The organism is Streptomyces sp. NPDC088350 (assembly GCF_044753545.1).
GTDB lineage: Bacteria > Actinomycetota > Actinomycetes > Streptomycetales > Streptomycetaceae > Streptomyces.
The window spans coordinates 1-224,783 of the sequence record NZ_JBIVNL010000003.1 but is presented as its reverse complement, the minus strand read 5'-3'; the positions used below and the strand labels follow the sequence as shown (position 1 = coordinate 224,783).

At 70.9% G+C, this 224,783-nt stretch carries 207 protein-coding genes, 4 pseudogenes and 1 riboswitch (1 of these 212 running past the window's edge); of the genes and pseudogenes, 107 read left to right on the top strand and 104 right to left on the bottom strand.

The features are described from left to right. Together ACIQBL_RS10905 and ACIQBL_RS10900 are read left to right on the top strand one after the other, a co-directional pair. Positions 1-895, top strand: partial view of a pyridoxal-phosphate dependent enzyme gene (locus ACIQBL_RS10905; protein ID WP_401939360.1) — the 3' portion only. 83 nt of this gene lie to the left of the window's left edge; only the last 895 of its 978 coding nucleotides appear in the window; the start codon falls outside the window, past its left edge; the stop codon is at positions 893-895. A gap of 176 nt (positions 896-1,071) precedes the next feature. Then, positions 1,072-1,431, top strand: a complete 360-nt coding sequence (locus tag ACIQBL_RS10900; RefSeq protein WP_401939358.1) for a cupin domain-containing protein — start codon at positions 1,072-1,074, stop codon at positions 1,429-1,431. 50 nt (positions 1,432-1,481) lie between these two features. Here the strand turns inward: ACIQBL_RS10900 and ACIQBL_RS10895 are convergent, their stop codons facing one another. Continuing rightward, positions 1,482-2,441: a D-cysteine desulfhydrase family protein gene (locus ACIQBL_RS10895; protein WP_401939356.1), complete on the bottom strand. Its 960-nt coding sequence runs from the start codon at positions 2,439-2,441 to the stop codon at positions 1,482-1,484. A gap of 174 nt (positions 2,442-2,615) precedes the next feature. Here ACIQBL_RS10895 and ACIQBL_RS10890 point away from each other — a divergent pair, with 174 nt between their 5' ends. Beyond that, positions 2,616-3,320 (top strand): SDR family oxidoreductase, encoded by a 705-nt coding sequence (locus tag ACIQBL_RS10890; protein ID WP_401939353.1) that lies wholly within the window; start codon positions 2,616-2,618, stop codon positions 3,318-3,320. Positions 3,321-3,344: 24 nt separating this feature from the next. Here the strand turns inward: ACIQBL_RS10890 and ACIQBL_RS10885 are convergent, their stop codons facing one another. Continuing rightward, positions 3,345-4,700 carry a VWA domain-containing protein gene (locus ACIQBL_RS10885; protein ID WP_401939350.1) on the bottom strand — a complete coding sequence of 452 codons (1,356 nt, stop codon included), beginning with the start codon at positions 4,698-4,700 and terminating at the stop codon, positions 3,345-3,347. Beyond that, positions 4,697-5,554 (bottom strand): AAA family ATPase, encoded by an 858-nt coding sequence (locus tag ACIQBL_RS10880; protein WP_401939348.1) that lies wholly within the window; start codon positions 5,552-5,554, stop codon positions 4,697-4,699. The genes ACIQBL_RS10885 and ACIQBL_RS10880 overlap by 4 nt, the downstream gene beginning before the upstream one ends. Before the next feature lie 150 nt (positions 5,555-5,704). Here ACIQBL_RS10880 and ACIQBL_RS10875 point away from each other — a divergent pair, with 150 nt between their 5' ends. Then, positions 5,705-6,274 (top strand): TetR/AcrR family transcriptional regulator, encoded by a 570-nt coding sequence (locus ACIQBL_RS10875; protein ID WP_401939347.1) that lies wholly within the window; start codon positions 5,705-5,707, stop codon positions 6,272-6,274. 122 nt (positions 6,275-6,396) lie between these two features. Here the strand turns inward: ACIQBL_RS10875 and ACIQBL_RS10870 are convergent, their stop codons facing one another. Next, entirely contained in the window at positions 6,397-7,473 is a 1,077-nt protein-coding gene (locus ACIQBL_RS10870; protein ID WP_401939345.1) for an FtsX-like permease family protein, read from the bottom strand. Between ACIQBL_RS10870 and ACIQBL_RS10865 the strand changes: the two are divergent. The 3 genes and pseudogenes from ACIQBL_RS10865 to ACIQBL_RS10855 form a co-directional block, all read left to right on the top strand. Further along, a pseudogene (locus ACIQBL_RS10865) lies at positions 7,457-7,942 on the top strand (ABC transporter permease); the annotation flags it as partial. The gene ACIQBL_RS10870 and the pseudogene ACIQBL_RS10865 overlap by 17 nt on opposite strands. Continuing rightward, a complete protein-coding gene (locus ACIQBL_RS10860; RefSeq protein WP_401939343.1) occupies positions 7,939-8,877 on the top strand; it encodes an ABC transporter substrate-binding protein in 939 nt (312 codons plus the stop codon). The pseudogene ACIQBL_RS10865 and the gene ACIQBL_RS10860, both read left to right, overlap by 4 nt. Before the next feature lie 40 nt (positions 8,878-8,917). Continuing rightward, positions 8,918-9,496 (top strand): hypothetical protein, encoded by a 579-nt coding sequence (locus ACIQBL_RS10855; RefSeq protein WP_401939341.1) that lies wholly within the window; start codon positions 8,918-8,920, stop codon positions 9,494-9,496. Between the two features lie 15 nt (positions 9,497-9,511). On the opposite strand, the gene ACIQBL_RS10850 is transcribed toward ACIQBL_RS10855, so the two are convergent. Further along, complete coding sequence (locus ACIQBL_RS10850) at positions 9,512-10,666, bottom strand: betaine/proline/choline family ABC transporter ATP-binding protein (protein ID WP_401939340.1); 1,155 nt, start codon at positions 10,664-10,666, stop codon at positions 9,512-9,514. Between the two features lie 130 nt (positions 10,667-10,796). On the opposite strand from ACIQBL_RS10850, the gene ACIQBL_RS10845 reads away from it, so the two are divergent. Continuing rightward, the gene (locus tag ACIQBL_RS10845) at positions 10,797-13,904 is read left to right on the top strand and encodes a family 78 glycoside hydrolase catalytic domain (RefSeq protein ID WP_401939338.1); all 3,108 of its coding nucleotides are present in this window, start codon (positions 10,797-10,799) and stop codon (positions 13,902-13,904) included. Here ACIQBL_RS10845 and ACIQBL_RS10840 read toward each other — a convergent pair. The 6 genes from ACIQBL_RS10840 to rhaI form a co-directional block, all read right to left on the bottom strand. Then, on the bottom strand, positions 13,877-14,545 hold the full coding sequence (locus tag ACIQBL_RS10840; protein ID WP_401939335.1) for a lactate utilization protein C: 669 nt from the start codon (positions 14,543-14,545) through the stop codon (positions 13,877-13,879). The genes ACIQBL_RS10845 and ACIQBL_RS10840 overlap by 28 nt on opposite strands. After that, complete coding sequence (locus tag ACIQBL_RS10835; RefSeq protein ID WP_401939332.1) at positions 14,542-16,029, bottom strand: LutB/LldF family L-lactate oxidation iron-sulfur protein; 1,488 nt, start codon at positions 16,027-16,029, stop codon at positions 14,542-14,544. Before ACIQBL_RS10835 ends, ACIQBL_RS10840 begins: the two co-directional genes overlap by 4 nt. Next, entirely contained in the window at positions 16,026-16,817 is a 792-nt protein-coding gene (locus tag ACIQBL_RS10830; protein WP_401939331.1) for a (Fe-S)-binding protein, read from the bottom strand. The genes ACIQBL_RS10835 and ACIQBL_RS10830 overlap by 4 nt, the downstream gene beginning before the upstream one ends. A 74-nt stretch (positions 16,818-16,891) precedes the next feature. After that, positions 16,892-18,328 carry a rhamnulokinase family protein gene (locus ACIQBL_RS10825; protein WP_401940683.1) on the bottom strand — a complete coding sequence of 479 codons (1,437 nt, stop codon included), beginning with the start codon at positions 18,326-18,328 and terminating at the stop codon, positions 16,892-16,894. An 8-nt stretch (positions 18,329-18,336) separates the two neighbouring features. After that, entirely contained in the window at positions 18,337-20,376 is a 2,040-nt protein-coding gene (locus ACIQBL_RS10820; protein WP_401939329.1) for a bifunctional aldolase/short-chain dehydrogenase, read from the bottom strand. 137 nt (positions 20,377-20,513) lie between these two features. Then, a complete protein-coding gene (rhaI, locus tag ACIQBL_RS10815; protein WP_401939327.1) occupies positions 20,514-21,674 on the bottom strand; it encodes an L-rhamnose isomerase in 1,161 nt (386 codons plus the stop codon). A 262-nt stretch (positions 21,675-21,936) separates the two neighbouring features. Here rhaI and ACIQBL_RS10810 point away from each other — a divergent pair, with 262 nt between their 5' ends. The 9 genes from ACIQBL_RS10810 to ACIQBL_RS10770 all read left to right on the top strand — a co-directional run bounded on the left by ACIQBL_RS10810 (position 21,937) and on the right by ACIQBL_RS10770 (position 31,626). Beyond that, positions 21,937-23,454: a sugar ABC transporter ATP-binding protein gene (locus ACIQBL_RS10810; RefSeq protein WP_401939325.1), complete on the top strand. Its 1,518-nt coding sequence runs from the start codon at positions 21,937-21,939 to the stop codon at positions 23,452-23,454. Beyond that, complete coding sequence (locus ACIQBL_RS10805; protein WP_401939322.1) at positions 23,451-24,491, top strand: ABC transporter permease; 1,041 nt, start codon at positions 23,451-23,453, stop codon at positions 24,489-24,491. The genes ACIQBL_RS10810 and ACIQBL_RS10805 overlap by 4 nt, the downstream gene beginning before the upstream one ends. Next, entirely contained in the window at positions 24,484-25,461 is a 978-nt protein-coding gene (locus ACIQBL_RS10800; protein ID WP_401939320.1) for an ABC transporter permease, read from the top strand. The genes ACIQBL_RS10805 and ACIQBL_RS10800 overlap by 8 nt, the downstream gene beginning before the upstream one ends. 98 nt (positions 25,462-25,559) lie before the next feature. Continuing rightward, entirely contained in the window at positions 25,560-26,642 is a 1,083-nt protein-coding gene (rhaS, locus tag ACIQBL_RS10795) for a rhamnose ABC transporter substrate-binding protein (protein WP_401939319.1), read from the top strand. 17 nt (positions 26,643-26,659) lie between these two features. After that, positions 26,660-26,980 (top strand): L-rhamnose mutarotase, encoded by a 321-nt coding sequence (locus tag ACIQBL_RS10790; RefSeq protein WP_401939317.1) that lies wholly within the window; start codon positions 26,660-26,662, stop codon positions 26,978-26,980. Between the two features lie 22 nt (positions 26,981-27,002). Then, positions 27,003-28,415: a BNR repeat-containing protein gene (locus ACIQBL_RS10785; RefSeq protein WP_401939316.1), complete on the top strand. Its 1,413-nt coding sequence runs from the start codon at positions 27,003-27,005 to the stop codon at positions 28,413-28,415. An 88-nt stretch (positions 28,416-28,503) separates the two neighbouring features. Continuing rightward, complete coding sequence (locus tag ACIQBL_RS10780) at positions 28,504-29,535, top strand: LacI family DNA-binding transcriptional regulator (protein WP_401939314.1); 1,032 nt, start codon at positions 28,504-28,506, stop codon at positions 29,533-29,535. A 102-nt stretch (positions 29,536-29,637) separates the two neighbouring features. After that, positions 29,638-30,942 (top strand): alpha/beta fold hydrolase, encoded by a 1,305-nt coding sequence (locus ACIQBL_RS10775; protein WP_401939312.1) that lies wholly within the window; start codon positions 29,638-29,640, stop codon positions 30,940-30,942. Positions 30,943-31,014: 72 nt separating this feature from the next. Then, positions 31,015-31,626 (top strand): FxLYD domain-containing protein, encoded by a 612-nt coding sequence (locus ACIQBL_RS10770; RefSeq protein ID WP_401939310.1) that lies wholly within the window; start codon positions 31,015-31,017, stop codon positions 31,624-31,626. 12 nt (positions 31,627-31,638) lie between these two features. Here ACIQBL_RS10770 and ACIQBL_RS10765 read toward each other — a convergent pair whose 3' ends face one another. Further along, a complete protein-coding gene (locus ACIQBL_RS10765; RefSeq protein ID WP_401939307.1) occupies positions 31,639-33,792 on the bottom strand; it encodes a hypothetical protein in 2,154 nt (717 codons plus the stop codon). A 102-nt stretch (positions 33,793-33,894) separates the two neighbouring features. On the opposite strand from ACIQBL_RS10765, the gene ACIQBL_RS10760 reads away from it, so the two are divergent. Beyond that, the gene (locus ACIQBL_RS10760) at positions 33,895-34,725 is read left to right on the top strand and encodes a pentapeptide repeat-containing protein (RefSeq protein WP_401939306.1); all 831 of its coding nucleotides are present in this window, start codon (positions 33,895-33,897) and stop codon (positions 34,723-34,725) included. Here the strand turns inward: ACIQBL_RS10760 and ACIQBL_RS10755 are convergent. Beyond that, positions 34,687-36,210, bottom strand: a complete 1,524-nt coding sequence (locus ACIQBL_RS10755; protein ID WP_401939303.1) for a cytochrome P450 — start codon at positions 36,208-36,210, stop codon at positions 34,687-34,689. The genes ACIQBL_RS10760 and ACIQBL_RS10755 overlap by 39 nt on opposite strands. 108 nt (positions 36,211-36,318) lie before the next feature. Here ACIQBL_RS10755 and ACIQBL_RS10750 point away from each other — a divergent pair, with 108 nt between their 5' ends. Together ACIQBL_RS10750 and ACIQBL_RS10745 are read left to right on the top strand one after the other, a co-directional pair. Next, on the top strand, positions 36,319-36,927 hold the full coding sequence (locus ACIQBL_RS10750) for a TetR/AcrR family transcriptional regulator (RefSeq protein WP_401939301.1): 609 nt from the start codon (positions 36,319-36,321) through the stop codon (positions 36,925-36,927). Positions 36,928-37,026: 99 nt separating this feature from the next. Next, positions 37,027-37,752: a DUF2470 domain-containing protein gene (locus tag ACIQBL_RS10745; RefSeq protein WP_401939298.1), complete on the top strand. Its 726-nt coding sequence runs from the start codon at positions 37,027-37,029 to the stop codon at positions 37,750-37,752. Here the strand turns inward: ACIQBL_RS10745 and ACIQBL_RS10740 are convergent. The 3 genes from ACIQBL_RS10740 to ACIQBL_RS10730 all read right to left on the bottom strand — a co-directional run bounded on the left by ACIQBL_RS10740 (position 37,720) and on the right by ACIQBL_RS10730 (position 41,437). Beyond that, positions 37,720-38,937: a lactonase family protein gene (locus ACIQBL_RS10740; RefSeq protein ID WP_401939296.1), complete on the bottom strand. Its 1,218-nt coding sequence runs from the start codon at positions 38,935-38,937 to the stop codon at positions 37,720-37,722. The genes ACIQBL_RS10745 and ACIQBL_RS10740 overlap by 33 nt on opposite strands. A gap of 121 nt (positions 38,938-39,058) precedes the next feature. Beyond that, positions 39,059-40,093: a hypothetical protein gene (locus ACIQBL_RS10735; RefSeq protein ID WP_401939294.1), complete on the bottom strand. Its 1,035-nt coding sequence runs from the start codon at positions 40,091-40,093 to the stop codon at positions 39,059-39,061. Between the two features lie 90 nt (positions 40,094-40,183). Beyond that, positions 40,184-41,437 (bottom strand): aromatic acid exporter family protein, encoded by a 1,254-nt coding sequence (locus ACIQBL_RS10730; protein ID WP_401939291.1) that lies wholly within the window; start codon positions 41,435-41,437, stop codon positions 40,184-40,186. 114 nt (positions 41,438-41,551) lie between these two features. Here ACIQBL_RS10730 and ACIQBL_RS10725 point away from each other — a divergent pair, with 114 nt between their 5' ends. Then, positions 41,552-42,145, top strand: a complete 594-nt coding sequence (locus ACIQBL_RS10725; RefSeq protein ID WP_401939289.1) for a TIGR03086 family metal-binding protein — start codon at positions 41,552-41,554, stop codon at positions 42,143-42,145. 33 nt (positions 42,146-42,178) lie between these two features. On the opposite strand, the gene ACIQBL_RS10720 is transcribed toward ACIQBL_RS10725, so the two are convergent. Further along, positions 42,179-42,745: a CGNR zinc finger domain-containing protein gene (locus ACIQBL_RS10720; protein WP_401939287.1), complete on the bottom strand. Its 567-nt coding sequence runs from the start codon at positions 42,743-42,745 to the stop codon at positions 42,179-42,181. A gap of 161 nt (positions 42,746-42,906) precedes the next feature. Here ACIQBL_RS10720 and ACIQBL_RS10715 point away from each other — a divergent pair, with 161 nt between their 5' ends. Further along, a complete protein-coding gene (locus ACIQBL_RS10715) occupies positions 42,907-43,908 on the top strand; it encodes a zinc-binding alcohol dehydrogenase family protein (RefSeq protein WP_401939284.1) in 1,002 nt (333 codons plus the stop codon). Between the two features lie 2 nt (positions 43,909-43,910). Here ACIQBL_RS10715 and ACIQBL_RS10710 read toward each other — a convergent pair whose 3' ends face one another. Next, positions 43,911-44,405 carry an FBP domain-containing protein gene (locus ACIQBL_RS10710; RefSeq protein ID WP_401939282.1) on the bottom strand — a complete coding sequence of 165 codons (495 nt, stop codon included), beginning with the start codon at positions 44,403-44,405 and terminating at the stop codon, positions 43,911-43,913. Positions 44,406-44,491: 86 nt separating this feature from the next. Between ACIQBL_RS10710 and ACIQBL_RS10705 the strand changes: the two genes are divergently transcribed. Continuing rightward, complete coding sequence (locus ACIQBL_RS10705) at positions 44,492-45,445, top strand: DUF3626 domain-containing protein (protein WP_401939279.1); 954 nt, start codon at positions 44,492-44,494, stop codon at positions 45,443-45,445. Here ACIQBL_RS10705 and ACIQBL_RS10700 read toward each other — a convergent pair. Next, a pseudogene (locus tag ACIQBL_RS10700) lies at positions 45,379-45,884 on the bottom strand (helix-turn-helix transcriptional regulator); the annotation flags it as partial. The gene ACIQBL_RS10705 and the pseudogene ACIQBL_RS10700 sit on opposite strands and share 67 nt — an antisense overlap. Here ACIQBL_RS10700 and ACIQBL_RS10695 point away from each other — a divergent pair. From ACIQBL_RS10695 to ACIQBL_RS10675, 5 genes and pseudogenes are all read left to right on the top strand, one after another. Then, positions 45,830-46,267: pseudogene (locus ACIQBL_RS10695) on the top strand (reductase); the annotation flags it as partial. The pseudogenes ACIQBL_RS10700 and ACIQBL_RS10695 sit on opposite strands and share 55 nt — an antisense overlap. 24 nt (positions 46,268-46,291) lie before the next feature. Further along, positions 46,292-47,257, top strand: coding sequence for a phosphotransferase family protein (locus ACIQBL_RS10690; RefSeq protein ID WP_401939276.1), 966 nt, complete (start codon positions 46,292-46,294; stop codon positions 47,255-47,257). Between the two features lie 66 nt (positions 47,258-47,323). After that, on the top strand, positions 47,324-48,613 hold the full coding sequence (locus ACIQBL_RS10685) for an ROK family protein (protein ID WP_401939275.1): 1,290 nt from the start codon (positions 47,324-47,326) through the stop codon (positions 48,611-48,613). A gap of 95 nt (positions 48,614-48,708) precedes the next feature. Further along, positions 48,709-49,536, top strand: coding sequence for an alpha/beta fold hydrolase (locus tag ACIQBL_RS10680; RefSeq protein WP_401939272.1), 828 nt, complete (start codon positions 48,709-48,711; stop codon positions 49,534-49,536). Positions 49,537-49,543: 7 nt separating this feature from the next. Then, positions 49,544-50,203: a M15 family metallopeptidase gene (locus tag ACIQBL_RS10675; protein ID WP_401939270.1), complete on the top strand. Its 660-nt coding sequence runs from the start codon at positions 49,544-49,546 to the stop codon at positions 50,201-50,203. A 14-nt stretch (positions 50,204-50,217) separates the two neighbouring features. Here the strand turns inward: ACIQBL_RS10675 and ACIQBL_RS10670 are convergent, their stop codons facing one another. Both ACIQBL_RS10670 and ACIQBL_RS10665 read right to left on the bottom strand, forming a co-directional pair. Next, positions 50,218-51,180, bottom strand: a complete 963-nt coding sequence (locus ACIQBL_RS10670) for an SDR family NAD(P)-dependent oxidoreductase (RefSeq protein WP_401939267.1) — start codon at positions 51,178-51,180, stop codon at positions 50,218-50,220. A 264-nt stretch (positions 51,181-51,444) separates the two neighbouring features. Beyond that, on the bottom strand, positions 51,445-52,467 hold the full coding sequence (locus tag ACIQBL_RS10665; RefSeq protein WP_401939266.1) for a PHP domain-containing protein: 1,023 nt from the start codon (positions 52,465-52,467) through the stop codon (positions 51,445-51,447). Positions 52,468-52,547: 80 nt separating this feature from the next. On the opposite strand from ACIQBL_RS10665, the gene ACIQBL_RS10660 reads away from it, so the two are divergent. Continuing rightward, positions 52,548-52,784, top strand: coding sequence for a hypothetical protein (locus ACIQBL_RS10660; protein WP_401939263.1), 237 nt, complete (start codon positions 52,548-52,550; stop codon positions 52,782-52,784). A gap of 11 nt (positions 52,785-52,795) precedes the next feature. Here the strand turns inward: ACIQBL_RS10660 and ACIQBL_RS10655 are convergent, their stop codons facing one another. The 3 genes from ACIQBL_RS10655 to ACIQBL_RS10645 form a co-directional block, all read right to left on the bottom strand. Further along, positions 52,796-54,037 (bottom strand): lectin, encoded by a 1,242-nt coding sequence (locus ACIQBL_RS10655; RefSeq protein ID WP_401939261.1) that lies wholly within the window; start codon positions 54,035-54,037, stop codon positions 52,796-52,798. Between the two features lie 132 nt (positions 54,038-54,169). After that, on the bottom strand, positions 54,170-54,763 hold the full coding sequence (locus ACIQBL_RS10650; protein ID WP_401939258.1) for a VanZ family protein: 594 nt from the start codon (positions 54,761-54,763) through the stop codon (positions 54,170-54,172). Between the two features lie 40 nt (positions 54,764-54,803). Then, positions 54,804-55,466 (bottom strand): DUF4230 domain-containing protein, encoded by a 663-nt coding sequence (locus tag ACIQBL_RS10645; protein WP_401939256.1) that lies wholly within the window; start codon positions 55,464-55,466, stop codon positions 54,804-54,806. Positions 55,467-55,610: 144 nt separating this feature from the next. Between ACIQBL_RS10645 and ACIQBL_RS10640 the strand changes: the two genes are divergently transcribed. Continuing rightward, a complete protein-coding gene (locus ACIQBL_RS10640; RefSeq protein WP_401939254.1) occupies positions 55,611-56,801 on the top strand; it encodes a cytochrome P450 in 1,191 nt (396 codons plus the stop codon). Between the two features lie 7 nt (positions 56,802-56,808). On the opposite strand, the gene otr(A) is transcribed toward ACIQBL_RS10640, so the two are convergent. Continuing rightward, positions 56,809-58,668: a tetracycline resistance ribosomal protection protein Otr(A) gene (gene otr(A) / locus ACIQBL_RS10635; protein WP_401939251.1), complete on the bottom strand. Its 1,860-nt coding sequence runs from the start codon at positions 58,666-58,668 to the stop codon at positions 56,809-56,811. A gap of 195 nt (positions 58,669-58,863) precedes the next feature. Here otr(A) and ACIQBL_RS10630 point away from each other — a divergent pair, with 195 nt between their 5' ends. Both ACIQBL_RS10630 and tuf read left to right on the top strand, forming a co-directional pair. After that, positions 58,864-59,817, top strand: a complete 954-nt coding sequence (locus tag ACIQBL_RS10630; protein ID WP_401939248.1) for a ribose-phosphate diphosphokinase — start codon at positions 58,864-58,866, stop codon at positions 59,815-59,817. A 55-nt stretch (positions 59,818-59,872) separates the two neighbouring features. Continuing rightward, entirely contained in the window at positions 59,873-61,066 is a 1,194-nt protein-coding gene (gene tuf, locus ACIQBL_RS10625; RefSeq protein ID WP_401939246.1) for an elongation factor Tu, read from the top strand. Positions 61,067-61,072: 6 nt separating this feature from the next. Here the strand turns inward: tuf and ACIQBL_RS10620 are convergent, their stop codons facing one another. Both ACIQBL_RS10620 and ACIQBL_RS10615 read right to left on the bottom strand, forming a co-directional pair. Beyond that, positions 61,073-61,510 (bottom strand): anti-sigma factor antagonist, encoded by a 438-nt coding sequence (locus ACIQBL_RS10620; protein WP_401939243.1) that lies wholly within the window; start codon positions 61,508-61,510, stop codon positions 61,073-61,075. Positions 61,511-61,591: 81 nt separating this feature from the next. Beyond that, positions 61,592-62,041 (bottom strand): MarR family winged helix-turn-helix transcriptional regulator, encoded by a 450-nt coding sequence (locus tag ACIQBL_RS10615; RefSeq protein ID WP_401939240.1) that lies wholly within the window; start codon positions 62,039-62,041, stop codon positions 61,592-61,594. A gap of 115 nt (positions 62,042-62,156) precedes the next feature. Here ACIQBL_RS10615 and ACIQBL_RS10610 point away from each other — a divergent pair, with 115 nt between their 5' ends. Next, a complete protein-coding gene (locus ACIQBL_RS10610) occupies positions 62,157-63,611 on the top strand; it encodes an aldehyde dehydrogenase family protein (protein ID WP_401939238.1) in 1,455 nt (484 codons plus the stop codon). A 25-nt stretch (positions 63,612-63,636) separates the two neighbouring features. Then, positions 63,637-64,743, top strand: a complete 1,107-nt coding sequence (locus tag ACIQBL_RS10605; RefSeq protein ID WP_401939236.1) for an NAD(P)-dependent alcohol dehydrogenase — start codon at positions 63,637-63,639, stop codon at positions 64,741-64,743. A gap of 35 nt (positions 64,744-64,778) precedes the next feature. Here ACIQBL_RS10605 and ACIQBL_RS10600 read toward each other — a convergent pair whose 3' ends face one another. After that, complete coding sequence (locus tag ACIQBL_RS10600; RefSeq protein WP_401939234.1) at positions 64,779-65,729, bottom strand: NADP-dependent oxidoreductase; 951 nt, start codon at positions 65,727-65,729, stop codon at positions 64,779-64,781. A gap of 71 nt (positions 65,730-65,800) precedes the next feature. Here ACIQBL_RS10600 and ACIQBL_RS10595 point away from each other — a divergent pair, with 71 nt between their 5' ends. Beyond that, positions 65,801-66,748: a GlxA family transcriptional regulator gene (locus ACIQBL_RS10595; protein ID WP_401939231.1), complete on the top strand. Its 948-nt coding sequence runs from the start codon at positions 65,801-65,803 to the stop codon at positions 66,746-66,748. A 58-nt stretch (positions 66,749-66,806) separates the two neighbouring features. Then, entirely contained in the window at positions 66,807-67,634 is an 828-nt protein-coding gene (locus ACIQBL_RS10590; protein WP_401939228.1) for a hypothetical protein, read from the top strand. Positions 67,635-67,641: 7 nt separating this feature from the next. Here ACIQBL_RS10590 and ACIQBL_RS10585 read toward each other — a convergent pair whose 3' ends face one another. Both ACIQBL_RS10585 and ACIQBL_RS10580 read right to left on the bottom strand, forming a co-directional pair. Further along, positions 67,642-68,205, bottom strand: a complete 564-nt coding sequence (locus tag ACIQBL_RS10585; RefSeq protein WP_401939226.1) for a TetR/AcrR family transcriptional regulator — start codon at positions 68,203-68,205, stop codon at positions 67,642-67,644. Continuing rightward, the gene (locus ACIQBL_RS10580; RefSeq protein WP_355911344.1) at positions 68,202-68,564 is read right to left on the bottom strand and encodes a DUF1304 domain-containing protein; all 363 of its coding nucleotides are present in this window, start codon (positions 68,562-68,564) and stop codon (positions 68,202-68,204) included. Before ACIQBL_RS10580 ends, ACIQBL_RS10585 begins: the two co-directional genes overlap by 4 nt. Positions 68,565-68,823: 259 nt before the next feature. Here ACIQBL_RS10580 and ACIQBL_RS10575 point away from each other — a divergent pair, with 259 nt between their 5' ends. From ACIQBL_RS10575 to ACIQBL_RS10555, 5 genes are read left to right on the top strand one after another with little or no spacing between them, the layout of a single operon-like run. Then, positions 68,824-70,542 (top strand): ATP-binding protein, encoded by a 1,719-nt coding sequence (locus ACIQBL_RS10575; RefSeq protein ID WP_401939225.1) that lies wholly within the window; start codon positions 68,824-68,826, stop codon positions 70,540-70,542. A 5-nt stretch (positions 70,543-70,547) separates the two neighbouring features. Beyond that, complete coding sequence (locus tag ACIQBL_RS10570) at positions 70,548-70,958, top strand: roadblock/LC7 domain-containing protein (protein WP_043670271.1); 411 nt, start codon at positions 70,548-70,550, stop codon at positions 70,956-70,958. Continuing rightward, complete coding sequence (locus ACIQBL_RS10565) at positions 70,955-71,326, top strand: DUF742 domain-containing protein (RefSeq protein ID WP_401939223.1); 372 nt, start codon at positions 70,955-70,957, stop codon at positions 71,324-71,326. The genes ACIQBL_RS10570 and ACIQBL_RS10565 overlap by 4 nt, the downstream gene beginning before the upstream one ends. After that, positions 71,307-71,915, top strand: coding sequence for a GTP-binding protein (locus ACIQBL_RS10560; protein WP_401939221.1), 609 nt, complete (start codon positions 71,307-71,309; stop codon positions 71,913-71,915). Before ACIQBL_RS10565 ends, ACIQBL_RS10560 begins: the two co-directional genes overlap by 20 nt. Continuing rightward, on the top strand, positions 71,912-73,165 hold the full coding sequence (locus tag ACIQBL_RS10555; protein ID WP_401939219.1) for a cytochrome P450: 1,254 nt from the start codon (positions 71,912-71,914) through the stop codon (positions 73,163-73,165). Before ACIQBL_RS10560 ends, ACIQBL_RS10555 begins: the two co-directional genes overlap by 4 nt. Before the next feature lie 133 nt (positions 73,166-73,298). Here the strand turns inward: ACIQBL_RS10555 and ACIQBL_RS10550 are convergent, their stop codons facing one another. The 3 genes from ACIQBL_RS10550 to ACIQBL_RS10540 form a co-directional block, all read right to left on the bottom strand. Next, positions 73,299-74,312 (bottom strand): 7-epi-alpha-eudesmol synthase, encoded by a 1,014-nt coding sequence (locus tag ACIQBL_RS10550; protein WP_401939217.1) that lies wholly within the window; start codon positions 74,310-74,312, stop codon positions 73,299-73,301. A gap of 177 nt (positions 74,313-74,489) precedes the next feature. Next, positions 74,490-76,121 (bottom strand): amidohydrolase, encoded by a 1,632-nt coding sequence (locus tag ACIQBL_RS10545; protein WP_401939215.1) that lies wholly within the window; start codon positions 76,119-76,121, stop codon positions 74,490-74,492. Between the two features lie 19 nt (positions 76,122-76,140). Continuing rightward, a complete protein-coding gene (locus ACIQBL_RS10540; RefSeq protein ID WP_401939214.1) occupies positions 76,141-77,631 on the bottom strand; it encodes an APC family permease in 1,491 nt (496 codons plus the stop codon). A gap of 135 nt (positions 77,632-77,766) precedes the next feature. Between ACIQBL_RS10540 and ACIQBL_RS10535 the strand changes: the two genes are divergently transcribed. The 3 genes from ACIQBL_RS10535 (at position 77,767) to ACIQBL_RS10525 (ending at position 79,464) form a co-directional block, all read left to right on the top strand. Further along, on the top strand, positions 77,767-78,486 hold the full coding sequence (locus ACIQBL_RS10535) for a TetR/AcrR family transcriptional regulator (protein WP_401939211.1): 720 nt from the start codon (positions 77,767-77,769) through the stop codon (positions 78,484-78,486). A gap of 16 nt (positions 78,487-78,502) precedes the next feature. Then, complete coding sequence (locus tag ACIQBL_RS10530; protein WP_401939210.1) at positions 78,503-78,967, top strand: pyridoxamine 5'-phosphate oxidase family protein; 465 nt, start codon at positions 78,503-78,505, stop codon at positions 78,965-78,967. Between the two features lie 104 nt (positions 78,968-79,071). Then, positions 79,072-79,464: a VOC family protein gene (locus ACIQBL_RS10525; RefSeq protein WP_401939207.1), complete on the top strand. Its 393-nt coding sequence runs from the start codon at positions 79,072-79,074 to the stop codon at positions 79,462-79,464. A gap of 136 nt (positions 79,465-79,600) precedes the next feature. Here the strand turns inward: ACIQBL_RS10525 and ACIQBL_RS10520 are convergent, their stop codons facing one another. Both ACIQBL_RS10520 and ACIQBL_RS10515 read right to left on the bottom strand, forming a co-directional pair. Next, the gene (locus tag ACIQBL_RS10520; protein ID WP_401939204.1) at positions 79,601-79,903 is read right to left on the bottom strand and encodes a DUF4235 domain-containing protein; all 303 of its coding nucleotides are present in this window, start codon (positions 79,901-79,903) and stop codon (positions 79,601-79,603) included. A gap of 415 nt (positions 79,904-80,318) precedes the next feature. Then, complete coding sequence (locus tag ACIQBL_RS10515) at positions 80,319-80,768, bottom strand: nitroreductase family deazaflavin-dependent oxidoreductase (protein ID WP_401939202.1); 450 nt, start codon at positions 80,766-80,768, stop codon at positions 80,319-80,321. Between the two features lie 442 nt (positions 80,769-81,210). Here ACIQBL_RS10515 and ACIQBL_RS10510 point away from each other — a divergent pair, with 442 nt between their 5' ends. Then, positions 81,211-82,434 carry a cytochrome P450 gene (locus ACIQBL_RS10510; RefSeq protein ID WP_401939201.1) on the top strand — a complete coding sequence of 408 codons (1,224 nt, stop codon included), beginning with the start codon at positions 81,211-81,213 and terminating at the stop codon, positions 82,432-82,434. Between the two features lie 13 nt (positions 82,435-82,447). Then, positions 82,448-82,654: a ferredoxin gene (locus ACIQBL_RS10505; RefSeq protein WP_401939200.1), complete on the top strand. Its 207-nt coding sequence runs from the start codon at positions 82,448-82,450 to the stop codon at positions 82,652-82,654. Positions 82,655-82,740: 86 nt separating this feature from the next. On the opposite strand, the gene ACIQBL_RS10500 is transcribed toward ACIQBL_RS10505, so the two are convergent. Then, positions 82,741-83,292 carry a TetR/AcrR family transcriptional regulator gene (locus ACIQBL_RS10500; protein ID WP_401939198.1) on the bottom strand — a complete coding sequence of 184 codons (552 nt, stop codon included), beginning with the start codon at positions 83,290-83,292 and terminating at the stop codon, positions 82,741-82,743. A 102-nt stretch (positions 83,293-83,394) separates the two neighbouring features. Between ACIQBL_RS10500 and ACIQBL_RS10495 the strand changes: the two genes are divergently transcribed. Together ACIQBL_RS10495 and ACIQBL_RS10490 are read left to right on the top strand one after the other, a co-directional pair. Beyond that, positions 83,395-83,853, top strand: a complete 459-nt coding sequence (locus ACIQBL_RS10495) for a nuclear transport factor 2 family protein (protein ID WP_401939196.1) — start codon at positions 83,395-83,397, stop codon at positions 83,851-83,853. A 9-nt stretch (positions 83,854-83,862) separates the two neighbouring features. Next, entirely contained in the window at positions 83,863-84,387 is a 525-nt protein-coding gene (locus tag ACIQBL_RS10490) for a flavoprotein (protein ID WP_401939195.1), read from the top strand. Here ACIQBL_RS10490 and ACIQBL_RS10485 read toward each other — a convergent pair. The 5 genes from ACIQBL_RS10485 to ACIQBL_RS10465 all read right to left on the bottom strand — a co-directional run bounded on the left by ACIQBL_RS10485 (position 84,384) and on the right by ACIQBL_RS10465 (position 89,840). Further along, a complete protein-coding gene (locus tag ACIQBL_RS10485; RefSeq protein ID WP_401939193.1) occupies positions 84,384-85,238 on the bottom strand; it encodes a hypothetical protein in 855 nt (284 codons plus the stop codon). The genes ACIQBL_RS10490 and ACIQBL_RS10485 overlap by 4 nt on opposite strands. 156 nt (positions 85,239-85,394) lie before the next feature. Then, positions 85,395-86,705: an alpha-glucosidase/alpha-galactosidase gene (locus ACIQBL_RS10480; protein WP_401939192.1), complete on the bottom strand. Its 1,311-nt coding sequence runs from the start codon at positions 86,703-86,705 to the stop codon at positions 85,395-85,397. 38 nt (positions 86,706-86,743) lie between these two features. Further along, positions 86,744-87,571 carry a carbohydrate ABC transporter permease gene (locus tag ACIQBL_RS10475; RefSeq protein WP_401939190.1) on the bottom strand — a complete coding sequence of 276 codons (828 nt, stop codon included), beginning with the start codon at positions 87,569-87,571 and terminating at the stop codon, positions 86,744-86,746. Continuing rightward, a complete protein-coding gene (locus ACIQBL_RS10470; RefSeq protein WP_401939187.1) occupies positions 87,568-88,521 on the bottom strand; it encodes a carbohydrate ABC transporter permease in 954 nt (317 codons plus the stop codon). Before ACIQBL_RS10470 ends, ACIQBL_RS10475 begins: the two co-directional genes overlap by 4 nt. 23 nt (positions 88,522-88,544) lie before the next feature. Continuing rightward, complete coding sequence (locus ACIQBL_RS10465) at positions 88,545-89,840, bottom strand: ABC transporter substrate-binding protein (protein ID WP_401939186.1); 1,296 nt, start codon at positions 89,838-89,840, stop codon at positions 88,545-88,547. A gap of 576 nt (positions 89,841-90,416) precedes the next feature. Here ACIQBL_RS10465 and ACIQBL_RS10460 point away from each other — a divergent pair. After that, positions 90,417-91,388, top strand: a complete 972-nt coding sequence (locus ACIQBL_RS10460; protein ID WP_401939184.1) for an aldo/keto reductase — start codon at positions 90,417-90,419, stop codon at positions 91,386-91,388. Between the two features lie 531 nt (positions 91,389-91,919). After that, complete coding sequence (locus tag ACIQBL_RS10455) at positions 91,920-93,731, top strand: ricin-type beta-trefoil lectin domain protein (RefSeq protein WP_401939182.1); 1,812 nt, start codon at positions 91,920-91,922, stop codon at positions 93,729-93,731. A 3-nt stretch (positions 93,732-93,734) separates the two neighbouring features. On the opposite strand, the gene ACIQBL_RS10450 is transcribed toward ACIQBL_RS10455, so the two are convergent. From ACIQBL_RS10450 to ACIQBL_RS10435, 4 genes are all read right to left on the bottom strand, one after another. Then, positions 93,735-94,223, bottom strand: a complete 489-nt coding sequence (locus ACIQBL_RS10450; protein ID WP_401939179.1) for a universal stress protein — start codon at positions 94,221-94,223, stop codon at positions 93,735-93,737. 16 nt (positions 94,224-94,239) lie between these two features. Continuing rightward, complete coding sequence (locus ACIQBL_RS10445; protein ID WP_401939177.1) at positions 94,240-95,397, bottom strand: SLC13 family permease; 1,158 nt, start codon at positions 95,395-95,397, stop codon at positions 94,240-94,242. Between the two features lie 163 nt (positions 95,398-95,560). Beyond that, positions 95,561-96,256, bottom strand: a complete 696-nt coding sequence (locus tag ACIQBL_RS10440) for a DUF4232 domain-containing protein (RefSeq protein ID WP_401939175.1) — start codon at positions 96,254-96,256, stop codon at positions 95,561-95,563. A gap of 135 nt (positions 96,257-96,391) precedes the next feature. Then, positions 96,392-97,765, bottom strand: a complete 1,374-nt coding sequence (locus ACIQBL_RS10435) for a serine/threonine-protein kinase (protein WP_401939173.1) — start codon at positions 97,763-97,765, stop codon at positions 96,392-96,394. Between the two features lie 46 nt (positions 97,766-97,811). On the opposite strand from ACIQBL_RS10435, the gene ACIQBL_RS10430 reads away from it, so the two are divergent. Continuing rightward, the gene (locus ACIQBL_RS10430; protein ID WP_401939171.1) at positions 97,812-98,363 is read left to right on the top strand and encodes an RNA polymerase sigma factor; all 552 of its coding nucleotides are present in this window, start codon (positions 97,812-97,814) and stop codon (positions 98,361-98,363) included. Positions 98,364-98,385: 22 nt separating this feature from the next. Here ACIQBL_RS10430 and ACIQBL_RS10425 read toward each other — a convergent pair whose 3' ends face one another. After that, positions 98,386-100,761, bottom strand: coding sequence for a SpoIIE family protein phosphatase (locus ACIQBL_RS10425; RefSeq protein ID WP_401939169.1), 2,376 nt, complete (start codon positions 100,759-100,761; stop codon positions 98,386-98,388). Positions 100,762-101,018: 257 nt separating this feature from the next. Between ACIQBL_RS10425 and ACIQBL_RS10420 the strand changes: the two genes are divergently transcribed. Beyond that, entirely contained in the window at positions 101,019-104,117 is a 3,099-nt protein-coding gene (locus ACIQBL_RS10420) for a glycoside hydrolase family 2 TIM barrel-domain containing protein (RefSeq protein ID WP_401939168.1), read from the top strand. A 156-nt stretch (positions 104,118-104,273) separates the two neighbouring features. After that, positions 104,274-106,517 (top strand): glycoside hydrolase family 9 protein, encoded by a 2,244-nt coding sequence (locus ACIQBL_RS10415; RefSeq protein ID WP_401939166.1) that lies wholly within the window; start codon positions 104,274-104,276, stop codon positions 106,515-106,517. Between the two features lie 68 nt (positions 106,518-106,585). On the opposite strand, the gene ACIQBL_RS10410 is transcribed toward ACIQBL_RS10415, so the two are convergent. Further along, positions 106,586-107,083, bottom strand: coding sequence for a methylated-DNA--[protein]-cysteine S-methyltransferase (locus ACIQBL_RS10410; protein ID WP_401939164.1), 498 nt, complete (start codon positions 107,081-107,083; stop codon positions 106,586-106,588). Positions 107,084-107,220: 137 nt separating this feature from the next. Between ACIQBL_RS10410 and ACIQBL_RS10405 the strand changes: the two genes are divergently transcribed. Then, positions 107,221-107,466 (top strand): hypothetical protein, encoded by a 246-nt coding sequence (locus ACIQBL_RS10405; RefSeq protein ID WP_401939163.1) that lies wholly within the window; start codon positions 107,221-107,223, stop codon positions 107,464-107,466. 3 nt (positions 107,467-107,469) lie between these two features. After that, positions 107,470-107,847 (top strand): toxin Doc, encoded by a 378-nt coding sequence (locus ACIQBL_RS10400; RefSeq protein WP_043670157.1) that lies wholly within the window; start codon positions 107,470-107,472, stop codon positions 107,845-107,847. Between the two features lie 48 nt (positions 107,848-107,895). On the opposite strand, the gene ACIQBL_RS10395 is transcribed toward ACIQBL_RS10400, so the two are convergent. Then, positions 107,896-108,789 (bottom strand): helix-turn-helix domain-containing protein, encoded by an 894-nt coding sequence (locus ACIQBL_RS10395; RefSeq protein ID WP_401939161.1) that lies wholly within the window; start codon positions 108,787-108,789, stop codon positions 107,896-107,898. Between the two features lie 148 nt (positions 108,790-108,937). On the opposite strand from ACIQBL_RS10395, the gene ACIQBL_RS10390 reads away from it, so the two are divergent. The 3 genes from ACIQBL_RS10390 to ACIQBL_RS10380 all read left to right on the top strand — a co-directional run bounded on the left by ACIQBL_RS10390 (position 108,938) and on the right by ACIQBL_RS10380 (position 112,543). Further along, positions 108,938-109,825, top strand: a complete 888-nt coding sequence (locus ACIQBL_RS10390; RefSeq protein ID WP_401939159.1) for an oxidoreductase — start codon at positions 108,938-108,940, stop codon at positions 109,823-109,825. Beyond that, on the top strand, positions 109,822-110,523 hold the full coding sequence (locus tag ACIQBL_RS10385; RefSeq protein WP_401939158.1) for an SDR family NAD(P)-dependent oxidoreductase: 702 nt from the start codon (positions 109,822-109,824) through the stop codon (positions 110,521-110,523). The genes ACIQBL_RS10390 and ACIQBL_RS10385 overlap by 4 nt, the downstream gene beginning before the upstream one ends. 388 nt (positions 110,524-110,911) lie before the next feature. Next, entirely contained in the window at positions 110,912-112,543 is a 1,632-nt protein-coding gene (locus tag ACIQBL_RS10380) for an RICIN domain-containing protein (RefSeq protein ID WP_401939156.1), read from the top strand. A 66-nt stretch (positions 112,544-112,609) separates the two neighbouring features. Here the strand turns inward: ACIQBL_RS10380 and ACIQBL_RS10375 are convergent, their stop codons facing one another. From ACIQBL_RS10375 to ACIQBL_RS10360, 4 genes are all read right to left on the bottom strand, one after another. Next, entirely contained in the window at positions 112,610-113,305 is a 696-nt protein-coding gene (locus ACIQBL_RS10375; protein ID WP_401939154.1) for an alpha/beta fold hydrolase, read from the bottom strand. A gap of 45 nt (positions 113,306-113,350) precedes the next feature. After that, a complete protein-coding gene (locus ACIQBL_RS10370) occupies positions 113,351-114,019 on the bottom strand; it encodes a cyclase family protein (protein ID WP_401939152.1) in 669 nt (222 codons plus the stop codon). Further along, entirely contained in the window at positions 114,019-115,620 is a 1,602-nt protein-coding gene (locus ACIQBL_RS10365; protein ID WP_401939151.1) for a purine-cytosine permease family protein, read from the bottom strand. Before ACIQBL_RS10365 ends, ACIQBL_RS10370 begins: the two co-directional genes overlap by 1 nt. 201 nt (positions 115,621-115,821) lie before the next feature. Then, positions 115,822-116,373 (bottom strand): hypothetical protein, encoded by a 552-nt coding sequence (locus ACIQBL_RS10360; protein WP_401939150.1) that lies wholly within the window; start codon positions 116,371-116,373, stop codon positions 115,822-115,824. Between the two features lie 324 nt (positions 116,374-116,697). On the opposite strand from ACIQBL_RS10360, the gene ACIQBL_RS10355 reads away from it, so the two are divergent. After that, positions 116,698-117,135, top strand: coding sequence for a protease inhibitor (locus ACIQBL_RS10355; RefSeq protein ID WP_401939148.1), 438 nt, complete (start codon positions 116,698-116,700; stop codon positions 117,133-117,135). Positions 117,136-117,270: 135 nt separating this feature from the next. On the opposite strand, the gene ACIQBL_RS10350 is transcribed toward ACIQBL_RS10355, so the two are convergent. The 3 genes from ACIQBL_RS10350 to ACIQBL_RS10340 form a co-directional block, all read right to left on the bottom strand. Then, positions 117,271-117,657, bottom strand: a complete 387-nt coding sequence (locus ACIQBL_RS10350) for an STAS domain-containing protein (RefSeq protein ID WP_401939146.1) — start codon at positions 117,655-117,657, stop codon at positions 117,271-117,273. 137 nt (positions 117,658-117,794) lie between these two features. Continuing rightward, the gene (locus tag ACIQBL_RS10345) at positions 117,795-118,301 is read right to left on the bottom strand and encodes a methyltransferase family protein (RefSeq protein ID WP_401939144.1); all 507 of its coding nucleotides are present in this window, start codon (positions 118,299-118,301) and stop codon (positions 117,795-117,797) included. An 88-nt stretch (positions 118,302-118,389) separates the two neighbouring features. Continuing rightward, positions 118,390-119,892, bottom strand: coding sequence for an MFS transporter (locus tag ACIQBL_RS10340; protein WP_401939143.1), 1,503 nt, complete (start codon positions 119,890-119,892; stop codon positions 118,390-118,392). Between the two features lie 123 nt (positions 119,893-120,015). Here ACIQBL_RS10340 and ACIQBL_RS10335 point away from each other — a divergent pair, with 123 nt between their 5' ends. Continuing rightward, the gene (locus ACIQBL_RS10335) at positions 120,016-120,858 is read left to right on the top strand and encodes an alpha/beta fold hydrolase (RefSeq protein ID WP_401939142.1); all 843 of its coding nucleotides are present in this window, start codon (positions 120,016-120,018) and stop codon (positions 120,856-120,858) included. A 449-nt stretch (positions 120,859-121,307) separates the two neighbouring features. Here ACIQBL_RS10335 and ACIQBL_RS10330 read toward each other — a convergent pair. Next, positions 121,308-121,427: pseudogene (locus tag ACIQBL_RS10330) on the bottom strand (helix-turn-helix domain-containing protein); the annotation flags it as partial. 178 nt (positions 121,428-121,605) lie between these two features. Here ACIQBL_RS10330 and ACIQBL_RS10325 point away from each other — a divergent pair. After that, on the top strand, positions 121,606-122,043 hold the full coding sequence (locus tag ACIQBL_RS10325; protein WP_401939140.1) for a VOC family protein: 438 nt from the start codon (positions 121,606-121,608) through the stop codon (positions 122,041-122,043). Positions 122,044-122,160: 117 nt separating this feature from the next. Here ACIQBL_RS10325 and ACIQBL_RS10320 read toward each other — a convergent pair whose 3' ends face one another. From ACIQBL_RS10320 to ACIQBL_RS10305, 4 genes are all read right to left on the bottom strand, one after another. After that, the gene (locus ACIQBL_RS10320; RefSeq protein ID WP_401939138.1) at positions 122,161-124,977 is read right to left on the bottom strand and encodes an NHLP bacteriocin export ABC transporter permease/ATPase subunit; all 2,817 of its coding nucleotides are present in this window, start codon (positions 124,975-124,977) and stop codon (positions 122,161-122,163) included. Position 124,978: 1 nt separating this feature from the next. Then, complete coding sequence (locus ACIQBL_RS10315) at positions 124,979-127,201, bottom strand: NHLP family bacteriocin export ABC transporter peptidase/permease/ATPase subunit (RefSeq protein ID WP_401939136.1); 2,223 nt, start codon at positions 127,199-127,201, stop codon at positions 124,979-124,981. Beyond that, positions 127,198-128,004, bottom strand: a complete 807-nt coding sequence (locus tag ACIQBL_RS10310; protein ID WP_401939135.1) for an HlyD family efflux transporter periplasmic adaptor subunit — start codon at positions 128,002-128,004, stop codon at positions 127,198-127,200. Before ACIQBL_RS10310 ends, ACIQBL_RS10315 begins: the two co-directional genes overlap by 4 nt. Before the next feature lie 94 nt (positions 128,005-128,098). Next, positions 128,099-128,314 carry a type A2 lantipeptide gene (locus ACIQBL_RS10305; RefSeq protein WP_401939133.1) on the bottom strand — a complete coding sequence of 72 codons (216 nt, stop codon included), beginning with the start codon at positions 128,312-128,314 and terminating at the stop codon, positions 128,099-128,101. A gap of 768 nt (positions 128,315-129,082) precedes the next feature. Here ACIQBL_RS10305 and ACIQBL_RS10300 point away from each other — a divergent pair. After that, complete coding sequence (locus tag ACIQBL_RS10300; RefSeq protein ID WP_401939132.1) at positions 129,083-130,483, top strand: S1 family peptidase; 1,401 nt, start codon at positions 129,083-129,085, stop codon at positions 130,481-130,483. A gap of 97 nt (positions 130,484-130,580) precedes the next feature. On the opposite strand, the gene ACIQBL_RS10295 is transcribed toward ACIQBL_RS10300, so the two are convergent. After that, positions 130,581-132,704 (bottom strand): SpoIIE family protein phosphatase, encoded by a 2,124-nt coding sequence (locus ACIQBL_RS10295; protein ID WP_401940680.1) that lies wholly within the window; start codon positions 132,702-132,704, stop codon positions 130,581-130,583. A gap of 170 nt (positions 132,705-132,874) precedes the next feature. Between ACIQBL_RS10295 and ACIQBL_RS10290 the strand changes: the two genes are divergently transcribed. The 6 genes from ACIQBL_RS10290 (at position 132,875) to ACIQBL_RS10265 (ending at position 139,492) form a co-directional block, all read left to right on the top strand. Continuing rightward, positions 132,875-135,319: a SpoIIE family protein phosphatase gene (locus ACIQBL_RS10290; RefSeq protein ID WP_401939131.1), complete on the top strand. Its 2,445-nt coding sequence runs from the start codon at positions 132,875-132,877 to the stop codon at positions 135,317-135,319. An 80-nt stretch (positions 135,320-135,399) separates the two neighbouring features. Continuing rightward, complete coding sequence (locus tag ACIQBL_RS10285) at positions 135,400-135,684, top strand: hypothetical protein (RefSeq protein WP_401939129.1); 285 nt, start codon at positions 135,400-135,402, stop codon at positions 135,682-135,684. Positions 135,685-135,775: 91 nt separating this feature from the next. Further along, positions 135,776-136,843: a glucose-1-phosphate thymidylyltransferase gene (locus ACIQBL_RS10280; RefSeq protein ID WP_401939128.1), complete on the top strand. Its 1,068-nt coding sequence runs from the start codon at positions 135,776-135,778 to the stop codon at positions 136,841-136,843. Beyond that, a complete protein-coding gene (gene rfbB, locus ACIQBL_RS10275) occupies positions 136,840-137,811 on the top strand; it encodes a dTDP-glucose 4,6-dehydratase (protein ID WP_401939126.1) in 972 nt (323 codons plus the stop codon). Before ACIQBL_RS10280 ends, rfbB begins: the two co-directional genes overlap by 4 nt. Then, positions 137,811-138,692, top strand: coding sequence for a dTDP-4-dehydrorhamnose reductase (rfbD, locus tag ACIQBL_RS10270; protein WP_401939124.1), 882 nt, complete (start codon positions 137,811-137,813; stop codon positions 138,690-138,692). Before rfbB ends, rfbD begins: the two co-directional genes overlap by 1 nt. Next, positions 138,689-139,492: a class I SAM-dependent methyltransferase gene (locus ACIQBL_RS10265; RefSeq protein WP_401939122.1), complete on the top strand. Its 804-nt coding sequence runs from the start codon at positions 138,689-138,691 to the stop codon at positions 139,490-139,492. Before rfbD ends, ACIQBL_RS10265 begins: the two co-directional genes overlap by 4 nt. Here ACIQBL_RS10265 and rfbC read toward each other — a convergent pair. The 4 genes from rfbC to ACIQBL_RS10245 all read right to left on the bottom strand — a co-directional run bounded on the left by rfbC (position 139,482) and on the right by ACIQBL_RS10245 (position 143,022). Further along, the gene (gene rfbC, locus ACIQBL_RS10260) at positions 139,482-140,090 is read right to left on the bottom strand and encodes a dTDP-4-dehydrorhamnose 3,5-epimerase (protein ID WP_401939121.1); all 609 of its coding nucleotides are present in this window, start codon (positions 140,088-140,090) and stop codon (positions 139,482-139,484) included. The two genes, ACIQBL_RS10265 and rfbC, sit on opposite strands and share 11 nt — an antisense overlap. Positions 140,091-140,124: 34 nt before the next feature. Beyond that, positions 140,125-142,092: a glycosyltransferase family 2 protein gene (locus ACIQBL_RS10255; RefSeq protein WP_401939119.1), complete on the bottom strand. Its 1,968-nt coding sequence runs from the start codon at positions 142,090-142,092 to the stop codon at positions 140,125-140,127. Between the two features lie 115 nt (positions 142,093-142,207). Next, entirely contained in the window at positions 142,208-142,477 is a 270-nt protein-coding gene (locus ACIQBL_RS10250; RefSeq protein WP_401939117.1) for a hypothetical protein, read from the bottom strand. A gap of 74 nt (positions 142,478-142,551) precedes the next feature. Then, the gene (locus ACIQBL_RS10245; RefSeq protein WP_401939115.1) at positions 142,552-143,022 is read right to left on the bottom strand and encodes a MarR family winged helix-turn-helix transcriptional regulator; all 471 of its coding nucleotides are present in this window, start codon (positions 143,020-143,022) and stop codon (positions 142,552-142,554) included. A 52-nt stretch (positions 143,023-143,074) separates the two neighbouring features. Here ACIQBL_RS10245 and ACIQBL_RS10240 point away from each other — a divergent pair, with 52 nt between their 5' ends. Further along, positions 143,075-143,578, top strand: coding sequence for a metallophosphoesterase family protein (locus tag ACIQBL_RS10240; RefSeq protein ID WP_401939113.1), 504 nt, complete (start codon positions 143,075-143,077; stop codon positions 143,576-143,578). A 112-nt stretch (positions 143,579-143,690) separates the two neighbouring features. Here ACIQBL_RS10240 and ACIQBL_RS10235 read toward each other — a convergent pair whose 3' ends face one another. Further along, a complete protein-coding gene (locus tag ACIQBL_RS10235; RefSeq protein ID WP_401939111.1) occupies positions 143,691-144,791 on the bottom strand; it encodes an XdhC family protein in 1,101 nt (366 codons plus the stop codon). Between the two features lie 221 nt (positions 144,792-145,012). Here ACIQBL_RS10235 and ACIQBL_RS10230 point away from each other — a divergent pair, with 221 nt between their 5' ends. Both ACIQBL_RS10230 and ACIQBL_RS10225 read left to right on the top strand, forming a co-directional pair. Then, the gene (locus ACIQBL_RS10230) at positions 145,013-146,980 is read left to right on the top strand and encodes a GTP-binding protein (protein ID WP_401939110.1); all 1,968 of its coding nucleotides are present in this window, start codon (positions 145,013-145,015) and stop codon (positions 146,978-146,980) included. Positions 146,981-147,065: 85 nt separating this feature from the next. Beyond that, positions 147,066-148,922: a cellulase family glycosylhydrolase gene (locus ACIQBL_RS10225; RefSeq protein WP_401939108.1), complete on the top strand. Its 1,857-nt coding sequence runs from the start codon at positions 147,066-147,068 to the stop codon at positions 148,920-148,922. A 50-nt stretch (positions 148,923-148,972) separates the two neighbouring features. Here ACIQBL_RS10225 and ACIQBL_RS10220 read toward each other — a convergent pair whose 3' ends face one another. Beyond that, positions 148,973-150,220 (bottom strand): YncE family protein, encoded by a 1,248-nt coding sequence (locus ACIQBL_RS10220; RefSeq protein ID WP_401939106.1) that lies wholly within the window; start codon positions 150,218-150,220, stop codon positions 148,973-148,975. Between the two features lie 166 nt (positions 150,221-150,386). Here ACIQBL_RS10220 and ACIQBL_RS10215 point away from each other — a divergent pair, with 166 nt between their 5' ends. Beyond that, the gene (locus tag ACIQBL_RS10215) at positions 150,387-151,040 is read left to right on the top strand and encodes a TetR/AcrR family transcriptional regulator (protein WP_401939105.1); all 654 of its coding nucleotides are present in this window, start codon (positions 150,387-150,389) and stop codon (positions 151,038-151,040) included. Here ACIQBL_RS10215 and ACIQBL_RS10210 read toward each other — a convergent pair. Next, positions 151,037-152,029: a helix-turn-helix transcriptional regulator gene (locus tag ACIQBL_RS10210; protein ID WP_401939103.1), complete on the bottom strand. Its 993-nt coding sequence runs from the start codon at positions 152,027-152,029 to the stop codon at positions 151,037-151,039. The genes ACIQBL_RS10215 and ACIQBL_RS10210 overlap by 4 nt on opposite strands. Before the next feature lie 114 nt (positions 152,030-152,143). Between ACIQBL_RS10210 and ACIQBL_RS10205 the strand changes: the two genes are divergently transcribed. Continuing rightward, positions 152,144-152,542 carry a VOC family protein gene (locus tag ACIQBL_RS10205; RefSeq protein ID WP_401939101.1) on the top strand — a complete coding sequence of 133 codons (399 nt, stop codon included), beginning with the start codon at positions 152,144-152,146 and terminating at the stop codon, positions 152,540-152,542. Positions 152,543-152,594: 52 nt separating this feature from the next. Here the strand turns inward: ACIQBL_RS10205 and ACIQBL_RS10200 are convergent, their stop codons facing one another. Both ACIQBL_RS10200 and ctaD read right to left on the bottom strand, forming a co-directional pair. Then, on the bottom strand, positions 152,595-152,936 hold the full coding sequence (locus ACIQBL_RS10200) for a hypothetical protein (protein WP_401940679.1): 342 nt from the start codon (positions 152,934-152,936) through the stop codon (positions 152,595-152,597). Between the two features lie 5 nt (positions 152,937-152,941). Then, positions 152,942-154,558: a cytochrome c oxidase subunit I gene (gene ctaD / locus ACIQBL_RS10195; RefSeq protein WP_401939099.1), complete on the bottom strand. Its 1,617-nt coding sequence runs from the start codon at positions 154,556-154,558 to the stop codon at positions 152,942-152,944. A gap of 105 nt (positions 154,559-154,663) precedes the next feature. Between ctaD and ACIQBL_RS10190 the strand changes: the two genes are divergently transcribed. Then, a complete protein-coding gene (locus ACIQBL_RS10190) occupies positions 154,664-155,185 on the top strand; it encodes an RNA polymerase sigma factor (protein WP_401939096.1) in 522 nt (173 codons plus the stop codon). 87 nt (positions 155,186-155,272) lie between these two features. Next, positions 155,273-156,163: a CU044_5270 family protein gene (locus ACIQBL_RS10185; RefSeq protein WP_401939095.1), complete on the top strand. Its 891-nt coding sequence runs from the start codon at positions 155,273-155,275 to the stop codon at positions 156,161-156,163. Here the strand turns inward: ACIQBL_RS10185 and ACIQBL_RS10180 are convergent, their stop codons facing one another. Next, positions 156,164-157,012 (bottom strand): bifunctional 5,10-methylenetetrahydrofolate dehydrogenase/5,10-methenyltetrahydrofolate cyclohydrolase, encoded by an 849-nt coding sequence (locus tag ACIQBL_RS10180; RefSeq protein WP_401939093.1) that lies wholly within the window; start codon positions 157,010-157,012, stop codon positions 156,164-156,166. Positions 157,013-157,033: 21 nt separating this feature from the next. After that, positions 157,034-157,118: riboswitch (ZMP/ZTP riboswitch) on the bottom strand. 52 nt (positions 157,119-157,170) lie between these two features. Continuing rightward, positions 157,171-158,010, bottom strand: a complete 840-nt coding sequence (locus ACIQBL_RS10175; RefSeq protein WP_401939091.1) for a hypothetical protein — start codon at positions 158,008-158,010, stop codon at positions 157,171-157,173. Positions 158,011-158,067: 57 nt separating this feature from the next. Between ACIQBL_RS10175 and ACIQBL_RS10170 the strand changes: the two genes are divergently transcribed. Further along, positions 158,068-158,577, top strand: coding sequence for a MarR family winged helix-turn-helix transcriptional regulator (locus ACIQBL_RS10170; protein ID WP_401939090.1), 510 nt, complete (start codon positions 158,068-158,070; stop codon positions 158,575-158,577). A 75-nt stretch (positions 158,578-158,652) separates the two neighbouring features. On the opposite strand, the gene ACIQBL_RS10165 is transcribed toward ACIQBL_RS10170, so the two are convergent. Beyond that, complete coding sequence (locus tag ACIQBL_RS10165; protein WP_401939088.1) at positions 158,653-159,018, bottom strand: nuclear transport factor 2 family protein; 366 nt, start codon at positions 159,016-159,018, stop codon at positions 158,653-158,655. 171 nt (positions 159,019-159,189) lie between these two features. On the opposite strand from ACIQBL_RS10165, the gene ACIQBL_RS10160 reads away from it, so the two are divergent. Continuing rightward, positions 159,190-159,483 carry a hypothetical protein gene (locus tag ACIQBL_RS10160; RefSeq protein ID WP_401939085.1) on the top strand — a complete coding sequence of 98 codons (294 nt, stop codon included), beginning with the start codon at positions 159,190-159,192 and terminating at the stop codon, positions 159,481-159,483. A 68-nt stretch (positions 159,484-159,551) separates the two neighbouring features. Here the strand turns inward: ACIQBL_RS10160 and ACIQBL_RS10155 are convergent, their stop codons facing one another. Continuing rightward, positions 159,552-161,306 (bottom strand): ABC transporter ATP-binding protein, encoded by a 1,755-nt coding sequence (locus ACIQBL_RS10155; RefSeq protein ID WP_401939083.1) that lies wholly within the window; start codon positions 161,304-161,306, stop codon positions 159,552-159,554. A 163-nt stretch (positions 161,307-161,469) separates the two neighbouring features. Between ACIQBL_RS10155 and ACIQBL_RS10150 the strand changes: the two genes are divergently transcribed. The 3 genes from ACIQBL_RS10150 to ACIQBL_RS10140 all read left to right on the top strand — a co-directional run bounded on the left by ACIQBL_RS10150 (position 161,470) and on the right by ACIQBL_RS10140 (position 164,189). After that, positions 161,470-162,558 (top strand): S-(hydroxymethyl)mycothiol dehydrogenase, encoded by a 1,089-nt coding sequence (locus ACIQBL_RS10150; RefSeq protein ID WP_401939081.1) that lies wholly within the window; start codon positions 161,470-161,472, stop codon positions 162,556-162,558. Beyond that, on the top strand, positions 162,558-163,187 hold the full coding sequence (locus tag ACIQBL_RS10145; RefSeq protein WP_401939079.1) for an MBL fold metallo-hydrolase: 630 nt from the start codon (positions 162,558-162,560) through the stop codon (positions 163,185-163,187). The genes ACIQBL_RS10150 and ACIQBL_RS10145 overlap by 1 nt, the downstream gene beginning before the upstream one ends. Before the next feature lie 87 nt (positions 163,188-163,274). Further along, the gene (locus ACIQBL_RS10140) at positions 163,275-164,189 is read left to right on the top strand and encodes an SDR family oxidoreductase (RefSeq protein WP_401939077.1); all 915 of its coding nucleotides are present in this window, start codon (positions 163,275-163,277) and stop codon (positions 164,187-164,189) included. Positions 164,190-164,191: 2 nt separating this feature from the next. Here ACIQBL_RS10140 and ACIQBL_RS10135 read toward each other — a convergent pair whose 3' ends face one another. Beyond that, positions 164,192-164,728: a hypothetical protein gene (locus ACIQBL_RS10135; protein WP_401939075.1), complete on the bottom strand. Its 537-nt coding sequence runs from the start codon at positions 164,726-164,728 to the stop codon at positions 164,192-164,194. Positions 164,729-164,778: 50 nt separating this feature from the next. Between ACIQBL_RS10135 and ACIQBL_RS10130 the strand changes: the two genes are divergently transcribed. Continuing rightward, positions 164,779-165,582 (top strand): SDR family NAD(P)-dependent oxidoreductase, encoded by an 804-nt coding sequence (locus ACIQBL_RS10130; protein ID WP_401939074.1) that lies wholly within the window; start codon positions 164,779-164,781, stop codon positions 165,580-165,582. 274 nt (positions 165,583-165,856) lie between these two features. Beyond that, positions 165,857-166,552: a L,D-transpeptidase family protein gene (locus tag ACIQBL_RS10125; RefSeq protein ID WP_401939072.1), complete on the top strand. Its 696-nt coding sequence runs from the start codon at positions 165,857-165,859 to the stop codon at positions 166,550-166,552. 32 nt (positions 166,553-166,584) lie between these two features. Here the strand turns inward: ACIQBL_RS10125 and ACIQBL_RS10120 are convergent, their stop codons facing one another. The 4 genes from ACIQBL_RS10120 to ACIQBL_RS10105 are packed head-to-tail and all read right to left on the bottom strand — an operon-like array spanning position 166,585 to position 171,086. Continuing rightward, positions 166,585-167,784: a Gfo/Idh/MocA family protein gene (locus ACIQBL_RS10120; RefSeq protein ID WP_401939071.1), complete on the bottom strand. Its 1,200-nt coding sequence runs from the start codon at positions 167,782-167,784 to the stop codon at positions 166,585-166,587. Between the two features lie 58 nt (positions 167,785-167,842). Then, positions 167,843-169,186: an ABC transporter substrate-binding protein gene (locus tag ACIQBL_RS10115; protein ID WP_401939069.1), complete on the bottom strand. Its 1,344-nt coding sequence runs from the start codon at positions 169,184-169,186 to the stop codon at positions 167,843-167,845. Positions 169,187-169,196: 10 nt separating this feature from the next. After that, positions 169,197-170,153: a carbohydrate ABC transporter permease gene (locus tag ACIQBL_RS10110; protein WP_401939068.1), complete on the bottom strand. Its 957-nt coding sequence runs from the start codon at positions 170,151-170,153 to the stop codon at positions 169,197-169,199. A gap of 15 nt (positions 170,154-170,168) precedes the next feature. After that, complete coding sequence (locus ACIQBL_RS10105) at positions 170,169-171,086, bottom strand: carbohydrate ABC transporter permease (protein WP_401939066.1); 918 nt, start codon at positions 171,084-171,086, stop codon at positions 170,169-170,171. 170 nt (positions 171,087-171,256) lie between these two features. On the opposite strand from ACIQBL_RS10105, the gene ACIQBL_RS10100 reads away from it, so the two are divergent. Both ACIQBL_RS10100 and ACIQBL_RS10095 read left to right on the top strand, forming a co-directional pair. Then, positions 171,257-172,417: an ROK family protein gene (locus ACIQBL_RS10100; protein ID WP_401939063.1), complete on the top strand. Its 1,161-nt coding sequence runs from the start codon at positions 171,257-171,259 to the stop codon at positions 172,415-172,417. Between the two features lie 100 nt (positions 172,418-172,517). Then, complete coding sequence (locus ACIQBL_RS10095; RefSeq protein ID WP_043662304.1) at positions 172,518-172,703, top strand: hypothetical protein; 186 nt, start codon at positions 172,518-172,520, stop codon at positions 172,701-172,703. A gap of 150 nt (positions 172,704-172,853) precedes the next feature. On the opposite strand, the gene ACIQBL_RS10090 is transcribed toward ACIQBL_RS10095, so the two are convergent. Then, positions 172,854-174,221: a S1 family peptidase gene (locus tag ACIQBL_RS10090; protein ID WP_401939062.1), complete on the bottom strand. Its 1,368-nt coding sequence runs from the start codon at positions 174,219-174,221 to the stop codon at positions 172,854-172,856. A 237-nt stretch (positions 174,222-174,458) separates the two neighbouring features. On the opposite strand from ACIQBL_RS10090, the gene ACIQBL_RS10085 reads away from it, so the two are divergent. The 4 genes from ACIQBL_RS10085 to ACIQBL_RS10070 all read left to right on the top strand — a co-directional run bounded on the left by ACIQBL_RS10085 (position 174,459) and on the right by ACIQBL_RS10070 (position 177,644). Then, positions 174,459-175,637, top strand: a complete 1,179-nt coding sequence (locus ACIQBL_RS10085; protein WP_401939061.1) for a MalY/PatB family protein — start codon at positions 174,459-174,461, stop codon at positions 175,635-175,637. Between the two features lie 339 nt (positions 175,638-175,976). Continuing rightward, positions 175,977-176,738, top strand: a complete 762-nt coding sequence (locus tag ACIQBL_RS10080; protein WP_401939060.1) for a type 1 glutamine amidotransferase domain-containing protein — start codon at positions 175,977-175,979, stop codon at positions 176,736-176,738. Between the two features lie 10 nt (positions 176,739-176,748). Continuing rightward, positions 176,749-177,135 carry a PPOX class F420-dependent oxidoreductase gene (locus ACIQBL_RS10075; RefSeq protein ID WP_401939058.1) on the top strand — a complete coding sequence of 129 codons (387 nt, stop codon included), beginning with the start codon at positions 176,749-176,751 and terminating at the stop codon, positions 177,133-177,135. Between the two features lie 38 nt (positions 177,136-177,173). Beyond that, positions 177,174-177,644 carry a DUF1003 domain-containing protein gene (locus ACIQBL_RS10070; protein ID WP_401939056.1) on the top strand — a complete coding sequence of 157 codons (471 nt, stop codon included), beginning with the start codon at positions 177,174-177,176 and terminating at the stop codon, positions 177,642-177,644. Positions 177,645-177,725: 81 nt separating this feature from the next. On the opposite strand, the gene ACIQBL_RS10065 is transcribed toward ACIQBL_RS10070, so the two are convergent. From ACIQBL_RS10065 to ACIQBL_RS10055, 3 genes are all read right to left on the bottom strand, one after another. Beyond that, a complete protein-coding gene (locus ACIQBL_RS10065) occupies positions 177,726-180,515 on the bottom strand; it encodes a hypothetical protein (protein WP_401939055.1) in 2,790 nt (929 codons plus the stop codon). Positions 180,516-180,712: 197 nt separating this feature from the next. Then, complete coding sequence (locus tag ACIQBL_RS10060; RefSeq protein ID WP_401939052.1) at positions 180,713-181,126, bottom strand: Zn-ribbon domain-containing OB-fold protein; 414 nt, start codon at positions 181,124-181,126, stop codon at positions 180,713-180,715. 219 nt (positions 181,127-181,345) lie between these two features. Continuing rightward, a complete protein-coding gene (locus tag ACIQBL_RS10055) occupies positions 181,346-182,023 on the bottom strand; it encodes a TetR family transcriptional regulator (RefSeq protein ID WP_401940677.1) in 678 nt (225 codons plus the stop codon). Positions 182,024-182,218: 195 nt separating this feature from the next. Here ACIQBL_RS10055 and ACIQBL_RS10050 point away from each other — a divergent pair, with 195 nt between their 5' ends. The 3 genes from ACIQBL_RS10050 (at position 182,219) to ACIQBL_RS10040 (ending at position 184,964) form a co-directional block, all read left to right on the top strand. Continuing rightward, the gene (locus tag ACIQBL_RS10050) at positions 182,219-183,310 is read left to right on the top strand and encodes a substrate-binding domain-containing protein (RefSeq protein ID WP_401939050.1); all 1,092 of its coding nucleotides are present in this window, start codon (positions 182,219-182,221) and stop codon (positions 183,308-183,310) included. Between the two features lie 67 nt (positions 183,311-183,377). After that, the gene (locus ACIQBL_RS10045; protein ID WP_401939049.1) at positions 183,378-184,214 is read left to right on the top strand and encodes a hypothetical protein; all 837 of its coding nucleotides are present in this window, start codon (positions 183,378-183,380) and stop codon (positions 184,212-184,214) included. An 87-nt stretch (positions 184,215-184,301) separates the two neighbouring features. Further along, a complete protein-coding gene (locus tag ACIQBL_RS10040) occupies positions 184,302-184,964 on the top strand; it encodes a peptidoglycan-binding protein (RefSeq protein WP_401939047.1) in 663 nt (220 codons plus the stop codon). Between the two features lie 164 nt (positions 184,965-185,128). Here the strand turns inward: ACIQBL_RS10040 and ACIQBL_RS10035 are convergent, their stop codons facing one another. The 5 genes from ACIQBL_RS10035 to ACIQBL_RS10015 form a co-directional block, all read right to left on the bottom strand. Continuing rightward, on the bottom strand, positions 185,129-185,503 hold the full coding sequence (locus ACIQBL_RS10035) for a hypothetical protein (RefSeq protein WP_019064417.1): 375 nt from the start codon (positions 185,501-185,503) through the stop codon (positions 185,129-185,131). 414 nt (positions 185,504-185,917) lie between these two features. Then, positions 185,918-186,838 carry a MurR/RpiR family transcriptional regulator gene (locus ACIQBL_RS10030; RefSeq protein WP_401939045.1) on the bottom strand — a complete coding sequence of 307 codons (921 nt, stop codon included), beginning with the start codon at positions 186,836-186,838 and terminating at the stop codon, positions 185,918-185,920. Between the two features lie 67 nt (positions 186,839-186,905). Then, positions 186,906-188,627: a phospholipid carrier-dependent glycosyltransferase gene (locus ACIQBL_RS10025; RefSeq protein WP_401939043.1), complete on the bottom strand. Its 1,722-nt coding sequence runs from the start codon at positions 188,625-188,627 to the stop codon at positions 186,906-186,908. 93 nt (positions 188,628-188,720) lie between these two features. Then, positions 188,721-190,649 carry a phosphatase PAP2 family protein gene (locus ACIQBL_RS10020; RefSeq protein WP_401939041.1) on the bottom strand — a complete coding sequence of 643 codons (1,929 nt, stop codon included), beginning with the start codon at positions 190,647-190,649 and terminating at the stop codon, positions 188,721-188,723. Positions 190,650-190,849: 200 nt separating this feature from the next. Further along, positions 190,850-191,749, bottom strand: coding sequence for an N-acetylglucosamine kinase (locus ACIQBL_RS10015; protein ID WP_401939039.1), 900 nt, complete (start codon positions 191,747-191,749; stop codon positions 190,850-190,852). 294 nt (positions 191,750-192,043) lie between these two features. Between ACIQBL_RS10015 and ACIQBL_RS10010 the strand changes: the two genes are divergently transcribed. The 6 genes from ACIQBL_RS10010 (at position 192,044) to ACIQBL_RS09985 (ending at position 200,332) form a co-directional block, all read left to right on the top strand. Then, positions 192,044-193,186, top strand: a complete 1,143-nt coding sequence (locus ACIQBL_RS10010) for an ROK family protein (RefSeq protein ID WP_401939037.1) — start codon at positions 192,044-192,046, stop codon at positions 193,184-193,186. 276 nt (positions 193,187-193,462) lie between these two features. Next, on the top strand, positions 193,463-194,785 hold the full coding sequence (locus ACIQBL_RS10005; RefSeq protein WP_401939036.1) for an extracellular solute-binding protein: 1,323 nt from the start codon (positions 193,463-193,465) through the stop codon (positions 194,783-194,785). 125 nt (positions 194,786-194,910) lie between these two features. Then, complete coding sequence (locus ACIQBL_RS10000; RefSeq protein WP_401939034.1) at positions 194,911-195,825, top strand: carbohydrate ABC transporter permease; 915 nt, start codon at positions 194,911-194,913, stop codon at positions 195,823-195,825. Next, positions 195,822-196,724, top strand: a complete 903-nt coding sequence (locus ACIQBL_RS09995) for a carbohydrate ABC transporter permease (RefSeq protein WP_401939032.1) — start codon at positions 195,822-195,824, stop codon at positions 196,722-196,724. Before ACIQBL_RS10000 ends, ACIQBL_RS09995 begins: the two co-directional genes overlap by 4 nt. A gap of 2 nt (positions 196,725-196,726) precedes the next feature. After that, positions 196,727-198,445, top strand: a complete 1,719-nt coding sequence (locus ACIQBL_RS09990) for a hypothetical protein (protein ID WP_401939031.1) — start codon at positions 196,727-196,729, stop codon at positions 198,443-198,445. A 51-nt stretch (positions 198,446-198,496) separates the two neighbouring features. Beyond that, positions 198,497-200,332, top strand: coding sequence for a hypothetical protein (locus ACIQBL_RS09985; RefSeq protein ID WP_401939028.1), 1,836 nt, complete (start codon positions 198,497-198,499; stop codon positions 200,330-200,332). A 4-nt stretch (positions 200,333-200,336) separates the two neighbouring features. Here the strand turns inward: ACIQBL_RS09985 and ACIQBL_RS09980 are convergent, their stop codons facing one another. Beyond that, positions 200,337-201,002 carry a nucleoside/nucleotide kinase family protein gene (locus tag ACIQBL_RS09980; protein WP_401939026.1) on the bottom strand — a complete coding sequence of 222 codons (666 nt, stop codon included), beginning with the start codon at positions 201,000-201,002 and terminating at the stop codon, positions 200,337-200,339. A gap of 114 nt (positions 201,003-201,116) precedes the next feature. On the opposite strand from ACIQBL_RS09980, the gene ACIQBL_RS09975 reads away from it, so the two are divergent. Beyond that, positions 201,117-201,512: a YybH family protein gene (locus ACIQBL_RS09975; RefSeq protein ID WP_401939025.1), complete on the top strand. Its 396-nt coding sequence runs from the start codon at positions 201,117-201,119 to the stop codon at positions 201,510-201,512. Between the two features lie 5 nt (positions 201,513-201,517). Here the strand turns inward: ACIQBL_RS09975 and ACIQBL_RS09970 are convergent, their stop codons facing one another. Further along, entirely contained in the window at positions 201,518-202,393 is an 876-nt protein-coding gene (locus tag ACIQBL_RS09970; protein WP_401939023.1) for an LLM class flavin-dependent oxidoreductase, read from the bottom strand. A 152-nt stretch (positions 202,394-202,545) separates the two neighbouring features. Between ACIQBL_RS09970 and ACIQBL_RS09965 the strand changes: the two genes are divergently transcribed. Continuing rightward, on the top strand, positions 202,546-203,130 hold the full coding sequence (locus ACIQBL_RS09965; protein WP_401939021.1) for a TetR/AcrR family transcriptional regulator: 585 nt from the start codon (positions 202,546-202,548) through the stop codon (positions 203,128-203,130). Between the two features lie 78 nt (positions 203,131-203,208). Here ACIQBL_RS09965 and ACIQBL_RS09960 read toward each other — a convergent pair whose 3' ends face one another. The 3 genes from ACIQBL_RS09960 to ACIQBL_RS09950 are packed head-to-tail and all read right to left on the bottom strand — an operon-like array spanning position 203,209 to position 204,094. After that, the gene (locus tag ACIQBL_RS09960) at positions 203,209-203,448 is read right to left on the bottom strand and encodes a hypothetical protein (protein WP_401939020.1); all 240 of its coding nucleotides are present in this window, start codon (positions 203,446-203,448) and stop codon (positions 203,209-203,211) included. 29 nt (positions 203,449-203,477) lie between these two features. Continuing rightward, the gene (locus ACIQBL_RS09955; protein ID WP_401939017.1) at positions 203,478-203,681 is read right to left on the bottom strand and encodes a GntR family transcriptional regulator; all 204 of its coding nucleotides are present in this window, start codon (positions 203,679-203,681) and stop codon (positions 203,478-203,480) included. Between the two features lie 29 nt (positions 203,682-203,710). After that, positions 203,711-204,094: a DUF5997 family protein gene (locus ACIQBL_RS09950; protein ID WP_401939016.1), complete on the bottom strand. Its 384-nt coding sequence runs from the start codon at positions 204,092-204,094 to the stop codon at positions 203,711-203,713. 58 nt (positions 204,095-204,152) lie between these two features. Here ACIQBL_RS09950 and ACIQBL_RS09945 point away from each other — a divergent pair, with 58 nt between their 5' ends. Further along, positions 204,153-204,923: a LysR family substrate-binding domain-containing protein gene (locus ACIQBL_RS09945; protein ID WP_401939013.1), complete on the top strand. Its 771-nt coding sequence runs from the start codon at positions 204,153-204,155 to the stop codon at positions 204,921-204,923. A gap of 17 nt (positions 204,924-204,940) precedes the next feature. Here ACIQBL_RS09945 and ACIQBL_RS09940 read toward each other — a convergent pair whose 3' ends face one another. Both ACIQBL_RS09940 and ACIQBL_RS09935 read right to left on the bottom strand, forming a co-directional pair. After that, positions 204,941-205,834: a M48 family metalloprotease gene (locus ACIQBL_RS09940; RefSeq protein ID WP_401939012.1), complete on the bottom strand. Its 894-nt coding sequence runs from the start codon at positions 205,832-205,834 to the stop codon at positions 204,941-204,943. Then, positions 205,831-206,214 carry a BlaI/MecI/CopY family transcriptional regulator gene (locus ACIQBL_RS09935; protein WP_401939009.1) on the bottom strand — a complete coding sequence of 128 codons (384 nt, stop codon included), beginning with the start codon at positions 206,212-206,214 and terminating at the stop codon, positions 205,831-205,833. Before ACIQBL_RS09935 ends, ACIQBL_RS09940 begins: the two co-directional genes overlap by 4 nt. Positions 206,215-206,493: 279 nt before the next feature. Between ACIQBL_RS09935 and ACIQBL_RS09930 the strand changes: the two genes are divergently transcribed. Continuing rightward, complete coding sequence (locus ACIQBL_RS09930; RefSeq protein WP_401939007.1) at positions 206,494-206,709, top strand: DUF6243 family protein; 216 nt, start codon at positions 206,494-206,496, stop codon at positions 206,707-206,709. A gap of 166 nt (positions 206,710-206,875) precedes the next feature. Here ACIQBL_RS09930 and mftF read toward each other — a convergent pair whose 3' ends face one another. The 6 genes from mftF to mftA are packed head-to-tail and all read right to left on the bottom strand — an operon-like array spanning position 206,876 to position 211,933. Beyond that, positions 206,876-208,291, bottom strand: coding sequence for a mycofactocin biosynthesis glycosyltransferase MftF (gene mftF / locus ACIQBL_RS09925; protein WP_401939004.1), 1,416 nt, complete (start codon positions 208,289-208,291; stop codon positions 206,876-206,878). Next, positions 208,288-209,043 carry a mycofactocin biosynthesis peptidyl-dipeptidase MftE gene (gene mftE / locus ACIQBL_RS09920; protein ID WP_401939003.1) on the bottom strand — a complete coding sequence of 252 codons (756 nt, stop codon included), beginning with the start codon at positions 209,041-209,043 and terminating at the stop codon, positions 208,288-208,290. The genes mftF and mftE overlap by 4 nt, the downstream gene beginning before the upstream one ends. Further along, a complete protein-coding gene (gene mftD, locus ACIQBL_RS09915; protein ID WP_401939002.1) occupies positions 209,040-210,227 on the bottom strand; it encodes a pre-mycofactocin synthase MftD in 1,188 nt (395 codons plus the stop codon). Before mftD ends, mftE begins: the two co-directional genes overlap by 4 nt. Before the next feature lie 29 nt (positions 210,228-210,256). Then, on the bottom strand, positions 210,257-211,516 hold the full coding sequence (gene mftC / locus ACIQBL_RS09910; protein ID WP_401938999.1) for a mycofactocin radical SAM maturase: 1,260 nt from the start codon (positions 211,514-211,516) through the stop codon (positions 210,257-210,259). Then, positions 211,513-211,794, bottom strand: a complete 282-nt coding sequence (mftB, locus tag ACIQBL_RS09905) for a mycofactocin biosynthesis chaperone MftB (RefSeq protein ID WP_401938998.1) — start codon at positions 211,792-211,794, stop codon at positions 211,513-211,515. The genes mftC and mftB overlap by 4 nt, the downstream gene beginning before the upstream one ends. A 10-nt stretch (positions 211,795-211,804) precedes the next feature. After that, positions 211,805-211,933, bottom strand: coding sequence for a mycofactocin precursor MftA (mftA, locus tag ACIQBL_RS09900; protein WP_401938997.1), 129 nt, complete (start codon positions 211,931-211,933; stop codon positions 211,805-211,807). A 124-nt stretch (positions 211,934-212,057) separates the two neighbouring features. Between mftA and mftG the strand changes: the two genes are divergently transcribed. Next, positions 212,058-213,626, top strand: a complete 1,569-nt coding sequence (mftG, locus tag ACIQBL_RS09895; protein WP_401938994.1) for a mycofactocin system GMC family oxidoreductase MftG — start codon at positions 212,058-212,060, stop codon at positions 213,624-213,626. A 19-nt stretch (positions 213,627-213,645) separates the two neighbouring features. On the opposite strand, the gene mftR is transcribed toward mftG, so the two are convergent. Then, positions 213,646-214,269: a mycofactocin system transcriptional regulator gene (mftR, locus tag ACIQBL_RS09890; RefSeq protein WP_401938993.1), complete on the bottom strand. Its 624-nt coding sequence runs from the start codon at positions 214,267-214,269 to the stop codon at positions 213,646-213,648. A 509-nt stretch (positions 214,270-214,778) separates the two neighbouring features. Between mftR and ACIQBL_RS09885 the strand changes: the two genes are divergently transcribed. From ACIQBL_RS09885 to ACIQBL_RS09865, 5 genes are all read left to right on the top strand, one after another. Beyond that, on the top strand, positions 214,779-216,260 hold the full coding sequence (locus ACIQBL_RS09885; protein ID WP_401938990.1) for a hypothetical protein: 1,482 nt from the start codon (positions 214,779-214,781) through the stop codon (positions 216,258-216,260). Beyond that, on the top strand, positions 216,257-216,394 hold the full coding sequence (locus tag ACIQBL_RS09880) for a hypothetical protein (RefSeq protein WP_401938988.1): 138 nt from the start codon (positions 216,257-216,259) through the stop codon (positions 216,392-216,394). The genes ACIQBL_RS09885 and ACIQBL_RS09880 overlap by 4 nt, the downstream gene beginning before the upstream one ends. Beyond that, positions 216,391-217,356, top strand: a complete 966-nt coding sequence (locus ACIQBL_RS09875) for a YbhN family protein (RefSeq protein ID WP_401938986.1) — start codon at positions 216,391-216,393, stop codon at positions 217,354-217,356. The genes ACIQBL_RS09880 and ACIQBL_RS09875 overlap by 4 nt, the downstream gene beginning before the upstream one ends. A 72-nt stretch (positions 217,357-217,428) precedes the next feature. Beyond that, the gene (prcB, locus tag ACIQBL_RS09870) at positions 217,429-218,283 is read left to right on the top strand and encodes a proteasome subunit beta (RefSeq protein WP_401938983.1); all 855 of its coding nucleotides are present in this window, start codon (positions 217,429-217,431) and stop codon (positions 218,281-218,283) included. Between the two features lie 18 nt (positions 218,284-218,301). Beyond that, positions 218,302-218,883, top strand: coding sequence for a hypothetical protein (locus ACIQBL_RS09865; protein WP_401938980.1), 582 nt, complete (start codon positions 218,302-218,304; stop codon positions 218,881-218,883). A 53-nt stretch (positions 218,884-218,936) separates the two neighbouring features. On the opposite strand, the gene ACIQBL_RS09860 is transcribed toward ACIQBL_RS09865, so the two are convergent. Both ACIQBL_RS09860 and ACIQBL_RS09855 read right to left on the bottom strand, forming a co-directional pair. Further along, positions 218,937-223,409: a Tat pathway signal protein gene (locus ACIQBL_RS09860; RefSeq protein WP_401938978.1), complete on the bottom strand. Its 4,473-nt coding sequence runs from the start codon at positions 223,407-223,409 to the stop codon at positions 218,937-218,939. Positions 223,410-223,814: 405 nt separating this feature from the next. Further along, the gene (locus ACIQBL_RS09855) at positions 223,815-224,330 is read right to left on the bottom strand and encodes a hypothetical protein (protein WP_401938977.1); all 516 of its coding nucleotides are present in this window, start codon (positions 224,328-224,330) and stop codon (positions 223,815-223,817) included. Positions 224,331-224,783 lie beyond the last annotated feature (453 nt).

Here is a 224,783-nt window from a genome sequence, read left to right as displayed (position 1 = left end):
GGTGCTGCGCTCGCGCACCCTAGACGCACTCGTCGGCGCCGAGGTGTTCCTGAAGTGCGAGAACTTCCAGCGGATCGGCGCCTTCAAGTTCCGCGGCGCCTACAACGCGGCCTCCCGGCTGACACCGGAGGAACTGACCCGGGGCATCGCCGCCTACTCGTCCGGCAACCACGCCCAGGCCGTCGCCCTCGCCGCCCGCGAACTCGGCACCACCGCGGTGATCGTCATGCCCGAGGACACCCCGGCCTCGAAGCTGGCCGCCACCGCGGGGTACGGCGCCGAGATCGTCACGTACGACCGCTACCACGGCGACCGGGTGGCCATCGGGGAGGCCCTGGCCGCCGAGCGCGGGCTCACCCTCATCCCGCCCTACGAGCATCCGCACATCATGGCGGGGCAGGGCACGGCGGCACTCGAACTCCTTGAGGAAGTGGGGGAGTTGGACGCCGTGCTGGTGCCCGTGGGCGGCGGCGGGTTGATCGCCGGGACGGCCACCGCCGTCAAGGGGCTGAACCCGGGCACCCGCGTGATCGGCGTCGAACCGGAGGCCGGGGACGACACCAAGCGGTCCTTGGAGGCGGGCCGACGGGTGTCCGTCCCGGTGCCGCGCACCATCGCCGACGGGCAGGCGGCCGACATCCCCGGCGAGCTGACCTTCTCAGTGAACCGACGGCTGGTCGACGAGATCGCGCTGGTCGGCGACGAGGAGATCAAGGACGCGATGCGGTTCGCCTTCGAGCGGCTGAAGATCGTGGTCGAGCCCAGTGGTGCCACCCCGCTGGCCGCGCTCCTCGCGGGGCGCGTGGGTCCGCTGTCGGGCCGGGTGGGGATGATCGTCTCGGGCGGCAACATCGACAGCGAGCGGTTCGCCCTGTTGTGCGCGAAGAGTTCGTGACGACGGTGTCCAGGTTTCCACGTCGGCGTTCCCCCGAATGGCGCTCCCCGGTGGACAGGAAGACGATGGAGTGGTGGGGCGCGGCCCCCGCCGGAGCGCCGGTGCCGTTCAAGGATGCCGGGAGACGGAGACCGGCCCCGGCCGTGCTGTGCGCGGCCGGAATGGAGGCAGCCGTCATGCTGGAAGTGAAGACGGTCGACAAGCCGGACGAGCGGCGTGACTTCCCCCGCGGCCACCTCGAAGCCGTCCACCTCAGCGGACTCGACTTCGCCGTGGGCACCTTCGAACCGGGCTGGCGCTGGTCCGAGTCCGTGGCGCCGATCGCGGGAACCAAGAGTTGCGAGATCCACCACAACGGATATGTCGTCCAGGGGCGGATGCACCTCCGCATGGACGACGGCGGCGAGAGCGAAGTGGGCCCCGGCGACGTCTTCGTGTGCTCGCCCGGACACGACGCGTGGGTCGTCGGCGACGAACAGGTCATCGTGTACGACTTCGCGGGCGCCATGGCCAAGGACTACGCGAAGGCTCCGTAGCCGAACCGTGCGTACGCGCCCTGCGGCACCGCGTCCGCCGGGCGCGTACGTCATGCCCGGTACTCGACGACCTGTCCCTCGGCGTACGCCACCGCGTCCGCGTGCCCGAACAGGCCCGGCAGCCCGCCCGTGTGCACGAACACGGTCCGCTCGCCCGGCCTGATGTCACCGTCCCGGACGGCCGCGATCAGACCGGCCATGGCCCGTCCCGTGTACGTCGGATCGAGGACGAGCCCGGCGGTGCGCGCGGCCAGGGTGAGGGCTTCGGCGGCCGGGGCGGTGAGCGTGGCGTAGCCGCCGCCGATCTGGTCCCGCCGGATCCGGAGTCCCTCCGGTGCGGTCAGACCGGCGAACTCGCCTACGGCGGAGGCCGGTTCGGGCAGTGCGCCCACGTCGACGCCGAGCACCGCCTCCGCGCCGAGCGAGACCACCAGCCCCGCCATCGTGCCGCCCGAGCCGAGCGCGACGACCGCGGTACGGAGATCGGGGAGCTGTTGGCGCAACTCCTCGCCGCAGCGCGCGTATCCGCGTGCGCCGAGCACGCTGGAACCACCGAACGGGATCAACGCGGGCTCCGCACCTCCCTCGCGCAGTCGCTCGCACACCTCGGCCGCCGCCCGGTCCAGTCCGGCCCGGTCCACCTCACCCGCCCAGGCGATCCGGGCGCCGAACAGCCCGTCGACGGCGAGGTTCCCCGAGCGCGACAATCCCGGCGATCCACGCAGCACCAGCACCACGTCCAGGCCCAGCCGCGCTCCGGCGGCGGCCGTCAGGCGGGCGTGGTTGCTCTGCGGGGCGCCCGTGGTGACCAGGGTGTCCGCGCCCTCGGCGAGCGCCGCGCCCACGGTCCACTCCAGCTTGCGGATCTTGTTGCCGCCGCCGCCGAGACCGGTGAGGTCGTCGCGCTTGATCCACAGGTCTTCCGGGCCGAGCCCGATCGCGGTGGCCAGGCGGGGCGCGGGTTCGACGGGGGTGGGGAAGGTGGCCAGCTCCACGTGGGGGTCGCTCATGCCGTACATCATCGCGCGCTCTGGACGCCGGTCCCTCTGCGGGCCCGCACACGAACCCGCCCGCGGGCTTGCCCATGGAAACCGATCGGTTTACTGTGGTCGACGTGAGAGGGAACCGATCGGTTTCCATCTCGTCCCGGATGCCCTGCGGCATCCCCCACCTCGGAGATCCCCATGACGAACATCGAAGGTTCCGTCGTCCTCGTCACCGGCGGCAGCCGTGGCATCGGCCGGGCGCTGGTCACCGCCCTGTACGAGCGCGGCGCCAAGAAGGTGTACGCCACCGCCCGCGACCCGAAGACCGTCACCCACCCCGACGCGGTACCGCTGGCGCTGGAGGTCAGCGACCCCGCGTCCGTCGCGGCGGCGGCCGAGCAGGCGCAGGACGTCACCATCGTGATCAACAACGCGGGCGCGTCCGTGAACGCGAACTTCCTCGACTCACCCGTGGAGGACGTCCGCCGCGAGTTCGAGACCAACTTCTACGGCCCCCTGCTCGTCACCCGCGCGTTCGTGCCGATCATCGAGCGCAACGGCGGCGGCCACATCCTCAACGTCCACTCGGTACTGTCCTGGCTCGGCGTCCTGGGCTCCTACAGCGCCTCCAAAGCGGCCCTCTGGTCGCAGACCAACTCCCTGCGCCTGGACCTGAAGCCGCGCGGTATCGACGTCACCGGACTGCACGTCGGCTACGTCGACACGGACATGGCCGCCCAGGTCGACGCGCCCAAGTCCACGCCCGAGAGCGTGGCGGCACAGGCCCTCGACGGCATCGAGTCCGGCGCCTTCGAGGTGCTGGCCGACGACCTGACCCGCCAGGTCAAGGCAGGGCTGTCCGCCGAAGGCGCCGCGCTGTACCCGCAGTTGGCGGCGGCCTGAGGCCCGATGCGCCGGACGGGTCCGTCAGATCGGCAGCAACCGGCCGACCAGCGCGCTGAGTTGCCGCGCGTTGCGGCACTCGTGCATCTCGACCAGCTCCGCGTAACCGGGCGCGGCCGAGTCGCCGGTGCCCCACTGGGAGCGCTGCTCGGGGTTCAACCAGTAGACGCGGCGGGCCCGTTGGGCGATGTGCCGGACGGCCGGAAGATTCGGGTCGCTCATGTTGGTACGGGCGTCACCGAGCACGAACACGGTCGTACGGGGGCCGACCGCGTCGCCGTAGCGCTCCGCGAACTCGCCCAGGGCGACGCCGTAGTCACTGCTTCCGTGCCAGCCGGTGAGGGTGGCCTCGTCGCGGATGCGGGTGCCCAGTCCCTCGGGGTCGGCCGTGCCGTGCACGAGCAGCGGAGTCACCTCGTCGAGACGGTTGACGAAGGCGAACACGCGCACCTTGCTGAACTGGTCGTGCAGCGCCTGCACCAGCAGCATCGTGAAGTCGGAGAAGCCCGACACCGAGCCCGACACATCGCACAGCAGCACCAGTTCGGGCCGGACCGGCCGGCGCCTGCGCAGCACCGGCCGCATCGGCACCCCGCCCGTGGACAGCGAACCGCGCAGGGTGCGGCGGAGGTCGATCGTGCCCCGGGACGCACGGCGCCGACGCGCGGCGAGACGGGTGGCCAGCTTCCGGGCGAGAGGCTGAACCGCCCTGCGCAGCTCGGCCAGTTGGGCCCTTCCCGCGAACAGGAAGTCGACGCGGTCGGCCGTCGGCGCCACCGCCCGCCGGGCGATCTCGTCCCGGCCGCGCCGCTCGGCGACCCGCCGCCGCGCCTCCGTGGCGACCTGCCGCCGGAAGCTCTCGATGCGCTGCCGGATCTCGTCCTCGAGCAGCCGGTCGGTGAACCCCGCGTCCCCGCCCTGTGCGCGGATGCTCGTCCGCACCCGGGCCAGCAGCGTCTGCGGTCGCAGCCACTCCAGGGTCTGGTGCGACGACCAGCCGTCCGACGTGGGGGAGTTGCCGTAGCCGCCGAAACCGTCGACGGCCTCCGCCGCCAACTGCCCCATCAGCGCCCGGTCGTTGGCGGCCAGCGCCGCCGCGAGCCGGTCGCGGAGGTCCTCACGGTTGGTGGGCTCGCCCTGCGGCGCTCCGACGCCGCGCGGGAAGTACAGGTCGAAGACCGGGTCGAACACCGGGCGCCCGGCCGTGCCGTGCAGCAGCGTCGCGGCCAGCCCCTCGCGCAACAGCTCACGGTCCGCGAACCCGAGCGCCTCCATCGCCTGCGCCGCGTCCACGGTCTCACCGGTGCCGATCCGCAGACCGTGCGCGCGCAGCGCCCCGACGAGCCCCGTCAGCCGCTCGGCGACACCGACGGCGGTCACACGGCGTCCAGATCGAGCTTCGCCGCAGCCCGGAGGATGTCGTCCTGGTGCTTGAGCAGCACGCCGAGGGTGTCGCGTACGACCGTCTCGTCGAGCGTGTCCGCGCCGAGGGCCAGCAGCGTGCGGGCCCAGTCGATGGTCTCGGCCACCGACGGCACCTTCCGCAGCTCCATCTCCCGCAGCGCCCCGACCACCCGGACCACCGACTGGGCCAGCGCCTGGCCGAGTCCCGGCACCTTCAGCCGTACGATGCGACGCTCCAACTCCTCGTCGGGGAAGCCGATATGGAGGAACAGGCAGCGGCGGCGCAGCGCCTCGGAGAGTTCCCGGCTCGCGTTCGAGGTGAGGACCACGAAGGGGCGGCGGGTCGCGGTGATCGTGCCCAACTCCGGGACGGTGACCTGGAAGTCGCTGAGGACTTCCAGCAACAGGCCCTCCACCTCGACGTCCGCCTTGTCGGTCTCGTCGATGAGGAGGACCTTCGGTTCGTCGCCGCGGATCGCCGTGAGGAGCGGGCGGGGGAGCAGGAACTCCTCGCTGAAGATGTCGGTGCGGGTCTCGTCCCAGCTCTCGTCGCGGCCCGCGCTGATGCGCAGCAGCTGCTTGGCGTGGTTCCACTCGTACAGGGCCCGGGACTCGTCGACGCCCTCGTAGCACTGGAGCCGGACCAGCTCCGCCCCGGCGACCTCGGCGACCGCCTTGGCCAGCTCCGTCTTGCCGACGCCGGCCGGGCCCTCGACGAGGAGCGGCTTGCCGAGGCGGTCGGCGAGGAACACGGTCGTGGCGACGGCGGGCGAGGCCAGATAGCCGGTCTCGGCGAGGCGTGCGGCGACTTCGTCGACGGAACGGAACACGGGGCCTCCGGCGGATCGCGGGTGGTGCGTCGGCGCGCAGCGACATGTCCAAGCGCTTGTTCACCCCTACTGTCGCCCACGGTCCGGCCGCCGTGCAAGCCTGTATACCGATCGGTTTCCCGTCGGCTCCCGGCGCGGTAACCTCGCAGTATGGCCACGACAGACAAGGCGTCCCCCCGAGACCGGCTGCTCGACGCGGCGACGGAACTCTTCTACCGCGACGGCGTCTCCATCGGCGTGGAGGCCCTGTGCAAGTCGGCCGGGGTCTCGAAGCGGTCGATGTACCAGCTCTTCGACAGCAAGGACGAGGTCCTGGCCGCGAGCCTGGAGCGGCGCGCCTCCGGTTACGCGGCGCGGATCGCTCCCGGTGCGGAAGACGCCGCTACGCCCCGCGAGCGCATCCTGTACATCTTCGAGCAGGTGGAGAAGGGCTCGATCGAGCCCGGATTCATGGGCTGCCCGTTCCTCGCCGCACTGGTCGAGCTGAAGGACCCCGAGCACCCGGCGAGCGTGGTCGCCCGCGCGGCGAAGGAGCGGATGCAGGACGCGTTCCGGGCCCAGGCCGAGCTGGGGGGCGCGCGTGAACCGGAGCTGCTGGCACGGCAGTTGATGCTGGTCTTTGATGGTGCGAGTGCTCGGTCCGGTGCGAAGTTGGAGACGCTGGAGGGGTTGACCGTCGAGACTGTGCGGACGTTGTTGGATGCGGCGGGGGTTGCCTGAACGTCGGGAAACGTCGTCGATCGTCTGCGGCGCCGTTGTGGCTGGTCGCGCCCACGCGGCGGAGCCGCATATCGATACAGCCCCGCGCCCCTTCAGGGAGCTGCCGGACCGTCCGGCCATACTCACGCAGCCAGTGCCACCGCCTCCACCGCAGGTGTGCGCAGTACCCGTCGTGCCGTCACCACGCTCGTCCCCAGCGTCACTGTCGACGCCACCGCGACGACCGCCAGCCAGATCCCGAGCCCGTGGTGCGGCAGGACCGAGTCGGTGCGGACCATGGTGAACGGGACGATCCCGGCCAGCGCGGTCACCGTGCCGGACCGCACCCCGGTGACCGTCAGGACGGCCGTCTCGGTGCCCACCGTGCGCAGCACCTGCCCCGGAGTCGCGCCCGCCAGGCGCAGCCCGCCGAACTCCCGGGCTCGGTAAGTCGTCGCCGCGTACAGCGAGTTGACCAGCATCACGCACACGAAGACCACGATGATGCCGACGACCGTGAAGTTGAGCGTCTCCAGGTTCTTCGCGTCCACCGACTTCGTCAGGCCCGAAGCCCTCACCGCGTCGCTCTCCACGGCCTGCATGTACAGGGTCGCCGTGGCCACCGCCGTGAACAGGATCAGCGACATCAGGATCCCGGCGAGCCGGTCGGCCCGCTCCCGCAGGTTGCGTACGGCCAACCACCCACTCGCACCCGGCAGTTGGAGCCGGTCGAGCACTCCCTTCAGCAGCCGTGGCGCGAGCAGCGCCAGGCCGACCGACAGCAGGATCGCCCCGTACGCCGGCGCCGCCATCAGCGCCGCGTCCGTCGAGGAGAAGGCGAAGGTCACCGCGACCGACACGACACCCGCGACCAGCGCGCCGTAGGCGAAGAACGTCCGCGCCCGGTCCCGCTGCCGCCGCCCGCGCGTCGCCCGCCGTACGGCCAGGATCGCGGCGCCCGTCGCGGCCAACAGCGTGATGCCCAGGCCCGATTGCAGGGCGAAGGGGCCGAAGGAGTAGTCGACGGTCGGCGCGACCTGACCGCTGTCCTGGAACACCCCGAGCAGTGCCCGCCCGCCGAGCATCGCCGGACCGATGGCGAGGATCGTGCCCGCGAGGGCGACGGCGACCGCCTCGCCCACGACCATCCGCCTGAGCTGCGCCGGGGTCGCTCCCGAGCAGCGCAGCGTCTCCAACTCCCTTGTGCGCATCTCCAACATCGGCCGCGCGGTACCCACCTTCGCCGTGCTCGTCCTGCTGCTCCTGACCCCGATCGGCAAGTGGGGCGAGGGGCCCACGGTCGTCGCCCTCGTCCTGTTCGCCGTACCGCCCCTGCTCACCAACGCCTACGTCGGCATGCGCGAGGTCGACCGCGATGTGGTGCGCGCCGCGCGCGGCATGGGAATGACGGGCCGTCAGATGCTGTTCCGCGTCGAACTGCCCCTCTCCCTCCCCCTGTTGATGAACGGCGTACGGATCGCGGCCGTCCAGCTCGTGGCGACCGCCACGATCGCCGCGCTGGCGGGCGGCGGCGGACTCGGCCGCATCATCACCGCCGGTTTCAACCTCGCCAACACCGCCCAGGTGGTGGCCGGGGCCGTGCTCGTCGCGGTGTTCGCGCTGCTCGTCGAGGGAGTCTTCGAGGTCGTCGAGCGACTGGCGCCCCGCTGGGCGAGGGGCGCGCGATGAAGCGACGCACGGCTACGGCGGCGCTGCTCCTGGCAGCCACCGCCTGCTCGACCGGACCCTCCCTGGAGAACAAGGGCGCCGTCACCGCACCGCCCGGCGACAGCCACCACCTCACCATCGGCTCGGCCGGATTCACCGAGAGCGACCTGCTCGCCCAGATGTACGCGCTCCTGCTGAAGCAGGCCGGACACCAGACGTCCCTGCTCACCGTCGCCAACCGCGAACTCTACGAACCCGCCCTGGAATCAGGGCAGATCGACGTCGTCCCGGAGTACGCGGCCACCTTCGCCGACTGGCTCAACGCCAAGACCAACGGCCCCGACGCACCCGCCGTCGGCTCACCCGACCTCGCCACCACGATGAAGGCACTGCGCCAACTGGCCACGCCACGCGGGCTGACCGTCCTCGACCCGGGGAAGGCCGTCGACCAGAACGCCTTCGCGGTGGCCCGCTCGTACGCCGAGGAGCACCACCTCAAGAGCCTCAGCGACCTCGGCGCGTCCGGACTGAAGGTGCGGCTCGCGGCGGGCGACGAGTGCGTGCAACGGCCGTACTGCGAACCGGGGTTGAAGAAGACCTACGGCATCGACATCACCGCCGTCGACCCGAAGGGCGTCGGCACGACCCAGGCGAAGAGCGCGGTGCGGAGCGGGCAGGACCAGATGGTGCTGACCACGACCACCGACGCCACCCTCGACGAGTTCGGCCTGGTCCTCCTCACCGACGACAAGCACCTCCAGAACGCCGACTACGTCGTCCCGGTCGTCAACCGCTCACGGGCGGGCAGCACGGGCGTGACCAAGGCGCTGGGGAAACTGAACGACGTCCTGACGACGGCCGACCTCGCGTCCATGAACCAACAGGTGGACAGCCGGCGGCGGTTGGCGCAGGACGTGGCGCGCACGTATCTGAGGGACAAGGGCCTGTTGAGGTGAGGTTCGGGGGATTGTCAGTGGCGGCTTGTACCGTTCGGGCATGGGTGTCTATCTGATCGATGTCGGTGCGGGGGAGTGGCTGCGTGAGGACACGGGGGAAGGGGGGATGGGTGCGATCGCCAAGGGGCTCGACGCGGAGTTGGCCCGGCGCGGGCTGCCGTCGTACGTACCCGCGCCGGAGCGGGACGCGGCCCTGGGTTTCGAGGAGAAACTGAGCCCTTCCATGAAGGGTTTCGACACGCTGTGCCGTGCTCGACTGACCTCTGAGGAACGGGAGTTGATCGGCGACTGGTCGGTGCTCGTGCCGGTCTCGCTCGACGCGGAGATACGGTTGCCGATCGGCTCCGCCTACACGGACGAGACCGTGATCGTGGGAGCGCCCCAGGTGCTCGCCCTCGCCGAACGCCTGGCGGCGGCCCTGGAACTGCCCGCCGAGATACCGGAGGCGACCGAGAACCTCGCGCTCACCTTCTGGTTCCTGGAGGGCGAGGCGGAGGAACTGGCCGCCACCCGCCCCGGCCGCTGGAGCGAGGACCGGGACACGGCCTTCTACGTGGCCCTGTACCTGCGTGCGGCACAGCACTCACTGCGACAGGGCTGCCCCATCACCTACTCCTGAGCCGCCGAGTGATCCTCACGCGTCCGCCACCGAGTCGAAGTCCACCTGACCGCGGGGCACGCCGAGCGCGTCCGCGTCCACGGACCGCCGTAGTGCCTCGTGCAGTTTCGCCGGGGTCAGCACGCCGAGGAAGCGCGCCCCGTCCAGTACGGCGACCCATCCGGCGTCGTGCTGGAGCATCACGCCGAACGCCTGCTTCAAGGGGGCGCCGACCGGGACCCACGCGTTCATCCGGTGGGCGAGTTCACCGACCGTGCCGCCGGCCGTGAGTTTGTCGGCCTTGACCCAGCCCTGCAGTTCACCCCGCTCGTCGAGGACCACCGCCCACCGCGCGCCCTCCGTCCGCAGCCGGTCGGCGGCCCGCTGGGCCGGTTCGTCGAGGCGGGCGACCGGTGGCTGTTCCAGGTCGTCGGGTTCGATCGCGGTGACGGACAGCCGCTTCAGCCCCCGGTCCGCGCCCACGAACGACGCGACATACGGCGTCGCCGGGGTGCCGAGCACCGCGCCCGGTGTGTCGTACTGCTCGATCCGCCCCTGCCCGTACACGGCGATACGGTCGCCGAGCCGTACGGCCTCCTCGATGTCGTGCGTGACCAGCAGCACCGTCTTGCGCACGGTGGCCTGCATCCGCAGGAACTCGTCCTGCAACTGTTCGCGCACCACGGGGTCGACCGCGCCGAAGGGTTCGTCCATCAGCAGTACCGGCGGATCGGCGGCGAGCGCCCGCGCGACTCCGACGCGCTGCCGCTGCCCGCCCGACAACTGGTCCGGATAGCGCGGACCGTACGTCTTCGGGTCCAGGCCCACCAGGTCGAGCAACTCGGCGGCCCGCGCCCGCGCCTTCGCCCGCTTCCAGCCGACCAGGGACGGCACGGTCGCGGTGTTGTCGAGGATCGTGCGGTGCGGGAAGAGGCCCACCTGCTGGATGACGTATCCGATACGGCGGCGCAGCCGTACCGGGTCGACGCCGGCGATGTCCTCGCCGTTCACGAGGATCCGCCCGGACGTGGGTTCGATGAGCCGGTTCACCATCATCATGGTCGTCGTCTTGCCGCACCCGGACGGGCCCACGAGCGTGACGAGTTCGCCCTCGGACACCTCGAAGGACAGCCCGTCCACGGCCGTCGTACCGTCCGGATAGCGCTTGCTGACCTGCTCGAACCGGATCATGTCCTCACGCTAACGGCACCGGTCCCGCACCGCCCTTCAACGGCGTCCCACCGGTTTCGTGACGCGCACATGCCGACCCTGAAATGATGCGGGGCACCTCCATCTCCCGGCGGGCCGAAGGGACAGCGGCATGAACGACGGAGTCGACGCGACCGCCCGCACCGGAAGGCTGCGCCGCCGCACGGTGCTCACCACGGCGGCCCTGAGCGTCGTCCCCGCGGCGATGGCAGCAGCGAACGGCTCCGGAGGAACCGGCTCCCGCACCACGGTGTCGGGCCTGACCGCGGAACACCGCACCGACCCGCTCGGCATGGACGCGGCACACCCGCGATTCGGCTGGCGCACGACATCCGCGGCCCGGGGCCGGCACCAGACCGCGTACCGGATCCGGATCGCGTCCTCGCCCGAGCAGCTCGCCGACGGCCGGGCCGACGTCTGGGACAGTGGCCGCGTCGACTCGGCGGACTCGGTCGCCGTGCGCTACTCCGGCCCCGAACTGCGTGCCTCGACCCGCTACCACTGGACGGTGACGGTGTGGGACGAGCAGGGCCGGGCCGTCCACGCCGCCCCGACCGCCTTCTTCGAGACCGGCCTGCTCAGCACCGACGGAGTCACCGGCTGGGACGGCGCCCAGTGGATCGCCATGGCCGGCAAACGGCCGAACACCCCCGGCGCACCCCTCCTGCGTCACCAGACGACACTGACCGGCGGCCGGGTGAGCGAGGCCCGCCTCTACCTGTCCGCACTCGGCGTGTACGACGCCTACGTCAACGGCCAACGCGTCGTTGTGCCTCAAGGCGACGGCACGACCCACGAGTTGCTGACCCCCGGCTGGACCAACTACGACACCACCGTCAACTACTTCACCTACGACGTCACCCACCTGCTGACGGACCCGACACAGGTCACCCTCGCCGCCGTCCTCGGCAACGGCTGGTACAACGGCCGCATCTCCGAGAACAGCGCCTACTGGTCGGCCGACGGCAACTCCCTCGCCCTCAAGGCGAAACTCCTGATCCGGTACGCCGACGGCACCACGCAGACGATCGTCACCGCCCCCGGCGACGACTGGCGAGCCACGGACACCGGCCCCTACCGCGCCGACGACATCTACGACGGCCAGTTCTACGACGCCCGCCAGGAACTCCCCGGCTGGACGGCGAACGGCTACGACACCTCGGCCTGGTCCGCCGTCGAGGCCCAAGACCCCTTCCCCGACGCCCGGTTGGTCGCCTACCCCGGCGAGAGCGCCCGCCTGATGCCCGGCTGGGACCGCAGGCCGCACTCCGTCACCGTCTACACGGGAGTCACGGACCAGGAGAACAGCGCGAACGGCAGGGGCAGTATCGTCGTCGACCCCGTCCGCACGGTCACCGATCCCGAGCGGGCCGCCACCGTCTCCGTCACCCTGCACCCCGGCGACACCGCCGTCATCGACCTCGGCCAGAACCTCGTCGGCGTGCCCCGCTACACCCTGCGCGGCACGGCGGGCGCCCAAGTCGCCTTCAAACCGGGGGAGATGCTCAACGACGACAGCGCGGGCGCCGACGGACCCGCCGGCTCGGTCTACCGCGCGAACCTGCGCACCGCCGAGGCCACCAGCACCTACGTCCTCAAGGGCGACCCCGCCGGCGAGACCCACCAGGACTCGCTGACCTTCTACGGATTCCGGTACGTCTCCGTCACCACGACCGAGACCGTGACCCTCGTCGACCTCGCGGGCCGCGTGGCCACCTCCGCTCTCCGCGACATCGGCACCGTCACCACCGACGACACCGCCGTCAACCAGCTGATCAGCAACGTCCGTTGGGGCCAGCGCGGCAACTACCTGTGGATCCCCACCGACTGCCCCCAGCGCGACGAACGCCTCGGCTGGACCGGCGACACCCAGCTCTTCTCCCACACCGGCCTGTACAACGCCGATGCGGTCACCTTCCTCAGCCACTTCCAGGACACGTTGATCGACTCACAGCACACCTACGGTGCGGGAAAGGCCCAGTTCCCCTGGGTCGCCCCCGGCCACCGCTACGGCGGGCCGCTCCCGGCCAGCGGCTGGGCGGACTGCGGGGTGGTCGTGCCGTGGACGGTGTGGCAGATGTCCGGCGACACCACGATCATCGACCGCAGTTGGGAGGCGATGACCCAGTACCTCGACTGGATCCGGCAGCGCACCGGCGACACCCACTCCGGCCAGGGCGCGGTCTTCGGCGACTGGCTCGCCTTCCAGATCACCAGCACCCAGCTCATCAGCGACGTCTACTACGGCTACAGCGCCCGCCTCATGGCCGACATGGCCCGCGCCACCGGCCGCACCGCCGAAACAGCCGCCTATGAGCGGCTGTTCACCCGCATCAAACGAGCCTTCGTCACCAAGTACCTCGCCACCGACGCCCTCACCGGACAACTGACGGTCCGATCGAGTCTTGGCGACCCACCACCCCACACCCCCGGCAACACCGCCGGCAAGACCGAGGACGACACCCAGACCGCCCTGCTCTGGATCCTCAAACTCGGCTTCTACGACACGGAGTTCCAGCACCGCCAACTGGTCACCCTGCTCGCCGACAACATCGGCAACAGCCCTGCCTACAAGGCGGCCCACCCCGACAGCACCCGCGCGCAGTACGCCGAGAACACCCTCTCCGTGGGCTTCCTCGGCGTGAACGTCATCGCCCCCGTCCTCACCGACGAGGGCCGCGTCGACCTCGCGTACCAGCTCCTCCACCAGAACGCGATGCCGTCCTGGCTGTACTCGGTGGCCAACGGCGCCACCACGGTCTGGGAGCGCTGGAACTCGTACTCGAAGGAGCACGGCTTCGGGCCGGTCGACATGAACTCCTTCAACCACTACTCCTACGGCGCGATCATGGAGTGGATGTACGAGAGCATGGCCGGCATCGCGAAGGACCCCGAACACCCGGGCTTCAAGCACTTCTTCCTCCGCCCGCACGTCGACCCCACCGGACGGATCACACAGGTGAGCGGCTCGCACGTCTCGCCCTACGGCGAGATCGTCAGCGAATGGACCGCGCGGGACGGGAAGTTGACGTACCGGGCGGTCGTCCCCGCCAACAGCACGGCGACCCTGCGCATCCCCGCCACCGACCCGTCGACCGTCCACGAGGACGGAGGGCCACTGGCCGAGGTACCGGGCGTCGCACTCCTGGACTGCGCGAACGGCACCGCGTCCTTCGAACTCCCCTCGGGGCGCTACGAGTTGACCTCCCCGCTCGTGTGACCGCTCACCAGCACCACCTCCAGCGTGCGGGGACCGTGCACCCCCTCGACCCGGTCCAGCTCGATGTCGCTGGTCGCGGAGGGACCTGAGATCCAGGTCAACGGGCGTGCCGGATCGAGGCGTTGGAGAGCCTGAGGGATCGAGGAAACCACCTGCTCCGGCACTCGTACGACGCAGATGTGGTGGTCGGGGACGAGTGTGATCCGGCGGCGGCCCTGGTCCGGGCCGCCGTCGAGGACGAGGGTGCCGGTCTCGGCGGCGGCCACCGCGCAGGCGGTGACCACGCTGTCGATCCGGTCCAGTTCGTGCGGGGTGGTCTCGGCCCGGTCCGCGATCTGCTCGACGTCGGAGGTCGCGAGCCAGGAAGGGTCCAGACCCGGCGGCACGACGACCGTCCTGGAACCCCGCTGGGCGAGCAACCCGGCGATCACGGCGGTGAGTTCGGCCTCCGTGCAGCGGTGTACGAGGGCCCGGTAGTCGGCCAGGTTCTCGGCGAGGAGGTCCACGGTCTCGGCGACGCTCCGGTCCCCGTGCTCGTGCAGATAGCCGCGTTCGACGGCCTGGTCGTAAGGCGTGTCGTCCCGTGCCACGTCCGCGAGCGCGCGCTCCACGCGGCCCAGGATCCGTTCCCTGCTGCTCACTTGGCGCCGTCCTTTCCGCCGTGCGTGCGCTGCCACCAGTCACGGAACGGCTCCGCGGGTACGGCGGGCAGATCCCGGGTGCCGCTCCATGCCCTGCCGGGTCCGGGCAGTGTCCGGGGATGGAAGCGGCGGGTGCGGGAGGCGAGTCGCTGGCCGGTGCGCAGGGCGCCGGGGTGGGTGAACGTCCAGCGTGCCGCGCGCATCGCCGCGCGTTCGGCGGCATGCCCCTTGGCGGGTTGCAGGACGACCTTGTTGCCCTCGCGGGTCACCGGCCCGCCCTCCACCACCCGCTCCCGCAGATGCACCAGCACCTCGGGGATGTCGATGGCGACCGGGCACACCTCGTAGCAGGCACCGCACAGCGACGAGGCGTACGGCAGCGAGGCGTCGATCTCGCTTGCCGTGCCCCGGAGTTGGGGGCTGAGGATGGCGCCGATGGGCCCCGGGTAGACGGAGCCGTAGGCGTGACCGCCGGCCCGCTCGTACACCGGGCAGACGTTGAGGCAGGCGGAGCAGCGGATGCAGCGCAGGGCCTGGCGGCCGACCTCGTCGGCGAGGGTGTCGGTGCGGCCGTTGTCGAGGAGGACCAGGTGGAAGACGCGCGGTCCGTCGCCGTCGGTCGTACCCGTCCACATGCTGGTGTACGGGTTCATGCGCTCGGCCGTGGAGGAGCGGGGGAGGGTCTGCAGGAACACCTCCAGATCCCGCCAGGTGGGCACGATCTTCTCGATGCCGACGACCGAGATCAGCGTCTCGGGGAGGGTGAGGCACATGCGGCCGTTGCCCTCGGACTCGACGACGACGAGGGTGCCGGTGTCGGCGACCATGAAGTTGGCGCCGGAGATGCCGACTTTGGCGCGCAGGAACTTCTCGCGGAGGTGGAGCCGGGCGGCCTCGGCGAGTTCGGCGGGTGTGTCGGTCAGACCTTCCGGTGCCGGGCGGCCCCACTCGCTCATCTCCCGGGCGAAGATCTCGCGGATCTCCCCGCGGTTGCGGTGGATGGCGGGGACGAGGATGTGCGAGGGGCGGTCCTTGCCCAACTGGACGATGAGTTCGGCGAGATCGGTCTCGTAGGCGCGGATGCCTTCCGCCTCCAGGGCCTCGTTGAGCCCGATCTCCTGCGTGGCCATCGACTTGACCTTGACGACCTCCGACTCGCCCGTCTCCTTGACGAGTTGGGTGACGATGAGATTGGCCTCGTCCGCGTCGGCGGCCCAGTGGACGATGCCGCCGGCGGCCGTCACCGATTCCTCCAACTGGACGAGATAGCGGTCGAGATGGCGGAGAGTGTGGTCCTTGATCTGCTTGCCGGCCTCGCGCAGGGCCGCCCAGTCGGGCAGTTCCGCCACGGCCTTGGCCCGTTTGGCGCGGATGGTGTGGGTGGCGTGGCGCAGATTTCCGCGCAGGGTCTGGTTGTTGACGGCCTCGTGCGCGGCCACGGGGAAGGCGGGGAACGCGGGCATACCGACGAACGTGCCGCTCATGCGCGTGACTCCTCTTCCGTGGTGGCTTCCGTTTCCCTGCCGCCTTCTGCTTCGGTGGCGGCCAGGATCTCCGCGATGTGCACCGGCCGCATGTCGGTGTGGAGCCGGGCCATCGTGCCGCCGATGTGCATGAGGCAGGAGTTGTCCGCCGCGCACAGCACCTCGGCGCCCGTCGACTCGGCGTTGCGCACCTTGTCGGCACCCATCGCGGCGGAGACGTCGGCGTTCTTCACGGCGAACGTCCCGCCGAAGCCACAGCACTCGTCGGCGCCGGGCAGTTCGACCAACTCCAGCCCCTTGACGGCCCGGAGGAGCTTCAGTGGCCGCTCGCCGAGCCCCAGGCTGCGCAGCCCGTGACAGGTGGGGTGGTAGGTCACCTTGTGCGGGTAGCAGGCGCCGACGTCCGTCACTCCGAGTACGTCCACGAGGAACTCGGTCAGCTCGTACGTCTTCGGCACCACGGGCGCCAGCGTGGCCGCGAGGGTGTCCCCGCGCCCCTCCGCCCGGGCCCTTTCCCCCATCCGGGGATACAGTTCCCGCACCATCGCCCCGCAGGACCCGGAGGGCGTGACGATCGCCTCGTACTCCCCGAAGACATCGGAGAAATGCCGGGCGAGGGGCTCGGCCTCATGGCGGTAGCCGGTGTTGTAGTGCGCCTGGCCGCAGCAGGTCTGCGCCATCGGGAAGTCGACCTCGACGCCCAGTCTGGTCAGCAGTTTCACCACGGCGCGCCCGGTGTCCGGATAGAGTGTGTCGTTGACGCAAGTCAGGAACAGGGCGACTCGCATCGCGGCTCCTTGGTGGTCGATCATCGGATGAGTGCAGCGTAGTCGGAGGTCACGCTCTGGGGGAGCCCCCCCACTCACCGCGCGGCGAGCCGGGCCTCCGCCGCCCGCCACCGGGCGGTGCCACCCTGAGGCTCGTAACGGGTCGACGGCTGGGTACGGGCGAGGAGCCCCCGCATACCGGCCAGATCACCCACGAGCCCGTGGGCCCGAGCCTGGACGAGCACATTACCGAGGGCGGCGGCTTCGGTGGGCCCGGCCACCACCGGCAACCCGCAGGCGTCGGCGGTGAGTTGGCACAGCAGTGCGTTGCGGGTACCGCCCCCGACGATGTGCACGACGTCGACGGGATGGCCGGCGAGGTCCTGGGCGTCGTTGACCGCCCGCCGATGGGCGAGCGCGAGCGAGTCGAGGATGCAACGGGTGACTTCGGCCGGGGTGTCGGGTACCGGTTGCCCCGAGGCTCGGCACGCGTCGGCGATCCGCTGCGGCATCCGCCCCGGCGCCAGGAACGCCGCGTCACCCGCGTCCACGACCGATCGCAGGGCCGGAACCCTGGCCGCCTGGCGCAGCAGTTCGCCCAACTCCGGCTCGCCCCAGGCCCGTACACACTCCTGGAGCAGCCACAGCCCCATGATGTTGCGCAGATAGCGGACCGTGCCGTCCAGCCCCAGCTCGTTGGTGAAGTTGGCGGCCCGGCTCGCCTCGGTCAGCACCGGCGCGGCCAGCTCCAGCCCCGCCAGGGACCAGGTGCCGGTGCAGATGTAGGCGAACCGCTCCTCCACGGCCGGGACGGCGGCGACAGCGGACGCGGTGTCGTGCGACCCGACCGCCGTCACCGGCACGGGCCCGCGCAGCCCCGTCTCCTCCAGCACCTCGGCCCGCAGCACCCCCGCCGGATCACCCGGCTGTCGCAGAGGCGCGAACAGGGCGAGGTCGATGCCGAGGCGGGAGGCGATGTCGTAGGACCAGTCGCGCGTCCGGGGATCGATGAGCTGGGTGGTGGAGGCGTTGGTCAGCTCGGTGCCCTGCTCCCCGGTGAGCCAGTACGAGAGCAGATCGGGGATGAGCAACAGGCGCTCGGCACAGGCGAGTTGAGCCGAATCGCGGGCCGCTGTCAGCTGGTACAACGTGTTGAACGGCGCGTACTGCAACCCGGTCGACGCGTACAGCTCACCCGCCGGCACAGTCGCCCACACCTTCTCGGCGACCCCCTCCGTGCGGGCGTCCCGGTAGTGCACGGGATTGCCCAGCAGCGCCCCGTCCGCGTCCAACAGGCCATAGTCCACGGCCCAACTGTCGATGCCGACGGAATCCACGTGACCACTCACCCGCAGCCCGTCGAGGACTCCGGCGTAGAGGGCGAGGATGTCCCAGCGCAGTCCCTCGGGAGTGCGGACGGGCCGGTTGGGGAAGCGGTGAGCCTCCGTCAACTCCAGGGTGTCGGGCCCGACATGGCCGACCATGACGCGCCCGCTGGACGCGCCGAGGTCGACCGCGGCGTACGCCTTCATACCGGTGCTCACCGAAGGAAGGCGGCTGCAACGCCGGCGTCGACCGGGACGTGCAGCCCGGTGGTGTGCGTCAAGTCCCCACCGGTGAGGGCGAAGACGGCGTTGGCGACATGCTCCGGCAGCACTTCCCGCTTGAGGATGGTGCGTTGGGCGTAGAACTCGCCGAGCTTCTCCTCCTCGATCCCGTAGGTGGCCGCCCGCTGAGCGCCCCAGCCGCCGGCGAAGATGCCCGAGCCGCGTACGACACCGTCCGGGTTGATCCCGTTGACCCGGATGCCGTGCTCGCCCAACTCGGCGGCGAGCAGGCGTACTTGGTGGGCCTGGTCGGCCTTGGTCGCCGAGTAGGCGATGTTGTTGGGGCCGGCGAACACGGCGTTCTTGGAGGCGATGTAGAGGATGTCGCCGCCGAGTCCCTGAGCGATCATCGCCCGGGCGGCCTCACGCGAGACGAGGAACGATCCGCGGGCCATGATGTCGTGCTGAAGATCCCAGTCCCGTGCCGAAGTCTCCAGCAGGGGCTTGGAGATGGAGATCCCGGCGTTGTTGACGACGAGATCGACCCCGCCGAAGGCGAGCAGGGCGGCCTTGAAGGCGTCGGCGATCTGCTCTTCGGAGGTCACGTCGACGGTGACGGCGACGGCCTTGTCGGGCCCGCCCAACTCCTCCGAAACGGCCTGCGCGCTCTCGGAGTTGAGATCGGCGACGACGACACACGCCCCCTCGTCGACGAGCCGCCGCGCGATCGCCTTCCCGATCCCACTCCCCGCACCCGTGACGAGCGCGACCCGGGTGGCGAGCGGCTTGGGCTTCGGCATCCGCTGCAACTTGGCCTCTTCCAGGGCCCAGTACTCGATGCGGAACTTCTCCGACTCCTCGATCGGCGCATACGCCGACACGGCCTCGGCGCCGCGCATCACGTTGATGGCGTTGACGTAGAACTCGCCGGCCACGCGCGCGGTCTGCTTGTCCTTGCCGAAGGAGAACATGCCCACGCCCGGGATCAGCACGATCGCCGGGTCGGCGCCGCGCATCGCGGGGGAGTCGGGCAGGGCGTGCCGCTGGTAGTAGGCGGCGTACTCCTCGCGGTAGGCGGCGTGCAGCTCCTTCAGCCGCGCGATCACCTCGTCCAGCGGAGCGGTCGGCGGCAGATCGAGAACCAGCGGCCTGACCTTGGTCCGCAGGAAGTGGTCGGGGCAGGAGGTACCCAGCGCGGCGAGCCGGGGGTGCTCGGCCCGTGCGAGGAAGTCGAGCACGACCTCGGAATCGGTGAAGTGCCCGACCTGCGGCCGGTCTTGAGAGGCGACGGCACGGACGTACGGCGCGAGAGCGGCGGCCCGCTCCCGCCGCACACCGTCGGCCGGCGCACCGTAGCCCTCGACGACGGGCCCGAAGGGTTCCGCCTTCCCGCGCTCGACGAGAAAGGCCTCGGCGGTGCGGATGATGTGCAGCGAATTATGCGCGCACTCCTCGGAACTCGCACCCCACGCCGTGATTCCATGCCCCCCGAGCACACACCCGATGGCCTGCGGATTGGCCTCCTTCACGGCTGCGATGTCCAGCCCCAGCTGAAACCCGGGCCGCCGCCACGGCACCCACACCACCGTGTCACCGAAACACTCGGCGGTCAGCTTCTCCCCGTCGGCGGCGCACGCGAGCGCGATCCCCGAGTCGGGGTGCAGATGATCGACATGAGCCGCGTCCACAAGCCCATGCATGGCGGTGTCGATGGAGGGCGCCGCACCCCCCTTCCCATGCAGGCAGTAGTCGAACGCGGCCACCATCTCGTCCTCGCGCTCAACCCCCGGATACACATCGACGAGCGCCCGCATCCGGTCGAGCCGCAGCACGGCGAGTCCGGATTCGGTGAGCGTCCCAAGGTCACCACCGGACCCCTTGACCCACATCAACTCGACGTCGCCGCCGGTGACGGGATCGGTGCCGGTGCCCTTGGCGGACGCGTTCCCGCCGGCGTAGTTGGTGTTGCGGGGATCACCGCCGAGTCGATGTGAGCGAGCGAGGAGAGAGGCGGCTTCGGGGTGCGGTGCCATGACTTTCGGTTCCTTACGAGAGAGGTGAATGCATTTCCCTAGGGGCGCGGGGCTGCATCGATGTGCGGCTCCGCCGCGTGGGCGCGGCCAGCCACAACCGGCCCGCACCCCGCATGGCAACAGATCCAGGCAGACGCTTAGGCGCCCCACCCCGCCTGCCGCCCCCCAACCCGCTCAGCAACAATCCGCTCCTGCCACCCGCTGGAGCGATACGCGGCAATCGGGTCAGGGGCGAGCCCCTGCTCCTCGCGCAGCTCCCGCAGCAACGGCCGCACATCCGTGTTGTACGCGTCCATCAACACGGCGTTGGCTTCCAGCACATCCCCGGCCCGCTGCGCCGCCCCCAACGCACCCCGGTCCACGAGCAACGCCTTGGCCGTCGCTTCCTGCACGTTCATCACCGACCGGATGATCGCCGGAATCTTCGCCTCGATGTTGTGACACTGGTCCAGCATGAACGCGACATCCGCCGTGAACCCCCCACCCCGGATCACCTCGTACATGATCCGGAACAACTGGAAGGGATCAGCCGCCCCCACCATCAGATCGTCGTCCGCGTAGAACCGGGAGTTGAAGTCGAACGCTCCGAGCTTCCCCTCCCGCAGCAGCGTCGCGACGATGAACTCGATATTGGTGCCGGGAGCGTGATGCCCGGTGTCGACCACGACCTGCGCCTTCGGTCCGAGCTTCAGGCAGTGCGCGTACGCCGTCCCCCAGTCGGGCACGTCCGTCGCGTAGAACGCCGGCTCGAAGAACTTGTACTCCAGCAGCATCCGCTGCCCGTCCCCGAGCCGCTCGTACACCGCCGCGAGCGCCTCCGCCAGCCGATCCTGCCGGGCGCTCAGATCGTCCTGCCCCGGGTAGTTCGTCCCGTCGGCGAACCAGAGCTTCAGATCGGCGGAGCCCGTCGCGTCCATGATGTCGACGCACTCCAGCAGATGATCCAGCGCCTTGCGCCGCACCGCCGCCTCGGGATGGCAGACGCTGCCGAGCCGGTAGTCGTCGTCCTGGAAGGTGTTGGAGTTGATCGCGCCGAGCTTCAGCCCGTGGTCGTCCGCGAACTTGGCCAGCGCCCCGAAGTCGTCGACCCGGTCCCAGGGAATGTGCAGGGCCACCGTCGGCGCCACGCCGGTGAACTCGTGGACCTTGGCGGCGTCCTCCAGCTTCTCCTGCGGAGTACGCGGCACGCCCTCCTGGGCGAACACCTTGAACCGGGTCCCCGAGTTCCCGTACGCCCACGACGGCGTCTCGACTGCCTGGGTCCTGAGAGCGGCCTTCACCGCGGCGAGATCGGTCACTTGAGGGCTCCTGTGACGTGCGACGGAACGACGTGTGTATGAAACGATTCAGAGAGGGAAGCTATGAGCCTCCCGAAGGGGTGTCAAGCCCTACGGCGAAGCCTGTGCTCCGTGACTCCAACGTGACCTTTGGCTATCGAAAGTTTTTCGACGCGGACCCATTGACGTGACAAGGCTGGCGCGCCTAACGTCCCGGCAACCAAGTTGAAACCTTTCACGACGCTGTGAGGGCCCGCCCGCCGGCGTCGTCGAGGAGCCCCTCATGACCCACCCGTCAGACGCGGGTCCGGCCCCGGTGCTCGCGCTCAAGGGCATCTCCAAGTCCTTCGGCGCGGTGCGCGCCCTGCGGGACGTGTCCCTCGAACTCTTCCCCGGTGAGGTGCACGCACTCGCCGGTGAGAACGGCGCGGGCAAGTCCACGCTCATCAAGACCCTCGCCGGTGTGCACCGGCCCGACGCCGGCCAGGTGCTGCTCGACGGCGCGCCCGTCCTCTTCCACGGCCCCGGCGACGCCCGCGACGCGGGAATCGCCGTGATCTACCAGGAACCGACCCTCTTCCCCGACCTTTCGATCGCCGAGAACATCTTCATGGGCCGCCAGCCCCGCCGCGCGCTGGGCCGTATCGACCACAAGGCCACGCACGCGGCGACCGCCGACCTCATGAAGCGGCTCGGTGTCGAGCTGGACCCGGACCGCCCGGCGCGCGGTCTGTCCATCGCGGACCAGCAGATCGTGGAGATCGCCAAGGCGCTCTCCTTCGACGCCCGTGTCCTGATCATGGACGAGCCGACGGCCGCCCTCACCGGCAGTGAGGTGGCCCGCCTCTTCGGGGTGGTCCGCACCCTGCGCGAACAGGGCGCCGCCGTCCTGTTCATCTCGCACCGCCTGGAGGAGATCTTCCAGATCTGCCGGCGCGTCACCACCCTGCGCGACGGCGCCCTGATCTCCAGCGAGCCGATCGAGGGAATGACCGAGGACGATCTCGTACGCCGCATGGTCGGCCGCGATCTGGACGAGCTGTACCCCAAGCAGGACGTCGAACCCGGCGAAGTCGCCCTGAGCGTCAAGCGGTTGACCCGCGAAGGTGTCTTCACCGACGTGTCCTTCGACGTACGGCGCGGCGAGATCGTCGGTCTCGCCGGGCTCGTCGGCGCCGGCCGTACCGAGGTGGCGCGAGCGGTCTTCGGCATCGACCGGTGGGACGCCGGCGGGGTCGAGGTCGACGGCAGGTCGCTGACGAACGGCGCCCCCTCGACCGCGATGGCCGCGGGCCTCGCCCTCGTCCCCGAGGACCGCCGGGCCCAGGGCCTCGTGATGAACATGTCGATCGAGCGCAACATCGGCCTGACCGGGTTGCGTACGACCGTCAAGGCGGGCCTGGTCGATCGCGGCGCCGAGCGCAGCCGCTCCCTCGACTGGGCGGTGAAGCTGCACGTCAAGTACGCGCGGATCGCCGACACCGTCAACACTCTCTCCGGCGGCAACCAGCAGAAGGTCGTGCTCGCCAAGTGGCTTGCCACCGGCCCCAAGGTGCTGATCGTCGACGAGCCGACCCGTGGCATCGATGTCGGGACGAAGGCCGAAGTGCACCGGCTGCTCAGCCAGTTGGCCGCCGACGGGGTCGCCGTCCTGATGATCTCCTCCGATCTGCCCGAGATCCTCGGCATGGCCGACCGCGTGCTGGTGATGCACGAGGGCCGCCTCACCGCCGAGATCCCCCGTTCCGAAGCCACCGAGGAAACCGTGATGGCCGCAGCCACCGGGAGGGCCGCCGCATGACGGTTACGGCTCCCAATCCCGCGCCCGCCGCCGAAGTTCCCGAGTCGAGCGGCACCCGCCTCGTCGACCGTGTCTTCAAGATGCGCGAACTCGCCATCCTGGTCGTCTTCCTGGTGATGATCGGCATCACCCAGGCGGGCAACAGCCAGTTCCTGTCCGAGCAGGGCATCAAGGACCTGCTCCTCAACGCGACCATCCTGGTGCTGGTCGCCACCGGCCAGTCGCTGGTCGTCATCACCCGCAACGTCGACCTGTCGGTCGGCTCCACGCTCGGCATCACCGCCTTCGCCACCGGCACCTACCTCCAGGGCGGCGGCAACGCTGTCATCGCGATCCTGCTGGCGGTACTGCTCGGCATCGGACTCGGCCTGGTCAACGGGCTGTTGGTCAGTCTGGGGCAGGTGCCCGCGCTGGTCGTCACGCTCGGCACGCTCTACATCATCCGGGGCGTCGACTCCATCTGGGTCGGCTCACGGCAGATCACGGCCGCCGATCTCCCGGGCGGATTCGTGGACTTCGGCTCCGGCGGGCTCTCGGCGGTGCCCTGGCTGGCGCTGATCGCGCTCGCCGTACTGATCGTCACCGCCTACTACCTCAAACACTTCGGCAGCGGGCGGGAGTTGTACGCGCTCGGCTCCAACCCCGAGGCCGCCCGGCTCGCCGGCATCCCCGTCCGCAGGCGGATCCTCGCCGCGTACACCTTCTGCGGCGGACTCGCCGGACTCGCCGGCGCGATGTACCTGGCCCGCTTCGGCAACGTCGACTCCGGCACCGGCACCGGCTACGAACTCACCGTCGTCAGCGCGGTGGTCGTCGGTGGCGTGGTCTTCACCGGCGGCTCCGGCAGCGTCTACGGCGCGGCCCTCGGCGCACTCCTGCTGACCTCCATCAACAGCGTGCTGCCCGCCCTCGGCGTCAGTTCCGTCTGGGTGCTCGCCATCAACGGCATCCTGCTCATCCTCGCCATCGCCGTCGACCGGATCGTCGCCCTGCGCGTGGCCACCGCACTGAAGAAGAGGAACGCCCGCCATGCCTGAGTCGTTGACGCGCGCGATCCGCTGGGACACGGTGGTCGGCGCCCTTCTGATCGTCCTGCTGCTGTTCTCCTTCTCCTTCGTGGACGGCTTCGGCAACGCGCTGAACCTGTCGTTCCTGATCGGCAACACCCTTCCCATCGCACTGATCGCGCTCCCGATGACCCTGCTGGTCGTCGCCGGCGAGATCGACCTGTCGGTCGCCTCCACGGCCGGCCTGTCGGGCGCGGTGATGGGCAAACTGTGGAACGACGGCATGGCGATCGAGACGATCATCCCGATCTGCCTGCTGCTGGGTGTGGCCTGCGGACTGGTCAACGGGCTGTTGGTGACCCGCCTTGGGCTGCCGTCCCTCGCTGTCACCATCGGCACGCTCGCCGCGTACCGGGGTATCGCGCAGATCGTGCTCGGTTCGGACGCGGTGACCGACTTTCCCACGCAGTACCTGGACTTCGCGGCGGGGCGGCTTGGGGGCACGTTCTTGCCGCAGGCGTTTCTGCCCTTCCTCGTGCTGCTCGCGATTGCCGTGGTCGTGCTGCATGCGACGCCGTTCGGGCGGTCGTTGTTCGCGATCGGGGCGAATGTGGAAGCGGCGCGGTTTGCCGGTATCCGGGTTCGGCGGCAGAAGTTGATCCTGTTCACGGTGACGGGGTTGATGGCCTCCCTGACCGGGATCTTCTGGGCGCTGCACTACGCCAGTGCTCGGTATGACAACGCGACCGGGCTCGAACTGTCCGTCGTGGCAGCGGTGTTGCTCGGCGGTATCGATTTCGACGGTGGAAAGGGGACGTTGGGAGGTGCGGTCGCCGGGGTGTTTCTTCTCGGTGCCCTGCAGAACGTGATGAGTCTGCTGAATGTTTCGGCGCAGTCGCAGATTGTCGTCACCGGTGTGCTGCTTGTTGTTTCGGTGCTTGGCCCTCGGGTTGCTCAGCAGATCTCTGTGGCCAGGGCCGCGGCTCGTTCCACTGGATAGGTCGTATTGCGTCTGCGGGCCCGTTGTGGCTGGTCGCGCAGTTCTCCGCGCCCCTTTAGGGCGCTTCCGCTCACCCTCGTATCAAAGGACCCCGTGCCATGCGCAAAACATCCCTTCGTCGTGCCCTTGCGGCCGTCGTCGCCGTCACTTCGCTCACCCTCGTCGCCACCGCCTGCGGTGGTACCACCAAGAAGGATGTGAAGGCCGAGAGCACCGGGTCGGCCGTCACCGGGGGCAAGGCGGACCCGAATGCCGCACTCAAGAAGGGGCTCACCGTCGGCTTCCTGCCCAAGGCGGTCAACAACCCGTACTTCACCACGTCCGACAAGGGCGGCGAGAAGGCGCTCACCGAACTGGGCGAGAAGTACAAGGAGGTGGGCACGACGAGCGCCACCGACACCGCGGGACAGGTGAGTTACGTCAACACGCTCACCCAGCAGCAGGTGAACGCGATCGCCGTGTCCGCGCAGGACCCGGGCGCCCTGTGCACCGCGCTCAAGCAGGCGATGAGCAACAAGATCAAGGTCGTCACCTACGACTCCGACACCAACCCCGACTGCCGCAACGCCTTCGTCTCGCAGGCCAGCGCCGAGGACCTCGGCCGTACCGAGGTGCAGCTGCTCGCCCAGCAGATCGGCTACAAGGGCGAGATCGCGATCCTGTCGGCCGCGCAGACCGCGACGAACCAGAACACCTGGATCGGCTTCATGAAGGAGGAGCTGAAGGACCCGAAGTACAAGAACATCAAGCTGGTCAAGGTCGCCTACGGCAACGACGACGCCCAGCAGTCCTTCCAGCAGACCCAGGGCCTCCTCCAGGAGCACCCGAACCTGAAGGGGATCATCTCCCCGACCACCGTCGGCATCAAGGCCGCCGCCCAGTACCTGTCCGGTTCCAAGTACAAGGGCAAGGTCAAGCTGACCGGCCTCGGCACCCCCAACGACATGCGCAAGTACGTCAAGAACGGCACCGTCGACGGCTTCGAGCTGTGGGACCCGGCGAAGCTCGGCGCCCTCGCCGCGCAGACGGCGGTGGCGCTGGCGTCGGGGCAGATCACCGGCAAGGAGGGCGAGACCTTCACGGCCGGCGGGACGTCGTACACCATCGGCAAGGACGGCGTGATCAGCCTCGGCAAGCCGACCGTGTTCGACGCGAAGAACATCGACCAGTTCAACTTCTAGTAGATACAGGGGTGTTGATGCAACGCGTGTGCTTCCTGCTGAAGGTCCGGGCGGACCGCCTCGACGAGTACCGTGAGCGGCACGCCGCCGTGTGGCCCGAGATGCTCGACGCGCTCTCGGCCACCGGCTGGCACAACTACTCGCTCTTCCTGCGTGAAGACGGCCTGCTGGTCGGCTACTTGGAGACCGAGGACTTCGCCGCCGCCCAGGCCGGCATGGAAGCCACCGACATCAACTCCCGCTGGCAGGCGGACATGGCGCCGTTCTTCGAGTCCCTGGACGGCGCCCGTCCCGACGAAGCGATGAAGCCCCTCACCGAGGTCTTCCACCTCGCGTGATCCCCCCACAGGAGCTGCTCACATGAGAAGACGCGCCGTGCTCACGACCGCCGTACTGGCGGCCGTGGCAACGCCGGGCATCGCACGGGCGGCCGACCCCGGCCCGTCCGTCACCAAGAAGAACACCACCCAACTCGACGCCCAGGCCGTCTACTTCGTCTCCTACGACGGCCTCGTCAACAACAACTCGTTCCAGAAGAACGGCCTGTTGACCTACAAGGGCTACCAGTACGCGGCCTGGTACACGTCCACCAAGAACGCCGTCGTCGCCCGCCGGCTCCTCGGCGCCACCACCTGGTCGCAGATCACCCTCTCCCACACCCTCAAGAGCGACGACTCCCACAACGTCATCTCGATGGGAGTCTCCAAGGTCGACGGCCGCCTGCACCTCAACATGGACTCCCACAGCGACGGCTTCTTCTACGTCAGGTCGGTCGCCGGCCTCCTCGACAACCCGGCGTCCACCGCCTGGACTTCGGCCGTCCTCGGCGCCGTACAGACCTCGCTGGACGGTGTGGCGCTCACCTCGCAGTTCACCTACCCCCAGTTCATCGCCACCCCCGAAGGCAAGCTGCAGCTCAGCTACCGCGTCGGGATCTCCGGCAACGGCCGCAACGCCCTTGCCGAGTACGACGGTTCGACCTGGACCGCGCTGGGGGAGTGGACCAGCTCGACCGGCACCTACACCAGCACCCACGGCTCCAGCACCGCCCGCAACATGTACCTCCACGGCATCGACTACGACGTCAACGGCCGTCTGCACTCCTTCTTCACCTGGCGCGAGCAGTCCGCCGCCGTGATGTGCAGCAGCGGGGGCATCACCAACCACGACACCGGCTACGTCTACTCGACCGACCGGGGCCGCAGTTGGCGCAACGACGCCGGAACCGCCGTAGGGACGACAGGCAGTTCGGACACGGTGGCCGTCACGGACGCCGGACTCGTCGTCGACTCGCTCAACCCCGACCACTCCCTGATGAACCAGGAGAGCCAGTCCACCGACTCCACCGGCCTCCCGCACGCGATCATCAGCTATGTCCCCGGCCGCTTCGGCCAGTGCACCACCGACTACGTCACCGACCGCACCGCGAACGGCCGGGCCTTCCACGTCCGCAAGAACGCGTCGGGCACCTGGCAGAAGACCGAGATCCCGATCGCCCTCGACTCCAGCCAGCGCACCAAGCTGGTCCTGGACAAGTACGACAACGCCTACGCGGTCCTGCCCTACGGCCGTGTCGCCGCCGCCTCGAAGTCCTCCGGGTACTCCGACTGGGCGCTGCTGTACGACGGGAGCGACCTGAACGCGTTCGGTGAGGTCGTCATCGACGAGCCGCGGGTGAAGGCGGACAACGTGCTGTCGTTCATGTACCAGGAGAAGTCGAGCGGTACGACCCCCTCGGCACTCCACGTCGTCGACTTCGCCCTGCCCGCGTGACCGGGACGGTGGCCGGAGTCGGCAAAGGTCATGACGGTAATGTGAAGGTCTTCCCGCCGCCCCACGTCACCCTGGAGGTCTCCGCCTGATGGCCCAGCCGGTGGGTATCAAGGACGTCGCCCGCGCCGCCGGAGTCTCCGTCGGCACGGTCTCGAACGTCATCAACCGCCCGGACACCGTCGCCACGGAGACCCGGGCCCGGGTGCTGTCCGCGATCGACCGCCTCGGCTACGTCCGCAGCGAGTCCGCGCGCCAGCTGCGCGCGGGCCGCAGCCGCATCATGGGGCTGCTCGTCCTGGACATGGGCAACCCGTTCTTCGTGGACGTGGCCCGCGGCGCCGAGCGGGCCGCGCGCGAGTCCGGGCTCGGCGTGATGGTCTGCAACAGCGCGCAGAGCCCCGGCGAGGAGGCCGAGTACCTGTCGCTCTTCGCCGAACAGCGGGTGCGGGGCGTGCTGTTGACCCCGGCCGACGCGACCGGACGGAACATAGAGTCGTTCCGCCGGCACGGCATCCCCTTCGTGCTCGTCGACCGCGTCGCCGAGGGCACCACCGAGTGCTCGGTCTCCGTCGACGACGTCGCGGGCGGCGCGCTCGCCGTGCGGCACCTGGTCGACGCCGGTCACCGCTCGATCGCGTACGTCAGCGGGCCGCCCGGTTTCAACCAGGTGCGGGACCGCCGTACCGGCGCCAAGAACGCGCTCGCCGAGGCCGGTCTCGACCCCGACGCGCTGCGCGAGCTGCCCACCGACCGGCTCGACGTGGCCGCCGGGCGGGACGCCGGCGCCCGTCTGCTGGGCCTCGCCGACCGCCCCACGGCCGTCTTCTGCGCCAACGACCTCCTCGCCCTCGGCGTGCTCCAGGCCATGTACGCGGCCGGGGTCGGCGTCCCCGACGACCTCGCGATCGTCGGTTACGACGACATCGAGTTCGCCGCTGCCGCCGCCGTACCGCTCACCTCGGTCCGCCAGCCCGCCGTCACCATGGGTGCCCTGGCCGCCGAACTGCTCCTGGAGGAGACCGAGGCGGAGGCGGACACGACGGCCCGGCCGCACGAACACCGGCGGGTCGTGCTCCAGCCGGAACTGGTGGTGCGCCGCTCCAGCCTCGCCGCCCGCTGACCCACCGGTCAGTAGGATTTCATGATCCAGGGGGTCGGATATCGGACGCACATGTGCTGAACTGTGACGCGGCCCGTCTTCCCGTCCGTCCCAGGAGCACCGTTGTCCGTCAGCTACCGCCAGCCCGGCGTCGTCCTCACCGACCGCCACTTCACCGTGCCCCTCGACCACGAGGACCCCACGGGCGAGACCATCGAGCTCTACGCCCGTGAGGCCGTCGCGAGCGACAAGGCGGACCGGGAGGACCTCCCGTGGCTGGTCTACCTCCAGGGCGGACCAGGATTCGGGGCGAATCGTTTCGTCGGCAGGCAGGCCTGGCTCGGCCGGGCTCTGGACGAATTCCGGGTGCTCCTCCTCGACCAGCGCGGCACCGGCCACTCCACCCCGCTCACCCGGCAGACGCTTCCGCTGCGCGGCGGTCCCGCCGAACAGGCCGACCACCTCACGCACTTCCGCGCCGACTCGATCGTCCGGGACTGCGAGACGATCCGCCCGGCCCTCACCGGCGGCGCCCCCTGGACCGTCCTCGGCCAGAGCTTCGGCGGCTTCTGCGCGGTGAACTACCTCTCCACCGCCCCCGAAGGCCTGCGTGCCGCCGTCCTCACCGGCGGCCTGCCGTCCCTCGACGCCCACGCCGACGACGTCTACCGGGCCGCCTACCCGCGCATCGAGCGCAAGGTCACCGCCCACTACGACCGCTACCCGCAGGACGTGGACCGGGCCCGCCGCATCGCCGAGTACGTGACGCAGCACGAGCCGGTCCTCCCCAACGGCTACCGGCTCACCGCCGAAGCCTTCCAGTCCCTCGGCATCGTGCTCGGCGGCAGCGAGGGCAGCCACCGCCTCCACTTCCTCCTTGAGAACGCCTTCGTGCGCACCCCGCGGGGCTTCGAACTCTCCGACGCGTTCCAGGAAGAGGTCCAGAACTCCCTCTCCTACGCCGGGCACCCCCTCTACGCCCTCGTCCACGAGGCGGTCTACGGCCAGGACAGCCGCCCCACCGCCTGGTCGGCGGAGCGCGTCCGCGCCGAGTTCCCGCAGTTCGACGCGGCCAAGACGCTCGCGGGCGACAGCCCCCTCCTCTTCACCGGCGAGTCCATCCACCCCTGGATGTTCGACTGCGACCCCGCGCTGCGCCCGCTCCGCGACACCGCCGAACTCCTCGCCGCCCGCACCGACTGGCAGCCCCTCTACGACCCGGCGCGCCTCGCCGCCAACGAGGTCCCGGTCGCGGCGGCCGTCTACCACGACGACATGTACGTCGACGCGACCCACTCGCTGCGGACCGCCCGCTCGATCCGCGGCCTGCGCACCTGGGTCACCGACGAGTTCGAGCACGACGGCGTACGGGCCGGCGGCCCGCGCGTCCTGGACCGGTTGCTCGCTCTCACGCGCGACGAGGCGTGAGAGCGGCGGCGACGGGATGTGACAGCGGCGACGAGATGTGACATCGGAATTTCCGTCATAAGGTGCATTTCGATGAATACCACCTCACTCCGCCGGGCCCGCCCGGCCGCCCTGGTCCTCGCCGTCGTCGCGGCGAGCACGGTCGCGCTGGTCTCCTGCGGCGACGACAACAACAGCTCCGGCAGCAGCTCGCAGACCGCGACCCCGGACAAGGCCTCCTTCTCGGGGATGACCCCGTCGGCCCTGAAGTCGGCGGCCTCCTCGGCGATCGCGTCGGCCCGCGCCCAGGCCTCCGCCGCCGCGTCCTCCGCCTCTGCCGCGGCCTCCTCCTTCGAGGCCTCCGTGTCGGCCGAGGTGGCCCGCGCGAGCAAGGACGCCCAGAACCGACTCAAGGACGTCAAGGGCCAGGGCAACGCGATGTCCGACGTCGCCATGACCGGCAAACCGCGCGCCCAGACCGGCGGACTGCTCGCCGTCGTCGTCACCATCACCAACAAGACCGACAAGAAGGCGTCCTACGCCGTCCAGGTCGACTTCCTCGACTCCTCGGGGAAGGTGGTGGAGACCCGCTACGTCGGCGCCGAGAACCTCGCACCCGGCGCGAAGGCCCAGCCGGTCGCCATCAGCACCAAGCCGCCGGAGCCGGTGCTGACCCCCAAGTTGGCCAAGGCGCAACGCTATTGAGCAACAGGCGGGTCAACGCTCGGAGTTGAGCGCGTCCACGGCTGCTCCCGCGTCCCCGATCGTCGTGTAGTCGACGGCGACGAAGTTCACCGGCCGACCGCGTTCCCGCTCGCAGCGGTGGACGCGGTCGAGCACGTACCGGCGGGAGTTGACCTTGCCCGCGTCCAGACGGCTGCCGCCGTCGATGGTGATGAAGTGGTTGAGCAGGAACAGACGTTTGCCGCTGCCACCGCGATGCGGTACGCAACTCATCGCGTCCGGCGTACGGAACGCGAACGGGGTCTCCATCCCGTAGTCGTAGAAGTTCCGGTACCAGGGCGCAGGGCCGTCGGCCTTCTCGGCGAAGACGACGAGCCGACGCCCGCTGTCGATCATGTCGCCCAGGGTCGGCCACGGCTTCGCGGGATCGGGGTCGGGGGTGTGGACCAGGTCGGTCAACCCGGCCTGCGCGAAGGCCTGTTCGGTGTCCTCGCCGCTGATCGCGTCCTGCACGATCAGCGTGACGACCTCGGACGGATGGGCCCGCATCCAGTCCCCGATCTCGCGCAGCGCGGGCACCAGGGCGATCGCCCCCGCCCGGCACACGGAGTGGCACAGCCACAGCCCCTCGCGCGGCGGGTTGACCTTGTTGACGGCCGCGGCGACGAACTTCCGCTGTTCCGGGGTGAAGTCGGACTCGGCGAGCCGCGCGGCGATCTCGTCCGGCCGCTCCCACCGATAGGTGTCGATCTGCAGGGCACGCACCCCGTCGTCCAACTGGGCGGAGATTCCCGGGTCTTGGAGCGGGCCGATGAACCGGTCGACGGTCGTCGACATCGCGTTGTGCGAGGTGAGGTAGGCGACCTCGTCGTAGGAGCGGTCGCACAGTTCCGCACTGCCCTCGCAGGTGCGGGACGCGACGGGCGTGACGGCGTACGGCACCAGCAGGACGCCGGCGACGGCGGCGCCGCCCGTGGCCAGGGCCAGCCACCGGAGGCGCGGCAGCGCCGGGACGTGCGGCCGGACCTGGAGGGCCCAGCCCACGCCGGTCAGGAGGGCACCGGCCAGCACGGGCACCAGGGCGGTCGTCAGGGCGGTGGCCGTGAGCCGGTCCAGGGCCGTGCGCTGCACATCGTCGACCAGCCGGGCCAGGCTCGGCGGCCAGGAACCCGGCGGATCGATCACCCGCCCGCCGCTGGCCAGCCGGAACAGAACGGCGACGAGCCCGGCCAGCACCCCGCCGGCCGCGAGCGACCAGCCGAGGGGGAGGAGTCGGCGGCCGGGAGGTGCCGAGCCGCCGCCGCCCCACAGCACCACCAGCGCGACCACGAGAAGCGCCGAGGCGAGGGCCTCCGCGAGGCCCAGGCCGACGGCGGTATAGGTGCGGGCGCGGTGCAGGGGAGCCAGGTCGTTGCCGGACGCGGCGAGTGTGTTCGTGAGATTCCAGGTGCCGCCGCCGACCGTAGCCCGCAGCTGAGCGGCGGCCGTACGGGTCCGGTCCGACACGACGGCGGGGGCGACGGTCGCGACGTCCCCGTCCCGCAGCGCCGCCTCGACGGCCGGACGCAGGGCGTCCCGTTCCGCGACGGGCAGGCCGCTCACCAGTGTCCCGGCCGCCTGGCCCGCCTGCGCCTCGGTCAGCGGAAGAGCGGGCAGCCCGCCGGGCACGTGTCCCGCGACGACGGCACCCAGGGCGGCGGACAGATCGGCCGAGAAGCGCGCGAAGTCGGGCTCGGGCCGGTCCTGGACGGAGGCGACGAGATCGCCGAAGTAGATCTGGGCGAGGTCGTTGAGGTTGGCCAGCACCGGCCGCAGATCGACCGTGAGGTTCAGCGAGTCGCGCGTGCCGCCCAGGTAACCCACCACGGCGTCGATCTGCTGCTGGGTGAGATCCCGGACGGTCTCCGGGGGCAGCACCAGCTTCAGGTTGGAGGTGACCTGGGCCTCCGGCACGGGCAGCCGGGCCAGCAGCCCCCGGGTGACCGCGGCCGTCTTCGGATCGACCAGTACCTGGTTGTAGAGGCGGTCGTAGGCCTTCTGCTCGTCCAGCACGGACCGGTAGAAACCCGGTGAGACCACGGTGGAACGGGCCGTGGCGGCGATGCTGAGGACGGCGGTGGCGAGGACGGCCAGGACCAGGGCCGCGATGCGCGGCAGCCTGCGGGACGCGACACCGACCGGGTCCATGACTCACCATCGTCGTCCCGCCCCACCCGCCCCGCAAACGGACACGGGACGCGGAAGCCGGCTGGGGCACCTCGACGTGACCGGGTCAGTACGCTGAACGGCATGGAAGATCACATAGCGGCCCCGGCCGACCTGCGCGGCGACTGCGAGCGGTGTTTCGGGCTGTGCTGTGTGGCGCTGCCGTTCACCGCCGCGACGGACTTCGCGATCGACAAGGCCGCGGGGACCCCGTGTCCGAACCTCCAGAGTGATCACCGTTGCGGAATCCACACGAAGCTCCGGCCGAAGGGGTTCACCGGCTGCACGGTCTACGACTGCTTCGGGGCCGGGCAGAAGGTCTCGCAGCTCACCTTCGCCGGCCAGGACTGGCGTACCGTCCCGCGCGCGGAGTCGCGTCGGATGTTCGACGTGTTCCCCGTCGTACGACAGCTTCACGAACTGCTGTGGTACCTGACCGAGGCGCTCACCCTTCCCGCGGCCGAGTCGATCCACGGCGAGTTGCGTCGTGCGCTGGAGACGACCGACGCGCTCACGCGCGGAACGCCCGACGAGTTGGGCGTGTTGGACGTGGGCGCGCATCGGCAGGAGGTCAACGTGCTGCTGCTGCGGACCAGTGAGCTGATGCGGGCCGGGGCGAAGGGGAAGAAGAAGGACCGGCGCGGCGCCGATCTCATGGGTGCCCGGCTCAAGGGCGCCGATCTGAGCCGGGCCGATCTGCGCGGTGCCTGTCTCATCGCCGCCGATCTCACCGGGGCCGACCTGCGCGGTGCGGATCTGATCGGCGCCGATCTGCGGGGCGCCGATCTCACGGACGCCGATCTGACCGGCGCGTTCTTCCTCACCCAGCCGCAGGTCAACTCGGCTCGGGGGAGTGCCGGGACGAGACTGCCGGGGTCAGTCGTCCGCCCCGTGCACTGGACAGCGGGCCTCTGAGGGGTGGCCGTCGTCCGGGTCCGTGGCCATCGGACGGGATGCCGTGCGCCGGTCCAGGTGCAGCCGCAGCCCCTCCGGCATCAGTGTCAGGCGCTCGGTCACGCGCAGTCGGTACGCGGGGTCGGGGCGCAGCTCGTAGCGGCGCAGCAGCAGGCCCAGGACCAGGGTCGCCTCGTGCAGGGCGAACTGGCGGCCGATGCATGCCCGTGCCCCCGTTCCGAACGGCTTGAAGGTGTGCGGGGCGCGGGAGCGTACGGCCTTGGCGTCGAAGCGGTCCGGGTCGAACCGTTCCGCGTCCGCGCCCCACACCTCGGGGTCGCTGTGCAGCATCGGCGTCAGGATCAGCGCCCAGGCGCCCCGCCGCATCGGGTGGACCCCGGCCAGTTCGGTGTCCCGGGTGGCCTCGCGGGCGTACGCGGGGGCTGTCGGCCACAGCCGTAGCGACTCGTCGAGCACCCGGCGGACATAGCGCAGCTTGGCGACCTGGTCGTAGCCCGGGACCTCCGTGTCGCCCCAGACGCGGTCGACCTCGGCGCGGGCGCGGGCCGCGATGTCCGGGTGGCGGGCGAGGTAGTGCAGGGCGAAGGACAGGGAACCCGAGGTCGTCTCGTGGCCGGCGACCAGGAAGGTGATGACCTGGCGGCGGACGTTCTCCGGGGAGAGGCGCTCCCCGGTCTCCGGGTGGGTCGTCTCCAGCATCCGGTCGAGCAGGTCGCCGTCGCCGCTCGCGCTGCGGCGGGTCTGCACGAGGTCGTCGACCGTGCGGTTGAGGTAGGCGATGTCGGCCTCGTTGCGGCGGGTCGCGGTGCGCAGGAGGAGCGGGGCCAGCGGCGCGGGCACGGAGTTGAGACGCTGCGCGTAGCCGAGCGTGCCCACCATCGACGTCACGAAGGGGTGCGGGCGGTCGCGTTCGAAGGAGCCGAAGTCGTGGCCGAAGCCGGTGCGCGCGATCGTCTCCAGGGTCAGCTTGGTCATGTCACCGGGCACGTCCACCGACCGTCCGGCGGTCAGTTCCCGGTCCCAGTGGTCGGTCAGCCGTTCGGCCACGGCCAGCATCATCGGGTGGTAGCCCTCCATGGCCTCGCGGCTGAAGCCGGGGGCCAGGACATCGTGTGCCAGCTGCCAGTTGGGCTCGTGGTTGTACGCCGTGAACAGCCCGTCCCCGGCGACCGGCCGCAGATTCGCGACCCCGAGGCCCACGTGCTTGGCGAACCGCGACTCGTCCGCCATGTCGGCGACCAGGTCGGCGCCCCACACGAACACGAACTCCTTGCCGAAGGCCTTCCGGCGGAAGATCGGGCCGAGCTGCCGGGCGAAGCGGAGCGAATCCTGGAGGGGAGTGCGGCGGTCGGCGCCGATGACGTCCCCGAGGAACGGGACCCGGCGTGGGGGGCGCGGGATGCGGTCGAGGCGGGGCCAGCCCTGCTCGGCGTCCCGGAATCCCTTCGGCAGCGCGGTCGGCGTCGCCGTCGTCGTCTCCGCCATGACGCGATCTCCCTTGGTCCACCAGCAGGTCGAGCCTGTTGTACGTGGGTTCAATAGCGTGTCCAAGTCTGATCCCGTTGTTGAACCGACGTCAAGTAAAGTGCGGGAATGGCCGCGAACCAGGGTGAGCGCACGCGCCGCCGGCTCAGCACCGAGGAGCGCCGGGAGCAACTCCTCACGGTGGGCGCGCGGTTGTTCTCGGAGAGCCCCTACGACGACGTGTGGATCGAGCAGGTCGCCGAGATCGCCGGGGTCTCCCGCGGCCTGCTCTACCACTACTTCCCGACCAAGCGGGACTTCTTCGCGGCCGTCGTCGAGCGCGAGAGCGAGCGGATGCTGCGGATGACGGCGGCCGTGCCGGGCGTACCGGCCCGCGAGCAGCTCGCCGTCGCCCTCGACACGTATCTGGAGTACGTGCACACCCACGCGCACGGCTACCGCGCCTTCCACCGCGCCGACGCGGCAGGCGATCAGACCGTACGGCGGGTCTATCAGCGGGCGTTGGCGGCGCAGGAGCGGCAGATCCTCGCCGCGCTGGCGGCGGACCCCGAGTTCGGGCCGGCCCTGGGGGAGCGGGCCGATGTGAAGCTCGCGGTGCGCGGCTGGCTGGCCTTCACCACCGCCGTCTGTCTGGAGTGGCTGCGGGGCCCGGAGTTGAGCCGGGAGCAGGTGCGCGACCTGTGCGCGCGGGCGCTGTTGGGCGTCATCGCGCCCTGAACCCGCCCGGGACGACTTGGCGGAGAGATCGCGTGGCGTGGTTGGCGTGCGCCCCGATCTTCGGTAAGTTAGGCAAGGCTTACCTAAGGAGGTTCAGGGATGGGTGACAGCCAATCGTGGACGGCCGTGCCTGCCGCGGCCGAGCGGGCCCGCTCGGTGCTGGCCGCCGCATGGTCCTGCGCGGTGACCGCGGAGGGCGGTCGCGAGGAGTTCGTCGGCGCGCACAGCGTGGACGACGAGGGCCGGGTGCTCCTTCAAGTACCCGAGGACAGCGCCCTGTTGGCCGCCGCGATCTGCGCGCCGCGCGGAGAGCCGTCCGCGGTCCTGGAGTTCGCGGACGTCGCGCCCGTCCCCGTGCGCAACCGTATCCGGGCCCGCCTGTGGCTCGCCGGCTGGTTCGTCCCCGAAGACGGCCAACTCGCCTTCCGGGCAACGCGCGTGGTGCTGCGCCCGCCGTCCGGCGCGGTGGTCATCGACCTCGACGAGTTCGCCGCTGCCGAACCCGACCCGCTGGTCCTGGCCGAGGCCCAACTCCTCACCCACCTCGCCGACTGCCACTCCGACGCGGTCGAGCGGCTCACGCGGCTCGTCGAACCCGACAGCCTGCACGGCGCGGTCCGCGTCCAGCCCCTCGCCGTCGACCGGCACGGACTGACCCTGCGCATCGAACGCACCCGCACCCACGGCGACGTACGGCTGCCCTTCCACGCGCCCGCCGACTCCGTCGCCCACCTCACCGAGCGCATGCACGTGCTGCTCACCCAGGCCAGCGCCGCGGCCTGTCCGCGCCCCCTACAGCGGCAGCGCACAGACGGCGACCGGTGACGCGAACGGCTCGCCCGCGAGCCGCAGTCGGCCGCTCGTACCGTTCACGTGGAACACGCTCACCGTGCTCGACCTCTGGTTCGCGGCGAACAGCAGTGTCCCGTCCGGCGAGAACGCGATCTGCCGCGGGAAGTCACCGCTCACCGGCACGGTGTCGAGCAGTCTGAGCCGGGCGCCGTCCGCCTCGACGGCGTACCGCGCAAGGGAGTTGGCACCCCGATTGGCGAGATAGGCGTACGCGCCGTTCGACGTCACCAGGATCTGCGCCGGGTAGTTGGCGGTGCTGCCGGTGCTGCCGCTGGACTGCGGGTCGCCGATCCTCAGGCCGCCCGTGGCCGGGTCGTAGGCGCAGACCGCGACGGTGTCGCCTACCTCGTTGGCGAGGTAGGCGTACCGGCCGCCGGGGTGGAACGTGAGGTGGCGGGGGCCCGCGCCCGGCCGGGTGTGCCCCTGGGAGACCTCGGTGAGCGTGCCCTTCGTGGTGTCCAGGCGATAGGTGTAGACCGTGTCGGTGCCCAGGTCGACGGCGAGGACGTGGCCGCCGTCGGGGCTGGTGACGAACTGGTGCGCGTGCGGGCCGTCCTGGCCCGGACCTGGCTGCGGACTGGAGTGCTGGACCAGAGCGGTGCGCGCGCCGAGTGCGCCCGAGCTGTCGATCGGGTGCACGGCCACGCTGCCGGACGTGTAGTTGGCGCTCAGCAGCCAGCGTCCGGTGGGGTGCACGGACAGATGGCAGGGGCCCGCGCCGCCGGTGCTCCGCGTACCGAGGACTTTGCGGTCCGCCAGGCGTACGGCGGTCACCGCGCCGGCCGTCCGCTCGTCGACCGCGTACAGGGTGCGCCCGTCGGGGTGCGGGGCGAGGTACGACGGGTCGGCGACTCCGGTGAGCGTTCCGGCGCCGGTGATACGGCCGGTCGTCGGATCGTAGGTGGCCAGGCCGATGCCGGTGCCGCCGCCGTCGACCGAGGTGTAGGTGCCGAGGTAGAGGGGGCGGGGGCCGGCGGCGCTGCCGGTCGCGGGTGGTGCGGCGGACGCCGGTGCCTGGGCGGCCGTAGGAGCGGAGTCGGGGTCGGCCGGTGCCGGGGCCGGTGCGGGGACCGCGACCACCGCCGCGGTTCCCGCCAGGGCGCCGATGAGGCGGCGCCTGCTCCAGCCCTCGCGTGACGCGTCCGCATCACTGGTCATGGTCACACCCTCAGGTCGTCGCTCACCCCGGTCGTCACAGCAACCTTGGCGCGGAGGGGCTGTGGAGCGCAAGAACGGCAACGGGCGTTGCGGAGGGTGCAATGGGGGTGTGGTGTGTGGTTTACCAGTCGCCGTCCTCCACCGGCTTGCCCTGCGCGTCCTTGAGGGGCTGCACCTGGCCGGGCGCGGGCTGCTGCCAGGGCTCGTGGTCGTCGCCCAGCCAGTCGCCGACCGGCTTCACCGCTTCCAGAGCGTCGGTGGGGGCGAGGTCCTCGGCGTCCTGGTCGTAGTAGTCGAACCAGGGGAGCCCCGCCCGGGTGTACGCGGCGCGGTCCACCGGTGACGGCGGCGGCTCCTCGCCGGTGATGCGGCGCCACTCCGGAGGCGTCACGAGGTGCACGAAGACCCGGCCGGCGGGTTCCTCGGCCCAGGCGTTCAGCGGGCGGTCGTCCTCGTAGACCTCCTGGCGCATCGAACCGCCGACGCCGAGCCCCATTTTGGGAGAGGCCGCCGGACCGCTGCGCATGGGGGCGGTCTGCGCGGCCATCGGCATGGCGGGCATGCCGAAGCCCCCGCCCGGCATCGTGATCGCGCGCGCCCGCTCCGACCGACGGCGCTCGTCCTCGCGCCATTTGGCCAACTCCCGCTCGGTGAGCGGGAAGGACTGCAGTTGTACGCCGCCCCACACCTCCTCGCCCGTGACCTGGCCCTCGACGGTCGCGCCGAGACCGAGCGGGACCGCGACGAACTGACGGACCGTCCCCTTGCCGGAGTTGATGCCGTCGAGCCACGGCTGGCGGGGCAGCACCACATAGTTCTGCGGGTCGCGGGAGAGCCGGTCGCTCCACGGTTTGCCCGAGACCGCGCACACCTTGCCCACCCCGACCTGCAGGGCGGCCGGCTCCCGCGTGTCCCCGAAGCTCAGCCACATCGCCTCGCGCAGATACACCGGCAGCATCACCCCGCCCCGCGCCCGCCACTGTGCGGGCACCGTGTCCGGGAAGTCCGCGACCCGCCGGACCGGGAACTCGCCGAGCCCCGGTGGCAACGGATGGGTGCCCGTCTCGGGAAGTCGCAGGGTGCGGATGAACCGCACCGCAGCCCCACCGGGAAGCCGCAGAGTGTTCCCGTCGATCCGTACGCCGCTGTCGGTCATGTGTCCGCCCCCATGGTTCCACTGTGCCGTGGGGGACGGCCCGCCCCCCTCGCCGTGCTGCCGAAGGCGCCCCGCCCCCAGGTGACTCCGTCACCTAGAACGATCGGTGCCCGTGCCCCGGTTCCTGCGCAGCCGATCCGGCACACCCACCCGCTCCCGCAGCCAGGCCAGCCACGGCATGCGCTCCCGCTGCTCGCGGCTGACGCGGTCCAGCTCCTCCAGGAGACGGCGCGAGCGGTGCTCGGTGTCCAGCTCGTCCAGCAGGCGGTTGACCTCGGTCAGCATGGCGCCCAGCAGCTGCCACTGGGCGGCGTCGCGCTGGACGTCCGCCAGGAGCAGCTGGGCCAGCTTGTCGCGGGTCGCGGCGGCCGTGTGCAGCTCGGCGGTGAGCCGCGACTCCGCGGACTCGGCGCTCACCGTCACGTCGGTGGTCACCAGCACCGCGAAACTGACCACGGCGTCACCGATCTCGGACAGCAACTGCTCCACGGCGGCGCCCGTCGGCGTCGCGAACAGCGGCTCGGGGTCGCGCTGTTTCGCCAGGTCGGTGAAGGTGCGCGCGAGGACACGCAGGACGACCGTGCAGATCTCCAGCGTGTCCAGACCGGTCCGCAGCACGACCCGGTGCAGCAGCCCCTCCCGTACGCGCGGATTGAGCCGCAGGCTGTCCTCCGCCTGTCGGAGTGCCGCGTCCACCTCGACGATGTCGTGGTCGAGCCGGCGCGCCTCGTGCAGCCGCGCGGTGGCGTGGTCGACGGGGGTGCGGCCCGCCGCCTCCTCGCCCATGCGCCGCATCAGCCGCCGCAGCCGACGGGCCAGTCCCTCGATCGACTCGCCGGCCTCGTCCACCCACACAGGGGGAGCCAGCAGCAGATTGCAGGCCAGCCCGACGACCGCGCCGATCAGGGTCTCCACCACCCGTGCCCAGGCGGTGTTCCCGACCGTGGTGACCCCGAGGACCAGCATCGCGCTGATCGCCACCTCGGGCACGTACTCGTCGACCTTCACCAGCCGCCCGACGACCAGCGCGGCCACGATCAGCAGGGCCAGGCTCCACCAGGTCAGCCCGACCAGCAGGCTGAAGGCGATGGCGACGAGGACGCCCGCGACCACGGCGTTCACCCGGCGGATGCCGTTGGTGAGGGTGGCGTAGAGGGTGACCTGGACGACGAGCAGCGCGGTCAGGGGAGCGGTCAGCGGCGCGGGCTCGGGGCTCAGTCGCAGCGCGACGACGTACGCGACCGTCGCAGCGGTCGCCGACCGCAGCGTCTGCACGACCACCGGGTCCCGGTGCCGCCCCACGAACCGCACCAGCGGCGCCGTCCACTCACGGACATCTCGCATCCTTGGCCCATTCCCTCTCACGGGTGCGCTGAACGTAGTCATTGAGGACCGTAGTTGTCCGCATGACCTCCTAGATTGTCATCACCGCACGGAGTAATCGGGAGGGGAACGTTCATGGCGAACAACCAGGGCATCGAGGTGCTGGCCCGCTCGCACGACTGTCTGCGCGAGGTGGTCGCCGCCGTGCCCGACACGGCCTGGGCGGCACCGACGCCGTGCACCGAGTGGACGGTACGCCAGGTCCTCAACCACGCGCGCGTCGACCAGCAGGCCTACGGCCTCGTCCTCACCGGCGACCGGCCCGACTCCGACCCCTTCCACCCCGCGGACACCCTGGACGGGGACCCGGTCGCCGCACTCGACAAGGTGCTCCGCGCGGTGGCGGACCGCTATGCCCAACTGCCCGCCGACGCCGACCGGGTGCCCACACCGCTGGGCCCGATGCCCCTCCCGTTCGCCGCGGCGACGGCCGCCATGGACGCGGCCGTACACGCCTGGGACATCGCGGCGGCCACCGGCCAAAGCCGGCCACTGCCGACAGACTTGGCCGAGGGCATCTGGCCGGCCGCGGACCGGCTCGTCGATCAACTCCGGGACTCGTACCGGGTGTTCGCGCCCGCGGTGGAGGTCAGGGACGGGTACGACCGGGCCGAGGAGCTCCTCGCCTTCCTCGGCCGCGATCCGCACTGGACGCCCGCCGGATCCTGAGGGAAGCCCCGGCCGAGGGCCACTGCTCCACCTTCACGACGTGGAGGCGGCCCGACCGCGCGACCGATAGCCCGCGATCTTCGCGAGGTTGCCGCAGCGGTCCATGGAGCACCAACGGCGGCGCCGGGCCTGGGAGTCGTCCAGGAACAGCAGCGAACACTCCGGGTTCTCGCACTCCTTGACCCGCTCCAGCAGCGGACTGCCCACCAGCAGAACGGCGTCCCGGGCCACCGTCGCCAGCGCCGCGCGGGCCGGATGCGCCGACTTCCAGCGGTGTTCGCCCAGTTGGGGGGCGAGGTCCGGGCGCGCGGCGACCTCGTTGACCCGCTCGATGTCGGCCGCCGCCGGTTCCCGGCCGGCCGTCGCGTCGCGTACGACACGGTAGAGCGCCTCGCGCAGCGTGCGCGCGTCCGTCAGCTCGCGGGCCGTGACCCGCGCCGGCTCGGTGCCCGTCGACAGCTCCGCTTCCGTGATCCAGGTCGCCAGGGCCGATGGATCGGGGAGCCGCTCGACGGGGGTGCCGTGCCGTTTGCCGAGGGTCGCCACGAAGTTCAGGCACGGGCGTCCGCCGATGAACGGGAAGGAGAGCGGGACGGTCATGGCGGCGAGCTTACCTCTCGTACACCGGTTCATGCGGTGTACGCGAGGGTGGCCCGTGGTGACTGGTGACCCTTGACACCGGTTCATCGGGTGTCGCATGGTGACACCAGTTCAACGGGTGTCGGCCAGCTGTAGTGGCCGCGACAGGGAGTGGGTGCGGTATGCGTGCGGTACGGATCGACGAGTTCGGCGGGCCCGAGGTGCTGGTGCCGGTCGAGGTGCCCGACCCGGTCGCGGGTCCCGGGCAGGTCCTGGTGCGGGTCGCGGCGGCCGGGGTGAACCGCGCGGACGCCCTGATCAGGTCCGGGAACTACCACCGGGCCGGGAAGCCGCCGCTGATCCCGGGAGTGGAAGGCGCCGGTACCGTCGCCGCGTTGGGGGAGGGCGTCACCGGATTCACGGTCGGGCAACGGGTCGTGGCCCTCGACGGTGTGAACTCGCCCGGTTTCTACGCCGAGTTGGCGGCCGTACCCGCCACCCAGGTCACCGCCCTGCCCGACGGAATCGACCTCGCGCACGCCGCCGCGCTGCCCGTCGCCTGGCTGTCGGCCTGGTACTGCCTCCGACGCCTCGCCCGGGTCACCAAGGAGGACACCGTCGTGGTGAAGGCCGCCGCGAGCGGGGTCGGCAGCGCGGCCGTGCAGATCGCGGCGGAGACCGGTGCCCGGGTCGTCGCCCTCGCCGGATCACCCGAAAAGGCCGCCTGGGCCGGGGAGTTCGGCGCGCACGTCACCCTCGATACCTCGGCGCACCCGGACGACGCGGAGGTCGACGAGGTGCTGCGGCTCACCGGCGGCCGGGGCGCCGACGTCGTCCTCGACACCGTCGGCGGCCGGGCCTTCGGGCGCAGCCTGCGCGAGATCGGACACGGCGGCCGGGTCGTCGCCCTCGCCAATGTCGCCCTGGAGCCCAGCACCGTCGACACCCGCGACTTCTACCCGAAGAACGCGTCCGTCCTCGGGTTCCAGCTCACCGACCTCCAGGTCCACGGCGGCTACGACCCCCGCCCCGACCTGCGGGAACTCGCCGAGCGGGTCGCCGCGGGCACGTACCGCGTGCCGATCGAGACCGTCGTACCCCTCGCGGAGGCGCGCGCCGCCCACGAACGGCTGGAGCGCCGGGACAACCGGGGCAAGATCGTGATCGCGGTGCCGGGGGACTGACGTCAGACGTACAGCTTGTCGAGGAAGGCGGTCAGATTGCCCACCGTCCGGTCGATCTGCTGCTCCACGGTCAGGCTCTCCTCGATGCGGATGCCCGACTCGGGGATCTTCCTGCCGCGCACGTAGAGGGAGCAGGCGAGGTCGGTGCACATGTACAGGCCGACCGAGTTGCCGTCGCGGCCCGCCGGGCCGGCCTTGCGCGCGGTCATCAGGGAGACACCGCCGCCCGAATGGGTCGTCACGCACAGCGAACACATGCTGCGGCGCAGAAAACCGCGCTGGGAGGACGGGAACCGCAGTGTGACCCCGACCAGCCCGTCCGCGCGCTCGGTGACCAGATAGCTGCGGTCCGGCGCCCCGGGATCCCGCCAGCCCAGGAAGTCCAGGTCGCCCCAGGGGCGGGTGTCGAGATCGCGGGGGACCGCCAGCCGCTTGGCCTCGCCCTTCGAGCAGTTGACAAATGAGTTGCGGATGTCGTGCTCGGTGAGTGATCTCATGGGGGACTCCTGGGACGGTGCCTGTGCCGAAACCTAGGGGGTCTAGGTTTTGGGTCAGGGTAGTGAGGCGAGCGGTGGAGGGGCCAATGGATTTCGGGGGCGTCAGCAGCTGCGGGAGTTTCGAGACCTTCGAGAGCTTTGGGGCACGACAGGCGCGGGCGCTGCGGCATGTGGCGGAGCGCTCCTCGGGCCCGGCCGTCGATCCAGGGCTGCGCATCACGCTGAACTTCCACCCCGACCGTACGGCGGCCGGCCGCCCGATCCTCGACGCGCTGGCCCAGGACGGCACATACCACTCGCAGTTCGTCACCGGTACCAGCAACGGCGGCCTCACCGCCCACCCCGGCGGCGACCGCTGGCGCTGGGAGAGCCGGATCTTCGCGGGTGCCTACGACGACGCGCCCGCACCCGAGCGACCGGTGTACGGGGCGTTGGACTTCCGGCGCCAAGTGGTCGGCGCGGCACCGCGGTTCGGCTCCTCGCACCTCCGGCTCGGCGCCGGGACACTCGCCCGTGCCACCTTCTGCTACCCCGACAGCGCGGCCGAACCGACCGACTTCGGTGTCGCCACCGGCATGTCCCTGATCGCGCTCGCCGAGGCCGACGAACAGGACGCCCTGAACGACTACATCGAGACACAGGTGCACGGCGGAGTCGTCCTCGCCCGGGACGCGGAAGCCCTCGTCCTGGACGCGAGCTACCGCGGCACCCCCGTCGAAACCGCCGCCCGCCGTCTGCCCTGCCCCGTCGAATGGCACCCCGGCTACCGGCTCACCGTGGCGGAACTGCGGCTGCACGCGGGCTATCGGGGCGAGGAGTACGCCGATCTCGGTGCCCTTCTCGCCGAGCGCGGTGTCATCGACCCACGGGTCATCGGCGACGCGGCCCGCACCGGGCGCTACGAACTCCAGGACCTGAAGATGGTCTGGCACACCCTTGCTCGCTTCGGGGCGCCGGAGGGAGCGGGGACGGCCTACACCGATTCGGCGACCGGGGCGGGTGTCGGCGGCCACACCCCGGGGAGCACTCCAAGTGCGTAGGCCCGGGCCACCAGTTCCGTACGGTTCGCCGCGTTCCACCGGGCCGACAGCCGCCGTAGGCGATAGGTCACGCCGTCCGGCGTGAGGCCGGTCTCGCGGGCCGCGTGGGTGGTGGTGGCACCGCCGGCGAGCAGGGCCAGGATGCGGCCCCCTCGATCGGTGTGACCTGCGCGGGGGTGTCCTCGCCGGGCCTGCCGTCGCGGGGTTCGCCCTCGGCCTGTACGCGCAGCATGACCAGCAACGTCGGTGTGTCCTCCACGGTGTCGCTGACCGGGCCGGCCGTAAGCTCCCCGTACCGCTCGACGCCGTCCGGGGCCCGCCACCGTACCGACACCTGGCAGCGCGACCGGTGCCGCAGCCGCAGTGCCTGCGCGATCCGCTCCACCTGTATCGACTCCTGCGGCTGCAACAGGTCGAGCACGTCCCGCCCTCGCCGCCGGCGCCGAACTCGCCCCGGCCCTCGGCTACTTCGGCCGCGACGCCCCCGACGCCGACTATCTCCACGCCGACGAACTCCGCGCCGCCGAGAACGCCGGAGCCGTCTCGCTCCGGCCGGCCTTCATTGCGGCGTCGGAGGGCGGAGCGACCTTCGTCCAGCACCGCGTCGCCCCCGAGGCCGACGAGGTGTGGGCCCTGCTGGACGCGGGCGCCCGGGTGTACGTCTGCGGCGACGGCTCGCGGCCGGCACCGGGCGTGCGGGAGGCGTTCCGTACCCTGTACCGGGACCGCGCGCCCGGCGTCGACGCCACGGCCGTCGAGCGGTGGCTCAACGCACTGATGGCGGACGGGCGTTACGTCGAGGACGTGTGCGCCCCCGGCTGACCGCAAGGGAGAGGTGGGCGCACGGTGACGGACTCCTCGGAGCGAGCCCGACAGGTACTCGGCGCGGCGGGCATCCCGCCCGGCGACCTCGCCCACCTCCGCCCCCTGGGCGGCGGCACCTACAACACCGTCGAGGAACTCACCCTCACCGACGGCACCCGCTACGTCCTGAAGACCGCGCCCACCGCCCCCGGCCTCGCACACGAGCGCCAACTCCTCCTCTCCGAGGCCGACTTCTACGGCGCCGCCGCCAAGGCCGGGGTGGCGGCGCCGCGCGTCGTGGTCCTCGAGGGCGACACCCTCCTGATGACGCTCTGTCCGGGCGAACCCTGGGACGACTCCCTCACGGACGCCGAAGTGACCGCCCTGCGCACGGAGTTGGGTCGTCGGCTCGCCCGCCTGCACGAGATCACCGGCCCCGGCTTCGGCTATCCCTCCGGCGCCCTCGGCCCGCTCGCCCCCGACTGGCGCACCGCGTTCACCACGCTGTACGACGCCGTCCTCGACGACACCCACCGCTACCGGGCCTGGCTTCCCGTCCCCGCCGACGACATCGCCCGTACGGCCCGCGCCGCCTACGACGCCCTGGACGAGGTCACCGTCCCCAGCGCCGTCCACTTCGACCTGTGGCAGGGCAACATCCTGGTCGACCGCACGACCGGAACGCCCCGCGTCGGCGGACTCATCGACGGCGAGCGCATGTTCTGGGGCGACCCCCTCGCCGACTTCGTCTCCCTGGCGCTGCTCGACGACATCAGGAAGGACGAGGCGTTCCTCGCGGGGTACCGGGAGGCGGGCGGGCGGGTCGAGTTCGACCGGTCGGCCCGCCTCCGGTACGCCCTGTACCGCAGCTACCTCTACCTGATCATGCTCGCGGAGACGGTGCCCAGGGCGTTCGGCGCGGAAGAGAACCGCTGGCGGCGGGAGCGGGTCGCCCCTGAGCTGCTCGCCGCCCTCGGAGAGATCGACGAGACGGCTTCCACCACGTAGTGTGCATTCCACCGCCCCTTAGTTCAGGGCGTGAATTAAGAGGGTGCGGGGTTCGGAGGGAGTCACATGGCGGGGCGGAACGGGCGCACGGTACGCGACCTCAGGCGGGCCAACCGCACGGCCGTACTGCAACGGCTGTACTTCGACGGACCCCTCAGCCGCTTCGAACTCGGCCCGGTCACCGGGCTCAGCTCCGGCTCGGTGAGCAACGTCGTCGCGGACCTCGTCGCCGACGGACTGGTCGAGGAGGCCGGCAGCGTCGACTCCGACGGGGGCCGCCCCCGCACGCTGCTGCGCGTCGCCCCGCACAGCGGCCACATGATCGGCGTCGACGTCGGCGAGACCCGCGTCCGCGTCGAGCTGTTCGACCTCACCCTCACCGAACTCGCCCGCGCCGAACGCCCGTTGGAGCAGCAGCGCTACGAGGTCGAGGTCATCGTCGGCCACATCCGCGACGGCATGGCCGAAGTCCTCGCCACCGCCGACATCGCACCCGAACAGCTCCTCGGCGTCGGCATCGGCGTCCCCGGCATCGTCGAACACACCCCGGACCACGGCGCCGTCGTCCACGGCCAGACGATCGGCTGGGACGCGGTCCCCCTCGAAGAGCTGCTCCGCTCCACCTCCCCACTCCCCGACGCCGTCCCGTACTTCATCGACAACGGCGCCAAGACCCTCGGCCAGGCCGAGATGTGGTTCGGCGGCGGTCGCGGCGCGCGCAACGCGATCGTCGTCCTCTTCGGCTCCGGCGTCGGCGCCTGTCTCGTCACCCCCGAGGTGGAGCACGGGCGGGCCGTGGAGTGGGGGCATCTGACCGTACGGGTCCGAGGCCGCCGCTGCCGCTGCGGAGCCCTCGGCTGCCTGGAGGCGTACGCGGGCGCCGAGTCGTTGCTCGACCGCTGGCGCGAGCAGGGCGGCCGTCCGCCCGAGGGCACCGACGAGGAGACCGCGATGACCGCGCTGCTGGTCGCCGCCTACCCGCCCGAGGGCACCGAGGCCGACCCCGTCGCGCTCGCCGTCCTGGAGGAGACCGCCGAATACCTCGGCGCCGGCCTCTCCGACCTGATCAACCTCTTCCAGCCCGAGCGCATCCTCATCGGCGGCTGGGCCGGACTCCAGCTCGGCTCCCGCTTCCTGCCCGCCGTGCGCCACCACGCCACCGCGTACGCGCTGCGCCACCCCGCCGGACGCGTCAGCATCGACCTGGGCCTGCTCGGCCCCGACGCGGTCACCGTCGGCGCCGCGATCCTCCCCCTCGCCGACTTCTTCGCCCGCGGCGGCCGTCGCGCCGAACCCGAACCGGAGGGCCCGCCGCCCGCCTGGCGCACGGCGCTGGAGGAACGCGCACCGCACTGAGGCATGACCTCGGAGGTAATCGACCCCTCCGCGGCTTCCCGGAACCATGAAGGGCGTACCCACTCGTCCCACCACCGGATTCCGGGAGGTTCCCCATGCCGTACTTCGCCAGCCCCGTGGACGCGGCCCGACTGCGCTACGTCGACTACGGTCCGGCCGACGGGCCGGTCCTGCTCTTCGTCAACAGCGCTTATCTGGGCGTCGAGATGTGGGAGTTCCAGATGCTGCCGCTGGCCGCGGAGGGCTACCGCTGCGTCGGCTTCGACCGGCGCGGGCACGGCAGGTCCGAGGACACGTGGAACGGGTTCGACCTGGACAGCCTCGCCGACGACCTGTACGGGCTCCTCGAACTCCTCGACCTGCGCGAGGTGACGCTGGTCGGCCACTCCATGGGGAGCGTGGAGATCGTGCGCTGTCTGACCCGGCACGGCGCCGGGCGGGTGGCCCGGATCGCCTTCGTCGGCGGCATCGCCCCGGGCGTGGTCCGCTCGCCCGACAACCCCGACGGCCTGGACCCTGACCTTGTACGCGGTGTCAACGAGGAGTGCCGGCGTGACCGGGCGGCGTTCTTCGCCGACGGAGTCGACGCCTTCTTCGCCGTCGACCGGCCCGGCAATGACGTCTCCGCGTCCTACCGGAAGTACGTCGTCGACCGGGCCCTGGTCTCCACCGCCCGCTCGACGGCCGCCGTCCAGGCGCTGATCGCGATCGTGGACGTCGCCCCCGAACTGCCCAAGATCGACCTGCCGGTCCTCGTCGTGCACGGCACCCACGACACCTCGGCCCCCCTGGAACTGACCGCCCGACGCGCGGCCCGCCTCGTGCCCGACGGCACCCTGAAGGTCTACGACGGCGCCGGGCACGGGCTGTTCGCCACCCACGCCGAGGAACTCAACGCGGATCTGCGCGAGTTCGCGGGATGATCACCCCATGAACGAGATCATCCTGATGTCCGACGCCCGGGTCGCCGCCATCCCCGTGGAGGAGTGCGGGGAACGACTCGTCGACGTGAGCGACGTACTGCTGGTCGACGACCACAAGAACAAGGACTCCGACAGCGGCGCCGAACTCCACCTGCGCCAGGGCGTGTTGGACCGGCTCCTCGAAGCGGAAGCCCTGCTGCCGGACGGCCTGCGCCTGCTCTTCGTCGAGGGATACCGGCCGCCGGTCCTCCAGCGCCGCTACTTCGAGGGCTACGGCGACCAGCTGCGCGCCGCCCACCCGGACTGGTCCGCCGACCGGATCCGGACCGCCGCCAGCCGCTATGTGTCCCCGCCCGAGATCGCCCCGCACACCGCGGGCGCGGCGGTGGACCTGACCCTCGCCGACACCCACGGGCGCGAACTCGACATGGGCACCCCGATGAACGCGAACCCGGAGCAGAGCGACGGGGCCTGTTACACCGACGCCGACAACATCACCGCCGAGGCCAGGGCCCACCGTGCCGTACTGGGCAAGGCGCTCGGTGCGGTGGGCCTGGTCAACTACCCGACGGAGTGGTGGCACTGGTCGTACGGGGACCGCTACTGGGCCCTCGCGACCGGCGCGCCCGCCGCCCTGTACGGGCCCGAGGACCTCGACCTCTCGTAAGGCTGTACCCGGAACTACCCGGCGAACGCATCCACACCGGTTAGATCGGCGGACAGCTTCCACAGCCGGGCGGCCTGCTCGGGATCCGTCGCCCAGGACTTGACGCCGATGCGCTCGCCGTCGGCGGGGGCGGGTTCGGCGACGTCGCAGTCCTCCAGGTAGACGCCGCCGAGGCCGTCCAGCTGGGGCGAGGTCGCGGCCCAGACCTGGGTGGCCGCGCCCTGCTCCGGGGTCTTGAAGATGTCCGGATGCAGCAGGTTGCCGTCCTCGTCGATCCAGCCGCGCTCCACCATCTCCCGCGTGGTCAGGTGGCGTTGGAGCGGCGTGAGGATGCCACCCGGGTGGAGCGCGAAGGCCCGTACGCCGTGGTCGGCGCCGAGCCTGTCGAGGTGGACGGCGAACAGGACGTTCGCGGTCTTCGCCTGCCCGTAGGCCTCCCACTTGTCGTACCCGTGGCTCCACTGGATGTCGTCCCAGCGGATCCCGGAGTTGTGATGGCCGCCCGAGGACACCGAGACCACCCGCGCGCCGCCCGGTGCGATCGCCGGCCACAGCCGGTTGACGAGGGCGAAGTGGCCGAGATGGTTGGTGGCGAACTGCGCCTCCCACCCGGGCCCGACCCGGGTCTCCGGACAAGCCATGATGCCGGCGCTGTCGATCACGAAGTCCACGGTGCGGCCGGAGGCGAGGAAGCGGTCGGCGAAGCCGCGCACGCTCTCCAGGTCGCCGAGGTCCAACTCGTCCAGCTCGACGCCGTCGAGTCCGGCCAAGGCCTCGCGCGCGGTGTCGGGACGGCGGGCGGGCACGACGACCCGGGCCCCCGCCTTGGTGAGCGCACGGGTGGTCTCCAGGCCGATACCCGAATAGCCGCCGGTGACGACGGCGAGCTTTCCGGCGAGGTCGATGCCTCTCAGGACGTCGTCGGCGGTGCTCTTCGCGCCGAATCCGGAACCGATCTTGTGCTGTGCAGTGGTCATACCGGAACGCTACGAATTGAAGTGCGCTCCAAGTCAAGGAGAAGCCCCGACCGCGACGGGGGAATCACGGCCGGGGCGGCCAGGTGGTGGGCACGGAAGGCGGTCGCCTCGCGGCGAAAGGCTCCACAGGGCTTCAGCCGAACGATCGTCCCTGTGGGCGGAGGTTGAGGCCCGGGGACACTGTTCCCTCCGCACCCACGGTCTGTTCAACGGGAAACTACCGGTGGGTGTTCCGGCGCGTGCCGCCGCACGCGGTGATGTGCGTCACTTGCCAGTGGTCCAGTCCAATAGTGCGTCCGCCGACCAGGTCGTCAGCACCCGTTCGGCGGGCACCCCGCACTCCTCCGCCCGCGCGCAGCCGTTGATCTGCCAGTCGAGCTGACCGGGCGCGTGCGCGTCGGTGTCGATCGAGAACAGCACCCCGGCGTCGACGGCCTTCCGCAGCAGCCGCCTCGGCGGGTCAAGGCGCTCCGGGCGGCTGTTGATCTCCACGGCCGTCCCCGACTCGGCGCACGCGGCGAACACCTCGTCCGCGTCGAACTCCGACTCCGGCCGCGCGGCACCCCCGTCCCGCCCGATGAGCAGCCTCCCGGTGCAGTGCCCGAGGACGTCCGCGTGCGGATTCCGTACGGCGGCCACCATCCGGCGGGTCATGGCGCGGGCCTCCATGCGCAGCTTGGAGTGCACGGAGACCACGACCACGTCGAGCCGCTCAAGCAGCTCCGGTTCCTGGTCCAGCGAGCCGTCGTCGAGGATGTCGCACTCGATGCCGGTGAGCAGCCGGAACGGCGCCCAGGTCTCGTTCAGCGCGGCGATCACCTCCAGCTGCTCGCGCAGCCGCTCCGGGGACAGCCCGCGGGCCACGGTCAGCCGGGGCGAGTGGTCGGTCAGCACCGCCCACTCGTGGCCGAGCCGGGTCGCCGTACGGCCCATCTCCTCGATCGGGCTGCCGCCGTCCGACCAGTCGGAGTGGAGGTGGCAGTCCCCGCGCAGCAGCGCCCGCAGCTTCTCGCCGCCGGGGCCGGACGGGACGGGGGCCTCTGCCTCCAGTTGCTCCAGATAGGCGGGAACCTGCCCGGACAGGGCCTCACGGGCCACCTGCGCGGTCTTCGGGCCGATGCCCTTGAGGGACTCCAGCGTCCCGGCGGCGACGCGCTCGGCGACCTCGCCCTCGGGAAGCGCCGCCAGGACCCCGGCCGCCGTACGGAAGGCGCGTACGCGGTAGGTCGGGGCCAGGGAGCGTTCCAGCAGGAAGGCGATCCGGTCCAGTGCCTGCACGGGATCCATCGGGCCTCCTCCCGCGAGCGGCCCCCGGCCGGGCACCTTGGACCACTCGCGACCGCGTGATGCGTTCTAGGCTCTATTGCATGACCGAAATCGCCAGCCCGCACATCTCGACCCCGCGGATCATGGTGCTCAAGGTGCAGCCCGGTACCCCGCCGTTCCGCATCGTGGAGATCGACGGGGAGATGGTCTGCGAGGCCCGGGGCATCACCGACGTCCTGGAGGTCGCGGCCGTGTGCGGCATCACGGTCCGCGACCTGGACGACCCGGACGTGGTCCGCTGGGTCGGCGGGGACAAACTCACCTGGTTGCCGCACTAGCCCTTACGGAGTCAGCCGACGGTCCACTTCTGGTTGGCGCCGCCCGAGCAGGTCCAGATCTGCAGCGGGGTGCTGTTGGCGGAGTTGTTGCCGGTGACGTCCAGGCACTTGTTCGCCTGCGGGTTGACGATGTCGTGCGCCGAGCTGACGGCCCACTGCTGGGCGGCGGAGCCGTTGCAGTCGTAGAGCTGCACCCTGGTGCCGTCCGCGGTGCCGCCGGCGGCCACGTCCAGGCATGTGCCGAGCGCGCGGATCGTGCCGTCCGAGCCCACCGTCCACTGCTGGGCGGCCGAGCCGTTGCAGTCGTAGAGCTGTACGGCCGTCCCGTTGGCGGAGTTCGCCCCGGCGACGTCCACGCACTTGCCGGCCAGGCCCTTGATCGCCACCCCGGCGGCCGTGTCACTCGTGGTCACCGACACCGAGTCCACCACGAGCTGGGCCGGGAAGGCCGTGGAGCTGTTCGGGTCGCCGGGCCAGTCGCCGCCGACCGCCAGGTTGAGGATCAGGAAGAACGGCTTGTTGAAGGCCCAGGTGTTGCCGCCCACGTCGGCGGGCGTGCGCGTCTCGTAGACGACACCGTCGACCGACCACTTGATCGCGTTGGGCGCCCAGTCGACGGCGAAGGTGTGGAAGGCGTCCGCGAAGGCCTGGCCGCCCGAGAGCGAGTAGGCGGCGCCGATGCCGGCCGAGCCGGAGTAGCCGGGGCCGTGGATGGTGCCGTGGATCGTGGAGGGCTCGTAGCCGACGTTCTCCATGACGTCGATCTCACCGGAGTCGGGCCAGCCGACGGATCCGATGTCGGTGCCGAGCATCCAGAACGCGGGCCACATGCCCTGCCCGCGCGGGATCTTCATCCGGGCCTCGACATGCCCGTACTGCGCGCTGAACTTCCCGGAGGTGTTCATCCGGGCCGAGGTGTACTGACAAGTTCCGTACCAGCACTGGTAGTTGGCCGGGTTCTCCTTCCTGGCGGTGATCACCAGATGGCCCTGGCCGTCCAGCGCCGCGTTGTTGGTGCCGGACGTGTAGTACTCGCGCTCGTGGTTGTTGACGTTGTCGCCCGTCTCCAGCGTCCACTTCGAGGAGTTGACGGCAGACCCGGCGTCCCCGTCGAAGGTGTCGGAGAACGTGACGGCGTCGGCCTGCGCTGCCGACGAGGAGTCCGCCCGCGCCGGACCGATCGCGGCGGACGCGACCAGTGCGGCGGACAGGGCGGCGAAGAGGCATCTGCGGAGGAGTCGTGGGGAGGCCACGGCATTCCCTTCTGTGCGGCGGACGCGGGGACCGACACGCCGACGGAGGTGGGGGGTGAAAAGCGTCGCCTCTTGATTTAAGGAGTGAGTTAAGGGGTCGTCAACACCTTGGTACGTACCAGTGGTCGAGTGTTATGAGGTCGCCTTCGGTGCTTTGGGTGCCTTCGCCGCCTTGGTCGTCCTTGCCGCCTGCACGGGCTTGCGGGCGTGCACCGCCCGGCCGAGCCGGCGCCCCAGCAGGACCCAACCGATCAGCGCGCCGGTGGTGTTGAGGATGACGTCGTCGATGTCGAAGGCCCGCCCGGTGATCAACGCGCCCTGCGCGAACTCCACCAGGAGCATGACGCTCGCCGTCAGCAGCAGCACCTTCAGAATGCCGCGTGCCCGTGGCGCGAGCACGGGCACCAGCACGCCGAACGGGATGCCGAGCACCACGTTCCCGCCGATCTGCTTGATGGCGTCCCGCATGGCCGGCTGGTCGAGATAGGCCTTCAGGGAGCGGCCCGGATGCAGATTGGTGTGCACGAGCGCCTTGGACGCGGGGGACGGTTCCAGGGTGAGCTTTGCCAGTACGACGGCGAACGCCACCATCAGGACGAAGCCGATCAGCATCGCCAACAGACGTACAGGGAGGGACAGTTGATGGCGTCCGCGTTCGGGGCGGGTCGACCTCGATGCCGGCTCCGTCTTCTTGGTGTTGCGCAGGCGAGAGACGGTACGGGCCATGCGGTGGTCCTCCAGATGTTCGTGGTTCAGCAGAGTCCGGTCAGGCGCTGTACGAGATGTTCACGTTCTTGAAGCCGAGCGAGCCGAGGAGACCCTTGAGCATGTTGGTGGTGTTCGTCTCGGCGCGGGTGGTCAGGCCGCTGGTCTTCGCCGCCTCGGCGATGTGCTTGGCGGCGAGCTTCTGCACGGCCTGTTCGTTGTTGGGGTTGTCGGAGAAGATGTCGCCCAGGCGGTCCAACAGGCCGCGCTGCTTGGAGACCGTGTAGGAGTGGTCCGGGTCCAGCGCCGGCTTGCCGAGCGTCGCGCGCGGCAGCTTGATGCTGGCCGACGTGCGGTCGCCGTTGACCGTCACGTCCTGCTTGCCGAGCCTGCCCAGGTCGACATAGCCCTCCACGGTGCCCGCGCCGACGTACAGCGTGCGGGTGCCGCGGATCGCCTGGGGCAGGAACCTGGAGTCCTTCTCCAGGTCCACGACGACCTGGAAGTTGCCGGAGGCCGCGTCGTAACGGCTCATGTCCTGAATGGACTTGAGCAGAGCCGGACCCGAACGGTCATGGGTCTCGGTGCCGAAGATGTCCCGCAGTCCCGGGAGCACGGCCAGTCGGAGCCCCGCGAACAGCACGGCGATCACAACGACGACGGCGGTGAGCACCTTCGCCCAGCCCGGCATACGCCGGGGTGTACGGCTGATGGAAGTCGTCATGGGGACGGCCCTCCCTTCCTCTGTATCCGCATGCCCCTCAAATCGCTTGTCAGACCGACCTGTTGGCCGAATGAACCCGCTGACGGGAGCGTGGAGGGCGCACTAGCGTGAAAAGTCACTGTTCCGGCCCGCCAGGAGTCCCGGATGACCGCAGACAGCATTTCCCGGCCGCTTCTCCCCATGCATCTCGTGACCTACCCGGAGCCCGCTCCGCCCCGTCTCGTGACACTGGCCACAGGCACCCCGGTGTGGCTCGTCACCCGGTACGCGGACGTACGGCGAGTGCTCATGGACCCGCGTTTCGACCGGAGTTCACTGCACGCGAAGGACGCGCCGCCGCTCCTCGTCGTACCGAACATCCTCGACGACCCGGACGGGCTGCTGAACCAGGACGGCGCCGGGCACCAACGGCTGCGCGGCACGGTGCAGCGGGCGTTCACACCCCGCGCGATCGCCCGGTGGCGGCCCTGGGTGGCATCGGTGGTCGACGCGCTCCTCGACGACTTCGCCCGGCGGCCCCAACCCGCCGACATCGTCGACGGGTTCACCTGCCCGCTGCCCGTCTCGGTGATCTGCCGGCTCATGGGACTCGACCACCTGGAACGCGACCGCATCCGGAACTGGGCCGACCACGCCCTGTCCGGCGGCGCGCACACGGCGGACGAGGTCGTCGCCGCCATGACCGAGTTCGGGGCGTTCGCCGACCGGCTGATCGGCGAACGGCGCCGCACACCCGGCGACGACCTGGTGAGCGCTCTGGTGACGGCCGGCGACAGCCTCGGCATCGAGGACCGGCACCTGGTGGCGCTGGTCTGCGGACTGGTCGTCGCCGGACACGAGACCACCATGACCGCGCTCGGCAACATCGTCGTCTACCTCCTCACCGACGGACAGGCGGCCCGGACCGCCCTCGCCGAGAGCGAGGAGACGGCCGCGACCGCCGCCGAGCAACTGCTGCGCCACGTGCCGCTCAGCGAGGGCCGCGTGCTGCCCGGCCTGATCCGCCGGGCCGTCGAGGACGCCGAGATCGGCGGGGTGACGATCCCGGCGGGCAGCGTGGTCGCCGTCCAGACCAACTCCGCCAGCCGGGATCCCGACGTCTACCCCGTGGGCCCGCCCGACGTGACCGCTCCGCCGCCCGTGCCCGGCGTGATCTTCGGAGCGGGCCCCCACCACTGCCTGGGCGCCTGGCTGGCCCGCCTGGAACTCGAACTGGGCCTGCACCGCCTGACCGCCCGATTCCCGCTGCTGCGCGCCGAGTTCACCCCGGACACCGTCGCATGGCGGGAGGGACAACTGACGCGCGGGCCGCTACGGCTGCCCGTGTCCTGGTGAACACCCGCTAGTGCGACCGCAGTTCACGGTCACCGGACGGACGCGACCACCACATCCCCTCCCCGTGCGTGAGCCCGGGCAGGCTCAGCTCCACCTCGCGCACCCGCCGTGCCGGCAGCTCGCCGGTGATCAGCCAGCTGCCGACCCCGCCCGTCGTCCCCGCGAACTCGGCACGACAGGAGGCGAGTTGCGCGGTCACCGGCGCGAGCGCGTCCAGCGGGACCTCCGTCTCGAACGCGACGTACGGCTCGTACAGCCGCGTCCGCGCCAGCCGCAGCGCACGGCGCAGCACGATCGGGGTGAGACCGCGGAAGTCGGCCGCGGTGCTCAGCGGGCCGATGAATCCGGAGCGCGTGAGGGTGACCCGGTAGTCCGTCACGGGCGCGCCGTGCAGCCCGCCGAGCAGTGTCGCGTGGACGGTGTCCTCGACGGCCTGGTGGAACGCGCGGGGGAGCGCGCCGAGTTCGGTCTCGTGGGCGAAGACCCCGCCGGAGCCGCGCGGCCCCGGGTCCACGCGCAGCCCGATCGTCGCCCAGTACCGGACGCGGTCGTGCCACGGCAACTCGTCCCAGGCCTCGCCGGTCCCGGCCGGGCGCTCCAGGAACCGCACCCGGCTCGGCTCGAAGTCGGCCTCGACGCCGAAGTCCTGGACGAGGGTCGCCGCGACGACCTCCTTCTGCACCTCGCCGTACAGGAGCAGCACGGTCGCCCCGGAGGCGGCGGGCCGCGCGTGCAGCAGCGGGTCCTGGTCGGCCAGTGCCAGCAGCGCCGAGCGCAGCGCCGCCGCCTGCCCGGGGTGCCGGGCGCGGACGACGGTCTCCAGGGTCGGCGGCGCGAACTGCGGTGCCCGCTCGGTGAGTTCACCGAGCCGGTCGCCGACCCGGAGGTCCTTCGGGCCGGTCAGCGCGCCGATGTTCCCGGCGGTGAGCGGACCGGGTCGGCCGATCACTTCGAGACGCGTGACCCGCCCGGAGACCTCGACCGCCCGGCCGTCGGCCCCGCGGCGGCGGAACGTGAGCCGCTGCTGCGGGGCCACCTCGCCGTCGTAGAGCCGCAGATACGCCGTCCGTTCGCGGCCGGGACCGGGGCGGACCGCGAACACCGTGCCCCGAGGGGTGGCCGGGCCGGTCGGGGCGGGCGGGATCAACTGGACCAGGCGTGCGACGAGTTCGGGGATTCCCTGGCCGCCGAGGGCCGAGCCGAACAGGAGCGGGTGGATCGAGCCGTCGGCGGTGCGGGCGGCGAGGGCCTTGCGGAGGTCGTCCGGAGTGGGAGGCGGGCCGTCGACGACCGCCGCGAGGACGGACGGGTCGACGTCGGCGAGTGCCTCGGCCAGGTCCGGGTCGCCGGGCGGGCGGGGCAGCACACGGGCGCCGGGCGTGCCGAGGCCCGTGACGTCCGTGAGGGGGACGACGTGCGGGGTCAGACGGCGCCGGATGTCCCTGATGAGATCGTCGGCGCGGGCACCCGCCCGGTCGATCTTGTTGACGAAGACGAGCGTGGGCAGCCGCAACCGCCGCAGGGTCCGCAGCAGGACCCGGGTCCTGGCCTGGACGCCCTCCACGGCGGAGAGCAGCAGGACGGCGCCGTCGAGCACCTCCAGGGCACGTTCGACCTCCGCGACGAAGTCCGCGTGGCCGGGGGTGTCGATCAGGTTGATCTGGGTGTCGCCGACCGTGAACGCGGCGACGGCCGAACGGATGGTGATCCCGCGCCGCCGCTCGATCGCGCCGTCGTCCGTACGGGTGTCACCGGCGTCGACGCTGCCGAGCCGGTCGACCGCGCCGTGGTCGAACAGCAGCCGCTCGGTGAGGCTGGTCTTACCGGCGTCGACGTGGGCCAGGATTCCGATGTTCAGGGTGTGCATGCGTGGTCGAGTCCTCAAGAACCGTCGTCCGGTGGGAAGGGCGGTGGATTCCGAGGAGTCGGCGCATGCGAGGGTTCCTGACGGGAGGAGACACGGACGCGGCCATCATCGCGCCCCTCTCCGGTCGGTCCGCAACCGGTTTTCGGGGTCAGTAGCATGAGGCGTGGTCGGGAATGATCATGCGAGGAGCCGTTCGTGCGAGACATCGCCGTGTTCAGCGGGAGTGCCCATCCCGAGTTGGCCAAGGAGGTCTGCGCGCATCTCGATGTACCGCTCAGCCCCACCCGGGTCAGCCGGTTCGCCAACGACTGCCTGGAGGTACAGCTCCAGGCCAACTGCCGGGAACGGGACGTCTTCCTGATCCAGCCGCTGGTCAAGCCGGTTCAGGAGAACCTGGTGGAGCTGCTGTTGATGTGCGACGCGGCGCGGGGCGCCTCCGCCGGGCGGATCACCGTCGTCATGCCGCACTACTCCTACGCCCGCTCCGACAAGAAGGACGCCCCGCGCATCTCGCTCGGCGGACGGCTGGTCGCCGACCTGATGGTGGCGGCCGGCGCCAGCCGCGTCCTGGCGATGACCCTGCACTCGCCCCAGGTGCACGGCTTCTTCTCGGTGCCGGTCGACCATCTGCACGCGCTGCGCGAACTCGCCGCGCACTTCCGGCAGTACGACCTCTCCCGCACCACGGTCGTCTCCCCGGACCTCGGCAACGCCAAGGAGGCCGCCGCGTTCGCCCGGCTGATCGGCGCCCAGGTCGCGGCCGGCGCCAAACAGCGCTACGCCGACGACCGGGTCGTCATCAGCTCCGTCATCGGTGAGATCGCCGACCGGGACGTGATCGTCCTGGACGACGAGATCGCCAAGGGCAGCACCGTGCTCGAACTCCTGGACCGGCTACGTGACTTGGGCCCGCGCTCGATCCGGGTCGCCTGCACCCACGGCCTGTTCGCGGCGGGCGCGCTGAAGCGGATCGGGGAGCAGCCCGACGTACTGGAGATCGTCTGCACCAACACGGTGCCGGTGCCCGAGGAGGAGCGCACCGAGAAGCTGCGCATCCTGTCCATCGCCCCGGCGCTCGCCGAGGCCGTACGCCGTATTCACAACGGTGAGTCCGTCAGCGCCCTGTTCGACGCGCCGCCGAACGCATAGACATGAGGGGACGGAGCAACGCTCGGCAGCACCGAGGTGATCAGGAGGACTCGCCGTGGCGAAGGCGAAGTTCGAGCGGACCAAACCCCATGTGAACGTCGGCACCATCGGGCACATCGACCACGGCAAGACCACCCTCACGGCGGCCATCACGAAGGTGCTGCACGACCGGTTCCCCGACCTCAACCCCTTCACGCCGTTCGACCAGATCGACAAGGCGCCCGAGGAACGCCAGCGCGGCATCACCATCTCGATCGCCCATGTCGAGTACCAGACCGAGCACCGGCACTACGCGCACGTCGACTGCCCCGGGCACGCCGACTACATCAAGAACATGATCACCGGCGCCGCCCAGATGGACGGCGCGATCCTGGTCGTCGCGGCCACCGACGGACCCATGCCGCAGACCAAGGAGCACGTGCTGCTGGCCCGGCAGGTCGGCGTGCCGTACATCGTCGTCGCCCTCAACAAGACGGACATGGTGGACGACGAGGAGATCCTGGAACTGGTCGAGCTGGAGGTGCGCGAGCTGCTCACCGAGTACGAGTTCCCCGGCGACGACCTCCCGGTGGTCAAGGTGTCCGCGCTCAGGGCCCTCGAAGGCGACCCGGAGTGGACCGCCTCGGTGCTCGAACTCCTCGCCGCCGTCGACGAGTTCGTGCCCCAGCCGGTACGGGACGTGGACCGGCCGTTCCTGCTGCCGATCGAGGACGTCTTCACCATCACCGGCCGCGGCACGGTCGTCACGGGCCGGATCGAGCGCGGGGTGCTGAAGGTCAACAACGAGGTCGAGATCATCGGCATCCACCCGCAGAAGACGAAGACGACTGTCACCGGCATCGAGATGTTCCGCAAACTCCTCGACGAGGGCCGGGCCGGCGAGAACGTCGGACTGCTGCTGCGCGGGGTCAAGCGCGAGGACGTGGAGCGCGGCCAGGTCGTCATCAAGCCCGGATCGGTCACCCCGCACGTGGAGTTCGAGGCCCGCGCCTACATCCTGTCCAAGGACGAGGGCGGCCGGCACACGCCCTTCTTCCACAACTACCGCCCGCAGTTCTACTTCCGCACGACCGACGTGACCGGCGTGGTGACCCTGCCGAGGGGCACCGAGATGGTCATGCCGGGCGACAACACGACCATGCACGTCGAGCTGATCCAACCCATCGCGATGGAGGAGGGGTTGAAGTTCGCGATCCGCGAGGGCGGCCGGACGGTGGGGGCGGGTCAGGTCACCCGCATCGTCAGGTAGACATCATCAGGTGGGCGTGGTCTCCGCCTGCTCCAGGGCCGCGTCCAGCGTGGGACGGGGCGGCAGCAGCTGCGCGAGTCCGGTGATCCGGAGGATGCGCAGGGTCAGCGGATGGGTGCAGACGAGGTGCAGCCTGCCGCCCTGGTCGAGCACCCGAAGCCGGGCATGGAAGAGCAGGCGGAGGCCCGAGCAGTCGAAGAACTCGACGTGCCGCAGGTCCAGCACGACACGTGCGCCCGGCCTGCCGGTCACCCGGTCCAGATACGGGATGATCTCCATCGCCGCGGCGATGTCGATCTCGCCGCGTAACTCCAGCACCGTGAACCCCCGGTCCTGGTGGATGCGCAGATGCCGGGTGAGCGGCGTGGGTTCCTGCTGCACGACCACATCCCCTCCCACAGTTCCCGCCCTGCAAGTTACCCTCGATGGAGTGAATTTGAGCATGTTCGATTGACATATGTCTTCGAATCGAGCCAGAGCTTTCTGAGATGTTCGGCGCAGCCGCGCACCGGCGCACGCCCGGGCCTACGACAGGGCGTGCCAGGCCTTGGAAAGTGCCTGGCGGAACTGCTCGCTCTGGTGCGCCGTGAGCTCGCGCACCATCCGCTCCTCCAGCTCCCGCACCGGCTCGGCGCAGCCCGCCAGCAGCTCGCGCCCCTCGTGGGTCAGCAGGATCAGCAGCTCGCGCCGGTTGCGCGGATTGCGTTCCCGGCGGATCAGCCCGCGGCTCTCCAGAGAGCGCACGAGGTCGGCGATGGACTGGGCGGTGACGAAGGAGTCCCGGGCCAGCTGCGCCGCGGACAGGCCGTCGTGTCGCTCCAGGACCGTGAGCGCGGTGTACTGGAGTGCGGTGATGCCGTACGGCCTGACCAGCTCGTCCAAGTGCGAGCGCACGACGAGCTCCACCTGCTTGACCATGTACAGCAGGGACGGGGGTGCCTTCGTCGCTTGGATGCCGACCAGGGATTCAGCCATGGATTCACCCTAGAGCATTGACAGGAAACCTGTCTGTAATGAGACTGCGAACCAGACGAGCAACCAACAGGAATCCTGTTGGTTGAAATCTTGGCAACGATGCTGAGGAGTGGTGATGACCGCCTTCGAGATCGAACCCGGCCGCCTGTTCGTCGGGGGGCAGTGGCGCGAGGCCGCCGACGGAGCGCGCACCGAGGTGGTCGACCCGTCCCGGGGCCGGGTCGTCACCACGGTCGCCGAGGCGGGCCCCGCCGACGTCGACGCGGCCGTCCGCGCCGCCCGCGAGGCCTTCGACAGCGGACACTGGTCCGGCCTGAGCGGCCGTGAACGCGGCCGGATCCTGCACCGCGTCGCCGAACTCATCCGAGAGAACGCCGACGAGCTGGCCCAACTGGAGAGCCTCGACGTCGGCAAGCCCATCACCCTGTGCCACGCCGTCGACGTGACCAACGCGGCCAACGACTACGAGCACTACGCGGCCCTCGCCTTCTCCCTCGACGGCGCCACCCGCGACACCCCGCTCAACGCCCTCGCCTACACCAAGCGCGAGCCGCTCGGCGTGGTCGCCGCGATCACCCCGTTCAACTTCCCGCTGATCCTGGCCGGTTCGAAGCTCGCCCCCGCCCTCGCGGCCGGCAACACCGTGGTCCACAAGCCCGCCGACGAGACCCCGCTCAGCGCCCTCTACATGGCCGGGCTGCTCCAGCGGGCCGGCGTCCCCGACGGCGTCGTCAACGTCGTCACCGGCACCGGACCGGTCGCCGGCGAGGCCCTGCTGCGGCACGCGGGCGTCGACAAGATCGCCTTCACCGGCTCCACCGCCGTCGGCCGGCACGCCGCGAGCGTCGCCGGCGAGAACCTCAAGCCCGTGACCATGGAACTCGGCGGCAACGCGGCCCACATCGTCTTCGAGGACGCCGACCTGGAGAAGGCCGTCGGCGCGGTCATCAAGGGCTTCGTCTTCAACACCGGCCAGTTCTGCATGGGGGGTCCCCGCCTGCTGGTCGCCCGCCCCGTCTACAGCACCCTCCTCAACATCCTCGCCGACGCCGTCCCCGGCGTACCGCTCGGCGACCCCCGGCTCCCCGAGACCGTCGTGGGCCCGATGGCGGGCGAGAAGCACCTGCGGAAGGTCGAGGAGTACGTCGACCTCGCCCGCAAGGAGGGCGCCCGCATCGTCTGCGGCGGCGAACGCCTCGACCTCGACGGCGGCTACTACTACAAGCCCACCGTCATCGCCGACCTCGCCAACGACTCCCGGGTGATCCAGGAGGAGATCTTCGGCCCGGTCCTCACCGTGCAGCCCTTCGACACCGAGGACGAGGCCGTCGAACTCGCCAACTCCACGCGGTACGGCCTGGCTTCGGGCGTCCAGACCGGCAACCTCGCCCGCGCCCACCGCATCGCCGACCGCCTCCAGGCGGGCATCGTCTGGGTCAACGACTGGGCGATGCTCGACCCCAACGTCCCCTTCGGCGGCGTCAAGGACTCCGGCTTCGGCCGCGAGTACGGCCCCGAGGGCCTCGCCGCCTACACCAGGACCAAGTCCGTCGTCGTCTCGCTCGACTGAGCGCACCCACCAAGGAGTTCGTACGATGTCCACCACCACGCGCGCGGCCGTCGTCGAGTCGGGCGGCGCACCGTTCACCCTCACCGACGTCGAACTGGCCGAGCCGGGCCCGCACGAGGCGCTCGTCCGGGTCGTCGCGACAGGCCTGTGCCACACCGACCTCGGAGTCGCGAGCGGCGGACTGCCCTTCCCGCTCCCCGGAGTTCTCGGTCACGAGGGCGCCGGTGTCGTCGAGGAGGTCGGCTCCGCCGTCACCGGTGTCGCACCCGGCGACCATGTCGTCCTGTCCTTCACGTCCTGCGGCGACTGCCGCAACTGCCAGGGCGGACACCCCGCCTACTGCGCCGCCTGGCTGCCGATGAACCTCATCGGCGGTCGCCGCGCCGACGGCAGCAGCACCATCAGCCGCGACGGGGAGCCCCTCGGCGGGCACTTCTTCGGCCAGTCCTCCTTCGCCGAACGGGCGTTGGTCGACGAACGCAGCCTCGTCAAGGTCGACCCGGACGTGCCGCTGGAGTCGATCGCCCCGCTGGGCTGCGGAGTGCAGACCGGTGTCGGCGCCGTCTGGAACGTACTCAAGCCGCGACTGGGCGACACGGTCGTGGTGCTCGGCGCCGGAGCCGTCGGTCTGTCCGCCGTCATGGCCGCCGCCCTCACCCCCGCCACCCGGATCATCGCCGTCGACAAGGTCGCCGAACGCCTGTCCCTGGCAAAGGAGTTGGGGGCCACCCACACCATCAACGCGGCCGAGGGCGACCTCGGTGAGACCCTCGCGGTACTGACCGACGGACAGGGAGCCGACGGCATCGTGGAGACCACCGGCAGCGTCGCGGTCCTCCGCCAGGGCGCCGACGCGCTCGCCGCCCGGGGCACGCTGGTCGTCGTAGGGGCGCCGCCGTTCGGCAGCGAAGTCGCCCTGGACGTCAACGGGTTGATCCCCGGGAAGCGGATCGAGGGGCTCACCCTCGGCGACAGCGAGACGCAGAGCTTCATCCCCGCGCTCGTGCAGCTGGTGAAGGAGGGGCGGCTCCCGCTGCACCGCCTGATCAGCACCTATCCGTTCGCGGACATCGACCAGGCGGTACGGGACATGAGCGCGGGCAAGGCCATCAAGCCCGTGCTCACCTTCTGAACCTCTGAGTCACCGGCCCGTGTCGACCTTCTGACTCAGTCGACCGTCAGCACCAGCTTGCCCGAAGTCCGGCCGGTGCCGCCGAGCCTGTGTGCCTCGGCGGCGTCGGCCAGCGGGAACGTCCCGGCGATCGTCGCGCGCAGCCTGCCCGCCGCGACGAGTTCCGCGATCGCCTCCATGTCGGCGCGATCGGCGTCGACGAGCATCCGGACCGCCCGTACCCCGAGCCGCTCGGCCTCCTCCGGGAACTCCGCCGTGCCGATCGGGATGATCGACACCACGACCCCGCCCGGCCGCAGCACACGCAGCGACTTGACCGAGGTCTCGCCGCCGAGCGTGTCCAGGACCACGTCCACGTCCTTCACGGCCTCGGTGAAGTCGGTCTCCCGGTAGTCGATCGCCTCGTCCACTCCCAGCTCGCGCAGGAAGTCGTGCTTGCCCGCGCTCGCCGTGCCGATCACATACGCGCCGCGCGCCTTGGCGATCTGCACCGCCACATGCCCGACCCCGCCGGCCGCCGCGTGGATCAGCACCCGCTGCCCCGGCTGAAGGTCCGCGTTCTCCACCAGTGCCTGCCACGCTGTCAGCGAGACCAGGGGCAGCGCGCCCGCCTGGACGTGGTCGATCCCGGCCGGCTTGCGGACGAAGGCGCGGGCCGGAGCGGCGACGTACTCGGCGTGCGAGCCGTGGCCCCACGGGTAGGACAGCATCCCGAAGACCTCGTCGCCGGGCTTGAAGCGGGCGACACCGACACCCACGGAATCGACGACGCCGGAGACGTCCCAGCCCAGGACGAAGGGCGGCTCGCCGAGGAACCCGCCGGTGGCGCGGTGCTTCCAGTCGGTGGGATTGACTCCGGCGGCCCGCACCTCGATCAGGATCTCGTTGGCGCGCGGCGCGGGCCGCTCGACCTCGGCTGCTTCGAGGACCTCGGGACCGCCGAGGACGTGCTGAGTGATGACGCGCATGGTGTTCACAGTGCTCATGGTCATTGAGCCTGCCGGGTCCCGCGCGACAAGAAAATGGCACGATGGCCAACCTTCGATAGAATCGTGCCATGCAGCACGTGGAACGGGTCGTGGTCCTGGCGCTCGACGGCGTCTACCCCTTCGAACTGGGCATCCCCAGCCGCATCCTCGGCGCCGCCGACGGCCGCTACGAGGTGCTGACCTGCACCGTCGACGGCCGTCCGGTGCGCACCAACGCCGACTTCTCGGTCACGGTGGAGCATGGCCCCGAGATCCTGGAGACGGCGGACACGGTCGTGGTCGCCTCCATGGCGACCCCGCGCATCCCCCAGGGGCTGCCCGCCGAGATCGCTGGCGCCCTCGCCCGGATCCGCCCGGACGCGCGGATCGTCTCGATCTGCACGGCCGCCTTCGTGCTCGCCGCCGCCGGACTTCTCGACGGCCGCCGCGCCACCACCCACTGGCAGGTCGTCGACCGCTTCCGGGAGCTGTATCCGCAGGTCGACCTGGACCCGGACGTGCTCTTCGTCCACGACGGCCGGATCCTCACCTCCGCCGGCGCGGCCTCCGGAGTCGACGTCTGTCTGCACATCGTGCGCACGGACCACGGCAGTGAACTCGCCAACACCGTCGCCCGCCGCTGCGTCGTCCCGCCGTTCCGGGACGGCGGCCAGGCCCAGTACATCGAGCACCCGGTGCCCGAGTGCGGAGCCACCAGCACGGCGGCCACCCGCGACTGGGCCCTCACCCACCTCGACGAGCCCCTCGCCCTGAACGACCTCGCCCGCCACGCCGGCATGAGCCTGCGCACCTTCGCCCGCCGCTTCAACGACGAGGTGGGCCTCAGCCCCGGCCGCTGGCTGATCCAGCAGCGGGTCGCCCGCGCTCGCGACCTGCTGGAGGCCAGCGACCTGTCCGTCGACCAGATCGCCGGCCGCGTCGGCTTCGCGACGGGCGCGTCCCTGCGGCAGCACCTGCACGCGGCGATCGGGGTCTCGCCGCAGGCGTATCGGCGTACGTTCCAGGAAACCCGCTGATCCCCCAACGTTCCGGGCCGCCCGCGCGTCGTAGGAACAACACGTGAGGGAGCAGGGCATGCGCAGAGGGCTCGCGGCGGTCGCCGCGCTGGTGGCCGCGACCGCGGTGGGATGCGGCAGCAAGGGCGGGGGAGACGTCGTGGTCGCGGGCACAGCACCGGCCACGCCCTACGACGGGCCGCTGTACGTACCGGCGAGCGGCTCCGACAGGCCGGGCGCCGCCGGCCGGGCGCTGGAGTGCGATGGGAAGATCTACGAGAGCGGCGCCGCCGACGCGTGGAGCAGGGGCGACGGCGGCAGGACCCCCGAGGGAGGCCTGCGGGCGTACTTCGCCATCGAGCAGCCGGACGTGCCGCGCACGGGCTACCGCGTCGAGCGCGAGGAGAGCGGGCGCGTCCTGTTCTCCTACGACGTCGCGGGCCGCACGAAGGTCGCCGTCGTCGTCGCCAAGGACGGGAAGAACAGGCCGGGTTGGGGACCGGAGACCAGCGCCTCCTGCGACCCGGCCGAACTCCCGGCGAGCTTCACGAAGGCGCACGGATACGAGATCTGGACCGACAGGGACGGCAAGCGGGTGCCGACCACGGTGCTGAGCAGTTCGGCCGGTGCCGCGCACTGCGACTGGCGGAAGGCACACTTCCTGCGGACCGGCGAAGGCGAGAAGGGCAGGCTCTACGCCCGCGATCCGGACGGGGTGCTCGATCCCGGCATGCTCACCGCCCCGTACGACGGCGACGTCCGCATGCCCGGCACCGCTCGCGACACCGGATACCGGTACCAGGACCGGCAGTTGTGGCTCACGGCGGACGCGTCGAAGGCCTATGTCCGCACGCCCGAGGGTGTGGAGGCGTGGCCGCTGGTCAAGGACGGCACGGGCTGTCTCTGAGCGGCCGTCACCGGCTCATGTGCAGGGCGACCAGCAACTGCCACACCTGGTCGGCGATTTCCTCCGCCGTGCCCTCCAACAGCCCGTGCAGCCAGTCCGCCAGGACCCCGCCGAAGGTCCCGGCGACGGCCGAGGCGACCAGCGGAGCGTCCGCCGCGCCCGCGAGTTCGCGCTCGCGGAGACTGTAGGCGCGCAGGTCCCGGTGCAGGACCCGGCCGAGCGGGCCGCCGCCGCCCGGGCTCAACAGGGCGCGGTACAGGGCCGCGTGGGGGAGCAGGCCGGCGAAGAACTCCGGCAGCGCGGGCGGCGCGTGCACCGGGTCGGGCCGGCCGCGCCAGGCGTGCAGCGCCTCCACCGCGTCCCGTACGACATCCGCGCAGGCGTCGACCGCAAGCGCTTCCAGGCCGTCGTAGTGGACGTAGAACGTGGCCCGGCCGACCCCGGCCCGGCGGGCGAGGGCGGCGACGCCGACCTCCTCCAGGGGGTGTTCGGCGCACTCGTCGAAGAGGGCCTGGCGCAGCCGGGCCCGGGTGCGGGCGGCCCGCCGGTCCTCGGGCTCGGCGCGGCTCACCGGGCGATCAGGACGGCGGCCAGGGCGAGCGCGCCGGGCAGCGCCTGCGCGAACAGGATGCGCCGGTTCGCCGTCACCGCGCCGTAGACGCCCGCGACCACGACACAGCTCAGGAAGAACACCTGGGCGCGGAACCCGGTCGGGTCGGCGGCGATCAGGCCCCAGATCAGGCCCGCGGCGAGGAAGCCGTTGTACAGGCCCTGGTTGGCGGCCATGGGCGCGGTGGCTCTCGCCATCTCGGGGTCGAAGCCGTGCAGACCGCGTCCGGGCTTCTTCTGCCACAGGAACATCTCCAGCACCAGGATGTACAGATGCAGCGCGGCCACCAGCCCCACCAGCACGTTCGCGAGCGTTTCCATGATCGGCGGTCTCCTCGTCTTCTTGGACAGGTGTCCATCATAACTGGGCACATGTCCATGTTCAGACTTTCCGGAGAGTGACGGAACCCTCACTTCCGCACAGCCTTGAGGTTGATCTTTTACGGTTCAAACCAGATAAGCTCCCCAGCGGCGCAGCGAGTTGACGTGATCGTGACCGGTCGGCTCGTGGTGCGTCCTCCTGAGTGCGGTCTGTCCTCGCACACCCCCCTGTTCGTTCGTGTCGCTTCGAAGGATGCAGATGGAACTCGCCACTCCGCCACCGGCGGCGCGGGCACCTGTCGCCTGGTACAGCTGGTGGCTGCTGCCGCTGGCCTTAGGGGGTGGGACCGTCGCCGCCACCTTCCTGAGCCCGGAGCGAATAGCCGAGACCGTCGCCGGAGCGGCGGCCACGGCGGCCAGTGCCGTGTGCGTACGACTGCTCGTCCGCGGCCAGGTTCAACTGCGTCGCGCCGAAAGCGGTTTCCGGGCCGCGCAGGCCGAGCACTCCCAGCAGTGGCAGCAGCATGTGGCGGGCCTGGAGCGGAAGTTCGGCACCGAGCGCGCCACGCTGGAGGCGCGGCTGACCGAGCACTCCGGTGTCTACGAGACCCGGCTCGCCGACCGCTCCGGCGCCTACGAGGCGCAACTCGCCGAGCAGGCACGGGCGTACGAGGAGCGGCTGGCCGAGCAGGCCACGTCCTACGAGGCGCAACTCGCCGACCAGGCCGAGGTGTGGCAGGAGCGGCTGGCCCACCAGCTCGACGCGGTGGCCAGGCTCGCCGACGAGCAACTCCCGGACGCGCTGGAGCAGTTGCGCGCCGGTGACGCCATCGACGACCTGCTGCCGGTCGCCGGCCAGTGCGCGAAGGTCAGCGCCGAGCTCCAGGCCGAACTGCGCAAGGTGCTGCGGATCTCGCTCATCGGCGTCGAGGCGGAGTTCAACCGCTCCACCGCCGCCGAGCAGGCCGTCATCAGCATCGGCAACCGTATCCACGTGCTCACCGGCAAGCTCCGCGGCCGACTGCACGAACTCCAGGGCGAGCACGGGCGGTTGCCCGCCGTCGCCCGCGGTCTGATGGAGCTGGACCAGGAGATCGGCCCCGCCGACTGTCTCGCCGCGAGCGTCGGTGTACTCGGCGGCTCGGACCGGCCCGGCCGGCAGTGGCAGGAGCCGCAGCGCCTGCTCAGCGTGGTCCGCGGCGGCATCGGCCGTATCAAGGACTTCCACCGGGTCGACGTACGCCATCTGCCCGAACTCGGCGTCGACGGCGGTCTGGTGGACCACCTCACGCTGATCTTCGCCCACCTCCTGGACAACGCGGCCCGCTACTCGCCGCCCACCGAGCCGGTGATCGTCTCCGGCAAGGAGGTGCCCAACGGCGTCGGCATCGAGATCCAGGACTCCGGCAAGGGCCTGAGCGAGGAGTCCAAGCGCGAGGCCGAGCACGCCCTCGCCGGCACCGGCGCGGGACCCGGCCTCGGCGGAATCTCGGAGGACGCCAGCATCGGCCTCCGCGTCGTCGGCACCCTCGCCCGCCGCTACGGCATCCGCGTCACCTTCGCCGACTCGCCCTGGCTCGGCACCTCGGTGGTCGTCGTGGTCCCGCACAAGTACTTCAGCCAACTCCCCCCGACCGCCGTGACCGGCACCCCGTCCTTCCAGGCCGCCGCGACGGCCGCGACCGCGGCGCTGACACGTGTACCGTCCGGCGCCGGAACCCCGGACGGCACCGCCGAGGCGGAGGACACCACGCCCGGCGGACTGCCCAGGCGCCGTAGCAAACGCGGCGAGACTGCGCGGCCCCCGGCGGCCGAACGCGCCGGGCGGACCGGGGAGATGGCCGTCTCCGCCGTACCGCCCGACGCCTCCTTCACCGGCCTGGCCGCCTTCGCCACCGCCGGACGGGAGACCCCGGGGGAGGAACCGGCGTCCGCAGGCCGCGAGTTCACCGAGCACAGCACGGAAGAGAGCGACTAGTTCACATGACGCAACAGGGAACCGACGTGAGCTGGGCGCTCCGCGATCTGGTGGAGTCCATCCCGGAGATCCGCTTCGCCCTCGTGGCCTCCAGCGACGGGAAGGCGATCACCTCCTTCGGCGCGGAGGACCCCGACGACGTGGACCGCTTCGCGGCCGTGGTGGCGGGCCTCCAGGCGCTGGCCCAGCCGGTCGCCGAGCAGTTCCCCAAGTACGCGGGGCAGTTGCGGCTGGCGATGATCGAGGTCGACGGCGGCCATCTCTTCGTCGTGCGCGCGGGCGTGGAGACCTATCTCGGCGTGCTGGCCCGGGAGGGCCTCGACCAGGGCCTGCTCGGGCACCAGATGCGGGACATGGCCCGCAGGATGGGTGAGCTCCTCGGCACCACTCCGCGCCTGGAGGAGCACTCTGGATGAGTGCTCCCCGCCGGCCGGCAGACCCCTCCGGCCTGGAGCGTTACTACGTCCTGACCGGAGGGCGCAGCGGACCGGGCGGCTCGGCGTCGAGCCTCGACGTGGCGACCCTCATCGTCTCCCGCACCGCCCCCGTACCGGGCATGCAGCACGAGCACGAGGAGATCCTCCGGCGCTGCCGCGATCCGCTGTCGGTGGCCGAACTCGGCGCCCACCTCCGACTGCCCTTCAACATTCTCGCGGTGCTGCTGGCGGATCTGCTGGAGGCAGACCGCGTCGAAGCCCGTGACCCCATCCCGGCGCACGACGCCGGCCGCGGGCCCGACCTCGCGCTCCTTGAGGAGGTACTCAGTGGACTTCAAAGGCTTTGACCATCCCGGCTCACCCGCGGGTGACGGCACCCGCTCGGTGAAGGTGATGATCGCCGGCGGTTTCGGCACCGGGAAGACCACGATGGTCCGCTCGGTCAGCGACATCAAGCCGCTCACCACCGAGGAGACCCTCACCCAGGCGAGCGCGGGCGTCGACCACCTCATCGGGGTGACCGACAAGACGGAGACCACCGTCAGCCTCGACTTCGGCAAGATCGGCATCAACGACGAACTGGTCCTCTACCTGTTCGGGACGCCCGGCCAGGAGCGGTTCTGGTTCCTGTGGAACGGCCTGTTCAAGGGTGCGCTCGGCGCGGTGGTCCTCGTCGACACCCGCCGCCTCGCCTCCAGTTTCCGGGCGATCGAGGAGATGGAACGGCAGGACGTCCCGTTCGTCATCGCGCTGAACGTCTTCCCCGACTCCCCGGAGTATCCGCTCGACGAGATACGGGATGCCCTGGACATCGCTCCGGACATCCCGGTCGTGGCCTGCGACGCCCGCGACCGCTCCTCCAGCCGTGACGTACTGGTCGCGCTGATACGGCACTTGAAGGAACGCTCGGCCGTCGTCGCACTGGAGCCCCGATGACCGACCAGACCTTAAACGGCACCGACGCCCCGCGCGGCTGCCCCGTCGCGCACGGCCCGTCCGGCGACCTCACCCGGCTCTACGGACCGGAGGCGGCGACCGACCCGCGCGGTATCTACGAGCGGCTGCGCGGGCAACACGGCTCCGTCGCACCGGTGTTGCTCGAAGGCGACGTACCCGCCTGGCTGGTCCTCGGCTACCGCGACAACCGGCGGGTGCTGGACAACCCCCGGCAGTTCACCCGGGACGCGCGGATCTGGCGCGACTGGCGCGAGGGGCGGGTGCCGGACACGTCGCCGATCATGCCGATGGTCGGCTGGCGCCCGGACTGCGTCTCGCAGGACGGGGAACCGCACCGGAGGCTGCGCGGCGCGGTGACGGACGGGTTGCTGGCCGCGGCCGGTCGAGGTGTCCGGCGGCACGCGACGTACTTCGCCAACAAGCAGATCGACGCGTTCGCGGACGCCGGTCGTGCCGATCTGGTGGCGGACTACGCCGAGTATCTGCCGATGCTCGTCCTCACTCGCATCCTCGGGCTCCCGGCGGCGGACGGGAACCGGCTCGTCGAGTCGAGTGCCCAGGTCCTCAAGGGTGGTGAGGACGCCCTCCTGCACAACGACCGCATCATCGAGATCCTCGGTGAACTCGCCGACCGCAAACGGGCCGAGCCGGGCTCCGATTTCACCACCGCGCTCATCGAGCACCCTGCCGGTCTCGACGCGGAAGAGGTCGTGATGCATCTGCGGCTGGTGCTGATCGCCGCGCACACCACCACGAGCAACTTGCTGGCTCGGGTGCTGCAGCGGATCCTTACCGACACCTCGCGGCTTTCCGGGCTGGTCAGCGGGCAGTTGACCGTCTCGGCGGTGGTGGAGGAAGTCATGTGGGACACCCCGCCGTTGGCCGTCATGCCGGGGCGGTTCGCCACGGCGGATCTCGAACTCGGGGGGCATCGGATCGAGGAGGGGGATCTGCTCGTCCTCGGGCTCACCGCGGGCAACGGCGATCCGGAGGTTCGGCCCGACGCGGGGGTGTCCGTGCAGGGCAACCAGTCGCATCTGGCGTTCAGTTCGGGGCCGCACGAGTGCCCCGGGCAGAGTATCGGGCAGGCGATTCTCGAGGTCGGGGTGGATGTGCTGCTGCATCGGCTGCCGGGGTTGCGGTTGGGGGTGGCGGCGGAGGAGCTGACTTCCACGGCGTCCACGTGGGAGTCGCGACTGGACCGTCTGCCGGTTGAGTTCGCGGTGTGAGGGGGCTGGTTCTTCGTCTGCGGGCGGGTGGTGGCTGGTCGCGCCCACGCGGCGGAGCCGCACATTGATACAGCCCCGCGCCCCTGAATGCAGGCGAGCTGCCCAGCCCTTGGCCGGGCAGCTCGCCTGCGTCTCACACTGCCAACAAGTCGTCCACCGAACCCTTCACCGCCGGGCCTTCCTTCCCCGCCTCGTACCGACCCGACACCAGCGCCCACTCGTAGTTGCCGTTGATCCAGTGCTGGATGGCCTCCACGCCCTGCTGTACCCGGAGGCGTTCGCCCTCGTTCAGGGACAACTCGTCGCACATCTGCGGGACTTGGGACTCCAGTTCGAGGTACTCGGTGAGGCGGGCGTTCGTCATGCGGTAGGCCTCTTCGGCGGCCGCTTCCCACGACAGGCCGCGCTCGCGGTGGAGCACGGCTATCAGGTTGTGGCCGTCTCCCCGGCGGCGTTCGCGCTCGAAGGAGTGGATGTCGTTCATGAAGCCGATGGTGTCGGCGGCGAGGTCACGCATGCGTTCCATCAGGGGATGCGCCTGCACCTGGGCCGGTACCTCGAAGCCGCGGCTGCGCTCGCCGGCGTCGATGCTGTGGTGGATGCCGACCGTGCGACGCCGGAACTCGGTGTACTCGTCGAGGTCCAGCGTGCCCGCGATGCCCCGGGCCGCCAGGTCGACCTCCTCGCAGTGCGCCACCAGGAACCGCCCCCAGGACGCGGCGAACCGGGTCCGCCAGGTCAGGGACATGCCATCCGAAAGGTGCTCCCACACCTGCGTCCAGGCCACGGTGATCGGGCAGACGACCCGGGGCCTGCTGCCCGCCGGACGCAACGGCGTGACGATCAACTCCCGCGCGACCTCCAGTATCCGGTCGGCGCGGTCGGGCTGGCTCGCGTCGAACTGGTCGTCGAAGAGGAACGCCAGCGAGAACCAGTTCATCAGGACGACCATGTCCGCGGCCGACGCGTGCGGATAGGTACGGGCCGCGGCCTGCGGGAGATCCCACGACCGGTACTCCTCGAACCCGGCCTGGCTGCGCACCAGGCCCATGTCCCAGATCCAGCGCAGATGACGGGCCCGGGCGTACTCCAGATGGTCGCTGACGGGGGTGTCGAAGGGGAGGTCGAAGGTGACGTCCTGAGGCATGCGCTTCCTTTCGGGAGACGGAACACGGAGTCCCCCCACTGCGAGCGGGCGGTCCGTTCGACCGCCCGCGCCCTCGAACTGCGCTTCGTGGTGCGAAAGTTGAACCGAGAAGCGGTACGAGGCTGCCCAGAGCGTAAATGATCTACGCGGTGCCCCGGTCGTGATCTCTGTTACTGCTCATGCCTCCTGAGCTGCGTACACTCCCGCCCCTCCCACATAGGTGAGCGCCACCCGCGTCTCCGCGATCTCCTCCGGCGGACCGGCGAACGGGTCGCGGTCCAGGACCACCAGATCCGCCAACGCCCCCGCCGCCACCCGGCCCGTGTCGTCCAGATGGTTCGCGTACGCCGAGCCCGCGGTGTACGCCGTGAGAGCTTCGGCGAGCCCGAGCCGCTCGCCGGGCAGGAACACCGGCCCGTCGCCCCCGGGTTCGACCCGGTTGACCGCGACATGGATCCCCTGAAACGGATCGGGACTGCTCACCGGCCAGTCGCTGCCCGCCGCCAGGGTGGCCCCGGACCGCAGCAACGCCCCGAACGGGTACTGCCACAAGGCCCGTTCGGGCCCGAGGAACGGAATCGTCAGCTCGTCCATCTGCGGTTCGTGCGCGGCCCACAACGGCTGGATGTTCGCGACCGCGCCGAGCCTCGCGAACCGCGCCACGTCGTCCGGGTGCACGACTTGCAGATGCGCGAGATGCGGCCGGGTGTCACTCGGCCCGTTCACGGCCCGCGCCGCCGCCACGGCGTCCAGAGCGTTCCGTACGGCCCGGTCGCCCAGTGCGTGGAAGTGGCACTGGAAGCCGAGCGCGTCCAACTCGGTCACGTACTTGGGCAGGTGGTCCGGGTCGATGAAGCTGGTGCCCCGATTGGCCGTGGCGCAGCCGCACTTGTCGAGGTACGGGTCGAGGAGGGCGGCCGTGCCGGTCTCGGCGACCCCGTCCAGCATCAGCTTCACACTGCCCGCCCGGAACCGGCCGTGGCTCAACGCGGCCCGCCGTTCGACGAGTTCGGGGATCTGCTCGGCGCCGCGCTCCCGGTCCCACCACAGCGCGCCGACGACCCGCGCGGTGAGCGAGCCGTCCCGGGCGGCGGCGAGATACGCGTCCGACGGATCGTCCATCCCCAGGAACTCCCCGACCAGCGCGTCCTGCCAGGCCGTGATGCCGAGTGAGTGCAGATGCCGCTGGGCGTGCAGCAGCGCCGCCAGCCGGTCGGCCCGTGTGGCGGGAGGTGTGAGCCGCCCGACCAACTGCATCGCCCCCTCCTGGAGCGTCCCGGCCGGCTCGCCCGACGCGTCCCGCTCGATCCGTCCGTCGACCGGATCGGGCATGTCCCGTGTGATGCCCGCGAGTTGGAGGGCACGGCTGTTGACCCAGGCACCGTGATGATCCCGGTTGGGCAGATACACCAGCCGGTCCGGTACGACCGAGTCCAGCAGCTCCTTCGTCGGCGTACCCCCCTCGAACGCCTCCATCGACCACCCGCCCCCGGTGATCCACTCCCGCTCGGGATGCGCGTCCGCATAGGCCCGCACCGCGGCGAGCGTGTCCTTGGCCGTCCTGGCCCGCGTCAGATCGCACTGGGTCAGCTCCAGCCCCGCAGGCACCGGATGCACATGCGCGTCCTGGAACCCGGGCAACAGCAACCGCCCCGCCAGATCGACCACTTGGGTACGCGGCCCGGCGAGTTCGCGCACCTCGTCATGTCCTACGGCGGTGATCCGGTCGCCGGTGACGGCCACGGCGGTCGCGGTGCGGCCCCCGGGGGTGAGGACAGGGCCGTTGGTGAAGAGGAGGTCTGCGTGCATGGTCCGTATCCTTGCGGGGTCATCGAGAGGTGGCGAGGAGCTGCGGGGCGTCGGCGTCGGTGCCTTGTCCCGAGTGGAAGTACGGCGACCTGCGCACCCACTTCGCCCACGCGGCGGCGACGAAGCCGGACGCGATCATGGCCAGCGGGGTGAGCAGCAGGAACCAGCCGTTGTTCGCGCTGACTTCGAGGTGGTCGGTGGAGGTGTAGAAGGACCAGCCGAGGTAACCGCCCAGTCCCAGCAGGGAGATGGCGCTCAGCGTGGGCAGCACCACCGCGCGCACGCCCTGCCGCCAGTCCTCCCGGAGGAGCGAGCGGAACCGTACGGCGGCGGCGAGGGCGGTCAGCGCGTAGGAGAGCGCGACGACGATGCCCACCGCGTTCACCGTCGCCATGATCATGTCGGCGAGGCGGGGTATCACCAGTGCCAGTGCCGCGACCGTCGTCGCCAGCGCGCCGATCAGCAGGGTACCGAGGGCCGGAGTGCCGTAGCGGGAGCTGACCCTGGACCAGACGGGGCCGAGCGTGCGGTCCCGGCTCATCGCGAACATGCCCCGGGCGGTGGGGATGACGCCGGCCTGGAGTGAGGCGACCGCCGAGAACATCAGCGCGACCAGGGGCAGTGCGGCCAGTGGTGGGGAGGCCAGGCGGTCGCCGAAGTACGCCAGGCCCTGGGCGCCGTGGCCCGCCAACTCGCCCTCGGACAGCACCCGTTGGAACGCGATCGAGCCGAGCAGGAACAGGCCCAGCATCGTCACCAGGGTGATGAGGCCGGCCCGGGACGCGTCGCGCGGGTCGCGCACCTCCTCGTTGACGGTGAACGCGGCCTCGAATCCCCAGTAGCAGAACACCGAGAGCAGCAGTCCCTGCGCGAGCGCCGACGCCGAGGGGATCGCGAACGGGTCGAACCAGCTCAGGCTGAAGGCGTGCGGGCCGGTGACGATGCCGTAGCCGCAGAAGCCGAGCAGGACCACGTACTCGAAGACCAGCAGGCCGGTCTGGAGGCGGGCGGCGGTGCGGACGCCGGTGACGGCGGTCAGGGTGACGGCGACCAGGACCAGGATTCCCACGGCGGTCGTCTGGGCCGTCGAGCCCGGGTCGAGGGCGAGGCCCGCCAGGCGGTGCAGGCCGGCCTCCCCGGCGAGCTGGATCATGGCCGAGCCGGTGACCGCCGTGGTGTAGGCGAGGAACGCGATCGTCGCGACGATGTTCACCCAGCCGACCAGGAAGCCGAGCCACGGGGTGAGTGAACGGCCCACCCACACATAGCCGTTGCCCGCGTTCGGCTCGACCTTGTTGAGCCGGGAGTAGGCGCCCGCGATGCCCAGGATCGGCAGGAACGCGAGCAGCATGATGGCCGGCAGATGCAGCCCGACCACCCCGGCGGTCACGCCCAGACCGATGCCGATGCTCGTGGTCGCGGCGGTGCTGGAGGCGGCGATGGCGACGCCGTCCAGCAGACCGAGGGACTTGCGCAGTGCGGGCCCCGACGGGGGTGGCGTGTCGTTCATGGCGTGCTCTCCGCTCGCACCGGGGGGCCCGAACGGCCCCGGTGAACGCACATGAAACTGCCCGCGCACTTAACAGGTCAACGGTGTTGTCATAAGGTGCGGGCACCTGGACACGAGCATCGAGGAGGTCGTCGTATGAGCGACCGCGTGGTCCCGGCCGCCGACCGGCGGCGCAGACGCCCCACCAAGCAGGGCGTCGTCCTGTCCGAGGAATTGATCGTCGAGACCGCCCTCAGACTGATCGAGGAGCACGGCACCGAGGCTCTCTCCGTGCGCCGTCTCGGCCGCGCCCTCGGCGCCGACCCCAGCTCCCTGTACCGCTACTTCCGGCACACCGACGACCTGATGCTGGCGGTCGCCGACGAGCTGATCGGCCGGACGATGCGCACCTGGCGGCCCACCGGCGACTGGCGCGCCGACCTGCGGGACCTGGGGCTGCGGATGCACGCGGGCGCGCTCGCGCACCCGAGGGCGGCGGCGCTCAGCGCGTACCGGGTGACCGGGCGGGTGTACGAGATCCAGGCCGTGGAGGCGATCCTCGGGGTGCTGCGCGGGGCCGGTTTCCCCGACGCCGAGGCGGTGCGGCTCTACCACGCCTACGTCGACCAGGCCCTCGCGTTCGGCGCCCTCGACTCCGCGAACACGGCGCTGCCGAAGTCCGCCCGCGACGCGGAGGCGGCCGTATGGCAGGCGACGTACGCGCGGCTGCCGGCCGACACGTACCCGCACATCGCGGCCACGGCCCGTCATCTCGTGGCGGCCATGCGGCACAGCTCCTACCCGGCCGCCCTGGATCTGCTGCTGGGCGCGGTGGCGGCACGCCTCGCCGAGATCAATGCGGCGGCGGAGGGCTGAGCGGCAGACTGGGGTCATGACTCCAGAGCCCGCACGCACCGCGAAGCAGCGCAAGCAGGACACGCTCCGTCGGCTGGAGCACGATGAGGACGCCTGGGTCGCCACGGCCGGCGAGGACGGGGGCGCGCCCTGTCTCGTGCCGCTGTCGTTCGTGTGGGACGGCACGACCCTGCTGTTCGCGACCCCGGCCGCGAGTCCCACCGGCCGCAACCTCGCGGCGACCGGCGTCGCGCGGCTCGGCATCGGGCCGACCCGTGACGTCGTGATGGTCGAGGGCACCGTCGTCATGCTGCCGCCCGCCGACCTGCCCGAGGAGGACGCCGAGATCTTCGCCTCGAAGACCGGCTTCGACCCGCGCCGACTGGCCACGCCCTACAGCTACTTCAGGGTCCTCCCGCAACGCGTCCAGGCCTGGCGGGAGGCCAACGAGCTCACGGGGCGCGACCTGATGCGCGAGGGGGAGTGGCTGGTGGCCGACTGAGGCCCGGATGCCGTGCCGTCGGCATCAACTCGCCGAACGGGGATATCCGTTGGGTGCGTGGCAACCGGACTCGACCCTTGCGCGCCTGAACCTTCGGAGGACACATGGCACTCGTGAACGCTTGCTTCGTCGTGCTCGACGCGGTCGAGCCGGAGAAACTCGCCGTGTTCTACACGGAGTTGCTGGACGGCGAGCAGACGGACATCACGCTCGACCAGGTGGAGATCAGGGGCGCCGACGGGACCCGGCTGGCGTTCCGCCGGGACGTCGGTGCCACCCCGCCCAGCTGGCCCCGCGCGGAGAACAACCAGCAGGTCCATCTGGACTTCCTGGTGGCGGACATGGACGAGGCCGAGCGCAGGATCGTCGGCCTCGGCGGACGCCCGCTGGAGACCAAGGACATGCCGGGCCCGTACGAGGAGCGGGTGTACGCGGACCCGGCCGGCCACTCCTTCACACTCCGCCCGACACCGCCCACGGCCGCCGACCAGGGCTGAGACGGCCCACTCCCGCAGCCGATCAAGTCTCAGGCGGCTCGTTCCCCGCAGCCGACCAGGGCTGAGATCGCTCACTCCCGGCCGCCGACCAGGGCTGGGCGGGTCACTCCCGGCCGCCGACCAGAGCTGAGGCGGTTTACTCCCGGTCGCCCTTGTCCTTCGCCGGCCAGATACCGGTCGAGTGCTCGATGGCCTTCGCGCCGGTGCGGTCCGCCGCGCTGCGCGCCACCGCGAAGAGGGCGCCCTGGAGCGCGGCGGCGAGCAGGATCTCGCCCCAGCCGCGGTCCCGGTCCAGGGGGTCCGGGGCGTCGTCCTCGTGCCGTATCGCCTTCCACGTGGCGCGGAAGGCACGCCCCGCGAGGGCACCGCTCACCAGGCCCAGGACGAGGCCGACGGGCTGGTAGACGAGGGGGAGTTTCTTCTTCTTGGTCTTGGCCACGGGGTCTCCTTCTGCGGACGAGCGGGTCGGCACGGGTCGGCACCCCGACGGTGTCACCGAAGCCGGGTCTTCGGTAGAGGGACCGTCCTCGCCGCACTCGCCGCACTCGCCGCGCATCCGGTGATCGCGGTCGCCAAGGCCGTCGGCGGTCCGGTCGCGGGATCACCCGCCCTGCTCTCGGAGGCCGCGCAGTCGGTGGCCTGAGCCTCAACGAGGTCTCTCTCCGCGCTGCGCCGCAGCCGCCGCCCCGCCGAGATCTCCCTGGACATCACCGACCGGCCGGCGGAGGAGGCAGGGAGAAGCCCCGCCGCGACGGGGGAACGCGGCGGGGCCTGAGCGTCGGCTTCCCGGCGGACACCGGTTCATGCGTCCCGGAACAAGAGAATTTCTCCGGGCCCGAGAGCGGTAAAGGGGATCAGCTCGCGTCGGTCGGTTCGAGGACGAACACCGGGATCTGCCGGTCCGTCTTCGTCTGGTAGTCGGTATACGGGGGATACGCGGCGACCGCCCGCTCCCACCACTCGTCCTTCTCGGCGCCGGTCACCTCGCGGGCCGTCAGGTCCCACTTCTGCGGTCCGTCCTGGAGCTCGACCCGGGGATCGGCCTGGATGTTGAAGTACCAGACCGGATGCTTGGGCGCGCCGCCCTGCGAGGCCACCACGGCATAACGTCCGTCGTGCTCGACGCGCATCAGCGGCGTCTTGCGGATCTTCCCGCTCTTCGCGCCCACCGTCGTCAACAGGATGACCGGCAGACCCGTGTCCATCAGTGTCGTCCCCTTGGTGCCACCGGAACTCTCGTACAGCTCCACCTGCTCGCGCACCCACTGCGTCGGGCTGGGTTCGTACTCACCCTCAAGAGGCATGGCATCCGTCCCATCTCGCGTTCTACGGCTGTCTCGCACCGAGTCAACACCAGCCGGCGCGCGATTCATCCACACCGCGACGCGCTTCGGCCACGCCCCCTCCACCGGGTGACGCCTTCGGGCCAGTCGTGGTCGGTGCTCGGCGAGATCCGGCTGAGCGCGAGGCCCACCGGACGGCCGTATCGGGCCAGGTGTGCCCTTCGTCCCAGCGTCCGGAACGGACTGATCGTCCGTCACCGCGACGACGAGGGCACCCGCGCCGTGGTCGGTGCCTTTGCCGCCGGGCCGGGCGCGAGGCGACCCCGGCGGCGCGCGAACCGGACCACCAGGTTCAGCCAGATTGTAGGGACCATCGATCTGGCCGAACTTCAGGTGGCCGCATAGGTGCCTCGGGCATCTAATGAAGATCGGCACGACGCACTCATCGTCTGCGAGGTCTTCCATGACGGACATGACGGAACTGACGGCTGTGACCGACCCGACCGAACCCGTCGCCTTCCCCCAGGACCGCACCTGCCCCTACCACCCGCCCACCGGCTACGACCCCCTCCGCGCCGACCGCCCGCTGACCCGCATCACCCTGTACGACGGCCGCACGGCATGGCTCGTCACCGGACACTCCGCCGCCCGCGCACTGCTGGCCGACCAGCGCCTGTCCACCGACCGCACCCACCCCGACTTCCCCGTGATCAACGAACGCTTCGCCGCGGTCCGGAACCGGAGGGTCGCACTGCTCGGTGAGAACGACCCCAAGCACCGCACCCAGCGGCGCATGATGATCCCCGGCTTCACCGTCAAGCGCGCCACCGCGCTGCGGCCCGGCATCCAGCGGATCGTCGACGAACGGCTCGACGCGATGATCGCCCAGGGTCCGACCGCCGACCTGGTGCCCGCGTTCGCGCTGCCCGTGCCGTCGATGGTGATCTGCGCGCTGCTCGGCGTCCCGTACGCCGACCACGAGTTCTTCGAGGCTCAGTCCCGACGGCTGCTGCGCGGCCCGAAGGCCGAGGACAGCCAGGACGCCCGCGATCAACTGGACGCGTATCTCGGCGAGTTGATCGACCGCAAGCAACGGGACCCGGGTGAGGGGTTGTTGGACGACCTCGTACGGGAGCAGCTGAGCGAAGGGGCGCTGGACCGCACGGAGTTGATCTCCCTCGCCGTCATCCTCCTCGTCGCGGGCCACGAGACGACCGCCAACATGATCTCCCTGGGCACCTTCACCCTGCTGCGTCACCCCGAGCGGCTGGCCGAACTCCGGGACGATCCGGGGCTGTTGCCGGACGCGGTCGAGGAACTGATGCGGTCGCTCTCCATCGTGGACGGGCTGGTACGGCTCGCCGCCGAGGACATCGAGCTGGACGGTACGACGATCCGGGCCGGCGAGGGCGTGCTCTTCTCGACGGCGGTCATCAATCGCGACGAGGCCGTCTACACCGCCCCGGACACCCTGGACTGGCACCGGCCCACCCGCCACCACGTGTCGTTCGGCTTCGGCATCCACCAGTGCCTCGGCCAGAACCTGGCCCGCGCCGAACTGGAGATCGCCCTGCACAGCCTCTTCGACCGGCTGCCCACCCTGCGGCTGGCCGTCCCGGCGGAGGAGATCCCCTTCAAACCCGGCGACACGATCCAGGGGATGCTGGAACTCCCCGTGACCTGGTAAGAGGCTGCGGTCCATGCACACCGAAATCCACATCGACAAGGACGTCTGCATCGGGGCGGGCCAGTGCGCCCTCGCCGCTCCACGCGTCTTCACCCAGGACGACGACGGCTACAGCACGGTCCTGCCCGGCAGGGAGGACACGGGCGACGACCCCATGCTGAGGGAGGCGGCACGAGCCTGCCCGGTGAGCGCCATCACCGTGTCCGACGTGCTGGGCTGAGCTATGTGAGGGTGCGGGGTCGATCGGCCGAGCGCGCCGACGGCCCCGCGCCACGCTCACGGCACTCGCCGCCTCCCCGCTCGACCTCAGTGGACCCGCAGCAGTGACCGGGCCGCCTCCCGAGCCTCCGCCGCCGGCTCCACGCTCCCGGTGATGCCCGCCGTGACCATGGCACCCTCGGCCAACAGGAACAGCTGCCCGCCCAGTACGGCGGGCAGCCCCGCGTCCGCCACCAGACCGGCGAGATACTCGCGGAACGCCCGCTTGTGCGCGCGGACTTGGGCCACCACGCGCTCCGAGGCCGCGCCCAGTTCGCCGTAGGAGTTGATCCACGCGCAGCCGCGGAAGTCGGCCTCGCCGAACCACTCCTCCAGCCAGTCGAAGACGGCCGGAACGCGCTCCAGTGGATCATCGTGCCGCTCGACGTACTCGGCGAGACGTCCGCGCCAGCGCAGGTCACGGCGTTCCAGATACGCCTCCACCAACTGGTCCTTCGCGGGGAAGAGTTGATAGAGCCGCTTGAGGGAGACACCGGACGCGGTGCGGACGGCGTCCATGCCGACGGCCTGGACGCCCCGGCCGTAGAACAGCTTCTCGGCGGCGTCCAGTGCCTGCTCCCGCGCGACGTCGCTGTCCATGGACCCGGCCCCTCCTTGACGTGAGAACGTGCGTTCTCTACGTTAGCAGCCACCTGGAGAACGTACGTTCTCTACTCGCTCACCGCCGCTCTGGAGACCTCCATGGCCGACCGCCCGCCCCTCCCGCCCTTCACCCGTGAGACCGCGGCGCAGAAGGTCCAAGCAGCAGAAGACGCCTGGAACAGCCGCGACCCGCACCGCGTGGCGCTCGCCTACTCGGAGGACTCCGTCTGGCGCAACCGCTCCACCTTCGTCACCGGTCGCGACGGGATCGTCGCGTTCCTCACCGCCAAGTGGGCACGCGAGCACGAGTACGCGCTCCGCAAGGACCTCTGGGCCTTCGACGGGAACCGCATCGCCGTCCGCTTCCAGTACGAGTGCCGGGACGCCGACGGGCAGTGGTGGCGGTCGTACGGCAACGAGCTGTGGGAGTTCGACGAGCACGGGCTGATGACCCGGCGCGAGGCGAGCATCAACGACCTGGCCATCGAGGAGAAGGAGCGGCGGGTCTTCGGGACGCGGCCCGAGAGCGAGCGCGGGCGGTCGTTCCCGCTTCAGTAGGCTCCCCGGGTGACCGAACAGGACTCGAAAGCCTTCCTCTACGTCGTCGTCTGCGCCGCGGGCATCGCCGCGGACGTCAGCAGGCTGATCACCGCCGCGCAGGAGCGGAACTGGGAGGTCGGGGTCATCGCGACCCCGGTGGCGATGGGCGGCTTCTTCGACACGGCCGCCGTCGAGGCGCAGACCGGGCGCCCCATACGTTCGGCGTGGCGCACCCCCGGGGACCCGCGCCCCTTCCCGCCCCCGGACGCCGTGCTCGTCGCGCCCGCCACCTTCAACACGATCAACAAATGGGCGGCCGGTACGGCGGACACCCTGGCGCTCGGCACCCTCTGCGAGGCGTACGGCCTCGGCGTCCCGACCGTCGTACTCCCTTGTGTGGGCGACGCGTTGGCCGCCCACCCCGCCTACCGGGCGAGCCTGACACGGCTGAGCGGGATGGGCGTCCGGTTCGGGGAGCCGTACTCCGGCGAGGTCCAAGAGGACGGCGGGCGGCCGGAGTTCGGCTGGGAGCGAGGGCTCGACCTGCTCTAGGCGCAGGTCACGGTCGGCCCGGCCAGCATGCCCCCGGTGTAGAGCGTCTGACCCTGGGGCATCCAGTAGCCCAGCTTCGAAACCACCGTGGAACAACGGGACTTGAGCGCGACGCGGACCACCACGGTGGCCGGGTGCCCCGGCTGGAGATCGGTGAGCGCGCAGTCCAGGGCGTGCGGGAGCCGGTCCTGCGCCGGGTGGCGGCCGATCAGCGGATTGACGCAACGGGTGTCGGCCGTCGTCAGTTCCGCCCCCGTGCCCTCCTCCGCGATCAGCCCGAACCGCGCGCTGCCGTCCCCCTCGTCACTGTGCCGGTGGACCGTGTACGTGAGGGTCGTCACCGAGTCGGGTCGCAGCGTGCTCCGGTCGACCTCGATGCCGTGCGTGGCCTTCGGCTTCGGCGCGGTCAGCGCGAGCGTGGCGTGGACGGCGCCCTGCATGTCCACTCCCTCGGGCATCGAGCGGACGCGCACGGTGGCCGTGAAGTCGTACGTCCCCGGGCCCGGATACTGGCCCGACCCGGGCAGCGTCCCGGACGCGACCGTCTCGCCGTCGTGCCGGGCGGTCCAGGTGCCCGAGGTGCGGCACGCGTACCGGACGGTCGCCCTGAGCTTTCCGCAGGTCGCGGGGACCGAGACCGCCATGGTCGGGGTGCCGCTGCCCGCGCAGAGGCTGAGGACGGCATGCTGGCCGTGTGCGCCGTGCAGGGTGCCCGCGGGCGCGCACAGGGTCGACGGCGGCTCGGGTGGCGGCGGCGCCGGGTCCGTGTCGCCCCACGCGGGCGACACCAGGGCCAGCGGCAGCAGCGCCGCCCCCAACAAGGTCCTCAGGCTGGTCAGACGTCTCGGCACCGCGTTCCTCCGGTACGGGAATGACCGGCCGGCTGCCGGTCGTCTGCGCCGAGGATGCGCGACCCCGGTCACCGCCCGGCCGCTCCCACGCCGGGCGGCCGGGGGCGGTCACACCAACGCCGGAGTGCCCGGCGCGACACCGGCACCGGACGCGTGTCAGTGCCCCAGCAGCGCCCGCAGCTCCGGCTGCAACAACTCTCCGTGCGCCCGTACGAGGTCGTCGCACAGGTCCCAGATCCGCTCGACCGGCAGTGTCGCCGCCGTCGCCGGGTCGGCCATCGCCGCGTGCCGGATGTGGCGCGGGTCGCCGTCCGTGGCCGCCCGGACCACGAGGTCGGTGACGGAGACGTACGCGCTGTTGAGGGCCGCGCACTGCGGCGGCAGGGCGCCGATCCGGGTCGGCCGGACGCCCAACGCGTCGACCAGGCACGGGACTTCGACGACCGAGTCGGCGGGGAGGTTGTCGATGAGGCCGCGGTTGGGGACGTTGCCGTAGACCGTGCGGGGTGTGCCGGTGACGATGCTGTGGATGATCTGCGGGGCGTACTCCAGCGTGCCCTCCACCAGGCGCGGGGTCCCGGACGCCAGCGCCTCCCGGGTGCGTGCGTAGCTCGCCGTGTTCTCCTCGATGATCTCCAGATACGCGCCGACCGGCAGCCGTAGCCGCTCGATCTCCTCGGTGTGGTGCAGATACCAGGGCACGTACTCGGCGGAGTGCTCGCTGGTCTCGGTGGGGTAGTGGCCGAGCCTGCGGTACATGTCGACGCGGACCCGGCGCAGGAGTTCGGGGTCCCGTGCGATCGTCTCGTCCAGGAGGGGGTAGAGGCTGCGACCCGCGCGTTCCCAACGCAGCACCCAGGACTGGTGGTTGACGCCTGCGGCGAGGTAGGAGACCTCCTCGAAGGGGACGCCGACGAGCTGGGAGAGATCGTGCATCGTCCAGTACACCGAGTGGCACAGGCCCGTCGCCCTGAGGTCCGGGGCGATGCGGCTCAGGTAGAGGAGGTTCATCGCCATCGGGTTGGTGTAGTTCAACAGGTGGGCGTCCGGACAGAGTTCGGCCATGTCCTCGGCCAGCGACCTCAGTACCGGGAAGGTGCGCAGCGCGCGGAAGATGCCGCCGATGCCCAGGGTGTCGCCGATCGTCTGGCGCACGCCGTAGCGGGCGGGGACCGCGAAGTCGGTGCGGGTGGCCTCGTTCATGCCGACCTGGACGATGTTGACGACGAAGTCGGCGTCCGCCAGGGCCGCACGGCGGTCGAGGTGTGCGGTGATCTCCGGTTTGGCGCCGCGTACTTCGGCGATGTGCCGGGCCGCGCCCTCCGCCGTGGCGAGGCGTTCCGGGTCGATGTCGTGCAACGCGATCCGGGCGTGGGCGAGTTCGGGGAAGGCGAACAGGTCGGCCAGCAGGCCCTGGGTGAACACCACACTGCCGGCCCCCACGAACGCGATCCTGACGTCGGTCATCGGGCTCCTCCGAGGATGGGTCAAGTGCCGTGCGGGGCTCATCCCTTGAGCCCGCTCGACGTCAGCGACTGGATGAACGTCTTCTGCGCCAGCAGGAACGCCACCAGCACCGGCACCACGGTGATGACATTGCCCGCCATCACCGCCGACCACTTCGTGTGGTGCTGTCCCTGAAAGGTCGTCAGGCCCAGCTGGAGGGTGTACTGGGTGTCGTGGTTGATCGCGATCAGCGGCCACGACAGGTCGTTCCACGTCGACAGGAACGTGAGGACGGCGACCGTGGCCAGCGCCGGGCGGGCCAGCGGCATGACGATCGAGAACAGCACCCGCAGCCGCGAACACCCGTCGATCCAGGCCGCTTCCTCCATCTCCCTGGGCAGCGCGAGGAAGAACTGCCGGAACAGGAACACCGCGAACGGCGTCACCAGCGACGGCAGGATCAGCGCGCCCAGCGAGTCGATCAGCCCGAACCACTTCATCATCAGGAACGTCGGGATCATCGTCAGCTGGAACGGCACGACCATCGTCGCCAGCATCAGCCCCAGCAGCAGCCGCGACCCGGCGAACCGCATCCGCGCGAACGCGTACCCGCCGAGCGACCCGAGCAGCAGATTCGAGACCACCGCCACCGACGCCACAATCAGCGAGTTGGCGAACCAGCGCGGGAACAGCGCGTTGCCCAGCACATAGCGGTAGCCGCCCAGGTCAACTCCCTTGGGCCACAAGGCGGGTGGGAAACGGTTGATCTCCGCGTTCGACATCACCGAGCTGAGCAGCAGCCACACGAACGGCAGCGCGAAGCACAACGCCAGCGGCGCCAGCACCAGATGCCACGCACTCACCCGCCGCGCACGCCGCGTACTCATTGGGTCCCTCCTTCCGTACGGCCCTGCCGCCGCCGTACGACCCGCAGCGCACCGCCCGCGACCAGCAGCGCCAGCGCGAGGACGTACGCCGACGCGGCGCCGTAGCCCGCGGTGAACATCTGGAAGGCCTGCTGCCAGACGAAGTAGACGATCACCGTGGTCGAACCGAGCGGACCGCCCTTCGTCGTCACGTAGATCAGGTCGAACACCTGGAGCGAGGTGATGAACTGCCACAGCAGCAGGAAGACCGTGACCGGGGCGAGCGCGGGCAGCGTCACATGGCGCAACACCTGCGCGCGGCCCGCGCCGTCGATGCGGGCCGCCTCGACGAGTTCGGGCGGCACGTCCTGGAGCGCGGCCAGATAGACCACGACACAGAAACCGACCCCGCTCCACAGCGAGATCAGCACCAGCAGGTACAGCGCCTGGTCCGGGTCGGCGAGGAACCCCTGTGCGGAGACGCCGAGATGGTGCAGCAGCGCGTTGGCGACGCCGAACTCCGGGTCGAGGATGAACGAGAACAGCACGCCCTGCGCGGTCGCCGACACCACGAACGGGATGAACACCAGCGTGCGGTACAGGCCGATGAGCCGGATCCGCCGGTTGAGCGCCAGGGCCAGCGCGAGCCCGCCGACCAGGCTGAGCGGCACGTACAGAGCCGCGTACAGCAGTGTATTGCCCACCGCCGTACGGAAGTTGGGGTCCTGGGCGAGCGCCCGGTAGTTGTCGAGGCCGACCCAGCGGCCGGGCGTGACCAGGTCGTCGGCGCGGAACGACAGCAGCAGCGACCAGACGACGGGCACGACGCTCAGCCCGAGGATCACCACGACGGACGGGCCGATGAACGCCCAGGCCGTGGCCCGTTCCTGGCGGGCGCGACGGCGGGCGGCGGACGCACTCGCGGTCGTCGGTCGCGAGGGAAGGGTGAGCGCGCGGGGCAGTGTGGACATCGGGGTCTCCCGGAAGGGGGAAGTCACCTGGGGATCAGCAGGGCCGCGTCGGCCTTGTCGGCGCAGGAACGGAGCGCCTTCTCGGGGGAGTCCCGGCCGAGCAGCACGGAGACGATCGCCTCGCCCAACGCCTGCGAGATCTGCGGATACGCGGCGTGGACGGGCCGGACCCGGGCCGAGCGCAGGCTGTCGGTGAAGACGTCGAGACCGACCGTACGGGCGCTGTGCTCCCGCCACTCCGGCCGTGCCGCGGTACCCGTGCTCAGCGGCAGACCGCCCGCCGAGAGGTCCCAACGGACGTCGTGGGAGGGTTCGTTCATCCACTGCACGAACTCCACGGCCGCCCGGGAACGGGCCGAACCGTTGTCGAAGACCGTCCATGTGTCGGGTCCGGAGATGGTGACCGCGTGCCCGCTGTACGTCGGCAGCGGCACCACCCCGTAGTCGATCTTCGCGGTGACGATGTCGGGGAGTTCCCAGGGCCCGGTGGCGACCATGGCCATCCGGCCGTTGAGGAACACCTGGTAGAGCTGATCGCTGCCGGGCTTGGTGTCCAGGTATGCGCTCTTGTCGTGGGCGAGCCGGGCGAGGGTGCTCAGTGCCCGTACGCCCTGGTCGGCGAAGCCGATGTGCTTGCCGTCCGGTGCGACGACCTCGCCGCCGAGGTCCCACAGCATCGGCCACAGCCGCCACACCGTGTCCTCGTCGCCGACGGCCGGCCAGCCGGTGCCGAAGACACCCCGGTCGTGGTCGGTCAACTTCCTTGCCGTGTCGGTGAATTGGTCCCAGCTCCAGCCGGGCTTCGGGTAGTCGAGCCCGGCCCGCCGGAACAGCTTCCTGTTGTAGACGACGGCCAGCGAGTCGAGCACCGCGGGCGCGGCCCGCACCCGCCCGTTGACGGTGACCGCGTCCCGGACCGGCTTCCAGAACGTGTCCCACGGCGTCGGACCGGACCGCATCGCGGACGTCAGGTCGACGACACGCGGGCTGCGCGCGACGCTCGCCAGGTCCGAGCCGAAGATGTAGGCGATGTCCGGATAGGAGCCGGCGGCGAGCGCGGCGGTGACCTTCTGGAGCATCGCGTCGGCCAACACCCCACCGCCGCCCGGGTCCACGCGGATCCTCGGATGGGTCCGGTTGAACTCGGCGACCAGCGCCTCCACCGTCTTGCGGCCCGTGTCCGCCTGCCCGTGCCACAGCTCCACGGTCACCCGCCCGTCCGCACCGACCCCGTCGGAGCCACCGCCCGCACAACCGCTCGCGGCGGCGACGGCGGCCGTCCCGAGCAACAGCCCACGCCGTGACAACCCGTTCCTCATGACGACCTCCGCACCGCACCTCGCGGACATAGCTGCCGTAGCTGTCCGGCCCGACCGCGTCGAAGCCCTTGCAGATGTTGCAGAGGCCGGGCACGGCCGCCGCCGATCTGGTGGTCGAAGTCGGCGTGTCGGGGCGGGAGTTGGACCCCGTCGGGCGTCGCACGCGCGGGATTCCCCGGCGCCGCGCGCGTTCGTCGCTCCGGTGGTGCGGCGGTCGAGGTTCCGCACGAGGTCAGTACCGCTGTGGTCGCGACGGCGGTGCCCAGGACCGCGGCCGTCCCGAGACCTCCGACGCGGGAGACACCCTTGGCGGGCATGTCCGCTCCATCAATCGCGGGTACGACCCCGCCTCGGACCGGATGGCGTCGCGGTCCTGGCGACTGTGGCCGGGCTTGGAACCTGTCCGCTACCGGCTGGGCGCACCTCTGCGTACCGCGCCGCGAGCGCGGGCACGTCCAGGATCAAAGCGCCGGGCCCCGCCGGCCGTCAAGGGTGCGTGCGATATGCGTGACGTGGAGTACACACCGCGTCGTACGCTCCACACCGGTACCGAACTCGAAGGCAGGAGCAGCAACGATGCAGTACGTGAAGCTCGGTTCGACCGGCCTGGACGTCTCGCGGATCTGTCTGGGCTGCATGACCTACGGCCTCCCGGACCGCGGCACCCACGAGTGGACCCTCGACGAGGAGGCGTCACGCCCGCTGATCCGGCAGGCGCTGGAGGCCGGGATCAACTTCTTCGACACGGCCAACGTCTACTCCGACGGCACCAGCGAGGAGATCACCGGCAGGGCGCTGCGCGACTTCGCCCGCCGCGACGAGATCGTGCTCGCCACGAAGGTGCACGGCCGCACGCGCCCCGGACCCAACGGCGCCGGACTGTCCCGCAAGGCGATCATGTCCGAGATCGACCTCAGCCTCGCCCGCCTCGGCACCGACTACGTCGACCTGTACCAGATCCACCGCGCCGACCCGCACACCCCCGTCGAGGAGACGATGGAGGCGCTGCACGACCTGGTGAAGGCGGGCAAGGTCCGCTACATCGGGGCGAGTTCGATGTACGCCTGGCAGTTCGCCAAGCACCAGCACATCGCCGAGCGCAACGGCTGGACCAGGTTCGTCTCCATGCAGAACCACTACAACCTCCTCTACCGCGAGGAGGAGCGCGAGATGCTGCCCCTCTGCGCGGACCAGGGCGTGGGCGTGCTGCCCTGGAGCCCGCTGGCGCGGGGCCGCCTCACCCGGGACTGGGGCACCACCACCGAGCGCAGCAGCACCGACAACTTCGGCAACCGCCTGTATCAGGAGGGCGACCGCAGCATCGTCGAAGCGGTCACCCGCATCGCCGGCGACCGGGGCGTCCCGCGCGCCCAGGTCGCCCTCGCCTGGCTGCTGCACCAGAACACGGTGGCCGCTCCGATCATCGGCGCGGCAAAGCCGCAGCACATCGAGGACGCGGTCGCCGCCGTCGAACTGGAGTTGAGCGACAAGGAGTTGGCAGCCCTGGAGCAGCCCTACACCCCGCACGCGATCAGCGGCCACTCCTGACGGCGCCCGCCTATTGGTTGGGCGTGAACTCCCCGGTCGGTGATGTCGTGGAAGCCGTCGAGTCCCACGACATCACCGTCCCGCCCGACAATGGGCCGGACGTTTGGAACATGACCTGGGAAAACTGGAAGAAGGGCGGCCCCTCGCCCGACTCGGAAGGTACGGCGGGCGGCCCCCGGCCAATGGTTTGGGGATTTCGCGTGTGGATACGGTGGCAATCCCATAACGGACCCGATTGACGAATCGTCAAATGGCCGAGGCCCGAACGCAATGCACAAAACCACGAGATCTCTTGTTCCGGCTCGCTGACCTGTGCAAAGGTGTGCCTGTCGGCGCGCAGACACATAGCTGATTCCCCTCTGCGCGTACGAGGCCGCTCCCGCACGCCACCCCCCATGCTTCAAAAGAGCTGCCCCAGGCGGACGTTCGGGATGCCATCAATCGGACGGGCAGACCCTGTCGGCCTGTCGGCAGGGTCGCATACCCGCCGGTATGGACTAAATTCCGCGTTTCACCTGGAGGAATGCAGCCGTGAAGGACGCAGGTCCCTCGAATTCCCCGACTTCCGCTCACCACTTCGAAGTGACCGACGAGCAGCTCAGCGCCGAGCTGAAGAAGTGGACGGGGACGACGCCCGCGCTGCAACCCGTCGGCGAACTGCTGGACCGGCACTGGGAAGCGGCCTTCGCCTATGCGGGGTTGTGCACCGACGGACCGCACCACGCCGGAATGCTCACCACGGCCGCTTTCACCCGGCTCTTCGGGGAATCCCTGCGGCAGTCCGGACCGACCGCGGCCTGGCGGCCCCAGGTGCTGGTCACCGTCCGCCGAATCGCCGCGGAATGGGACACCGACCGCCGGCAGGAAATGCTCCACCCGGACCTGCGCTCGGCGGCCGGCGAAGGCGACCGCATCGCGTCCCGGCTGCTCCCGGTGCCCGAACGGCGGCTGCTCTCCCGGGCGTTCCAGCGGCTGCCCCAGACGGCGCGCACCCTGCTCTGGCACCTGGAGGTCGAGTCCGAGCCCGTCGCGACCGCCGCCGGACTGGTCGGCCTGGACGAAGAGGGCGCCCGCATCGAACTCGGGCGCGCCGTCGGGCGGTTGCGCGAGGAGTGCCTCCAGGTCCACCGCGAACTCGCCCCTGGTGACGAGTGCCAGCTCTACATACGCCTCCTGGACGTCACCTTCCGGCGCGGCGGTGCGGAGGTCGACCCCGACCTCGCCATGCACCTCACCGTCTGCAAGCACTGCCGGCACACCGCCGACCAGCTGAACCAGTTCAACGCCGGACTCGGCGTCGCTCTGGCCGAAGCGGTCCTCGGCTGGGGCGCACGCGCCTACCTGGAGGTCAGGGCCGGCAGCCGCGCCCTGCCCGTCCCGATGCCGTCCGCCTCGACCGAACTGGCCCTGCGCAACGGCCCGCGCCGCGGCGAACTCAGATCGGCCCACAAGGCGGCCCGCCGCGTCCGCCGCCGCAACCTCACCGTGGCCGTGCTGACCGTGAGCGGACTGGTCGTCCTCCCGCTCGTCCTGTGGTCCAGCGGCGGCTCCGACGACGGGAAGACCACGACCGAGAGCCAGGCCGCCGGCGCCTCCGGCACCGGCAAGGAATCCGCCAACCCCTCCTGGGTCGGCAAGAACGACACCACCCAGGGCACCCTCAGCGGCCGGCTGCACAACGTCGAGTCCGGCCTCTGCATCGGCATCGCCGGCAACAAGCCCCTCAAGGGCACCGAGGCCGAGCTGCAGACCTGCTCCTCGGCGGCCGGCCAGCAGTGGTCGTACGAGACCGACGGACAGCTGCGCAGCACCGCCGACCCCGGCCTGTGCCTCGACTCGCACCTCGCCTTCGAGGTCCAGCTCGCCCCCTGCACGACCACGTCCGCGTCGACCGCCAAGAACATCCGCTACGACTTCACCCTCCAGGGCATCCTCGTCCCGCGCTGGAACCAGGACCTGGCCCTGACCCCCGCCTCCACCGACGGCGGCGGCGCGCTCGTCCTGAAGACGCGGGCGGACGGCTCGGCCCAGCGCTGGGTCTTCGACACGTCGAAGGCCGACCCGCAGATGCAGGTCGTCAACTGGGACACCGACACCACCGGGTCACCGACCCCCACGACCAAGAAGGCCGCCCCGGAGGCCTCGAAGACGCCGACGCCCACCCCGAAGCCGAGCGCGTCGACCCCGCAGTCCACGCCGACGACGGCGTACCCGACCATGGACTACTGCGCCTACTACCCGTCCTACTGCTCAGGGGGCGGCCAGGGCGGCTGGTCCGGATACGGCGGATACGGCGGATACGGCGGTGGCGGGTACGGCAGCGGCTACCACGGCGGTCGCTGAACCTCAGTGGTGCGGCGGCGGTGGCGGCAGGGTCGAGATGCCAGGCGCCGCCTCCGGCCACACCAGCAGCACCGGACAGGGCGCGTGATCGACGGCGAACCGTACGGCGGGCCCGAGACTGCGCGGGCCGAGCCGGGCGCGGTCGCCGTCGCGGGCCAGCACCAGCAGATCCGCGTCCCCGGCGGCGGCCACCACCTCGCGCTCGACCCGCCCAGCCCGCTCCATCCGCGTGCACGGCCGCCCCAGCCGCTCGGCCGCCGCGTCCAGCAGCTGGGCCGCCGACGCACTGCCCAGATCCTCCAGCCGCGTCCCGGGATCCCGCCGCGGACCACCCCGGCCGAGCAGCCCGGCGAACGCCCCGTGCGCGACACCGGGCACGTCAGGACCGCTGACGTGCAGCAGCACCACCTCGGAATCCTCCGGCGTATGCGTCCGTACGGCGTCCACACACGCGGGCCAGGTGCCCTCGACCAGCCAGGCGATCACACGCATTCGGCCTCCCTCGGTGTCAGAGAACCTGGAGCGACACCCACAGTGCCACCACGGCCGGGACGAGCGCCGACGGCACGGCGAGCAGCCCCAGCTTCGTGAACTCCTCGAGATCCACGTCGTGTTCGTGCTGCTGCGCGATGCGCCGCCACAGCAGCGTCGCGAGCGAACCGGCGTAGGTCAGGTTCGGCCCGATGTTCACCCCGAGCAGCACGGCGAGCACGGCCCCCGGCCCGGCCTGCGCCGTCAACGGCAGCAGGACCAGTACCGCCGGCAGGTTGTTGATGAGATTCGCCAGTACGGCGGCCAGCGCGGCGATCCCGAGCAGGGCCGCGATCCCGGTCCCGCCGGGCAGGAGGTGTCCGAGCGCGTCGGAGAGCCCGTTGTCCACCACCGCCCGCACCACGATCCCGAGCGCCAGCACGAATGCCAGGAAGGACGGCGCGGCGGCCCGCACGACCGTGAGCGGGGTCGCCTGCCGCCGTAGCAGCGCCCTACCGGCGAGGACGAGCGCGCCCGCCAGCGCGGCCCACGCCGGATCGATGCCGACCGCCGAGGTCAGCACGAACCCGGCGAGCGTGCAGGCGACGGTCGCCAGCGCGAACACCGGCAGTTCGGGCGTGTCGACGGAGGCCGGCGAGGGCGCCGCCGCCGCGAGGTCACGGGCGAAGAACTTCCGGAACACCAGGTACTCGGCCCCGATCGCGACCAGCCAGGGCAGCGCCATCAGCCCGGCGAACCGGGTGAAGCTGAGGCCGCTCGCCGCGAAGGCGAGGAGGTTCGTCAGGTTGGAGACCGGCAGCAGCAGCGAGGCGGTGTTCGACAGATGCGTGCACGCGTAGACGTGCGGCTTGGGACGCACGCCCATCCGGGACGCCGTCGCGAACACGACCGGCGTCAGCAGCACGATGGTGGCGTCCAGACTCAGTACGGCCGTGATCGCGGAGGCCAGCGCGAACACCGCTGTCAGCAGCCGGCTCGGGCTGCCCTTCGCCCACTCGGCCATCCACGCCCCGCAGGCCCGGAACAGCCCGTCCACATCGCAGAAGTGGGCGAGCACGAGCACCGCGGCAAGGAACCCGACCACCGGCCCGAGCTGCTCGGCCTCGGCCCGCGCATGGTCGAGCGAGATCGCCCCGGTGGCCACGGCGATCCCGGCGGCCGGGACCGCCAGCACAGCCTCCGGCCAGCCGAAAGGACGGACGACGGCCCACACGAGGACGGCGACGAGCAGCGCGACGGACAGGGTTTCGGCGAGCGGGGTGTTCAGGGGACGGTCCTCCGGGACGCGGGCAGTGGTGCCCGCCCCATGTAACCAGGCTCCGGTGCGAAGCCCGTGATCAGGCGCCCGTGCCCGCGCTGAACACCGTCAGGCGCACCGAGGACGCGTTCCCCGACACGGGCACGGCACCCGCCGTCCACGTCACCTTCAGCGGGTCCTTCTCGTCGGGCGGGGTCACCACCAGCGTGGCCGGGGTCGCCGTCTTCGCGCCGCTGATCTCCGGGTTGGAGAAGGTCAGCCCCGCCCAGGCACTCTGCCCCGGCTTCAGCGTGACCGTGGTGGCGGTGCTGCCCGAGTCGCGCTGGGGGTCCGGGCCCAGCTGCCGGCCGGACGCGCTCACGAACGCGGCACCGGGAAAGCCGCGCACCGTGCAGGTACGGCCGGACGCGTTGGTGAGGACGATCGGGAAGTTCTCCTGCCCGGCCCCCGGGTTGTTGCCGCCGACCTTCGCCCGCAGCTCGGAGGTGTGGCATCGGCTGCCGCTGGTGACGCCGGAGCTCGAAGAGGTGGACGTGGAGGAACCCGACGAGGTGGAGGTCGAGTCCGAGCCGGTGGCGCTGCCGCTCGACGAGGAGACCGGCGTACCGGACCCGTCGGCCGAGGCGTCGCCGCCCGCCGGCGCGGCCGTACCCGACTCGGTCCGCGGGCTGCTCGCCGTGCCGCCGCCGTTGCCGCAGGCCGTCGTCAGACCCAGCACGGCGACCGCGCTCACGAGCAGGGCCGCCCGGCGCGGGGACGGGGACGTGTTCGCCATCTTCAACACTCCTGGAGGTTCACCGCACAGCGCCTCGCGCGCTGTCACAGAGGTCCGATGCGCGTGCGCGCCGAAAGGTTCGCGGGATCACCGGATTATTTCCGACGCCGATCCCGACAGCGATGCCGACAGTGCTCAGGTGACCCGGAGCGAGCGGAGTATGCGCGCGGTCGCGTCACCGCTGTGCTGCCGTATCTGGACGTAGACCTGGGGCTGCGCCGCGCCCCCGACTTGGCGCAGCGCGGTCTCGGAGAGGGTGCCCGTGCTGCCCGAGCAGGCGCTCCAGGTGCGGATCGTGCCGCGCCAGGTCGCGTTCGCGTAGGCGCGGCTGCCGTCGTAGTGGCAGCCGGAGTGGGCGATGCGGTCCACCTCGGTCGGCACGCTGCCGTGCTCGCTCAGGCCGATGAACACGCCGTTCACGTCCGCCGTGAGGTCCTGCCACTTCGCCAGGTCGTCGGCGACCGCCAGCCCCGGCTCGTGCCCTGCCGTCAGTCCGAGCGCCCGCGGATTCCAGCCCGAGTCGCGCAGCTGACGGCCCCAGGCGTCGGGCACCTCGGCCACGACCCGCCCGGTGATGTCCTTGACCCGGATCTGTGAACTCCCGGACGACGACGGCAGGTTCATCACCGCGACGCCCGCCCCGGCGGCCACCACGACGAACAGCCCCGCCATCAGCGCGACCCCACGGTGCCGGCCGCCCGGCTTGCGCACCGGGGCCGCCTCGGCGGTCAGCCGCTCCAGCTCCTCCGCGAACTCCCGCGCCGTCGGCCAGCGCCGCTCCCGGTCGGGTTCCAGCGCGCGCAGCAGGGCCCGCTGCACATCGGGGGACACGTCCGGCCGCAGCCGGTCCGGCCGGACGACCTGACCGGGCGCCCCCGGAACCGTGCCCGTGAGCAGCTCGTAGCCGACTGCGCCCAGGCTGTACACGTCGGCGCGCTCGTCGATGCCGAACCCCGGCTGCGCCTGCTCCGGCGGCTGATAACCCGCGGAACCCGCGGCCAGGGTGAGGCCCGACCCCTGCGCCAGGCTCTTGGCCAGGCCCAGGTCGGCGAGCAGGACGCGGTAGGTGCCGTCCGGGGCGGTGCGCAGCAGCACGTTGGTCGGCTTGATGTCCCGGTGCACGATCCCCGCCTTGTGCAGCGCGGCGGCGCCCCGGGCGGCCAGCGCGGTCAGCCGCAGCGCCTCGGGGACGGGCAGGGGCCCCGCGGTGAGGAGGTCGGCGAGGGTGCCGGCGTCGGCGTACTCCATCACGAAGTACGGCCGTCCGTCGGGCAGCTCACCGATGTCGTAGACCTGCACCACCCGGTTCGAGTCGGCCTTGCGCAGCAGCCGGGCCTCGGAGAGGAAGCGCTCGCGGATGTCGAGGCGGTGCGCCCAGTTGTCGGCGAGGACCTTCACGGCGACCGGGGCTTCGAGCACGTCGTCGTGCGCGAGCCAGACCGTGCCGAACGCGCCGGTACCCAGGCGGCGTTCGAGACGGTAGCGGCCGATCTGTTCGACGGAGTGCATGGGACTATCATGCCTGCTCGGAGATCGAGGCGGAGGAGTGGAGCCAGTGCGGGAACCGGCACCGACCGAGGAGCTCGCGCGGCGTGCCGCGGCGGGTGACCCGGCCGCACTGGACGAGCTGCTGCGCTCGATCCGACCCGAGGTCGTACGGCGGTGCGGGCGGTTCCTGCCGTGCCGTGAGGACGCCGAGGAGGCCGCGCAGGACGTACTGCTCCAAGTCGCCCGCAAGATCGGCACGTTCGAGGGCCGCAGCCTGTTCAGCACCTGGCTCTACACGGTGGTCGCCAACGGCGCCCGGCAGAAGTACCGCGAGCTGAAGCGGCGGGCCGTCGAGCAGCCCGCCGTGATCGACGTGACGCAGCATGTCGACCCGCGTACGACGAGTGTGATCGCCGGGTCGAAGATCGACCTCCTGGAGGCGCTGGAGCGCCTTGAGCGGGAGTCCCCGCATCTGGTCGCGCCCCTGGTGTACCGGGACATCTGCAAGCTGGAGTACGCCGAGATCGCCGAGCGGCTCGGCATCCCGCTGGGCACACTGAAGTCCCGGCTGCACGAGGCCCGCCGCCAGGTCAGGCCCTGGCTGACCGACCTCTCCTGACCCGGCCCGGCCCGCGTCGGGCTCACTCCTCCTCGAAGAGGGACAGCTCCGCCCAGATCGTCTTGCCGTCGGCCGTGTGCCGGCTGCCCCAGCGCTGGGTGAGCTGCGCGACCAGCAGCAGTCCGCGCCCGCCCTCGTCCCACGTCTTGGCGCGGCGCAGGTGCGGGGCCGTGTGGTTGGTGTCGGACACCTCGCAGATCAGCGTGGCCGCGTCATGGATCAGCCGGAGCCGGATGGGGTGCGCGCCGTAGCGGATGGCGTTGGTGACCAGCTCGCTCACCACCAGCTCGGCCGTGAACCCGGCCTCGCTCATGTTCCAGGTGTCCAGTTGCTCCACGACCTGCTTGCGGATCGGGGCGACGAGCGACGGGTCGGCGGGGATATGCCAGGTCGCGACCTGCTCGGCGGGCAGCCCTTGGGTGCGGGCCAGCAGCAGTGCCACGTCGTCGGCGGCGCCGCCGGCCGGGAGCACGGCGTGCAGGATCCGGTCGCAGGTCTCGTCCAGCGAGTCCGAGGGGGCGTACAGGGCGTCGAACAGCAGCCGTTGACTGACGTCGAGGTCCCGTTCGCGGTTCTCGACCAGCCCGTCGGTGTACAGCGCGAGGACGGTCCCCTCGGGCAGCTCGAACTCGGCCGACTCGAAAGGGAGTCCGCCGAGGCCCAGCGGCGGTCCTGCGGGCAGGTCGACGGGCTCGGGCGGGCCGCCCGGCCGGATCATGACCGGCGGCGGATGTCCGGCGCGGGCCAGTGTGCAGCGGCGGGACACCGGGTCGTAGACCGCGTACAGGCAGGTCGCGCCGACCTCGCCCGGGCTGCCGTCGTTCCCGGCCTCGGCGGACAGCCGGACGACGAGGTCGTCGAGGTGGGTCAGCAGTTCGTCGGGGGCCAGGTCGATGTCGGCGAGGGTGCGGACGGCCGTGCGCAGCCGGCCCATCGTGGCGGAGGCCTGGATGCCGTGGCCCACGACGTCGCCGACGACCATGGCGACCCGCATCCCGGACAGCGGGATCACGTCGAACCAGTCGCCGCCGACCCCGGCGCGCGCCGCCGGCAGATAGCGCGAGGCGGCCTCCAGGGCGGCGGTGCGCGGGAGTTTGCGGGGGAGCAGGCTGCGCTGGAGGGCCAGCGCGGTCTCGCGTTCGCGGGAGAAGCGGCGGGCGTTGTCGATGCAGACGGCGGCGCGGGCGGTGACCTCCTCGGCCAGCAGCACGTCGTCGTCGGTGAAGGGGTCGAGGCGCCGGTAGCGGGTGAGGACCGCCACGCCGAGGGTGACGCCGCGGGCCTGGATCGGTACCGCCATCGAGGAGTGGATGCCGTACTCCTCGACGCGCTTGGCGCGGGTGCGGTCCCAGGCGAGCCAGCGTGCGAGGTCGCCGCCCGAGGCGACGAGCGTGCGGCCCGCGACCAGCGCGTCGGCCTGCGGGGAGTGGTCCGGGTACAGGCCCAGCTGGCCGGGCTTGGCGACCGCCTCGGGGCTGCCCTGCTGCACCGACTGGTGGGCGGCCCGGCGCAGTCCGAGCGGCGCGGTGATCGCCGCCGGGGGCTCCCCGCCGTGCTCCTGCGGGTCCAGCAGGTCGATGCTGACGAAGTCGGCCAGCGCGGGTACGCAGACGTCCGCCAGCTCCTGGGCCGTACGGGTGACGTCGAGGGTGGTGCCGATGCGGACGCTCGCCTCGTTGACGAGCTGCAGCCGCTCCCGCGCCAGGTAGTTCTCGGTGAAGTCGTGCGCGGCCAGACACACGCCCCGCACCCGTCCCTCGGCGTCCGTGATCGGCGCCATCCGGGCGAGCCAGGCGTGCGCGGTGTCCTCGCCGCCGGTGCGCAGGTAGATCTGGAAGTCCTGGGCGGTGCCGGAGGTGAGCACGCGCAGCATGTACTGCTCCAGCTCCGCGCTCTGGGTCTTGCCGCCGATCTCGGTGATCCGCAGCCCCTGGATGCGCTCCTCGGGCAGGCCGATCACCTCGCCCATCGCGTCGTTGACCCGGCTCAGCCGCAGCCGCTCGTCGTAGACCGCGATGGCGCACGGCGACTGGGTCAGCGCCGCCGTCGCGAGGGGGTCCTCGGCGGCGCGGGGGCCGCCGCCCTCCAGCGGCGTCACGACCAGCCAGTCGCCAGGACCGTCGTCCCGGGGGCGCCGGTGGTGGGCCAGCAGCCACACGGACACGGCGCTGCCGTCCCGGTGGCGCAACATGACCGTGCCGTCCCAGCGGGCGCCCGTGACCTCGGGCAGCGCTTCGGTGTCACCGGCCAGCAGTCCCACGGCCGGGCGGCCCACGACCTCGTCCGCGGTGTGGCCCAGGAGCCGGCGGGCCCCGTCGTTCCACTCCACCAGAGTTCCGGCATCGTCGATGACAACCCGCGCCGTCGCGGCATCGTCGAACGGGTAGACCGGACTCATCGTCGCCACTCCATCGCGCGCACTCACAGTGAACAGACCCGCCACTTGCGTTCCAGCCTAGTGCGTCACGCTCCCGCGCGGACCGGAACCCCCACGGCCGCGGGTACCGGTGGTCAAGGGGGAAAACCCGGTCGAAGCGGCGCACGCGGCAGAAGTCCGCCCCCGCACCCTTGACGGCCCGGTGTGGCACCCCGTCAGAATCTGTTCGGTCACGATCAGTTGTGAGTACTTCTGGGCCCTGATGAGGGAGAGCCGCCATGACGGTCACTCGCAGATCGGTTTTGATCGCTTCCACGGCCGCGCCGACGGCCGCATCACTCCTGGCCGCCCCGGCCGCACACGCCGCCGGGACCCCGGCGGGCGCCTCCGGCCGCCACACGGTCGCGCTGCGCGACGGCTGGCGCTTCGCGCTGGTCAACCCGGGCGGCATCACCGACCCGACCGGCGCCTACGCCGACGCCGCCGCACCGGACTACGACGACTCGACCTGGCGCCAGGTCGCGGTCCCCCACGACTGGAGCATCGAACAGACCCCCACCACGGCCTACGGCACGACCAGCGGCACCGGGTTCCTCCCCGGCGGCCTCGGCTGGTACCGGATCGCCTTCACCCTGCCGCCGGCCTTCGCGGGCAAGCGGATCTCGGTGGAGTTCGACGGCGTCTACATGGACTCGTACGTCTACTGCAACGGCACCCAGGTCGGCCAACACCCCTACGGATACACGGGGTTCGCCCTCGACCTCACCGACCTGGCGTACACCGACGGCACCACGGAGAACGTCGTCGCGCTGAAGGTGCGGAACCGACTCCCCAGCAGCCGCTGGTACTCGGGCAGCGGCATCTACCGCGAGGCCCGCCTCGTCATCACCGAACCGGTGCACGTGGAGCGCTGGGGCACGTACGTCACGACCCCCGACATCACCGCCGAGCGGGCCGTCGTCCGCGTGCTGACAGCCGTGCTGAACGAGTCGGGCACCGCGAGCGAGGTGGAGGTCGGATCGAGGGTCGTCGACCCCGGCGGCCGGACGGTGGCCCGCGCCACCTCCACGGTCACCGTCGCCGACCGCAGCACCGCGACCCATGAACTCACCGTCCCCAAGCCCAAGTTGTGGGACATCGAGACCCCGGACCACCGCTACACCCTGGAGACCGAACTCCGTGTGGACGGCAAGCGGGTCGACACCCACCGCACCCTCTTCGGCATCCGCGCCTACCGCTTCGACCCGGACGAGGGCTTCTCCCTCAACGGCACCCACACCAAGATCAAGGGCGTCGACCTCCACCACGACCAGGGCGCCCTCGGCTCCGCGATCAGCCTCGACGCGGTGCGCAGGCAGTTGACCCTCATGAAGTCGATGGGCGTCAACGCCTTCCGCACCTCCCACAATCCGCCCTCGCCGCAAATCATCCAGGTCTGCGAGGAGTTGGGCATCGTGATGATGGTCGAGGCCTTCGACTGCTGGCACACCGGCAAGACGACCTACGACTACCACCGGTTCTTCGACGACTGGTGCGAGAAGGACGCCACCGAGATGGTCCTCGCCGCCCGCAACTCGCCCGCCGTCGTGCTGTGGTCCATCGGCAACGAGATCACCGACTCCACCACCACCGCCGGGCTGGCCATGGCCGACCGCATCATCGGCGCGATCAAGGCGGCGGACGACACCCGCCCGGTGGTCATCGGCTCGAACAAGTACCACGGCGTACCCGCCAAGGGCTCCGCCGCCGACCTCATGCTCGCCAAGCTCGACGGACTCGGCCTCAACTACAACACCGCCAAGTCCGTCGACGGCCTGCACGCCGCCTATCCGCACCTGTTCCTCTTCGAGTCCGAGTCCTCCTCGGAGACCTCGACACGCGGCACCTACCAGGAGCCGGAACACCTCAACACCGGCGAGAACCACACCCCCGGCAGGCGTGCCACGTCCTCGTACGACAACAACCTCTCCTCCTGGACGATGAGCGGCGAGTACGGCCACAAGAAGGACCGGGACCGGAAGTGGTTCGCGGGCCAGTTCCTGTGGTCGGGCATCGACTACATCGGGGAGCCGACCCCGTACGACGTCTTCCCGGTCAAGGCGTCCTTCTTCGGCGCGGTCGACACGGCCGGCTTCCCGAAGGACATGTACCACCTCTTCCGCAGCCAGTGGATCAGCGAACCCATGGTCCACCTGGTACCGATGACCTGGAACCACGAGCCGGGGGACACCGTCGAGGTCTGGGCCTACGCCAACGTCGACACCGTCGAGCTGTTCCTCAACGGAAAGTCCCTCGGGACAAGGGAGTTCGACACCAAGACGACCACCGACGGCCGTACCTACCTGGAGACGACCGAGCCCACCGGCGACGACAAGACCTTCACCACCGGCCCCTACCCGGGCAGTTACACCAGCCCGAACGGCAGCGCGGGCAAACTCCACCTGACCTGGGAAGTGCCCTACGAACCCGGCGAGTTGAAGGCGGTGGCGAGGAGCGGGGGGAAGGTCGTCGCCTCGGATGTGTTGCGTACGGCGGGAGCCGCGCACGCCGTCCGCCTCACCGCCGACCGCGAGTCCCTTGCCGCAGACGGACGTTCACTGGTGTTCGTCACCGCGGAGGTCGTCGACGCCCATGGTGTCGTGCTGCCCGACGCCGAGGATCTGATCGCCTTCGAGGTGAAGGGCGGGTCATTGGCCGGCCTGGACAACGGGCGGGAGGAGAGCGCCGAGCGCTATCAGGCCAGTACGCGAACCGCCTTCCACGGCAAGGCACTTGCGATCGTGCGGTCCGGTACGAGGGCGGGCACGCTGAAGGTGACGGGGCGGGCGGAAGGGCTGCGGTCAGGCACGGTGACCGTACGGACGACACCCGGCCGGGACGTGGCCATGACGTCGGCGCCGCGATGCGAGGCGGATTACCCCGCGCCGCCGAACTACCCGTACGCGGACGCCAGTTACTCGGGCCGCCCCGACACGCTCCCCGCCGCCGTGCTGGACGGGGACCCGGCCACCGGCTGGTCCAACGCCTTCGCCAAGGCGGCGACGGCCCTGCTGCCGGCCTTCAGCGGTGCGCGCGAGAAGGACTGGGTGTCGGTGGACTGGGGGAGGGTGCGGTCCTTCGACCGGGTGGAGGTGTCGTTCACCGTGGACGCGACACACAGTCTGCCCGCCGCGGTGGCGGTGGCCGTGTGGGACGGTCTCGCGTGGGTGCCGGTCGAGGGGGCCGCCGTCGACTGGGCCACGGCCTCGGACAGCCCGACCGTCGTCACCTTCGACCCCGTGCGCGGGTCCCGGTTGCGGCTCGCGCTGACGAGCGGTCGTCCGGGGGTGGCCCAAGGGGCGGTGCGGATCAGCAAGGTGGAGGCTCCGGCCGGGTAGCGCGCACCCTTCGCCGCGGTCCGGACGGGAAACTGGCCTGTCCGGACCGTTGACGGGATGTCATGTCTCGAACAGCATGACCAGCGTCCGCATCTGGGAGCGCTCCCACCGCACACGGCACCGGAGCGCGCCCCCACCTCCCCGAGGAGCCCAGACGTGAAACGACGCAGAACGGCCCTGCTCGCCGCCACGGCCCTCCTCGCGGCGGCGCTCACCGCCCTGCTGGCCGGCCCGGCCGGGGCCGACGAGGTCGAACAGGTCAGGAACGGCACCTTCGACACCACCACCGAACCCTGGTGGACGACGAGCAACGTCACGGTCGGCCTGTCCGACGGGCAGCTCTGCGCGGACGTGCCGGGCGGCACGACGAACCGCTGGGACGCGGCCGTCGGCCAGAACGACATCACGCTGGTGAAGGGCGAGTCGTACAAGTTCGCCTTCACGGCGTCCGGTGCGCCCGAAGGGCAGGTGGCGCGGGCGATCGTCGGGCTGTCGGTGGCGCCGTACGACACCTACCACGAGGTCAGTCCCGAGCTGAGCGCGTCGGGCAACTCCTTTGCGTACACGTTCACTTCGCCCGTCGACACCACGCAGGGGCAGGTGGCCTTCCAGCTCGGGGGCTCCACCGCGGCCTGGCGCTTCTGCATGGACGACGTGTCGTTGCTGGGCGGGGTGCCGCCGGAGGTGTACCAGCCGGACACCGGGCCGCGCGTGCGGGTGAACCAGGTCGCGTACCTGCCGAGCGGGCCGAAGAACGCCACGCTGGTGACCGGGTCGACGGCCGTGCTGCCCTGGCAGTTGAGGAACGCGGCGGGTGCGGTGGTCGCGCACGGGCGGACCGTGCCGCGCGGCGTCGACGGGTCCTCCGGGCAGAACGTGCAGTCCATCGACTTCGGCTCGTATCGGGGGCGCGGCGAGGGCTTCACGCTGGTGGCGGACGGGGAGACGAGCCGCCCGTTCGACATCGGGACGGCCGCCTATGAGCAGTTGAGGCTCGACTCGCTGAAGTACTACTACACGCAGCGCAGCGGCATCGGGATACGCGACGACCTGCGCCCCGGGTACGCCCGCCCGGCCGGTCACCTGAACGTCGCTCCCAACCAGGGCGACGCGCACGTGCCCTGCCAACCCGGCCTGTGCGACTACACACTTGACGTGACCGGCGGCTGGTACGACGCGGGGGACCACGGCAAGTACGTCATCAACGGCGGTATCTCCACGTGGGAGTTGCTCAGCACCTACGAGCGCTCACTGCTGGCCCGCACCGGACAGCCGGCCACACTGCGCGACGGGACGCTCGCCATCCCGGAGAGCGGCAACAAGGTGCCGGACGTACTCGACGAGGCGCGCTGGGAACTGGAGTTCCTGCTGAAGATGCAGGTACCGGACGGGCAGCCGCTCGCCGGTATGGCGCACGACAAGGTCCACGACGAACAGTGGACCGGGCTGCCGCTGCTGCCGAGCCAGGACCCCCAGAAGCGTGAACTGCACGCCCCGACCACGCAGGCCACGCTCAACCTCGCGGCGACGGCGGCACAGGCGGCGCGTCTGTACCGGCCCTACGACCGGGAGTTCGCGGCGAAGTCACTGGCCGCGGCGCGGAAGGCGTGGGCGGCGGCACTCGCACACCCCTCGGTGTACCCGGACCCGAACGACGGCACCGGTGGCGGCGCGTACCCCGACGACAACGCGACCGACGAGTTCTACTGGGCGGCGGCCGAGCTGTATCTGACCACGGGGGAACGGCAGTTCGCGGACCACGTCGTCAACTCCCCCCTCAACACGGCCGACATCTTCGGCAGCCTCGGCTTCGACTGGGCGCGGACGGCCGCACTGGGCCGCCTCGACCTCGCGACCGTCCCCAGCCGGCTGCCCGGCCGGGACGGGATCCGCCGCTCGGTGACCGAGGGCGCGAACACCTACCTGACCACCCTGCGAACCCAGCCCTACGGCATGCCGTACGCACCGCCCGGCAACCTCTACGACTGGGGATCCAACAGCCAGATCCTCAACAACGCGCACGTCATCGCCACCGCGTACGACCTCACCGGCGCCTCGAAGTACCGCGCCGGCGCACTCCAGAGCATGGACTACATCCTCGGCCGCAACGCCCTCAACATGTCCTACGTCACCGGCTACGGCGAGGCCGACTCCCACAACGAACACAGTCGTTGGTACGCCCACGAACTCGACCCGAACCTCCCGAACCCGCCGAGGGGGACCCTGGCGGGCGGCCCCAACTCGTCCATCCAGGACCCGTACGCACAGAGCAAACTCACCGGCTGCGTCGGGCAGTTCTGCTACATCGACGACATCCAGTCGTGGTCGACGAACGAGACGGCGGTGAACTGGAACGCGGCGTTGGCGTGGATGGCTTCGTTCGTGGCGGATCAGGGTTGACGTCCACGCGCGACCAGGTCCCTCGGCCGTGCCTCTGAAGGACCTGGCTTCGCCGGTCCAACTCCTCGTCAGCCCAGCATGGGCTGCAGCGCACCCTCGTGCGTCAGCAACCGCACCTTGCGCTCGACCCCGGCGGCGTAACCCCGCATCGAACCGTCCGCGCCGATCACCCGATGGCACGGGCGCACCAGCAGCAGCGGATTCGCGCCGATCGCCGCGCCCAGCGCCCGGATCCCGGTGCGTGGAACTCCCAGCCGCTCGGCGAGGGCGCCGTATGTCGTCGTGGTGCCGTACGGGATCTCGTCGAGGGCCTGCCACACGCGCTGTTGGAACGCTGTTCCCGCGGCGGCCAGCGGGAGTCGGAAGCGGGTGAGGTGTCCGGCGAAGTACGCGGACAGCTGCCGGGTGGCCTCGGTGAAGGCCGGGTCGTCGCGTCGCCGGTCGGGGCCGATGAGCGGGTGGTCCGGCAGGGAGAGGGAGGTGAGGGTGGTGCCGGTGGGCGACTTCTCGCCGGTCAGGAGCAGTTCGCCCAGGGGGCTGTCGGTGAGTGCGCAGACGGTGGTCATACAGACGAGTCTGCTCCGGGACGGCGGCCGGGTCCGGCGGGATTCGGACAGGGCGTTGGGACCCGCCCGGTACCGTCCAGGGGGCCGCTTGACCTGGGGGTATTTACGGGTAAGTACCCGCGCGGTACCGTGTGGTCATGCCAGCTCTCAACGTGGAGTTCAGCGATCGCGAGCTTGAGGACCTGCGGCAGATCGCCAAGGAGCGCGGTACGTCCATGAAGGCCCTTGTCCGGGAGGCGGCCGCTGCCGACATCGCCCGGCACCGGGCGTTGCAGGAGGGCGCGGAGGCGTTCCGGCGGTTCTTCGCGACGCACGCCGACGAGTTCGCCGCCGCGTTCCCCGAGGACGAACCGTCGGCCAAGGGCGAGGGGCGGGTCGCCTGACGCATGCCCACCGTCATCCATATCGACGTGCCGTGGCTGCTCCAGCGCCATGAGGAAGTCCTGCCGGACCAGCCCACCATCAACGACTTCTCGGCGTTGGTCGCGGCCGTCGCCCGGCACCGCGTCGATCCGCCCCGCCTCGGCGTCGACTCCGACCCGGCCTGGCGGGCCACCGCCCTGCTGCACACCCTCGCCCTGCTCAAGCCCCTGCCGTCGGCCAACGCCCGCTTCGCCTGTGCCACCGCGGTCGCCTACATGTTCGTCAGCGGCGTCGGCATCGATCCGCCCTACGGCGCCCTCGTCGACCTCGCCCGCGACCTGATCTCCGGCAAGACGGACGTCTACGGCGCGGCGGACCGGTTGCGGTCCTGGCAGATCTGACGCGGAGGTCTGACGGGAAGGTCCGACGGGGAGGTCCGACTGGTGGATCTACCGGTCCTCGTCGAGTCGGGCGCCTTCCTCCCGGGCCCGGGGGCCGTCCTCGCGCGGGGTGTTGCCGGGCGCGACCAGGCTGCCCAGCAGCCCCAGCAGTTCCGCGCTGCGGCTGCCCGGCTCGGCGTGGAAGACGACCAGGCTCAGCGCCTCCGTGCCCGGGATCTCGAACTTGTTCGACCGCAACTCGAAGTCGCCGACCAGGGGGTGGCTGAGGAGACTGGTCCGGCCGAGCATCGGCCGTACCTCGTGACGGCTCCACAGCAGCCGGAAGCGGTCGCTGCGGACGGACAACTCGCCGACCAGCTCGACCAGTCGTGGATCGTCGACGTCGGGCCCGATGTGGCTGCGCAGCGTCGCCACGCCCTCGGCGGTCAGCTCCTCCCAGTCGCGGCGCAGCTCCTGCTCGGCCGGGTCGAGGAACACCGCCCGCATCAGGTTCACACCCGGCGCGTAGTTCGGGGAGAGCGCCCGGCACAGGGCGTTGGCCGCGAGGCAGTCGGTGAACCGGTTCTGCACGTACGCGGGATGGCCGGCCCATGTGTCGAGCAGCTCGCGGACGCTCGCCGGCACCGCCTCGGGGCGCCTGGCGCGTCTGCGGGACACGGCCGGCCGTTCCGGCTGCGCCAGGCCGATCAGGTGCGCGGTCGCGGAGGCGTCCAGGTGCAGCACGCGGGCGAGTGCCTCCAGCACCTGGAGGGAGGGGTTGCGGTCGCGGCCCTGCTCCAGGCGCAGGTAGTAGTCGGAGCTGATGCCGGCCAGCAGGGCGACCTCCTCCCGGCGCAGCCCCGGCACCCGGCGCAGTCCGCCGCCGCTCAGACCCACGTCCTCGGGGCGGACCCGCTCACGGCGGGCCCGCAGAAACTCGCCGAGCGCGTTCTTGCTGTCCACACCCACCACCGTAGGTCCCCATCCCCGGAGGTGGGTGTCCCTGTCACTACCAGGAACATCCGGGTACTGCCTGCTCAGCCGGTACGGGCGCAGAGTCGGTGGCGGGACGAACAGTCCCCACGCAGCTTTCAGCGAAAGGCGCGCCACCATGGCCGACATCGTTTCCGGCGGCACCCTCACCCCCGCCGAGGGCCTCACCCTCACCCGCATGGGATACGGCGCCATGCAACTGGCCGGCCCCCATGTGTTCGGCCCGCCGAAGGACCGCACCGAAGCGGTGGCCGTCCTCCGCGAGGCCGTCGAGCGGGGCATCACCCACATCGACACCAGCGACTTCTACGGCCCCGTCGTCGTCAACGAGATCATCCGGGAGGCCCTCCACCCCTACCCGGACGACCTGCACATCGTGACCAAGGTCGGCGCCCGGCGCGGCCCCGACGGAAGCTGGATCATGTCCCGGCACCCCGAGGACCTCAAGGCGCAGGTGTACGACAACCTCCGCAACCTCGGGCTCGACGCGCTCGACGTGGTGAACCTCCGCGTGGGCACCCAGGACACCCCCGACGAGGAGCCGGTCGGCGACAAGTTCGGCGCGCTGGCCGAGTTGCAGAAGGCGGGGCTGATCCGGCACCTCGGGCTCAGCGCCGTCTCCGCCGCCCAGTTGACCGAGGCCCAGGCCATCGCCCCCGTCGTCACCGTCCAGAACCTGTACAACCTGGCCAACCGGCAGGACGACGCCCTCGTCGAGCGGTGCGCCGCGGAGAACATCGCGTTCGCCGCCTACTTCCCCCTCGGCGGCTTCACGCCCCTCCAGTCGCAGGTCCTGTCGGACGTGGCCGCGCGCCTCGACGCCTCGCCCCAACAGGTCGCCCTGGCCTGGCTGTTGCAGCGCTCGGCCACCACCACCCTCATCCCCGGCACCTCCTCCCGCGCCCATCTGCGCGAGAACATCGCCGCCGCGGACCTGGCGCTGCCCGCCGACGCGGTCACCGAACTCGACGCCATCGGCAGGCGGTCGGAGGACTCCACCGTATGAGCGTCGTCCTCGTCACCGGCGCCAACAAGGGCATCGGCCGGGCCACCGCCCGCCGGCTGCGCGAACTCGGCCACACCGTCTACCTCGGCGCCCGCGATCCCGAACGCGGCCGGGCGGCGGCGGACGAACTCGGCGTCGCCTTCGTCCAGTTGGACGTCACCGACGACGCCTCCGTCACCGCGGCCGCCGCCGAACTGACCCGAGCGGAAGGGCATCTGGACGTCCTGGTCAACAACGCGGGCACCGCCGAAGGGGATCCGAAGCCCGAGGACGCCACGGCCGGGGACATGCGCCGGATCTACGACGTCAACGTCTTCGGCGTCGTCCGCGTCATCCACGCCTTCCTGCCGCTGCTGCGGGCCGCCGAGGCACCGTCGATCGTCAACGTCACCAGCGGCCTCGGCTCGTTCGGCACCGTCGGCGACCCCGCCCGGCACGAGAGCACGTATCCCACACCCGTCTACGGCTCCTCGAAGGCGGCGGTGAACATGCTCACCGTGCAGTACGCCAAGGGCCTGCCCGGTATCCGGGTCAACGCCGTCGACCCCGGCCTCACCGAGACCGACCTGCACGGACAGAGCGGTGCCGGGATCCAGCCGGTGGAGCTGGGCGCGGAGCCCGTCGTACGGCTCGTCGGTCTGGGGGCCCAGGCGCCCACCGGCACCCTCACCGAGCGGGCCGGGTCCATGCCCTGGTGAGATGAGGGCGAGGGTGGGCCGCCCCCGCCCTCGGGGCCGCCGACCGAGGGCGGGAGGAGCAAGGTCGGCGGCCGTTTGGCGCGGGAGAGCCGCCGTCCAGCGCGAGGCCTCCGAGAAAGGCCGATTCCAGTGGACCGCCATGTGCCGTGCGCCGGGAGCGTGCGAGGCGTACCGGCGTGTGCGTGTGCTTCACACGGGGCGCATGGAAAGTCGAAAGCCGGTGCGAGTGAACCGAGTTGCCACCGCGTGTGACTTACTTTCAAAGGTGAGGATGTTACCCAAGTGCCTTGTTGGGTTCGGTGGGTTGTGCAAGGGTGAAACACCCGCGCGGGGGTAATGCCCGGGGCTCATTGACCTGTTGATGAACCGAATCCGAGGAATCCACTCCGTGTCCATCCCTCACCCGCCTCGTCCTCCTTACCCGCCGCCGGACGGCGGGGCACCCGAGGAATCCGACGAGACCCTGGCCGCCCGGCTGCGGGGCCGTCCGGAGGGCGAGGCCGCTCATTCCGTCGCGCTCCTCATGGCACGGCACTGGCAGCCGGTCCAGGATTACGCGGCCATCTGTCTCGCCGCCACCGGCAGCGCCCCCGCCATGGCCACGGCAGCCGCCTTCCATCAGGTGTTCGACCGGCTGACGTTCGGCGAACACGGTGTGGCCCTGCGCCCCCGGCTGCTGCTGACCGTGCGTGACACGATCCGGGAGTGGTCCTCGGAAGAGCGAATATCCGGTGTTCTGCCCGACCTGGAGAAACCCTCCGGGGGCCGCGCCATCCGTGTTGCCAAGTCCATGACAGCCGAAAATCGGAAGCTCGCCGAGCGGTCTTTCCAGACCCTTCCGCCACTCGCCCAGTGTCTGCTCTGGCACACCGAGGTCGAGGCCGAGTCGATAATGGTGCCGGCGGCACTGGTCGGGATGGATACCGACAACGCGTCGGCCGCTCTCCAGCAGGCGCACGAAAAATTCCGCGAGGGCTGTGTACGCGCCCACCGGGAACTCGCGCCGACCCAGGATTGCCGCTTCTACAACCGCCTCCTCGACGTCCCGATTCGACGCGGCGGCGCACTGCTGCCGGATGTCCAGCAGCATCTGGCCCAGTGCCGCTACTGCCGATTCGCCGCCGAACAACTGAGTTATTTCGAAGGCGGCCTGGGAGTCCTCCTCGCGGAGGCGGTGCTCGGCTGGGGAGCCCGCCCCTACCTCGCGTCGCGTCCCGGACGCGCCCGGCACGACGCGCGTACGAAGACCGCCTCCCGGCACGGCGGACGCGGCGGCGGAGGCTCGGGGCGACACCGTCTGCTCTCCCGGATCCCCGCGCCCGGCCGCCGTATCGTCGACGCGGCCCGGTCGGCGAGGTCGTCCCGGTCGCTGTTCGTCGGCGTCGGTCTGATCGGCGCCGGAGCCCTCGCGATCGTCCTCGCCGTCAGCCTCTGGCCGGACCACGGCGGCACCGCCGACCCGGTCGCCTCCACCAGTGGGAGCGGCGGTTCCGGACACGTGTCATCGTCGGCGCCCGGCACGGCCCGACTGCCCACCGCGCCCCAGCGGACGAGGCTGCGCAACGCCGCCGCCGACCTGTGCCTCGACATCCAGGGCACCCTGAAGGCCGGCGCCGACACCGTCCTGGCCGCGTGCTCGTCGGCGAAGAGCCAGGAGTGGTCGTACGAGACCGACGGGCTGCTGCGCAGTGTCGCGAGCCCCGGGCTGTGCCTGGACTCGCACGCGGACGCCGGTGTCGTCGTCCTCGGCACCTGCGCCGACGCGAAGGCCAAGCGCGGCAACGATGTCCGCTACGACCTCACCGTGCAGGGCGAGTTGCTGCCCCGCTGGGAGTCCGGGCTCGCGCTGACCTCCACCACCAAGGACGCGGGCGCCGACGTCGTCCTCAAGATCCGCGACGGCTCCGCCACCCAGCGCTGGCTCACCGACTCGGTGTCGGCCAGCCCCGGTTCGCTGTCGATCGCCGGCACGGGAGGCCCGTCACCGCGCCCCGCGAGGATCGCGGACCGGCTCGGCTGACGACCGCCGCGCCGAGGTGGGAGACGCGGGTCCGTGCCCTCGCGGGGGAGCGGACCCGCACCCGCGTCAGGAGCGGGCGGTCGACTCGTCCAGTATTCGGGCCAGTTCACGCGGCCGGGAGAACATCGGCCAGTGGCCCGTGTTCATCCGGACCAGCTCCCAGCGTCCGCTCGCGACCAGTTCGCCCACCGGGCCCATCAACTCGTGGCCGTCGAGCAGGCACTTGATGTAGGTGCCCGGCAACGCGGCGAGGGGGCGGGACAGGACCGCCGGTTCGGTGAGGGTGGCGCCCGGGTGCGGGGTCCCGTCGGTGACTATGCGGGCGATCTGCTCGTCCGTGAGGTCCTGGCCCGCGTAGTCGGCCGGGTCCAGGGGCGGCCAGCCGCCGTCGTTCTCGGCGAGGGACTTCCTGACGTGGTCGCTCGGGAAGCCGTCCAGGAACGACGTGCCGTCGACCGGCACGTTCGCGTCGACGAACACCACCCGGGCCAGCCTGCCGCCGATCCGCTCCGCCGCCTGGCCCACGGGCACACCGGCGTAGCTGTGCCCGACGAGGACGACGTCCCGCAGATCGAGGCGCTCGACCTCGTCGACGATGTCCTGGACGTGGGTCCGCTGTCCGGCCGGAACTCCCTGCTTCTCCGCGAGCCCGGACAGCGTCAGGGGGTGCACCTCGTGCCCGGCCCCGCGCAGCTCGGTCACCACCTCGTCCCACGCCCACGCACCGAGCCACGCGCCCGCCACCACAACGAATCGAGTCATGGGGCAAACGTAGACGGCGGGTCTGACAACGGCCCTCCGGGACGATCAGACCGCCCGCGCGACCGCCCGGACCGGCGCGCCGTCGGCCCCCGGCAGCCGCAGCGGGAACAGGAACAACTCCACGTCCGGGAGGCCCACCACCCGCTCCAGACCCGTGAGGTTCTCGGCGATCACCCCGCCCGCCCCGCACAGCACCCGGTGGGCGGGCAGGGCCAGGTCGGCTGCCTCGTCGCCGGGTTCGGGCGTCGGGTCGACACTGAGCGCGTCGACCGCGACCGTACGGACGCCCGCCGCGACGAGGGCCTCGGCCGCCTCCGGGGTGAGCCACGGGTGGGCGAGGTAGTGGTCGGTGCCCCAGTACGCCGACCAGCCCGTGGCCAGCAGCACCGGCGAGCCCGGCCGCAGCCCGCGCAGCGCCGGCGCGAGCAGTTCCGGTGTGATCGGCGCACGGGCCGGCAGTCCCCGCACGTCGGCCACCACCGCGTGCCCGGCGAAGCGCTCCAGAGGCAGTTCGTCGAGGCGGGGCCAGGCGTCGTCCACGTGGTAGGGGGCGTCGACATGCGTGCCCGACTGCGAACCCAGGTGCAGCTGAAGGACGTTGACGCCGTCGCGGGGTACGCGCAGGGCCGGAGTGACCTCTACCGCCGGGTCACCGGGATACACGGGCATCCCGGTGACGACGGGCACCGACAGGTCGATCCAGGGGGACGGCATCAGCTGCCCTCGGTGGCCAACGCGGGCGCCTCGGCGGCGGACTCCGCACCGGGGCCGGTGATCGGCGGCACCGGGACCTCGACGGTGCGGGCCAGCCGCGCGCCCTCGGGGCCGTACACGGCGCGGGGTTCGGGGAACATCCTCAGCAGCGTCAGGAACAGCACGGCGGCCACGGCCAGCGACAGCGGCAGGCTGATGTCGACGCCGTTGGCCAGGTCGCCGAGCGGGCCGACGAACTGCCCCGGGATGTTGGTGAACAGCACACCGACCACGGCGGCCACCCACCAGGCGGTCATCCCGCGCCAGTTCCAGCCGTGCGTGAACCAGTAACGCCCGCCGCGCTGACGGCGGTTGAAGACCTGGAGCGCGTCCGGGTCGTACCAGCCGCGCCGAGTGTAGAAGCCCAGCATCATGACGACCATCCACGGTGTCGTACAGGTGATGATCATCGTGGCGAAGGTCGAGATCGACTGCACGAGGTCGAGGCCGAACCGCCCGATGAAGATGAACGCGATGGACAGCACACCGACCAGTAGCGTCGCCTGCACCCGCGACAGCCGGGGGAACACCGACGAGAAGTCGAGCCCGGTGCCGTAGAGCGAGGTCGTGCCCGTCGACATGCCGCCGATCAGGGCCAGCAGACAGACCGGCAGGAAGAACCAGCTCGGGGAGATCGCGAGGAGTCCGCCCACGAAGTCGGGGGCGGCCGGGTCGACGTACTTGGGGGCCTTCGTGGCGATGATGCTCGCGGTCGCCAGGCCGAAGACGAACGGCAGCAGGGTCGCGACCTGTGACAGGAACGCGGCCCCGACCACCTTGCGGCGCGGGGTGTTCGCGGGGATGTAGCGCGACCAGTCGCCGAGGAACGCGCCGAACGACACCGGGTTGGAGAGCACGATCAGGGCCGCGCCGATGAACGACGGCCAGAACAGCGACCGGGTCGCCGCGTCCGCCGAGGCGGTGAAGACACCGGCGTACGACGGGTCGAAGTCGCCGGCGAAGGCGATCGCGCCGAGCAGGAACAGGACCGTCGCGGACGTCACGGCGATCTTGTTGACGAACAGCATGAACCGGAAGCCGTAGACGCAGACCGCGAGGACCAGTCCGGCGAACAGGGCGTACGCGACGACGTACGACAGCGTGCTCTGCTCCAGGCCGAACAGCCGGTGCGCGCCGCCGACCAGGGCGTCGCCGGAGCTCCACACCGAGATGGAGAAGAACGCGACGGCGGTGAGCAGGGACAGGAACGAGCCGACGACGCGGCCGTGCACGCCCAGGTGCGCGGAGGAGGCGACCGCGTTGTTCGTGCCGTTGACCGGGCCGTACACCGCCATCGGGCACAGGATCAGCGCGCCTACGACGACTCCGAGCAGCGTGGCCGCGAGGCCCTGCCAGAAGGAGAGGCCGAACAGGATCGGGAAGGCGCCCAGGACGCAGGTGGAGAAGGTGTTGGCGCCGCCGAACGCGACCCGGAACAGGTCGAGCGGGGTGGCGGTGCGGTCCGCGTCGGGGATGCGCTCGACGCCGTAGGTCTCGACCTCGGTCAGGGACTGGCTCGGCGCGGCGGGGGAGGGGGCGGGCTGCGTGGACGAGGGGGACAAGGGGGCTCCAGCGGGGGACGGCGGTGGAGCGCGTTGTGGCGCGGTGGCGGCGGACGGCCGTTCACGCGCGCGGGGTGGGCGGAGTGAACGGATGCCGTCCTCAAGGTGTCTGCCGACGTTAAGGCGGGCCGCAAGACCCGCACCAGAGGACGGTTCATCCATCTTCCGTGCCGTGGGTGGAGGAATCATCCACCCCTGTTGCTATGCGCTGTCGCCCGGAGTGTCCTCCGGTTCGGCGTCGGGGCCCTGGGCGCGGACCCGCTGGACGTGTTCGAGGGAGTCGCGCAGTTCGGTGAGCCAGTCGTCGGTGTGGCGCTGGACGAGGCGGACGCACCAGGCGAGGGCGTCGCTGCGGCTGCGGGCCACGCCGGCGGCGATGAGGGTGTCGAGGACCTGGCGCTCGGGCTGGCGCAGCCGGGTCATGACGGGTGCCGCGATGTGGGTGAACAGGGAGCGTTCCCCGGCGCACTCCACGCCCCACGAGACCTTCCTGCGGAACCGGTGCTCGGCCTCGCGCGCGAGTGCGATCCGGGTCTCCCGGGTGCGCTCGCGGAATTCCTGTACCCGGCCCTGGACGGCCGCCTCCTTCTCGGCGTCCGAGACGTCCTCGGCGAGCTTGGGCGCGGGGATGCGGCCGATCACGGTGACCTCCTCGCGGTCGACCGTGACCTCGACCAGTTCCTCGAACAGGTCGTCGGGCAGACGGCCGGTGAACCAGCCGCGAAGCTTCTCCTGCTGCTCTGTCGTAATCATGTAATGACGATTACTCGCGAGCGGAGCGAACGCAAGGGGCTGCGGCGGAGTGCGCCGAGAGCGGAAGCGGAATGTTTCGGGACTGTTTCAGGACGATTGGCGAGCGGGGGTGAACCGGCCATCCGGCCTGATGCGACGATCAAGAACCCCATGGTTCCGGGGTTCGCGCGTTCGAATTCTGTGACTTCACGCCACTGATTCAATACGCAAGGTTACTGAAATCTGTGGGTGGGATGTGTGTTTCCGCGACGGACTCGGCAGAGTGGCGCCCGCCGGTCCGGCACCGACCGAGCGGGACCGGCATCTAGCGGAAGGATGCACACAATGCGGAACACCGCGCGCTGGGCAGCGACCCTGGGCCTGACGGCCACCGCCGTCTGCGGGCCCCTCACCGGCACCGCCCTCGCCGCCCACGGCGCCAGCCCGTCCGCGCTCTACGCCCCGTCGGCCCTGGTGCTGACCGTGGGCCACGGCAACGACGCCGCCATCGTCACCCCGGAACGCGCGGTGACCCTCACCTGCGCGCCCACCTCCTCCGGCACCCACCCTGCCGCCGCCAAGGCCTGTGCCGAACTGCGCGGCATCGGGGGCGACTTCGACGCCCTCACGGCCCGCGACGACGTGCTCTGCAGCAAGCTCTACCGCCCTGTCGTCGTCACCGTCGACGGTGTCTGGCAGGGCAGGCGCGTCTCCTACGAGCGCGTCTTCTCCAACGAGTGCGTGAAGGACTCCTACGGATACGGAGGCGTCTTCACGTTCTGAGAGACCGGGGTCGCACGGTCTCCGTGAGCACCAGGGAGGGTCCGTAGCTGGGGAGTGCGCGCCCCTGTCACGGAGTACCGCGATCCCGCACCAGGGGTCGGCCGGGCAGTGTGGGGCTGCCCGCCGGCCCCTGCGTCATTCGGGTCCGCGAGGAGGTCCGGGAGGTGCCGGAAGCTCGCGGAGCGGCGGGAAGCGGCCGAGCAGTCCCGAGGCGCGCAGCAGTCGGTCGATGCGCGGCCCGTCGGAGACGACGCGCAGCCGGCCGCCGCGTTCCCTGGCCCGCCGCTCCGCCCGGCACAGCACCCGCAGCCCCGAGCAGTCGAAGAACTCGACGAGCCGCAGATCCACCAGCACGTCGGGCTCCGCGACCGCGGTCGCCGCGTCCAGGTGCTCGGTGACGAAACCGGCGGTCGCCATGTCGATCTCCCCCGAGACCTCGACCACCGTGAAGGGGCCGCTCGACCGTGTACGGGCACAGGAGTTGGCCGCAGGCCTGTCGCGTTCGTCGGCTTCCGCTGTCATGGCCGCTCCACCTCGGCATGGGGCGCATTCGATCTCGGTAGCTACCCCGGTGAAGGCCCGTGCATCCCTCGACTCGCCGCGCGCAAGATCTGGTTCACTCGACATGGTGAATTCCGGTCCGAAAGGTTGACTTTCTGTCAGTAGGCGGTCGTGTCGGGGTCCCGGGGTGGCGATCGCGGCCACCAACCGGGCACCTCCTCGCGGTAACGGTCGTAGTCGGCGCAGAATCTGCGGGCCAGGTCGGGCTCCTCGTACCAGCGAGTGAACGCCCACATCAGCAGCCCCGCGCAGCCGCCGTACCCGAAGAGGACCGGCCGTGCGAACAGCAGGGCCTCGCCCGCGATCGTCGCGACCACCGCCACGTACATCGGGTTGCGGACGTACCGGTACAGTCCGCCCACGACCAGCCGCTCCGTCGGTGCGACCGGCGCCGGGGTGCCGAGTCCCTCGGCCATGAACCGCGCGAAGGCCGACAGCAGCACGACCGCGCCGGCCGTCAGCGGCACGAGGCCGAGCAGTCGCAGCGGCGGCCACCAGTCACCGGCCCGCCATCCGGTCAGCCACCACGGCAGCAGTACGGCCACGGTGCCGGGGGCGAGCGCCAGGAAGAGCGAACTGCCCGTTGCCGCCGCCGATCTGCGCATACGACCAGCATGGCGCCGAAGAGGGGCCGCCGTCTCCCTGCGGACGGCGACCCCTCGGTCTCTGCGGCTCAGCCTCGGGTGGCGCCGATCACATGTGGACGACCGGTGCGGCGTCCGCGTCCTGCTGCGGAACCCCGCGGCGGTAGAGCGCGAGCGCGATCAGCGTGCCCGCGGCGAAGAAGCCCGCCGACCACCAGAACGCGGTGGTGTAGCTCTCGATCGTCGCCTGCGCCTGGACCAGCTTGCTGGACGCGTCCTTACCGGCCACGTAGTCCGTCGCGGCACTCGCGGCCAGCGTGTTCAGCAGCGCCGTACCGACCGAACCGCCCACCTGCTGCATGGCGTTGACCGTCGCCGAGGCGACACCCGCGTCCTCGGCGGCCACCCCGCCCGTGGCGAGCTGCATCGCCGGCGGCATCACCATGCCGAGGCCGGCGCCGATCACGATCAGCTGCGGCAGCACATGGGTCGCGTAGGACGAGCTGACCCCGATGCCGGTCAGCCAGGCCATGCCGACCATGGCGATGGCGAAGCCCAGCGGGATGATCGTCTTCGGGCCGAGGCGCGGCACCAGGACCGTGGTGCCCACCTGCGCCATGACCATCAGGGCGCCGATCATCGGCAGGAACGCGACACCGGTCTTGGTGGGGCTGAAGCCGAGGTTCAGCTGGAGGTAGTAGGTGAGGAAGAGGAACACACCGAACATGCCCGCGCCGGTGATCAGCACGGTGAGGAACGAGGCGCCCCGGTTGCGGTCGAGCAGGATGCGCAGCGGCAGCAGCGGGTGCGCGGCGCGGTTCTGCCACCAGGCGAAGGCCGCCAGCAGCACACCGCCCACGATCAGGAAGCCCCAGGTCTGCGGCGAACTCCAGTCGTGCGTCTCGGCGTTGGAGAAGCCGTAGACGAGGGAGAAGAGACCACCAGCGACCAGTACCGTGCCCGGCATGTCGAGCTTGGAGTCCGCCGCGTCGCGGTGGTTGGAGAGCAGGACCCAGCCGCCCGCGAAGGCGACGAAGGCGATGGCGACGTTGACGTAGAGCGTCCAGCGCCAGTCGAAGGCGTCGGTCAGCACACCGCCGAGCAGGAGCCCCACCGCACCGCCGGCGCCGGCGATGGCGCCGTAGACGCTGAAGGCCCTGGCGCGCTCACGGGCGTCGGTGAAGGTCGTGTTGAGCAGCGAGAGCGCGGCGGGGGCGAGCAGCGCGCCCGCGACACCCTGGAGGGCGCGTGCCGTGACCAGCATCTCGAAGCTGGTGGCGGCACCGCCGAGCGCGGAGGCGGCGGCGAATCCGACGACACCGACGAGGAAGGCGGTCTTGCGGCCGAACAGGTCCGCGATCCGGCCGCCGAGCAGCAGCAGGGAGGCGAACGCCAGGGCGTACGCGGTGACGATCCACTGCCGGTTGCCGTCGGAGAACCCGAGGTCCTTCTGGGCCGACGGGAGGGCGATGTTCACGATGGTGGCGTCGAGGACCACCATCAACTGCGCCACGGCGACGATCGCGAGGATCCACCACCGCTTCGAGGAGGCCGCGGGCTGCGCCTCCTCGGCACCCGACCGGGTGTCTTCGGTCAGAGTCTTCTGGGACATCGGGAACCACTCCAGGGAAGTCGTTCGGGGTTTACCAAAACGTAAACGAAACGGTTTCGTACACATCGAGACTAGAGCACATTCAGCGAAACGGCAACGTTTCGCTGAGGAGGGAGACCAGGCATGCGCAGTGGCGTGTTCGACGCCCAGGGTGCCGGGCTGCACTACGAGGTGCGCGGTACCGGCCCGGCGCTGTTGATGATCAGCGGGGCCGGGGGAGACGCCGGCTACTACTCCGGCATCGCCGGGATCCTTTCCGACGCCTTCACGGTGATCTCGTACGACCGGCGCGGCAACTCGCGCAGTACCGGCCGGTCGGAGACGCCGATGGACCTCGCCGTGCAGGCCGCCGACGCCGGCGCGCTCATCGACGGCCTGGCCGGTGGGCGGGCACTGGTGTTCGGCAACAGCGGGGGCGCGATCATCGGACTCACCCTGGCCGCGCTGCACCCGGAGGCGCTGGCGGGCCTCATCGCCCACGAACCGCCCGCCGTGAACGTCCTGCCCGACGGCGACCCCGGACGCGGCTTCTTCGCCGAACTGGCCGCACTGTACGAGCGGGGCGGGGCACCCGCGGCGGGCCGCCGGTTCGCGGAGACGACCCGCGGCGAGGGGACGTACCGCTGGCCCGGCGACCTCTGGCAGCGGTTCCTCGGCAACCAGGACCACCTCTTCGGCACGGAGTGGCCCGGCTTCGCCGGCTTCCTGCCCGACGAGGCCGCGCTCAAGTCGGTCCCGTTTCCCGTGGTGTTGGGCGCGGGTGCGGAGGACCGCGGTACGTACTACGCCCGGCCGTCGATCGAGATCGCCCGGCGGATCGGGGTGCCGTGGGTCGAATTCCCCGGCATCCACATGGAGTTCCTGCGCGATCCCGGCCGATTCGCGGCTGCGGTACGGGTGTTGGCGACCCAGATGCACAGTCGTGCGGGCGACGTGCCGGACCTCTGGGAGGGCACCGCTCGGTGAGGCCCGAGCAGCTCCGTGACCAACACCCGCCGCAGCCATGCCCGGTAGGCGTCCCGCGTCCAACCCTGGTGCCTGCGCGGGAGTTGATGCGTGTGGGGTGAGGCGAGGGCGTAGAGCGTGTCGGCGGCGGTGCGCGCGTCGAGGCCCGGGCGAAGGGCCCCGCGCTCCTGAAGTGCCGTGGCCAGGGCCAGATGCACGCCGTACGTCGCCTCGGCACCGGCGTCCGCGGACGCCCGCATGTCCGGGTCGGCGCCGGCCGCCTCGACGGTCACCATGATCAGGTCACCGGCGCGCTCCAGCAGGTCGGTCGTCCGGTCGACGGTACGGCCGATCGCGCGCTCGGGATCGGGCTCGCCCCGGATCTCCAGGGTCTCGGGGCGCTCCGGCACGGCGACCGGCTCCTCGTCACCGGCGATCGCGACGCCGAGTGTGTGCCCGTACAGGGCGGCCTTGGCGGGGAACGCGTCGTACAGCGTGCGCTCGCCGACACCGGCCAGCGCCGCGACCTCCTTCATGTGCGTGCCGGTGTACCCCTTCTCCGTGAACAGCCGGGCAGCCGCGTCCCGGATACGGGCGCGGGTCGCCGCTGCCGCCTCGGCGTGCTTGGCCGAGCGGTACGGCCGTTACCGGTCGCTCGTCCGGTTGCTCTTCTGGTTGACGGGGTCGGGCATGGGGAGGAGTCCAGAAGTAAATCGTCGCAGTCGTACTGCGGTGAAATGAGCCGGGGCGATGAGGAGTGTGAGCGTCATGCCGGAGCTCGCCGGAATCCACCATGTGAAGCTGCCCGTCACCGATCTCGACCGCTCGCGCGACTGGTACGGGCGGGTGCTCGGCTTCAAGGTCACCCATGAGTTCCCGGACGCGGACGGCGTCGTGCGCGGAGTGGCGGGGGAGGTGCCGGGACTCGGCGACACGGTGCTGTGCCTCCGGGTCAACTCCGAGGCGGCGCACGGCTGTCAGGGCTTCGACCCGGTCAGCTTCGGGGTCCGGGACCGGGCCGACGTCGAGGCCTGGGCCGCCCGCCTCGACACCCTCGGCATCCCGCACTCGCCGGTGATCGAGGCCTCGATCGGCTGGCTGCTGGTGTTCAACGACCCGGACGGCCTCGATCTGCATCTGTACAGCTGGGCGGCGCATGGGGTGGATCACGGGGATGTCCCGGGGTACGGCCGCCCGGTCGCCTGAGTGGGAGTGTGTCCGGGGAGAGGCACCGGCCCGGCGACGAGACGGTGGAGGCGTGCGGTGTGAGCCGGCCCGGCGCGCCCGTGCCCGGCTCGGACCGATCCACGCCGGGCCTACCCGTCACGCCATCTGCCGCCGCACCAACTCGTGCAGCCGACCACCCGTGTCCGCCAACAGCTGTGCGGGCGAACCCTGTTGGGCGACCTTGCCGTCCTCCATGACGACCACACGGTCGGCGTCCAGCACCGTCGACAGGCGGTGCGCGATGACGATCCGGGTGGCGTTGAGGGCCTTCGTGCTCTCGATCACCGTGCGCTGGGTCTCGTTGTCCAGGGCGCTGGTCGCCTCGTCGAAGAAGAGGATGCGCGGCCGGCGGATCAACGCCTGCGCGATCATGAGGCGTTGACGCTGGCCGCCCGACACCGCGCCGCTCCCGGAGACGATCGTGTGCAGGCCCATCGGCATCCGCTTGATGTCCTCGGCGAGCCCCGCCATCTCCGCCGCCGCGATCGCCTCCTCCGGCGTGAACGGCTCGGTGCCGCAGATGACGTCCAGGACGGAACCGGTGAACGGCTGCGCGTGCTGGAGCACGACCCCGCACTGCCGCCGTACCGCCGACTGGTCGAGGGCGCCGAGGTCCTGGCCGTCGTAGAGGACGCTGCCGGAGACCGGTTTGTCGAAGCCGATGAGGAGCCGCAGCAGGGTGGACTTGCCGCAGCCGCTGGGGCCGACGATCGCCACGAACTCGCCCGCGCGGGCCTCGAAGGACACGTCGTCGAGGACGAGCGGGCCGTCGTCGGTGTACCGGAAGGACACCCGGCGGGCCTCGATCGTGCCGGACAGTCGGCCGGGGCGGGTGCTCGCGGTGCGGACCTCGGGGGCCGCTTCCAGGACCGGTCTGATCTCCTCGAACAGTGGCAGTGCGGACACGGCGGAGACGAAGGCACCGGTCAGTTGGGTGACGGAGGTCAGGACCATCGTCACCGACGTGTTGAAGGTGAGGAAGGCCGCCGCCGACATCGAGCCGCGCGCCGGGCCCGCGAGGAGCATGAACATCAGCAGGGTGCAGATGGGCAGGTACACCGCGCCCATCACCGTGGTGAGGTTCTTGATGCGGCCCACCTTCTGCTGAAGCTCGCGGCTGCGCGCGAACTCCGACGCCCAGGCCGCGTAGGCGTAGTTCTCGGCCGCCGCCACGCGCAGCTTGGGCAGGCCGCGCAGGGTCTGGAACGCCTGGTTGTTCAGCCTGTTGCCGAGTACGACCAGTTTGCGCTGCCAGCGCACCTGCCACAGGCCGAGCGCCAGGAACACGGCCGCGATGACGACGAGCATGCCGATCGCCGAGAGCGCCATCGAGGGGCTGTACCAGAAGAGGAGCCCCAGGTTCATGGCGCCGACCGTCACCGACTGGGCGACCACCGGGCCAACTCCCGCCAGCAGACGGCGAATCGAGCTGATACCCATGGCCGCGCTCGCCAGTTCACCCGTCGAGCGCTCGGTGAAGAACTTCGTCGGCAGCCTCAACAGGCGGTCCCAGACGGCCGGTTGGAGGGTGGCCTCGATACGGCCCTCCAGGCGGAGGATGGTGAGGTTCTCCAGCAGCATGAAGGCCGCCGCGACCACGCTGGTGACCATCACCGCCAGACAGACCTGGACGATCAGCCCCGTCTGGGCCTTCGGCACGAACTCGCCGAGCACCTTTCCCGTCGCGATCGGCACCAACGCCCCGATCGCGACCGTCACCAGCCCGCTGATCAGCAGGTTCGACAGGTCGCCGCCAGTGCCCCACATGCTGAACCGCAGCAGCCCGAGCGGGCCGAGCCGGCGCTCGGGCAGTGGACGGTAGAACATCACCGCGCGCGGCTCGAACTCCTCCGCGTTCGCCTTCTCGATCGGGGTCTCGCGGCCGGTCGCCGGATGCACGGCGACATAGCCGCCACGCCGCCACAGCAGCGCGACCGGCGCCCCGGACAGCGCCCGATGGCCCACCAGAGGGCCGACGTTGTCCCGCCACCAGCGTCCGTCGAGACGGACGGCCCGCACACGGAGCCGTGCGGCGAGGGCTATGCGCTCGACGGGGTCGAGGCGGTCGCTCTCGCCGCCGCTCTGCGCGGGTTCGGCGAGGGTGATGCCGGCCGCCTCGGCGACCACCTTGCAGGCCGCGTAAGAAGCGTCGGCGTCGGCCGCCGTGGTGCGTCGTCCCGAGGACTTGCCGATCGACGCCAGCAGCGTCCGGTCGGCCTGCGCGCGGACCGCCTCACCGGCCTTGATACCGGCGGCCGTTCGCGTCTCGTGCGTCCGCTCCAGCTGCTCGATCCACTTGTCCAGCGTGGACAGCAGCCGGTGCTGCTGATCGACCATGCCCTGCCAGACACCCGGGTCCATCAGCAGATCGGCGGCGGCCTCCGCGCCGTACAGCGAGCCGTACTGCACGCTGCCCGGCGGCACCTGCATCCAGAAGACGTCGTCGTCGGTGAGCGCGGCGGCCCGTTCGGAGGCCATCGGGGCCTGGAAGAGGAGGGAGAGACCACGGCCGACACCGAGGGCGAGGGCGTGTTCGAGCGGGCTCGAAGTCGGGGGCACGTACTGGGGGTTGCCGTACTCGTCGTACGACCAGGTCTGGGTGTGCGCGGGCTGGTACAGCTCGCGCAGGCCGATGCGGTGGACCACGCAGTCCCGCAACGGGCGGGCCACCAGGGTGTGCTGGGGTCCGGCGACCGGGCCGAGCAGCAGTGAGCCCGCTTCCAGGCGGCCGAGGTGGTGCCAGTGGCCCTGCTGTACGGCGTCCACCGCGAAGAGGTCGATGGCCCCCGACGCGACCAGCCACAGCACCTGCGGGCCTTCGAGGTCGAGGCGGCCCAGTCCGGCGCAGTCGATCGGCGTGCCCAGGGTTCCCAGCGCGCCGAGGACCAGGTCGCCCTCGTGAACGGACGTCATCTCACCGCTCCTTGACCAGCGTGGCGTAGGCGCCGCCGGCCGCCACCAGGGCGTCGTGCCGCCCGCGTTCCACGATCGTGCCGTGTGCGAGGACGACGATCTCGTCGCTGTCGCGCACCGTGCTGAGCCGGTGGGCGATCACCACGCAGGCACAGCCGCGCTTGCGCAGGTTGTCCATCACCACCAGCTCGGTCTCCGCGTCCAGGGCGCTCGTCACCTCGTCCAGGACCAGGATGCTGGGCCTGCGCACCAACGCCCGCGCGATCTCAAGGCGTTGGCGCTGACCGCCGGAGAAGTTGCGCCCGTCCTGCTCGACCCGGCTGTGGATGCCGCCGGGCCGCCGCACGACCACGTCGTACAGGGCCGCGTCCCGCAGCGCCTCCGTCACCGCTTCGTCCGGGATCGAGGGGTCCCACAGCGCCACGTTGTCGCGGACCGAGCCCTCGAAGAGGAACACGTCCTGGTCGACGAAGGACACGGAGGCGGCGAGCGCGCCGCGCGGGATGTCCTCCAGTCGTTGGTCGTCGATGCGGATCACGCCCTCCCAGGGCGTGTAGAGGCCCGAAATCAGCCTGGACACCGTCGACTTGCCGCTGCCGGAGCCGCCGACGAGCGCCACCTGCTGCCCTGGGCCGACCGTGAGCGAGAAGCCGGTGAGGAGGGGCTTGTCGAGGGGGCTGTAGCCGAAGGTGATGTTCTCCAGCTCGACATGACCTTGCAGTCGGCGCGTCGAATCGGCGCCGCCGGCACGGGAGTAGAGGGGATCGGCCTGGAAGTTCTCGACGTCCTTGAGGCGGGCCACGTCGGCCGCGAAGTCCTGGATGCGGCCCGCGACGCCGTTGAGCCGGGTGATCGGCGCGGTGAAGCGGGTGACCAGGGCCTGGAAGGCGACCAACAGGCCTACGGAGATGTGTCCTTCGACCGCCCGCATACCGCCGATCCACAGGATCAGCGCGCTGTTGAGCGAGGCGAGCGTCGGCGCGACCACGCCCAGCCAGGCGCTCGGCACCCCGAGCCGCTGCTGCTCCTCCAGAGTGGTGGCGTGCTGTCCGGCCCACTTGCGGAAGTAGCCGTCCTCGCCGCCGGTCGCCTTCATCGTCTCGATCAACTGGAGCCCGGTGTATGCCGTGTTGGTGAGCCGGGCGCTGTCGGCACGCAGTTTCGCGGTACGGGTCGCGCGCAGCCGGATCACGACCCGCATCGCCACCACGTTCAGCAGCGCAACACCTATGCCCACGTAGGTGAGTTGGGGGTCGTACGTATAGAGGAGGAAGGCGTAGAGCACCACGACCACCGCGTCCACCCCGGCCGCCGAGAGGTCGCGGGCCAGGGTCTCGGCGACGGCGTCGTTCGACTGGAGGCGCTGCACCAGGTCGGCCGGGCTGCGCTGGGCGAAGAACGTCACCGGCAGCCGCAGCAGATGGCGCAGGAAGCGGGCGCTGGAGAGCGTGGAGGAGATGATGCGGCCGTGCAGCAGGTTCGCCTGCTGGAGCCAGGTCAGCACCAGGGTGAGCAGGACGCAGGCCCCCATCGAGGCGAACAGGACGCCCAGCAAGGACGTCTGACCGCCTATCAGGAACATGTCGATGTAGGTCCGGCTGAGCGCGGGCATCGCCGCGCCGACCAGGACCAGCAGCAGACTCGCCAGCACGGCGGCGGGCATCGTGCCCGCGGTACCGCGCAGCCGGGCCGGCATCGCGCCGAGGACGCCCGGCTTGCGCCCGCCCTTCTCGAAACCGTCGCCCGGTTCCATGACCAGGACGACACCGGTGAAACTGGAGTCGAAGTCCTCCATGGGCACGAACCGGCGGCCCTTGCCCGGGTCGTTGATGAACACCCCGCGCCGGCCGAAGCGGCGGCCCATGCCGTCGTAGACGACATAGTGGTTGAACTCCCAGAACAGGACCGCGGGGGAGCGGACTTCGGCGAGGGCGGCCGTGTCCATCTGCATGCCCTTGGCCGTGAGGCCGTAACTGCGCGCCGCCTTCAGCAGGTTGCTGGCGCGTGAGCCGTCGCGGGAGACGCCGCAGGCGATGCGCAGTTCTTCGAGGGGGATGTGGCGGCCGTGGAAGCCGAGGACCATCGCGAGCGAGGCGGCGCCGCACTCCACGGCCTCCATCTGGAGGACGGTGGGCGTACGGACCGTCTTCGCGCGGCCCTTGGGCAGCGGGCGCTTCGGCGGGGCGGAGCAGCGCCGGGAACGGGTGTCCTGTGCGGGGCTCACGGCAGCAGCCAATCGAGGGGACGCTGATCGGCCAGCCGGATCGAGGCCGAGGCCATGGTCATCGAGGTGAGGGCGAACGGCGGCCCGTCGACGGACGACCACCTGTAACCGCTCTTCGTCCGCGCCGACTTGTCGAGCCTCACCAGCACGGCCACCGGCCTGCCCTTCTTGGTGAACTGCTCGCCCAGCTGGCCGTCTCCGAGGAACGCGGCGATCTGCTGCGCCGACTCGGCTGACCGGTCCACCGCCTTCACCCGGCCGCGCAGCACGCCGTACGTCTGCGTGGGCACCGAGGAGACGGTCAGGTCGACGGCGGCGTTCGCGGGGATGGCGGCCGCGTTCTCGGCGGGCACGTACACCGTCGCGTAGAGCGGGTCGGTGGCGTGCGCGACCTTCTCCACGGCGGCGACGTTCGCACCGGTCTGGATGATCTGGCCGATCGTGGCGGCGAGCGCGGTGATGCGGCCCGCGGCCACCGTGCGCACGACGGAGTCGCCGCCGCTCGAACGGACCTTGAGGACAGGGGAGTTGGCGGGCAGCCGGTCCCCTTCCTGGGCGAGGACGGCGGTGACCTGTCCGGCCACGGGACTCTGCAGGAGGTAACTGCCCTCCCCGTGCGTGAGGATGGCGGACGCCCCGACCGTGGACGCCACGGAACCGGTGACCGCCCACACGGACGCGGCGGCCACCACGACCACCGTCACGGCGAGCACGAGCCAGCCCTGGGGACGCGCGAAACGCACCGGAAGATCCAGCTCTTCGGGCGACTGGAGCTTGGCGAGGGCCTGTTGGCGGAACTGCACGGAACTTCCCTCAGCTCAGGGAGAGATCTTCTACGGCAACCCGAGAGTCCCGGAGCCGGGAAGCGGCTCCGGGACTCGGTGGGACAAGGTGCGGTCAGAGACCGGCGACCAGGTGCGTGACCGGGGCCACGTTCAGGCCGGTGACACCCTCGACGGTGCCGACGACCGTGTCGACCAGGCCGGAGACCGGGGCGACGCCGTCCACCAGGCCGGTGACGGTGCCGAGGGCGTTCACGGACAGACCGCCGGAGACGTTGTCGAGCTCGGCGTCGGAGATCTCGACGGTCTCAACCTGGGGGGTGGAGTTCATGATGGAACTTCCCTTCATATGGATATTCACAAGGGGGGAGCGGCCCCCTCTGGGGACAGAGCGACGGCCGCGACCGCAGGCGCCGGGCGCCGTTTCCGGAGCCCTCGCGGCTCCTGCGGTGCGACGGATCAAAGCACGCTGCGGGCGGACCCAGCCAGTCAATCCCCCGTCCCACCAGGGCACTTGAGCCGCATCAGGCGCGAACCGTGCAGGGGCGCACACCACATGTCGGCGACTTCTTCACACCCTGCACGGCATCGCTCCCCGGGAGCGCTTGCTTCCCCGATGCGGAATCCGGCACTCCCTACCAAAGGCGTTCCGTGGAGCGTGTGCATGTGCAGATCTGCCGCACCCGGTGACTTCGTTGGGTACGCGCTGTGCAGATTCCCTGAAGTGAGGATTCCGCTCCCTGTTCTCGACGGAACGTATCCGACCGATCGCTTTCCGTATCGGCTCGGGAAGGTGCCGGGAGTGCGCGAACCGGGCCGGTGTGCGGGCAGGTTTGGTCGGCACCGATTCGATCAAGACATCCGGCCGCTCGCCGCGTGGCGGCGAACAGGCGCTGCCACGCAGCGGATACGGGCCCGCGACCACCTCCGGCCCCCGCCTGGTCAGAGGTTGGACATGGCCGATTCCCGTTTTCGCAAAGGAAGTTGGGAAACGGAATTGAACGCCTCACGTGACACGTGCGTATCAACGGGCATCCAGGCGCCCCACTAAGCCGCCACCCCGGCGGCACAGACCCCGGTCCCCAGGAGGTCGAGAAGTTTGAGTCACAAGCGAATTCCGAAGCGCAAGGCCGCGATAGCCGTCGGCGGTGTCGCCGCTCTCGGAGCGGCGGCGATCCTGCTGCCGAACGCCAACGCGTCCCAGGACAATTCGGCAAGCGCCGCCACCCCCAAGACCCTCAAGGCGGCGGGTGCCTCGGATCTCTCCTCGCAGATCGCCGGACTGCTGGGTGACGCGTTCGCCGGGTCCTACTACGACAGCGCCACGCAGCAGCTCGTCGTCAACGTGATCTCCGGCGACAACAACAACGTCGTCGTGCAGGCGGAGAAGGCCGGCGCCAAGGTGCGCCAGGTGCAGAACAGCACCGCCGAACTCACCGCCGCCGCACAGGTGTTGAAGACCAAGGCCACCATCCCCGGCACCGCCTGGTCGGTCGACCCGAAGACCAACAAGATCCAGGTCCTCGCCGACAGCAGCGTCACCGGCGCCAAGTGGGACACCGTGCTCTCGACGGTCAAGAGCCTCGGCACCAGCATGGCCACCGTCAAGAAGACCGCCGGCTCCTTCAAGACGCTGGTGTCGGGCGGCGACGCCATCTTCGCCCAGACCGCCCAGGGCGGCGTCCGCTGCTCCCTCGGCTTCAACGTCACGGCGAGCGACGGCACCCCCGCCTTCCTGACCGCCGGACACTGCGGCGTCGCGGCGAAGCAGTGGTCCGACTCGCAGAACGGCCAGCCGATCGCCACGGTCGACCAGGCCACCTTCCCCGGCAACGACTTCTCCCTCGTGAAGTACGACGACCCGGCCACGCAGACCACGAGCGACGTCAACGTGGGCAACGGCCAGACCGTCCAGATCACCCAGGCCGAGGACGCCACGGTCGGCACGCAGGTCTTCCGGATGGGCTCCACCACCGGTCTGCACAACGGCACGGTCACCGGGCTCGACGCGACCGTCAACTTCCAGAGCGAGACCGACCCCAACGGCGTCGACACCGTCAACGGCCTCATCCAGACGGACGTCTGCGCCGAGGCGGGTGACAGCGGCGGCTCGCTCTTCACCCAGGACGGCGGCGCGGTCGGCCTCACCTCCGGCGGCAGCGGCGACTGCACCAGCGGCGGCGAGACCTTCTTCCAGCCGGTCACCGCCGCGCTCACGGCGACCGGGGCCACCCTCGGCGACGCGGGTGCCGGTGCTGCGGGTGCCGGTGCCGGTGCGGGCGCGGGCGACACCGCCACGGCGGACCCGTCGGCGACGGCGGCCGACCCCTCCGCCACCGCCACCGACGGCACGGGCGACCAGTCCGGAGCGGCCGACCCGTCGGCCACCGACGGCACCGGTGCCCAGTCCGGAGCCGTCGACCCGTCCGCCACGGACGGCACAGGCGCCGGGACGGGCACCGGAACCGGCGACGGCTCCGCGCTCACCTCAAGCCACTGACCCGACCCCTTCTCGCGATTCCGGTCGGCGGTGGATCGGTCCGGCCCTCCGGCGGGAGGGCCGGACCGCCCTGTTGTGCACGTCGTTCCGGGCCCGGCTACCGGGCCCGCAGCAGAAGCAGCGCCACGTCGTCGATCCGCTCCCGGGCCGAGGCGCTGTCCCGCACGAGCGCGTCGGCGATCTCCTCCAACGGCAGCTCCCCGGCCTCGACGAGGCGTTGCCCCAGTTCGGCCAGCGCGTCCTCGATGTCGACGCCGGGGGACTCGATGAGCCCGTCGGTGTAGAGCACGAGGACGGAGCCGGGCGCGAGATCGACCTCCGTCGTCGGATAGACGGCGTCCGCGTCGATGCCCAGCAGCGGACCGCCCGCCAGGTCCAGCACCCGCACCCGCCCGTCCGGACGGCGCAGCAACGGCGGCGGATGCCCGGCCCGCGCCATCACGGCCGTACCGCGCGCCGGATCGAGCCGTAGATACAGACAGCTCGCGAACAGCTCGGACCCCAGGTCGATCAGCAGCCGGTTGGTGCTGCGCATGACCTCCGCCGGAGCCTGGCCGACCGTCGTGTACGCGCGGACGGCGGTGCGGATCTGCCCCATCAGCCCGGCCGCGGTCACGTTGTGCCCCTGTACATCGCCGATCACCGCCGCCAGGCCCTCGGACGTCACCAGGTCGTAGAAGTCGCCGCCGATCTCCATGCCCTGCGTGGCCGGCAGATAGCGGGCGGCGGCCTCCATGCCCGGCAGCGGCGGCAGCGAGTGCGGCAGCAGCGCCGCCTGCAACCCGTGCGCCAGCCGGTTCTTCACGTCGTAGAGCAGCGCACGCTCCAGCGCCTGCGCGATCAGCCCGCCCAGACTCGTCAGCACGGCCCGCTCGTCCGCGGGGAAGGCGTGCGGCTCGGCATACGCCAGCACACAGGTGCCGACCGGGCGTCCGGACGCGATCAGCGGCAGATACGCCCAGGCCGCGAACCCGTCGGGGGTGGCGTGCCGGCTCGGATACAGCCGCTCCAGCTCCTGCCGGGAGTCGAAGAACGCCGGCACACCGCTGTTCAGCGCCGCCGTCCCCGGCGTCGACCCGGTCAGCGCCATCCCGTCGAAGCGCTCCACGACCTGCGGGTCCGGATAGCCCCGGTGCCCCAGTACGTGCAGCCGCCCGCCCCGCGAACCGAGGACGACCAGCGCCTGGCTGCCCACGGCCGGGGCGACCTCGTCCGCGATCAACTGCACCACGTCCTCCACCCCGACCGCCTCGGTGAGCGCCCCGGCCAGGCTCAGCACCTGCGAGATGGTCACAAGCCGCGACGGCCCGTCGCCCGGCCGCGGCGCAGCACGGCTCAGCTCCGCGACCGCCCGCGCCCGGCTGATCCGTACGCTCAGCCCGGTGGTGTTCGGATACAGCCGGAACGACAGCCACTCGCCCGGCGGGCGCAGCGCCACGAACGAGGTGACCTGCTGACTGAGCAGCGCGGCCCGGTAACGGTCCTCGTACACCGGGTCGTTGAGCCAGGGCAGCGCCGCCCACAACTGGGTGCCCAGCAGTCCGCTCACCGACATGCCGAGCAGCTCCCCGGCCGCCGCGTTCGCGAAGCCGACCCGCCCGTGCAGATCCAGCGAACACAGCCCGTACGGCAGCCGGGCCACCATCCGCGCCGCCTCGACCGTGCCCAGCGTCCCGGCCACACTCGTCGCGGGCCCCGTCGCGAGCAGATCGGGCTCCGCGCGCACCGGCCGGCGCTCCTCGACGGCCCGCTCCAGCCGCACCGCGAGCCGGTCGCAGGCGGTGGTCAGCTGCTCGCGGTCCCGGTCGGACAGCACCGGCGGATGCGAACCCGGCCAGGTCACGAAGACCGAGCCGTAGACCGTGGACCCGGTGGCGACCGGCACCGCGGCCAGCGCGAAGGGATACGGCAGGACGACCGCGATGCGCGGATAGCGGCGGGCCATGTCCTCCTCGCCGCCCACCCAGATCAGCCGCCGCTCGCGCACCGCCTCGGCGACCGGGATCGGCGCGCTCAGCCCGACCCGCTCCCAGGGCGCGGCGAAGGCGCGGGGCAGGCCCGCCATCACGGCCATCTCCAGCACCGGCTCGTCGGGCGTCAGCAGATACACCGCACCCGAGTGCGCGTGGACGCCGTCCATCATCGTGGCCAGCGCGAGCGACAGCAGCGGCCGGCCGACCGGGGTCCGCGGGGACGCCTGCGCGTCGGACACGCCGACCACCTCCTCGCCCGGCCGTGCCGTTTCAGGGATCAGGGCCAGGCTCCACCCTGGGGACCCGACGCGCACGGCGAGCGACCGCCCCCGGCGGGCCGGGGGCCATCCGGTCCCTCCTCTCCACGGAACGGTCACAGGGGCTGCGCACTCGCTGTATAAGCGCTGTAATTGCGGACGTGGTCAGTGAGGGCGCTGAGGGTCGCGGAACGAGAACGTCGCGTGCCGAACTTGCCCTCAAAACGCTCACCGTCGATCTCGACTCCCGCGAACGGCTGCGCCGCGTCCTCGAACAGGCCCTCGTGTTCGCCGGTGCGAGCTTCGCCGGGGTGTACACGCCCGGTGCCGACGCCGACCTGCTCTGCCTGGTCGAGTCGGTCGGTGTACCGCGGACGCTCTACGGGCTGCGGGACGGCTATCCGGCGTCCGGGGGATCACCGCCCGCCGAGGTCCGCCGTACCGGACACGCGGTGTGGCTCGGCCCCGAGGAACTGGCCGCCGGCTGCGACGCGCGGCGGCTGCCGTCGGGGGAGTTCCATCTGGCGGCCCTGCCCGTGGGCGGGGACCGGGGCGGCGGCTGTCTGCTCGCGGTGAGTGAGCGACCGGAGGGCTTCGGCACCGACGACCGCGCCTGCCTCACGCTGATCGCCGAGGCGGTCGCGATCCCGGTACCGGCCGAGGCCGTGGCGGGCGGGGAACTGCCCGCGGGCTCGTTCGACCTGGCCATGGACACCGGGCGGGTCGAGGTCGGCGGCGACATCCTGGCGCTGTTCGGGCTGGGCCCGGACGACTTCGACGGCAAGGTCGAGACCCTCCTCGGACTGACCGTGCCGGAGGACCTGCCCTCACTGATGTCCGTCGTCGAGGCCGACCACATGGCCATCGGCGACCGCGAGCTGGAGTTCCGGATCCTGCAGCCCTCGGGACCGCCGAAGTGGCTGCGGCTGCGCGGCCGGCTGCTGCCCGGCGGCGACGGCCGCCCGGCCCGCCTCGTCGGCACCGTCGGCGACGCCTCCCAGCTGCGCTCCGGCGTCAACGACGTGGCCCGCGTCCAGCGCCTCGCCGCCGCGCTCGCCATGGCCGGCACGGTCCGCGACGTCAGCCAGGCCGTGGTCGCCGCCCTGCGCAAACCGCTGCGCGCCGACCGCATCGCCCTCGCCGAGCTGGAGGGCGACCGGCTCGTCGTCACCGTCCTCGACCCGCCCGAACCGGAAGCCTGGCCCGAGCTGTGGCGCCAGGAGTGGCGCAGCGAATGGCCCGACGCGCCCGTGCGCACCATGCCCACCCTCGCCGCCGCCCTGAGCGAGGGCCGCGCCGCGATCTGGCCCGCCGGCACCGCCCTGGAACCCGCCCTCGCCGAGGTCGGCCCGGGCGGCCTCGCCGTACTGCCGCTGTCCGCCGGCGGCCGGGTGTCCGGGGCCTGCCTGATCGGCTGGGACAGCCCGCACGTCTTCGGCCCCGACGAACGCGCCCTGCTCACCGCCTCCGCCGGCCTCGCCGGCCAGGCCCTGATGCGCGCCCACGCCTTCGACGCCGAACACGAACTCGTCGGCATGCTCCAGCGCCAGCTGCTGCCGCGCCGCCTGCCGAAACTGCCCGGCGCGGTCGCCGTCGCCCGCTATCTGCCGACCACCGCCGGTCTGGAGGTCGGCGGCGACTGGTACGACGTGATCCCACTGCCCGACAACCACGTCGCCCTCGTCATCGGCGACGTCCAGGGCCACAACGCGGGCGCCGCCACCCTCATGAGCCAGATGCGCACCGCGCTGCGCGCCTACGCCGTCGAGGGACACCCGCCCGACGTGGTCGTCTCGCACGCCAACCGCCTCCTCATGGACCTGGAGACGGACCTCTTCGCCACCTGCTGCTACGTCGACGTCAACCTGGAGGAGGGCTCCGCCTGGTACGTGCGGGCCGGCCATCTGCCGCCCGTCCTGCGCCACCCGGACGGCGGCACCGAGATCCCCGACGCGGACGGCGGCCCGCCGCTCGGCGTGGTCACCCAGGCCGACTTCCCGATGAGCCCGCTGCGGCTCCAGCCCGGCACCGTCGTCGCGCTGACCACCGACGGCCTCGTCGAGTCCAAGGAGGCCGACATCGACGAGGGCATCGACCGCCTCGCCCACGGCCTCGCCGTCTCCGACCCCGCCCACCTCGGCCTCGTCGCCGACGCCCTGCTCGGCAACGCCCGCCGCGACGACGACGTGGCCCTGCTCCTCATGCGCTACGACGGCCTCGCCACCCGCCCCCTCCGCGAGAACTGGACGGTGTGGCGCGTCCCCGAGGCGGCCCGGCACGCCCGCCGCTTCACCAAGCGCACCCTGCGCGTCTGGGGTGTCACCGAGGAGACCGACGCCATCCTCCTCGTCGTCTCCGAGCTGGTCACCAACGCCCTGGTCCACACCGACGGGCCCGTCCGGCTCGACCTCACCCTCGTCAACCGCCGGTTCCGCGTCGCCGTCGCCGACTCCTCGCCGCGCACCCCCGTCAAACCGACCAGCATCGGCTGGGAGGCCACCGGAGGCCGCGGGATCCTCCTCGTCGAGGCCATGTCGGCTGCCTGGGGCACCGTGCCGGTGAGCGGCGGCAAACAGGTGTGGGCCGAGATCGCACTCGACCGGTAGACGGCCGCACGGGTGCCTGCCGGGCGCGCGGCGGCAGGTCGGGACGGCTGAGCGCGCCCGCCGTGATGGGGTGCGTGCTTGTGGCACACACCTTCGAAGAACTGGTCGAGAAGCAGCGCGCGGCCCAGGCGGCACGCGCCCGGGTCCAGGAGATGCGCGACGCCCTGGGAGCCCCCGCCCACGAACCCTGGACCGAGTCCCAGACCGACGTCTACGAGACCGCCTGGCGGGCCTGGCGCGACCTCGCCCGTGACGCCCAGGCCGCGGTGAACGAGTACGCGAAGGACGAGGGCCGCGACCGCGCCGAGGTCGAGGCGGACGTACAGCGCACAGCGGGCGATATCCCCGGGTCGGACGCCGGATAGACATCTCGGCGCCCACCTATCGTTGGACTGTCGTAACAAACGAACAAGGGGAGGAACGATGAACGTCCCGGTATGACGCTAAGGTGAAGCGATGAAGGCTCTCGTTCTCTCCGGCGGCACTGGATCCCGCCTGAGGCCGATCACACACACATCGGCAAAGCAGCTCGTCCCGGTGGCCAACAAGGCCGTCCTTTTCTACGGGCTCGAATCGCTCGCCGACGCGGGCATCACCGAGGTCGGCATCATCGTCGGCGACACCGCGGCGGAGATCGAGGAGGCGGTGGGCGACGGGTCGAAGTTCGGCCTGCAGATCACCTACATCCCGCAGGACCGTCCTCTCGGACTGGCCCACGCCGTTCTCATCGCGCGCGAATACCTCGGCGACGACGACTTCGTGATGTACCTCGGCGACAACTTCATCGTCGGTGGCATCACCGGTCTCGTCGAGGGCTTCCAGTCCAACAAGCCCGACGCGCAGATCCTCCTCACCCACGTGCCCGACCCCCGCTCCTTCGGCGTCGCCGAGCTCAGCGAATCCGGCCAGGTCATCGGCCTGGAGGAGAAGCCGGAGCACCCCAAGAGCGACCTCGCCCTGGTCGGTGTCTACCTCTTCACGCCCGCCATCCACGACGCCGTGCGCGCCATCAAGCCGTCCTGGCGCGGCGAGCTGGAGATCACCCACGCCATCCAGCAGCTGATCGACGACGGCGCCGACGTGCGCTCCTCGGTCATCCACGGCTACTGGAAGGACACGGGCAACGTCGTCGACATGCTCGAGGTCAACCGGACCGTCCTGGAGAGCATGGAGCGCCGTATCGACGGCGAGGTCGACGACGCCACCGAGACCATCGGGCGCGTGGTGATCGAAGAGGGCGCGCGCATCGAGCGCTCGCGCATCGTCGGACCCGTCATCATCGGGTCCGGAACCGTCGTGAGCGACTCCTACGTCGGACCGTTCACCTCGGTCGCGGAGAACTGCCGGATCACCGACAGTGAGCTGGAGTTCTCCATAGTGCTGCAGGACTCGTCCATCGCCGGGGTGGGCCGGATCGAGTCCTCGCTCATCGGCAAGCACGTCGAAGTGACCCCCGCTCCGGGGGTACCCAGCGCCCACCGCCTCGTTCTCGGAGACCACAGCAAGGTGCAGATCCGTTCATGAATCTCCTCGTCACCGGCGCCGCCGGCTTCATCGGTTCCACGTACGCCCGCATGCTCCTCGCCTCGGACGCGGCCGACGCGCCCCGCATCACGGTGCTGGACAAGCTCACGTACGCCGGCACGCTCGACAACCTGGACCTCGAGCACCCGCGCCTCGACTTCGTCCAGGGCGACATCTGCGACGCCGAACTGGTCGACAAGCTGATGGCCGAGGCGGACCAGGTGGTCCACTTTGCCGCCGAGTCCCACGTGGACCGCTCGATCAACGGCGCCGCCGACTTCGTCCGCACCAACGTGGTGGGCACCCAGGTCCTGCTCGACGCGGCCCTGCGCTACGGCACCCCGTTCGTGCACGTCTCCACCGACGAGGTCTACGGCTCCATCGAGACCGGCTCCTGGCCCGAGAGCCACCCGCTGGCGCCCAACTCGCCGTACTCCGCGTCGAAGGCCTCCTCCGACCTGCTCGCCCTGGCCTACCACCGCACCCACGGCCTGGACGTGCGCGTCACCCGCTGCTCGAACAACTACGGGCCGCACCAGTTCCCCGAGAAGGTCATCCCGCTGTTCGTCAGCAACCTCCTCGACGGCAAGAAGGTCCCGCTGTACGGCGAGGGCCTCAACGTCCGCGACTGGCTGCACGTCGAGGACCACTGCCAGGGCATCGAGCTCGTGCGCACCAAGGGCCGGGCCGGCGAGGTCTACAACATCGGCGGCGGCACCGAGCTCAGCAACAAGGAGCTCACCGGCCTGCTGCTGGAGGCCTGCGGCGCGGACTGGGACCGGGTCGAGCGCGTCGAGGACCGCAAGGGCCACGACCTGCGCTACTCCGTCGACTGGTCCAAGATCCACGACGAGCTCGGCTACACCCCGCAGCACGACTTCACCGCGGGCCTGGCCGACACCGTCGCCTGGTACCGCGACAACCGGGCCTGGTGGGAGCCCCTCAAGGCCCGGGTGGAGCGCGGCTGATGAAGTGGCTGGTCACCGGAGCCGGCGGGATGCTCGGCCACGACGTGCTGGAGGAACTCGCCCGCCGCGGTGAGCAGTTCGCCGGTCTCGACCGCGCCGCCCTGGACATCACCGACCCCGCGTCGGTGGACCGGGCGTTCGCGGAGCACCACCCCGACGTGGTGGTCAACTGCGCGGCGTACACCGCCGTCGACGACGCCGAGACCGACGAGGAGCGGGCCCTTCGCATCAACGGCGAGGGGCCCCGGCTCCTCGCCCGCGCCTGCGCCGCCGCGGGCGCGCGACTGGTCCATGTGTCGACCGACTACGTCTTCGACGGCGAGGCCCGCAGCACGCCGTACCCGGAGAATCACTCCACCGCCCCGCGCACCGCGTACGGCCGTACCAAACTCGCGGGCGAGCAGGCCGTGTTGGCGGAACTGCCCGGTGCGAGCGCGGTCGTGCGCACGGCTTGGCTGTATGGAGCCTGTGGGGGTAACTTCGTCCGCACGATGATCGAGCTGGAGGCACGTCGGGACACTCTCGACGTCGTCGACGACCAGCGCGGTCAGCCGACCTGGACCGCCGACGTCGCCGTGCGGATCGCCGATCTCGGCGAGCGCATCGGTCAAGTCGAAGGCGCGCACGGGGTGTTCCACGCGACCAGCTCCGGCGAGACCAGCTGGCACGGTCTCGCACAGGAGGTGTTCCGGCTCATCGACGCAGACCCGGAGCGTGTCCGCCCCACCACGAGCGCGGCCTTCGTCCGTCCCGCGCCCCGCCCCGCCTACAGCGCCCTCGGGCACGAGCGGTGGCGGGAGATCGGCCTGGAACCGCCCAGGGACTGGCGGTCCGCCCTGCACGAAGCACTTCCGCATATCCGCAAGGAGATTTCTTCGTGAAACGTCATGAGTTCCTGCGGGGGCTCCACAAAGCAACTGCGAACCGCAACTACCTGGAGATCGGCGTCAACGACGGCCGCAGCCTGACGCTCTCCCGGGTACCCAGCGTCGCGATCGATCCCGCGTTCAAGGTGGTCACGGAGATCCGCTGCGACGTCCACCTGGCCAAGGCGACCAGCGACGACTTCTTCGCCCGGGACAACCCGCTGGTGCACCTGCGGGGCGGCCGCCACCCCCTGCGTCAACTGGCCCGCAACCGCAGCCCGTTGGGCTGGTGGCGGACCACCACGCTGGACCTGTCGTTCATCGACGGCATGCACCTCTTCGAGTACGCGCTCCGCGACTTCATCAACGTGGAGAAGCACTCGGACTGGGCCAGCGTCATCGTCTTCGACGACATGCTGCCGCGCAGCATCGACGAGGCGGCCCGGGACCGGCACACCGACGCCTGGACCGGCGACGTCTACAAGCTGGTCGAGATCCTCGCCCGCTACCGTCCCGACCTCGTGACGGTCCTGGTGGACACCCAGCCCACCGGCCAGCTCGTCGTCTTCGGCGCGGACCCCGGCAGCACCGTCCTCAAGGACAAGTACGACGAGATCATCGCCGAGTTCGAGGTCCCGGACCCGCAGAAGGTGCCCGAGGCGATCCTGGAGCGCACCACCGCGGTGAAGCCCGAGGCGCTGCTCGGCGCCGGTTTCTGGGGCCCCCTCGCCACGGCCCGCAACCGCGGGACCAAGCGGTCCCGCGGCTGGGAGCCCCTGCGCCGCTCGCTGGAGCAGCTCAGCGTCAGCCGCTGACCTGCCCACCGCGCAGTCGCTCGTAGTAGGCGGAGCAGTCCGCGTAGGACGGAAGAAGTCCTGACTGCTCCGCCTCTGCCAGTGTCGGCGCCTCGGCGTCCTTCTCCGACAGCACCGGCTCGAAGCCCTCGGGCCAGGCGATGCCCAGCGCGGGGTCGAGCGGGTTGATCCCGTGCTCACGCCCGGGGGAGTAACCCGTCGAGCACAGGTACACCACCGTCGCGTCGTCGGTGAGGGCCATGAACGCGTGCCCCAGCCCTTCCGCGATGAACACGGAGTGGTGGGTGTCGTCGTCCAGCCGTACGGCCTCCCACTGACCGAACGTGGGAGAGCCGACGCGGATGTCCACGATCACGTCGAGGACGGCGCCGCGCACGCACTTCACGTACTTGGCCTGGCTCGGCGGCACGTCGGAGAAGTGCACACCGCGCACCACGCCCCGTCGCGACACCGAGCAGTTGGCCTGCGCCAGATCCAGGTCGTACCCGGTGGCCTCGCGGAACTCCGCACCGCGGTACCACTCGTGGAAACCGCCCCGGTCGTCAGGGAAGACCTTGGGCTCCAGGACCCAGGCGCCTTCTATCCCCAGTGCTCGCACGTTCTTCCGTCCTCCATGGCTTGCTTGTGTGGTGCTACTTGTTCAGGGCGCGCTTCAGCTTGCGCGCCACCCGGCGGGCCAGCCCCGGCTTGGGCTTGGCGGCCACCGGCTTCGGCGCCGGCTTGGGCTGGGCGGGCTGGGCGGGTTTCGGCGCCGCCTCCACCCGGATACCGCCGGCGTCACCAGTCAGCCGCACCGGCAGCCCGAGGAAGCGCTGCCCGGTGGCCGCCGGGGTCAGGCACACCGACGCGTTCCACGCCAGGTCCTTCAGTTCGGCCGCGGGCACCTCGGCCGCGAGCCGTGCGCCGGAGGACTCGGGGGAGACCACACCGGGCACGTCCAGGGTCGTACCGGACGACTTGTGCGTCAGGCGCAGCAGGACGTCGGTGGTGGCCGGGACGTAGAAGGGGAGCAGGACGCCGACGCGGGCGCCGGTGACCGTGAAGTCCTCGGGCTTGAGGTCGGCGAGGCCGAGGCGCTTGCTCGCCTTGTCGACGTCCAGGGAGAAGTTGCCGTGCGGCTCGGTGTAGTACGGCAGCATCACCTGGCCGGCGACGACACCGGCGTGCCCGGCGTTCTCGCCGTGCTGCGGGACCGGGCCGAGGCGGCACTCCTTGTTCCAGGAGCCGATGACGACCCGGACGTAGGTGTCCCAGAGGCCGCTGTCGAGCGGGCTGCCGCCGGCCGCGGTGGCGGGGTCGACGGTGGCCGTGGCGTGCAGCACCAGGCGGACGCCGTCGCCGTCGGCGACCGTCTCGTGCGAGATCGCGACGGGCTGGAAGTGCGAGGCGGCGCTGGTGCGTTCACGGACGACGAGGTCGGCCGTCGCCTTCTTGAAGTGGGCGGTGGCGTCGGCCGTGAGCATGGCGGTCGCCTCGGCGAGGGTCTTCGGGTCCGGGTGCTTGGGGGCCGGGGCGCCCTCGGCCTCGAAGACCGCCGGCTTGCCGTCGATGACGAACTCGGCCTGGTAGTGGACCAGCAGCTTGCCGTCGCGCCACTCGATCTCGCCGGGGACCGCCGTCGGCTTGAGGGAGGCCTCCCACTCGGCGAGCTCGACGAGGTCGTCGTAGCGGTCGGCGGCGGCGAGGGCCGCGACGACCCGCAGGCGCGGGCCGAGACCGGCCGCGACGCCGGGGCCGAAGCGCTCGGTCATGACACCGCGGATCTCCTTGAGGAGCTGCCGGCGGTAGTCGTCCGGGGCCTTGAGGAGACGGCCGCCACCCAGACGCTCCATCATCTCCACACGCAGCCAGCGGCGGAAGATCTTGTCGCGGGCCGGACCCGGCTCGGTGTACTTCTCGACGACGTCGAGGGCCTCGCGCAGGTTCTTGAAGTAGCCGACCGGGTCGAAGCGCTGGAAACCGGCGTTCGAGGCGTCCTCGCGCTTGATGTGGTAGTAGCAGACGTAGTCGCTGAGCACGGCGACGTTGTCCGCGGCGAGGTAGGCCTCCGTCACGAAGACGTGGTCCTCCAGGCGGCGACGCCCCTCGGGGAACCGCAGGTTGATGCGGTCGAGGAAGGCGCGGCGGAGCATCTTGTGCGGGGTGAGGCTGTCCATCAGCGGCGCGGTCTCGACCGACGCGTGCGGATAGTTCTTGCGGAACAGCTCCACGGGCACCGCGCGGCCCTTGCCGGCCATCTTGCCGACGATGACGTCGGCGCCGTTGGCCACGCCGTACTCGTACATCCGCTCCAGGGCCTCGTCGCCGAGGTAGTCGTCGTTGTCGACGAACATGACGAACTCGCCCTTGGAGGCGGCGATACCGACGTTGCGGGGCTTGCCGGACCAGCCCGACGCCTCCTGGTGGATGACGTGGATGTGGGGGTGCTCGGCGGCGACCTCGTCGAGCCGCGCGGGTGTGCCGTCCGTCGAGCCGTCGTCGACGAAGATCGCCTCGTACTCGTCGTTAGGCAGCGACTGCCTGAGCAGAGAGGAGATGCAATCCTCGATATAGGGCCCTGGGTTGTACACAGGGACGACGACACTGACCTTGACCGACATCCGGCTTCTAGCCCCCTTGTTTTCGCTGTCCGTCCCCGTTGTGGAACGGCGCGGGTGGGCTGATGCTAACCCGGTCTGTCTCGATGCCGCCCATTGGGCTTCTGTTGGGCAACGGTTAACCCGCCGTAGACCGACGTCGGCTCACGTCGTGGGTCTTGGTCGGGAGTTCCAGGATTTCGACAGAAGTACCCGTTTGGCCCGAATATGGGACGATTCGCGCGGCCGGATAGGCGGCCGAGGTGCCGAACCCGAGCAGGACCCGGGCGGCGATCAGCACGCCGAGCGAGGGTGTGGGGGCGCCCATGAGGCCGGCGATGCCGATGGGCACGAGGGCCACGGCGATCGTCGAGGAGCTGATCGGGTTCCGTACGGAGTCGAGGAGCATCGGCGCGATCGGGCGCCGGTGGAAGCCGGCCGGCGCGGGACGCGTGGTCCGCGGGGCCCGGGGGAGCCTCCGTGTCACTGCTCCGGCAGTCGTTCCATCAACGCCAGCGCGTCGAGGACGGTCCGTCGTTCCCGCTCGGTGCACCGGTCCTCGAAGGCGCGCGCCAGCCACTCCTCGCGGACCTGCCGGTTGTCCTCGATCCGCGCGCGGCTCGCTTCGGTGAGCGTGACGAGCTGTCCGCGGCCGTCCTCGGGATCGGGGCTGCGGCGGATCAGCCCGTGCTGGTCGAGGGCGGCGGGGGTGGCGGCCATCGACTGCGGCCTGACCCCCTGGGCGGACGCCAGGGCACTGGCCGTGGCCGCGCCGCGCCTGCCGACCAGGGTGAGCGCCGACTCCTGCGACGGGGTGAGGTCCTCGTCGGTCGCGACCTCACGGATGCGGCGCCGCAGCCGGCTGAGCACGACCCGCAGATCGCGCGCGGAGCGGGCGGCGGAGTCGGGGATGCCCGCAGCCGTCTCGCACGTCTCGGTCGGCTTGTGATCCATGCCCTCACCGCAGAACTCGCAGGTGAAGATCCGCGGCCCCTAGGGTGAGGCCGTGCGACTGCTGCTGATGTCCGACACCCATCTCCCCAAGCGCGCCAAGGAACTCCCCGCGCGGCTCCTCGCCGAACTCCCGCGCGCCGACGTCGTGTTCCACGCCGGGGACTGGGTCGACACCGCGACCCTCGACCTGCTGGAGAGCCGCAGCCGGCGGCTCGTCGGTGTGTACGGCAACAACGACGGCCCCGAGCTGCGCGCCCGGCTCCCCGAGGTGGCGTACGCCGAGCTGGGCGGCCTGCGCTTCGGCGCCGTGCACGAGACGGGCTCCGCCCAGGGCCGCGAGGCGCGCTGCGCGGCCCGTTTTCCCGACCTGGACGTGCTGGTCTTCGGGCACAGCCACATCCCCTGGGACACCACGGCCCCCACCGGCCTGCGCCTGCTCAACCCGGGCTCCCCGACCGACCGCCGACGCCAGGCGCACTGCACCTACCTGACGGCGACGGTCACCGACGGCACCCTGTCGGACGTCGAACTGCACCGGCTGCCGCCGAGAACCTGACCGGGATCACCGGCGCCTCCCGGGGGAGAGAGCACGGCTGGTCGACACGACGGCGAACGGACCGCATGCCGAGCCATGGGACGCCCCCGGACCTCACACCGGACCGGGCAGGTCACCGCGCCCGATGGATCGCCCCCGCCGTCGCCGTCAACGGCACCCCCGTGCCACCCCACCGCAGCGCCACGATCTCGGCCGCCACGGACACCGCCACCTCTTCCGGTGTACGGGCGCCGAGGTCCAGGCCGACCGGTGAGCGCAGCCGGGCCAACTCGCCCTCGCCCAGGCCGGATTCGAGCAGCCGCCGCATACGGTCGTCATGCGTACGGCGGCTGCCCATCGCCCCGATGTACGCGGCCGGCCGGCGCAGCGCCTCCTCCAGCAGCGGTACGTCGAACTTCGGGTCGTGGGTCAGGACGCAGATCACCGTGCGCTCGTCGGTGTCCGTGCCGTGCAGATAGCGGTGCGGCCAGTCCACGACGACCTCCACGCCCGCCGGGAAGCGCTTCGGCGTGGCGAACACCGGGCGGGCGTCGCACACGGTGACCCGGTAGCCGAGGAAGTCACCGATCCGGGCGACCGCCGCCGCGTAGTCGATCGCGCCGAAGACCAGCATCCGGGGCGGCGGCGCGAAGGAGTGCAGGAACACGGTGACGGAGTCCTCGCGTCGCTCGCCGCGCGGCCCGTAGTGCCGCAACCCCGTGGCGCCGAGGGCGAGTTCACCGCGCGCGTCGGCCGTGACCGCCACGTCGAGGCCGGCAGCGCCGAGGGTGCCGTCCACCCTGTCGGGCCATACGGCGAGCGTGGCCCCGCGCGGCGCGGGGCCGTCGACTACCGTCGCCACGGTCACCGGTTCGCGGGCGGCGACCGACCGCGCGACCGCCCCGAACGTGGGATCGGCCTCGGGCGTTACGGGTCGTACCAGCACGGTGATCTCGCCGCCGCAGGTGAGCCCGACCGCGAAGGCGTCCTCGTCGCTGTACCCGAAGGTCTCAAGCCGTGCCTCGCCGCTCGCCACGACCTCCCGCGCCAGCTCGAAGACCGCCCCCTCCACGCAGCCGCCGGACACACTGCCCACGACCGCGTCGTCCGGGCCCACGGCCATCGCCGCGCCGGGGTCGCGCGGCGCGCTGCGGCTGACCGCGACCACCGTGGCCAGGCCGAACGGGGAGTGCGCGGCGTACCAGCCGCCCAGCACCGGGAGAAGGTCATGCATGCTCGGCTCCTGTCACCGCCGCCGCCGGACGCCGCAAGCGTCGCATCCGGCGCGTGCGCGGCCCCGGACCGCCACGGACCGTTAATCCGTTGGCGTCGCTCCGGCCGTTCTGCTGCACTTGCCCGTGACGGGTCACCGACGACCGAGGAGCACTGAGATGCGCGCACCGTTCATGTCCACCCAGGAAGGAAGGCCCCCCTCATCAAAGGACATGACACCAGGTGCACTTGCTCAACCTCGGGATTCTCGCGCACGTAGACGCAGGTAAGACCAGCCTGACCGAGCGCCTCCTGTACGCGGCGGGCGTGATCGACGAGATCGGCAGCGTCGACGACGGGAACACCCGCACCGACACCCTCGCGCTGGAGCGCCGGCGCGGCATCACCATCAAGTCGGCCGTCGTCTCGTTCCCGGTCGACGACGTGACCGTCAACCTCATCGACACCCCGGGCCACCCGGACTTCATCGCCGAGGTGGAGCGGGTCCTCGGCGTGCTCGACGGCGCCGTCCTGGTCGTCTCGGCCGTCGAGGGCGTCCAGCCGCAGACCCGCGTCCTGATGCGTACACTCCAGCGGCTGCGCATCCCGACGCTCCTCTTCGTCAACAAGATCGACCGACGCGGGGCACGCCACGACGACCTCCTGCGCGAGATCTCCGAGCGGCTCAGGGCGGCCGTCGTCCCGATGGGTTCGGTCGAGGGCCTCGGCACACGCGGGGCCGGTTTCCTGCCGGGTCTCGGTCCGGGCGCACCGGCCGTCCTCGCCGACCACGACGACGAACTGCTCACCGCGTACGTCGAGAACACCGTGTCCTACGACCACCTGCGCACCGCTCTCGCCGCCCAGACCCGGCAGGCCCTCGTGCACCCGGTCTACTTCGGCTCCGCCATCACCGGCGCCGGCGTCGACGCGCTGATCGCCGGCATCAAGGAACTGCTCCCCGCAGCCGAGGGCGACCCCCAAGGCCCGCTCTCCGGCACGGTGTTCAAGGTCGAGCGCGGTCCGGCGGGGGAGAAGGTCGCCTACGCGCGGATGTTCTCCGGCACCCTCCGCACCCGCGACCGGATCACCTTCGGCGACGCGGGGGAGGAGGGCAAGGTCACCACGGTCAGCGTCTTCGACCACGGCACGGACATCGGCTCCGACACCGTCCCGGCGGGCCGGATCGGCAGGCTGTGGGGCCTCGGCGAGATCCGGATCGGCGACGCGATCGGGGTACAGCGGAAGGCGTACGAGCACGTCTTCGCGCCGCCGACCCTCGAAACCGTCGTCGTCCCGGGACCGGACGCCGACCGGCGCGCCCTGCACCTCGCGCTGACCCAGCTCGCCGAACAGGACCCGCTGATCGGCCTGCGCCACGACGAGGTGCGCCAGGAGACCGCGGTCTCCCTCTACGGCGAGGTCCAGAAGGAGGTCGTCCAGGCCACGCTCGCCGACGAGTTCGGGGTGCGGGTCACCTTCCGCGAGACGACTCTGCTGTGCGTCGAGCGGCCGGTCGGCACGGGCGCGGCGGTCGAGTTCAACAAGAAGGAGCCGAATCCGTTCCTCGCCACGGTCGGCCTGCGCGTCGACCCGGGCCCGGTCGGCTCGGGTGTCCGGTTCGCTCTCGAAGTCGAGCTGGGCGCGATGCCGTACGCCTTCTTCAAGGCCGTCGAGGACGCCGTGCGCGAGACGCTCGGGCAGGGGTTGCACGGCTGGCGGGTCACGGACTGCGTGGTCACCATGACGCACTCCGGATACTCGCCCCGGCAGAGCCATGCCCACCAGGGCTTCGACAAGAGCATGTCGAGCACCGGGGCCGACTTCCGCGGGCTGACCCCGCTCGTTCTCGTCGAGGCCCTGCGACGGGCGGGGAGCCAGGTGTACGAGCCGATGCACCGGTTCCGCGCCGAGGTGCCGGCCGACACCCTGGGCGCCCTGCTGCCGGTCCTCGCCGGAGTGCGTGCCGTGCCGCGGACCACCGAGACGCAAGGGGCGCTCTGTGTGCTGGAAGGGATGGTGCCGGCGGCCCAAGTGCACGGGCTGGAGCGGCAGTTGCCGGGACTGACGCGAGGGGAGGGTGAGTGGGAGAGCGCCTTCGACCACTACGCGCCGGTCGCGCGGGGCGCCGTTCCGGAGCGGGCACGAACCGACCACAACCCGCTCAACCGGAAGGAGTACCTCTTGAATGTGACCCGCCGGGTCGCCTGAGGTGTCAACAGGGCTGGTGGCGAGCAAACTTACTCATGAGTCAGAAGTGTTGACAGTGTCCGGAATTCGCCGGACCGTAGTGGACATGACAAATGTCCGGGCGCGTTTGATCGGTGTCCTGGTTGTCCTCTGCGGATTCCTGTCGGTGCTGGGCGCTGCGCCCGCCACCGCCGCCACCCCAACCGACTCCCTCTGGTTCGACGGCTCAGCGCTGACCGTGCAGAACGGCAGCTTCGTGGACAGCTACGGCCGCCAGGTCGTGCTGCGCGGCTACAACGTCTCCGGTGAGACCAAACTGGCGGAGAACGACGGTCTCCCCTTCGCCTCGGTCGCCGACGCGAAGAAGTCCGCGACCGCGCTGCGCGCCCTCGGCGGCGGCAACTCGGTCCGCTTCCTGCTCTCCTGGGCCTACGCCGAACCCGTCCGCGGCCAGGTCGACACCACGTACCTGGCCGCCGCCACCGCCCAGATGCAGGCGTTCCTCGACGCCGGCATCCGCGTCTACCCCGACTTCCACCAGGACCTCTACTCCAAGTACCTGTTCAACAGCGGCAGTTGGTACACCGGCGACGGCGCCCCCAAGTGGGCCGTGACGCTGGGGAGTTACCCGCAGGAGTCCTGCGGCATCTGCCTCTTCTGGGGCCAGAACATCACCCAGAACGCGGCCGTGACGAAGGCCCAGTACGACTTCTGGCACAACAACTACGGCCTCCAGGACTCCTTCCTCACCACCGCCCAGTCGACCATGACGTACCTCCAACAGCACCTGACCACCGACGAGTTCGCGGGTGTCGTCGGCTTCGACCCGTACAACGAGCCCTTCGCCGGGACCTACGACTCCGGCCAGACCAGCCGCACTTGGGAGCAGAACCTGCTCTGGCCGTTCTATGTGAAGTTCCGGGCCCGGATGGACGCGGCCGGCTGGAGCGCCAAGCCCGCCCTGGTCGAGCCGAACCTCTTCTGGAACTCCAACATCTCCAGCCAGGTGCAGGAGGGCGGACTCCTCGACGCGGGCACGCTCGGGTCGCGCTACGTCTTCAACACCCACTTCTACGACCAGAAGGCCATCTCCGGCATCCTGATGTGGGGCAACGCGGCCGACGGCCAGTACTCGACCGACTTCGGGACGGTCCGCGACCGGGCCACGGCGGCCGGCACCGCCGCGATCGTCAGCGAGTTCGGGCACCCGCTGTCCGGATCGGTGTCCGGCAAGGCGCCGACCGTCCTCAAGGCGATGTACCAGGCCCTCGACTCCCGTCTGCCGGGCGCGAGTTGGTGGTCCAACCCGGCCGGCTCGGGCCCGGTGCTGTCCGGCACGCAGTGGCAGTGGGACATCTACAACGGCCGCCACAGCGAGCTGATGAACGACAACCCCGACAAGGTGCTCACCTCCGGCGACGCCTGGAACGACGAGGACCTCTCCGCCGTCAACATGACCGACTCCGGCACGGTGACACTCCGTCAGGACGCCCGTCTGCTCGACCGGATCTACCCGAGCGCGACCGCCGGCACCACGGTCGCCTTCACCTACGAGGACCGCTCCCGCGACGGCTCCACGACCCTGACCTGGAACCCGGTCCCCAGCACCCTCCCGAACGTGTCCTCGCTCGTCGGCTCCGGCCAGTACGGCCTGCTGATGTGGCGCTCCAACAGCTCCACCGCCCCGACCGAACTCCACCTCCCGGCGTCCTTCCCGGCCGCGTCCACCACCGTGGTCTCCGACCTCGGAGCGCTCTCCGGGATCCCGGCGTACACGTCCTCCACCGCGATCGGCTACGCCAACGAACCCGGCGGCACCGGCAGCCACCGCCTCCTGCTCTCGGCCTCCGGCTCGGGAACCCTGCACTACGCCCTGATCACCAACGGCGCGTCGAGCCCCTCCTCGACGCTGCTGAGCGCGGCCAAGTCCGAACTGGCCGCATGGGCGGCAGCGCACAGCTGAGAAACGCAACGGCACCGATCCCCTCGGGGACCGGTGCCGTTGCCGTTCGCTCAACTCGCGGACGGGCTCGTCCAGTCGGCCTGCACATGGCCCAGCCGTACGCGCTGCGGATGGTCGCCCACCGGGACGGAGAGCACCTTCTGCCCGGTGGCGAAGTCGATGGCCGTCACCTGGTCGGCGCCGGCCTCGGAGATGACGCAGTCCTTCCCGTCACCGCTCACGGTCGCCCAGTACGGCGTGGACGCCGTGACGAGCGGGCCCTCCTGCAGGGTGGCCCGGTCCACGACCGTCGCGTAGTTGTCCATCGTCCCGGCGACGCACAGCTTGGTGCCCTCGGGGTTCATCGAGATGCCGTGGTGCCGCGAGTCGAGCAGCCAGGTGGTGCGGTCGGTGCTGGTCGCGGGATTCGCCGGGAGCGTCTTCACGCGGGTGATCTTGTCGCTGGCGACGTCGTACTCCAGGAAGCCGTTGAAGAAGGACACCTGGAAGTACAGCTTGGACCAGTCCGGTGTGAAGGCGGCGGGGCGGACCGCGTCCGAGAAGTTCGTGAGACCGATCGCGTCCAGCCGGTCCCGCATGTCGATGATCTTGACCTGTTTGAACGTGGTGGCGTCGACGACGGTGATGTGCCGGTCGCCCTTGGTCCAGTCCCAGGCCGGATCGTCGAGCGAGGTCGTGACCTCGCCGATCGCCATGTTCCAGATGTACTTGCCACCGTTGGTGAAGAAGTTCTCGTGGGGCTTGTCGCCGGTGTCGAACTCGCCCAGTTCGGCACCGGTGTTGATGTCCAGCACCTGCACCTTGTTGGCGGTCGAGGCCGAGACCGCGACGCGGGTGCCGTCGGGGGAGACCGCCATGTGGTCGGCGCGGTAACCGGCCACCGGGAAACGCCAGTTGATGGTGTCGGTGGCGAGGTTGATCGACACGACGTCGGCGAAGCTGGGGCGGGAGACGACGAGGGACTTGCCGTCCGGCGTGGAGTACATGTCGTCCACGTACTGGTCGTGTCCCTGTCCGACCTCGTTGTGGATGGACGTGTAGTAGATCCACTTGATCGGGTCGGCGTTGATCTCCGCGAGGCGCGCCGCCTTGTCGGGGACGATGTTGATCTGCCCGATCTTCGCGAAGTCGCCGGTGGACTTGATGACGTCCGCGGTGCCGTCCCAGTTGTTGCCCACGAACAGCACCTCGCGCAGAGCGGCGGAGGAGTCGGCCGTGGCGGCCGTGGCGGGAGCGGCGATCGTCAGGACGAGGGCGGCGGCCATGGAGCAAAGGTGCCTGGGTCTGAAGGCAGGCATGACTGCTCTCTTCTGTGAGGTGAGAGGGGTGCCGAGATGGCGTGAAGGAATCTGAACACGCGCGCATTCAGAGTGAACTTACTGAAAAGTAAGGAAGGGCCCTCTTCTCCGCAAGACTGTGGACACGACAAGATTGGCCGATGGCCGACGAGACAGGGGTGTGACAGTGGTGGGCAGGCTCAAGGCGCCGACCGGTCGATACGGCGGCAAGTCCGCCGAGCAGCGGCAGGCCGAGCGACGCGGACGCTTCCTGGACGCCGCGCTCCAGCTGTTCGGCGACACCCCCGGCTACCGCGCCACGACCGTCGCCGCCCTCAGCGAGGCCGCGGGACTGTCCACCCGCCAGTTCTACGAGGAGTTCCGCAGCCTGGAGGACGTCCTGGCCGCCCTCCACCTCCAGGTCAACGGCTGGGCCGAGGAAGCCGTACTGGCCGCGCTCACCGCCGCCGAGGGCCTGCCGCTCGCCGAGCGGTCCACCGCGATCTTCCGCGCCTACGCCGCGAACGTCACCGGCGACCCACGGCGCATCCGCATCACCTTCGTCGAGATCATCGGCGTCAGCCCCCGGCTGGAGGAACAGCGCCTGGCCCGCCGCGCCCGCTGGATCAACCTCATCTGCGCCGAGGCCCGCGCCGCCGCCCAGCGCGGGGAGGCGGCCCGGCGCGACTACCGGATCGCCGCGGCGGCCTTCATCGGCAGCGTCAACGGCCTGCTCCACGACTGGACCGCGGGCTGGGTGGACGCCACGCTGGACGAGGTCGTGGAGGAACTGGTCCGGCAGTTGCTGGGCATCATGCAGCCGCCGGGCTGGAGTCGCTAGGCCGACTCGTCCGTGGCGTGCTCTTCCAGGCGACGGGCCAGTGCGCGGACGAGGTCGCGCAGGGCCGCCGGACGCTCGATGACGAACGGGCGGTCGATGGCGGCCAGGACGGGCGGGATCCAGTCCAGCCGCTCGGCCCGGATCCGGACGTGCACCCATCCGGCGTCCTCGTCCGCCGCCTCGTCGGGTGTGGACAGGGTGGCGATCTCGGGCGGGAGGTGGCCGCGAATGTGCCGCACGCCGCCCCGGACCCGTAGCGAGACGTCGTGGGCCCAGGGCGTGCGCGCGAGGCCGTCCAGCACGGTGGCCGCCGGGTCGAAGTCCGCCGGCACGTCGAAGGAGCCGGACCGCACACTCATCGCGGTGATCCGGTCCAGGCGGAACGTGCGCACCTCCCCGTCGGCAGGGTCCGCGCCGGTCAGGTACCACCGGCCGGCATGCGCCACGAGACCGTACGGCAGGACGGTCCGGTCGCTGTCGCGGCCCTTCCGGTCGGTGTAGGCGATCGCCACCGGGCGCCGATGGAGCGCGGCTTCGGCGAGTTCGAGCAGCACCTCCGTCTCCGGGGCGGCGGCGGTGGGGGTGCGGGGCCGCGCGGTGAAGTCGGCCGTGTCCAGCAGGGCGTCCAGCCGTCGGCGCAGGGCGGCGGGCAGGACGCGCAGCAGCTTCGCCGTGGCGCTCTCGCCGGCCGCGGCGGAGGTGGTGACCAGCCCGGCCCTCCGCCCGGCCAGCAGTCCTAGCACCACGGCCAGGGCCTCCTCGTCCGTGAGCATCAGCGGGGGCATCCGATAGCCGGGGGCGAGCCGGTAGCCGCCGTAGCGACCGCGGACCGCGTCGACGGGCACGCCCAGTTCCAGCAGGTGGCCGACGTAGCGGCGGACCGTGCGCTCGTCGACGCCCAGCCGGGCGGCCAGGTCGGGGACGGTACGGAGGCCGCCTCCCTGGAGGATCTCCAGCAGGGCGAGCACGCGCGCGGTGGATGTGGTCACTCCTGAAGTCTGCCTCGGATACCGGGCGGATTCTGTCCGGTATTGGTCCTAGCGTGAGAGACGGCGGCCGTCCGGTACCGCCTTCGACCTTCGCCCTCCGACTGGGAGCCCTTCATGAACTTCGTCTCGATCCGTGTCATCACCGACGACGTCGCCCGTCTCGTCGGGTTCTACGAACAGGTCACCGGCGTCTCCGCCACGTGGTCGACCCCCGACTTCGCCGAACTCGTCACGCCCGCCTGCACGTTGGCGGTCGCGAGCACCCGCACCGTGGCACTGTTCGGCGCCGACTCCGCACACCCCGCCGCCAACCGCTCGGTGATCACCGAGTTCCGCGTCGCCGACGTCGACGCCGAACACGAGCGGCTGGCCACCCTCGACTGCGAGATCGTGCAGAAGCCGACGACGATGCCGTGGGGCAACCGGTCCCTCCTTTTCCGCGACCCCGACGGCAACCTGATCAACTTCTTCACGCCGGTCACTCCGGAGGCCGTGAAACGGCAGGAGCGCTGATGCGTGGATTCCCTTCACACGGCAAGCGTCCCGGACGGGGGGACGCGTGTCCCTAGGTGAGCGCGGTGATGACCAGTCCCGTCGCCGCGAGCAGCGCACACCCCAACACGCAGGCGGTGAGGAGGCGTTGGCGCAGACGCCGGTACGTGGCCTCGTACTCGTCCCGCAGTTGCCCGCCCCGCTCGGCCGTACGCTCCCAGGAGACACGGGTGAGGGTGAGGTACTCCGCCTCGAAGTGCCGTTCCACTTCGGCCCGTTGGCCGTCGGTGAGCCAGTCGAGCCGGGCGGTGAAACGGGCGGCGGCCGTACGGCCTTCCGTGCGGGCGGCTGCGATGAGCAGATGACCCTCGATCTCGTTGAGGAACGTCCTCGGGTCCACGGGGTGTTCGTCCATCGCGGTCACCGGGGCGTCAACTCCCGTTCCAGGGCCGGGATCTCGGGGTGGTGCAGGTCGAACGCCGGGGATTCGCTGCGGATGCGGGGAAGGGTGAGGAAGTTGTGCCGCGGGGGCGGGCAGGAGGTCGCCCACTCCAGTGAACGGCCGTAGCCCCACGGGTCGTCGGTCTCGACCTTCTTGCCGTACTTGGCCGTCTTCCAGACGTTGTAGAGGAACGGCAGGATCGACAGGCCGAGCAGGAACGAGAAGATCGTCGACACCGTGTTGAGGGTCGTCAGGCCCTCCACCGCCAGGTAGTCCGGAATCCGGCGCTGCATCCCGTTCACGCCCAGCCAGTGCTGGACGAGGAAGGTGCCGTGGAAGCCGATGAACAGCGTCCAGAAGGTGAGCTTGCCGAGGCGCTCGTCGAGCATCTTGCCGGTCATCTTCGGCCACCAGAAGTGGAAGCCGGAGAACATCGCGAAGACGACCGTGCCGAAGACCACGTAGTGGAAGTGGGCGACGACGAAGTACGAGTCCGAGGTCGAGAAGTCGATCGGCGGGGCCGCGAGCATCACGCCGGTGAGACCGCCGAACACGAAGGTGATCAGGAAGCCGGTGGCCCAGAGCATCGGGGTCTCGAAGCTCAAGGACCCCTTCCACATGGTTCCGATCCAGTTGAAGAACTTCACGCCGGTGGGTACGGCGATGAGGAACGTCATGAAGGAGAAGAACGGCAGGAGGACTCCGCCGGTGACGTACATGTGGTGGGCCCACACCGTCACGGACAGGCCGGCGATGGAGATGGTCGCGGCGACCAGGCCCATGTAGCCGAACATCGGCTTGCGGGAGAAGACCGGGATGACCTCGGAGATGATGCCGAAGAACGGCAGGGCGATGATGTACACCTCTGGATGGCCGAAGAACCAGAAGAGGTGTTGCCACAGCAACGCCCCGCCGTTCGCGGCATCGAAGACATGTGCCCCGAATTTTCGGTCCGCCTCCAGCGCGAACAGCGCGGCGGCGAGGACCGGGAAGGCCAGCAGGACCAGGACGGCGGTCAGCAGGACGTTCCACACGAAGATCGGCATGCGGAACATCGTCATGCCCGGTGCGCGCATGCAGATGATCGTGGTGATGAAGTTGACCGCGCCGAGGATCGTGCCGAAGCCGGAGAAGGCCAGACCCATGATCCACATGTCGGCGCCGATGCCCGGCGAGCGGACCGCGTCCGACAGCGGGGAGTAGGCGAACCAGCCGAAGTCGGCCGCGCCCTGCGGGGTGAGGAAGCCGCCCACCGCGATGGTCGAGCCGAACAGGTAGAGCCAGTAGGCGAACATGTTGAGGCGTGGGAAGGCGACGTCCGGGGCGCCGATCTGCAGGGGCATGATCCAGTTGGCGAAACCGGCGAACAGCGGCGTCGCGAACATCAGCAGCATGATCGTGCCGTGCATCGTGAACGCCTGGTTGAACTGCTCGTTCGACATGATCTGCAGACCGGGTCTGGCGAGTTCGGCGCGCATCAGCAGCGCCATGACGCCGCCGATCAGGAAGAACGCGAACGACGTGACCAGATACAGCGTGCCGATCGTCTTGTGGTCGGTGGTCGTCAGCCACTTGATGCTCTTGAGGTCTCTCACGCCCCGCCTGTGTCCACGCCCCGCCCGCACGTCACACTCGACGGGCGCGACGAGAATCACGAAACCGGGTGTGACGATCGCCCGGGTGCCGGACACGAACGGGACATGAGCAACGACGAGAACTTCGCCGCTGCCTATCGCGAGCACTACTGGGCGGTCAGCCGCTACGTTGCACGGCGACTGGACGGGCGGAACAACGAGGTCGAGGAAGTGGTGGCGGAGGTCTTCACCGTCGCCTGGCGCCGCCGCGCGGATCTGCCGCCGGCCCCGCTGCCCTGGCTGTACGGGGTCGCCCGCAACTGCCTGTCCAACGCGGTACGGGGGTATGGGCGCCGGCGGAGGCTCGTCGAGCGGGTGGGCAATGACGAGAGTGCGCATGGGCGGCAGGTCGCGGCGGGGCCGGATGAGGAGGCGCCCGGTTCCTGGGTGCACGAAGCGCTCGCGCGGTTGTCTTCGGCCGATCAGGAGGTGCTGCGGCTGACTGCGTGGGAGGAGCTGGGGGTGGAGGAGGTTGCCGTTGTTCTCGGGTGCGGGACGCGTGCCGCGGCTATGCGGTTGCATCGGGCGCGGCGGAGGTTGAGAGCGGAGATCGATCGGCTCGTGGTGTTTGGAGGTGCGGGCCGTTGATTGAGTATTCCGCGGCGCCGTCGTGGCTGGTCGCGCAGTTCCCCGCGCCCCTATGGGGCGCTACAGGTGGACCGGAGGATCGACGCAATGGTCGATGAACTTGAACTACTGCGTGGCGCCAACCCGTTCACGGCCGACGGCCCCCTCTACAGTGACGGGCCCCTGGACCACCACGCCTCGCGTCGGCTCAACCGGCTGCTGCACGAACGGCGTCGCCGACTGCTCTGGAGTCTCACGGCGGGAGTCGCCGTCGTGGCGACCGCGTTCACGCTGCTGCTCGGCGGACCCAGCAGCACTCCTGCCGTGGCAGCACCCCGCCCCCTGGTCGTGCAGGCGAACTCCACGCCCGTGTCGCTGAACCAGCTCGCCGCTCTCGCCGCGGCGGTCGCCGTCGACGGAACTCCCGCCCTGCGCAGGGGTACGCACGTGCAGTCCTGGAGTCTCGGCATGTCCGACGACAAACCGCCGATCACCATCCCCGAGGAACGCATCGTGCGCTGGAACGCGGACGACAGTCACACCGAACGTGTCGTCGAGGACGGGCATGTCCTCAAGGAGACGACGTATCCGCCGAGTTGGAGCGATGTCCCGCCCGACGCCCGGCCCCCGCACGACGTGGCGGCACTGCGGGCGTACCTCCAGGAGACGGCGTACAGCAAGACGCCGTTGACCACCCCTGAACTCCTCGGCGCAGTGGAGGAGTTGCTGGACCACTGGACGCTCGGGGCGCGTGAGTCGGCCGCGTTGGCGCGGGTGCTCGCCGGGGCGGACGGGCTGCGGCCCGTGGGAGAGGTGACCGATCGGCTCGGGCGGCGGGGGCTGGCCTATGTGTACCGGCAGTCGGGCAGCCGTCTGATGCTGATCATGGACCCGGCCACCGGCGCCGTACTCGGACTGGAGAGCACCTTCACGAAGGACCAGCCCGAGTACGGGGTCAAGGCGGGGGACGTCATGGACTACAGCGCGTGGACGCGGTGATCACACCCCGAGCTGCCGGGCGGCGGCGGTCACCGTCTGTTCGAGGAGCGTGGCGATCGTCATCGGGCCGACGCCGCCCGGCACCGGCGTGATCAGCGAGGCGCGTTCGGCGGCGGAGTCGAAGTCGACGTCGCCGACGTTGCCCGCGTTGTAGCCCGCGTCGATGACGACCGCGCCCGGCTTGATGTCCTCGCCGCGGATCAGCCGGGGGCGGCCCACGGCGGCGACCACGATGTCCGCCTCGCGGACCACCGCCGACAGGTCCCGGGTGCGCGAGTGGCAGTAGGTCACCGTGGCGTCGCGGGCCAGGAGGAGCAGGCCGGCCGGCTTGCCGAGGATCGCGCTGCGGCCCACGACGACGGCACGCTTACCGGACGGGTCGACGTCGTACTCGTCGAGCAGCCGCATGATGCCGCCGGGCGTGCAGGACACGAAGCCCGGCAGGCCGAAGCTCATCGTCGCGAACGACGCGAACGTGACGCCGTCCACGTCCTTCTCCGCCGCGATCGCCTCGAACGCGGCCCGCTCGTCGATGTGTTCGCCCATCGGGTGCTGGAGCAGGATGCCGTGCACGGTGGGGTCGGTGGAGAGCGCGGTGAGGGTGGCGACCAGTTCGGCGGTGGTCGTGGTCGAGGGCAGTTCCACGTGCCGGGACTCGATACCGGCCTTGCGGCTGCGGTTCTGCTTCATCCGGACGTAGGTGACGGAGGCCGGGTCCGCGCCGACCAGGACCGTCGCCAGACAGGGCGCCGTACCGGTGCGCTGCTTGAGGTCGGCGGCCTTCTTCGCGGTGTCCTCGACGATCCGCCGGGCGAGCGCCGTGCCGTCCATGAGTCGTGCCTGGGACATGATCCACTCCTGAGCTGGTTGACCAATCGCCCAGGCGCACGGCATCGACTCCGCGTGGGCCGCTCCACGGTGGTGCTCCACCTCAGCGCCAGTCACGACCCGCGGACAGCCTAACCGAGGGCTCCAGGACGGGGCCCAGGACCGGTCTCCCACGGCCGTCAGGACCCGCTCTCCGCCGGCGGTGCCGTCGGGTCGACGCCGGCCAGGAATCCGCGGGCCTGTGTCGCTAGGCGGACGGCACCGATGGCTTCCGCCCAGCGGGCGACCTCTGTCGCCAGCGCCCTTGCCCCGGCCTCGTCACCGGAGTCCCGGGCCAGCACCGCCAGCAGCAACTGCTGGGAGAGCGTGCCGGGGACCGTGCCCGCCCCGGCACCCAGCGTGGCCGCCCGGCGCCAGCGGTCCAGGGCGCGGGCGTGGTCACCGGCGTCGTGGTCGTGGTCGCCGAGGTGGCGCAGGGCCTCGCGGGCCAGCAACGGGTCGTCGCCCGACTCGGCGGCGCGCAGCGCGGACGCGTAGTGGGGCGGTGCGCCCGCCAGGTCGGCGAAGTGGTTGTCCGTGATCAGACCGAGGTACATCTCCGCCCAGCCCCGGCGTCCCTCGTCCGGGGCGGCGTCGCGCAGTGCCTCGGCCTCGCGGAGCAGGGATGCGAGGCCCTCCGGGTCCTTGCCGGCGGGGCCCAGCCGGAGCTCGCCGTCGACGACGAGCAGCACGCGGTAGGTGTTCCGCAGCCGCGCGAAGTCCACGTCCCAGTCGCCGCCCGGGAACTCCTTCTCGGCCGCTTCGATGCGCGCCGCCGAGGTGTCCGTACCGGCGAACCAGTCCTGTTCCAGGGCCACTTGGGCGGCGGCACGGGCGATCCGCGCCCGGGAGTCGGGATCGTCGGCGATGCAGGTGTCCAGAAGGCGGGAGGCGCGCTTCCATCGCCCCGTCACGCTCAACTCGTGGGCGGTGGCGATGAGTTCCTCGACGGGGATGACCGCGTTCGCTGTGAATGTCATGACGGGGAAGGTAGTTAGGCGAAAAACTATCCACAAGAAAACTACTGCGGGAGGCAGATGGTGGAGGAGAACTCGGCGGGCGACTCGGTCGACCGGCATGTGGCGGTCTGGGCGAAGGAACTCGCCTGGATGGACCCGGTGAAGGAGGCGATCTTCTTCCGGCTGGCGATCCTGGCCCGGCACGCCGGTCGGACGCGGCGCGACGCGCTCGATTCCGATGGGCTCAAGCACTGGCAGTACAAGGTGCTGCTCATGCTGCGCAGGCTCGGGCCGCCGTACGAGACGAGTCCCTCGCGGCTCGCCGAAATGCTGGGGCTGACCCGTGGCGCGCTGTCCGCGCGGCTCGCGGCCGTCGAGGAGGCGGGGCTCATCGTCCGTACGCACGAGACGGGGGACCGGCGGCGGGTGCGGGTGCGGCTCACCGACGCCGGGCACGCCGTGTTCGAGCAGCATGCGGCGGCGGAGGAAGCGGGCGAGCTCGTGCTGCTCGCAGCACTGACCCCAGCAGAGCGGCGGACGCTCGCAGACCTGCTGCGGAAACTGGTGCTCTCCGTCGAGTCCCCGTAACGCCTCCGGGTGCTGTGCTGGCCGAGAAGGTCCAGGTCAGACGGGTGGTGATCCGGACCTTCGGCATCATCCTCGCTATCCGTCCCATGCCTGGATCATCGTCTGCCGGGCGATCTTGCCGTCGTTCAGCACCAGCATCGACTCGGCGAGGACCCGGGTCCCGTCCGCGTACTGACAGGACTCGCTGTAGGCGACCCGGTCCCCCTGCACGACGCACTCCTCCAGCTTGTGCGTCATGTCGCGGCTGTAGACGTCGGCGAGCATCGCGCCGATCTCGTCCCGGCCGTGCAGGACCTTGGGGTGACTGGGCTGGGTCTGGTGGTCGACGACGTGGATCTCGGCGTCGTCCGCGTAGAGCGACAGAAGTGTCGCCGCTGTGTGATCTTCGATGCCCCGGCGCAGGGCTTCGGTGTCGAAGCCGGGGCGTGCCGCGGTGCCCATGGTGACCTCCTCAGAGAGGCGCGACCCGAACAGGAGCGAGCCGTGACGGGCCTCTCCTACGAGACTCCTCCGCCAGGCCGGGGTCGGCAAACGCAGGGGCACTTTGAGCCTGACGGGTGAGCGGTGCCCGGCGCCCGTGTCCGCGCGGGGACCGTCCGCGTTGCTGAAAGCATGATCTCAACACGACGTATTGTCGCCGCCGTTGGTCTCGCCGTCGGGGTCACCGGCCTCGTCGCGCCGATGGCGAACGCCGCCGACGCGCCCGCCATCAAGGACGGCAAGGTCAGCCCGGTCGCCCTGCTGGACTCGCTCGCGGTGAGCGAGATCCCCGCCGAGCACCAGGCGCAGATCCCGAAGGTCGCCGACCAGATGAAGGCGCTGAACCACCTGAACGACCTCCAGCAGCTGCACCAGGTCACCGACATGGCCGCGCCGGTCACGGGACTCCTTCCCGCCGTCGAGTAGCGAGACCGTGCAGCGCGCGGACCCTGAGGGCCGTCCGGAAACGGGCGGCCCTCAGCCGTTCCGGAGGATCAGCCCGCCGTCGCCAGGAACTGCGTGGCCGCCAGCTCCGCGTACAGCGGGTCCGCGCTCACCAGCTCCCGGTGCGTCCCCACCGCCCGGACGCGGCCCGCGTCCATGACGACGATCCGGTCGGCCATCGTCACCGTGGACAGCCGGTGCGCGACGACCAGGACCGTCGTCGTACGGGCCACATCGGCGACGGTGTCGCGCAGGGCCGCCTCGTTGACCGCGTCCAGCTGCGAGGTCGCCTCGTCGAGGAGCAGCAGCCGGGGGTGGCGCAGCAGGGCGCGGGCGATGGCGACGCGCTGGCGCTCGCCGCCCGAGAGGCGGGTGCCGCGGTGGCCGACCAGGGTGTCGACGCCCTTGGGCAGCCGGGCGACCAGGCCGTCGAGGCGGGTCGTCTTCAGGACGCGGGTCACCGCGTCGTCGTCCGCGTCCGGGTTGCCGAGCAGCAGGTTGTCGCGCAGGGAGCCCGAGAGGACCGGGGCGTCCTGCTCCACATAGCCGATGGCTGACCGGAGTTGGGGCAGCTCCCAGTCCGCGAGATCCCGGCCGTCGACGGTGATGGCGCCGGACTCGGGGTCGTAGAAGCGCTCGATGAGGGAGAACACGGTGGTCTTGCCCGCGCCGGACGGGCCGACGAACGCGGTCATGCCCTGGGCCGGTACCTCGAAGGTGACGCCGTGGTGGACGTAGGGCAGGTCGTCGGCGTAGCGGAAGCGGACGTCGTCGAAGGAGAGGGCGGCGGGCCGGGCGCCGGGGGAGGGCAACGGGGCTGCCAGGGACGGGGGTTCGGCGGGAAGTCGCAGCGCCTCCTGGATGCGGGAGAGGGCCGCGGCGCCCGTCTGGTACTGCGTGATCGCGCCGACGACCTGCTGGATCGGCTGCATCAGGTAGAAGACGTAGAGCAGGAAGGCGACCAGTGTGCCGACGTCGATCGCGCCCGTCGCGACCCGTGCGCCGCCCACCGCGAGGACGGTGATGAACGCGATCTGCATCGACAGTCCGGCCGTATTGCCCGCCGCCGCCGTCCACTTGGCGGCGCGCACGCTCTGCCGCCACGACTCCTCGGCCGCCGCGTGCAGGGTGCGTTCCTCGCGCGCCTCGGCGCCGGACGCCTTCACCGTGCGCAGCGCGCCGAGGATCCGCTCCAGGGAGGCGCCCATCACGCCGACCGCGTCCTGTGCCTGCCTGCTGGCCCGGTTGATACGGGGCACGATCACGCTGAGTACAGTGCCCGCGCCCACGATCACGGCGAGGGTGACGCCCAGCAGAACAGGGTCAACAAGGCCCATCATGACGACAGTTGCGACGAGCGTGAGCCCTCCGGTGCCGAGGCCGACCAGTGAGTCGGTGGTGACCTCGCGCAGGAGCGTGGTGTCGGAGGTGATGCGGGCCATCAGGTCGCCGGGCTCACTGCGGTCCACGGCGGTGATCCGCAACCGCAGCAGATACGACGACAGGGCGCGCCGCGCACCGAGCACCACGGACTCGGCGGTCCGCCGCAGCACATACGAACCCAGCGCCCCCAGCGCCGCGTTGGCGACCACCAGCGCCGACATCGCCACCAGCGCGCCGGTGATGGTCCGGTCGTGCGACAGGTCGTCGATGAGACCCCGCGCCACCAGCGGCAGCAGCAGCCCGGTACCCCCGGTGACCAGCGAGAGCACCGCGCCCGCCAACAGGGCCCGGCGATGCGGCCGTACGTAGTCGAGGAGCAGCCGCCAGGCCGGCGGACCACTCCGAGTCGCTGCGATGCCCACGGTGCTCCTCGGAAGTCGTTCGAAGCATTCAGGCTACGTCGGTCACGACCCTCGGTGGCCAGGACGGTGGCGGTGACGGCCATGGTGGTCCGCGTGGCCGTTACTGATCAGTCACGCGTAGGGTCGGAGGCAGGGACAACGGCTGACGAAAGGGTTCAGGACCATGGCGCAGGAAGTGCGGGGTGTGATCGCTCCGGGGAAGGACGAGCCGGTCCGGGTGGAGACGATCGTCGTGCCCGATCCCGGTCCCGGTGAGGCCGTGGTGCAGGTGCGGGCGTGCGGGGTGTGTCATACCGATCTGCACTACAAACAGGGCGGGATCAGTGACGACTTCCCCTTCCTGCTCGGGCATGAGGCCGCGGGTGTCGTGGAGTCGGTCGGCGAGGGTGTCACCGATGTGGTCCCCGGGGATTTCGTGGTCCTCAACTGGCGTGCGGTGTGCGGGAATTGCCGGGCGTGTCTGCGCGGGCGTCCGCAGTACTGCTTCAACACCCACAACGCCGAACAGAAGATGACCCTCGCCTCGACCGGCCAGGAACTCTCCCCGGCTCTGGGTATCGGGGCGTTCGCGGAGAAGACGCTGGTGGCGGCGGGGCAGTGCACGAAGGTCGACCCGTCGGTCTCCCCGGCGGTCGCCGGACTATTGGGCTGCGGGGTGATGGCCGGGATCGGTGCGGCGATCAACACGGGCAACGTGGGGCGCGGGGACAGTGTCGCGGTGATCGGGTGCGGCGGGGTGGGTGACGCGGCGATCGCGGGGGCGCGGCTGGCGGGGGCGGCGCGGATCATCGCCGTGGACATCGACGAGCGCAAGCTGGAGACGGCGCGGGCGATGGGCGCCACGCACACCGTCAACTCCACGACGTCCGATCCGGTGGAGGCGGTCCGGGAGCTGACCGGTGGTTTCGGCGCGGATGTGGTCATCGAGGCGGTCGGCCGTCCCGAGACCTACAAGCAGGCCTTCTACGCACGGGATCTGGCGGGCACGGTCGTCCTGGTGGGTGTGCCGACGCCGGAGATGAAGCTGGAGCTCCCGCTGCTGGACGTGTTCGGGCGTGGCGGGGCGCTGAAGTCGTCGTGGTACGGGGACTGTCTGCCCTCGCGGGACTTCCCGATGCTGATCGACCTGCACCAGCAGGGGCGTCTGGATCTGGGGGCGTTCGTGACGGAGACGGTCCGGCTCGACGAGGTGGAGAAGGCGTTCGAGCGGATGCACGGCGGGGACGTGCTGCGTTCGGTGGTGGTGTTCTGATGGGCGCGCGGATCGAACACCTCGTCACGTCGGGCCAGTTCAGCCTCGACGGCGGTACCTGGGACGTCGACAACAATGTGTGGATCGTCGGCGACGACCACGAGGTGATCGTCATCGACGCCGCCCACGACGCCGACGCCATCGCGGAGGCGGTCGGCGACCGCAGGCTGACCGCGATCATCTGCACCCACGCCCACAACGACCACATCGACGCCGCACCCGAACTCGCCGACCGCACCGGCGCCACCATCTGGCTGCACCCCGACGACCTGCCGCTGTGGAAGCAGACCCACCCCGACCGGGACCCCGACGCGCATCTCGCCGACGGCCAGGTGATCGAGGCCGCGGGCGCCGACCTGAAGGTCCTGCACACGCCCGGGCACGCGCCCGGCGCGGTGTGCCTGTACGACCCCGGGCTCGGCACGGTGTTCACCGGTGACACCCTGTTCCACGGCGGGCCGGGGGCCACGGGGCGGTCGTACTCCCACTTCCCGACGATCATCGACTCGATCCGCGACCGCCTGCTGACCCTGCCGCCCGAGACGAAGGTCCTCACCGGACACGGCGACTCGACGACGGTCGGCGCGGAGGCCGCACACCTGGAGGAATGGATCGCGCGGGGCCACTGAGGTCTCGGACGGAAACCCGACACAAGGTGTCCGGCTTCTCGCGCACGATCGACAGGACACACGTCGGACGAGCACGGGAGGCCGGACATGCCGGGCCCACTGGAAGGCAAGGTCGCGCTGGTCGCGGGGGCGACGCGCGGAGCGGGACGCGGGATCGCCGTGGAACTGGGCGCGGCCGGCGCCACCGTCTACGTGACCGGCCGCACCACCCGCGCCCGGCGCTCGGAGTACGACCGGCCCGAGACCGTCGAGGACACCGCCGACCTCGTCACCGCGGCCGGCGGCCAGGGCATCGCCGTACCCACGGACCACCTGGAGCCCACGGCCGTACGGGCCCTCGTCGACCGGATCGACGACGAGCAGGGCCGCCTCGACGTCCTGGTCAACGACATCTGGGGCGGCGAGCACCTCTTCGCCTGGGACACCCCCGTCTGGGAACACGACCTCGACAACGGGCTCCGCCTCCTCCGGCTGGCCGTCGAGACGCACGCGATCACCAGCCACCACGCCCTGCCCCTGTTGCTGCGCAGGCCCGGCGGCCTGGTCGTCGAAGTGACCGACGGGACCGCCGAGTACAACCGCGACACCTACCGCGTCTCCTTCTTCTACGACCTCGCCAAGTCGTCCGTCCTGCGCATGGCGTTCGCCCTCGGCCACGAACTCGGCCCACGCGGTGCCACCGCCGTCGCGCTGACCCCGGGCTGGCTGCGCTCGGAGATCATGCTCGACCAGTTCGGCGTCCGCGAGGAGAACTGGCGCGACGCCCTGGAACACGTCCCCCACTTCGCCATCTCGGAGACCCCGCGCTACGTCGGCCGCGCCGTCACCGCCCTCGCCACCGACCCCCAAGTGGCCCGCTGGAACGGGCAGTCGCTGTCCAGCGGCCAACTCGCACCGGTGTACGGGTTCACGGACCTCGACGGGAGCCGCCCGGACGCGTGGCGGTATCTCGTCGAGGTGCAGGACGTGGGGAAGCCGGCGGACACGACCGGCTATCGGTGAGTTCAGGTGGGGGGCACGGGCGGCAGCGCCCAAGCGGCCGAGTGACCTGGCGGCAGGGCCAAGTCGTCGCGTACGGCCGCGTAGTAGCCCTGGCGCCCTTCCCGCTGTCGTTGCAGCAGGTCCTGCCACGCCTGCGGATCGTGGACGCCCTCGCGCAGGAACTCCTCCATCGCCAGTACCGAGGTGACCCAGACCCGGGCCTTCGCCACCACGTCCGGGCTGCCCAGCATGAGCAGGGTCTCTCCGGCCGGGTCGCGGGCGAGCGCGGCCTCGGCGATCAGGGGCGCCGCCTCCTGGGGTGAAAGGGGGTGCGGATGCGGGTCGTTGCGGAGGTGGGACGCGACCCGGTAGGTGAGCGTGACCGTCTGCTTGAGGACTCGTGCGTAGTCGGTGTACACCCCGAGCCGTCGCTCCTCCCAACGGGCCTCCCGCTCACGGTGGAACCTCACCCGCTCACCCCGCACGATCGCCACGTACGAGCCGAGGGCACCGATCACGACACCGATCAGCGCGGGAAGTTGTTGTACGAACGCGTTCATGTCCGCACGCTATCTGCCGAGTTGATCGTTCCGGCAGTACGTTCGGCGTCATGACCGACACAACGCGCTTCCAGGGGTACGGAGTTCTCGTCACCGGTGCGGCCCGTGGCATCGGTGCGGCGATCTCACGGCGGCTCGCCGAGGAGGCGGCGCGGGTGCTGGTGACCGACGTCGATCTGCCCGAGGCGGAGAAGACGGCGGCGGCACTGCGTGAACTCGGCCTGGCCGCCGAGGCGTTCGGCTGTGACGTGGGGGATCGGGAGGCCGTGGAGCGTGCCGTCGCGCACGCCGTCGGCACCTTCGGGTCGCTCGACGTCCTGGTCAACTGCGCCGCCCACTGCACACCCGACCTCCCGCTCTTCGAGGACGAACCGGACGACGCGTGGGCCCGCGACCTCGACATCACGCTGACGGGGACGTACCGCTGCTGCCGCGCCGTACTCCCGCACCTGGTCGCCTCGGGACGCGGGGCGATCGTCAGCATCGGTTCCGTCAACGGGGCCCAGGACTTCGGCAACCACGCCTACAGCGCCGCCAAGGCCGGACTCACCTCGCTGACCCGCACCCTCGCCGGACACGCCGGCCGGCGGGGCGTACGAGTCAACCTGGTGGTACCGGGGACCGTGCGGACCTCCGCGTGGGAGGGGCGGGACGACGAACTGGACGCGGTGAGCGGGCTGTATCCGCTCGGCCGGGTCGGTGAGCCGCAGGACATCGCCGCGGCCGTCGCGTTCCTCGCCTCGCGCGACGCGTCCTGGATCACCGGCACCACCCTCACGGTCGACGGCGGAGTCACCGCGGTCAACACCGGCTTCCACAGGGCCCTTTCAGAGCGGGCGGGCGAGGGCCAGTGAAGCGAGTGCCGCCAGCACCCGGTCCGTATGTCCGTATCGGTATCGGACGTACGCCAGTTGCTGAACGCGGCCCGGACACGCACGTCAGCCCTCACCCCGTGGCCGGGAACTCCTCCTGCGCAGGTCCCGAATGTCACGAGGTGACGAGGAAAGTCACCGTTTTGTCGCAGCGTGACCAGGACTACAACCCTCGCCCCCGCACACCGGTCTAGCTGGCGCAGAGATCGCAAGAACCGTAGGGGTTACCGCACGCGACAGAGGGAAAGGGCACGTCATGGGGGACATACGCAGACGCGGTGCCGTCGTACTCGGCATCACAGGACTGGTCGCGCCGCTCACGCTGGCGCTGGGGAGTACGCCGGCTCAGGCGGCGAGTTGTACGACGCAGGCGGGGCCATATCAGAAGCAGGTGGAGAAGTTCCTCGGCCGGCCGGTCGACGGGAAGCAGTCCGCCGCCGACTGCAAGGCCATCCGGGCCTTCCAGACCAAGCACGGCATCACGCCGAACATCGGCTACGCCGGGTCCGTCACCTGGGGCGTGATGGACCTGATGAACAAGCAGAAGGCCGTGGGCGACAAGCCCAACAGCGCCGGCAAGTGCCCGACGAACAAGGGCCGTATCGCCTGCGTCAACCTCACGCTCCAGATCAGCTGGATCCAGGACGGCAGCCGGCTGGTCTACGGCCCGGTCCCGGTGCGCACCGGCCGCAACGGCTTCGAGACCCGCACCGGCCTGAAGAAGATCTACTGGCGGGACATCGACCACGTCTCGGACATCTACAACGTGCCCATGCCGTACAGCCAGTTCTTCGACGGCGGCCAGGCCTTCCACTCGGTCAACCTCAGCATGTGGAACCCGCCCGGCTCGCACGGCTGCGTCAACATGACCCCGACCACCGCCAAGAAGTACTGGTCGCTGCTGAAGAACGGCGACGACGTCTTCGTGTACGGCCGCAAGCCGGGCACCTGACGGACAGTCACCCGGCTTGCGTACCCACGCCGTTACGCGGGCGCGTCCCCGAAGTCCGGGATCTCCAGCCTCGCCCCGCCCTGCCGTGCCGAGTCGTGCGCGACGATGCCCGGCAGGGTGTAGCGGGCCGCGACCCACGCGTTCACGCTGGGCAGGGTGCGGGAGTTGACCGCGGTCACGAAGTCGTCCGCCAGGAAGTGGTGGCTGCCCTCGTGGCCGTTGTGCAGGTTGTCGAACTCCCGCGGCAGCCGCGACCGGTCGTGCACCGGTGCCGAGCCCGAGGTGAAGGCGGCCCGAAGGTCCGGCGCGATGTGCTGAAGTGACGGATCGTCAGGAGACATGGTGGGCTTGGGCTCCAGCAACTCGCTGATGTCCCGCACCCCCTTCTTGTCCTGCCAGAAGGCCACCGTCGCGAGCTGCTCCATGCTCGCGTCGGTCCCGAAGAACCGGAAACGCGACTCCCGGATCTGTGAGGGATAGCCCACCCGCCGGAACTCGTTCGTACGGAACGAACCGCCGCCCGCCACCTCGAACAGCGCGGTGGCGTTGGAGAAGTCGTTGCCGAACTGGCTGACCTCCTTGTCGAAGACACCGTCCCCGCGCTCGTCCACGACCCCGATCGCCGACACGCTCACCGCGTGCGTCTGCCAGGCGCCGAGCACCCCGCCCACCGAGTGCGTCGGGTACAGCAGCGGCGGATAGCTGGCGGTGGCCTTCCAGTTGTCGCCACCGCTGTACTGGTACGCCTCGTAGAACCCCAGATCCATGTCGTGGACGTAGTCGCCCTCGGCGTAGAAGATCCGCCCGAAGGCGCCCTCCGCGATCTGGTTGCGGGCGTGCACGGTCGCCGGGTTGTACTGGCTTGTCTCGCCCATCATGTACGTCAGTCCGGTCGCCCTGACCGCGTCGATGATCGCCGCGATCTCCTCCGCGCTGATCGCCATGGGGACCGCGGAGTACACGTGCTTGCCGGCGCCGAGCCCCTGGAGGACGAGGGGACCGTGCGTCCAGCGCTGGGTGAAGATCGCGACGGCGTCGACGGCCTTCGACTCCAGCATCGCCTCGTACGAGGGGAAGGTGCCCGCCAGCCCTTGTTCGGCGGCCAGTTGCTCCGCCCGCTGAGGCAGGAGGTCGGTCACGTAGACCTCGCTCACGCCCGGGTGGGCCTGGAACAGTCTGGCGAACTGGCCCGAGAACTGGCCTGCTCCGACGATGCCGAGGGAGAACGTCATAGGTGCGTGTCCTTCTCTGACGAGAATTTCGCTGACACGGCGGTCGTCGACCGACGTGTCACTGACCGAGGATGAAGTTGATCTGCTTGTTGGTCCTGCCCAGGCCGCTGACGGGTGCGTCGTTGGCGTAGACGTCCTGCATGGCGGGGTGCATCAACGCGTACACGTCCGCCGCGTAGTTGGTGATCGGATAGGAGAAGGTGGTGAAGTCCTTCTTGTCCGCGACCGGCCTGGTGAAGGCCGTGACATCGATGCCTTTCTTCTTGTAGGCGGCGACGGCGGTGTCCGTGCCGTCGGGGGTCGCAGGGAACACGATTCCGTAACTGCCGACCGTTTTCTGGCATTCGTCGGAGGAGAGGTACTTGACCCACTTCTCCGCGCCGGGTTTGTTGTGCGCCTTCTTGGTGATCGAATCGGCGAGACCGTTCATCATGGTCGCCCGGTCACCGCTCGGACCGGCGGGCGTGAACGCCGTGCCGACCTTGACGCCCTTGGCCGCGTAGTACGTCGAGATCATCCACGCGCCGTCGAAGGACGTCGCCGCCTTGCCCGAGGCGATCTGCGCGTTGGCCGGGTTGGCGCCGTCGCTGAAGTCCGTGTACGGCGCGAGATAGCCCTTCTTCGCCAGCCCGAAGTACCACTTGATCACGGACTGGAAGGTCTTGCTGTCGTACTGGTACGCGGTGCCCCAGCGCTTCTTGTCGGTGTAGTTCCAGCCGGCCGACCCGGTGAAAGGACTCCACGTCGTCTGGCCGTCGGCGTCGCCCGCGCCGCCGCTGGCGAGGCCGTACGTCTTGACGTGCTTCTTGTCGAAGCCCGGCTCGTCGCCGCGCCTGCCGTTCCTGTCGACCGTGAGGTGGGCGACGGCCTTCTCGAAGGTGCCGCCGTCCTCGGGGTTCCAGGACAGGCTGTTGAGCTGATCGGCGCTCAGACCCGCCGACTCGGCCATCTTCCGGTTGTAGAAGAGGGCGACCGTGTCCCAGTCCTTCGGGGCGCCGTAGCGATGGCCGTCCTGGCCCACCCAGTTGGCGGCGAGGCCCGGCTGGTAGGCGGAGTCGTCGACGCCGAGGCCGTCGAGGGGTTCCAGCACCTTCAGGTCGGCGAACTGGCCGAACTTCTGGATGTGGTCGGTGAACACGTCCGGCTGGGTGCCCGCGATGAAGCTCGCGGTGAGCTTGGTCCAGTAGTCGCCCCAGCCCAACTGCGTGATCTTCACCTTGAGTCCGGGGTTCCGCTGCTCGAATCCCTTCGCGCAGGCCTGGTAGGCGGGGAGCTGGTTGGAGTCCCACAGCCAGTACGTCACCGTGTCCGAGGCCGACCCCACGGAGTCGCCCTTCGCGCAGCCCGCCGTCAGGGACAGCGCGAGCGCCCCGGTCAGTGTCATGACCGTACGAAATCGCATGCCCTGCCCCTTACTTGATTCCGGTGAAGCTGATGGAGCTGACGATGCGGCGCGCGAACACCGAGAAGAGCACGAGCATCGGGAGCGCGGCGATGAGGGTCGCCGCCATCAGTCCCGACCAGTCGTAGCCGGTCTGCGGGGTCTGTGAGCGGAAGATGGCCAGTGCCACCGACAGCACGCGGGAACTGTCGCTGTAGGACACCATCAGCGGCCAGAAGTAGTCGTTCCAGGAGGTGATGTAGGTCAGCACGCCCAGCGTCAGGATCGGCGTGGAGGCCATCGGCAGCAGGACGCGGAAGAAGACGCGGACCTTGCCCGCGCCGTCGAGCAGGGCGGCCTCCTCGACCTCGCGCGGGATGTTCATGAAGAACTGCTTGAGGAAGAACACCGCGAACGGCGTCATGAACATCGTCGGCAGCGCGATCCCCAACAGGGTGTCCACGAGCCCGAGTTGCTTGATGAGGACGAAGTTCGGCAGCAGGGTGAAGATCGCCGGCACCATCAGTCCGGCCAGGAACAGCCCGAACATCCGGTCCCTGCCCCGCCAGCGCAGCCGGGCGAAGGCGTAGGCGGCCATCGCGGAGAAGAACACCTGGCAGACGGTGACCAGCGTCGAGACGAGCACCGAGTTGAGCAGATAGCGCCAGAACGTCAGCCCGCCGCCCGAACCGCCCTGCGCGATCGCCTCCTTGGTCGACTGGAGGCCGAGTGCCCGCTCGAAACCGCCGGTGGTGAAGTCGACCGGAAGCGGGTCCGAGGGATGGGCGGCGAGGCCGGTGTTCGTGGAGAGCGCGGTGCGCAGGATCCAGAAGAAGGGCAGCAGGGTGATCAGCGTGATCACGGTCATCGCGGCCCAGGCGGCGATCTTGCCGACGGAGGGTCGGGGCCGGGGCGGCCGTACCGTCTCCTGCTTGGTCGTCCTCGTGGGCGTGTTGGGCACGTTGGGCGTGGTGGTCAGGGTGGCCATGTCGTCTCCTTCCGGTCAGCCGAGGTCGGTCTGGCCGGCGCGGGTGAGCCGGTACTGGAGGAACGTGATCGCGCTCAGCACGATCAGCAGGGCCACGGACATCGCGGAGGCGTAGCCGAACTGGAAGCGCCCGAAGGCGGAGCCGTAGATGTAGTACTGGAGGACGTTCGTCGCGTTCGCCGGGCCGCCCGCGGTGGTCACCGCGACCGTGTCGAACACCTGGAACGAACCGATCACCGTCATGATCAGCACGACCGCGAGGACCGGTCGCAGCAGCGGCATCGTGATCCGCCAGAACATGCGCCACTCGCTCGCGCCGTCCACCTTCGCGGCCTCGTACATGTCGCTCGGGATGGCCTGGAGCCCGGCGAACAGCAGCAGCGCGGTGTAGCCGACGTGCCGCCACACGTTGATCAGTGCGATCGTCGGGATCGCCCAGGTCCTGTCGGCGAGGAAGGGGATGTGGTCGAAGCCGAGCCCGCCGATGATCTGGTTGCCGATGCCGAGCTGGGTGTCGAGGATCCACAGCCAGACGATGCCGGCGACGACGTTCGACATGAGGTACGGCGTCAGCACGATTCCGCGCAACAGGGCGGACTGGGTGAGCCGTTGGAGCAGGACCGCGATGGCGAGGGCCGACACCGTCTGGATGCCGATGTTGATGACCACGTACTCGACGGTCACCTTCAGCGAGGACCAGAAGATGGGGTCGTGGACCATCCGGTCGTAGTTGTCGAGGCCCACCCACTTCGCCGGTGTCAGCAGGTTGAAGCGGGTGAAGCTCAGGTAGATGCCCCGCAGGGTCGGCCAGAGGAGGAAGACCAGGAAGCCCAGCAGGGCCGGGGCGATGAAGACCGCCGCCAGCCGTCCGTCGCCCCCGCCTTCACGGGCCCGCGGTGGGCGCAACGGGGGGCTGCTTGAGGCGGTGGTCATCTGGAGACTCCTTCGTCTGCGACGGCTCGTCCTCGGGTGACTTACTTTCGATGCGAAAGAATCGTGGCGTCAAGAGGTGTGCACGCATCTTTCCTGTGCGGGATTCCGGCCATAGAATGGCGTCGTTAGTTCCAGAGCGAAAAAAGCTTGCTTGTGGGAGTCTGGCACCCATGACCACACGTGCCGCCAGCTGGCAGCCGCTGAGCCCCGGTGAACGCTCCGTGGCGATCGAGGTGCTCGTCCACGGCCCGCTGTCGCGCACCGACCTCGCGCGCCGGCTCGACCTCTCTGCGGGCAGCCTCACCCGCCTCACCAAGCCGCTGATCGAATCCGGCCTGCTGGTCGAGGTCCCCGACGGCGGCGGCCCGGCCGAGGTCCGCCAGGGCCGCCCCTCGCAACCCCTCGACGTGGTCGCCGAGTCCCGCACCTTCCTCGGGTTCAAGGTCACCGAGGACATGGTCTACGGCGTCGTCACCACCCTCAGGAGCGAGATCGTCGCCCGCCTCGACCGACCGCTCACCACCCACGACCCGGCCGAAGTCGCCGACCTGCTCGCCGGGATGACCGGCGAACTCACCGCGCGCTTCCCCACCCTCACGGGCATAGGCATCGGTGTCGGCGGTCTCGTCCAGGACCGTGCCGTGGTGGGGGAGTCGGCCTTCCTGCACTGGAGCGACGTCCCGCTGGCCGAACTCGTCGAGGAGCGCACCGGGTTGCCGGTCGTCGTCGAGAACGACGTCGCCGCCCTCGTCGAGGCCGAGACCTGGTTCGGTGCCGGGCGCGGTCTCGACCGCTTCGTCGTCCTCACCATCGGCGCGGGCATCGGCTACGGCCTCGTCCTCGGCGGCAAGCGCGTGCCGTACGCCGAGGAAGACCGCGGGTTCGGCCGCCACTGGATCCTCAACCCCAACGGCCCGCTCACCCCCGCCGGTGAACGGGGCAGCGCCGTCTCGCTGTTGACCATCCCTAGCATCCGCTACCAGATCCAGGCGGCCACCGGCCACGACCTGACGTACGAGGAGATCCTCGCCCGTGCCGCCGCCGGTGAGCCCATGCCCTCCCGGGTCATCGACGAAGCGGCCCGCGCGCTGGGCGCGTTGGTCGCCCAGATCGCCAACTTCGTGCTGCCGCAGAAGATCCTGCTCGCCGGCGAGGGCGTCGGTCTGATCGGCGTCGCCGGGAAGGCGGTGGACGACACGCTCCGCGCCCACCGGCATCCGCTGGCCGCCCCGCTGGACGTCGAGACCAAGGTCTCCGACTTCCACGACTGGGCGCGTGGAGCAGCGGTGTTGGCGATCCAGGTGCTGGTGCTGGGTGTGGCCGAGGTGTGAATTGCGTTACAGGACTTGACAGATGGACGTGATCAGTAACACGGTCCGATATGTCCGGTTAGTGCGCGATTACTCACATCGCCTTCACCTGCAGCGCCGTATGCTTCACACCATGTCCACCAGTGTTGAATCAGCCACCGAGCGATCGGCAGCCGAGGTCAACGAGGAGATCAGAGCCCTGTGGCTCCGGTCGGGCGGGACACTGAGCGCCCAACAGCGCGAGGAGTACAGGCGGCTCGTCATGGAGTGGGCCGCCGCAGCTCCGCAGTCGGCCACGGCGGCCTGAGAGCCGCCCGGCCGACGCAGTGTCGTAAGGGAATCCGTCGCCCGGCCTTCCTCGTGACCCTCGGTCCAGCCGGTCGAGCCCCCGTCGACCCGATCCGTCGACCGTCGACCCGATCCCCCGTTGAACTCCCTTGAGTGACCGGCTGAGTGATCAGCCCCACATCGCCGAGTAGTGCCGCTGGAAGGCCTTGCGGTCCTGCTCGGCGCGAATCCAGCGCGTCGCCACCAGCGCGATCAGACTTCCCGCGATGACCAGCAGACCCGGTCCCACGTTCTTGGGGTCGGTGAGCCGGGACGCCAGTGTCGTCGTGCCCGCCGTGGTGTTCGTCGCCGGCGCCGAGGTCCCGGGCGTGGCCGCGCCGGCGGCTCCCGCGCTGCCGGGGGCCGAGGCGGACGGCGCGGGCGAGGCGGCCGTCTTCGGTGCCACCAGCAGCTTGACGTTGAGCGCGGCCAGCGCCTTGGTCAGCGGCTGGAAGAACGTCGTACCACCCGCCGTGCAGTCACCGCTGCCGCCCGACGTCACGCCCAGCGCGATGCCGTTGGCGAACAACGGGCCGCCGCTGTCGCCCGGTTCGGCACACACCGTGGTCTGGATGAGGCCGGTGACGGTGCCCTCGGGGTAGTTCACCGTCGCGTCGAGCGCGGTCACCTCACCGTCGTGCAGCCCGCTGGTGCTTCCGCTGCGGAACACCTTCTCCCCTACGGCCGCGTCGGCCAGGCCGGTGATGGTCACCCCGCTGCCGTTGCCGATCGCGACGACGTCCGCGCCGTCGCCCGCCGACCCGCTCGCGTACTGCACCAGAGAGAAGTCGCTGCCGGGGAAGTTGTCGGAGACCGTCTTGCCCAACTGCTGGTCGCCCTGGTTGTCGGCGAACCAGATCGATCCGACAGGCCCGCAGTGCCCGGCCGTGAGGATGAACTCGGTCTGCCCGTTGGTCACGTTGAAGCCCGCCGAACAGCGCCCGCCGGTCGACAGGATCGGCTGCGCGCCGTTGATCCGGGTCGTGAACTTGCCCTGCGTGCGCTGCATCTCCACCGAGGCGCCGATACCGCTCGCGACCTTCGTCATCGCGGTCCAGGCGGCGGCGGAGACACTGCTGTCGGCCTCCACCAGCACCTTGTTGTTCCGGTAGTCCATCGCCCACGCGGTGCCCGCCACCTTCGGCGCCGAACTCAGCGTGGTCGCGGCCGACTTCAGCTCGTTCAGGCTGTACCGCACGACCTTCGGCTCGGCGCCCGCCTTCTTCACCTCGGCCGCCGTCTTCGCATCGGTCACCGCGACGACCGTACGGCCGCCGGCGTCGACCCAACTGCCCGCCGTGCGGGCCGAACCGAGCTTCGCCACCAGGGCGGAACCCTTGTCCGCGGGTGTCTGCGGCGCGCTGAGCGTGGCGGCGGACGTGCCGGAGGAATCGCTGGCCATGGCCGCCTGGGTGACCATGGCACCTCCCAGCAGGAGTCCGCCGACGGCCGCCAACCGTGTAACTCGCCGGACGACCCGTCGTCGTGCGTGCCTCATGCATGGCTCCCGAACCCCGAACGTGCGGTGCCGAACACCGCGAGGCCCTCCGGTCGTTGAGGTGCCCTTCCTCCATACGTGGCCCGGCCCCGTCGTGTTCACCGAACGGAAGATCGGCTTCGGCTCCCGTCCTCAACAGGTCCCGCGCACCGCCGAGTTGGCCCGCGCGACACCCGGCCGGACGACGCGCGGCGGTGTCGACGCCCCAATCCGGGCGATCCGTCTATCTTGTGCCCCATGACCAGCATCCCGCGGGACCCGTCCGGTGCACCGAATCCCCTGCGTGCGCTCACCCTCGACCGGCTGCGACGGCGTACGAGCATGAAGTGGCGCACCTACCCCGAGGACGTGCTTCCGCTGTGGGTCGCCGAGATGGACGTACCGCTCGCCGAACCGGTGGTCCGCGCGGTCACGGACGCGCTCGCGCTCGGGGACACCGGCTATCCCGCCGGTACGGCCTACGCCGAGGCGCTGGCCGCGTTCGCGGCGAAGCGGTGGGGCTGGGACGGGCTCGCCGTGGAGCGCACACGGATCGTGCCGGACGTCATGCTGGGGGTCGTGGAGATGCTCCGGCTGGTGACCGGGCACGGTGATCCGGTGGTGGTGAACCCGCCCGTGTATCCGCCGTTCTTCCAGTTCGTCGCACACATGGACCGGGAGGTGGTGGAGGCGCCGCTGGGGGCGGATCTCCGCATCGATCCCGACGCCCTGGAGGACGCGTTCCGGCGGGCGGTCGCGGGCGGGCGCCGCGCCGCGTATCTGCTGTGCAGCCCGCACAATCCGACCGGTACCGTGCACACCGCCGGTGAACTGGCCGCCGTCGCCGCCCTCGCCGAGCGGTACGGCGTGCGGGTCGTCGCCGACGAGATCCACGCGCCGGTCGTCGCCGCCGGGGCGGCCTTCGTGCCCTATCTGAGCGTGCCGGGCGCGGAGAACGGGCTGTCGTTGATGTCGGCGTCGAAGGCCTGGAACCTGGCCGGGCTCAAGGCAGCCCTCGCCGTCGCGGGGCCTGCCTCCGCCGCCGACCTGGCACGCCTCCCCGAAGAGGTCGGCCACGGTCCGAGCCACGTCGGCGTCATCGCCCACACGGCCGCCCTGCGCGACGGCACGGCCTGGCTGGACGCCCTGCTGACCGGCCTCGACGACAACCGCCGCCTCCTCGCCGACCTGCTGGCCGAGCACCTCCCCGCCATCGCTTACCGCCCCGCCGAGGCCACCTACCTCGCCTGGCTCGACTGCCGCGCACTCGGCCTCGGCGACGACCCGGCGGATGTCTTCCTCCGGCGAGGCCGGGTCGCACTGAGCCCCGGCCTCGACTTCGGCACCGGCGGCACCGGACACGTACGGCTCAATCTCGCGACGTCCCCGGAAGTGATCACGGAAGCGGTGGGGCGGATGGGGGCGGGGGTGGGGTGAGGGGGGTGGGGGTGAGCTTGGCGGCGGGGTGGTGTGAGCCGGGGCGGTCGGGCTGGCGTGAGCCGGGCGGCGGGGTAGGAGCGAAGTGGGCGGTTGAGCTGGGGTGGAGGGGGACGGTTGGGTGGAGGTGAGTGGTGCGGCTGGGCGAGGTTGGGCCGGGCGGCCGGGCTGGGGCGGCTGGGTCGGGGTGTGCCGAGGCAGCCGGGCTGGGAGCGAGCCGAGGCAGCCGGCCGGGGTGACCTGGGCGGCGGGCTGGGAGCGAGCCGAGGCGGTCGGGCTGGTCTGAGCCGGGGTGGCCGGGCTGTCATGGGCACCTGACCCGGCTGCCATGATGAGCCCATGCGCGTGCTCATGCCGGTCCCCGATCGCGACTTCGACGTCACCGAGGTCGCCGTGCCCTGGCGGTTGCTCACCGACGCGGGGCACGAGGTCGTCTTCGCCGTCGAGCGCGCCGGGACCCGGCCGGCGGCGGACGCCCGGTTGCTGACCGGCGTCCTCCTCGGACGGCTCGGTGCCGAGGACGAACCCAAGCGGTTCTATCAACAGCTCGCCGCCGCACCGGAGTTCAGCGCCACGGTCGCCTGGGCGGACGTGGACGCGACCGGCTACGACGGACTGCTGCTGCCGGGCGGGCACGCACCGGGCATGCGTCAGTACCTGGGCTCGGCCCAACTCCGCGCCAAGGTCCGGGAGTTCTGGGCACTGGGGCGCCCGGTCGGCGCGATCTGCCACGGCGTTCTCGTGCTCGCCCGCACCCAGGACCCGGACACCGGCCGCAGCGTCCTCGCCGGACGCCGTACGACCTGTCTGCCGAAGTACATGGAACGCACCGCCTACTTGACCACCGCCTGGCGCCTCGGCCGCTACTACCGCACCTACCCCGCCTACGTGGAGGACGAGGTGCGGGCCGCCCTCGACGACGCCCCGAGCAGTCGGTTCGAGCGCGGGCCCAGGGAACTCACCCGGCGCGGCACCGCGAGCGACGACACGCACGCGTTCGTCGTGCGGGACGGCACCTATCTCTCGGCGCGCTGGCCCGGCGACGCCTACCTTTTCGCCCGCCGGTATCTCGATCTCCTGCGGGAAACCCCGGGTGCTTAGACTGCCGACCATGGACGAGACCCCGCTGGACCGGCTCGGCGCAAGCCAATACCTGCTGATCACCAGCTACCGGAAGAACGGCTCCCCGGTCGCCACCCCGGTGTGGGTGGTGCGCGACGGCGAGACCCTCGGTGCCTGGACGCCCGCCGACTCCTGGAAGGTCAAGCGCATCCGCGCCCGCGCCGACGTCCTCGTGGGCCCCTGCGACGTACGCGGCAACCCGACCGGCAACCAGGTCCCCGGCACCGCCGAGATCTGCGACGCGGAGACCACCGCCCACTACCGCACCCTCATCGCCCGCAAGTACGGCCTGGCCGGACGCATCACGCTCCTGGGCAGCCGCCTGCGCCGCGGGCTCAAGGGCACCGTCGGCATCCGCGTGACGCTCGCACCCTGAGGACGATCCCCTTTGCACACCAACATCAGGGAGCGCCCGTGGACCCTGCACTGAGCCCGGCCGAACTGCGGCTGCGGCAGGAGCGGATCGTCTTCGCCCGGATGCGCGGCACCCAGGACCGGGTCGCCGACGCGATCACCGCCTTCGCCGGCACCATGCTGTTCGTCTATCTCCACGCGCTGTGGTTCGCCGTCTGGATCGCCCTCAACGAAGGGCTCCTCGGGAAGGCCGGCATCTTCGACCCGTACCCGTACGGGCTCCTCACGATGATCGTCAGCCTGGAGGCCATCTTCCTGTCGACCTTCGTCATGGTGAGCCAGAACCGCCAGGCGACCCGCGAGAACGTCCGCGCCGACCTCGACTTCGAGACCAACCTCCGCTCCGAGGTGTGGTCCGCGCACATAGGCGCGGCCCTGGGCCTCGACCCCCGCGAGATCGAACAACGCGTCCAGGAACTCCTCACCGAGAACCGCGCCAAGATGAACGGCGGCACGGACAAGCCGAGTTGAGGCGCCGCACGACGTAGAAACACGACGTAGAAAGGGGCCGCAGCTTCGCGCTGCGGCCCCTTCACTTCGTACGGCGTTCGGCTACGACGCGTCGAGCACGGTGCCGGTCAGTTCCGGTCCGCCGCTCTGCGGATCGCCGTTGTCGTCCACGGCCACGAAGCGCACGGACTCGGGCTGCTCGGTCACCTGGTCGGTGATCGTGGGCAGGCTGATCTCCGCGCTGAGCTGCCCCGCCGGGACGGACGCCCAGACGTAGAGGCTTGTCAGTTTGGACAGGGGGCGCTCCGGAGCGGGCTGCTCTCCGGTGTACTCCTGGAGCCACTGCGGGTCGACGTCCAGGGTGGACAACTCCGGTCCCGCGGTGACCGGTTGCACGACGAACGGGGTGTTGATCTCCACGTCGGCGGGCGCGGACAGCGTCACCCTCCACTTGAGGGGCCGGCCCTCGGTGACCCGGTCGGCGATCGGCGCGACGGTGAACGTGGGCCTCGGGTCGTCGTTCTCGGTGGTCACCCCACCGCGGTGGGCGCCGACCACGGCGCCGTGCACCGCCTTCACGAAGATGTCGTGCTGATCGCCGTAGTCGAAGCGGGTGTTGCCCTCCACCTTCACCGGTATGTCGATGTCGTTGCCGCCGGGCCGTACCGTCACCAGCCGTGACGTGTCCTCGCCGGTGGCCGGGTCCTCGACGTAGAGCCGCACCTGGCCGCTGCCCCGGCCGGAGACCTGGACGGGCACGCGGTACGTCCTGACGCCCGAGTCCCCTTCCTTGACGGTGAGCCGGCCGATGTCGACGCGCGGCAGCGGGGCCGCGGTGACCGCGGGAGTGCCGGGGCGCCAGCCCCAGGCGTCCATCAGCCAGGCCCGGCCGGAGCGCGAACGCGGGGTCAGCTCAAGGGACTTGATCCGGCGCAGGTCGAGCCCGGCGTGGGAGGCGGCCGTCAGCGGTACGCGGACCTCGCGCGCCCAGTAGGAGGTGGTGCGCTCGGTGCCGGGCAGGCCGTCGACGCGGACCCGGCCGAGGGTCGCACGGCGGCCGGAGGTGTCGGTCAGGGACACGTCGAGCTGGGTGCCGGTCGTGTTGGGCGGCACGATCACCCGCAGGGCGAGGCCCTTGGCGCCGCCGAGCGAGACCGGCTTGTTCGGACGCACCGTCACCGGCGAACCGGCCGCGGACCAGCGCAGCGCGATCGCGCGGCGGCCCGCCTCCTTGGCGGTCTCCCAGAACGCGAAGTGCGGAGAGCCGCCCCTGGTGTCGGGGTCCAGGCAGGCGACGGCCGGGTCGGGATCCACCGCGGAGCACAACCGGCCGCCGGACACGGCGACTTGGCCGTCCGGCAGGAACCCGGCGCCGCGGTTCGCGCCCACCGCGTGGGTGAGGACCGTGGCGGGGTCCGCCGAGGGGGCCCGGCGGCCGGAGCCGTCGAGCAGTTCGCGGGCGCGGTCGTCCCCGGCGACGAACAGCCGTGCCGCCGTGGCGATGTAGGTGGAGCCGGCCTTGTGCTGCTGGTCGGCGGTGAGCCGGGTCGCGGTGCCCGGCGAGCACACCGGGTCCCGCCGGTCGGGGTCGTTGGAGAAGTCGTCCTCGGCGGGCGCCTGGGCCTGGCCCGGCGTCCACTCGGTGTTGAAGAAGTTGTGGTCGGCGCCCTCGACGTAGACCGCGCTGTGCAGGGCGGCACCCCGGCTGACTCCGCGCGTGCCGTCGACGTACACCTCGCCCTGGAGGTCGGAGACGTCACCGTCGCAGCCCGGCAGGATCGTCGCCGACGGCACGTCGGCCACCGGGTTCTGGCCGAAGATCGTGGGGCCGATGAGGACGGTGCCGCGGATCTTCCAGCGCACCGGGCCGTGATAGCCGTCCTGGGCGGCCGGCGGCGGGTAGAGGCTGTCCATCGCCGCCCGGTTGACGCCCTCGCCACCGCGCGAGTGACCGATCAGCAGGACGCGGGAGAGGTCGGCCCGCGGTGCGTTCCGGACGACCGGCGGAGCGGTGTCGGGGTGCGCGGCCCAGCCGGCCCAGCGGGCCAGGTGCTGCCGGATCAGCGACGAACGGGCCTGCGCGCCGCCGTCGTCCTCGGCGTGGAAGTCCTGGCCGTTGATGCCGTTCGCGGAGATCGACACCGTCATGTAGCCCTGGGACGCCAGGAGTCGCTGGTCGCGCAGGTAACCCCGGTAGCTCGGGACGGGCTTGGTGCCGGTGGGACAGGGCCAGTCGCCGGTGATGTCCTCGGTGCCCGGGGTGTAGCACGTGTAGTGACGGCCGTGCAGGAACAGCGCGAGCGGCCGCTTGCCGGTGGCGCCCTTCGGCGCGACCACGACCGCCTTCATCTCCACCGGCTCCGGAAACCCGGGCAGGCGAACCGAGTTGAGTGTGTACTCGCCGGTCGTCGTACGGTACGCGCCCGGCTTGCCGGGATCGATCGCGCCCGCGGGGAGCGGGGCCGGGCGCTGCGCGGCGACCTCCGAACGCCCCCTGCCGGAACCGGAGGTGTCACCTGCGGCGTCCAACCGGCGCCCTGCGGACAGCACTTGAAGGTCCGTCAGCTGCTGGGGCGCGACTCCACCGAGGCCGAGCCGGAAGGTCCGCCCGTCCTTCGCCGGTCTCGGTACACCGAGGAGCCGGCCACCGGCGTGGAACTCCACCCGCGCGTCCCCCATGGGCACCCGCGCGTCCGAGCGCCAGACCAGCTGCTGCGCGGAACCCTTCCCGGTGATCCGCCAGCCCGGCGGAAGCCCGCCGTCGTCGGCTGCCGTCGTCGCCGTCGGCGGTCCGGCGTCCGACGGTGGCGCCGCCTGCGCCGACCCGGACATCCCTCCCGCCACCGCGAGCACCGCAGCGGCCGTGACCCATATGCGCCGGGCACGGAACAATGTGTTCCCCTCCTCTGACCTCAGGCTCAGGCACCCCGGTGGTCCCGGGAGCCTCTCGCGTCCCGGAGGACGGGAAGCGGAGCCTGTGGGTTGCCTGTGGAGGAGGATTCGGCCGATCTTCGTCGGCCGGGGCCGAACTCGGCCGCGTGCCACGGCGGTTCGGGGACCGGTCGTCGACCGGCCGACCGGGTCCGCCGTCAGCGCCAGGCGCGGTACGGCTCGTCGAGGAGCTGGAAGACGGGCTCGCCGCGCACCGGGTCCTTGGCCGTGGACAGCCGGACACGGTCACCGCTGTGGATGCCGATGGGCGGGCCGATGACCCGGCCGCGCACCACGAAACCCTCGGCCATCTCGATCAGCGACACATTGCGGGCGGCGGGGGTGTTGCGGTGCACGACCGTGGAGTGGCGGACCGTGCCGGTGCCCTCGCTGCGCTCGGTGCGCAGGTCGCCGCCCTGGCAGACCGGGCAGAGCAGCCGGTGGTACATGGCGGTGGCGCACCAGGTGCAGCGCTGGAAGAGGATGGTGTCCCCGTCAGGGGTGTGCGGATCGAGGACGCCCGCCGGGGAGCCGCCTGTCGGACGGGTCGCGAATCCTGAGTGGTGGTACACGCTGTCAACTCCCTGCGCTCGGCCGGAATCCCGCGTGCGCGGCCGAGCCGGGCACGCGGGTGCGCGGTTCGCTGTGCCACCGTGCACGGCCATAGCGTATGGCACTCAGTGCCATGCGTAAAGATACTGCGTACCCTTGGATTTCTCGGTGCGGCGGTGCGGCGGTGCGGCGGAGCAGTGCAGCGGCTGAGTGGTTCAGGGGGCGAGCGGTTCGGCGGTTCAGTCGCGGCCGAACGCGGATTCGATCTCCTGGACGACACGCCACATCGGGGCCCCGCGCCGGGAGACGACGACCACGACGTCCTCGGGGTCCTGCCGCTGCTCCGCGGCGGGCTGCGCCGGGGGGTGTCCGAAGGCGGTCTGCACATACCCGAGGGCGTGGTCCACCTCGGCGCCCGCGTCGCGCTGTCCGTCCGAACGCAGCCAGGAACGCAGCGCGTTGTTGTGCGCGGCGACCACGGCGGCGGCGATCACGTCCGCCCGGAGGGTGCCGTCGCGCCGCCCGGCGAAGCGCCCGCGCAGATAGGCGGCGAGGGCACGCTCGTAGCGCCACACCACCGACAGTTCGTAGGCGCGCAGCCCCGGCACCTTCTTGGTGAGGCGGTAGCGCTGCACGGAGAACGTCGGGTTCTCGTTGTACATCCGCAGGACGAGCCGGGCCGCGTCGCAGACCCGCCGCACCGGCTCGTGCTCGTCGCCGCTGACCGAGAGGAAGGCCGTCATGTCGGCAAGGCAGCGCTCGTGGTCGGGGAAGACCACGTCCTCCTTCGACGGGAAGTAGCGGAAGAACGACCGCCGCCCGACCCCGGCCAGCGCCACGATGTCGTCGATGGTGGTCTGTTCGTAGCCCCGCTCCAGGAACAACTGGAAGGCGGCCGCGACCAGGGCGTCCCGCATGGGCGGCTTGGAGCTCATGGACGGGAACGTAGCACCAGGTCGACACGGATGGCACTCAGTGCGCTGCGGAGGGGGAACCGAGTCCCCGATACAACCGATACAGCCGATTCGATCGAAACGGTCAAGACTGTCGAGACGGTCGAGACGATCCGCGGCATAGAGTGACCGTGACCAGTTGTGCGTTTAGGGGGACCCATGCGACTTCACGTCGACCAGCGCCATGAGCGGGTGCTCGCACTCGTCCGCGAGCACGGCAGCCTGCGGGTCGCCGAACTCGCGGCCGAACTCGGCGTCTCCGCCGTCACCTTGAGGCGTGATGTGGAGGCCCTGGCCGGCCAGGGCCGGGTGCGGCGGCTGCACGGCTCGGTGGTGTGGCCGGGCGGGGCGGTCGTGGAGGTACCGGCGCCGCGCGACCCGTCCGAGAGCGTCGTGATCGGAATGATCGTGCCGACCACGGCCGCGCTCTTCGCCGACATCGTGCGCGGTGCCCGCGAGGCCGTGACGGCTCAGGGCGGCCGGCTGGTGCTCGGGGTGTCCGGGTACGTCGGCGCCGAGGACGCCGTCCAGGCCGGGCATCTCGTCGCGGGCGGCGCGGAGGGGCTGCTCGTGGCGCCCAGTTGGTCCGGCGGTGTGCCCGTGGGCGGCCAGGAACGGTGGCTCCTCGACCGGGACGTGCCGACCGTCCTGGTCGAACGCTCCGCCCCGCCCGGCAACCCCGCGGCAGCCCTGGACCGGGTGTGCGCCGACCGCGCCCACGGAGCCGCCGTCGCCGTCGGCCACTTCGCCGCCCTCGGCCACCGCAGGGTCACCGCGGTGGTCCAGGAGGGCCCGCACGCCGCGCAGATCATCGCGGGGTACGAGTCGGCCGTACGCTCCCTCGGCCTCGACGGCGCCCGGGGCGCCCCGTCCGTCCGCGAACACGGTGACTACGAGTCGAGCGTGGACTACCTGGTCGACGCGGTACGCGAGCGCGATGTCACCGCCGCCCTCGTGCACAGCGACGAGGACGCGATCGTGCTCGTGCCCCGACTCCAGGTCCGGGGCATCCGCGTCCCGGACGACCTGGCCCTCATCGCCTACGACGACGAGGTCGCCCCGCTCGCCGACGTCCCGCTCACCGCGGTGGCCCCGCCGAAGCACGCGGTGGGGGAGTCGGCCGCGAGACTCCTGCTGCGACGGCTCGCCGAGCGCGCGAGCGGACAGCCGCCGGCCCCCCGTCAACACATCGAACTGCTCCCCGAGTTGAGGATCCGCTCGTCCTGCGGAGCCAAAACGCTCACCCGGTGAACACGGGCCGACCGTTTTGATCATCGGGCACGAACGCTCTCGACCCCCTCAGCCAAGGAGAACCCGCATGCCCTCCACGCCCCCGCCCCGACCCCGCGTCCTCTACGTCACCGACCTGGCGTACCCGGCACGCGGGCGCCGCTACGGCGACGAGGACATCGCCCTGACCTCCCGGCTGCGCGAGGACTTCGACCTGGCACTGTGCCATCCGCTGGACGCGGCCTCGCTGATGGACGGCTTCGACGCGGTCGTGGTCCGCAACAGCGGGCCCGTCCTCGGCTACCAGGAGGAGTACGACGCGTTCCGCGAGCGCGCGATCCGTACCGGGGCCCGCGTCTACAACCAGCTCTCGGGCCGGGCGGACATGGCGGGGAAGCAGTACCTCCTCGACCTGAGCGCCGCCGGGTTCCCGGTCATCCCGACCGTCGACCGCGTCGAGGACCTGCACCGGCTGCCGCGCACGGACCACTATGTGGTCAAGCCCAAACGCGGCGCCGACTCCATAGGCCTGGAGATCGTCCCGGCGGAGCGGCTGCCCGCCCTGGCCGACGGGAGCGTCCTGGTCCAGCCGTGCGTCGAGTTCTCGTACGAGGTGTCCTTCTACTTCGTCGACCACGACTTCCAGTACGCCCTCCATGCCCCCGACACCGAGCAGCGCTGGCGGCTCGAACCCTACGAACCCACGCCCGCGGACCTGGAGTTCGCGCAACGGTTCGTCGACTGGAACGGCATCGACCACGGCGTCCAGCGCGTCGACGCCTGCCGCGCCCCGGACGGTGAACTGCTGTTGGTCGAGCTGGAGGACCTGAACCCCTACCTCTCCCTCGAGGCGCTCGACGACGCGCGACGGGACGCCTTCGTCGCCGCGCTGACGGCGTCCCTGCGCCGGTTCGTCCGAACGTGACGCCGCACTGAACTCCGGCGGCCGTGCGCGCGTATCTCTTCAGGGGGACGGCGGAGATCCGTGTGCGCGGAACGGAAGGAGAGCAGTGTGTCTACACCGCCCGAATCGGGATCGGCTTCGTCCGGTGGCCCGGTCCTGGAACCCGCCCGCGTTCTGCGCCGCCGCCGCTCCGACAACCTCGCGGAGCTGCTGCGGGAGACGCGCCGGGACTCCTCGGTCTTCGAGTCCGTGCCGGTGCCCCGGCAGTTCTTCGGTTCCGAGGCCGAGACACAGGAACTGCCGCCCGTAGTCGGCGAGTTGCGGCATCCGCTGCCGGACACCGGCGTCTTCGGACCCGGTCTGCGCCGGGCCGCGGTCGTGGTCGGCGTGAGTGCCGCCGCGCTGGTCGGCTTCGCCTGCGCTCTCCTGCTGCCCGGCAAGGGAGAGGCCAGCACGGCCCAGCCGGTCACCACCCCCACCCCGGTGGCGTCCGCCACCGCGACCGCCGTCACCACGGCCGACCCCGACGGAGCCGGCACGCTCCGCGAGGGCGACAGCGGCTCGCAGGTGACGGAGCTGGAACAACGCCTCCTGCGCATCCCCAACGTCTACGAGAACGGCTCCACCAGCGGTCGGTACGACGCGACCCTCAAGGAGGCCGTCGCCCGCTTCCAACTCTGGTACGGCATCAGGGGCGACGAGAACGGCGTCTACGGCAACGACACCCGCAAGGACCTGGAGTCACGCACGACACTCGACGCCGGCCAGTAGGGCTCACGCCCGCTCAGTCGTCGTCGCGGTGTCGCCAGTACCAGAACACGCCCACGACCAGGGCCAGCAGGAACACTCCGGGCAGTACGAGACCCGGAATGCGGGAGCCGCTCATCGGCATGGCCTCCGCTTCACGCGACGGGCACGACGCCGTGCGCTGCCGGTCAGCGTCCCGTGCTGTGCCCGACCAGCGCCTCGGTCACCGCGCGCACGCTGCGGGCGATGTGCTGGAGCTGGAGGACCTCGGCGGCGTACAGCTTGATGGTGTGTTCGATGACCGACTCGGGCAGGCCGATGCCGGGCAGGTCGGCCCGCGCGGTCTGCAGGGCGGTGCGGGCGACGCGGATCTCGTGCTGGACCTGGATCTGCGCGTGCCGGGCGAGCAGCACGGGGTGGCGGATGAACGCGGGGTAGCTGGCGTAGCGGGCCGGCACCAGCTCGCGCAGCCACTTGGCGGCCGAGCGTTCCCAGTCGTAGCTGCCGGGCGTCTTGACCTGACAGGGCCAGTCCTGGCTGATGCGCGTGGTGGTGAGTTGCATGTCATCGCTTCCCGGTGTGCGGCGTCGCGGGGGGTGGTTCGACGGTGTGTGGCGGCCCCGGCCTAGGGGATGACCGGGGCCGCCCTGGGCGCTCGCGCAGGCGATGCCCGACCGAACACCCCTGGCGCCGACGCGGGTAGGAGACGGCGGCTGAGGGTGTTCGTGCAGGAGCCCCGGGGGGACGGGTGTCGCCGGCGCGGCGGGTGGAGCGGCGTGCGCATGGGCGGACCGGTGCTTTCTCGGGGCGGTGCGAGCGGTGGGCTCACGGGTGCGGAACGTGCCCGGAGTGGGCCGGGTGCGATCCGTGAGCAGTATTTATATATGCCGTCCGCTTTGCAAGGCGTATGAAAACATTCATGCGGGAAATGGGTGGATTCATCCCGATATGAAGTCATCCGGTGGGGGAGTGGCGGGTCAGTCCCGCATGAAGAACTGGTGCTCTTCGGCGATCTGCTCGTAGTCCTCGAGGCGGGCCTGGGTGCGCTCGGGATCGGCGTCCGTCATGGCCTGGAGCAGCGCGGAGGCCATCACGCCGGGGGCGGCGTAGGAGTCGAAGACCAGGCGGGAGCCGGTGCCGGTGGCGAAGGTGACGTCGGCCTCGTCGGCGAGCGCGCCGAGCGCGAGGTCGGTCACGAGGGCCACCTTGAGCCCGGCGCTGCGCGCCACCCGGAGCGTGGTGAGCGTCTCGTGGGCGTGCCGGGGCATGTCGAACGCCAGCAGCCAGGTGCCGCCCGCCTCGCGTGACTGGAGGATCGCGTCGTAGGCGACGCTGCCGCCCCGGGTCACCAGCCGCACATCGGGGTGGATACGGCGCGCGGCGTACGCGAAGTACTCGGCCAGCGAGACGGAGATGCGCAGTCCGAGGACGGTCAGCGGGGTGGACGCCGACAGGTTGCGGCCGACCTCGATCAGCCGGTCGGGGTCGGCGAAGTCGCGGCGCAGGTTCTCCAGGTTCTCGATCTCGGCGTCGACGGCGGCCTGCAGTTCGTTGCTGCGGTTCTCCTCGGCCGCCGGGCCGCCCGCGAGGGTGCTCAGGGCGATCGCCTGGAGCCGCTCCCGTAGCGCCGGGTAACCGCTGAAGCCGACCGCCGCGGCGAACCGGGTCACCGAGGGCTGGCTGACGCCGACGCGCTCCGCGAGATCGGTGATGGAGAGGAACGCGGCCTCGGTGATGTGCTCGATCAGGTACTGGGCGATGCGCCGCTGCCCCGGCGACAGCCGTGGCCCGTCGAAGAGTTCCCTGAGCTGGGACGTCGGTGCCGCTCCGACTTCCGGGTCGGTCTTGCCCGAGGTGATCGCGGATGCCTGGGCGCGTGCCTGCTGCGGCGATGGCACCGATGCGCCTCCTTTGTCTCCCACAGCCACTCAACATAGCTCACGGAGCGTTGTGACCAGAGGGTGATCAGCGACGGTAAATGGTGATCGAATGACCGACTTGATCGATCGGGCGACTGCTGTCGATCAACTCGGCCAGTTCTCCCCGCGCCTTGTCGATCGACGTGTCCGAAACGACCAACAGCCCGTGCACCTCGCGCAGACCTGCCTTGCGCGGATCGGACGACTCGATGCCGTAGTACGACGGCACCCCGCTGCCCTTGTAGACGAGCCAGATCCGTTCGCCCGCGTACCGCTCGCGGAGCCGGTCGGCGAGGCGCCCCAGGTCCTGGCCCCAGTCCACGTTCGAGTCGTGCAGCCGCAAATAGGTCTTCGACGGACCGCCGAACGCCTCGTTGGAGTACGGCAGATAGAAGGGGAACGTCCGCACCGAACTCACCGCCACGAACGCCACCAACAACCCCGCGGACAGCGGAGCCCACCGCCACCGCAGCGCCGGCACACAGGCCGCCGCGACCGCCAGGAACATCGGGACGAAGATCGCGTACCGGGTGCCGAAGTCCCGCGAACCGTCCATCGCCGCGCCCAGCAGCACGGCCGTCGGGGCGAGCAGATACGGTGCCGCCGGCCGCAACCGCCGTACCGTCACCACCGCGACGGCACCCGCCGCCCACAGCGCGAGCATGCCGAGGGGTGTCTTCACCAGGAGCGCGGCGGGCAGGTAGTACCAGTGGGACCCGGTGTAGAGGTGCCCGAACAGGAAGCCCTGCCACGGGTAGTCCTCCAGACCGAACTGGATGCGCATCCCGTCGAGGAACGCCCTCGGGAACGGCAGCAGACCGACCACCTGCCCCCGCAAGCCGTGCACGGCGGGCACCGGTTCTGTGGACGCGAACCGCAACCGCGGATCGACGACGAGATACGACGCCCATACGACGGCGACCGCCGCCAGCGCCACCACGGCCGCGCCCGCGGCCCCGAGGGCCAGTGCCCGCCGCCGCGCGTCACGGTCGACAGGGCGGCGGGCGGACCACACCGACGCGACGGCCAGCAGCATCAGTACCGGTACGGCGGGCAGGGCGCTCATCTTCGTGGCCACGGCGGCTCCGAGCGCCGCCCCGGCGAGCGGGACGTACAGCCGGGGTCGCCGTCTGGCCCGCCACAGCAGCCACGCCGACGTCAGCAGGAAGCCGGCCTCCGGCACGTCGAGCGTGGCCAGCGAGCCGTGCGCGATGACATCGGGGGAGAACGCGTACAGGGCGAGTGCCGCCAACCCCCGTGCGGCGCCCACGAGTTCACGGGCGAACGCGAACACGACCAGCCCGAACAGCAGGGTCAGCACGATCACCGGCAGCCGGGCCCAGAACATCAGCCGCCAGGGGTCGTTGCCCGACTCGTACAGCAGATGGCGGCCCAACGCCCCTTGATCGCCCGCATGGTCGGCGTCGAAGTGCGGGTCGGCGACGGCGATTCCGGCGGCGATCACCAGCTTCCCGAGGGGCGGGTGCTCGGGGTTGTAGTCGAGGCTGTGCTCGCGCAGATACACGGTGGCCGTGGCCACGTACACCGGCTCGTCGATGGTCGGCGTCTGCTGGACGGCGGTCGTGACCATCACGGCGGCCATCTGCGCGAGCAGCACCACCACAAGGAGCGGCACCAGCCACCGCCTACGGCGCCGCAGCCCGGCGCAGAGGCGTGCCGACCGGCCGTCCGCCGCGCGCGGCGGCTGCCCGCCGCCGTCGTCGAGCGTGCCGGGGTCGAGGACCGAGTGCTGTTCGCGCGCCATCATCCGCCCTGCGGTGAGGCCGGCCGCACGGTGGCGGGAACGATCAGGGGCCGCGTCATGGGCCCTACTGTCGCATCGCTCCCGCCACCAGGGGCGTCACCGCTTCAGGAGTCGTACCGACAGACCTTCCGCCGTATACACCGGTACGGCCCGCAGCTTGTCCGAGTTCACCGTGATGCTGTCGAACTGGCCGCGCAGCGTGGGCGCGCCCAGCACCCGCACCGTGGAGCCCGCGGCCGGCGGGCGCTCGGCGTCGAACTGGAGGGACAGCGTGCTGCCCTTGCCGAGCACCGCGCGCCGGGTGACCTCGACGGCGGGCTCGTGGCCCGAGCGCAGCGTGACCTCCAGCGCGGCGGACTGCTGGGAGTACGTACCGTGGATCTGCACGGACTCCGAGACCCGCAGGGTGCCGCCGAGCACACTCACGTCACCGTGACCGAGCGCGTGCGCCGAACCGGCGACCAGCGCACCGGCGTTGAGCACGGTCCCGCCGGTGTACGCGTTGTGGCCGGTCAGGGTGAGGGTGCCGGTGCCCTGCTTGGTCAGGCCGCCGCAGCCGTCGATGTCGTTGCGCCAGGCGTCGGCCGCGCCGAAGCCCCCGGCCGCCGCGTCGAGGGAGACGACGACGTCGGAGGCGAAGGAGCCGTAACCGTCCGCCGCCGCGAAGAGGTTGAGCCGCCCCCACTGCTCGAATCCGTCGAGCAGGAGGTAGCCGGACGGCAGCGCGGTGGTGCGCAGCACCTCGCGCCGCTGGTCCGCGTCGAGGTACGGCTGGCGGGTCTCCAGCAGCACCTCCGCGCCCTTGGGCACGGTCAGCGCCTTGTCACGGCCGCCGCGGGTCAGCACGTACGTCAACTTGGGTTCCACCACGCGGGAGTTGGCGGTCCGCTCCGCGTACGGGTCGGTCGCGGTGGTCGCCGAGTGGGCGTAGGCGTACAGGGTGTCCGCCGTCGTGCCGGTCTGCGCCTCGAAGTACGCGAGCGCCTGGGCGCGCGCCGCCGCCTTGAGCGTGGCGTTGGCCGGGTCGCCGAGGGTGGCGGCGGCCAGGGCGGTGGCCATGATGCGCCCGCCCATCACGTCGACTGGGGAATGCATGCCGGCCATGATCCGGGTGTGGCTCAACTCCAGGGTGCGGGTGACCAGTTCCTGGAAGCGCTCCGGTACGGCGTACGCGTAGGCGAGGCCCGCCAGATGGAAGGCGTTGGTGTGGCCGCTGGGGAAACCCGCGTCGTCCGTCGGGGACGTGCTGCGCTGGCGCAGGAGTTGCGGAGCGACGACCACCTTCGAGTCGTAGACCGGGTAGCCGAGCGCGTCGGTCGTGCCGGTGTCGACGACCTCGCTCTTCTCGTTCATGCGCCACGGACGCGGGTACTGGTACGCGTACTTGCCCGGGTTGCCCGAGGCGTAGGCGCCGCGCAGGGTGTCGACCAGTTCGGCGACCTTGCCGAGCGCCGAGTCGTGCGAGCCCGCGCCGAGCGCGGAACCGGCGGGCGCGCCGGCCGGGACGGCGTCGCTGATCGTGGTGGCGGGCGTACCGTCGGGGGCACTGGTGATCGAAGTGACCGCCAGGGCGCCCGACTTGTACAGGTCGGCCAGCGGACCCAGGCCCGCGATCATCGCGTAGCTCTGGTGCTGCCGGTCGTAGAGGAACGCCTCCTTGGCCTGGTCCACGGTGCGGCGGGTGGTGAGGTCGACGCAGTAGCGCACGTTGGCGCGCAGGATCTCGGGCCGCAGCGGGGTGCCGGTGTTCCAGGCGGAACCGGTCTTCCATATCTGGGCCATGCCGCCGAGGATCCGGACCACGGCGTTGGTCTCGGGCGTCAGGTTCGCGAGGACGTTCGTCTTGTAGTCGTCCACGAACGCGAGCGGGACCGTGGCGGCCTTGGCGTCCGCGGCGGCCAGCCAGCTGACCAGCGTCGGAGCCGCGACCACACCGGCCGAGGCGCCGAGCGAGGTCTTGAGGAAACCACGTCTGTTCACGGCGAGTCGACCGGTGTGCGTGCGGTGCCCGGCGGGTGACGGCATGGGTGTGCCTCTCTTGAGTTCTACGGCCCACGGGGGCCGGTGAGGTCGTGCGATCTGCTGTGGTTCGGGGTGCGCGTGTGACGTATGAAAGCGCATACGTCTACTGACGCGTACGTGCGAAGGTTTACGGCGGGCCGTGTCCCGGCGGAGGGGGTTCGGCGTCCGTCACATGACCCCCGGGTGAACGGGAGTCGCGCGGTTCACAGGATCGATCGGGCCAAGGCCACCGCGCCCTCGACGGGCGGCACTCGGATGGGCTGTGGCCGCGCCCCCGGCACCCGCTCGGCGAGCGCGGTGGTGAGGGCGTCGTACAGGCGGGGCTGAGCGAGGACGGTGCCGCCCGAGACCACCACGTCGTCGACGGGGACGCCGCGTTCGGCGAGCCGTACGACGAGTGCGGCGAGGGACTGTCCGGCCTCGGCTATCACCTCGCGCGCGAGGAGCGATCCCGCGTCGGCCGCGGTGAAGACGACGCGGGCGTGGCGGCCCCATTCGGCGGAGACGTCGGAAGCGCTTTCCAGCGCGGCGCCGAGTGCGGGCACTTCGGCGACACCGAACGCCTCGACGAGTCCCGCGGCGAGTGGGTCCGGAGCCTCGCCCCGGTCGTGTGCCGCCCAGGCGGCGCGGGCCGCCTCGCGGACCAGCCCGGCGGCGCCGCCCTCGTCGCCCAGTACCGCGCCCCAGCCGCCCACTTGGAGCCGGCCGCCGTCGGAGAGCAGACCCACCGCGACCGAACCGGTGCCGGCCACCAGGCCGACCCCCTTGTCCAACCCGGCGGCGGGGACGAGCAGTTCGGCGTCCCCCACGACGAGTGAGGGCACGCCGAGACGTTCCTCCAGAGCGGCCCGGATCTCGGCGCACTGGCGGGGTGTCTCGCAGGCGTGCCCGCCCACGGCGACCGCGGACGGGCGCGCGTGCGCGGGCAGGACGTCGTGGACGACGGCGGCCAGCCAGTCGGCGGCGGTCACGGGGTCGTGCGGCCGCCAGCCGCTGCTCGGACGGATGTGGTCGGCGACGACATCCGCGCCCGAGCGGGCGCGCAGATGTGTCTTGGTGCCACCCACGTCGATGCCGACCACGAGGGGCGTGAAGTCCTGCACGGAACCTCTTTCGTCGTTGCGCTGTGCTGCGACGGTGGGCGAACCGTGTCCGGGGGAACGGGAGTTGACGCACTAGGGAAGCCCCGGGACGGGCTTCTGGCGGACCACGGCAGGCGAGTACCGTGACGTTCGTTAGGAAGTTAACTAACGAAGTACAGTGCGTCAAGAGGCATCGCGTATTGGGCAACGGGGACCACTGTCCGGGCCCGCGTGACGTCAGGACATCCCGTCGCCGCATCCCTCGGACACCTTCCGGGACGCGGCCTGTGAACTGGGGGAAGTGTGGAACACGTCGTGGCGCAGGCGTCTCGGCTGACCGAGAGCGCGAGCGCGGTGTTCGAGGTGCTGGCCAGAGCCGGCAGCGCGACCCGGCCGCAGCTCGCGACCCTGGCGGGCCTGTCCAAGCCGACGGTGTCCTCCGCCGTCGTGGAACTGGAGAACGTCCGGCTCGCCGCCCACTCCGGCACCGCCTCCGGCGGCACGGGCCGCAACGCCGCCGTCTACCGTCTCGGCCCGGCCGCCGGCGCCGTACTCGCCGTCGACCTCGGCCCCGCCCTCACCCGGGTGCGCGGCTGCGCCCTCGACGGCACCCTGCTCGCCGAGGCCACCGGCTCCCGGGAGGACGCCGCCGAGGCCGTGCGCGAGGCCCTCGACGCGCTGCCGGCCGGCACCCCGCTGCGCACGGTCGTCGTCGCCGTCGGTGACGTGGCCGCGCGGGCCCGGGCGGGCGCCGGGATGCGCCCCGCGACCGCCAAGGCCGGCCCGGTGTTCGACGCCATGACGGTCGCTCTGCCGCCGGGCGTACCGGTCCACCTGGAGAACAACGTCAACTGCGCCGCGCTCGCCGAACTGCACGAGGGTGCCGCCCGGGGCCGGAACACCTTCGGCTATCTGCGGATCGGCGTCGGTATCGGTCTCGGCATCGTGGTCGGCGGCCAGGTGCTGCGCGGCGCGAACGGCGCGGCCGGTGAGCTCGCCCGGCTGCCCTACCCCTGGGACGACGCCGTGGAGCCCCGCCGCGAGGCCCTGGAGGAGTACGTCGGCGCGCGCTCGCTGCTGCGCCGGGCCGCCGCGGCCTGGCGGGCCGACAAGAACGCAGACGTCCCGTGCCCCGGTACCGCGGACCAGCTCTTCGCCCTCGCCCGGCAGGGTCAGGGCACGGCGTCCGCCCTGGTCGGCCGCCACGCCGCCGACGTGGGCAGACTCGCCGCCGCCGTGGCCGCCGTACTGGACCCCGGGCTGATCGTCCTGGGCGGCAGCACAGGCACGGACCCGCAGCTGCTGCCCGGTGTGCGGGCCGAGCTGGGGCGGCTGAGCTGGCCCACCGAGGTGGTCAGCAGCACGGTCGGCGATCTCGGCACCGTGGTGGGTGCCGCCGGGCTCGCCGTCGCTAGAGGAGTCCAAACCGTGACCGATGGTGCGGGGGCGAAGGATTGACGGGTTTGGACTCGGTCTGCCAATGTCCGGACAAGCGCTTTCTAAGTCGGTCGGGACGCCGACTTGGGGTGAGCCTCCCAGCCCGTACACGACGTACGGCAACCGCACGAGGGCGTGCCCGTGCGGTGACGGCCTGGACGGCCGGGGATCTCGCCCCGTGTGGACGATGCGGCCGGGCGAGGCCGCGCCCCCGGAAAGCGAACATCCTGCAAACTGCACCAGTGCCGCCTCAGCCGGCGCCGTGCTCCGTCCCCTACGACGAAAAAGGGATCGAAGATGACCACTGTGGGTGTGCGGCGCTCCCGCCGACTCGGCCGCGGCGGCCTGAGCCGCCTTGTTCCCCTCGCTGCCGCCACCGCGGCGGGAGCCCTGCTGCTCTCCGCCTGCGGGTCGGGCTCCGGCTCCGGCGGGACCTCCAAGTCGCTGACGTTCTGGATCTCCACGGTTCCGGGGCAGGACGCGGGCTGGAAGAAGCTGGTGGCCCAGTACAAGAAGGAAGAGGGCGTCAGCGTCAAGCTCGTCAACATCCCCTACGACGGGTACCCGACGAAGCTGCACAACGCCGCGCAGGCGAACTCGCTGCCTGATGTCGCCGACGTGCCCGCCCTCGACCCGATCTGGTCGAGCAAGCTGATCGACCTCAGCTCCATCACCGGCAACAAGGCCAACAACATCAACTCCAACTTCCTCGCCAAGGACTCGTCCGGCAAGGTGCTGGCCATCCCCTCGGACGTCACCGCGTCCGGTCTGTTCATCAACAAGTCGCTGTTCGCGAAGGCCGGCGTCGCCGTCCCGAGCTCGCCGTCGAGCACCTGGACCTGGACCGAGTTCATCGCGGCGGCCAACAAGGTCCGCGAGAAGACCGGCGCCAAGTACTCCCTGACCTTCGACCAGTCGCCGTCCCGGCTGCGCGCCATGGTGTACGAGATGGGCGGCAAGTACGTCCACGCGGACTCCTCCGGCAAGTTCTCGGTGGACGACGCGACCAAGAAGGCCGTGAAGTACTTCGTCGGACTGAACGACGACAAGACCATGCCGAAGTCGGTGTGGACGAGCGGTGCCGACCCGTCCGCCATGTTCCAGAGCGGTGACGTCGTCGCCTACTGGTCCGGTGTCTGGCAGGTCGCCTCCTTCGCGGACAGCATCAAGAAGTTCGAGTGGGCGAGCGTCCCGACCCCGGCCCAGCCGGTGCAGGCCAGCGACGTCAACAGCGGCGGCATGATGGTGGGCTTCAACAACAACAGCGCCGCGTCCGCCGCCGCGAAGAAGTTCCTGTCCTGGGTGTACGAGCCCAAGCAGTACACCGAGCTGGTCGAGACCTCCGGCTTCCTCCCGGTCGAGAGCGGTCTGAGCCCGAAGTACCCCTTCAAGTCGGCCGCGGCGCAGGCGGCGTTCAAGCTCTACAACGAGTCGATCCCGCTGTACGCGCCGATCTCGGGCTACTTCAACAACGCCCAGACGAACTGGGTGCTGAAGGGCAAGAGCCTCACCACCGACCCGACCAAGACGGAGCTCGGCAAGGCGATCAACGGCCAGCAGTCGGTCGACAAGGCCCTGCAGAACATCGTGGACGGCTACAACACGGCGGTCGGCGGCTGATCGTAGGCCCAAGGGCCCGGGCGGCGGGGATCCAGACACCGCCGCCCGGCCCTGGCCGCCCACGTGATGCCGGGCTCACGGCATGAGCCCCCAGCAATCCATCCACCAGCACGGAAGTCAGGAAGATGACAAAAAGCGCCGCGGACGTGTCCGTGAGGCCGCCCAGGAAACGACGCAGCACCTACACCCTCGCGCCGCTCGTCCTCATCGCGGCCAATGTCGTGCTCTTCGCACTGTTCTTCGTGTGGCCGGCGGTGATCGGGCTCGTCTACTCCTTCACGAACTACACCGGTGTGGGGGCGTTCCAGTTCATCGGGCTGGACAACTACCACAACCTGTTCGGGGACTCCACCTTCTACGACGCGCTGACCCGGACGCTGCTGTACGCCGTGCTCTTCGTGCCGCTGAACTTCGCGCTCTCGCTGCTCGCCGCCAACCTGGTGGTGAACAAGCACGCCAAGGGCGCCTCCGTCGCCCGTGTCATCTTCTTCATCCCGTGGCTGCTGTCGCCCATCGTCGTGGGTGTCCTGTGGCGGTGGCTGTTCGGTGAGAACTTCGGGCTGGTCAACTACGTCATCGAGAAGTTCGGCGGGTCGGCCGTTCCGTGGCAGTCGAACGCGGACCTCTCGCTGATCGTGGTGGTGTTCGCGGCGTCCTGGGCCTGGACCGGCTTCTCGATGCTGCTGTTCATCGCGGCGATCAAGAACGTGCCGGTGTCCTACTACGAGGCAGCCTCGCTCGACGGCGCCGGTCCCTGGCGCCAGTTCATCAGCATCACGCTGCCGAGCATCGCGCCCACCTCGTTCATCGTGATCCTGCTCAACACGATCAACGCGATGAAGGAATACCCGGTGTTCGTCTCCCTCAACAACGGCGGACCCGGAACGTCGAACAACCTGCTTGTCCAGTACATCTATCAGACCGGCTTCCAGCGGGGCCAGATCGGCTATGCGAGCGCCGCGTCGTTCGTGCTGATGCTCATCCTGATGGCCGTCGCGATCATCCAGCTGATCGTCAACCGGCGGGTGGAGAACCGATGACAACCACAGACATGCCGCGCAAGGTCGACGCCGGTTCCGGACGAGCCGTTTCCAAGAAGCGACCCCGCGGTGCGAGCAGTGGTGGTCTCCGACGGGCCGTACCCGCGACGACACTGCTGTGGATCCTGGCCTGCCTCTACGGGCTGCCGGTGCTGTGGTTCATCCTCAGCTCCCTCAAGCCGGCCAGCGACCTGTTCTCCTATCCGCTGACCTTCATTCCGCACAACCCCACCCTGTCGGGTTACTCCGCGGCGTGGCGCAGCGCCAACTTCTCCCAGTACTTCATCAACACGGCCCTCGTGTGCGTGATCACGACGATCCTCACGGTGGGCGTCAGCTGCTGCACCGGGTATGCGCTGGCCAAGTACGACAACAAGTGGCTCAAGGCCTTCTTCATCTGCATCCTGGCCACCACGATGCTGCCCTCCGAGGTCATGCTCGCCCCCGAGTTCCTGGTGGTCCGCAACCTCGGCCTCTACAACTCGTTCGCCGGCATCATCCTCCCGGCCGTGCTCACCGCGACCGGCTGCTTCATGTTCCGCCAGTTCTTCATCACGGTCCCCGACGAACTCGTGGAAGCCGCCCGCATCGACGGCGCCCGTGAACTGTCGATCTTCCTGCGGATCATGGTGCCGCTCTCCCGGCCCATCATGCTGACCCTCGCCATCCTGTCCTTCCAGTGGCGGTGGAACGACTACATCTGGCCGCTGCTGATGCTCAACGACCCGAACAAGTTCACCGTGCAGATCGGCATCCAGAGCATCGTCGGCGCGCAGAACATCAACTGGTCGGTCCTGCTGGGCGCTTCGGTCATCTCGATGATCCCGCTGATCGCCATCTTCCTGGTCTTCCAGCGCTACGTCATGGGCGCCGACATCAACGCCGGCCTGAAGGACTGACCTTGTCCACCCCGCTCGACCACGAGTTCGTCCGCGCGGCGGCCGACGCCGCCGACCGGTCGGCCGCCCCGCTGGCGGCCGACCCCGACGGGCAGCTCGCCGGTGTGACCCACCGCGCCCTGGCCCGCCGGGTGAAGACTCTGGTCGCGGCATACCGTTCCCCGGACTCGGCGCTGCACGGCAGCGGGCATGCCGTGGTCGCCGCGACGGCCCACCTCGGCGCTCTCCGGACCGCGCAGACCGCCACCGGTCTCTTCGCGGGCGGCGACAACGTGCAGTCACCGCCGGACTCCGCGTTCACCGTCAACGACGTGTGCGACGCGCACGTCCTCGCCGCGGGCGCGGGTCCGGAACTGTGCGACGTCACGGCCGCGCTCGCCGAGATCGCCGGTGCGGCGGCCGAAGGCCTCCGGGCGGGCGGGGCGCACACGCCGAACCACCGCTGGGAACTGTGCGCGGCACTGGCCCGGCTGCACCGGTCCTTCCCGGACGACCGGTTGCTCGACCGCGTCGAGCGGTGGCTCGCCGAGGGCGTCGACATCGACGCGGAGGGCCTGTACTCGGAGCGCAGCGCCGTCTACGCCTCCCACGTCTCCAACCCGTCGCTCCTGCTCCTCGCCCACGTCCTCGACCGCACCGACCTGCGCGACGCCGTAGAACGCAACCTCACCGCGACCCTGGACCTCATCAGACCCGACGGCACGGTGGAGACCGTCCACTCGCGGCGACAGGACCAGCACGGGCGGTTCCCGCTGGCGCCCTGCCTCCCGCACTACCGGCTGCTCGCGATCCGCACCGGCCGGGGCGACTTCAGCCGGGCGGCACTCCTCGCAGCAGCCGGCGGCATCGACGACCCCGACCTGCTCGCCGAGACCCTCCTCACCCCCGACCTGTGCCGCCCGCTGCCGACACCGGAGCCGGAACTCCTGCCCCGCGCCCGGTACTTCACCACGGCCCGCCTCGCCTCACGCACCTCCACCACCGCGCACAGCGTCCTCTACGGCGGCTCGGACGTGCCCGAACACCGGCGCATCCGCTCGGGTCTGGCCTGCAATCCCACCTTCCTACGCCTGTTCGCGGGCGAGGCGGTCCTCGACGCGGTGCGCCTCTCGCGGGGATTCTTCGACCTGGGCCCGTTCCGCGCCGCCGACATGGAGCGGCTCGCCGACAACGAGTACCGGCTCACCGAAACCCTGACGGCCGCCTACTACCAGCCGCTCCCGCCGGACCGCCGGCGCGCCGACGGCTCCTACGGCATGACGGACGAGGGACGCTTCTCGGCCGCGATGGCCTTCCCGGACCGGCCTCGGGACGAGGTCTCCCAGACGACCCGCGTCGACGTGGAGCTGCGGGAGGACGGCGCCGACCTGCGGATCGACATCGGCGGACCACGAGTGCCCTGGTCCCTCGAACTGACCTTCCGCCCCGGGGGAGTTGTAGAAGCTGCCGCCCCGATCGGCGACGGACGCTGGTGCCTGACGACCGGGCCGATGACCTACCGGGCCGGCGCCGACGAGATCCGCGTCGCGGTCGACGTCGAAGCGGGCGAACCCCTCGCCGGGCCGGACCGCGGCGACGTACTACGGTACGACCCGGGCCAGGACTACACCGTGGTGGGCGGCACCGACGCGACGACCGGGAACCGCGTCTACCTCGGTGGAAACGGCCCGCAGACACTGAGCGTCGCACTGCGCGCCCGCCGTACCGCACCTGTCCGCTGACCCCGACGACCCACGCCACGGCCACCTCAGGCATGAAGGGCTGAACCACCCGTGCACCTCTTCCACCAGCGCGGCCCGCTGCACCACCTCCCCGACACCCCGGAGGCCTACGACGCGGTCCTCGCCGACGTCGTGGAGCAGGCCCTGCGCCGCATCACACCCGACGGCAACCTCGAACACCCCGACTGCTACGACGACATCGGGGACACGTCGCTCGGGATCACCTCGCTGCTGGCCCTCGCCTGGCAGCGCGGCAAGGACCCGCGACTGCCCGAGGCGGTGCGGCACAGCCTCGGCTTCTTTCTCCGGGAGCGTGTCTACACGGAGGACAACCCCGGGTATCCGAACCTGCGGGTGCGCAACTCGGGCCTCCCGTACGCCCGTTACGTCCTGGAGGCGGGCGCCCACCCCATCGGTGACTGGCCGAGCACGGCGTGGGCGCTGCTCCAGGCGGTCAACATCCTCGACGCGACGGACGGACTCGTCGACGACGAACAGCGCACCGCTCTCGTCGAGTTGGCGCACGGCTACTGGCGCTGGCTCACCGAGGCGACCTTCTTCAACCCGCAGGAGGCCGGCAACCAGGCGATCGGCTGTGTGGTCGGCGGCCTGATGCTGGCCCGCCATCTCCCTTCGGAAGAAGGGGAGTCGGTGCGCGAGCGCGCGCTGGCCGTGTACGGCGACGAGATCCGCGCCCACCGTGTGAGCGACCGGGGCGCGCTGCTGCCCCCCGAGCACGGCGGCGCGTACGACAACAACTACGGCCCGATCTCCCTCTCCTTCCTCGCGCAGGCCCACATCGTCAGCGGCGAGGACGTCTTCGCCGAGGACGGGGAGGCGCTGGCCCGCTACATCGACGCCCGCCTCACCAACGGCGGCTTCGACACCGGCGGCCCGCGCTACAGCGAGCAGCACTCCGCCTTCGAATCGGTCCTCGGTCTGCGCTACTTCGGCAGTCGTATCGGCTCGGACATCGGCCGCTACCGGGGCGACAGCCGCTGGGCCCGGCACGCGGTCAAGCCCGACGGGGGAGTGGACGGCCACTTCGCGTGGATGCTGGTCTGGCAGATCCAGGACGCCACGCCCTGGCACCGCACTCCGTCGACGGAGCCGGTCCGCCACCAACTCCGCGCCGGTACCGTGTCGGTGGCCTTCGACAAGAAGATGACCCCGTCAGTTGTCGAGGCCGACGGCACGTACTACCTGCCCGCGGCCGTGAACCGCCAGCACGGCTTCGGCCCGGTGCTCGACGGCTTCCTGTTCTGCCGCCCGATGGGCGAGGTCCGGGTCCGGGACGTCCGCGCCGACGGACTGACCGCCAAGCTGGTCACCAAGCCGGTCGTCGGCCGCGACCACGTCCTGCGGCACATCCAGTCCCTGTACGTCACCGACGGCACGAGTCTGTGGACGACGGTGGCCGTCGAACGGCTCGACGGAGCACCGTACTTGCTCGCCGGGCTGCCCTACGCGGCGGACGACGGCGACCGGGTGCGCAGGACGGCCGAGGGCGACGTCACCTCCGCGGGCGCCCTGCGCCTCACCCACCCGACCGGCCAGGGCGCCGACCACTTCGACGCCCGCTCCGAACTCACCCAGCAGGAGGCGGCGTTCGCGCTCGCCGCCGACCCGCGCGGCTACGGCAACCCCGACGAGGGCTGGAGCCACCTGGTCACCTCCACGGCCCTGGAGGCCGACCCGGCACCGGGCGCGCCGGAGCACCTGCACGTGTTCGTCGTCCGGTACGGGCCCGGCACCGGGCCGCTCACCGCCGAGTTCGAGAGCGGCGAGAACGGTGAACTCACCGTCCGTACCGAGGCGTTCAGCGCAGTGATCGGGAACGCGGCGGGCGACCCGCACGGCGAACCGGGACTGACACTCCACGCCTGAGCCCTCAGACGCGGGGCGCGTCGTACGGCGAAGGCAGCGCGGCCGGGGGGATCACCAGATCCGCCCGGCCGCGCGTGCTCGCGACGAGGTCGGCGTTGCGCTGGTCCGTGCCCGACACCCAGGCCACGGCGGTTTCGTGGTCCTTGCCGAACTCCTCGTGCCGGGCGACGAGTCGGCGTACGCGCTCGTCCTCGTCGGCCTCGCAGAACCACACCTCGTCCAGGCACGGTCGTACGCGCGCCCATGAACCCGCCTCCACCAGAAGGTAGTTGCCCTCCGTCACCACCAGCCGGGCCGTGGGCGGCACCGCGATCGCGCCGGCGATCGGCTGCTCCAGCACCCGTTCGAAGTCCGGCGCGTACACGACGTCGTCGGGATCCTCGCGCAGGCGGCGCAGCAGTGCCGCGTAACCGGCCGCGTCGAAGGTGTCGGGGGCGCCCTTGCGGTCGCGGCGGCCGAGCCGGTCCAGTTCGACGTCGGCGAGGTGGAAGCCGTCCATGGGGACGTGCGCGACCCAGGGTTCGCCGGTGCCGTTCAACGTGCGCACCAGGTGCTCGGCGAGGGTCGTCTTGCCCGCGCCCGGGCTGCCGGCGATACCGAGGACGGCACGTCGGCCGGGGGCGGTGAGAGCGGTGGCACGGGTGAGGAGTTCGTCGAATGTCAGCGGCACACCGAGAGTGTGCCATCCGTCTCGGATGCCCGGCCGGGGCGATGATGTGCCGAAGATCGGGGAGTCGACCCGGCAGAGAGACCATGGAGTGGGGGACAGGAACAGGAGCCGCCCATGCCCGACGACGCGACACAGATCCGCACCCTGATCACCGAGTGGGCGGAGGCAGTGCACCGGGGCGACATCGAGGGCGTGTTGGCGGGCCACACCGAGGATCTCGTCATGTACGACGTCCCGCCGCCCCACGCGGGCCTCCACGGCCTCGCCGCCTACCGGGCCACCTGGCCGCCGTTCTTCGCGTGGCAGGCCCAAGGCGCCCGCTTCGACATCGACTCCCTCGACATCACGGCCGGCACGGACGTCGCCTACGCCCACGCCCTGCTCCGCTGCGGCACCCCCGAGGACCTCGCCGCCTACCCGGCGCTGCGCCTACGGCTCACTTTCGGCCTGCGCAAGGAGCGGGGCCGTTGGCTGGTCGCGCACGAACACCACTCGTTCCCGCACGACTGACCTGCTCAGGACGCCTTGTCGATCAGCTCGTCGGCGACCCAGTGCGCGACGTCGACGGGGTACGGCGTCGACAGCCCGAGCACGATGTGGTGGAAGCCCGCGTCGATCGCCTCGCCGATCGCGTCCCGGGTGACCTCGGGCTCGTCGTAGGAGACCGACAGGTGGATCGAGCGCGTGAGGGAGGCCGGGTCGCGGCCGATCTCGGTGCAGTAGCGGTCGAGGAGCGCGCTGCGGTTGACGACGTCCTCGATGTCGCCGCCCGGGATGTTCCACAGATCGGCGTGCTCGGCGACCACGCGCAGGGTCGCGGCCGAGCGTCCGCCGATGAGGATCGGCGGGTGGGGGCGCTGGACGGGCTTGGGGCTGCCGAACGCCCCGGTGAGGTGGTGGTGGGTGCCGTGGAAGTCGAAGGGTTTCTCCTCGGTCCACAGCCGCCGGATCACCGTGCAGGCCTCGGCGAGGCTCGCCACGGCGTGCGCGGAGTCGCGGAAGGGGAGGCCGTGTGCCTCGTACTCCCGCCGGGCCAGGGGATGGTCGGGGCGTGAGCCGACACCGATGCCGAAGTCGAGGCGCCCTTCGGAGACGATGTCGACGGTCGTGGCGATCTTGGCGAGTACCGCGGGCGGACGGATCCGGTTGCTGGTCACCATCACGCCGAGCCGCAGTCGGCGGGTCTGCGCGGCGAGGGCCGAGAGCAGTGTCCAGCCCTCGTGGGCCGGTCCGTCCGGGTCGCCGCCGATCGGCATGAGGTGGTCGAACAGCCAGGCGTGCTCGATCTCCGGCACGGTGTCCGCCTCGCGCCAGACGCGCAGGATGTCGTGGTAGCCGACCTGCATGGGGGCGGTCATGATTCCGAAGCTGGTTCGGGATGTGCGGGGCATGGCACTTTCCGTCCTTCGGTAACGCGTGGTGGCGGGCATGACTTGGTCGTCCGGCTTCGGCTCTGGCATCATGAGCAAGCGGAACGTTGTTCCGGAAAACGATACGGAACGATGTTCCGTTTATCAAGCTCGATGGGTGGAGGAACCGCGCGGTGAGCGACAACGAGGCGGACGCGGGCGGCGCCGTCCAGTCCAAGCGGGCCGACGCCCGGCGCAACAAGGAGACCCTGCTCGACGCCGCGGCCAAGGTCTTCGTCGCGTCGGGTGTCGACGCTCCGGTGCGCGACATCGCACGCGAGGCCGGTGTCGGGCTGGGCACGATCTACCGCCACTTCCCGACACGCGCGGACCTCGTCATCGCCGTCTACCGGCACCAGGTCGAAGCCTGCGCCGAAGCGGGTCCGGCGCTGCTGGCGAGCAGCGCCGGCCCGTACGCGGCACTGAGGGAGTGGGTCGACCTCTTCGTGGACTTCCTGGTCACCAAGCACGGACTCGCCGGCGTGCTGCGGTCCGACAGCGCCGGCTTCGAAGCGCTGCACGGCTACTTCCTCGACCGCCTCCTGCCCGTGTGCACCGAACTCTTCGACGCGGCCGTCGCCGCCGGCGAGATCCGGTCCGACCTGTCGGCCTACGAGGTCATGCGCGGCGTCGGCAACCTCTGCGTCGGCGCGGAGGGCGACGACCGCTACGACGCCCTCCGGCTGGTCGACGTCCTCATCGCGGGTCTGCGGCGCTGACGCCGGTCTCGTTCACGCGCGGGCGACCGGGGCGTCGCCCCTCTCGCTCATCCGGCGCTGAGACGTTCGCGTTCCGGATCACCGGGCTGCCCGCCGACGGTGTCGACGCCGCCCGGGCGCCGACCGCTGCTCACGGCCTTGCTGCGCGAGGACTGGCCAGGGACTGACCATCAGGTCCGACTCGGGTGTCGTCGGCCGGTCGGCGGGCCGGGTCTCCTCGGCGAGGGTCCGGCCGCCGGGCTTCTCGCCGGTCGCATGCGCCCGGCGGGTGAAGCCGAGGAGTCCGCCCAAGCCCTGCGGCCGAGGCGTCCCGATCACGACCCGCCGGGTGCTGCGCCGCGAGGCGATCAGTCCCTCGGTGCGCAGGAGGGCAGGGCCATCGCCTGGCGGACCGTGCCACGGGAGGCGCCGTAGCGTTCGGCGAACTCGTCCTGGGCGGGCAGCCGTCCGCCGGAGCCGTAGCGGCCCTCGCCGATCTCCCGGGCCAGGTCCGCCGCGACCTTCCGGTACATCGCCGTGGGTTTGTCCGCCCCGGCCGAGCCGTCCGTCACCGTGCGCGTCTCCCTGGGGCCGGCAGTCGTCAGTCGCGCTCGGCGTTCTTCTTGTTCTTGATCCGCTCGGCTTCCTTGCGGACCTCGGCCTGGGTGGCGCGCTCCTTCTCCAGCCACTCGGGGCTGTCCTTCTTCAGCGTCTCGATCTGCTCGGTGGTGAGGGGCTCGGTGACCCCGCCGCGCGCGAGACCGGCGATGGACACGCCGAGCCTGGCCGCGACGACCGGGCGCGGGTGCGGGCCGTTGGCGCGCAGCTCGCGCAGCCACTGGGGCGGATCGGCCTGCAGCTCGTTCAGCTCGGCGCGGGAGACGTCACCCTTCTGGAACTCGGCGGGGGTGGCCTCGAGGTACACACCCAGCTTCTTCGCCGCCGTGGCGGCCTTCATCGTCTGGGTGGTCTGGTGCGAACTCATACCGTCAAGAGTATCGACCGTGTAAGAGGCCTCCGACCACGGCGGGTAACCTTGCGGGGTGACAGGCTCGGAAGCAACCCCCACGTTCCGGCTCGCGTACGTCCCCGGGGTGACGCCCGCCAAGTGGGTGCGGATCTGGAACGAGCGCCTGCCCGACGTACCCCTGACCCTCGTACCGGTCCCGGCCGCCGAGGCGTCCGACGTGTTGCGGCGCGGCCAGGCCGACGCCGGACTCGTCCGGCTGCCGGTCGACCGTACGGTGCTCAGCGCGATCCCCCTCTACACCGAGGCGACCGTGGTCGTGGCCCCCAAGGACCACGTCGTGACGGCGGCCGAAGAGGTGTCCCTCGACGAACTCGCCGACGAAGTCGTCCTCCACCCCCTCGACGACGTCCTCGACTGGGAACGGCCGCCGGGGGAGCCCGCGTTCGAGCGCCCCGCCACCACCGAGGACGCCATCGAACACGTGGCGTCGGGCATCGGCATCCTCTACGTCCCCCAGTCCCTGGCCCGGCTGCACCACCGCAAGGACCTCACCTACCGGACCGTCGTCGACGCACCCCAGTCGGACGTCGCCCTCTCCTGGCCCGAGGACGCGACCACCGACCTCGTCGAGGACTTCATCGGCATTGTCCGGGGCCGCACGGTCAACAGCACCCGGGGCCGCACCCCGACCCCCGCCCAGCCGAAGACGAAGGCGAAGCGCACCGAAGCCCCCGCGCGCCGCAAGCCCGCCGCCGGGAAGGCGACCGGCAAGACCGGCAAGAACCCGCGCGGCTCTTCCGGCGGCTCCAAGGGAACCAAGCGCGGCAAGCCGCGCGGACGCTGACAGCGGACGCCGTCCGGCTAGCCGAGCACTCCGGCCAGCATCCCGAACAGATCGCCGGTCGCGTCGGCCGCGCCGAGCGCGGGCAGCGCGCCCAGCGCGAGGACGGCCGCCGCGAGGGGCCACAGGCGTGGGGGCGGGGTCGTCTGCAGCGCCGCGATCCGGCGGGTGACGGCACGGTCGGTGAAGCTCAACGCGCAGGCGGGGCGGGCGCGTTCGGCGCTCAGCGCGGCGCGCGCGAGGGCGCGGGCGGTCGTCGTACGGTCGCCGACCGCGTCCGCCGCCTGTTCGTCCGCCCATCGTTCGACGAGGAACGCGACCGTGGCGCGCACGGGCCGCAGCAGTGGATTGGCCGCCGCGGCGAGCGTCGCCGCGGTCACCAACAACGCGTGCCGGTGGGCGAGATGGGCCCGTTCATGGGCGAGCAGGACCCGGCGTTCCGCCGGTTCGAGGGCGCTCAGCATGCCGACGGTGACCAGGATCCGGCCCGGCCGGCCGGGGATGGCGAACGCCTGCGGCTCGGGGGAGGCGGCGACGATCAACTCGGTGTCCGCCGGGTGCCCTTCGCACAGCCGCCGCAGCGCGCGCCGCGTACGGCGGTCGGCGCGCACCGCCCCCTGGACGGACACGACGAGCACGGCGAGGGCGACACCGGCCACGATCCCGATGATCTCGGGCACCGGTTCGGGCAGCCGGTGCCCTTCCTGCCGGGCCTCGGCGACGACCGGCGGAGCATCACTGACAAGCGTCGCGGCCAGCAGGAACAGCGACCAGCAGGTGGCCGCCGCGGTCACCACGGCGGCGGCGGTCAGCACCCGGGCGGCCAGCGCGGGGGCGACCCGTCTGCCGATCGCCGGGCTGATCGCGGCGAGCAGCGCCGACAGCAGCAACGGCGTGTAGACGTCGAACCTCATCCCGCGCCCCCGGCCAGCAGGTCGCGCAGGGCCCTCTCCTCCTCGGGACGCAGCCCCGTCACGAACTGCTGCAACGCGGCGATCGGATCCGGGCCCCGGTCCAGCGCCTCGCGCATCGCCTCGGCGGTCAGCTCGGCCGCGTTCTTCGCCGGCCGGTAGGCGCCGCGCCGCCCGTCCGCGTCACGCAGGACGAGCCCCTTGTCGTAGAGCCGCTTGAGGATCGTGTGCACGGTGTTGTAAGCGAGGGGGCCGTCGATCTCGGCCTGGATCTCGGCCGGTGTCAGGGGGTGCGCGGTCGCCCACAACGCGGCGAGGACCTCGCTCTCCAGCTCACCGGCGCTGCGCCGTTCGGCCCGCGCCTGCGGGTCTGTGCCAGCCATGGCGCAACCTTACAGCGTGTAGGGCGTGACGTGCCTGCCGTTGATGTTCTGACCAGGTTCTTCCGCCTGGTCGGGGTCGACGGGGTGCCGGCCGGCGGCGGGGCGGCGAACAGGTTGGTGTGCGGGGCCGACGGAACCGGGTAACGTCTTTGTCATGTTCTTCCAGACGCCGATTCACGAGTGAGGGCGTGATGGGCCTCTGCTGACGTCTTTCGGCATCGCCGCCCGCCCCTCACCGATGAATCCGTAGATCACTTCACATCATTACCGGGAGAACCCGTGACCGTGAGCAAGAACATCAACAACCCCGTGGGCATGGGCGGCGGCAAGCGCAAGAAGCTGTCCCGCGCCGAGCGGCAGAACAACGGTCCGCACCGCAACCTCGACCGCAAGGGTGCAGCCGACCAGAAGGCGGAGCTGGTGCGCAAGATGCGCGAGAAGACGGGCACGGCCGGGGCCGCGGAGCAGGCGGGCGACGACACCGCACAGAGCTGACGCGCCGCCGCCGCGAGGCGGTACCGCACGGGGCGGGGCCCGGGCCGTGACGCACGGTCCGGGCCCCGCCGCCGTACCGGGTGTCCGTGTGACGTGCGACGGCCGCCGTAGCATCCAGCCCGACACCTGACCGTGTTTGAAACGAGCCCGGATGCGCTCCGCAACCCTACGTTCGCGGTTTCGGGCGCGCACCCGTCGTGATCCGTGGGCGGAGAGCCGCGGTGGAGCGGCCCTTCAGGGCCGACCACCACACGCCCGTGCCGTAGGCCAGATCGTCCAGGCGACGGGCGGCCGTGTACCGGACGGGGTCGAGGCCGGTCGTACGGCTGCGGTACTCCAGCGCCACGTCCAGGACCGCTGCCACGGCCGTGACCCGGCGGGCCCGGGAGGAGACCAGGCAGGCCGCCGCCGTGAGCGGCCACCAGTGGCGCGTCACCAGCGCGCCGCCCTGGGCGAGGGCGGAGACCGCGCCGGCGGTGGTGAGGCGTGCCGCCTGCCGGATCGGCTGCCCCGTGCCCCTCAGGGTGCGGGCGATGCGCACCGTCGTGAAGGCGCAGAGCGATCCGGCGAGAGGGACGGACCAGCGGCGCTGGAGGACCACGGCGACCAGCAGGCCCGCGCTCCAGGGGGCGAGCACCGCTGGTGCGATCGCGGCGGGATGCCGTACGGCCAGTGGGTGCGCCCCGGTGCCGTACTCGGCCTTGCGCCGGAACCAGTCGGTGAAGTGGGCCCGGTGCTCGTGCGCGGCGTGCAGGGACGGCTCGTACCGAATACGCCAGCCGGTGTCGACGAGGCGCCAGCACAGGTCGACGTCCTCGCCCACCCGCAGGGTCTCGTCGAAGCCCCCGGCCTTGAGCAGGACGTCGGTGCGAGCGACGACGCACGCGCTCGGCACCCAGGAGGCGGGTGTGCCGGGGCGGACGGCGGCCGGGCGCGCGCCGAGGTCCAGGGAGGAGCGGGTGTCCTCGTAGCGGCTGATCCATCCGTGGGACCCGGTCGCGTTCAGCGCGGTGATCCGGGGCACCGCCATGGCGACCCTGGGGTCGGCGAAGTGCCGTAGCAGCGTGGGTACGGTCTCGGCGGGCAGCACGATGTCGGAGTCGACGAAGGCGACGTGAGGGGTCGTCACCTCTCGCAGTCCCGCGTTGCGGGCTCCGGCCGGGCCGCGGTTCTCCGGGAGGAGTAGCGAACGGGCACCGTGCCGCGCCGCGACGGACGCGACGAGTTCCGGGTGGTGCGAGGCGTCGTCGACGACCACGACCGGGCTGCCGGCCGGGATGCAGGAGAGCAGGCGGGCCAGTTGCCGAGGCCGGTCCCGTACCGGGATCACATACGTGCAGGCCGGTTCGGTGTCCGGCAGTGCCGTGAGCGTCGGGTGGGCCAGGCCCGTGTCCAGCAGGCGTTCCGCCAGGACCGCGCCCGCCGCGTTCCGGACCGTCAGTGTGCGCCCGGACAGGAGTGCGCGGGCCCGGGGTGTGAGGCGCAGCAGGCGGGTCGGATGGCCTCCGAGCAGGGCCCGTCCGCCGTCGAGGACCCGGCTGTCGCGGTCCAGGGTGATCGTGAATCCGTGGGGGAGCGTCATGGGCGGGCCGTTCTCGTGCGGGAGGCGGGAAGACGGCCGCGGGAGTCCGGGCACCAGTCCGTGATGCGCCGGACGGTCGCGGCGACCATGGCCTCCGCCCACACGCGGCCCTCCTCGGCATCGGCTCCCGTGGGGTCGCCCAGGACACCGTTCGGTGAGAGGGCGCGGACTCCCCGAGCCCTCAGGTGCGGCATCAGCTCGGCGAGCGGCCGGAGATCGCCTGGGGCTGCCTCCGCGAGCCGGACGTCGTCGGGCGCGAAGTGGAGCATGAGGGAGGTCTCGGTGCGTCCGGCGTGGGCGTCCCCGCCCGGCACGTCACAGCTGAGCCAGGCCACGTCGTGGCCCTCCGTGCGGAGTTGGGCGACGGTGGTGTCGAGAGTGGGCACGTTGCCGCCGTGGCCGTTGACGAGGACGGTACGCCCGGCCCACAGGGACAGGGAGCGCACGGTCTCTGTCAGCACGAGACGCAGCGCTTCGTGTCCGATGGAGACCGTGCCGGGGAAACCCGCGTGCTCACCGCTGGCGCCGTACGCGATCGTGGGCGCCAGCAGCACCCGGGTGCCGAGGCGGCCCGCCGCATACCGGGCCACCTCGGTGGCGATGACGCTGTCCGTGTTCAGCGGCAGGTGCGGGCCGTGCTGCTCGGTCGAGCCGACCGGGACCAGCACCAGCGCCCGCTCGGACACCCGAGGCCAGACGGTCCGGCCCAACTCGGCCGCCGCCGCCCGCCGTTCGGGGAGCGGCGCGGTCATGACTCGCGCGTCGCGCCGAGGGTGAGGAAGAAGCCGTCGGGGACGACCAGGTCGTCGGGGGACAGCTCGTGGACGGAGGAGTGCGCGAGTCCGAGGACCGCGGAGTCGAGACCGCCGCGCAGGATGTCGAGCACGTTCTCCACGCCGGCCTGCCCGTTGGCGCCCAGACCCCACAGATAGGCGCGGCCGATCAGGACCGCGCGTGCTCCCAGGGCCAGTGCCTTCGCCACGTCGCCGCCGCGCCGGACGCCCCCGTCGAGCAGTACCTCGACCTGGTCGCCGACCGCCTCGACGATCGACGGCAGTACCCGGATGGTGGCCGGCGTGGTGTCGAGGTTGTTGCCGCCGTGGTTGGAGACGGAGAGCGCGGAGACGCCCGCGTCCACGGCGCGCTTGGCGTCGTCGACCCGGGTGACGCCCTTGAGCAGGAACGGGCCGCCCCACTCCTCCCGCATCCACTTGACGTCCTCCCAGGTGGGAGGCGCGGTCTGCATCCACTCGCCGTAGGCACCGAAGAAGGTCGGGGCCTTGCCGCCCGGCGGCTTCAGGTTGGGGGCGGTCAGGTCGGGTATGCGGCCGGACCTGGCGAAGGTCCACAGCCACTGCGGCCTAGTGGCGACCTTGGGGGCGAACCTGACCGCCGTCCTCAGGTCGACCTTCTCCGGGATCTCCGGGCTTCCCCAGTCGCGGCCGTGCGAGAAGGACCAGTCGAGGGTGGCGATGAGGGCCTTCGCTCCGGCGGCGCGGGCGCGTTCCATGCGCTGTGCCATCGCTTCGCGGGTGCCGGTCCAGTACATCTGGTAGAAGGTGTTGGCGTTGGCCTCCACGACCTCCTCCAGGGGCTTGGAGGCGAAGGAGCTCAACCCCATGATCACACCCCGGTTCGCGGCGGCCCGGGCCACCGCGACCTCGCCGTCGGGATGGACGGCCTGCACACCGGTGGGCGAGATGAGCACCGGCAGGGCGGTCTCCACACCGAGCACGGTGGTGGACAGGTCGCGCTGTGCCTGATGGCCCGCGACGTGCGGCGCGAAACCCAGCCGGGCGAAGGCGTCGAGATTGTCCTCGATCGTGCGGCCCCGCTCCGAGCCGGCCACCAACGCGTCGTAGACGGTGCTGGGAAGGTACTTCTTCGCGCGGCGCTGGGCCTCCGCGACGGTCTCGAACCAGGGGTTCTTACCCATGATGCGGCTCTTTCTCGGTGGGCGGAGCGTCAGGGGGTGAGGTTCAGGCCCGCCAGGGGGTTCTCCTCGCAGGCACTGACCGGGGGCCGCCGAAGGTCCTGCCGGGTGGTGAGCACGAGGTCGACCGGCCCGGTTCCGCCCCGCCGCGCTGGCGAGGTGCGGTGGGAGTGGTCGTCGGAGGGCTTGGGGAGGTGGTCGCGTCCGGTCGGCCGCTGGGCCAGCAGCTGCTCGCCGTATCCCTGGACGCATTCGGGGTCGGGGCCGTCCAGCGGCAGCCCGGTGAAGAACTTCGCGGCCATGCAGCCGCCCTTGCACGTGCTGTAGAAGGAGCAGGAGGCGCAGGCCCCGCCGGTCTGCGGCTCCCGCAGGTTCCGGAACAGCTCCGACTGCCGCCACACGTGCGCGAACCCGCCCTCCTGGCGGACGTTGCCGGCCAGGAAGTCGTCGTGGATCGCGAACGGGCAGGCGTAGACGTCCCCGACGGGGTCGATCAGGCACACCACCCGGCCGGCCCCGCACAGGTTCAGGCCGGGCAGGGCCTCGCCGTAGGCCGACAGGTGGAAGAACGAGTCGCCGGTGAGGACCTGGTCCCCGTGGGCGATCAGCCAGTCGTACAGCTGACGCTGCTGCGCGGACGTGGGGTGCAGCTCGTCCCACACGTCGGCGCCCCGGCCCGACGGACGCAGCCGGGTCAGGCGGAGCTGGGCGCCGTAGCGGTCCGCGAGCGCCTTGAACTCGTCCATCTGCGGGATGTTGTGCCGGGTGCACACCACCGACAGCTTGAAGTTCTTCATGCCGGCGTCGGCGAGGTTGCGCATCGCGCGCACCGCGGTGTCGTACGAACCCGGGCCGCGCACCGCGTCGTTGACGTCGGCGGTGGCACCGTCGAGGGAGATCTGTACGTCGACGTAGTCGTTGGCGGCCAGCCGGCGGGCGAGCTCCGGGGTGATCCGCACGCCGTTGGTGGAGAACTTCACCCCGACGTGGTGCGCGGTCGCGTAGTCGAGGAGTTCCCAGAAGTCGGGGCGCACCGTGGGCTCGCCGCCGCCGATGTTGACGTAGAAGACCTGCATGGCCTCCAGCTCGTCGATGACGGCCTTGGCCTCCGCCGTGCTCAGTTCGCGCGGGTCGCGTCGGCCCGAGCTGGACAGGCAGTGGGTGCACGACAGGTTGCAGGCGTAGGTGAGTTCCCACGTGAGGCAGATGGGCGCGTCCAGGCCGTACTCGAAGAGGTCGACCAGGCGGGTGGCGCCCTTGACGGGGCCGGGCGCCGGTGCGGTGGTGGTCATGGGGTGGTGCTCCTTTCGACGACCATCGACGACCCGGCGAGCGCGGCCAGGGCCGCGGCGAAGCGGGGCAGCTCCCTCTCGTCCACGCCTGCGGCGGTGCAGGCCGCGTGGGCGGTGGGGGCCGTCGCGAGCGACCGGACGACGTCGAGCAGCCGCCGGTCCTTGAGGAAGGTGAGCTTGCGGGTACCGAAGTGGTACAGCAGCGCGCCGAAGGGTTCCGGGCGCACCGAGACCTGCGGGTGCAGGTCCCAGGCACGGTCCAGGTCCAGGGGGGTCACGGTCCCGGGCTCAGTAGACGCCGCACATGCCGTCGATCGAGATCTCCTCGACCAACTCGTCCGCCTCGACGAGTGCGTCGGTCGGCGGGGTCTCCTGCGCGGGCTGTTCCTCGGTCCTGGTCTGCGTGGAGTCGTTCACGTGGATCTCCCTCAGATAGGGGGCGCCGGTAGCCGAGGACACTAGTGGCACTCGATGCCAAAAGGAAGATGTAAGGTTTGGCCAACTTGCCGGATGCGTGATCAGAGGCGGGGAAAGCCGGCTCATGGAGCAGATTCCCGACGTGGTGATAGTGGGGGCGGGCGCCGCGGGTGCGGCGGTCGCCGCGCGTCTGAGCGAGGACCCCGACCGCCGCGTTCTGCTGCTTGAAGCAGGGCCAATGCCGTCCGGCCCCGACGGCTTCGGCCCCGCGCTGCTCGACGCGCGGCGGGTCCCCGGCGCGCAGCACGGCCACCCCGGCACCTGCCTGTACCCCGTGCGGCTCATGGAGGGTCGTCCCTGGGCCGTACCCCGGGGCCGCGTCCTCGGCGGCTCCACCACGGTGAACGGCGGCTACTTCGTCCGTGCCCGTCGCGCGGACTTCGAACGCTGGGCCGCCGCCGGCAATCCGGCCTGGTCCTACGCCCGAGTGCTGCCCTTCCTGCGTGGCCTGGAGACCGATCTGGACTTCGGAGCCGGACGTGTGCACGGCGGCGACGGACCCATGGCCGTACGACGCACAGCTCTCGACCACCCGGCAGCGGCGGCGTTCCGGGACGCCGCTCTCGCCCTGGGCTTTCCCGAAGAGCCCGACAAGAACGACCAGGCGCCACCCGGGTTCGGGCCCGTTCCCTCCAACGCGGTCGACGGCATACGGCGCAACACCGGGCTGAGCTACCTTCCGCCCGAGGTACTGGCCCGGCCCAACCTCACCGCGCTGGGCGGTTGTCAGGTCGTCCGGGTGGCGGTCGAGAACGGCCGCGCCACCGGGGTGGTCGTCCGGCGCGACGGCGCCCGCACGGTGGTCGACGCCGGGTCCGTCGTCCTCAGCGCCGGGGCCTTCGCCTCGGCCCATCTGCTGCTGCTCTCCGGTGTCGGACCGCGCGCGGACCTCGAACGGCTCGGCATGCCGGTGCTCCGTGACGCGCCCGCCGTCGGGACCCGCTTCAGCGATCATCCGCAGCTGGTCCTGGACTGGACGCCCTCGCGTGACCTGGGCGCGCCGGAACAGACCTGGATGGGCGGCTGCCTGCACCTGCCGTCAGGGGTGGGGGAGAGCGGTGACCCGGCGGGCCCGGGCGACATCGAGATTCTCCAGTCCCTGGTGCCCATGGCCGGGCTGACACGGGGTGAGGTCGGCGTGCCGGGCGCTCCCCTGGCCTTCCTGGTCTCCGCGCAGGCGCCGCGACCCACCGGCACCCTGCGGCTGGTCTCGGCCGACCCCGCCGTGCTGCCCCGCATCGACCAGGGGATGCTGAGTACGCCGGACGACTACGGCCGACTGCGCGAGGCCGTGCGTGCCACCGCCGCTCTGCTGGCCGCGGCACCGCTGGCCGCTCTCTCCGACGGCCTGCTGGGTCCGCCGCCCGCCGTCATCGAGGCCGACCCGGCGCTCGACGACTGGCTCGCCGGTCACCTCGCGACCGCCCAGCACACCTGCGGGACCGTGCCGATGGGACCGGCGGACGACCCCCAGCGGGCGGCCGTCGACCAGTACGGCAGGGTGCACGGCGTCCGGGCGCTGCGCGTGGTGGACACGTCGATCCTTCCCGACGCCCCGCATCGCGGACCCGCGGCGACCGCGGTCCTCGTGGGCGAAGTCGTCGCGGACGCCATCCGCAGGGACCTGCCGTGACGGCCGGCCGCCGCGCCGGTCATCCCAGCCGGCCGAAACCGTCCGCCATGTGCCGGACGGACTGATCCAGCAGATCGGTCAGCGCGGCACCGTCGTCCGCCAGCCAGTACTCGTACGCCGTGATGGCCGCGGCGAGGACGCCGCGGCCCACCAGCATGGGCAGCAGGTCGGAGGGAGGGAGGCCGGTCCGGGACGCCGCGAAATCGGTGACGATGGACCGCCACGAGGCGTACCGCAAGGTCGCGTCGGCCTGGAGGGTCGGGACGCGCAGGATGAGTTCCATGCGCTGCCGGTGCCACGGCACGTCGGCGGGGTCGAAGCGGTTGAACTCCACGACGGCGTCGCGCACGGCGTCCATCATCGGAACGTCCGGATCACTCGCGTCGAGCAGGTTCCTCAGCCGGACCAGCTGTCCCTCGAAGTCGCCCCACACCAGGTCGTTCTTGGAGGCGAAGTAGCGGAAGAAGGTCCGCCGCCCGATGCCTGCCGCCGCGGCGATGTCGTCGACCGTCGTCCGGTCGAAGCCCTGACGGGTGAAGAGGTCGAAGCCCAACCGCTCCAGGGTCGCCGACGACGTGGCCGGTGGCCTGCCGGTCCGCGCGGGCGCCGTCGGGGTGGCTCCCGTCTCCCCAGACACCTTCACGCCGCATCCTCCCCAGGTCGGCGAAGTCCGCCTGCCCCTTCTGGGACGTCCGGTCCGAAGGACACTACCGGGGATGGGGCGGCATCGATGAGAGGCGTTGATCCCGGCGAAACATGACCGGGACATACTGGCGCCCAGGGGATGCCCACCGAGGTGCGCACCAGCGGGTTCTCCGTCGTGGTCCGCTCCGCCCGCCTCGTGCGCACCGAACCGCGGGACGACTGTGCCCGGTGCTGGTGCTGGTGCTGGTGCTGGTGCGTGGTGCAGTCGGAGCAGTCGGCGACCGTGAAGGCCAAGCCGCCGGGGCCGCCGCCCCGGCCATGCGCCACAGCAGGCTCGCGCTCCGGCTGCTGTGAAGCGTGGAGGGCCATCAGCCGCTTGGCCGAACTATGGGCGGTCACCATGCCCGCCCTGGGGTAATTTGTTCATGTTTTCCCCAGCTCCCGCCTTCACTCCTACGGGCTGTAGGGTGCTGGTAACCCTACAAACTGTAGGGGGGAGGGTGGTTCATGTCCGGCAGCGCGTTCGCCACACTCGCCGGGACACGACGGCTCGGACCGCCGACCGTGCCCCGCCGCTCGGAGTACCTCCTCGCGGCCGTGGCGGCAGCCTTCACCCTGGCCCAACTGGTCCTCGTACGCCCAGGGATGGGCCTCGGCTGGGACGAGACCGTGTACGTCAGCCAGATCAGCGCGCACGCCCCCGCGGCCTTCTTCAGCGCACCCCGGTCCCGCGGCATCTCCCTCTTGGTGGCACCGATCACCTCCTGGTCCTCGTCCACCGCCCTCCTCCGCGTCTACCTCGCCGTCCTCTCCGGCCTGGCCCTGTTCCTCGCGCTCCGCGCCTGGCGCGGCCTGTTCCCCGCCCGCGTCCTCGCCCTGGCGGGCGCCCTGTTCGCATCCCTCTGGGTGACGCTCTTCTACGGCCCGCAGGCCATGCCCAACTACTGGGTCGCCGTGGGCGCCCTGGCCCTTGTGGGCTGCTCCCTGCGCGCCTGGGGCGACCACTCCGACCGGGCCGCGCTGTGGGGCCTGGCGGCGAGCGCGTCCCTGATGGCGTGGATGCGCCCCACCGACGCGGTGTGGGTGACGCTGCCCCTGCTCGTCCTCATCGTGGCCGTCCGCCGCTGGCGCCTCCTCGTCGTCCTCCTCGCCGGGCTCGCGTCCGGCGCCCTGGAGTGGGTGATCGAGGCGTTCGTCAGCTACGGCGGCCTGACACAGCGGCTGAACGCCGCCTCGGGCATCGAGGGCGGCCTCGGCTGGCACATCGCCGTCGTCGACCAACTGCGCAGCCTGGGCGGACGCGCGCTCTGTCGCCCCTGCACCGGGGCCATGCCCAACCCCGTGGTCGACGCGTGGTGGCTGGTCCTGCCCGTGCTCGCCGTGGTGGGACTGGTCGTCGCGGTCCGGGCGCGGCGCACGGCGGCCACTCTCGTCCCGTTCGCCTGCGCCGCGACGGCCGCGTTCCCGTACCTGTTCATGATCGGATACGCGGCCCCGCGCTTCCTGCTGCCCGCCTACGCGCTGGTCGCGATCCCGGTCGCCGACGGGCTGATCCACCTGGCCACCAGACCGACCGGAGTGTGGCGGCCGGTCGCGGTGACGCTGCTCGCGGTCGGCCTCGCCGGGCATCTGGCGGTCCAACTCGCCGTCCTGGAACACACGGTGAGCCGTACGACCGCCCAGCACGGCGACTGGTCCCGCACCGCCGCCGAACTCCACCGCCTCGGCGTCCGCAAGCCCTGCCTGCTCACCGGGCAGGACGCCATCCCGGTCGCCTTCTACACCGGCTGCGCCTCGGCCGCGACGGAGGGCCACAACGCCAACTCGTCCCGCACCATCATCGACCGCACCGCACGCCGTATGCCCGTCGCCAACGTCACGCCGGTCGGCAGCCGGCCACCCGCGTACGCCCAGGACTGGCCCGTGCACCGCTTTGGCGCGCTGGAGTTGAGGGTGGCGCCGGGAGCGGGGCAGGGGGGTGGCGCATGACGGCACGGCTCGTCTTCGCCACGGCGACCGCATACGGGCGGACCGGCCGGGCGACCACGGTCTGTCCGGTCCGGCGCCACGGCGCACCCGGCCTCCGCGTCACCCCGACCACGCGCAAGGGCGGCGGCGCATGACGGCACCGCCCGACCTCACCGCGACGACCACCACCACTACCACCGTCCGCCGCCGACATGCCTACTGGCAGACCGCGTTGACGGTCGGCGTGCTGCTGGCCGTGGCCTGTGTGGTTCGGCGGCACTGGCCTGTCCTCGCGACCGGGGCCGGGCGGCTCGCCGTAGCCGATCAGGGCTGGCTGCTGGTCGCCGCGACGGCCGCGCTCGGGACATGGGTGTCCTCGGCGCTCGCGCAGCAGGGTGCGGTGCCTCAACGGCTGCCCGGGAGACGGCTGGTGGCCGCGCAGCTCGCCGCGTGCGCCGCCAACCACGTACTGCCCGCCGGGCTCGGCGCCGGTGCCGTGAACCTGCGTTTCCTGATGCGCTGCGGGCTGCCGGTCGGCCGCTCGGCCAGCGCTCTCGCCGTCAAGGCGACCGCAGGCGTGGTCGCACGGATCGTGCTCATCGGCGTCCTCGCGGCGGTCTGCCCGGGAGTGCTGCGCGTACCGCACATCTCCCTGGGCGTGGTGGGCGTCGTCCTCGCGGTCGCCGCGCTGGTGGCCGTGCTGCTCAACTGCCCGCTGTGGCCCCGGTGCCGGCGCGCTCTCGCGGCGGTGCTGACCGACATCCGGGCCGTGCACGCCCGCCCGCACCGGGCGGCGGCCCTCTGGGGAGGCTCGCTCGCCTTCGCCGCGCTGCACTCCCTCGTGCTGATCTGTGTCACCCAGGCCGTCGAACTCCCGCTGTCCCCGGCCCGGGTGGCGCTCCTGTACCTCGCCGCCAGCAGCGCCGCAGCCCTGCTGCCCACCCCGGGCGGCATCGGTTCCCTCGACGCCGCCCTGGTCTTCGCCCTCACCGCCTCCGGAACCACGGCCGTGGCCGCCGCCTCCGTCGTCATCGGCTACCGGCTGCTCACCATGTGGCTGCCACTGATTCCGGGCCTGTTGGTGCTCGGGGTACTCGTCCGACGCAAGGCCCTCTGACCCAACTGGCGTTTCCCGTCCCGCCGGTTCAGGTAGTAGTCCGATATCGACCCGCGGACGAGGGGGAGTCGCATGGTGTGGAACGAGACCGACGGCCGGTTGGGGGACGACTTCTTCACTCCCGGCACCTCGTCCTTCACCGAGTTCCTGACGGCGCACCGGCCCGCACTGCTGCCCACCCGCCGCCCCTTCCCGGAGGGCGTCCGGGCCGCCGCCGACCAATTCCCGCACGGCACAACGGTGTTGGCCCTCTCCTACCGCGACGGCGTGCTGATCGCCGGCGACCGCAGGGCCACGATGGGCAACGTCATCGCGCAACGCGACCTGGAGAAGGTGCACCCCGCGGACGACTACACCGCGGTCGCCTTCGCCGGCACGGTCGGGCTCGCCGTGGACATGGTGAAGCTGTACCAGGTCGAACTGACGCACTTCGAGAAGATCGAGGGCATCCCGATGACCCTCAACGCGAAGGCCACCCGCCTCGCCGGCCTGATCCGCCAGAACCTCGGCCAGGCCATGCAGGGCCTCGCCGTCGTACCGCTGCTCGTCGGCTACGACCCCGCCGCCCCCGAAGGCGCCAAGGGCCGTATCTTCACCTTCGACGTCGTCGGCGGCACCTACGAGAAGTCGGACTTCCACGCCGAGGGCTCCGGCTCCCCGTACGCCAGAGGCGCCCTGAAGAAGCTGTTCCACAAGGGCATGTCCCGGCGCGACGCGGCCCTCGCCGCACTACAGGCCCTGTACGACGCGGCCGACGACGACTCCGCCACCGGCGGCCCGGACATCAACCGCCGTATCTTCCCCATCGTGTCGGTGATCACCGAGGACGGATTCGAGCGGTTGCCGGAGCCGGAGACCGAGTCCCTGACCCGCGAGATGGTCGAACAGCGCCACAACCACCCGGACGGGCCTACCGTCGCCCCCTGAGCGGTAGAGTTGATCGCCGTGACCGACGAGCAGATCCGCTTCGACCGGACGCTGGCCGCGTGGGAACGCATCGAGACATGGCTGCTCAGTCATGCGCCGCGGTCCCATGCCGCACTCCCGGGCCCCGCCGAACGTTCCGTCATCGAGGCCGCGGAGGAGGCCATGGGGCCTCTGCCGCCGGAGCTGCGCGCGCTGTGGGGCCTGCACAACGGAACCGACTGGGACGGCCCGGGCCGCCTCAGAATCCTGAAGGACTACGACGTGTTCCCGGTCGCCGACGCCGTCTGGTGCCACGAGAGCGTACTGGCGGTGCTGCTCGACGCCAACGACATGGGCACCCGTCCGTGGATCCCCGCATGCGCCACGGAAACGGATGAACCGCATCTGTGGAATTTCGTCGACACCACAACCGGCCGCCTCGGCTGGAACGTTCACGCGGGGGCGTTCACGGAACCGGACGAGTCCGGTGACACGTTCGTCGGCTGGCTGGAGGGCATCGCGGCCGAGCTGGAGAGCGGACCAGCAGGATCAGGGCAGCGTCCCGGCGTCATTGACGGGTGGCTGACCTGGAACGAGGGACGTCATCACTTTCCCGGGTGACCGGATCCCCTCCGTGAGTACGGAGGGGATCCGCAGCCCGTGTCAGCTCACCGTCAGTTCGTGGCCATGGTGCACTTGAGCGACCTGACCCCTTCCGTGCACTGACCGGAAAGGCCGGTGTCGAGCCAGTACGCGTCCTTGCCCATGAGCCTCATGTTCTTTATGAATCCGCCGAACTGGCTCATCGACCCGCTGTTCTGCTGTCCGGAGATCGACGAACGTCCGCACACCTCCGTCCACAACGGGGCGTAGCCTCCGATGTTGTACAGGTGGATCGCACCGTCGCCCGCCTTCGTCGCGTAGGTCTGCAAGCACTCGCTGCCGGAGTACACCGGGTTGAGTCCGCCCGAGGACGCGGCAAGCCCGCCGCTGTTGTACGTGGCGTTGAAGGCGAACTCGTCGCAGTTCAGTCGGTCCGTCGCACTGTTCAACGCGCTGGAGTCGCCGTTGGTGGCAGCCCAGCCCTTCTCGTCGCAGATCACGTCCCGGTTCTCGTCGTCCTCGTCCGACTTGCCGCCGGGCAGGTAGTAGAGCGGTTTGTTCGCGGACCTGAGCCCCGGGTGGTTCGGCGCCTTGTGCTGGAGCAGCCAGGCGTGCGCGGCGGCCTGCGGATATCTGCCCGCGTTGAACGTGTAGGTCGGCGCGTAGTTGACGAAGACGCAGCCTCCGGTGGTGCTGAAGACGGTGTCGCAGCGGACCTGGTCGAGGTCGGAGGGATTGTCCAGGCTCCACTGGTAGCCGACGGTCTGGATGTTGATACTGCCGTCGGCGGGGTCCAGGATGGCGTTGATCTGTACGTCGGGCTTGAACGTGTAGGACTTGTCCGCGACGGAGTCGTCCCACAGGTAGGCCGTGGTGATCGACGCCTCGTGGGTGTCGCCCGGCCCCCAGTCGGGTGCTCCGTGCCAGGCACTGGGATCGGCCTCGACCGGGCGGCACGGGCTGGCGCACAGGTGCTTGTAGATGCCGAGCTGGATCCGTGCGAAGTCCAGCGGGATCGACAGCGGCTTGATCGTGAGGTGTTCGGTGAAGCTGTTGACACCGTCCAGCGCTATCTCCCGTTGGAACCGGAAGGTCGCCGTCGCCCGTGTCTGCCCGTCCACTCGGAGATACGCGGGAACGACTCGGTTCTCGCATTCCGTGAACCGGGTGGCCCGCGCGACCAGCGCGTAGTCGTCACACCAGTCGCCGAGATAGCGCGGCGAGAGTTCCCCCTCCGTGCCGGCGGGATACTCGGACAGCGCCGGACCCCAGCAGACCTGCCGGCCGTCCTGCTCGGGCCCGCAGTGCGACGTGGTCTCCGCCTTCGCGGTCGCGCGTGCGGCCGAGCCGGTGTTGGTCGCGCGAGGAGGCGTCACCAGCTCCCTCGGCACCTGGTTCACCTGGTCGGGATTGGGGTTCGTGGAGTCCGCGTCCGGCAACTTGAGGTCGACGGACGGACCGTCGGGCAGATCGTAGTCGCCGGGCACGAACGCGACGGCGTCGTAGGCGACGTCGTTGTCCGCCGTCCCGATGTTGTTCGAGTTGGTGAGGCTGACCTGCGGTGTCTTGTCGTTGAAACGATAGGCACCGAGAGAGACCCACTCGTTGTGTTCATGGGCGTACTGGTTGATCGTCTTCCTCACCGTGCCGTAAGCGGTGCCGATCTCGTAGATGCCCTGCCTGGTCTGTGCCCCGGTGTCGGGGACGTGGACGAAGATCTCCGCCTGTTTCTGGGAGACCGGCCCGTTCAACGACCAGGTCCCGCGGACGGTCATGCGCCCGGTGGGGCCGCCCAGTTGGTCGGTGGAGCGTTCCTTGGCGTACCAGAAGTGGCCCCGGTACCCGCCGCCGATCTGGTGCAGGTCGGCCTTCGCGTCGTACTGGCCCAGGCCCGGTCCGGTCGCGCTCGCGTCGGGGTAGAAGGTGAACTGGAACGAGCCGTCCGTCGTGGTGGTGCCGCAGTCGCTCCAGGTGCTGGTGCCTGCCGGCACGTCATCGACGACCTTCGCGCCCGAGGGTGCGCCGGAGCAGACGGGAGTGCCGTACTGCAGGCGGGTGCCGCGGCCGGGCTCATTGATCGCGGTCACGTACTTGATGTTCTCGAAGCCGCAGCTGGCGGAGCAGTCGGACTTCCAGGTGGTGTTGGCTTCGTGCCACCAGTACTGGGTGTAGCAGCCCGCCGTAGGGCAGTTGGGCGGGTTGGCGGCGTCGCAGTTGTTCTTGGTGTTGCAGAACGCGTCGAGCGGCGGCGCGACATGGGCCCGGCGGTATTTCGCGCTGGCCGGGTCGATGATGCTCCCGCCCGTGCCGTTCCAGTAGGCGGGGCGGAAGCCGGCGGATGAGAAGCCGGACTCGCCGGGCCAGTCCTGGCGGCCGGAGGTGGCGTAGGAGTGGCCGGTGTCCTGGGACCAGGCGGCCCAGCCCATCACCTTCTCCTCGTAGGGCCAGTCCTGGGGGTGGGCGGCGTCGTGGGCGGCCGACGAGTCGAGGTCGGTGTTCATGAAGGCCTGCCGGGACGCGGGGTAGACGGGGTTGGCGGGGTTGTTGAACCAGCCGAGACCCCAGTTGCCGTTGGTGCCCGCGTCCGCCTTCTTGTTGAAGCCGAGGTTGTAGTTCCACACAGCGGTGAACCAGTTCTCGGGCTTGGCCGAGTCGTCGTTGTTCACGGCGATCGTCTGGCCGGACTCGTGCACCTCGTTCCACTTGTCGGCGAGGATGTAGAGCGAGGCGGCGATGTTGGTGGCGTAGTCGATGGCGATCGCGCGCTGTGTGGTGACGTCGTGAGAGGTTTCGCCGTCCTTCTCGTGTCCGGCCAGGCGCATGCCGTCGGTGACCTGTCCGACGCCGTAGCCGCAGTCGGACTTGTCCCAGCGGATGCGCCAGAAGTCGGAGAGGGTGCCGCCGGTCTGGTGGCCGTAGAAACCGTCGACGGCCGCGAGCGGGCTGCCCATCTGGCCCGCGATGGCGCCCGATTCGGCCTGCCACAGGTTGGACTCCTGGGCGAGGATGCCCAGTTGGACCTGTGCGGGAATGTTTCCGCCACCGGTCAGTTTGGGCTTCGGGAACAGGCCCTGTGGGTCGATGGTGGAGATCCCGGTCTGTGAGCGCCAGCCGCCCTGCGCGAGGTAGGTGGAGCGCAGCTTTCCCTGGACTGCCATGTCCACGGCCCACTCGACCTGGTTGGGGGTCGGCTGGAGGGCCTGGGTGGCGACGTCGTTGCGGGGCACGGAGCACCAACGGTCGGTGTCGACCGGGTCGTTGGCCCTGGAGTCGGCGTCGGCCGCGGTCAGCATGCTCGCCGTCGACGTTCGGGCCTTCGAGGAACCCGTCAGCGCCGGCGACGGGCTTCCACCCACGGTGGTGCCGGGGGCAGCGGCCTTCTGGCTTGTGCGCTTGCCCGTGGCCGGCACCGAGCCGGTGATGGTCAGGGCATGGCTGGTGTGGCCCGTGGTCGTCTGCGCCGCGGGTTCCTTCGTCGCGGTGCCGGTGAAGCCGCGGCCGGCGTTCTTTATGTTGGCGATGCCCGACTGCACCGACGGCGAGACGACAGGGTCGACGGCCAGGCGGCCACGGGTGGAGAGGTCCGCGTCGGGGGAGACGGCCAGCGCCTTGATACCGCTGGCCGCGAAGCCCTTGCCGTGACCGGCCTTTCCGGTGAGGTAGACGGTGCCGTCGGTGCCCTGGCGCAGGTTCATCGCGGTGAGTCTGCCGCTCGCGACGGTGGTTTTCCTGCCGTGCGCGTAGGTCTGCACCTCGGCGTCGGTGTTGCCGGTGCGGTCGATGTAAGCGACCGTTCCGACGTCGGACACCCGGATGCCGTACGGGGCGTGTTTCGTGGCGGCGAGCTTGGTTGTCCTGCCCTTGTGGTCGACGTGGACGAGCCGGTTTCCGGCCGCACCGATTACACCGTCCTCGGTGGGGACGGCCGAGGTGATCTCACCCTGGGCGGTGGTGTCGGCGACCGTCGTGCCCTTGGTGTCCACCGTGATCAGGTGCGTCTTGGTGTCGCGCAGCGCGGTGAACACGGCGGTGTGCGTGGCCGGGCTGCACGTGGGGTCGAAGTAGGCGAGGGACGCGGTGAACGGCAGTTTGGTGACGCTTCCGTCGTCCAGGTTCACGATCGCGGTGAACGCGCCGCCCATCATCAGGTCGGGCTTGTTGGTGAAGGTGCGGGGAGCGTAGGCGACGGCCGCGTGATGGTCGTCCATGACACAGCTGTTGCCGATCCAGGTGTCGGCCGGAAGCTGAGGCTCACTCAGGACGGCGGCCGTCCTCCAGACATAGGCGTTCTTGCTGTCGGCGACGAGGAGGTGCACGCCGTCGCTGTCGGCGACGGCGGTCACAGCCCGGTCGTCGGCGGTCTTCCACCCGTGGCCGAGGGTCTGGTCAGGGTTTTTGACGCCTTCCCCCGGGGTGCTGCTGGACGGTGTCGAGGCGGGCTCGGGAGAGGGCTGGGCGGTTGCGGGTTGGGCGCATATGAGCCCCGCAAGGGCCGCGGTGACGGCGAGGACCGTCACCGCGGTTCTTCTGGAACCGGATGCCACCTGTATTCCTCATCTCTTCTCTGCACGGGCGGTACGAACGGACATCGTTGTCGCTGGAAGGGACGGCGCTCGGGCTCTCGAAGCCGGCTTCGGCGTGATCGCGGTCCGGGGGAGGGGAGGCGGCTCGTCACCCGAGATGATCGCGGTGTCGTACGGCGTTGGGCGCGAGCGCGGGTCCGCGGACGGTCCTTGCCCGATGGCGCGTCGGCCGTGCGGAAGGGCATCCTGATGGGCACGTCCAACGGACCTCTACGCCGCGGTGGTTGAGCAGAATTCCTGGACGCCCGAAGGTCGCGGGTGAGCGGCCTCGACGCACCGGGGAACGGGCGCAAGACCGCCTCTCAACAGGAGCCACCGACCGGGTGGATGTCTTCCGTCGCCTTCGGGAACTCTCCGGAAGGCCCGTCAGTCGCAGGGGAAGACGTAGCTGGACTTGTAGTTGATGTAGAGGCTGGACGAGGTCGCCCCCATCTTCGCGGTCACGGGGGCGCAGGCGAAGCTGGAGACGTACACCGGGCCCGCGTACTCGCTGAATTTGCCCGAATCCGTGTCGCAGGCGGTGCCGTCGACTTTGCAGACCCGGAGATACATGTACTGCGAGGAGCCGACGTTGTTGTCGAGGATGGCGCAGCCCTTGCCGCCGTTCTCGTAGGAGAACAGCGTTGCCAGGCGCTCGCTGGGGTCGACACCCACGGGCAGGGGAATCCCCTTGGCCAGCGTGTAGCCGGTTCCGCAGACGTTGGCGGCGGCCACGGTGGCCGACGGGTCCGCTCGGGCGAGGGCGACCGTTTCGGCGTCGGCGCTCGCCGAGATCGGTACGGACGTGCCGTCCGCGGCGACGGCTTGGGGCGCGGCGAGGACGGCGGCGATCAGCGCGGTGGCCGAGGCGGAGACGCGCACAGCCGTTCTTAGCTTGCTCATGTCAAGTGATCGCTTTCGTGGGGGGCTGGAAAGAGTGGTCATGAAGTGAGGCGATCTCCTCAAACGCCTGATCACAGTAGTTGCGTTATGAACAGGGGTGAGGGGTGCGGGCGATGTATGACTCAAATGACCGGCCCGGAAGCGCTCTCAAGCGGAAGGGGGGACGCGAGAGGGGCGAGGCCACAGGGGCGCAGGAGGCGCGGTGCGGATGCTGTGAAACGGAAGCACTGATGAGAGACCAGGCAGCGCGCGGGAATGGCCGATTTTCAGTGGTCGTCGGCCATGGGCCTGCGGCCGGAGCTGAATCGCCCCCCGGGCCCTGCCCCTTGTGCGGCGGCGGGTCTCCGGGGGGGGGGGGGGGGGGGGGGGGGGGGGGGGGGGGGGGGGGGGGGGGGGGGTGGGGGGGGGGGGCCCGGGCCCGGGGGGCCGGGGGGTGGGGCGGGCGCGGGCGGG

Excerpts from the sequence above, each read along its gene's own strand:
- ACIQBL_RS10320 (WP_401939138.1), bottom strand. The coding sequence starts at position 124,977 with ATGACGTCCGTTCACGAGGGCGACCTGGTCCTCGGCGCGCTGGGAACC.
- ACIQBL_RS10235 (WP_401939111.1), bottom strand. The coding sequence starts at position 144,791 with ATGCATGACCTTCTCCCGGTGCTGGGCGGCTGGTACGCCGCGCACTCC.
- ACIQBL_RS10715 (WP_401939284.1), top strand. The coding sequence starts at position 42,907 with ATGCGTGCGGTACGGATCGACGAGTTCGGCGGGCCCGAGGTGCTGGTG.
- ACIQBL_RS10545 (WP_401939215.1), bottom strand. The coding sequence starts at position 76,121 with ATGCACGCAGACCTCCTCTTCACCAACGGCCCTGTCCTCACCCCCGGG.
- ACIQBL_RS10085 (WP_401939061.1), top strand. The coding sequence starts at position 174,459 with ATGACCAGCATCCCGCGGGACCCGTCCGGTGCACCGAATCCCCTGCGT.
- ACIQBL_RS10100 (WP_401939063.1), top strand. The coding sequence starts at position 171,257 with ATGACCACACGTGCCGCCAGCTGGCAGCCGCTGAGCCCCGGTGAACGC.
- ACIQBL_RS10170 (WP_401939090.1), top strand. The coding sequence starts at position 158,068 with ATGGTGGAGGAGAACTCGGCGGGCGACTCGGTCGACCGGCATGTGGCG.
- ACIQBL_RS10495 (WP_401939196.1), top strand. The coding sequence starts at position 83,395 with ATGGCCGACCGCCCGCCCCTCCCGCCCTTCACCCGTGAGACCGCGGCG.
- ACIQBL_RS09875 (WP_401938986.1), top strand. The coding sequence starts at position 216,391 with ATGACGGCACCGCCCGACCTCACCGCGACGACCACCACCACTACCACC.
- ACIQBL_RS10755 (WP_401939303.1), bottom strand. The coding sequence starts at position 36,210 with ATGGCGGAGACGACGACGGCGACGCCGACCGCGCTGCCGAAGGGATTC.
- ACIQBL_RS10075 (WP_401939058.1), top strand. The coding sequence starts at position 176,749 with ATGGACGAGACCCCGCTGGACCGGCTCGGCGCAAGCCAATACCTGCTG.
- ACIQBL_RS10175 (WP_401939091.1), bottom strand. The coding sequence starts at position 158,010 with ATGACATTCACAGCGAACGCGGTCATCCCCGTCGAGGAACTCATCGCC.
- ACIQBL_RS09935 (WP_401939009.1), bottom strand. The coding sequence starts at position 206,214 with ATGGCTGGCACAGACCCGCAGGCGCGGGCCGAACGGCGCAGCGCCGGT.
- mftF (WP_401939004.1), bottom strand. The coding sequence starts at position 208,291 with ATGACGCTCCCCCACGGATTCACGATCACCCTGGACCGCGACAGCCGG.
- ACIQBL_RS10765 (WP_401939307.1), bottom strand. The coding sequence starts at position 33,792 with ATGGACCCGGTCGGTGTCGCGTCCCGCAGGCTGCCGCGCATCGCGGCC.
- ACIQBL_RS10705 (WP_401939279.1), top strand. The coding sequence starts at position 44,492 with ATGGATTTCGGGGGCGTCAGCAGCTGCGGGAGTTTCGAGACCTTCGAG.
- ACIQBL_RS09885 (WP_401938990.1), top strand. The coding sequence starts at position 214,779 with ATGTCCGGCAGCGCGTTCGCCACACTCGCCGGGACACGACGGCTCGGA.
- ACIQBL_RS10515 (WP_401939202.1), bottom strand. The coding sequence starts at position 80,768 with ATGCCTCTTGAGGGTGAGTACGAACCCAGCCCGACGCAGTGGGTGCGC.
- ACIQBL_RS10020 (WP_401939041.1), bottom strand. The coding sequence starts at position 190,649 with ATGCCGTCACCCGCCGGGCACCGCACGCACACCGGTCGACTCGCCGTG.
- ACIQBL_RS10425 (WP_401939169.1), bottom strand. The coding sequence starts at position 100,761 with ATGAGTCCGGTCTACCCGTTCGACGATGCCGCGACGGCGCGGGTTGTC.
- ACIQBL_RS10645 (WP_401939256.1), bottom strand. The coding sequence starts at position 55,466 with ATGACGACTTCCATCAGCCGTACACCCCGGCGTATGCCGGGCTGGGCG.
- ACIQBL_RS10345 (WP_401939144.1), bottom strand. The coding sequence starts at position 118,301 with ATGCGCAGATCGGCGGCGGCAACGGGCAGTTCGCTCTTCCTGGCGCTC.
- ACIQBL_RS10850 (WP_401939340.1), bottom strand. The coding sequence starts at position 10,666 with ATGATCCGGTTCGAGCAGGTCAGCAAGCGCTATCCGGACGGTACGACG.
- ACIQBL_RS10370 (WP_401939152.1), bottom strand. The coding sequence starts at position 114,019 with ATGCCGTCCCCCTGGATCGACCTGTCGGTGCCCGTCGTCACCGGGATG.
- ACIQBL_RS10785 (WP_401939316.1), top strand. The coding sequence starts at position 27,003 with ATGAGAAGACGCGCCGTGCTCACGACCGCCGTACTGGCGGCCGTGGCA.
- ACIQBL_RS10610 (WP_401939238.1), top strand. The coding sequence starts at position 62,157 with ATGACCGCCTTCGAGATCGAACCCGGCCGCCTGTTCGTCGGGGGGCAG.
- rhaS (WP_401939319.1), top strand. The coding sequence starts at position 25,560 with ATGCGCAAAACATCCCTTCGTCGTGCCCTTGCGGCCGTCGTCGCCGTC.
- ACIQBL_RS10665 (WP_401939266.1), bottom strand. The coding sequence starts at position 52,467 with ATGGATCCCGTGCAGGCACTGGACCGGATCGCCTTCCTGCTGGAACGC.
- ACIQBL_RS10650 (WP_401939258.1), bottom strand. The coding sequence starts at position 54,763 with ATGGCCCGTACCGTCTCTCGCCTGCGCAACACCAAGAAGACGGAGCCG.
- ACIQBL_RS09950 (WP_401939016.1), bottom strand. The coding sequence starts at position 204,094 with ATGAGTTCGCACCAGACCACCCAGACGATGAAGGCCGCCACGGCGGCG.
- ACIQBL_RS10760 (WP_401939306.1), top strand. The coding sequence starts at position 33,895 with ATGGAAGATCACATAGCGGCCCCGGCCGACCTGCGCGGCGACTGCGAG.
- ACIQBL_RS10620 (WP_401939243.1), bottom strand. The coding sequence starts at position 61,510 with ATGCTCAAATTCACTCCATCGAGGGTAACTTGCAGGGCGGGAACTGTG.
- ACIQBL_RS10000 (WP_401939034.1), top strand. The coding sequence starts at position 194,911 with ATGACAAAAAGCGCCGCGGACGTGTCCGTGAGGCCGCCCAGGAAACGA.
- ACIQBL_RS10730 (WP_401939291.1), bottom strand. The coding sequence starts at position 41,437 with ATGCGAGATGTCCGTGAGTGGACGGCGCCGCTGGTGCGGTTCGTGGGG.
- ACIQBL_RS10090 (WP_401939062.1), bottom strand. The coding sequence starts at position 174,221 with ATGAGGCACGCACGACGACGGGTCGTCCGGCGAGTTACACGGTTGGCG.
- ACIQBL_RS10720 (WP_401939287.1), bottom strand. The coding sequence starts at position 42,745 with ATGACCGTCCCGCTCTCCTTCCCGTTCATCGGCGGACGCCCGTGCCTG.
- ACIQBL_RS10830 (WP_401939331.1), bottom strand. The coding sequence starts at position 16,817 with ATGCGAGTCGCCCTGTTCCTGACTTGCGTCAACGACACACTCTATCCG.
- ACIQBL_RS10900 (WP_401939358.1), top strand. The coding sequence starts at position 1,072 with ATGCTGGAAGTGAAGACGGTCGACAAGCCGGACGAGCGGCGTGACTTC.
- ACIQBL_RS10025 (WP_401939043.1), bottom strand. The coding sequence starts at position 188,627 with ATGATGGCGCGCGAACAGCACTCGGTCCTCGACCCCGGCACGCTCGAC.
- ACIQBL_RS10555 (WP_401939219.1), top strand. The coding sequence starts at position 71,912 with ATGACCGACCAGACCTTAAACGGCACCGACGCCCCGCGCGGCTGCCCC.
- ACIQBL_RS10605 (WP_401939236.1), top strand. The coding sequence starts at position 63,637 with ATGTCCACCACCACGCGCGCGGCCGTCGTCGAGTCGGGCGGCGCACCG.
- ACIQBL_RS10460 (WP_401939184.1), top strand. The coding sequence starts at position 90,417 with ATGCAGTACGTGAAGCTCGGTTCGACCGGCCTGGACGTCTCGCGGATC.
- ACIQBL_RS10805 (WP_401939322.1), top strand. The coding sequence starts at position 23,451 with ATGACGGTTACGGCTCCCAATCCCGCGCCCGCCGCCGAAGTTCCCGAG.
- ACIQBL_RS10385 (WP_401939158.1), top strand. The coding sequence starts at position 109,822 with ATGAGCGTCGTCCTCGTCACCGGCGCCAACAAGGGCATCGGCCGGGCC.
- ACIQBL_RS10820 (WP_401939329.1), bottom strand. The coding sequence starts at position 20,376 with ATGGCACCGCACCCCGAAGCCGCCTCTCTCCTCGCTCGCTCACATCGA.
- ACIQBL_RS10825 (WP_401940683.1), bottom strand. The coding sequence starts at position 18,328 with ATGAAGGCGTACGCCGCGGTCGACCTCGGCGCGTCCAGCGGGCGCGTC.
- mftE (WP_401939003.1), bottom strand. The coding sequence starts at position 209,043 with ATGACCGCGCCGCTCCCCGAACGGCGGGCGGCGGCGGCCGAGTTGGGC.
- ACIQBL_RS09855 (WP_401938977.1), bottom strand. The coding sequence starts at position 224,330 with ATGAGCAAGCTAAGAACGGCTGTGCGCGTCTCCGCCTCGGCCACCGCG.
- ACIQBL_RS10165 (WP_401939088.1), bottom strand. The coding sequence starts at position 159,018 with ATGGGCACCGCGGCACGCCCCGGCTTCGACACCGAAGCCCTGCGCCGG.
- mftG (WP_401938994.1), top strand. The coding sequence starts at position 212,058 with ATGGAGCAGATTCCCGACGTGGTGATAGTGGGGGCGGGCGCCGCGGGT.
- ACIQBL_RS10125 (WP_401939072.1), top strand. The coding sequence starts at position 165,857 with ATGGGGGACATACGCAGACGCGGTGCCGTCGTACTCGGCATCACAGGA.
- ACIQBL_RS10095 (WP_043662304.1), top strand. The coding sequence starts at position 172,518 with ATGCTTCACACCATGTCCACCAGTGTTGAATCAGCCACCGAGCGATCG.
- ACIQBL_RS10205 (WP_401939101.1), top strand. The coding sequence starts at position 152,144 with ATGAACTTCGTCTCGATCCGTGTCATCACCGACGACGTCGCCCGTCTC.
- rfbB (WP_401939126.1), top strand. The coding sequence starts at position 136,840 with ATGAATCTCCTCGTCACCGGCGCCGCCGGCTTCATCGGTTCCACGTAC.
- ACIQBL_RS10160 (WP_401939085.1), top strand. The coding sequence starts at position 159,190 with ATGATCTCAACACGACGTATTGTCGCCGCCGTTGGTCTCGCCGTCGGG.
- ACIQBL_RS10335 (WP_401939142.1), top strand. The coding sequence starts at position 120,016 with ATGCGCAGTGGCGTGTTCGACGCCCAGGGTGCCGGGCTGCACTACGAG.
- ACIQBL_RS10580 (WP_355911344.1), bottom strand. The coding sequence starts at position 68,564 with ATGGAAACGCTCGCGAACGTGCTGGTGGGGCTGGTGGCCGCGCTGCAT.
- ACIQBL_RS10615 (WP_401939240.1), bottom strand. The coding sequence starts at position 62,041 with ATGGCTGAATCCCTGGTCGGCATCCAAGCGACGAAGGCACCCCCGTCC.
- ACIQBL_RS10525 (WP_401939207.1), top strand. The coding sequence starts at position 79,072 with ATGGCACTCGTGAACGCTTGCTTCGTCGTGCTCGACGCGGTCGAGCCG.
- ACIQBL_RS10050 (WP_401939050.1), top strand. The coding sequence starts at position 182,219 with ATGCGACTTCACGTCGACCAGCGCCATGAGCGGGTGCTCGCACTCGTC.
- ACIQBL_RS10140 (WP_401939077.1), top strand. The coding sequence starts at position 163,275 with ATGCCGGGCCCACTGGAAGGCAAGGTCGCGCTGGTCGCGGGGGCGACG.
- ACIQBL_RS10735 (WP_401939294.1), bottom strand. The coding sequence starts at position 40,093 with ATGACCGACAGCGGCGTACGGATCGACGGGAACACTCTGCGGCTTCCC.
- ACIQBL_RS10565 (WP_401939223.1), top strand. The coding sequence starts at position 70,955 with ATGAGTGCTCCCCGCCGGCCGGCAGACCCCTCCGGCCTGGAGCGTTAC.
- mftD (WP_401939002.1), bottom strand. The coding sequence starts at position 210,227 with ATGGGTAAGAACCCCTGGTTCGAGACCGTCGCGGAGGCCCAGCGCCGC.
- ACIQBL_RS10530 (WP_401939210.1), top strand. The coding sequence starts at position 78,503 with ATGACTCCAGAGCCCGCACGCACCGCGAAGCAGCGCAAGCAGGACACG.
- ACIQBL_RS10600 (WP_401939234.1), bottom strand. The coding sequence starts at position 65,729 with ATGAGCACTGTGAACACCATGCGCGTCATCACTCAGCACGTCCTCGGC.
- ACIQBL_RS10340 (WP_401939143.1), bottom strand. The coding sequence starts at position 119,892 with ATGTCCCAGAAGACTCTGACCGAAGACACCCGGTCGGGTGCCGAGGAG.
- ACIQBL_RS10440 (WP_401939175.1), bottom strand. The coding sequence starts at position 96,256 with ATGGCGAACACGTCCCCGTCCCCGCGCCGGGCGGCCCTGCTCGTGAGC.
- ACIQBL_RS10180 (WP_401939093.1), bottom strand. The coding sequence starts at position 157,012 with ATGTCCCAGGCACGACTCATGGACGGCACGGCGCTCGCCCGGCGGATC.
- ACIQBL_RS10835 (WP_401939332.1), bottom strand. The coding sequence starts at position 16,029 with ATGAGCGGCACGTTCGTCGGTATGCCCGCGTTCCCCGCCTTCCCCGTG.
- ACIQBL_RS09975 (WP_401939025.1), top strand. The coding sequence starts at position 201,117 with ATGCCCGACGACGCGACACAGATCCGCACCCTGATCACCGAGTGGGCG.
- ACIQBL_RS10640 (WP_401939254.1), top strand. The coding sequence starts at position 55,611 with ATGACCGCAGACAGCATTTCCCGGCCGCTTCTCCCCATGCATCTCGTG.
- ACIQBL_RS10875 (WP_401939347.1), top strand. The coding sequence starts at position 5,705 with ATGGCCACGACAGACAAGGCGTCCCCCCGAGACCGGCTGCTCGACGCG.
- ACIQBL_RS10790 (WP_401939317.1), top strand. The coding sequence starts at position 26,660 with ATGCAACGCGTGTGCTTCCTGCTGAAGGTCCGGGCGGACCGCCTCGAC.
- ACIQBL_RS09940 (WP_401939012.1), bottom strand. The coding sequence starts at position 205,834 with ATGAGGTTCGACGTCTACACGCCGTTGCTGCTGTCGGCGCTGCTCGCC.
- ACIQBL_RS10280 (WP_401939128.1), top strand. The coding sequence starts at position 135,776 with ATGAAGGCTCTCGTTCTCTCCGGCGGCACTGGATCCCGCCTGAGGCCG.
- ACIQBL_RS10470 (WP_401939187.1), bottom strand. The coding sequence starts at position 88,521 with ATGTCCACACTGCCCCGCGCGCTCACCCTTCCCTCGCGACCGACGACC.
- ACIQBL_RS10870 (WP_401939345.1), bottom strand. The coding sequence starts at position 7,473 with ATGTTGGAGATGCGCACAAGGGAGTTGGAGACGCTGCGCTGCTCGGGA.
- ACIQBL_RS10800 (WP_401939320.1), top strand. The coding sequence starts at position 24,484 with ATGCCTGAGTCGTTGACGCGCGCGATCCGCTGGGACACGGTGGTCGGC.
- ACIQBL_RS10780 (WP_401939314.1), top strand. The coding sequence starts at position 28,504 with ATGGCCCAGCCGGTGGGTATCAAGGACGTCGCCCGCGCCGCCGGAGTC.
- ACIQBL_RS10080 (WP_401939060.1), top strand. The coding sequence starts at position 175,977 with ATGCGCGTGCTCATGCCGGTCCCCGATCGCGACTTCGACGTCACCGAG.
- rfbD (WP_401939124.1), top strand. The coding sequence starts at position 137,811 with ATGAAGTGGCTGGTCACCGGAGCCGGCGGGATGCTCGGCCACGACGTG.
- ACIQBL_RS10540 (WP_401939214.1), bottom strand. The coding sequence starts at position 77,631 with ATGAACGACACGCCACCCCCGTCGGGGCCCGCACTGCGCAAGTCCCTC.
- prcB (WP_401938983.1), top strand. The coding sequence starts at position 217,429 with ATGGTGTGGAACGAGACCGACGGCCGGTTGGGGGACGACTTCTTCACT.
- ACIQBL_RS10105 (WP_401939066.1), bottom strand. The coding sequence starts at position 171,086 with ATGACCACCGCCTCAAGCAGCCCCCCGTTGCGCCCACCGCGGGCCCGT.
- ACIQBL_RS10410 (WP_401939164.1), bottom strand. The coding sequence starts at position 107,083 with ATGACCACCGTCTGCGCACTCACCGACAGCCCCCTGGGCGAACTGCTC.
- ACIQBL_RS10055 (WP_401940677.1), bottom strand. The coding sequence starts at position 182,023 with ATGCGGGACGCCCTGGTCGCGGCCGCCTTCCAGTTGTTCCTGGAGCGG.
- ACIQBL_RS10120 (WP_401939071.1), bottom strand. The coding sequence starts at position 167,784 with ATGACGTTCTCCCTCGGCATCGTCGGAGCAGGCCAGTTCTCGGGCCAG.
- ACIQBL_RS10685 (WP_401939275.1), top strand. The coding sequence starts at position 47,324 with ATGGCGGGGCGGAACGGGCGCACGGTACGCGACCTCAGGCGGGCCAAC.
- ACIQBL_RS10500 (WP_401939198.1), bottom strand. The coding sequence starts at position 83,292 with ATGGACAGCGACGTCGCGCGGGAGCAGGCACTGGACGCCGCCGAGAAG.
- ACIQBL_RS10660 (WP_401939263.1), top strand. The coding sequence starts at position 52,548 with ATGACCGAAATCGCCAGCCCGCACATCTCGACCCCGCGGATCATGGTG.
- ACIQBL_RS10465 (WP_401939186.1), bottom strand. The coding sequence starts at position 89,840 with ATGAGGAACGGGTTGTCACGGCGTGGGCTGTTGCTCGGGACGGCCGCC.
- ACIQBL_RS10375 (WP_401939154.1), bottom strand. The coding sequence starts at position 113,305 with ATGACTCGATTCGTTGTGGTGGCGGGCGCGTGGCTCGGTGCGTGGGCG.
- ACIQBL_RS10245 (WP_401939115.1), bottom strand. The coding sequence starts at position 143,022 with ATGGATCACAAGCCGACCGAGACGTGCGAGACGGCTGCGGGCATCCCC.
- ACIQBL_RS10115 (WP_401939069.1), bottom strand. The coding sequence starts at position 169,186 with ATGCGATTTCGTACGGTCATGACACTGACCGGGGCGCTCGCGCTGTCC.
- ACIQBL_RS10535 (WP_401939211.1), top strand. The coding sequence starts at position 77,767 with ATGAGCGACCGCGTGGTCCCGGCCGCCGACCGGCGGCGCAGACGCCCC.
- ACIQBL_RS10725 (WP_401939289.1), top strand. The coding sequence starts at position 41,552 with ATGGCGAACAACCAGGGCATCGAGGTGCTGGCCCGCTCGCACGACTGT.
- ACIQBL_RS10435 (WP_401939173.1), bottom strand. The coding sequence starts at position 97,765 with ATGCACTCCGTCGAACAGATCGGCCGCTACCGTCTCGAACGCCGCCTG.
- ACIQBL_RS10200 (WP_401940679.1), bottom strand. The coding sequence starts at position 152,936 with ATGGACGAACACCCCGTGGACCCGAGGACGTTCCTCAACGAGATCGAG.
- ACIQBL_RS10575 (WP_401939225.1), top strand. The coding sequence starts at position 68,824 with ATGGAACTCGCCACTCCGCCACCGGCGGCGCGGGCACCTGTCGCCTGG.
- ACIQBL_RS10505 (WP_401939200.1), top strand. The coding sequence starts at position 82,448 with ATGCACACCGAAATCCACATCGACAAGGACGTCTGCATCGGGGCGGGC.
- ACIQBL_RS10400 (WP_043670157.1), top strand. The coding sequence starts at position 107,470 with ATGCCCACCGTCATCCATATCGACGTGCCGTGGCTGCTCCAGCGCCAT.
- ACIQBL_RS10750 (WP_401939301.1), top strand. The coding sequence starts at position 36,319 with ATGGCCGCGAACCAGGGTGAGCGCACGCGCCGCCGGCTCAGCACCGAG.
- mftC (WP_401938999.1), bottom strand. The coding sequence starts at position 211,516 with ATGACCACCACCGCACCGGCGCCCGGCCCCGTCAAGGGCGCCACCCGC.
- ACIQBL_RS10190 (WP_401939096.1), top strand. The coding sequence starts at position 154,664 with ATGAGCAACGACGAGAACTTCGCCGCTGCCTATCGCGAGCACTACTGG.
- ACIQBL_RS09880 (WP_401938988.1), top strand. The coding sequence starts at position 216,257 with ATGACGGCACGGCTCGTCTTCGCCACGGCGACCGCATACGGGCGGACC.
- ACIQBL_RS10810 (WP_401939325.1), top strand. The coding sequence starts at position 21,937 with ATGACCCACCCGTCAGACGCGGGTCCGGCCCCGGTGCTCGCGCTCAAG.
- ACIQBL_RS10570 (WP_043670271.1), top strand. The coding sequence starts at position 70,548 with ATGACGCAACAGGGAACCGACGTGAGCTGGGCGCTCCGCGATCTGGTG.
- ACIQBL_RS10770 (WP_401939310.1), top strand. The coding sequence starts at position 31,015 with ATGAATACCACCTCACTCCGCCGGGCCCGCCCGGCCGCCCTGGTCCTC.
- ACIQBL_RS10305 (WP_401939133.1), bottom strand. The coding sequence starts at position 128,314 with ATGAACTCCACCCCCCAGGTTGAGACCGTCGAGATCTCCGACGCCGAG.
- ACIQBL_RS10420 (WP_401939168.1), top strand. The coding sequence starts at position 101,019 with ATGACGGTCACTCGCAGATCGGTTTTGATCGCTTCCACGGCCGCGCCG.
- ACIQBL_RS10845 (WP_401939338.1), top strand. The coding sequence starts at position 10,797 with ATGAACGACGGAGTCGACGCGACCGCCCGCACCGGAAGGCTGCGCCGC.
- ACIQBL_RS10745 (WP_401939298.1), top strand. The coding sequence starts at position 37,027 with ATGGGTGACAGCCAATCGTGGACGGCCGTGCCTGCCGCGGCCGAGCGG.
- ACIQBL_RS10895 (WP_401939356.1), bottom strand. The coding sequence starts at position 2,441 with ATGAGCGACCCCCACGTGGAGCTGGCCACCTTCCCCACCCCCGTCGAA.
- ACIQBL_RS10860 (WP_401939343.1), top strand. The coding sequence starts at position 7,939 with ATGAAGCGACGCACGGCTACGGCGGCGCTGCTCCTGGCAGCCACCGCC.
- ACIQBL_RS10135 (WP_401939075.1), bottom strand. The coding sequence starts at position 164,728 with ATGAACGCGTTCGTACAACAACTTCCCGCGCTGATCGGTGTCGTGATC.
- ACIQBL_RS10855 (WP_401939341.1), top strand. The coding sequence starts at position 8,918 with ATGGGTGTCTATCTGATCGATGTCGGTGCGGGGGAGTGGCTGCGTGAG.
- ACIQBL_RS09970 (WP_401939023.1), bottom strand. The coding sequence starts at position 202,393 with ATGCCCCGCACATCCCGAACCAGCTTCGGAATCATGACCGCCCCCATG.
- ACIQBL_RS10225 (WP_401939108.1), top strand. The coding sequence starts at position 147,066 with ATGACAAATGTCCGGGCGCGTTTGATCGGTGTCCTGGTTGTCCTCTGC.
- ACIQBL_RS10740 (WP_401939296.1), bottom strand. The coding sequence starts at position 38,937 with ATGACCAGTGATGCGGACGCGTCACGCGAGGGCTGGAGCAGGCGCCGC.
- ACIQBL_RS10475 (WP_401939190.1), bottom strand. The coding sequence starts at position 87,571 with ATGAGTACGCGGCGTGCGCGGCGGGTGAGTGCGTGGCATCTGGTGCTG.
- ACIQBL_RS10890 (WP_401939353.1), top strand. The coding sequence starts at position 2,616 with ATGACGAACATCGAAGGTTCCGTCGTCCTCGTCACCGGCGGCAGCCGT.
- ACIQBL_RS10595 (WP_401939231.1), top strand. The coding sequence starts at position 65,801 with ATGCAGCACGTGGAACGGGTCGTGGTCCTGGCGCTCGACGGCGTCTAC.
- ACIQBL_RS10150 (WP_401939081.1), top strand. The coding sequence starts at position 161,470 with ATGGCGCAGGAAGTGCGGGGTGTGATCGCTCCGGGGAAGGACGAGCCG.
- ACIQBL_RS10480 (WP_401939192.1), bottom strand. The coding sequence starts at position 86,705 with ATGACCGACGTCAGGATCGCGTTCGTGGGGGCCGGCAGTGTGGTGTTC.
- ACIQBL_RS10350 (WP_401939146.1), bottom strand. The coding sequence starts at position 117,657 with ATGACAGCGGAAGCCGACGAACGCGACAGGCCTGCGGCCAACTCCTGT.
- ACIQBL_RS10145 (WP_401939079.1), top strand. The coding sequence starts at position 162,558 with ATGGGCGCGCGGATCGAACACCTCGTCACGTCGGGCCAGTTCAGCCTC.
- ACIQBL_RS10220 (WP_401939106.1), bottom strand. The coding sequence starts at position 150,220 with ATGCCTGCCTTCAGACCCAGGCACCTTTGCTCCATGGCCGCCGCCCTC.
- ACIQBL_RS09995 (WP_401939032.1), top strand. The coding sequence starts at position 195,822 with ATGACAACCACAGACATGCCGCGCAAGGTCGACGCCGGTTCCGGACGA.
- ACIQBL_RS10045 (WP_401939049.1), top strand. The coding sequence starts at position 183,378 with ATGCCCTCCACGCCCCCGCCCCGACCCCGCGTCCTCTACGTCACCGAC.
- ACIQBL_RS10710 (WP_401939282.1), bottom strand. The coding sequence starts at position 44,405 with ATGAGATCACTCACCGAGCACGACATCCGCAACTCATTTGTCAACTGC.
- ACIQBL_RS10325 (WP_401939140.1), top strand. The coding sequence starts at position 121,606 with ATGCCGGAGCTCGCCGGAATCCACCATGTGAAGCTGCCCGTCACCGAT.
- ACIQBL_RS10110 (WP_401939068.1), bottom strand. The coding sequence starts at position 170,153 with ATGGCCACCCTGACCACCACGCCCAACGTGCCCAACACGCCCACGAGG.
- ACIQBL_RS10390 (WP_401939159.1), top strand. The coding sequence starts at position 108,938 with ATGGCCGACATCGTTTCCGGCGGCACCCTCACCCCCGCCGAGGGCCTC.
- ACIQBL_RS10450 (WP_401939179.1), bottom strand. The coding sequence starts at position 94,223 with ATGCGTGTGATCGCCTGGCTGGTCGAGGGCACCTGGCCCGCGTGTGTG.
- ACIQBL_RS10590 (WP_401939228.1), top strand. The coding sequence starts at position 66,807 with ATGCGCAGAGGGCTCGCGGCGGTCGCCGCGCTGGTGGCCGCGACCGCG.
- ACIQBL_RS10360 (WP_401939150.1), bottom strand. The coding sequence starts at position 116,373 with ATGATTACGACAGAGCAGCAGGAGAAGCTTCGCGGCTGGTTCACCGGC.
- ACIQBL_RS10510 (WP_401939201.1), top strand. The coding sequence starts at position 81,211 with ATGACGGACATGACGGAACTGACGGCTGTGACCGACCCGACCGAACCC.
- ACIQBL_RS10250 (WP_401939117.1), bottom strand. The coding sequence starts at position 142,477 with ATGCTCCTCGACTCCGTACGGAACCCGATCAGCTCCTCGACGATCGCC.
- ACIQBL_RS10005 (WP_401939036.1), top strand. The coding sequence starts at position 193,463 with ATGACCACTGTGGGTGTGCGGCGCTCCCGCCGACTCGGCCGCGGCGGC.
- ACIQBL_RS10550 (WP_401939217.1), bottom strand. The coding sequence starts at position 74,312 with ATGCCTCAGGACGTCACCTTCGACCTCCCCTTCGACACCCCCGTCAGC.
- ACIQBL_RS10255 (WP_401939119.1), bottom strand. The coding sequence starts at position 142,092 with ATGTCGGTCAAGGTCAGTGTCGTCGTCCCTGTGTACAACCCAGGGCCC.
- ACIQBL_RS10035 (WP_019064417.1), bottom strand. The coding sequence starts at position 185,503 with ATGCAACTCACCACCACGCGCATCAGCCAGGACTGGCCCTGTCAGGTC.
- ACIQBL_RS10675 (WP_401939270.1), top strand. The coding sequence starts at position 49,544 with ATGAACGAGATCATCCTGATGTCCGACGCCCGGGTCGCCGCCATCCCC.
- ACIQBL_RS10130 (WP_401939074.1), top strand. The coding sequence starts at position 164,779 with ATGACCGACACAACGCGCTTCCAGGGGTACGGAGTTCTCGTCACCGGT.
- ACIQBL_RS10185 (WP_401939095.1), top strand. The coding sequence starts at position 155,273 with ATGGTCGATGAACTTGAACTACTGCGTGGCGCCAACCCGTTCACGGCC.
- ACIQBL_RS10405 (WP_401939163.1), top strand. The coding sequence starts at position 107,221 with ATGCCAGCTCTCAACGTGGAGTTCAGCGATCGCGAGCTTGAGGACCTG.
- ACIQBL_RS10680 (WP_401939272.1), top strand. The coding sequence starts at position 48,709 with ATGCCGTACTTCGCCAGCCCCGTGGACGCGGCCCGACTGCGCTACGTC.
- ACIQBL_RS10670 (WP_401939267.1), bottom strand. The coding sequence starts at position 51,180 with ATGACCACTGCACAGCACAAGATCGGTTCCGGATTCGGCGCGAAGAGC.
- ACIQBL_RS10355 (WP_401939148.1), top strand. The coding sequence starts at position 116,698 with ATGCGGAACACCGCGCGCTGGGCAGCGACCCTGGGCCTGACGGCCACC.